196 protein-coding genes and 1 pseudogene (2 of these 197 cut by a window edge) are annotated in these 230,686 nt (G+C 34.1%); 99 read left to right on the top strand and 98 right to left on the bottom strand.

The annotated features are described in order from the left end of the window. Window positions 1-303: the beginning of an ATP-dependent Clp protease ATP-binding subunit gene (locus QLQ94_RS13385; protein WP_271335660.1), read on the bottom strand. The gene continues 2,244 nt to the left of window position 1, outside the view; the window shows 303 of its 2,547 coding nt (coding positions 1-303); the start codon lies at window positions 301-303; its stop codon lies off the left edge, out of view. 258 nt (window positions 304-561) lie between these two features. Between QLQ94_RS13385 and gyrA the strand changes: the two genes are divergently transcribed. Together gyrA and QLQ94_RS13395 are read left to right on the top strand one after the other, a co-directional pair. Then, entirely contained in the window at window positions 562-3,207 is a 2,646-nt protein-coding gene (gene gyrA, locus QLQ94_RS13390; RefSeq protein WP_271335661.1) for a DNA gyrase subunit A, read from the top strand. Between the two features lie 38 nt (window positions 3,208-3,245). Further along, window positions 3,246-4,514, top strand: a complete 1,269-nt coding sequence (locus tag QLQ94_RS13395) for a tetratricopeptide repeat protein (RefSeq protein WP_482497417.1) — start codon at window positions 3,246-3,248, stop codon at window positions 4,512-4,514. Window positions 4,515-4,771: 257 nt separating this feature from the next. Here the strand turns inward: QLQ94_RS13395 and QLQ94_RS13400 are convergent, their stop codons facing one another. From QLQ94_RS13400 to QLQ94_RS13425, 6 genes are all read right to left on the bottom strand, one after another. Beyond that, a complete protein-coding gene (locus tag QLQ94_RS13400) occupies window positions 4,772-5,188 on the bottom strand; it encodes an OsmC family protein (RefSeq protein WP_271338766.1) in 417 nt (138 codons plus the stop codon). A 391-nt stretch (window positions 5,189-5,579) separates the two neighbouring features. Further along, window positions 5,580-7,571, bottom strand: coding sequence for a DUF349 domain-containing protein (locus tag QLQ94_RS13405; protein ID WP_482497419.1), 1,992 nt, complete (start codon window positions 7,569-7,571; stop codon window positions 5,580-5,582). 506 nt (window positions 7,572-8,077) lie between these two features. Next, entirely contained in the window at window positions 8,078-8,827 is a 750-nt protein-coding gene (locus QLQ94_RS13410; RefSeq protein ID WP_271338049.1) for a shikimate dehydrogenase family protein, read from the bottom strand. Continuing rightward, window positions 8,827-10,224, bottom strand: a complete 1,398-nt coding sequence (locus QLQ94_RS13415; protein ID WP_271338047.1) for a tetratricopeptide repeat protein — start codon at window positions 10,222-10,224, stop codon at window positions 8,827-8,829. The genes QLQ94_RS13410 and QLQ94_RS13415 overlap by 1 nt, the downstream gene beginning before the upstream one ends. 283 nt (window positions 10,225-10,507) lie before the next feature. Beyond that, on the bottom strand, window positions 10,508-11,698 hold the full coding sequence (locus tag QLQ94_RS13420) for an aspartate aminotransferase family protein (RefSeq protein ID WP_482497422.1): 1,191 nt from the start codon (window positions 11,696-11,698) through the stop codon (window positions 10,508-10,510). A 226-nt stretch (window positions 11,699-11,924) separates the two neighbouring features. Further along, window positions 11,925-13,610 (bottom strand): OstA-like protein, encoded by a 1,686-nt coding sequence (locus QLQ94_RS13425; RefSeq protein WP_414655402.1) that lies wholly within the window; start codon window positions 13,608-13,610, stop codon window positions 11,925-11,927. Between the two features lie 284 nt (window positions 13,611-13,894). Between QLQ94_RS13425 and QLQ94_RS13430 the strand changes: the two genes are divergently transcribed. Then, complete coding sequence (locus tag QLQ94_RS13430; protein ID WP_271338041.1) at window positions 13,895-15,766, top strand: alpha-amylase family glycosyl hydrolase; 1,872 nt, start codon at window positions 13,895-13,897, stop codon at window positions 15,764-15,766. Between the two features lie 247 nt (window positions 15,767-16,013). Here the strand turns inward: QLQ94_RS13430 and QLQ94_RS13435 are convergent, their stop codons facing one another. From QLQ94_RS13435 to rsfS, 15 genes are all read right to left on the bottom strand, one after another. Then, window positions 16,014-16,529 (bottom strand): cupin domain-containing protein, encoded by a 516-nt coding sequence (locus QLQ94_RS13435; RefSeq protein WP_482497424.1) that lies wholly within the window; start codon window positions 16,527-16,529, stop codon window positions 16,014-16,016. A 12-nt stretch (window positions 16,530-16,541) separates the two neighbouring features. Further along, the gene (locus QLQ94_RS13440; RefSeq protein ID WP_482497426.1) at window positions 16,542-18,167 is read right to left on the bottom strand and encodes an alpha-glucosidase; all 1,626 of its coding nucleotides are present in this window, start codon (window positions 18,165-18,167) and stop codon (window positions 16,542-16,544) included. Window positions 18,168-18,312: 145 nt separating this feature from the next. Continuing rightward, entirely contained in the window at window positions 18,313-20,031 is a 1,719-nt protein-coding gene (locus tag QLQ94_RS13445; protein ID WP_482497428.1) for a glycoside hydrolase family protein, read from the bottom strand. 204 nt (window positions 20,032-20,235) lie between these two features. Further along, window positions 20,236-21,522 (bottom strand): MFS transporter, encoded by a 1,287-nt coding sequence (locus QLQ94_RS13450; RefSeq protein ID WP_482497430.1) that lies wholly within the window; start codon window positions 21,520-21,522, stop codon window positions 20,236-20,238. Continuing rightward, window positions 21,522-22,580 carry a glycoside hydrolase family 130 protein gene (locus QLQ94_RS13455; RefSeq protein WP_482497432.1) on the bottom strand — a complete coding sequence of 353 codons (1,059 nt, stop codon included), beginning with the start codon at window positions 22,578-22,580 and terminating at the stop codon, window positions 21,522-21,524. The genes QLQ94_RS13450 and QLQ94_RS13455 overlap by 1 nt, the downstream gene beginning before the upstream one ends. Window positions 22,581-22,658: 78 nt before the next feature. Further along, window positions 22,659-24,209: a RagB/SusD family nutrient uptake outer membrane protein gene (locus tag QLQ94_RS13460; protein ID WP_482497434.1), complete on the bottom strand. Its 1,551-nt coding sequence runs from the start codon at window positions 24,207-24,209 to the stop codon at window positions 22,659-22,661. A 10-nt stretch (window positions 24,210-24,219) separates the two neighbouring features. Continuing rightward, the gene (locus QLQ94_RS13465; RefSeq protein WP_482497436.1) at window positions 24,220-27,306 is read right to left on the bottom strand and encodes a SusC/RagA family TonB-linked outer membrane protein; all 3,087 of its coding nucleotides are present in this window, start codon (window positions 27,304-27,306) and stop codon (window positions 24,220-24,222) included. Between the two features lie 201 nt (window positions 27,307-27,507). Continuing rightward, the gene (locus QLQ94_RS13470; protein WP_482497438.1) at window positions 27,508-31,722 is read right to left on the bottom strand and encodes a hybrid sensor histidine kinase/response regulator transcription factor; all 4,215 of its coding nucleotides are present in this window, start codon (window positions 31,720-31,722) and stop codon (window positions 27,508-27,510) included. Window positions 31,723-32,096: 374 nt separating this feature from the next. After that, entirely contained in the window at window positions 32,097-32,879 is a 783-nt protein-coding gene (locus QLQ94_RS13475) for a superoxide dismutase (RefSeq protein WP_271338020.1), read from the bottom strand. 8 nt (window positions 32,880-32,887) lie between these two features. Then, window positions 32,888-33,157, bottom strand: a complete 270-nt coding sequence (locus QLQ94_RS13480) for an acyl-CoA-binding protein (RefSeq protein ID WP_271338019.1) — start codon at window positions 33,155-33,157, stop codon at window positions 32,888-32,890. Next, on the bottom strand, window positions 33,157-33,810 hold the full coding sequence (locus QLQ94_RS13485) for a phosphatidylserine decarboxylase family protein (RefSeq protein WP_271338018.1): 654 nt from the start codon (window positions 33,808-33,810) through the stop codon (window positions 33,157-33,159). Before QLQ94_RS13485 ends, QLQ94_RS13480 begins: the two co-directional genes overlap by 1 nt. Further along, complete coding sequence (locus QLQ94_RS13490; protein WP_482497441.1) at window positions 33,800-34,687, bottom strand: phosphatidate cytidylyltransferase; 888 nt, start codon at window positions 34,685-34,687, stop codon at window positions 33,800-33,802. Before QLQ94_RS13490 ends, QLQ94_RS13485 begins: the two co-directional genes overlap by 11 nt. Before the next feature lies 1 nt (window position 34,688). Further along, window positions 34,689-35,294 carry a lactate utilization protein B/C gene (locus tag QLQ94_RS13495; protein WP_271338015.1) on the bottom strand — a complete coding sequence of 202 codons (606 nt, stop codon included), beginning with the start codon at window positions 35,292-35,294 and terminating at the stop codon, window positions 34,689-34,691. A 113-nt stretch (window positions 35,295-35,407) separates the two neighbouring features. Beyond that, window positions 35,408-37,333, bottom strand: a complete 1,926-nt coding sequence (gene ftsH, locus QLQ94_RS13500; RefSeq protein ID WP_482497443.1) for an ATP-dependent zinc metalloprotease FtsH — start codon at window positions 37,331-37,333, stop codon at window positions 35,408-35,410. A 15-nt stretch (window positions 37,334-37,348) separates the two neighbouring features. Then, on the bottom strand, window positions 37,349-37,720 hold the full coding sequence (gene rsfS, locus QLQ94_RS13505; RefSeq protein WP_072964675.1) for a ribosome silencing factor: 372 nt from the start codon (window positions 37,718-37,720) through the stop codon (window positions 37,349-37,351). A 93-nt stretch (window positions 37,721-37,813) separates the two neighbouring features. Here rsfS and QLQ94_RS13510 point away from each other — a divergent pair, with 93 nt between their 5' ends. Then, a complete protein-coding gene (locus QLQ94_RS13510; protein ID WP_271338008.1) occupies window positions 37,814-38,542 on the top strand; it encodes a biotin--[acetyl-CoA-carboxylase] ligase in 729 nt (242 codons plus the stop codon). A gap of 300 nt (window positions 38,543-38,842) precedes the next feature. On the opposite strand, the gene QLQ94_RS13515 is transcribed toward QLQ94_RS13510, so the two are convergent. Then, entirely contained in the window at window positions 38,843-39,235 is a 393-nt protein-coding gene (locus tag QLQ94_RS13515) for an SRPBCC family protein (protein ID WP_271338006.1), read from the bottom strand. 154 nt (window positions 39,236-39,389) lie between these two features. Then, window positions 39,390-40,040 carry an orotate phosphoribosyltransferase gene (pyrE, locus tag QLQ94_RS13520; protein WP_271338004.1) on the bottom strand — a complete coding sequence of 217 codons (651 nt, stop codon included), beginning with the start codon at window positions 40,038-40,040 and terminating at the stop codon, window positions 39,390-39,392. A 7-nt stretch (window positions 40,041-40,047) separates the two neighbouring features. On the opposite strand from pyrE, the gene QLQ94_RS13525 reads away from it, so the two are divergent. Together QLQ94_RS13525 and QLQ94_RS13530 are read left to right on the top strand one after the other, a co-directional pair. Continuing rightward, window positions 40,048-40,650 carry an NUDIX hydrolase gene (locus tag QLQ94_RS13525; RefSeq protein ID WP_271338002.1) on the top strand — a complete coding sequence of 201 codons (603 nt, stop codon included), beginning with the start codon at window positions 40,048-40,050 and terminating at the stop codon, window positions 40,648-40,650. A 249-nt stretch (window positions 40,651-40,899) separates the two neighbouring features. After that, window positions 40,900-41,496: a methyltransferase domain-containing protein gene (locus tag QLQ94_RS13530; RefSeq protein ID WP_271338000.1), complete on the top strand. Its 597-nt coding sequence runs from the start codon at window positions 40,900-40,902 to the stop codon at window positions 41,494-41,496. 215 nt (window positions 41,497-41,711) lie between these two features. Here QLQ94_RS13530 and QLQ94_RS13535 read toward each other — a convergent pair whose 3' ends face one another. The 3 genes from QLQ94_RS13535 to QLQ94_RS13545 form a co-directional block, all read right to left on the bottom strand. Next, window positions 41,712-42,461 carry a DUF6882 domain-containing protein gene (locus tag QLQ94_RS13535; RefSeq protein ID WP_271337998.1) on the bottom strand — a complete coding sequence of 250 codons (750 nt, stop codon included), beginning with the start codon at window positions 42,459-42,461 and terminating at the stop codon, window positions 41,712-41,714. 65 nt (window positions 42,462-42,526) lie between these two features. Further along, complete coding sequence (locus QLQ94_RS13540) at window positions 42,527-42,976, bottom strand: GNAT family N-acetyltransferase (RefSeq protein WP_271337996.1); 450 nt, start codon at window positions 42,974-42,976, stop codon at window positions 42,527-42,529. A 46-nt stretch (window positions 42,977-43,022) separates the two neighbouring features. Then, on the bottom strand, window positions 43,023-43,226 hold the full coding sequence (locus tag QLQ94_RS13545) for a DUF4287 domain-containing protein (RefSeq protein ID WP_482499978.1): 204 nt from the start codon (window positions 43,224-43,226) through the stop codon (window positions 43,023-43,025). Window positions 43,227-43,642: 416 nt separating this feature from the next. Here QLQ94_RS13545 and QLQ94_RS13550 point away from each other — a divergent pair, with 416 nt between their 5' ends. Continuing rightward, complete coding sequence (locus tag QLQ94_RS13550; protein WP_482499979.1) at window positions 43,643-44,608, top strand: IS4 family transposase; 966 nt, start codon at window positions 43,643-43,645, stop codon at window positions 44,606-44,608. Between the two features lie 217 nt (window positions 44,609-44,825). On the opposite strand, the gene pdxR is transcribed toward QLQ94_RS13550, so the two are convergent. Then, on the bottom strand, window positions 44,826-46,238 hold the full coding sequence (gene pdxR, locus QLQ94_RS13555; protein ID WP_482497447.1) for a MocR-like pyridoxine biosynthesis transcription factor PdxR: 1,413 nt from the start codon (window positions 46,236-46,238) through the stop codon (window positions 44,826-44,828). 99 nt (window positions 46,239-46,337) lie between these two features. Between pdxR and QLQ94_RS13560 the strand changes: the two genes are divergently transcribed. The 5 genes from QLQ94_RS13560 to QLQ94_RS13580 all read left to right on the top strand — a co-directional run bounded on the left by QLQ94_RS13560 (window position 46,338) and on the right by QLQ94_RS13580 (window position 51,919). Continuing rightward, on the top strand, window positions 46,338-46,796 hold the full coding sequence (locus tag QLQ94_RS13560; protein WP_271335287.1) for a cupin domain-containing protein: 459 nt from the start codon (window positions 46,338-46,340) through the stop codon (window positions 46,794-46,796). 16 nt (window positions 46,797-46,812) lie between these two features. After that, entirely contained in the window at window positions 46,813-47,694 is an 882-nt protein-coding gene (locus QLQ94_RS13565) for a dihydrodipicolinate synthase family protein (protein WP_482497449.1), read from the top strand. Window positions 47,695-48,186: 492 nt separating this feature from the next. Continuing rightward, the gene (locus QLQ94_RS13570; RefSeq protein WP_271335289.1) at window positions 48,187-49,536 is read left to right on the top strand and encodes a DEAD/DEAH box helicase; all 1,350 of its coding nucleotides are present in this window, start codon (window positions 48,187-48,189) and stop codon (window positions 49,534-49,536) included. A gap of 276 nt (window positions 49,537-49,812) precedes the next feature. After that, on the top strand, window positions 49,813-50,259 hold the full coding sequence (locus tag QLQ94_RS13575; RefSeq protein ID WP_271335290.1) for a hypothetical protein: 447 nt from the start codon (window positions 49,813-49,815) through the stop codon (window positions 50,257-50,259). Between the two features lie 121 nt (window positions 50,260-50,380). Then, window positions 50,381-51,919 (top strand): IS1182 family transposase, encoded by a 1,539-nt coding sequence (locus QLQ94_RS13580; protein ID WP_482497452.1) that lies wholly within the window; start codon window positions 50,381-50,383, stop codon window positions 51,917-51,919. Window positions 51,920-52,136: 217 nt separating this feature from the next. On the opposite strand, the gene QLQ94_RS13585 is transcribed toward QLQ94_RS13580, so the two are convergent. From QLQ94_RS13585 to QLQ94_RS13605, 5 genes are all read right to left on the bottom strand, one after another. Next, window positions 52,137-52,715 carry a PhnA domain-containing protein gene (locus tag QLQ94_RS13585; RefSeq protein WP_271335291.1) on the bottom strand — a complete coding sequence of 193 codons (579 nt, stop codon included), beginning with the start codon at window positions 52,713-52,715 and terminating at the stop codon, window positions 52,137-52,139. Window positions 52,716-52,858: 143 nt separating this feature from the next. Continuing rightward, window positions 52,859-53,317 carry a pantetheine-phosphate adenylyltransferase gene (coaD, locus tag QLQ94_RS13590; protein WP_173972493.1) on the bottom strand — a complete coding sequence of 153 codons (459 nt, stop codon included), beginning with the start codon at window positions 53,315-53,317 and terminating at the stop codon, window positions 52,859-52,861. A 42-nt stretch (window positions 53,318-53,359) separates the two neighbouring features. Beyond that, window positions 53,360-53,965 (bottom strand): hypothetical protein, encoded by a 606-nt coding sequence (locus QLQ94_RS13595; RefSeq protein ID WP_271335292.1) that lies wholly within the window; start codon window positions 53,963-53,965, stop codon window positions 53,360-53,362. 32 nt (window positions 53,966-53,997) lie between these two features. Beyond that, window positions 53,998-54,690, bottom strand: coding sequence for a DUF421 domain-containing protein (locus tag QLQ94_RS13600; RefSeq protein WP_482497455.1), 693 nt, complete (start codon window positions 54,688-54,690; stop codon window positions 53,998-54,000). A gap of 143 nt (window positions 54,691-54,833) precedes the next feature. Beyond that, the gene (locus tag QLQ94_RS13605) at window positions 54,834-55,805 is read right to left on the bottom strand and encodes a D-alanine--D-alanine ligase (RefSeq protein WP_482497457.1); all 972 of its coding nucleotides are present in this window, start codon (window positions 55,803-55,805) and stop codon (window positions 54,834-54,836) included. Window positions 55,806-56,267: 462 nt separating this feature from the next. On the opposite strand from QLQ94_RS13605, the gene QLQ94_RS13610 reads away from it, so the two are divergent. Both QLQ94_RS13610 and QLQ94_RS13615 read left to right on the top strand, forming a co-directional pair. Continuing rightward, entirely contained in the window at window positions 56,268-56,891 is a 624-nt protein-coding gene (locus tag QLQ94_RS13610; protein ID WP_271335295.1) for a PASTA domain-containing protein, read from the top strand. Next, entirely contained in the window at window positions 56,881-57,918 is a 1,038-nt protein-coding gene (locus QLQ94_RS13615; protein WP_271335296.1) for an RluA family pseudouridine synthase, read from the top strand. The genes QLQ94_RS13610 and QLQ94_RS13615 overlap by 11 nt, the downstream gene beginning before the upstream one ends. Before the next feature lie 216 nt (window positions 57,919-58,134). Here QLQ94_RS13615 and QLQ94_RS13620 read toward each other — a convergent pair whose 3' ends face one another. From QLQ94_RS13620 to QLQ94_RS13690, 15 genes are all read right to left on the bottom strand, one after another. After that, the gene (locus tag QLQ94_RS13620; RefSeq protein WP_271335297.1) at window positions 58,135-58,749 is read right to left on the bottom strand and encodes a hypothetical protein; all 615 of its coding nucleotides are present in this window, start codon (window positions 58,747-58,749) and stop codon (window positions 58,135-58,137) included. Window positions 58,750-58,758: 9 nt separating this feature from the next. Then, window positions 58,759-60,051, bottom strand: a complete 1,293-nt coding sequence (locus QLQ94_RS13625; protein ID WP_482497459.1) for an ABC transporter ATP-binding protein — start codon at window positions 60,049-60,051, stop codon at window positions 58,759-58,761. 86 nt (window positions 60,052-60,137) lie between these two features. Further along, window positions 60,138-60,995, bottom strand: coding sequence for a sulfurtransferase (locus tag QLQ94_RS13630; RefSeq protein WP_482497461.1), 858 nt, complete (start codon window positions 60,993-60,995; stop codon window positions 60,138-60,140). A gap of 11 nt (window positions 60,996-61,006) precedes the next feature. Further along, on the bottom strand, window positions 61,007-61,831 hold the full coding sequence (locus QLQ94_RS13635) for a ThuA domain-containing protein (protein WP_271335300.1): 825 nt from the start codon (window positions 61,829-61,831) through the stop codon (window positions 61,007-61,009). A gap of 49 nt (window positions 61,832-61,880) precedes the next feature. Continuing rightward, window positions 61,881-62,270, bottom strand: coding sequence for a DUF1398 domain-containing protein (locus QLQ94_RS13640; protein WP_271335301.1), 390 nt, complete (start codon window positions 62,268-62,270; stop codon window positions 61,881-61,883). A gap of 118 nt (window positions 62,271-62,388) precedes the next feature. Next, window positions 62,389-63,381, bottom strand: coding sequence for an alpha/beta fold hydrolase (locus tag QLQ94_RS13645; RefSeq protein WP_271335302.1), 993 nt, complete (start codon window positions 63,379-63,381; stop codon window positions 62,389-62,391). 114 nt (window positions 63,382-63,495) lie between these two features. Then, window positions 63,496-64,335 carry a mechanosensitive ion channel family protein gene (locus tag QLQ94_RS13650; RefSeq protein ID WP_482497464.1) on the bottom strand — a complete coding sequence of 280 codons (840 nt, stop codon included), beginning with the start codon at window positions 64,333-64,335 and terminating at the stop codon, window positions 63,496-63,498. Window positions 64,336-64,422: 87 nt separating this feature from the next. Further along, window positions 64,423-64,860: an acyl-CoA thioesterase gene (locus QLQ94_RS13655; protein ID WP_271335304.1), complete on the bottom strand. Its 438-nt coding sequence runs from the start codon at window positions 64,858-64,860 to the stop codon at window positions 64,423-64,425. Window positions 64,861-65,013: 153 nt separating this feature from the next. After that, entirely contained in the window at window positions 65,014-65,481 is a 468-nt protein-coding gene (locus tag QLQ94_RS13660; protein ID WP_271335305.1) for a hypothetical protein, read from the bottom strand. Window positions 65,482-65,514: 33 nt separating this feature from the next. After that, complete coding sequence (locus QLQ94_RS13665) at window positions 65,515-66,177, bottom strand: hypothetical protein (protein WP_271335306.1); 663 nt, start codon at window positions 66,175-66,177, stop codon at window positions 65,515-65,517. Window positions 66,178-66,318: 141 nt separating this feature from the next. Then, window positions 66,319-67,605, bottom strand: coding sequence for a Na+/H+ antiporter (locus tag QLQ94_RS13670; RefSeq protein WP_271335307.1), 1,287 nt, complete (start codon window positions 67,603-67,605; stop codon window positions 66,319-66,321). A 162-nt stretch (window positions 67,606-67,767) separates the two neighbouring features. Beyond that, on the bottom strand, window positions 67,768-68,526 hold the full coding sequence (locus QLQ94_RS13675; protein WP_271335308.1) for a hypothetical protein: 759 nt from the start codon (window positions 68,524-68,526) through the stop codon (window positions 67,768-67,770). A gap of 43 nt (window positions 68,527-68,569) precedes the next feature. Next, window positions 68,570-69,160, bottom strand: a complete 591-nt coding sequence (locus QLQ94_RS13680; RefSeq protein ID WP_271335309.1) for a hypothetical protein — start codon at window positions 69,158-69,160, stop codon at window positions 68,570-68,572. A 112-nt stretch (window positions 69,161-69,272) separates the two neighbouring features. Beyond that, complete coding sequence (locus QLQ94_RS13685; RefSeq protein WP_482497467.1) at window positions 69,273-70,439, bottom strand: DUF2931 family protein; 1,167 nt, start codon at window positions 70,437-70,439, stop codon at window positions 69,273-69,275. Between the two features lie 238 nt (window positions 70,440-70,677). Beyond that, entirely contained in the window at window positions 70,678-72,162 is a 1,485-nt protein-coding gene (locus tag QLQ94_RS13690) for a TlpA family protein disulfide reductase (RefSeq protein ID WP_482497469.1), read from the bottom strand. A gap of 487 nt (window positions 72,163-72,649) precedes the next feature. Between QLQ94_RS13690 and dnaK the strand changes: the two genes are divergently transcribed. From dnaK to QLQ94_RS13735, 9 genes and pseudogenes are all read left to right on the top strand, one after another. After that, window positions 72,650-74,536: a molecular chaperone DnaK gene (gene dnaK / locus QLQ94_RS13695; RefSeq protein ID WP_271335312.1), complete on the top strand. Its 1,887-nt coding sequence runs from the start codon at window positions 72,650-72,652 to the stop codon at window positions 74,534-74,536. A gap of 204 nt (window positions 74,537-74,740) precedes the next feature. Next, on the top strand, window positions 74,741-75,295 hold the full coding sequence (locus QLQ94_RS13700; protein ID WP_482497471.1) for a helix-turn-helix domain-containing protein: 555 nt from the start codon (window positions 74,741-74,743) through the stop codon (window positions 75,293-75,295). A gap of 440 nt (window positions 75,296-75,735) precedes the next feature. After that, window positions 75,736-76,194 (top strand): annotated as a pseudogene (locus QLQ94_RS13705) (phage integrase SAM-like domain-containing protein); the annotation flags it as partial. A gap of 136 nt (window positions 76,195-76,330) precedes the next feature. Beyond that, window positions 76,331-76,543: a tyrosine-type recombinase/integrase gene (locus QLQ94_RS13710; protein WP_482497473.1), complete on the top strand. Its 213-nt coding sequence runs from the start codon at window positions 76,331-76,333 to the stop codon at window positions 76,541-76,543. Window positions 76,544-76,548: 5 nt separating this feature from the next. Further along, window positions 76,549-76,905 (top strand): hypothetical protein, encoded by a 357-nt coding sequence (locus QLQ94_RS13715; protein ID WP_482497475.1) that lies wholly within the window; start codon window positions 76,549-76,551, stop codon window positions 76,903-76,905. Between the two features lie 60 nt (window positions 76,906-76,965). Continuing rightward, on the top strand, window positions 76,966-77,298 hold the full coding sequence (locus tag QLQ94_RS13720; RefSeq protein ID WP_482497477.1) for a hypothetical protein: 333 nt from the start codon (window positions 76,966-76,968) through the stop codon (window positions 77,296-77,298). 107 nt (window positions 77,299-77,405) lie between these two features. Further along, window positions 77,406-77,747, top strand: coding sequence for a helix-turn-helix domain-containing protein (locus tag QLQ94_RS13725; RefSeq protein WP_482497479.1), 342 nt, complete (start codon window positions 77,406-77,408; stop codon window positions 77,745-77,747). 963 nt (window positions 77,748-78,710) lie between these two features. Further along, window positions 78,711-86,072, top strand: coding sequence for an IPT/TIG domain-containing protein (locus QLQ94_RS13730; protein ID WP_482499981.1), 7,362 nt, complete (start codon window positions 78,711-78,713; stop codon window positions 86,070-86,072). Window positions 86,073-86,141: 69 nt separating this feature from the next. Further along, the gene (locus tag QLQ94_RS13735) at window positions 86,142-86,975 is read left to right on the top strand and encodes an outer membrane beta-barrel protein (RefSeq protein WP_482497481.1); all 834 of its coding nucleotides are present in this window, start codon (window positions 86,142-86,144) and stop codon (window positions 86,973-86,975) included. 388 nt (window positions 86,976-87,363) lie between these two features. Here the strand turns inward: QLQ94_RS13735 and istB are convergent, their stop codons facing one another. Then, entirely contained in the window at window positions 87,364-88,101 is a 738-nt protein-coding gene (istB, locus tag QLQ94_RS13740) for an IS21-like element helper ATPase IstB (RefSeq protein WP_482497482.1), read from the bottom strand. A 16-nt stretch (window positions 88,102-88,117) separates the two neighbouring features. Then, the gene (gene istA / locus QLQ94_RS13745) at window positions 88,118-89,665 is read right to left on the bottom strand and encodes an IS21 family transposase (RefSeq protein WP_482497484.1); all 1,548 of its coding nucleotides are present in this window, start codon (window positions 89,663-89,665) and stop codon (window positions 88,118-88,120) included. 136 nt (window positions 89,666-89,801) lie between these two features. Between istA and QLQ94_RS13750 the strand changes: the two genes are divergently transcribed. Continuing rightward, a complete protein-coding gene (locus tag QLQ94_RS13750; RefSeq protein ID WP_482497486.1) occupies window positions 89,802-91,247 on the top strand; it encodes an alpha/beta hydrolase family protein in 1,446 nt (481 codons plus the stop codon). 67 nt (window positions 91,248-91,314) lie between these two features. Here QLQ94_RS13750 and QLQ94_RS13755 read toward each other — a convergent pair whose 3' ends face one another. The 4 genes from QLQ94_RS13755 to QLQ94_RS13770 form a co-directional block, all read right to left on the bottom strand. Further along, window positions 91,315-91,608 (bottom strand): DUF6520 family protein, encoded by a 294-nt coding sequence (locus QLQ94_RS13755; RefSeq protein WP_482497488.1) that lies wholly within the window; start codon window positions 91,606-91,608, stop codon window positions 91,315-91,317. 113 nt (window positions 91,609-91,721) lie between these two features. Next, window positions 91,722-93,239, bottom strand: coding sequence for a DoxX family protein (locus tag QLQ94_RS13760; RefSeq protein WP_482497490.1), 1,518 nt, complete (start codon window positions 93,237-93,239; stop codon window positions 91,722-91,724). A 278-nt stretch (window positions 93,240-93,517) separates the two neighbouring features. Next, window positions 93,518-95,152 carry an IS1182 family transposase gene (locus QLQ94_RS13765; protein WP_072959494.1) on the bottom strand — a complete coding sequence of 545 codons (1,635 nt, stop codon included), beginning with the start codon at window positions 95,150-95,152 and terminating at the stop codon, window positions 93,518-93,520. Between the two features lie 101 nt (window positions 95,153-95,253). After that, complete coding sequence (locus tag QLQ94_RS13770; RefSeq protein WP_271335346.1) at window positions 95,254-95,547, bottom strand: hypothetical protein; 294 nt, start codon at window positions 95,545-95,547, stop codon at window positions 95,254-95,256. Between the two features lie 8 nt (window positions 95,548-95,555). On the opposite strand from QLQ94_RS13770, the gene QLQ94_RS13775 reads away from it, so the two are divergent. The 16 genes from QLQ94_RS13775 to QLQ94_RS13850 all read left to right on the top strand — a co-directional run bounded on the left by QLQ94_RS13775 (window position 95,556) and on the right by QLQ94_RS13850 (window position 118,442). Next, window positions 95,556-96,062: a S8/S53 family peptidase gene (locus QLQ94_RS13775; RefSeq protein WP_271335347.1), complete on the top strand. Its 507-nt coding sequence runs from the start codon at window positions 95,556-95,558 to the stop codon at window positions 96,060-96,062. After that, window positions 96,059-96,274: a DUF6252 domain-containing protein gene (locus QLQ94_RS13780; RefSeq protein WP_482497492.1), complete on the top strand. Its 216-nt coding sequence runs from the start codon at window positions 96,059-96,061 to the stop codon at window positions 96,272-96,274. The genes QLQ94_RS13775 and QLQ94_RS13780 overlap by 4 nt, the downstream gene beginning before the upstream one ends. 147 nt (window positions 96,275-96,421) lie before the next feature. Next, the gene (gene corA / locus QLQ94_RS13785) at window positions 96,422-97,492 is read left to right on the top strand and encodes a magnesium/cobalt transporter CorA (protein ID WP_271335349.1); all 1,071 of its coding nucleotides are present in this window, start codon (window positions 96,422-96,424) and stop codon (window positions 97,490-97,492) included. A gap of 47 nt (window positions 97,493-97,539) precedes the next feature. Then, window positions 97,540-99,633: a phosphate acetyltransferase gene (gene pta, locus QLQ94_RS13790; protein WP_482497494.1), complete on the top strand. Its 2,094-nt coding sequence runs from the start codon at window positions 97,540-97,542 to the stop codon at window positions 99,631-99,633. Between the two features lie 172 nt (window positions 99,634-99,805). Continuing rightward, the gene (locus QLQ94_RS13795) at window positions 99,806-100,990 is read left to right on the top strand and encodes an acetate/propionate family kinase (RefSeq protein ID WP_482497496.1); all 1,185 of its coding nucleotides are present in this window, start codon (window positions 99,806-99,808) and stop codon (window positions 100,988-100,990) included. A 28-nt stretch (window positions 100,991-101,018) separates the two neighbouring features. Then, the gene (locus QLQ94_RS13800; protein WP_482497497.1) at window positions 101,019-101,441 is read left to right on the top strand and encodes a DUF3995 domain-containing protein; all 423 of its coding nucleotides are present in this window, start codon (window positions 101,019-101,021) and stop codon (window positions 101,439-101,441) included. Between the two features lie 100 nt (window positions 101,442-101,541). After that, on the top strand, window positions 101,542-104,286 hold the full coding sequence (locus QLQ94_RS13805; protein WP_271335353.1) for a ligand-binding sensor domain-containing protein: 2,745 nt from the start codon (window positions 101,542-101,544) through the stop codon (window positions 104,284-104,286). A 244-nt stretch (window positions 104,287-104,530) separates the two neighbouring features. Then, window positions 104,531-107,530 carry a SusC/RagA family TonB-linked outer membrane protein gene (locus tag QLQ94_RS13810; protein ID WP_271335354.1) on the top strand — a complete coding sequence of 1,000 codons (3,000 nt, stop codon included), beginning with the start codon at window positions 104,531-104,533 and terminating at the stop codon, window positions 107,528-107,530. 4 nt (window positions 107,531-107,534) lie between these two features. Further along, on the top strand, window positions 107,535-108,998 hold the full coding sequence (locus tag QLQ94_RS13815) for a RagB/SusD family nutrient uptake outer membrane protein (protein WP_271335355.1): 1,464 nt from the start codon (window positions 107,535-107,537) through the stop codon (window positions 108,996-108,998). A gap of 71 nt (window positions 108,999-109,069) precedes the next feature. Next, a complete protein-coding gene (locus tag QLQ94_RS13820) occupies window positions 109,070-110,443 on the top strand; it encodes a glucoamylase family protein (RefSeq protein ID WP_482497500.1) in 1,374 nt (457 codons plus the stop codon). An 11-nt stretch (window positions 110,444-110,454) separates the two neighbouring features. Next, complete coding sequence (locus QLQ94_RS13825) at window positions 110,455-111,168, top strand: carboxylesterase family protein (protein WP_271335357.1); 714 nt, start codon at window positions 110,455-110,457, stop codon at window positions 111,166-111,168. 10 nt (window positions 111,169-111,178) lie between these two features. Then, window positions 111,179-113,479 carry a beta-glucosidase BglX gene (bglX, locus tag QLQ94_RS13830; RefSeq protein ID WP_271335358.1) on the top strand — a complete coding sequence of 767 codons (2,301 nt, stop codon included), beginning with the start codon at window positions 111,179-111,181 and terminating at the stop codon, window positions 113,477-113,479. A gap of 116 nt (window positions 113,480-113,595) precedes the next feature. After that, window positions 113,596-114,381, top strand: a complete 786-nt coding sequence (locus QLQ94_RS13835) for a glycerophosphodiester phosphodiesterase family protein (protein WP_482497502.1) — start codon at window positions 113,596-113,598, stop codon at window positions 114,379-114,381. A gap of 66 nt (window positions 114,382-114,447) precedes the next feature. Continuing rightward, window positions 114,448-116,370 carry a discoidin domain-containing protein gene (locus QLQ94_RS13840; RefSeq protein WP_482497504.1) on the top strand — a complete coding sequence of 641 codons (1,923 nt, stop codon included), beginning with the start codon at window positions 114,448-114,450 and terminating at the stop codon, window positions 116,368-116,370. Window positions 116,371-116,521: 151 nt separating this feature from the next. Continuing rightward, window positions 116,522-117,910 (top strand): M20/M25/M40 family metallo-hydrolase, encoded by a 1,389-nt coding sequence (locus QLQ94_RS13845; protein WP_271335361.1) that lies wholly within the window; start codon window positions 116,522-116,524, stop codon window positions 117,908-117,910. A gap of 7 nt (window positions 117,911-117,917) precedes the next feature. Continuing rightward, window positions 117,918-118,442, top strand: a complete 525-nt coding sequence (locus QLQ94_RS13850; protein ID WP_271335362.1) for a PsbP-related protein — start codon at window positions 117,918-117,920, stop codon at window positions 118,440-118,442. A 110-nt stretch (window positions 118,443-118,552) separates the two neighbouring features. Here the strand turns inward: QLQ94_RS13850 and QLQ94_RS13855 are convergent, their stop codons facing one another. From QLQ94_RS13855 to prmA, 10 genes are all read right to left on the bottom strand, one after another. Continuing rightward, window positions 118,553-119,236: a YiiX family permuted papain-like enzyme gene (locus tag QLQ94_RS13855; protein WP_482497507.1), complete on the bottom strand. Its 684-nt coding sequence runs from the start codon at window positions 119,234-119,236 to the stop codon at window positions 118,553-118,555. A 219-nt stretch (window positions 119,237-119,455) separates the two neighbouring features. Continuing rightward, on the bottom strand, window positions 119,456-120,361 hold the full coding sequence (locus QLQ94_RS13860; RefSeq protein ID WP_271335364.1) for a hypothetical protein: 906 nt from the start codon (window positions 120,359-120,361) through the stop codon (window positions 119,456-119,458). 19 nt (window positions 120,362-120,380) lie between these two features. Then, the gene (gene kdsA / locus QLQ94_RS13865; RefSeq protein WP_271335365.1) at window positions 120,381-121,199 is read right to left on the bottom strand and encodes a 3-deoxy-8-phosphooctulonate synthase; all 819 of its coding nucleotides are present in this window, start codon (window positions 121,197-121,199) and stop codon (window positions 120,381-120,383) included. Between the two features lie 512 nt (window positions 121,200-121,711). After that, window positions 121,712-122,176 (bottom strand): hypothetical protein, encoded by a 465-nt coding sequence (locus QLQ94_RS13870; protein WP_482497509.1) that lies wholly within the window; start codon window positions 122,174-122,176, stop codon window positions 121,712-121,714. 10 nt (window positions 122,177-122,186) lie between these two features. Further along, window positions 122,187-122,384, bottom strand: coding sequence for a hypothetical protein (locus QLQ94_RS13875; RefSeq protein WP_271335368.1), 198 nt, complete (start codon window positions 122,382-122,384; stop codon window positions 122,187-122,189). 382 nt (window positions 122,385-122,766) lie between these two features. Beyond that, window positions 122,767-123,219 carry a 2-dehydro-3-deoxyphosphooctonate aldolase gene (locus QLQ94_RS13880; protein ID WP_482497511.1) on the bottom strand — a complete coding sequence of 151 codons (453 nt, stop codon included), beginning with the start codon at window positions 123,217-123,219 and terminating at the stop codon, window positions 122,767-122,769. A 104-nt stretch (window positions 123,220-123,323) separates the two neighbouring features. Continuing rightward, entirely contained in the window at window positions 123,324-123,977 is a 654-nt protein-coding gene (locus QLQ94_RS13885; RefSeq protein WP_482497513.1) for a lysoplasmalogenase, read from the bottom strand. A 43-nt stretch (window positions 123,978-124,020) separates the two neighbouring features. Further along, window positions 124,021-125,292, bottom strand: a complete 1,272-nt coding sequence (locus tag QLQ94_RS13890; RefSeq protein WP_427402105.1) for a sterol desaturase family protein — start codon at window positions 125,290-125,292, stop codon at window positions 124,021-124,023. 390 nt (window positions 125,293-125,682) lie between these two features. Next, entirely contained in the window at window positions 125,683-125,958 is a 276-nt protein-coding gene (locus QLQ94_RS13895) for an ATP-dependent Clp protease adaptor ClpS (RefSeq protein ID WP_041517785.1), read from the bottom strand. 145 nt (window positions 125,959-126,103) lie between these two features. After that, entirely contained in the window at window positions 126,104-126,937 is an 834-nt protein-coding gene (prmA, locus tag QLQ94_RS13900) for a 50S ribosomal protein L11 methyltransferase (RefSeq protein WP_482497515.1), read from the bottom strand. 113 nt (window positions 126,938-127,050) lie between these two features. Between prmA and QLQ94_RS13905 the strand changes: the two genes are divergently transcribed. Then, window positions 127,051-128,187 carry a hypothetical protein gene (locus QLQ94_RS13905; protein WP_427402104.1) on the top strand — a complete coding sequence of 379 codons (1,137 nt, stop codon included), beginning with the start codon at window positions 127,051-127,053 and terminating at the stop codon, window positions 128,185-128,187. Then, window positions 128,147-130,486 carry a hypothetical protein gene (locus QLQ94_RS13910; protein ID WP_482497517.1) on the top strand — a complete coding sequence of 780 codons (2,340 nt, stop codon included), beginning with the start codon at window positions 128,147-128,149 and terminating at the stop codon, window positions 130,484-130,486. The genes QLQ94_RS13905 and QLQ94_RS13910 overlap by 41 nt, the downstream gene beginning before the upstream one ends. 131 nt (window positions 130,487-130,617) lie before the next feature. On the opposite strand, the gene tpiA is transcribed toward QLQ94_RS13910, so the two are convergent. From tpiA to QLQ94_RS13930, 4 genes are all read right to left on the bottom strand, one after another. Next, window positions 130,618-131,370 (bottom strand): triose-phosphate isomerase, encoded by a 753-nt coding sequence (gene tpiA / locus QLQ94_RS13915; protein ID WP_271335375.1) that lies wholly within the window; start codon window positions 131,368-131,370, stop codon window positions 130,618-130,620. Between the two features lie 112 nt (window positions 131,371-131,482). Further along, on the bottom strand, window positions 131,483-131,977 hold the full coding sequence (locus QLQ94_RS13920) for a TlpA family protein disulfide reductase (RefSeq protein ID WP_271335376.1): 495 nt from the start codon (window positions 131,975-131,977) through the stop codon (window positions 131,483-131,485). 525 nt (window positions 131,978-132,502) lie between these two features. Beyond that, the gene (locus QLQ94_RS13925; RefSeq protein WP_482497520.1) at window positions 132,503-133,603 is read right to left on the bottom strand and encodes a BT_3928 family protein; all 1,101 of its coding nucleotides are present in this window, start codon (window positions 133,601-133,603) and stop codon (window positions 132,503-132,505) included. A gap of 62 nt (window positions 133,604-133,665) precedes the next feature. Further along, window positions 133,666-134,205 (bottom strand): DUF1599 domain-containing protein, encoded by a 540-nt coding sequence (locus tag QLQ94_RS13930; protein WP_271335378.1) that lies wholly within the window; start codon window positions 134,203-134,205, stop codon window positions 133,666-133,668. Window positions 134,206-134,433: 228 nt separating this feature from the next. On the opposite strand from QLQ94_RS13930, the gene folP reads away from it, so the two are divergent. Then, window positions 134,434-135,258, top strand: a complete 825-nt coding sequence (folP, locus tag QLQ94_RS13935; protein ID WP_482497522.1) for a dihydropteroate synthase — start codon at window positions 134,434-134,436, stop codon at window positions 135,256-135,258. Between the two features lie 189 nt (window positions 135,259-135,447). Next, window positions 135,448-136,071 carry a hypothetical protein gene (locus QLQ94_RS13940; protein ID WP_271335380.1) on the top strand — a complete coding sequence of 208 codons (624 nt, stop codon included), beginning with the start codon at window positions 135,448-135,450 and terminating at the stop codon, window positions 136,069-136,071. A 40-nt stretch (window positions 136,072-136,111) separates the two neighbouring features. Here QLQ94_RS13940 and rlmH read toward each other — a convergent pair whose 3' ends face one another. From rlmH to QLQ94_RS13980, 8 genes are all read right to left on the bottom strand, one after another. Further along, on the bottom strand, window positions 136,112-136,585 hold the full coding sequence (gene rlmH / locus QLQ94_RS13945; RefSeq protein WP_482497524.1) for a 23S rRNA (pseudouridine(1915)-N(3))-methyltransferase RlmH: 474 nt from the start codon (window positions 136,583-136,585) through the stop codon (window positions 136,112-136,114). An 87-nt stretch (window positions 136,586-136,672) separates the two neighbouring features. Further along, window positions 136,673-136,975 (bottom strand): antibiotic biosynthesis monooxygenase family protein, encoded by a 303-nt coding sequence (locus QLQ94_RS13950; RefSeq protein WP_271335381.1) that lies wholly within the window; start codon window positions 136,973-136,975, stop codon window positions 136,673-136,675. Between the two features lie 51 nt (window positions 136,976-137,026). Then, the gene (locus tag QLQ94_RS13955; protein WP_482497526.1) at window positions 137,027-138,445 is read right to left on the bottom strand and encodes an amidohydrolase family protein; all 1,419 of its coding nucleotides are present in this window, start codon (window positions 138,443-138,445) and stop codon (window positions 137,027-137,029) included. A gap of 228 nt (window positions 138,446-138,673) precedes the next feature. Next, window positions 138,674-138,958, bottom strand: coding sequence for a GNAT family N-acetyltransferase (locus QLQ94_RS13960; RefSeq protein ID WP_271335383.1), 285 nt, complete (start codon window positions 138,956-138,958; stop codon window positions 138,674-138,676). Between the two features lie 6 nt (window positions 138,959-138,964). Then, window positions 138,965-139,360, bottom strand: a complete 396-nt coding sequence (locus tag QLQ94_RS13965; RefSeq protein ID WP_271335384.1) for an OsmC family protein — start codon at window positions 139,358-139,360, stop codon at window positions 138,965-138,967. A 3-nt stretch (window positions 139,361-139,363) separates the two neighbouring features. Then, the gene (locus QLQ94_RS13970) at window positions 139,364-140,245 is read right to left on the bottom strand and encodes a pirin family protein (protein ID WP_271335385.1); all 882 of its coding nucleotides are present in this window, start codon (window positions 140,243-140,245) and stop codon (window positions 139,364-139,366) included. 241 nt (window positions 140,246-140,486) lie between these two features. Beyond that, the gene (locus tag QLQ94_RS13975) at window positions 140,487-141,242 is read right to left on the bottom strand and encodes a YwqG family protein (RefSeq protein ID WP_271335386.1); all 756 of its coding nucleotides are present in this window, start codon (window positions 141,240-141,242) and stop codon (window positions 140,487-140,489) included. Between the two features lie 32 nt (window positions 141,243-141,274). Then, window positions 141,275-142,375 (bottom strand): DNA alkylation repair protein, encoded by a 1,101-nt coding sequence (locus QLQ94_RS13980; protein ID WP_427402100.1) that lies wholly within the window; start codon window positions 142,373-142,375, stop codon window positions 141,275-141,277. A 348-nt stretch (window positions 142,376-142,723) separates the two neighbouring features. Here QLQ94_RS13980 and nadC point away from each other — a divergent pair, with 348 nt between their 5' ends. The 7 genes from nadC (at window position 142,724) to priA (ending at window position 149,005) form a co-directional block, all read left to right on the top strand. Next, window positions 142,724-143,581, top strand: coding sequence for a carboxylating nicotinate-nucleotide diphosphorylase (nadC, locus tag QLQ94_RS13985; RefSeq protein WP_482497529.1), 858 nt, complete (start codon window positions 142,724-142,726; stop codon window positions 143,579-143,581). 87 nt (window positions 143,582-143,668) lie between these two features. Further along, window positions 143,669-144,589, top strand: a complete 921-nt coding sequence (locus QLQ94_RS13990; RefSeq protein ID WP_271335389.1) for a YihY/virulence factor BrkB family protein — start codon at window positions 143,669-143,671, stop codon at window positions 144,587-144,589. Window positions 144,590-144,593: 4 nt separating this feature from the next. Continuing rightward, a complete protein-coding gene (locus QLQ94_RS13995) occupies window positions 144,594-145,025 on the top strand; it encodes a DUF2147 domain-containing protein (RefSeq protein ID WP_271335390.1) in 432 nt (143 codons plus the stop codon). 15 nt (window positions 145,026-145,040) lie between these two features. Then, the gene (gene bla-B1-FLAV / locus QLQ94_RS14000; RefSeq protein ID WP_271335391.1) at window positions 145,041-145,772 is read left to right on the top strand and encodes a subclass B1 metallo-beta-lactamase; all 732 of its coding nucleotides are present in this window, start codon (window positions 145,041-145,043) and stop codon (window positions 145,770-145,772) included. 58 nt (window positions 145,773-145,830) lie between these two features. Then, window positions 145,831-146,094 carry a hypothetical protein gene (locus QLQ94_RS14005; RefSeq protein WP_271335392.1) on the top strand — a complete coding sequence of 88 codons (264 nt, stop codon included), beginning with the start codon at window positions 145,831-145,833 and terminating at the stop codon, window positions 146,092-146,094. Then, on the top strand, window positions 146,094-146,498 hold the full coding sequence (locus tag QLQ94_RS14010) for a PIN domain-containing protein (RefSeq protein WP_482497532.1): 405 nt from the start codon (window positions 146,094-146,096) through the stop codon (window positions 146,496-146,498). The genes QLQ94_RS14005 and QLQ94_RS14010 overlap by 1 nt, the downstream gene beginning before the upstream one ends. A gap of 56 nt (window positions 146,499-146,554) precedes the next feature. Continuing rightward, window positions 146,555-149,005: a replication restart helicase PriA gene (gene priA, locus QLQ94_RS14015; protein ID WP_271335394.1), complete on the top strand. Its 2,451-nt coding sequence runs from the start codon at window positions 146,555-146,557 to the stop codon at window positions 149,003-149,005. 1 nt (window position 149,006) lies between these two features. Here the strand turns inward: priA and QLQ94_RS14020 are convergent, their stop codons facing one another. Beyond that, window positions 149,007-149,705 (bottom strand): LytR/AlgR family response regulator transcription factor, encoded by a 699-nt coding sequence (locus QLQ94_RS14020; RefSeq protein WP_065449575.1) that lies wholly within the window; start codon window positions 149,703-149,705, stop codon window positions 149,007-149,009. Window positions 149,706-149,882: 177 nt separating this feature from the next. On the opposite strand from QLQ94_RS14020, the gene rpsF reads away from it, so the two are divergent. From rpsF to QLQ94_RS14065, 9 genes are all read left to right on the top strand, one after another. After that, window positions 149,883-150,224: a 30S ribosomal protein S6 gene (rpsF, locus tag QLQ94_RS14025; RefSeq protein WP_007810575.1), complete on the top strand. Its 342-nt coding sequence runs from the start codon at window positions 149,883-149,885 to the stop codon at window positions 150,222-150,224. A 5-nt stretch (window positions 150,225-150,229) separates the two neighbouring features. After that, a complete protein-coding gene (gene rpsR, locus QLQ94_RS14030) occupies window positions 150,230-150,526 on the top strand; it encodes a 30S ribosomal protein S18 (protein ID WP_002987043.1) in 297 nt (98 codons plus the stop codon). A gap of 66 nt (window positions 150,527-150,592) precedes the next feature. After that, complete coding sequence (rplI, locus tag QLQ94_RS14035) at window positions 150,593-151,033, top strand: 50S ribosomal protein L9 (protein WP_271335395.1); 441 nt, start codon at window positions 150,593-150,595, stop codon at window positions 151,031-151,033. Window positions 151,034-151,177: 144 nt separating this feature from the next. Continuing rightward, entirely contained in the window at window positions 151,178-151,651 is a 474-nt protein-coding gene (locus tag QLQ94_RS14040) for a DUF6495 family protein (RefSeq protein ID WP_271335396.1), read from the top strand. Window positions 151,652-152,919: 1,268 nt separating this feature from the next. Next, a complete protein-coding gene (locus tag QLQ94_RS14045) occupies window positions 152,920-164,808 on the top strand; it encodes an Ig-like domain-containing protein (protein ID WP_482497535.1) in 11,889 nt (3,962 codons plus the stop codon). Window positions 164,809-164,855: 47 nt separating this feature from the next. Further along, window positions 164,856-165,788: a PorP/SprF family type IX secretion system membrane protein gene (locus tag QLQ94_RS14050; protein ID WP_271337148.1), complete on the top strand. Its 933-nt coding sequence runs from the start codon at window positions 164,856-164,858 to the stop codon at window positions 165,786-165,788. 11 nt (window positions 165,789-165,799) lie between these two features. Next, entirely contained in the window at window positions 165,800-167,734 is a 1,935-nt protein-coding gene (locus tag QLQ94_RS14055) for an OmpA family protein (protein WP_427402262.1), read from the top strand. 247 nt (window positions 167,735-167,981) lie between these two features. Further along, complete coding sequence (ligA, locus tag QLQ94_RS14060) at window positions 167,982-169,988, top strand: NAD-dependent DNA ligase LigA (RefSeq protein WP_271337150.1); 2,007 nt, start codon at window positions 167,982-167,984, stop codon at window positions 169,986-169,988. Continuing rightward, complete coding sequence (locus QLQ94_RS14065; RefSeq protein ID WP_271337151.1) at window positions 169,975-170,670, top strand: lysoplasmalogenase family protein; 696 nt, start codon at window positions 169,975-169,977, stop codon at window positions 170,668-170,670. Before ligA ends, QLQ94_RS14065 begins: the two co-directional genes overlap by 14 nt. Here the strand turns inward: QLQ94_RS14065 and QLQ94_RS14070 are convergent. Both QLQ94_RS14070 and QLQ94_RS14075 read right to left on the bottom strand, forming a co-directional pair. After that, window positions 170,656-171,567 carry a bifunctional metallophosphatase/5'-nucleotidase gene (locus QLQ94_RS14070; protein WP_271337152.1) on the bottom strand — a complete coding sequence of 304 codons (912 nt, stop codon included), beginning with the start codon at window positions 171,565-171,567 and terminating at the stop codon, window positions 170,656-170,658. The two genes, QLQ94_RS14065 and QLQ94_RS14070, sit on opposite strands and share 15 nt — an antisense overlap. Before the next feature lie 141 nt (window positions 171,568-171,708). After that, the gene (locus QLQ94_RS14075; protein ID WP_271337153.1) at window positions 171,709-172,488 is read right to left on the bottom strand and encodes a 5'-nucleotidase C-terminal domain-containing protein; all 780 of its coding nucleotides are present in this window, start codon (window positions 172,486-172,488) and stop codon (window positions 171,709-171,711) included. Window positions 172,489-172,535: 47 nt separating this feature from the next. Between QLQ94_RS14075 and QLQ94_RS14080 the strand changes: the two genes are divergently transcribed. The 17 genes from QLQ94_RS14080 (at window position 172,536) to QLQ94_RS14160 (ending at window position 189,109) form a co-directional block, all read left to right on the top strand. After that, a complete protein-coding gene (locus QLQ94_RS14080; RefSeq protein WP_271337154.1) occupies window positions 172,536-173,048 on the top strand; it encodes a DUF6913 domain-containing protein in 513 nt (170 codons plus the stop codon). A gap of 16 nt (window positions 173,049-173,064) precedes the next feature. Beyond that, window positions 173,065-173,946 (top strand): 4-hydroxy-tetrahydrodipicolinate synthase, encoded by an 882-nt coding sequence (gene dapA, locus QLQ94_RS14085; RefSeq protein ID WP_271337155.1) that lies wholly within the window; start codon window positions 173,065-173,067, stop codon window positions 173,944-173,946. 136 nt (window positions 173,947-174,082) lie between these two features. Beyond that, on the top strand, window positions 174,083-174,877 hold the full coding sequence (locus QLQ94_RS14090; protein ID WP_271337156.1) for an outer membrane protein assembly factor BamD: 795 nt from the start codon (window positions 174,083-174,085) through the stop codon (window positions 174,875-174,877). Between the two features lie 9 nt (window positions 174,878-174,886). Then, the gene (locus QLQ94_RS14095) at window positions 174,887-175,207 is read left to right on the top strand and encodes a DNA-directed RNA polymerase subunit omega (protein WP_089350958.1); all 321 of its coding nucleotides are present in this window, start codon (window positions 174,887-174,889) and stop codon (window positions 175,205-175,207) included. Window positions 175,208-175,216: 9 nt separating this feature from the next. After that, a complete protein-coding gene (coaBC, locus tag QLQ94_RS14100) occupies window positions 175,217-176,434 on the top strand; it encodes a bifunctional phosphopantothenoylcysteine decarboxylase/phosphopantothenate--cysteine ligase CoaBC (protein WP_427402264.1) in 1,218 nt (405 codons plus the stop codon). A gap of 68 nt (window positions 176,435-176,502) precedes the next feature. Then, on the top strand, window positions 176,503-177,387 hold the full coding sequence (porD, locus tag QLQ94_RS14105) for a type IX secretion system protein PorD (protein WP_482497537.1): 885 nt from the start codon (window positions 176,503-176,505) through the stop codon (window positions 177,385-177,387). 52 nt (window positions 177,388-177,439) lie between these two features. Further along, complete coding sequence (recN, locus tag QLQ94_RS14110) at window positions 177,440-179,092, top strand: DNA repair protein RecN (RefSeq protein ID WP_427402266.1); 1,653 nt, start codon at window positions 177,440-177,442, stop codon at window positions 179,090-179,092. 108 nt (window positions 179,093-179,200) lie between these two features. After that, entirely contained in the window at window positions 179,201-180,391 is a 1,191-nt protein-coding gene (gene fabV, locus QLQ94_RS14115) for an enoyl-ACP reductase FabV (RefSeq protein WP_427402267.1), read from the top strand. A 126-nt stretch (window positions 180,392-180,517) separates the two neighbouring features. Beyond that, entirely contained in the window at window positions 180,518-181,516 is a 999-nt protein-coding gene (locus tag QLQ94_RS14120) for a glycosyltransferase family 2 protein (protein ID WP_271337198.1), read from the top strand. Window position 181,517: 1 nt separating this feature from the next. After that, a complete protein-coding gene (gene coaE, locus QLQ94_RS14125; RefSeq protein ID WP_482497540.1) occupies window positions 181,518-182,114 on the top strand; it encodes a dephospho-CoA kinase in 597 nt (198 codons plus the stop codon). Between the two features lie 59 nt (window positions 182,115-182,173). After that, the gene (locus QLQ94_RS14130; protein WP_271337162.1) at window positions 182,174-183,757 is read left to right on the top strand and encodes a sensor histidine kinase; all 1,584 of its coding nucleotides are present in this window, start codon (window positions 182,174-182,176) and stop codon (window positions 183,755-183,757) included. A gap of 3 nt (window positions 183,758-183,760) precedes the next feature. Then, window positions 183,761-184,477: a response regulator transcription factor gene (locus QLQ94_RS14135; protein WP_072963937.1), complete on the top strand. Its 717-nt coding sequence runs from the start codon at window positions 183,761-183,763 to the stop codon at window positions 184,475-184,477. A gap of 690 nt (window positions 184,478-185,167) precedes the next feature. Further along, entirely contained in the window at window positions 185,168-185,914 is a 747-nt protein-coding gene (locus QLQ94_RS14140) for a hypothetical protein (protein ID WP_482497542.1), read from the top strand. 3 nt (window positions 185,915-185,917) lie between these two features. Then, window positions 185,918-187,309 carry an RtcB family protein gene (locus QLQ94_RS14145; RefSeq protein ID WP_427402269.1) on the top strand — a complete coding sequence of 464 codons (1,392 nt, stop codon included), beginning with the start codon at window positions 185,918-185,920 and terminating at the stop codon, window positions 187,307-187,309. 12 nt (window positions 187,310-187,321) lie between these two features. Then, a complete protein-coding gene (locus QLQ94_RS14150; protein WP_271337165.1) occupies window positions 187,322-187,933 on the top strand; it encodes a hypothetical protein in 612 nt (203 codons plus the stop codon). Continuing rightward, on the top strand, window positions 187,921-188,610 hold the full coding sequence (gene prfH, locus QLQ94_RS14155; protein WP_427402270.1) for a peptide chain release factor H: 690 nt from the start codon (window positions 187,921-187,923) through the stop codon (window positions 188,608-188,610). The genes QLQ94_RS14150 and prfH overlap by 13 nt, the downstream gene beginning before the upstream one ends. Continuing rightward, the gene (locus QLQ94_RS14160; protein WP_271337167.1) at window positions 188,597-189,109 is read left to right on the top strand and encodes a hypothetical protein; all 513 of its coding nucleotides are present in this window, start codon (window positions 188,597-188,599) and stop codon (window positions 189,107-189,109) included. The genes prfH and QLQ94_RS14160 overlap by 14 nt, the downstream gene beginning before the upstream one ends. Window positions 189,110-189,245: 136 nt before the next feature. Here QLQ94_RS14160 and QLQ94_RS14165 read toward each other — a convergent pair whose 3' ends face one another. The 9 genes from QLQ94_RS14165 to QLQ94_RS14205 form a co-directional block, all read right to left on the bottom strand. After that, window positions 189,246-189,992: an acyl-[acyl-carrier-protein] thioesterase gene (locus QLQ94_RS14165; protein ID WP_427402271.1), complete on the bottom strand. Its 747-nt coding sequence runs from the start codon at window positions 189,990-189,992 to the stop codon at window positions 189,246-189,248. Between the two features lie 106 nt (window positions 189,993-190,098). After that, window positions 190,099-190,578 (bottom strand): hypothetical protein, encoded by a 480-nt coding sequence (locus tag QLQ94_RS14170; protein ID WP_482497545.1) that lies wholly within the window; start codon window positions 190,576-190,578, stop codon window positions 190,099-190,101. A 228-nt stretch (window positions 190,579-190,806) separates the two neighbouring features. Beyond that, a complete protein-coding gene (locus tag QLQ94_RS14175; protein WP_482497547.1) occupies window positions 190,807-191,490 on the bottom strand; it encodes a glycine-rich domain-containing protein in 684 nt (227 codons plus the stop codon). A gap of 54 nt (window positions 191,491-191,544) precedes the next feature. After that, window positions 191,545-192,462 (bottom strand): tRNA (adenosine(37)-N6)-dimethylallyltransferase MiaA, encoded by a 918-nt coding sequence (gene miaA, locus QLQ94_RS14180; protein WP_427402273.1) that lies wholly within the window; start codon window positions 192,460-192,462, stop codon window positions 191,545-191,547. Window positions 192,463-192,619: 157 nt separating this feature from the next. Continuing rightward, the gene (locus tag QLQ94_RS14185; RefSeq protein WP_271337171.1) at window positions 192,620-193,456 is read right to left on the bottom strand and encodes an ion transporter; all 837 of its coding nucleotides are present in this window, start codon (window positions 193,454-193,456) and stop codon (window positions 192,620-192,622) included. Between the two features lie 30 nt (window positions 193,457-193,486). Then, entirely contained in the window at window positions 193,487-194,848 is a 1,362-nt protein-coding gene (locus QLQ94_RS14190; RefSeq protein ID WP_427402274.1) for an exonuclease domain-containing protein, read from the bottom strand. Between the two features lie 75 nt (window positions 194,849-194,923). After that, on the bottom strand, window positions 194,924-195,601 hold the full coding sequence (locus QLQ94_RS14195; RefSeq protein WP_271337173.1) for a YggS family pyridoxal phosphate-dependent enzyme: 678 nt from the start codon (window positions 195,599-195,601) through the stop codon (window positions 194,924-194,926). Between the two features lie 14 nt (window positions 195,602-195,615). Next, complete coding sequence (locus QLQ94_RS14200) at window positions 195,616-196,509, bottom strand: 3-hydroxyacyl-CoA dehydrogenase family protein (protein WP_007809858.1); 894 nt, start codon at window positions 196,507-196,509, stop codon at window positions 195,616-195,618. A 91-nt stretch (window positions 196,510-196,600) separates the two neighbouring features. Beyond that, window positions 196,601-197,566, bottom strand: coding sequence for a Gfo/Idh/MocA family protein (locus QLQ94_RS14205; RefSeq protein WP_271337174.1), 966 nt, complete (start codon window positions 197,564-197,566; stop codon window positions 196,601-196,603). 143 nt (window positions 197,567-197,709) lie between these two features. Between QLQ94_RS14205 and QLQ94_RS14210 the strand changes: the two genes are divergently transcribed. Beyond that, on the top strand, window positions 197,710-198,351 hold the full coding sequence (locus tag QLQ94_RS14210) for a protein-L-isoaspartate(D-aspartate) O-methyltransferase (RefSeq protein ID WP_041518722.1): 642 nt from the start codon (window positions 197,710-197,712) through the stop codon (window positions 198,349-198,351). Between the two features lie 120 nt (window positions 198,352-198,471). Here the strand turns inward: QLQ94_RS14210 and QLQ94_RS14215 are convergent, their stop codons facing one another. The 3 genes from QLQ94_RS14215 to smpB form a co-directional block, all read right to left on the bottom strand. Further along, window positions 198,472-199,521 carry a Fic family protein gene (locus tag QLQ94_RS14215; protein ID WP_271337175.1) on the bottom strand — a complete coding sequence of 350 codons (1,050 nt, stop codon included), beginning with the start codon at window positions 199,519-199,521 and terminating at the stop codon, window positions 198,472-198,474. Between the two features lie 88 nt (window positions 199,522-199,609). Beyond that, window positions 199,610-200,260, bottom strand: a complete 651-nt coding sequence (locus tag QLQ94_RS14220) for a DUF4136 domain-containing protein (protein WP_271337176.1) — start codon at window positions 200,258-200,260, stop codon at window positions 199,610-199,612. A gap of 75 nt (window positions 200,261-200,335) precedes the next feature. Continuing rightward, entirely contained in the window at window positions 200,336-200,791 is a 456-nt protein-coding gene (gene smpB, locus QLQ94_RS14225) for an SsrA-binding protein SmpB (protein ID WP_042564375.1), read from the bottom strand. A gap of 140 nt (window positions 200,792-200,931) precedes the next feature. On the opposite strand from smpB, the gene QLQ94_RS14230 reads away from it, so the two are divergent. After that, complete coding sequence (locus QLQ94_RS14230; RefSeq protein WP_271337177.1) at window positions 200,932-201,561, top strand: outer membrane beta-barrel protein; 630 nt, start codon at window positions 200,932-200,934, stop codon at window positions 201,559-201,561. Between the two features lie 101 nt (window positions 201,562-201,662). Then, the gene (locus QLQ94_RS14235) at window positions 201,663-201,890 is read left to right on the top strand and encodes a VF530 family protein (protein ID WP_271337178.1); all 228 of its coding nucleotides are present in this window, start codon (window positions 201,663-201,665) and stop codon (window positions 201,888-201,890) included. Here QLQ94_RS14235 and QLQ94_RS14240 read toward each other — a convergent pair whose 3' ends face one another. From QLQ94_RS14240 to QLQ94_RS14250, 3 genes are all read right to left on the bottom strand, one after another. Beyond that, window positions 201,891-202,445, bottom strand: coding sequence for a DUF3575 domain-containing protein (locus QLQ94_RS14240; RefSeq protein ID WP_271337179.1), 555 nt, complete (start codon window positions 202,443-202,445; stop codon window positions 201,891-201,893). It lies immediately after the preceding gene. 134 nt (window positions 202,446-202,579) lie between these two features. Beyond that, complete coding sequence (locus tag QLQ94_RS14245) at window positions 202,580-203,131, bottom strand: GNAT family N-acetyltransferase (protein ID WP_271337180.1); 552 nt, start codon at window positions 203,129-203,131, stop codon at window positions 202,580-202,582. Between the two features lie 10 nt (window positions 203,132-203,141). After that, window positions 203,142-203,993 (bottom strand): aldose 1-epimerase family protein, encoded by an 852-nt coding sequence (locus tag QLQ94_RS14250; RefSeq protein WP_482497552.1) that lies wholly within the window; start codon window positions 203,991-203,993, stop codon window positions 203,142-203,144. 186 nt (window positions 203,994-204,179) lie between these two features. On the opposite strand from QLQ94_RS14250, the gene QLQ94_RS14255 reads away from it, so the two are divergent. The 12 genes from QLQ94_RS14255 (at window position 204,180) to argH (ending at window position 218,538) form a co-directional block, all read left to right on the top strand. Continuing rightward, window positions 204,180-206,450 carry a M1 family metallopeptidase gene (locus QLQ94_RS14255; protein WP_482497554.1) on the top strand — a complete coding sequence of 757 codons (2,271 nt, stop codon included), beginning with the start codon at window positions 204,180-204,182 and terminating at the stop codon, window positions 206,448-206,450. A gap of 554 nt (window positions 206,451-207,004) precedes the next feature. After that, window positions 207,005-207,646 carry a GNAT family N-acetyltransferase gene (locus QLQ94_RS14260; RefSeq protein WP_072963976.1) on the top strand — a complete coding sequence of 214 codons (642 nt, stop codon included), beginning with the start codon at window positions 207,005-207,007 and terminating at the stop codon, window positions 207,644-207,646. Between the two features lie 66 nt (window positions 207,647-207,712). Beyond that, complete coding sequence (locus QLQ94_RS14265) at window positions 207,713-208,906, top strand: argininosuccinate synthase (protein WP_271337183.1); 1,194 nt, start codon at window positions 207,713-207,715, stop codon at window positions 208,904-208,906. After that, window positions 208,899-209,876, top strand: coding sequence for an N-acetyl-gamma-glutamyl-phosphate reductase (gene argC, locus QLQ94_RS14270; RefSeq protein ID WP_482497557.1), 978 nt, complete (start codon window positions 208,899-208,901; stop codon window positions 209,874-209,876). The genes QLQ94_RS14265 and argC overlap by 8 nt, the downstream gene beginning before the upstream one ends. A gap of 146 nt (window positions 209,877-210,022) precedes the next feature. Further along, entirely contained in the window at window positions 210,023-211,162 is a 1,140-nt protein-coding gene (locus QLQ94_RS14275) for an aspartate aminotransferase family protein (protein ID WP_271337185.1), read from the top strand. A 91-nt stretch (window positions 211,163-211,253) separates the two neighbouring features. After that, entirely contained in the window at window positions 211,254-212,447 is a 1,194-nt protein-coding gene (locus QLQ94_RS14280) for a glutamate-5-semialdehyde dehydrogenase (RefSeq protein ID WP_271337186.1), read from the top strand. Between the two features lie 172 nt (window positions 212,448-212,619). Beyond that, a complete protein-coding gene (gene proB / locus QLQ94_RS14285) occupies window positions 212,620-213,381 on the top strand; it encodes a glutamate 5-kinase (protein WP_271337187.1) in 762 nt (253 codons plus the stop codon). A 108-nt stretch (window positions 213,382-213,489) separates the two neighbouring features. Next, on the top strand, window positions 213,490-213,879 hold the full coding sequence (locus QLQ94_RS14290) for a GxxExxY protein (protein WP_482497559.1): 390 nt from the start codon (window positions 213,490-213,492) through the stop codon (window positions 213,877-213,879). Window positions 213,880-213,963: 84 nt separating this feature from the next. Then, the gene (locus tag QLQ94_RS14295; RefSeq protein WP_271337189.1) at window positions 213,964-214,911 is read left to right on the top strand and encodes an N-acetylornithine carbamoyltransferase; all 948 of its coding nucleotides are present in this window, start codon (window positions 213,964-213,966) and stop codon (window positions 214,909-214,911) included. A gap of 82 nt (window positions 214,912-214,993) precedes the next feature. Further along, window positions 214,994-215,767 carry an acetylglutamate kinase gene (gene argB / locus QLQ94_RS14300; protein WP_482497561.1) on the top strand — a complete coding sequence of 258 codons (774 nt, stop codon included), beginning with the start codon at window positions 214,994-214,996 and terminating at the stop codon, window positions 215,765-215,767. Window positions 215,768-215,976: 209 nt separating this feature from the next. Continuing rightward, window positions 215,977-217,047, top strand: a complete 1,071-nt coding sequence (locus tag QLQ94_RS14305; RefSeq protein WP_427402279.1) for a M20 family metallo-hydrolase — start codon at window positions 215,977-215,979, stop codon at window positions 217,045-217,047. A gap of 210 nt (window positions 217,048-217,257) precedes the next feature. Next, a complete protein-coding gene (gene argH, locus QLQ94_RS14310; RefSeq protein ID WP_271337192.1) occupies window positions 217,258-218,538 on the top strand; it encodes an argininosuccinate lyase in 1,281 nt (426 codons plus the stop codon). Window positions 218,539-218,610: 72 nt separating this feature from the next. On the opposite strand, the gene QLQ94_RS14315 is transcribed toward argH, so the two are convergent. Beyond that, window positions 218,611-219,672, bottom strand: coding sequence for a pectate lyase family protein (locus QLQ94_RS14315; RefSeq protein WP_482497563.1), 1,062 nt, complete (start codon window positions 219,670-219,672; stop codon window positions 218,611-218,613). Window positions 219,673-219,897: 225 nt separating this feature from the next. Here QLQ94_RS14315 and QLQ94_RS14320 point away from each other — a divergent pair, with 225 nt between their 5' ends. Beyond that, entirely contained in the window at window positions 219,898-220,896 is a 999-nt protein-coding gene (locus QLQ94_RS14320; RefSeq protein ID WP_271337194.1) for a DUF2157 domain-containing protein, read from the top strand. Beyond that, the gene (locus QLQ94_RS14325) at window positions 220,893-222,071 is read left to right on the top strand and encodes a hypothetical protein (protein ID WP_427402281.1); all 1,179 of its coding nucleotides are present in this window, start codon (window positions 220,893-220,895) and stop codon (window positions 222,069-222,071) included. Before QLQ94_RS14320 ends, QLQ94_RS14325 begins: the two co-directional genes overlap by 4 nt. Window positions 222,072-222,132: 61 nt before the next feature. Here the strand turns inward: QLQ94_RS14325 and ytxJ are convergent, their stop codons facing one another. After that, entirely contained in the window at window positions 222,133-222,522 is a 390-nt protein-coding gene (gene ytxJ / locus QLQ94_RS14330; protein WP_427402282.1) for a bacillithiol system redox-active protein YtxJ, read from the bottom strand. Between the two features lie 208 nt (window positions 222,523-222,730). Here ytxJ and clpB point away from each other — a divergent pair, with 208 nt between their 5' ends. The 5 genes from clpB to QLQ94_RS14355 all read left to right on the top strand — a co-directional run bounded on the left by clpB (window position 222,731) and on the right by QLQ94_RS14355 (window position 229,058). Then, entirely contained in the window at window positions 222,731-225,346 is a 2,616-nt protein-coding gene (gene clpB, locus QLQ94_RS14335; RefSeq protein ID WP_271337197.1) for an ATP-dependent chaperone ClpB, read from the top strand. A gap of 439 nt (window positions 225,347-225,785) precedes the next feature. After that, on the top strand, window positions 225,786-226,658 hold the full coding sequence (locus QLQ94_RS14340) for a DUF808 domain-containing protein (RefSeq protein WP_271338764.1): 873 nt from the start codon (window positions 225,786-225,788) through the stop codon (window positions 226,656-226,658). Window positions 226,659-226,995: 337 nt separating this feature from the next. Next, window positions 226,996-227,409, top strand: a complete 414-nt coding sequence (locus tag QLQ94_RS14345; RefSeq protein ID WP_271338763.1) for a hypothetical protein — start codon at window positions 226,996-226,998, stop codon at window positions 227,407-227,409. Window positions 227,410-227,577: 168 nt separating this feature from the next. Then, the gene (locus QLQ94_RS14350) at window positions 227,578-227,823 is read left to right on the top strand and encodes a hypothetical protein (RefSeq protein ID WP_427402283.1); all 246 of its coding nucleotides are present in this window, start codon (window positions 227,578-227,580) and stop codon (window positions 227,821-227,823) included. A 347-nt stretch (window positions 227,824-228,170) separates the two neighbouring features. Then, window positions 228,171-229,058, top strand: a complete 888-nt coding sequence (locus QLQ94_RS14355) for a carbon-nitrogen hydrolase (RefSeq protein ID WP_427402284.1) — start codon at window positions 228,171-228,173, stop codon at window positions 229,056-229,058. Between the two features lie 128 nt (window positions 229,059-229,186). Here QLQ94_RS14355 and QLQ94_RS14360 read toward each other — a convergent pair whose 3' ends face one another. Continuing rightward, window positions 229,187-230,455: an OmpA family protein gene (locus tag QLQ94_RS14360; RefSeq protein WP_271337743.1), complete on the bottom strand. Its 1,269-nt coding sequence runs from the start codon at window positions 230,453-230,455 to the stop codon at window positions 229,187-229,189. A gap of 221 nt (window positions 230,456-230,676) precedes the next feature. Then, a protein-coding gene (locus tag QLQ94_RS14365; RefSeq protein WP_271337744.1) for a choice-of-anchor I family protein crosses the window boundary here: on the bottom strand, window positions 230,677-230,686 show its 3' end. Its footprint extends 1,514 nt past the window's final position; the window shows 10 of its 1,524 coding nt (coding positions 1,515-1,524); its start codon lies off the right edge, out of view; its stop codon occupies window positions 230,677-230,679.

Raw genomic sequence — 230,686 nt, forward strand, 5'->3', positions numbered from 1 at the left:
TACTTTAGCTTCCAGAAATGTGGTCTTCAGGGCTCTTTCCGCCTGGCGCGTAAGATGAAGATTCTTCTTTTCGGCATTTACTTCAACGCTTTGATTGGCTGGACTCAGTATTTCTACTTTCCTGCGTAAATGATCTAAATCGACTGCAAGGTTATTAAGTATATGAATAGCTTTTCCGTTTCCATCCCTTAAAATGCCTAGCATTAGATGTTCAGTACCAATAAAGTCGTGGCCCAAACGTAAGGCTTCCTCTTTACTGTAGGTAATAACATCTTTTACTCTTGGTGAAAAATTATCATCCATAATATATAATTGGTATTGTAAATTTAGTGAATTAGTGTTTGAAAAACAAAAACCATACCCTTCAGAAACTCCTGACAGCTAAGAGACAAAAAAAATAACAATAAAAGCGTTAAAATACGCTTAATTTATTAACCAAAAGCTAAAAAAAAGTTGTTAATAAATCATTGAAATAAGTGTAAGTAAATAGCTGAAAAAATTCCAAAAAAACGTATCTTGGCACGCTTTGAAACTAATATAATTATTTAAACATAACAACTTATGTCTGAAGGAGAAAAGTTAATTCCTATTAACATTGAAGATGAAATGAAATCTGCTTATATCGATTATTCGATGTCAGTAATTGTATCGAGAGCACTTCCGGATGTTAGAGATGGCTTGAAACCAGTGCATCGAAGAGTTCTTTACGGAATGTATGATTTAGGTGTAACTTCAAAATCTGCCCACAAAAAATCTGCTAGAATCGTAGGAGAGGTTCTGGGTAAGTATCACCCACACGGAGATACTTCTGTTTATGATGCGATGGTTCGTATGGCCCAGGAATGGAGTATGCGTTATTTATTAGTGGATGGTCAGGGTAACTTTGGTTCTGTAGATGGCGATAGTCCTGCAGCAATGCGTTATACTGAGGCCAGAATGCGTAAGATTTCAGAAGACATCATGGCAGATATCGAAAAAGAAACAGTTGATTTTCAATTGAACTTTGATGATACTTTATATGAGCCAAAAGTAATGCCAACCAGAGTTCCTACTTTGTTAATCAATGGAGCAACTGGAATCGCGGTAGGTATGGCAACAAATATGCCTCCACACAATTTAACTGAGGTTATCAACGGAACACTTGCGTACCTTGATAATAACGATATCGAAATTGACGAATTAATGACGCATATTAAAGCTCCGGATTTTCCAACTGGAGGTATAATATATGGTTATGAAGGTGTTCGTGAAGCATTTAAAACCGGTAGAGGGCGTATTGTAATGCGTGCTAAAGTTGGTTTTGAAGAAGTTGACGGAAGAGAATCTATTATTGTTACCGAGATTCCATATCAGGTAAACAAAGCCGAGATGATCAAACGTACGGCTGATTTAGTTAATGATAAAAAAATTGAAGGTATTGCGAATATTCGTGACGAGTCAGATAGAAATGGTATGCGTATCGTTTATATCCTGAAACGTGATGCTACGCCAAACGTAGTTTTGAATACTTTATATAAATATACGTCTTTACAGTCTTCTTTTAGTGTAAACAATATTGCGCTTGTAAAAGGTCGCCCACAAATGTTGAATCTAAAAGATATGATTCATTATTTTATTGAGCACCGTCATGATGTAGTAGTTCGCAGAACTCGTTTTGAATTGCGTAAAGCAGAAGAAAGAGCGCATATATTAGAAGGTTTAATTATTGCATCTGATAATATTGACGAAGTAATTGCATTAATCAGAGGTTCTAAAAATACCGAAGAAGCTCGTGAAAAATTAATCGAAAGATTTAAATTGTCAGATATTCAGGCTCGTGCAATTGTTGAGATGCGTTTACGTCAGTTAACAGGTCTGGAACAAGATAAATTAAGAGCTGAATACGAAGAATTGATGAAGTTAATCGAGCATTTGAAAGCTTTATTAGCAGATGTGGTTTTAAGAACGAACTTAATTAAGGAAGAACTTGAAGAAATTCGTGAGAAATACGGAGATGACCGTCGTTCTCAAATTGAATATTCAGGTGGAGATGTAAGTATTGAAGATTTAATTGCTGATGAAAATGTAGTGATTACAATTTCTCATGCAGGTTATATCAAACGTACCAACTTAACAGAATACAAAACTCAAAATAGAGGAGGAGTTGGACAAAAAAGTGCAGGAACAAGAGATCAGGATTTCCTTGAGCATATGTTCGTTGCAACCAATCACCAGTATATGATGTTCTTTACGCAAAAAGGTAAATGTTTCTGGATGCGTGTTTACGAAATTCCGGAAGGAAGTAAAACGGCAAAAGGAAGAGCAATTCAAAACTTAGTAAACATTGAAAGTGATGATAAAGTAAAAGCTTTCATTTGTACACAAGACTTAAAAGACAAAGATTATATCAATAGTCATAATCTTGTAATGGTAACTAAAAAAGGTCAGGTTAAGAAAACATCTTTAGAGAAATATTCTAAACCAAGAGTAAATGGTGTTGCTGCAATTACAATTAAAGAAGGTGATGAATTACTTGAAGCTAAATTAACAAACGGAGAAAGTCAAATTATCCTTGCTGTTAAATCTGGTAAATTAGTTCGTTTTGAGGAAACTAAAACACGTCCGATGGGAAGAACAGCTTCCGGAGTTCGCGGAATTACCTTAAAAGATGATACTGATGAAGTAATTGGTATGGTTACGGTTGATAAGGACAATGTAAACGACTCGCAAATTTTAGTTGTAACTGAAAACGGATACGGTAAACGTACTAAATTAGTTGACGACGATGGTGAAGATGTTTACAGAATTACAAACCGTGGAGGAAAAGGTGTTAAGACACTTAATATCACAGAAAAAACAGGAAAATTAATTTCGATAAACGCTGTTAGTGATGCTGATGATTTAATGATTATCAACAGATCTGGATTAACAATCAGAATGGCAATTGAAGATTTACGTGTAATGGGTCGTGCAACTCAGGGAGTTCGATTGATTAACTTAAAAGGTAAAGATTCTATCGCTGCTGTAACGAAAGTTATGAAAGATGATGTTGCTGAAGTTATTGTTGATGAGGACGGTAATGTTATCGAGTCAGTTATCGAAAGAGTAAAACCTGATTTAGAAGTTCTTGAAGATGATAGTCCTGTAGAAGATGACGATGAGGATGACGATTCAGAAGAAGAATTAGAAGACGAAGATGATTCAGAAGAAGAAGAATCTGAAGAATAAAATTTAACCACTATAATTAAATATACAAATTGAATACTATGAAAAGTAAATATGTAATACTTGCGTCAGCATTATTGATTTCAGTAGCTACTTTTGCTCAAAAAGATCAAATCAAGAGTGCTGAAAAAGCGTTAAAAGGAGGAGATGCTCAAGGAGCAGTTGCAATTCTTAAAGATGCTGAAAATTTGGTTGTAAATGCCAAAGATGTTGAACAGGCTCAGTACTACTTTGTACGGGGTAATGCTTATTTAGCTTTGGCAGATAAAAAAGTAGAAGAAAGTAAAAACCTTTCTCTTGCTGCTGAAAGCTATAAAAAGTTAATTGATGTTGAAAAAGCTTCTGGAAAATTAAAATATTCTACTCAGGCTGCAGCTTCAATTACTGATATTAAAGGAAAGTTGATTAATGCAGCTATTGCAGATTCTCAGGTAAGTAAACATGCTGACGGTGCAAAAAAATTGTATGATGCTTATTTATTAGATAAAAAAGATACAATCAATTTATATTATGCAGCTTCAACAGCAGTAAATGCTCAGGATTTTGATCTTGCTTTACCAATGTACGAAGAATTAAAAAAATTAAACTATTCTGGAAAAGGTACTAGCTATTTAGCTGTAAATAAAATTTCAGGTAATGAGGATAATTTTAATAGTGCAAAAGATAGAGATTTAGCTGTAAAATTAGGAACTCACGAAAAACCTAAAACTGAAGCTATTCCTTCTAAAAGAGGGGAAATTTATAAAAATTTAGCTTTGATTTTAGTTCAAAAAGGACGTAGTGAAGATGCTAAAAAAGCAATTGCTGATGCTAGAAAAGCAAATCCTGAAGATAGTTCTTTGATTCTTACAGAAGCTAACTTGTATTTAGAATCTAAAGATTATGATACATACAAAAAATTAGTAGGTGAAGCTTTAGAAAAAGATCCAAAGAATGCTGATTTGGTTTTTAATTTAGGTGTTATTAGTGGAAATGCTAAAAACAATGCAGATGCTGAAAAATACTATTTGAAAGCGATCGAAATCAATCCAAATTATGCAAATGCTTATCTTAACCTGGCAGCTTTAAAATTAGAGGCTGAAAAACCAATTATTGATGAGATGAATAAATTGGGTACTTCTGCAAAAGATATGAAACGTTACGATGTGTTGAAAGCACAAAGAGAAAATGTTTTTAAAGGAGTTATTCCTTACCTTAAAAAAGCAAATGAATTAGATCCTAAAAACGAAGATGTATCTAAAACATTATTAGGTGTGTACAAAGCATTAGAAATGACTGCTGAAGCAAAAGCATTGAAAGCTACAATGTAATAATTTCAGATTAAATATAAAAAGCCATCTTGTTTTGAATGAGGGCACTGAAAAAGTAACCGTTTATCAAAAGAGGCTGTTTTCAAATATGAAAACAGCTTCTTTTTCTTTGATATCCTCGGATAGGTGACGGAGAACACTTTCGTACAGACGATTCTCAGAGCCTCTATTTTACTTATAAAATTACCTTTTTAACTTTAAAGGACTTTTTCAGTGCCCTCGTTTTGAATAAGATGGCTTTTTTTTTGATTAAATTTCTATTCTAAAGTTACAGAAAGTGTAATTGTGGTATTTAAAAGTTTAGAAATCGGGCAGATTTCTTTTGCTTTTGCAGCCGTTTTTTCAAATTCTTCAGCTGAAATATTTGGAACTTTTCCTTTTAGGTCTAAATGGATTAATGTAATTGTCCCGTCTTCAAAAGTAACTGTCGCTTCTGTATTTAAATCATCTGCCGTAAAACCGCCTTCGTTAAGTAAAAAACTTAATTGCATCGTAAAACAGCCTGAATGTGCTGCTGCGATCAATTCTTCAGGATTTGTTCCAACCCCGTCAGCAAATCTTGTTTTAAATGATAATTGAGCATTATCCAGTGTCGTACTTTGTGTACTTATACTTCCTGTTCCTTCCATGCCTGTTCCTTTCCAATTGGCATTCGCTTTTCTTGTAAATTTCATCTTCGTTGTTATTAGGATTAATAATTGAATTTGTTCATTTATAGAGCATCAAAAAATGATGTGGTTATCAAATATAATCAATATTTTAGAGAATTGTTTTATGAATTTAAGTTGAGATTGTTAAGTTTCAGGTTTCAAGTATGAAATAGGAATGAAAAATTTTACCGCAAAGTTCGCAAAGGGTTAATTTTGGATTGTGCACAGAAAAACACAAAGTTCGCAAAGCTTTGTGGTGAACCAGCTTTGGAAACTTTGTGTTTGTCAATATACTCTATTATAAAAAAAACCTTCGCGATCTTTGTGGTAAAATTCATTCCAACAATAACCACAAAAAAAAGGAGCAATGAAAAATATCATTACTCCTTAATAAATTTAATATATAAATTAAAGTCTATTCCTGACCCAGATTACGTAACTGTTTTAGTTTATCTTTCCAAAGCTCAAGGCTTTCCTTGTGGATAGCAATGTTTTTACGAACTTCAAGAACGATAGAATTCTCTTTTTTTGCATTTTTAGTATTTGCAAAGAACTGAATGTTATTCTCTAATTGGAAAATTTCATTCTGAACTTCTTCAATTTTACGCATTAGGAAAATCTTTTCATTGTCTAATTTACGAGTATCGTTATTATCAGATAAAGAATCAATTCTATTAGAGAAACGCATCATTTCAGTTTCTTTTTTACTCAAACTTAATTTTTCAAAAAGAGCATCTAAAATTTTATTGAATTTTCCTTCGATATGGCGCCTTGCAAAAGGTACTTTTCCATAACCTTTCCAGATTTCGATATGTGCTTTTATTGCATCAAGATCAGTTTTGTGATCACCGGTAAGTTGGTAGGCTCTCAAAACATCCAGATATGCTTTTTTATTGTCAAAAGCAGCAACTTCGTCAACGTTTTCTTCAGATTTGTGTTCCTTTAATTTATCAAAATAATGATTACAAGCATCTTTGAATTCTTTCCAGATTTTGTCTGAATATTTTTTAGGAACATGGCCAATTTGTTTCCACTCTTCCTGAATTTGTTTCATAACAGGAGTTGTAGCGCCAAAATCAGTACTTTCTTGTAATTCCTTGGCTTTTGCAACAAGAGCCATTTTTTTATTTAAATTGTCGTTTTGATCTTTTTTAATGTCTTTGTAAAATGAATTTTTAAAAGAATTAAAATTTCTAACGGCAGTTTTAAAAGCAGCCCACGTTTCTTCATTAACATCAGATGGTACTTTTCCGGCAGCAAAAAACTCATTTCTAAGTGTTTCTACTTTTTGAATTTGTACCAGCCATTGAGAGTGGGAGTTTACTTTTTCAGTTCCTAAAACCTCGATTTTTGCAATGATCTCTTTTTTTGCTTCAAGATTATTTTGTTCGTTTGCTCTTTGGCTTTCAAATAAAACTTCTCTTTTATCGTGAATTTTTTTAGTCAATTCGCTAAATTTATTCCAGATAGTATCACGGTGTTCTTTAGAAACCGGTCCAATATCTTCTTTCCAAATCCTGTGTAAATCCTGTAATTCGCGAAATGCTTTACTGATATCAGTTTCATTTGCTAATTCTTCTACACGAGCAATGATTTTTTGTTTTTGCTCCAAGTTGTATTTGAAATCTAAATCTCTTGCTTCACGATCTAAATGTAGATAATCGTAAAAATTCTCTACGTGAAAGTGGTAATTATTCCAAACGTGATTGTATTTGTCTTTTGGAATTGCTCCTGCATTTTTCCATCTTTCTCTTAAATCATTAAAATGTTTAAGAGTGTCCTTGATGTTTTCCTGTGGGTTGATAAGCTCTTTAAGTTCCTCAACTATGGCAAGCCTGTTTTCTAAATTCGTTTTTAAATTCGTTTGTAAATGCTTGAAATGAGCATTTCTTTTTTCTCTAAAAACATTATAATATTCGTCAAATTTAGATTTTAAGGGAGAATGATATTCAAATTCCTCATTTGGATCTTGATTAGAAGCGTTAAATTCTTCTTTTTTCTCCTCAATAAGGTGATTGTATTGTAATAAAAACGACTTTTTAATTTCTTCAATATGCTCTTTTACAGACATTACTTTATCTGTATTGATCAATTTTTTAAGTTCATCAACAAGTGCATCTAAAGTAAATGTATCGTAATCCTGCATAGGAATGTCATGACGCTCTTTTAGCGTTTCATCTTCACTTTCTTCAGCATTCGAATTGGTAATAGCGTCTAGTGCAGTCTGATGATTGGTTTCTGTCGTGTCAGCTGTATTTTCTGCTTCAGTTTCAGTCTCTGAAGTCGAAATTTCAGCAGCTGTTTCAGGCTCCGCTGTATCAATTGCATTATCTTGAGTAGAATCGCTAATTTCGATTTCTAATTTTCCGTCTGCTTCCTGCAGGTTATCATTCTTTTCTTCTAACATTTTAAATGTATAAGGTTTTTATTTTAAACAGAGCGAAAGATACTAAAGGTGTTTCTAAATACAAAATAAATCGTTTGTTTATACGCTATTTTAAGGTGAAATTCCTATTTGTTCCAGTAATTTACGAATATGATATCGTTTTTTTTGCCGATTTTTTGAAGTAAATTTAAATTCTGAATTATTATAATTTTTAGAAAAATGAAATCAAAATAATATTTTAAGGATGAATTTGTGGTTTTATTTTGATTTGAAAAAAAATGAAGAGTAATATTGAGGTAATAAAAATGTTTCTATTTCCAGCGTTAAAAAGTGATACTTGATCTGATATTATATAAATTAGTTTGTAAGGATTGTGTTAAGAAGAAAGAGGAATAAAATTTTGGGTTTATACATTTGTTTGATAGGATCCTATTTCTGGGCTTTCTTGAAATTGTGCAGGTAATGCTTAAAACGCAAAACAGCCGTAATTAGTAAATTACGACTGTTTTGAACATGTTTGTTTTTTTTTATTTATTCCAGATTTTCCAGGCTTTTTCTGCTTGAAAAATAAGCATATCGTAACCGTTTTTTATAACGGCACCTTTTTCTTTTGCATTTTTTAAAAACTGAGTTTCTGCCGGATTATAAATGAGATCGTAAGCAATGTGTTTGTCAGTAAAAAACTCATAGGGAAGATCAGGACAAGCTTCTGTATTAGGGCTTGTGCCAACGGGCGTACAATTGATAATAATTTTAAAGTTATCAAAAGTAGTTGCGTTGATCAGGTTATAATCAATAATGTTTTCTTTCGCTTCTCTTGAAACAAAAGTATAAGGTATACCAAGTTCATCAAGAGCAAAAGCTACACCTTTTGATGCACCGCCAGTACCAAGGATAAGTGCTTTTTTATGATGAGGCTCTAATAAAGGTTCTAATGATTTTTTGAAACCATAGTAATCAGTATTGTAACCTTTTAATTTTCCGTTTTTCGTAAATTTAATGGTATTTACGGCGCCAATTAAGGCTGCTTTTTTTGAAAGTTTATCTAAGAATGGTATAACTTGTTCTTTATACGGAATCGTAACATTTAAACCTTTTAAATCCGGATTGTTTTTTACTAATTCAGTAAAATAATTAATTTCAGAAATGTCAAAGTTTTCGTAGCTGTTGCCGGCAAAAACTTCATCGCTAAATTTTTCTGTAAAATATCCTTTTGAAAATGAGTAACTAATATTACGGCCTAACAAGCCAAAACGTCTTCTTAAAGTATCAATCATTATTGTTTTCTATGTTTTTCAATGTAATTTTTAACCATTTTTTTTGACCAGACTACGGGAAATAAATCTTCGATTAAGATATAATTTTCAAAGTTTAAACGCAAACCATTGCTCAAATGAAATTTGGCTTTGGTATTGTCCTGAATCATAAAATACAATCCTGCCAAGCGATATTCGATTTCATTTTCTTCCGGAAAATATTCTGAAGCTTGTAATAATGTTTGAATAGCACTTTCGAATTCACCTAAAAACTGAAGAATATCTACCCAAAACAACCAGGTTTCTAACGCATAATCTCCAAATTCTACTGCTTTTCTATAGCCAAACTCAGCCTCTTCAAAAAAGTTCATTTGTTTGTTAATGGTTGCATAACGTTTCCAGTACAAACGATTCTGATTGTCAATTGCTAATGCCTTATTGACAAAGAACAATGCTTTTTGAAAGTTTTTCTGACGAACATAAAAATCAGTAATGGCAATCCATCCTTTGTCCAAAAGCGGATCTTCGTGTACTGTTTGATTGTAATATTGAAGTGCTTTTGCCGTATTTCCCAGTTTTTCGTAGCATTTTCCAATGCGCAATAATGCATAAGAAGTTGCGTCGTCTAACTCGATAGTACGGTTATAGCTTTCTATTGCTTCGTTGTATTTTTTGAGACGTTCGTAAGCTTTTGCTTTTTCCATGAAAGCACCTAAAAACTCATCGTCGATCAGGGTTGCATAATCAAAAGCACGAATCGCATTTTCGTATTCTTTTACGCCATAGTGCAAACGTCCAAGCTGATGCCATGCGATTTCACTATAGGGATTTTTATTGATGTATTCGTTTAGATATACAATGGCTTCCTGATTTTGATCTAAAAATTCAAAACAATACACCACGTTATATAAGGCAGACTGATCTTCTAAGTCTTCTTCAAGACATTTGATAAAACTTTCTTTTGCCATCTCGAGATTATCCATAAAAAGATATTCCATTCCAATCAAGTTGTACACGTCAGCGTAATCGTCTGTATATTGCAAAGCAATTTTAAGCAATTCTACTGCTTTTTCGTGTTGGTCTCTCTTAGAACAGATATTAGCTTTTTGGATGTAAATTTCCTCGTTGTTAGGTTCGATTGCATATAACTCATTCAGGAGTTTCTCGGCGATCTCTAGTTTGTCGTCGTAAACCAACATTTCTACTTGTACTAATTTTAAGCCCGTAGATTTTGGGTGTTGGTCTAATGCAAGTTTCAAGGCCTTCTTTGCTAAATTAGCCTTACCTATGTCTAAATAATGAAGAATAATTTCTTCGAATTCTTCAGAGTCAAAAAAGAGTACTTTGTTAGTTTTTAACATAGACTCAAATTTGGATAGGGATAGGTTATAATCTTCTTCTTCGTTGCTTAATTGCATACTGTCTTTATTTGAAATTAGCCTGTTATAAATTTAGGCAACCATATTATTGTTGTGAGGAAGGGGAATTAATTGTTGTGAACAATTTAATTAACAATATGGACAGAATTTCTATTCTGTTTTAAGTTGTAATCTTTTGATTTGTAAAAGATTAAATTTTATTATTATTCTAAAAATATTTTTAACCCGGAGTCCTAGCCCTGATGGTAGCGATATCCTTTTGTTTTTTTTCTTTAAAAAATAAAAGATTTAGCGAACAGCAGGAAATAGCTCCTGATTATTTTTATTGTTCTTTTTTCATGATTTCATCCATAACATTTAAAATTATGGTACAACCTTCTTTTATTTCTTCTTCAGAAATGGTTAATGGTGGTGTTATTCGTATGGCGCATCCTTCAAACAGCAACCAGAATAAAATGAGCCCTTTGTCCTGACAGTTTAAAATAACTTCGTTTGTTATTTCGGCAGTTTCGGTCATTGCGGCAAGCATTAATCCTTTTCCTCTAACTTCCTTTATCAAAGGATGTACCAAAAGCGATCTGAAGAGTTTTTCTTTATCTAAGGCATCCTGCATTAAATTTGTTTCAGTTAATTCCTGCAAAGTAGCCAAACAAGCTGACGCAATGACAGGATGACCTCCAAAAGTAGTAATGTGCCCCAGTTTAGGATTTTCGGTCAGAAGATCCATTTTTTCTGCTGCTGCGGTAAAAGCTCCAACAGGCATTCCGCCACCCATTCCTTTTCCCATTACAACAATATCCGGAACGACGTCATAGTTTTGAAAACCAAATAGTTTACCTGTACGTCCAAATCCTGGTTGAATTTCGTCGACGATCATCATAGCGCCAACTTCATCGCAGCGTTTGCGGACTTTTTGCAGGTAGTTATTTTCCGGCTGAATGAATCCTGCACCACCCTGAATAGTTTCTAAAAGTATTGCAGCTGTTCTGGTGGTTATTTTTTGAAGATCTTCTTCGTTATTAAAGGTGATAAAATCAACATCAGGAAGTAAAGGACGAAAAGCTTGTTTGCGTTCTTCGAATCCCATAACGCTCATTGAACCCATTGTGTTGCCGTGATAGGCATTATGGCAAGAAATAAGCTGACTGCGTCCTGTTGTTCTTTTTGCTAATTTTAGTGCGCCTTCGATTGCTTCTGTTCCTGAATTGACCAAATAGGTTTTGTTTAGAGATTCCGGCAGGAGCGAAGCCAGTAATTTGCAATATTGAACTGCCGGACTTTGCGAATATTCGCCGTAAACCATAACATGCGAATACTTGTCTAACTGATCTTTAATGGCCTGATTGACTCTTGGGTGTTGATGTCCGAGTGTACAAGCAGAAACACCAGCAACAAAATCTAAATATTTTTTATCGTTTGTGTCGTAAATATAGGAGCCAATAGCATGTGAAACCTCCATTCCCAGTGGGTAAGGAGAAGTCTGTGCCTGGTATTTTATAAAATCTGGATTCACTGTTATTTGTTTTAAAAGTTTCAGGTTTCATGTTTCAAGTTGAATGAAAACTGAGACTATGACTGAATTTATCTGCAAAGATCGTAAAGTTTTATGCAAAGTTCACTAAGTTTTAAATCAAGTTTGTATTATTAAAATGCAAAGCGCGCAGAGTTTTATAGGCAGAGAACTGAGACTGCGACTAATTTTAAGGTAAAGCAATTAAACTGAAAACTGCGACTGAAAACTATTTCTTAGTCTTAGCAGTAGTGCTTGCTTTCGTAGTACTTGTTTTAACAGCGGGTTTCTTTTTGTCGTAATCCAAAGTTTCTTTCCTGACTTTCATCGGGGTATCTTTGTCTTTAGCTTCCTGATCTTTTCCTTCTTGTACTAATTTGTCGTTGAGTTCATTGTCTTCGGCGGTAAAAATATCATCTTTCGATTTTATTCGCTCGTCTCCACGCCAGCGTAAGCCTTTTAGTTTACGCGCATTTTCAGGTAAATCTGCTTCAGGGTAAATATCGCCATCTACTTTATTAAAAAAAGTAATGGTTTCGATATCATTGTTTTCCAGGATAAGATTGATTTTACTGCTTACGTTTTTATTGATTCCAATAAGTTCGTTATTATCGTTCCGCATATAATAGACGACCTCAGTGTTTTTTATGACATCAACATCATGTAATTTTCCATCTTTGAATTTTCCGAATAAATTTAGCCCCTTGACCTGATTATAACCGGTACCGAGCGTATCCCGCGAGACTATAAAAGTGTTGTTGATTACTCTTAAGGAATCTAGTTTCTTGGTTGTATTATCGCCAATTAAATGCATAAGATCCCCGGTAATCTGGCTTTCGCCATTCCATAGGATTGGATTCCCAATTAATTTTGTCAAAGCAGTTTTCGAATTTGAATGTATGGAGTCGCATTTACCGCTCATATCTATTTTGTAAAAACGAACATTCTTAAAAGCTCTTAAAATTCTTTCGCCTTCTTTTCCGGTTACCATTAGTTTTTGGCCATGAATATAAACAGAATCTTTTTCTACAAGATTTATGGCTACAGCTCTTTTAGTGACAAACATCGAATCTTTTAGTTTGAAAATCTCAGCATAATGCCCCTTTACAATTCCGCGATTAATGGAGTCTGTAATTTTTACATTTCTGGTTGCCGATGCAAATTCTATATTTCGATTGTAATACAAACTATCTCCTTCTATAAGGCGGTCATCGTATTTTATGTAGGACTTCCTTAAAAAATGCGCCAGGTTTTTCTTTGTATCGTAGAATCCTTTTTCTGTATAAATATAATTGGCCTCACTTGTAATTGTTGAGGGACCAAATAAATAGGTGTGTCCTGAATTACTATAATAATCTAAATGATTTGATTTTATAACATATTTAGGATTTGTAATGGTAACTGCTGTCAGGAATTGAAATTTTTTCTCCTCAGCAAAATACCTTCCTGATTTACTAACTAAAGTATTGTCTTTATTAACGATTGTACCTTTTGTATTGTAAAAAACCTGCTGGATGTTTCTGTCAAAATTGATAGTATCTGTTCGTAAAGTAGCATCTGGAGAAGTCATAACGGCATCACCGGTAGCAAAAGCTTTTTTTGAATTTCCGCTATATTCTGCATATTTACTGTTCAGGAATAAAGTATCACCTTGAACTAACTGTACATTTCCAAATGCTTTAAGATAGTTTTCTTTCTTAAAAACATAAGCCTTATTACACGTTAATACAATCCCGTCATGATTTACTTTTACATTTCCGGTCAATAAAATTCCGTCAGGTACTAAGACTTCATTGACTTCTACCAAATCAGCATTTTCAATATTAATTGTTTTTGGCTTTGGTGCTTGAGCAAAAATGAATTGAACGCTTAACAATAGCAAACAATGGGATATGAAAAATAGTGATTTCTTCAATGGATTAAATTTTTGTCAAATTTATGAAAAAGGTTACAACCTTTACTGATATTAAGATTAATTTATAAATCAAAAAATAATGCATTTTGAAACCTGTGTTCAAGTTTTAATTTATCAACAAAATCCGTTACTCTTTCGTTATAGTTTGGTTTTTTATACTGAAATGGGCACAAAATTGATTTTAGTTTCTTCTTCATTTAAAAATTAGTCTAAATTTAGGAAATGGTTTCTAAAATTAATCGTTTGATTTTGAATTTAGAAAAGAATTAGTTTATAAAAAGAATATGATAAATAAAAAAGTTTTTGTTGCAGGAATGGCTGCAACCATGCTCTTTACTGCATGTAAAACCAAAGATTTAAAAATGAATACAGCAAAAGAAGAAGTTACTACTGATAAGAAAATTGTAGTTTATCAGGTTTTTACCCGTTTGTTTGGAAACAAAATTGCAACAAACAAACCATGGGGAACAATTGAAGAAAACGGTGTTGGAAAATTTAATGATTTTACAGATAAAGCACTTCATGAAATAAAAGATTTAGGTGTTACCTATATATGGTACACTGGCGTACCGCATCACGCTTTGGTTGGAGATTATAAAGCATACGGAATTTCTGATGATGATCCTGAAGTTGTAAAAGGCCGCGCAGGATCGCCTTATGCCGTAAAAGACTATTATAATGTAAATCCGGATCTGGCAGTAAATCCTGCAAACAGATTACAGGAATTTGAAGATTTGATTGATCGTACACATAAAGCGGGTTTGAAATTGATTATTGATATTGTTCCCAATCATATTGCAAGAAAATATGAAGGAAAAAATAATCCCGAAGGTGTTAAAGATTTTGGTGCTGATGACGATGTAAATGTTGAATACAAACGCGATAATAACTTTTATTATATACCAAACAATCATTTTGAAATTCCGGACAATGATATTCCGTTAAACGGAGAAAAGAATCCGCTTGTTGATGGCGTATTTGATGAAAATCCTGCAAAATGGACAGGAAATGGTTCTCGTAAAGTAAAGCCGGATCAAAATGACTGGTATGAAACTGTAAAAGTAAATTACGGCATTCGTCCGGATGGTTCTAAAGATTTTCCTGAACTTCCGGCTGGATTTGATCAGAAATCGTATCAGGAGCATTTTGCTTTTTGGCAGGATAAAGATATGCCTGATTCCTGGAAGAAATTCAAATCGATCGCTTTGTATTGGACAGCAAAAGGGGTTGATGGTTTTCGTTATGATATGGCCGAAATGGTTCCGTATGAATTCTGGAGTTATATGAATTCTGCAATCAAAACGGAAAATCCAAAAGCTTTTTTATTAGCAGAAGTATATAATCCTAATGAATACCGCAATTATATTCGTTTGGGAAAAATGGATTATTTGTATGATAAAGTAGAGACTTATGATAAGTTGAAAGATGTGATTCGCGGAAAATCTTCGCCTGATGGGTTATCTGAGATTCAAAAAGGCATGTCGGATATTGAACATAATATGCTGCATTTTTTAGACAATCATGACGAACAGCGCTTGGCAAGTCCTGATTTTGCAGGAACTCCGGAACGCGGAAAACCTTTAATGGTCGTTTCTACCACGATTAGCACTTCACCAACAATGGTTTATTTTGGACAGGAAGTAGGAGAGGCCGGAAATGAAAATGCTGGATTTGGGAAACCTACAAGAACTTCTATATTTGATTATATTGGTGTTCCAAATCATCAGCGTTGGATGAATGATGGGAAATTTGACGGAGGTCAACTTTGTGATTCAGAAAAAAACCTGCGTGATTTTTATAAGAGATTGTTGAACTTCTCGATTAACAGCCCGGCGTTAATGGGAAGCTTTCAGGAAATTCAATCTGTAAACCGTCAGAACAATGCTGGCTATGATGAACTACTTTATTCGTATGTACGTTGGTCAGCAAATCAAAAGTTGATTGTTGTAGCTAATTTTTCATCTGAAAAAACGAGTGAATTTGAATTGAAAATCCCTGCTGATATTATTTCAAAATGGAATTTGAAAGATGGGGAATATGAGTTGAAAGATCAATTGTATCTGCAGAATAAAATAAAACTGAATGTAAGTAATGGTGAGGGTAGTGCTAAAGTTAGAATAGCTCCATCAGAATCATTTATTTATGAATTGAAATAGTTATCCTAACAGGTTTTTAAAACCTGTTAGGTATTTAATAGTTTGATCATAATATCTACAAAGTAGAAAAAATCTTGTAGTATAAAAAAGCCTTGTTTTGTGAATTCCAGTTCATAAAACAAGGCTTTTTTATTTTACGATTGGTAGATATTTATCTTCCAAACTGATCTTGTAAATTTATATATAAATACCTAACAGGTTTTAAAAACCTGTTAGGATAATAAACCTTATTAAAAAAAAGATTATTTTATCTTCCAAAATCGTCCTGAACACGAACAATATCATCCTCATCAGATGGATTGTCAGGATTGGTATGCTGCCAAATTTCGGCTACAATCCCCCAGGTTTCTAGGCCAATTAAACGATGACGTTCTCCTTTTTCTAATTTAATAAATGCCCCGGGAACAAGTTCTTGAATTTCTCCTTCTTCATCCGTGGCACTAGTTTTAACACCTACAATTCCGTCAAGTACCTTCCATATTTCGGCTCTGCGAAAGTGATATTGCCATGATAATCGTTTGTGAGGCGCGACAATTAGAATTTTAGGACTTAACTTATTTGTAATCTTAATGGCTGACATTTCAAGATGCGGAAAGAATTTTTCAGCAAATGCTCCGGCTTGTGATTCATCAATAACGAAAAATCCTCCCCAAGGGCGTGTTTGATCTTGGTTTATAATGGTGAAGTTTTCTTTTTTCAGAGCTGTTGCGATTTGTTCAAAAACTGCTGTTTTTTCTATATTTGGAGATAAATTAAAATTCATTTTAATGCTGTTTTAGTTTCTGTAAATGATAAAGCTATTTGACTTTAGGGATTTATTTCCCATTAATAGGGTAGCGCCTGCCGGAAGTGTTATTTCTGTTTTTAAACCAAAGTTAATTATAACAGTGATTTTATCTTTTTGAAAAGATCTTGTAAATGATATTTGATCTCCATTAAGTTCAAGATTTTCATAATCACCATATTGAAGCGTCTTTTCGTTGTTTCGTAAAGTTATTAATTTTTTATAAGAATTAAGAATAGAGTTTTTTTGCGCTTTCATTACAGCCACATTTGTTTTCTTGTAATCCGGATTAATTTTAATCCAGGTTTTAGCGTTAGAAAATCCTGCAAAAGCATTTCCATTCCATTGCATCGGACTACGGGATTTGTCGCGATTGTGTTCATTTGCTTCGAGAAGTGCTTCGGTACTGTTCTTGCCCTGATCAAGTGCAAGTTGATAATGGGTTTTTCCTTGAATGTCGACCATTTCGTCTGTGTTTTGCGCGATGATATTGTGCATCCCAATTTCTTCGCCATAGTAAATAAAGGGAACCCCTTTTGCCGTAAGAATCAAAGCAGTTAATGCTGTGGCTCTCTCTGTATCACCATTGGCCAATCGATCTATCATTCTTGGCATATCATGGCTGCCAAAAAAGAGAGTGGGATAGTTGCTCATGTTTTTCTCCATGCTTTGCAATTCATCAAAAATGCGTTGGGTCGAAAATTCTTTGATACTTCCAAAATTGAAATTAAAAACAACATCTAATAAATCCTGAGATTGGTATTGTTTTAAAACTTCGATTTTATCACTTCCTATTTCTCCCACAATAAATCGGTTTTGATACTCGCTTACAGTTGATTTTATAATACGCATAGCATTTTTTACCCCTTCCTGATCGATATCGTTTATATGATCTTGTTTTCCGTCTTTTATTGGGTTGTCTTTTGTTATTCCGTTGGTGTTCATAAAATTAATTACATCCAGTCGGAAACCATCAACTCCTGCTTCAAGCCAAAAACGCAGTACATTTTGAATCTCAGAAACGACTTTTGGATTCGACCAGTTAAGATCGGCCATTCTTTTATCAAACTTGTGATAGTAATATTGATTGGTTATGCTGTCTTTTTCCCAGGCTGTTCCTCCAAAAAAGGATTCCCAATTGTTAGGCTCATCTTTCCAGATATAATAATCGCGATAGGGATTATCCTTTGATTTTCTGGATTCCTGAAACCATTTGCTATCGGTAGAAGTATGATTAAAAACCATATCTATAATTACTTTAATACCTCGTTTATGGGCTTCTTTTAAAAAAGTATCAAAATCGGCTTTGCTACCATAAGTAGGATCAACTTCATAATAATTAGCAATATCATACCCGTTATCTACTTTTGGAGAAGTAAGAAAGGGGGTAAGCCAAATGCCTTTTATTCCCAGATCTTTTAAGTAGTCTAGCTTTTGAGTCATTCCTTTAAAATCGCCATATCCGTCGCCATTGCTATCTGCATAGCTTGGCATATAGATTTGATAAAAAACAGATTCCTTGCACCATTTTTGTTCTACTGTTGTTTGAGCAAAAGTTGAATTTGCATTTATCATTAATAGAAAAAAGAAGATACTTTTGAATAGATTCGATTTCATAACATTTTAGGTTTGATAAATTCGTTTTGTAGTTCGTAAAAAAAATCTTTGACGTAGATAGTTTTTACTATTTTATATAAGTGGAAATACCTAACAGGTTTTTAAAACCTGTTAGGATACTAAAATGAAATCTTGTAAATTGACTTTACTTTTTCTCTTTTGATTTATAATCTACAACTACACCATCAACCAGCATTTTTTCTCCTGAATGAGTTATTTTTCCTCCGGCAGGAACACAAACGATTACAGCTGAACCTAACGCTGCGATATTGATTTTGGCCGATGAAGTAACATTTCGGGCTACAAAACTTCCTGAAACGGTATTGTATAAATCTACTTTTTTGCCTTTCTCCGTTTTCACAGTAATGGTTTTGCTTGTTGTATAGGGGTTATAATATAAGTAAGATGGATAGGCTTTATCACTAAAAAAGTCTGTTGCCAATAGATCTAATTGTAATATTCCGCTAACATCGGTTTCACGGATAATACTTCCAAAAATACCTACATGTCCACTTCCATATACACTAAACTGAGATTCTTTAGGGTTTTCTCCCAATACCCAAAGCGGACCGTCACCTTGTGCTACAGGACCTTTTAGGTTTTCGTATTCTTTATAACTTGATTGTTTGATGATTCCTTCATAACCAATTACACCTTTGGTAACTTCGGCAAGTTCCGGAATGGTCTGGTGTTCTTTTGGCATATATTGCGGGTAGAAAAAACGAGAAGCATTTGCAGCATTGAGCATCCATTTTCCTATTGCAGTTGCATAAGACTGATCGTATCTAACCATTGGTACTAACGGCCATGCAGCGTCGTAAGTATTCATCAGAAATCCGTAACCACCGTGATCTACCGTACTGCCAAAAGTTCCTGATATATCTATCCCGTTCCAGTTACCTACTAATGCGCCCCAACCTTCACGACAGATTGGTGTTCCGTCAAAAGACCAATCGAGCATTTTGTTTGTGTCGTATTTTGCATCTTGTTCTGCATTAATTCTTGCAGCCATATAAGCTCCAAAAGGCATCAAAACTTCATAAGTAGGATTTTTTGATTGTGATTCTAATGCCGATAATGCGCTTTTTGCTCCTTTTAAATATTTAGCATCTCCAAATTTTTTATACGCCATATACAAAACCCAGGCATGTCCGGCAGCAGCATCTGGTTGTGTACAGATGTTGTTGGTCATTGGTGTCATTTTATTATAATCGAAATAAGAATAATTATAATTTCCATTTAAAATTACATCGGCTTCATAAAATTTATCGGCAATAGTTCGTGCTATTTCTGTAAAACCAGGTTCGTTAGGATATTTGTCATAAACCGCAAAGAACAAAAGGTTAGGATATACGTCATACCACCAGTCACGACCATAACCACCGCCCAGTAAAGCAACTTCAGGGCAGGTATTATTCATCATAATATTCCAGTTGGTTTCTTTATTGAAATAGTTTTTAAGCATTCCAACATAATTACGATCTGGCTGATTTTTGTCAATACCTACCAAAGTGGCGCCTAGAGTAGCGCCCATTGTTGCAAGTGCTTCATGAAACATTCCGTTGTTATGATCTGGTCCTTGTCTTACATCGGCAACAGCGGTATACAATCCTACTACTTTTTGTGGGAAGTTTTTTTGGCTGTCGTCCATCCATACCATTGGCCAATATTTGCCTTTGGCATTAAAATCATATACAGTTTTATCAAAATCTAAAGCAAGTTTTTTATAATCGATGATTTTTAAGGGTTGTGGTAGATTGGGCATTTGGTCTACACGAGGAATATTTTGTTGTTTTACTTGTGCTGTCGTGCTTAAACTTAAGATAAATAGGCACGAGAGCGTGATTTTTATAAAAGTATTCATATGATTGATTTTTTATTTGTAGATAACCGTTGGCATAATTAATTTTAACACATAGAAACATAGATTTTTGTAATCTGGAAAAAAGGCGTTTCACTTATTTAAAACGCATAGAGTTAGCTATGTGAAAGAAATGTATTTCCTTTGGTGTTCTTTTTTACACATATAATCTATGTTTCTATGTGTTAAATTAGGTTTTATGACGTATTAAAGTAGTTTCACTGCGACCTCATCCAGAATTTTTGGTTCTGATACTTCTTCTGGTGAAAGTTCAATTCCTTCTTTGATAATTTTTTTGCTAATAAAAATCGAGCATAGTTGTAATAAGGCAATAATTCCGATGGCATATCTCAAAGCAAAATCTTCAGAAACAGAATAATATAATACTAAAAAGGTTCCTGCGCCTAAAAGTCTGCCAACATATAAACCGGCTTCATGATTTAGGATATAAGTAAACTCACCTCTTTTTTCTATGCGGGATACAATATCAATTACTTTAAGCTGAATAGGGAAGTAGGCCAAATCCATTAAAGGTTTTGCTATAAGCAATAGTAATAAAAAGATAATTACTCCTGTTTTGTCGAATAATATCCCGTTGATACATGCTCCCAAAGCAAATAAAATTAAACCTACTGAAAACGTTTTGATTCTATCTGATGGTTTTGAGAAACGGCCAATAAAATAAATGATGATGGCAGCCAAAATTGCGCCAATAGATTGTGCTTGTCCTAGTGCACCTTCTTCTCCTAATATTTTAAAAATAAGCATTGCAGGAGCCGTAACCAAAAATCCTTGCGCTAAACCTTTGAAGGTTGCCAATGATAATAGTTTATACCATAAGGGATGAAATTTGAAAAAGATGTACTGTTTTTGTGCAGGATTTTCGAATTTACCTCTAAAACAAACTATTGATGCTAGAATTGTAATCAGAAAAACGATTCCGGTGATTATTACATAGGCTTGATGTTTTTCGATTTCACCTGTCTTTGATTGAATAAACCAACCAATTGTTGCCGGTATTGCAATAGCGATTATGGTGTAAATAAAGGTTTCTAGTCCGTAATAATAATTACGATTTTCATCATTTGTGATGGCCAATGCAAGGTAATCACGATTCGACCAATACAAACCAAAAGAAAGTCCCATAGTGATTCCGGCAACACCAATTCCGGTTAGATCCAACGTTTTTAATGACATCATGATAATCATGGAAACACCGCTAAGCATCATTCCTATTGAATATAGTTTTCTGATATTGAAATGTTTCAACAAGAAACCATTTAATAAGAATGTAAGCGGAATCCCGGTATAAATGGCCAATTGATAAATAACAACCTTAGAGGTATCATTAGAATTCCTCATGATATATGCAGCAACAAATATGTCGATTACAGGTAATACCAGCGCATAAACTAAGTTTGTAAAAATCAGTATACGGAAATTATGGGTTTGGCTTTTAAAATGGTCAATTTCTGAGATAAGTTTTTTAAACATTAGTTATTTTTTAAAAGTAAAAGAATCTCTTTAATCGAAAATTGAGCACCACAAACAAATTCATCCGAAGCTCCGTAATAGATGGTAAGCGTATCTCCGTCTGGTTCTACAATATGACCGTTGGTAAACACTACGTTTCCAAAAAATCCGCTTAATTCGTATTCTGTAGTAGGAACCATTATAGGTTCTTCGGTTCTTGCGATTACTTTTGATGGATCATTTAAATCCATTAAAAAAGCACCCAGGCAATACTGATGATTTTCATTGGCTCCATGATAAATTTCTAACCAGCCTTTGTCTGTTTTTATTGGTGCTGCTCCGGCACCAACTCGTTTACTGTCCCAAAGTCCTTTTCTTGTTTTTATGATGCAATGGTGATTTCCCCAGTGAACACCATCAGGAGAAGAAGTTAACCAGATATAATTACCGCCAATATCTACGCTGCTTGGGCGGTGTAAGGCATAGAATAATCCGTTTATTTTTTCTTCAAAAATGGCACAATCTTTATTGTGTGCCGGTAATATCATACCATGTTTCCTGAAGTTTTTCCAATCGGTTGTGGTACGTAAACCAACGCCAACACCATTATCAGATACTGAAGTAAAGGTTAGGTAATAGGTTCCTTCGATCAGGGCAACACGACAATCTTCTATTCCGAATGTTTCCAACATACCTTCACCAACTAAAGCTGGATAATTTTCAGGTTCGTAAAAGTTATGTCCGTCTTCGCTACACAATAGGCGTAGGTGCGATAATGTTGTTAAATAATCAACGCCTTTGTAGTTAATTACTCTTGCATCGGTTGCTATTAATTCAGGATCTTCTTTAGGAATCTCAATAATTTTGATAGCACCAGTTTCTGTTAATATGGGAAAAGAAATGATATTGTCCTTTTGTTTTGGTCTTTCGGCTACTCGTACTGCCAGCCAGGTTTTGTTTTCATATTGAAATACTCCGGGATTTAAAAGGCAAGTAATTTCCAGTCCTTCTATGCTTGCAGGAATATCTTTAGGCGATAATAATGGGTTATCTGCGAAACGTTTTGCTATGTCTGTCATGTTATTTAGTTCTGATTATTGCAAATAGACACCTAACAGGTTTTTTTAAGATCTGTTAGGCTCTATTATTTTAAAATATTAATATCCTGGATTTTGTTTTAAAAGTCCGGCTGAGGCATCTATTTCTGACTGCGGAATTGGATACAGCATATGTTTGTCTAAAAATACTTTTCCGTTAGCAGTCATTACTTCTTTAGCAATTCCCCATCTTTTTAAATCACTCATTCTATGACTTTCAAAACCTAGTTCTGCTCTCCTTTCTGAAATGAGCCAACCTTTTACAGTAGCTTTATCGCTGGAATTTGGTCTGTCTAGTAATGTTCCTGTTGGAGGAGGAGGTCCGACAGTGGTAACTGTAATCGTTTTGTTTGGATCAGCAGGAAAAGCCGGATCCTGAACTCTAATTGTAACCGTTGTTACAGTATTTCTTGCTCTTGCTCTAATTTGATTGATGATACTAATAGCACCTGGATAATCATTAGTTTCGTTAAGAGCTTCTGCTTTCCAAAGTAAAACATCGGCATAACGAATGAATACTTTATTATTTGGTGCGTCATCATCACCTTTATTACCGCCATTTGTAGTTCCTAAAAGCTTGTTAATCCATTGTTCAGGAACATTTACAGTATATAGTTTTCTAGGGTCATTAGGTTCAAATGAAGCTAGAAAATTGGTGCTTGGTGCAAAAAATCCCCATCCAAGAGGTGCACAAATTCCATTTCCTTTTCTTGGATCAGCTTGTTTAATATGATTGTAAGAGAAAATAACCTCGTTGTCTGCATATTCAGTATTCATACTAAAGTTATCAAAATAATTAGCATCTAAGCTATAAAAGCCTGTTGTTTCTAACTCTGATATTAATGTTGTTACACTTGCCCAGTCTTTATTATAAAGCGCAGTTTTTGCAAGAAGCGCAATAACTGCTCCTTTAGAAACTCTCCATTTCTCTGTGCTTGATGAATATTTAGCATTTGGTAAAAGTGTTTTTGCAGCTTCTAAATCGGTTTTAATTTGACTCCATACAGTTTCTTTTGGCGCTCTGACTGCTTTATCAAATGCTTCCTGATAGGTTTTTATAGGAGCGAGAATTAAAGGCACATCACCAAAATTAGTTACTAACGAAAAATAGTAGTAAGAACGTAAAAAATAAGCTTCGCCTATCAATTGGTTTTTTCTTTGAGTAGTAATTCCGGTAATCGATTCGATATCTGGATTTAAAAGAAAATTCAGTGCAATGTTGGTTCTTTTAATACCTTCATAGTCGTATTTCCATAATCCGTTTGGTCCTCCGTTGGTCGAAGTAAAAGTAAAATTGTTGATTTCATCTATCCATGGCTGATCTCCGTCAGGCGACCATTTTTTTTCCATATCATCAGATGCTACGTCATCTATTATAATATCATTTTGAAAGACCAAACCACCATTCCAATCCCAGTCTGCCAATTGATTCAATTTATTGGATAACATATCGTAAGAAGAAGTTACAGAACTTTCTACAGAAGCTAGTGTCGGTTTCGAATTTGCCTGGTCCAGCGTTATCGCGCCAATAGGTTCTGTGGTAAGTTCGTCCTGACAGCTTGTTAATGTTAGTAGCGAAATCATGATCGCTGTTATATATGTGTTTTTCATGGTTCGTTTATTAAATTTTAAATTTTAAACCTAGTAGTATTGAAGTTGACTGAGGGTAAGTTCCCTGATCTATGAACGAAGTAGATTCAGGATCTAAACCAGTGTATTTTGTCCAGGTCAATAAGTTTTGACCTGACACATACATTCTTAAATAGGTATCTCCAATGATTTTAGAATCAAACGTATATCCAATTTCAAGATTTTTTAATCGTAAATAAGAAGCATCTTCAACAAAAACGCTCGAAACCTGACTTCCTCCGTTATCATTCATCGTGTTACGAGGAATTGTGTTACTTGTACCTTCTCCGTTCCATGCACCTAATACTGATGTTGTAGAGTTGAAAGGACGGCTGTCGTAATCTAAAATTTGCTTTAAATCATTGTAACGATCTACACCAGAAACTCCCTGAAAAAGAAATGACATGTCAAATCTTTTGTATGAAGCATTAAATGAAAATCCGTAAGTTATTTTTGGAATTGGACTTCCTATGAATGTTCTGTCATCAGCATTAATCTGGCCGTCTCCGTTTACGTCTTTAAACTTTATATCTCCAGGTTTTGCACCGTTTGAATTTGAGTATAGAGTAGAAGCTATTTCTGCCGTATTTTGATAAATACCATCAAATTTAAGTCCATAATATGAACTGATAGGCTGTCCAACTACAGTTTTAGTATGCGTTTTTTCATCAGTAATCTCTGTAACATATTGCTGCAATTGTTCAACATTATTTTTTAAGCTGGCAATGTTTCCATTTATTCCATATTTAAATTCGTTATCGTTGTTTTGAAAGTTAACCCCAAATTCAAAACCTTTATTAGTTACAATTCCTGCATTAACAAAAGTTCTGTTTATTTGTCCCACAGTTGAGGAAGGTAAACCTACAGTTAATAAAATATCATCGGTTGTTTTGTCAAAATAATCGGCAGAGAAAGTCAGTTTACCATTCAACACACTCATATCAAGACCAAAGTTGGTTTGTGTCGTCGTTTCCCATTTTAGATCCGGATTACCGTAACGAACTACATTTATAATACCGCCTGTTTCTGTGACAAGGGTTTCATAAGCATTATTAGGGATTTCCTGATTACCGGATTGTCCCCAGCTGGCTCTCCATTTCAGGTTAGAAATCCATTTTGCATTTTCCATGAATTTTTCTTTAGACATTACCCAGCCTCCTGAAACAGAAGGAAAATAACCCCATTTGTTATTAGGTCCAAATCGAGAAGAACCATCGGCTCTTAAAGTACCCGAAACAAAATACTTATTGTTGTATCCGTAATTGGCAGATGCAAAAAAGGAAATCAGATTCCAGCTTTGAGCAGATCCGGAACTGTTTTTATTAGTATCACTTCCGTAATCAAGATATCGGAAAGGATCGGTAGTGTTGTTGTAGTTCGTTCTGCTTCCGCCTATAGCAGATTGGTCATAACTTATATTTTCAGTTCCTAATAATGCGTTGATATTGTGTTTCTCAGCAAGAGTTTTAGTATAGTTTAACGTATTTGTAAACGTAAAAGTTGTTGCTTGACCTCTGTTTTCGTTTAAGCTTGAAGGCCTGTTTTGTCTGCCTTCTCCGGGATATAATTCATTTGGATCATTATCGTTATCGTCACCAAAATTTTCTCCAAATGCCTTATTATGATCAAAAATGATTTCTGCACCAACATTACTTCTGAATTTTAATGATTTGTCAGATAAGAAAGCATATTCGGCATATACATTTCCAAAAGTTTTATAAGCTGATCGAACATCATCTGTATAATTTACTATTGCAATAGGGTTAGATGTCAGCTCATAATTACGGCTCCAGCCTCCATTAGGATCGTTGTTCAGATAGAAAGGCAAATCAGTATAAGGATCATTTGCTTTATATGTAGGATCATTTACGCTTTTGTAAACTCCTAAAACAGATGGGCGTAATAAAGCATGTCTAATAACTCCCGGAGCATCACCGCTAGATGACATTTTATCTTGTTTGGTACCAGTAACCTGAATGTTTGTGCCCACTCTAAAGCGATCAGTAATTTCAGAATTAATATTAGCCCTAAAATTAATACGTTTATAAGTATCCTTGTTTCCTACTACAATACCATCTTGACCAAAATAGCCACCGGATATTAAATATTGCGTTTTCTCAGAACCTCCGCTAAACGAAATTTGAAAATTATCTGTTTTTCCTGTGGTGAATAATTCTTTTAACCAATCTGTATCTGACAATGCTATACCATTTACTTTTCCATTTGCTCTATCTGCACTATAAGGGCTTATTGCATTGGCTGGATTATTGTTAGAGTTGTGCCAGGCCTGATCCATTATGGTCATATATTGATCTCCATTTAACATTTTTGGAAGATTTGTGGCATAGTTAATTCCGGAAAAATATTCAACATCAATACTTGATTTTCCTTTTACACCACTTTTGGTTGTTATAATAACAACACCTCCAGCAGATCTGGATCCGTAAATGGCTGTAGCAGCAGCATCTTTTAATACCGTCATTGATTTTACATCAGACATATTAAGGAAAGAAATATCGCGGGTAGGAACACCATCTACAACATATAGTACTTCATTGTTTCCAAGTGTACCTTCGCCTCTAATACGTATTTTAAGTCCATCTCCGGGAGCGCCTGTATTCGCAGAAACAGATACACCTGCAATTTGTCCTTGCAAAGCCTGGCCAACGTCGGCTACTTTTGTTCGGGATAATTCAGCCATATCTACAGTAGCTACTGCACCCGTTATAGAAGATTTCTTTTCGCTCGTATATCCTACGACAATAACTTCATTTAATGCGTTTGAATCTGTTAAAAGGGTAATGTTTAATTCATTTTTACCCACTACAGCAGCTTCTTGTGTTTGATATCCTATATAGCTAAAAATTAAAATAGCATTGGCAGCTACATTATTAATGGTATAATTACCGTCAAAATCTGTTGTAGCATAATTGGAAGTTCCTTTTACGCTAATATTAACTTGTGGCATCGGACCGTTATCATCCGAAACAACACCTTTTACTGTTTGAGCGTGTAAAATGCTCCCCGATAAAATCATTCCAAGAAGGAATAATTTATAAATATATTTTTTCATCATCATAAAGGAGTGTTAATAAAGTTAGTAATCTGATTGTTTTTTTTCATGGTTTTTTAAGGTTTGTCATGTTTGATAGTTTTACGATAACGTTTGAATTAGTTATCGTTTATAAAATTAGTTAGTGCATAGGAAAAATGGTGTACACTATTTCTTCAAAAGTGTACACTGTTTATTTTTGCTTGTTAATCAAGTGATTAAGTGTTTTTAGCTCTTTGATTTATATTTGAGCTGATAATTTTTGGGAGTTGAATCGTATAATTTTTTAAACTCACGATAAAAATAAGAACGGTTATTAAAACCGGATTGATAACAAATTTCCGAAACTGTTAGTTTATTTTTTCTTAACAATTCTGCAGCATATTTTAACCGAATGGTACGAATTAAATCACCGGGTGTAAAACCAAAAAGCTGCTTGGTTTTTCGATATAATTGTGAGTTGCTAATACCTAATTCCTTTTCGATGAATAAACTTTGAAGGTTTTCATTATCGATATTGTTGCGAATAAGTTCAATTACTTTTTTGATGAAATCTTTTTCTTCATTGTTGATAGGCAGAGCAGATAAATTTTCGGTAAGTGTATCTTGCTTAAAATACCTTGAAATCAATTCTTTTTCTTCCAGTAACTTTTGTATTCTTATAAGTAAATGATCAGGGTAAAATGGTTTTGGAATATATGAATTGGCTCCGCTTTCTATTCCTTCAATTCTATGAATAACAGAATCCTTTGCGGTAAGCATAATAAAAGGAATATGACAGGTTTTAAGATTTGTTTTTATTTTCTTGCAAAATTCCACACCATCCATAAAAGGCATCATTACATCGCTGATAATGATGTCAGGAACTATGTCTTCAATGATCTTTATTGCTTCATGGCCATTATAAGCTATAATAAGTTTATACTTCTCGCTTAACAATTCGTTAAGGAGCATATGGATGTCTTTTTCATCCTCAACGATTAATATTACTTTGCGATCGTCAGCAAGCTCTTCGAGAGATGAAATTTTATTGGGAGTTTTGTCAGATTTAATTGGATTCTCTTGAAGGATATTTTGTAAATGATGAGAAATCAAAATTGGACTGATAGCAGTATCTAATTCTTTTTCATTAAAAGTTTCTTTGTTGCTTGGCAAGATAATAGTAAAGATTGTTTCTTTATTCAAAATACTTGAAACCTGTATTTCCCCCCTTAATACAGTGACCAATTTTTTTACATAGGCCAGACCAATACCGGTTCTAAACATATTGTTATCTGCTTCTTTACTGGAATCGGCCAGGAAAAACTGATTGAACAAAGAGTCGAGTTCTTCTTTTGGAATTCCTTTTCCGGTATTTGTAATTGTAATATTTAATTTTTTAGAATCTTTGTCCTGAATATAAAATTTAAGGTCTATTTTTCCATTTACAGGAGTGTATTTAAAAGCATTTGACATCAGATTGAATACTATTTTTTCAATTTTATCCTTATCGAACCATCCGGATAAAGTAGGAGGGATGTCAAGATCATATGTAATATTTTTTTCTAATGCCCATTCATCAAATAGTTCAGCAATTTGTTCAACCAGATTTACCAGATCAAATTTTTTCACTGTTACTTCCAGATAATTGTATTCAGCTTTTCTAAATTCAAGTAATTGTTGCGTTAAAAATAGTAACCTCGAAGAGTTCCGTTGAATCATTTGTATGAACTTCTGATTTTTTTCGTTGAGGTTTGTTGTTTCAGAGAGTTTTTGTATAGGTCCCACAATAAGAGTCAGAGGGGTTTGAAACTCATGGGCAATATCTGTAAAAAAAGTAAGCCTGTTTTCATGGAGTTCCTTCTCTCTTTGTCTAAAAAGGATATTTTGAGTCAGTGATTGGCGTTTTTTATAGTAACTAAGCACAAATAATACAAAAGCCAAAAACAACAACGAGTAGATTACAATAGCAAGATTGGATTGCCAGAATATGGGCTTAACCTGGATATCAATGGCATGAACCGGTTTACTCCAGACCCCATCACTATTAGACCATTTTATCCATAAAGAATAGTCGCCTTTAGGTACATTGGTAAATGAAATAATCCTACGGTTATTGATCGTATTCCAGCTTTTATCAAAATTCGTTAATTGATAAGCATATTGGCATTTTTCTGTATTGATATACGTTAAAGCCGTTAACTCAATATCAAAAAAATTCTGATTATGATTTAAAACAATCGAAGGATGGCTCTCTGAGTCCGGAGTGATTACCAATCCCTGATAATAGGGTATTGGTTGATTTTGCCCGCTAATTTTATCAATAAAAAGATCAGGAATAATCGTAGATTCTTTTATTTTTTGAGGTAAAAAATAATTAAATCCTTTTATCCCTCCCATAAAAATAAATTCAGATTTTAAATCCTGATAAAAAGCTCCATCCGCAAATTCATTGTTCTGCAGTCCTTCATTTCTGGTATAATTCGTGAATTTTAATTCGTTAGGATTGAAGTTTGATAAACCAAAATTAGTACTTAGCCAAAGGTTGTTTTTCTTATCAGAAACAATTCCGTGAATTGTATTATTAGGAAGTCCATCTGCCACGGTGAAGTTTTTGAATACAGCCGTTCCATCATTTTTTATATGCTCTAATAAATTAAGGCCAAAGCTGGTACCAATCCAAAGTCTGTTTTTAGCATCGTTTTGCAAACACAGGATATCATTATTGGATAAGCTTGTTGAATCATTTGCATCATTTTTATAAATAATAAAGCGTTCTGTTTTTTTGTCGAATAAATTTAAGCCTCCCAATCGGGTTCCAATCCAGAGTTGATTTTTATTTTTTGGAATTATAGAAAAAACAATATTACTGCTCAAAGCATTTTTTTTACTGCTATCAGCCAGATATTTCTTAAAATCTGCTATCACCAGTTTTTCTCCGGAGCGTTCAATTTTGCAGCGAATAATCCCATGTCCATTGGTTCCAAGCCATATAAATCCATCTTCATCCTGATATATAGAGTAAACAGATTTAAAGTAAGCAGCATCTGTATGACCAAGAATAGTTGCCCAATTAATTAATCTTGATTTTTTCAGATCAAAAACAGCAATGCCTTCACCATCAGTACCAATAAAAATTAAGTTATTTTTTCCTTTGCATAAAGAGAATACAGCATTATTAATCGCGCTGTTATTCTCGTTAAAATTTTTGTATTGTAAAGGTTTTTCGGGATGAAGATAAAAGTTAGAGGAAAACAGGAACAAGCCTTTGCCTTTTGTGCCCACCAAAAACGAGTTTTCTTCTACTTCTAGAAATGTCCTTACTATGGCACCATCTAATTCCGGAACCTGAGATTTAGAGATGAGGTTAAATGATTTCTTCAGCGGATACATTTTAATAATTCCGTCCCCGTCTGTTCCAGCCCAAAGGATATTTTCATTTCCTCTAATTATAGTTGTAGTTTTTTGATTGTTTAAATATTTCAGCCAATCATGATTAATTATATTACCATTAGTATTAATAATAAAGTGTCCTGTTTTACTGGAAATGACAAGTCCTTCCGGAATATTTCCTATACTATTCTCAATGTCTTTTTTTAGAAGTAACGTGTTCTCGTGGTTTGCAAAAGAATATAGATTGCTATTTCCTGTTACTGATATCGTGCATATCTTTTCTTTTGAGACTATTCCAAATGTTCGAATATTCTCTGAAATTAATATTATTTTAGAAATAGATAGTTTGCCGTTTTGGTTGTTAGCAAGAGATACGGAGTAAAGCTTATTATCTTCAAACAAAATAAGTAATTCACCGTTTATTGTGAACTCCATTCTTTTTACCGCTTTCTTTGAAATTTTTTCGGTATTTAGTAATTGAAATTGATTGCCATCAAAGTAACCAACTCCCCAGTCTTTTACTGCGCAAAATACTTTTTTTGATGCATCCAGGGCCATATTAAACTCTGATTCAGACAATGGAGGTATATTTTCTCTGGAAAAGTAATAATGCTGGAAAACGCCTGTTTTTTTATCATAACGGTTAATACCATGTATGGTCAATATCCAGATCTGACCTGTACTATCCTCGTCAATTTTAAGGATGACCTGATTGGTTAAACTGTTTTTATTATTTAATTCAGGTCTGAAAATTTTGAAACTATTTCCATCATATCGATTTAGGCCGTCCCATGTTCCTATCCATAGTAAGTTTTGAGAATCCTGAAATATAGTATTTATAGAACTGTTCGATAAGCCTTTGGTATTGTCTAATTGTTCGAATGAATATTTTAAATCCAATGATTTAGAAGGAGACCAAATTGATTTAAAATCAGGATTGTTAATTTTTGATTGTTCCGTTTTGTCAAACTGACTAATCGTTGTGGCATTAATAGCAATATTTTTCTCTTTATTGCAAGCAAGCAGTAGAGTTATAAATATAAAGCAACAAAATGTGGTATTAATTTTCAATGCGATAATTCTTTTAATAATTTTTAAATTAACAGGATTATAGGTATCGTCTAACAACATATGTCATTTTATTCTGAATTACGCAACACAGCTTATTTAGAGATGATTTATATCCGGAATATAAATGAAAAATGTTATTATATAAGCTGTAAGGTATGGAAAAGCAGATTGATAATAAGTGATTTTTATGAGTTATTTTTTTGATTTAATAAAAAAAAAGAACGCATTTATTTTGATATTAGCAGTTAGTTATGAAAGAAAATATGAAATAAAAATGAAGGTTTTATTAATTTCAGAAGGGATATTGCAGATGGAGAACGATAAAATATAAAGCAAAAAAAGCCGATACTTAAATTGTATCGGCTTTTCTTTTATTATACTTTTTTGACTTTTTTCAAAGCCTCTATGTAGTTTTCATTTACTTTGTTCCAATTGATGTGTTCGTAAAATGCATCAATATAGTTTCCTTTTCTGTTCTGATAATCCAGATAATAAGCGTGTTCCCATAAATCGATTCCTAAAATTGGTGTTCCGGGAATCAGGGCATTTTTCATTAAAGGATTATCCTGATTTTCAGTAGTTGTTACTTGCAGTTTTCCTGCTCTGTCAACTACCAGCCAAACCCAGCCAGAGCCAAATTGTTTTGTAGACTGACCTTTGAATTGAGTGGTTAAATTAGCAAAAGAACCAAATTCTTTATTAATAGAACCTGCCAAAGTATCTTTGGGTGTTTGTTCCTTAGGAGATAAAATATTAAAATATAACGTGTGATTGTAATATCCTCCTGCGTTTTGACGAAGTTTAGCATTGTTAAGATCCATTTTTTTCAGGATATCTTCAATTGGTAAATTCTCAAATTCAGTATTTAGAATTTCCTTATTAAAATTATTTGTGTACGTTAAATAATGTTTAGAATAATGTGTTTCTAAAGTAAGGGTTCTTATTGCAGGAGCCAAAGCATCATACGAAAAAGGCAGCTTTGTCATCTCAAAAGAACCGGGATCAGCTTTTACATCATCCGGAGATCCTATTGTTATCTTTTCTTCTTTGGTAGGTAAAGGAACTTCTACAACTTCGGTTAGCTTATTTTTATCATTACAAGAAAATAATAGAAATAATGAAGCTGATATGCTGAAATAAACAATGTTTTTCTTCATAATGTTATTTATTTTAATGTTAGTGAATTAATGATATCAATATAACTTTCTTTGGCCTCGTCGATTGATATATGACTTATTTGCATCCAGGCATTTGTTTTGAAAGCATCTCTTAAATCAAAATTTTCAGATTGATTATAGACAGCAGTCCCAAAAGTTGCCTGTTTGTAATATGCATAAAGGCGCAACTGCACATCTTGTGGCAGTGAGGCCTGAGTCATTTTTAAAGCAATTTCTACTGCCTCTGAAAAACGAGTATCTAAATCTTTTTCGATCATTAAGCTTTTGTAGCAATAACAGTTTTACCGCCAATTGCTTTTTGGTTTAATACTACATTGATTGGAGTACCTAAAGGTAGGAATAAATCTACTCTTGAACCAAATTTTATAAAACCAGCATCTGTTCCTTGTACGACTTGCATACCTTCCTGAGCATAGTTTACAATTCTTCTTGCAAGAGCACCGGCAATTTGTCTGTAAAGTATTTGTCCAAAAGTTTCGTTTTCGATTACAACCGTTGTTCTTTCATTTTCTTCACTCGCTTTTGGATGCCATGCAACCAGAAATTTCCCTGGGTGGTATTTACTGAATTTTATAATTCCGTCCATTGCGTAACGTGTTACGTGTACGTTTATTGGTGACATAAAAATAGAAACCTGTATACGTTTGTCTTTAAAAAATTCACCTTCGTAAACTTCTTCAATAACTACAACTTTACCATCTACCGGAGCAAGAATCTGATCGCTATTTCTAATAGCAATTCTTTTAGGGTTTCTGAAAAATTGCAGGATAATGATCAAAACTAGTACACCGGCAATTTGAACAAGCATTCTTAGCCAGGCAATATCAATGAATTTGTCAGCAATTAAAAGTACAGCTACTGCAAATGCAGTACCTAATAAAATGGATGGGCCTCCCTCTTTATGAAACATAATATAAAATTTGATAAAATAAAAATATAATTGGTGCTACAAATATAACACTATCTAGTCGATCTAATACACCTCCGTGACCTGGCATGATAGCACCGCTATCTTTTACGCCGGCTACTCTTTTAAACTTTGATTCGATTAAATCTCCTATGGTTCCAAAAATGCTTACAATTAAAGCAATTATAGTCCAGATTAAGATCGATTTACTGCTAAAATCAGGATTAGGCTGAATGTATAACTTAGAAATTAAAAATCCGGCAAAAGCAGCAAAAACTACTCCGCCAAGAAATCCTTCTATCGTTTTTTTAGGAGAAATGCGTTCGAATAATTTATGTTTTCCAATAGATTTTCCAACTAAGTAAGCAAAAGTATCATTAGTCCAGATCAAAACAAATAAGCCAATGACAATTTTTGGATTGTAATCTTTTATTCCAAAAGAAATCTTGGTAATAAAAAGAAAAGGTAACATGATGTATCCAATTAAATAAATGTATTTGGATATCTTGCTTATCGTTTGAGTATCGTCAAATAAAAAGACAATACATTTTACAGATACAATTAGAGTAATTACAAGCAATACGGTAAATAAACGATCTGTATCGATCGTAAATACGATATTCTCTTTTAAAAGTTTATTGATGTAATTTTCGGTTTCGTTTCTATAAAAGCTAATTAAAGCTACAGTCGAGTAAAAAACAGAAACGAACAAGATAGAAAAGACTTTGTTAAGACCTACTAAGTTGCAGAACTCATATGTAGCAATGACAAGGAAGATACCAAAAAGAATAATAAAGCTTTCGGTAGAAAACAAAATCGAAGTTAGTAATAAAGCGATATAAACAGCACCAGAAATGGTTCTCTTGAGTGTTTCATTCATCTTAAAGGTCTTCTAAGAGCAATAAATATAAATTCTTGGCAACACTTCCGTATTGTGTAAAATCTTCTTCTTTTGCTTTTTCGAAATATTTTATGGTGGTGATATTAGTAGGGTAATCCCTTTCGTATTTTCTTTTGATAGCGCTTAAACCGTCACTTTTTATTAATTGCAATTGACTTGTTGTTGCAATTATCACAATGTTTGCGGGTAATTCGTTTGGCTTGTCCTGTCTGATCTGTTTTGATGAAAATAAAATAGAACCCTCCTCGGCAATTAAATTCTCGCAGGTAGCCAGTAAAAACTTAGGGTTTTTAGGAGAAATATAAATTAACTTGTTCTCTGCTAATAAATGAAATAGTCCGGGCTCGTAGCATAAAACTTCACTTTCGAACCAGTCATTTTCTTCCAGTATATTTTCAAATTGCTCAGCAACTTCTTGTTTGTTCTCACAATATAGAAATTTACCGCCATTTTTTTTGAAATTAAAAATGAATCTTTCGTCGATAGACAAATGATTATCAGGAGTATGATTTCCTCCATACTGGCTTTCATTCTCTTCATCAGATGAAGCATCGCTAGAACCAAATATTTTTTTGAAAAAATTCATTTTATATGAAATACTTTACATGTTAATTGAAAACGTTCAAAGATAAAAAAATCTTAATTCAAAAGGCTATTTTGAATTAAGATTTTAAAAAATATTACATATTTATTGAATATTTACGAAACCACTTCTTCTAAATTTTTATCAAAAGTACGTTTTCCGAAAATAGTTTCTAAGTCATCTTTAAAAATAACTTCTTTTTCAATTAATATATCAGCTAATTGATTTAGCTTGTCTTTGTTTTCTTCAAGGATTTTAATTGCTCTTTCGTATTGACCTTCAATTAATTCTGAAATTTCTTTGTCAATTACTTTAGCAGTTTCTTCAGAATATGGTTTAGAGAAATTGTATTCACTTTGACCTGTTGAGTCATAATAAGTAACATTTCCTATTTTTTCATTCAAACCATAAATAGTTACCATGGCACGAGCCTGACGCGTAACTTTTTCTAAATCGCTTAATGCACCAGTCGAAATTCTGTCAAAAGTTACCTTTTCAGCAGCTCTTCCGCCCATAGTAGCACACATTTCGTCTAGCATTTGGTCAGTTCTCACGATTTGTCTTTCTTCAGGAAGATACCATGCAGCTCCTAAACTTTGTCCACGAGGAACAATAGTTACTTTAATAAGTGGTGCAGCATGCTCTAACATCCAGCTTACAGTTGCGTGACCAGCTTCGTGAATTGCGATTGCTCTTTTTTCGTCTGGAGTAATAATTTTATTTTTCTTTTCAAGACCACCAATAATTCTGTCAACAGCATCTAAGAAATCTTGTCTGTCAACTGCTGTTTTGTTGTAACGTGCAGCAATTAAAGCAGCTTCGTTACAAACATTTGCAATATCAGCACCAGAGAATCCCGGAGTTTGTTTTGCTAAGAAATCAAGGTCAAGACCTTCGACTTTTTTGATAGGAGCTAAGTGTACTTTAAAGATTTCAGCTCTTTCGCGAATGTCCGGTAAGTCAACAAAAATTTGTCTGTCAAAACGACCGGCACGCATTAAAGCTTTGTCAAGAACATCAGCTCTGTTTGTTGCTGCCAATACAATTACGTTAGAGTTTGTACCAAAGCCATCCATTTCTGTCAGTAATTGATTCAAAGTGTTTTCTCTTTCGTCATTTCCACCTGACATATTGCTTTTTCCTCTTGCTCTACCAACAGCATCAATTTCGTCGATGAAGATGATAGCAGGAGATTTTTCTTTAGCTTGTTTAAATAAGTCACGAACACGTGAAGCACCAACTCCTACAAACATCTCTACGAAATCAGAACCTGATAACGAAAAGAAAGGAACCTGAGCTTCTCCCGCAACTGCTTTTGCAAGTAATGTTTTACCAGTTCCCGGAGGTCCTACAAGTAGTGCGCCTTTTGGGATCTTACCACCAAGATTGGTGTATTTTTCAGGGTTTTTAAGGAATTCTACAATTTCTTGTATTTCTTCTTTAGCACCTTCTAAACCGGCAACATCTTTAAATGTTGTTTTAATATCTGTTTTCTCATCAAACAATTTAGCTTTCGATTTTCCAATGTTAAAGATTTGTCCGCCACCGCCACCTGCGCCACCTGACATTTTACGCATAATGAAAATCCAAACACCAATAATGATGATGATAGGAAGTAAACTGATTAAAATATCGCTCCAGTTATTTTTTTGCAAGAAATTAAAATCTTTCAGTTTGCCTTCGCCAACTGCTTTTTCTAATTTAGTTTGAAAAATCTGGTCGTTACCAATTTCTAATGTATAGTGAGGACCTTTGTTAGGTCTTTCGAAAATATCATTAGCTACTTTTTTATTTGCCGGATCTTTAAGAGCAGCAGCGTTTAAGTATACTTCAGCTTCAGCTTTATTATAAACGATTACTTTTTCAATTTGACCTTTTTCTAATAAAACGTTGAATTTAGAAGAAGTTAATTGAGCAGGTTCGCTTAAGTTTGATCCTCCGGTTGCAAAACTTATAAATAAAAAAACTAGAAGTATTGCGGTATATATTAACCAAGGACTTATTTTAAATTTACTCGGATTTGGATTATTATCTTTAGCCATTAGAGAAAGTTTCTTTTAGTATTTGTTTTCGATTGTAGTTATTTTGGCGTCACCCCAAAGGCTTTCGATATTATAATATTCACGAATGTGTTTCTGGAAAACGTGTACAACAATGTGCACATAATCCATAAGAACCCACTCAGCATTATCGGTTCCTTCTACATGCCACGGTTTATCTTTTAAGTCTTTAGATACTGTTTTTTGAATTGAGCCTACGATGGCGTTTACTTGGGTATTTGAGTTTCCGTTGCAGATAACAAAATAGTCACAAACTGCCGTGTCTATATCCCTTAAGTCAAGAATACTAATATCATTTCCTTTTACTTCTTCAATCCCCTTGATTATGTTCGCCAATAGAACATCATTATTAATAGTCTTTTTCGCCATGAATTATTTTATATGATTTTGTAAAGTTACCAAAATTTGTGATTATTTTTGAACCTTAACAAAATATTAAATTAAGTTAATTAAATTCCTTTGATGAAACTAATCAAACTCGATGCCATAGATTCTACAAATGATTTCCTTAAATCATTAGCGAGCCAGGATGAACCTGATAATTTTACTGTAGTAACCGCTGAAAATCAGACAAAAGGCAAGGGACAGATGGGGTCTAAATGGCAGTCTGAATCAGGTAAAAACTTAGTTATGAGTGTTTTGGTAAAGGATTTTCTGTATGATAATGAACAGGTTTTTAATCTGAGTATTATTGTTTCATTGGCAGTTATAGATGCTTTAAAATCATTGAATATTCCTAAATTAAGTATAAAATGGCCAAACGACATTATGTCATATAATAAAAAGATTGGTGGCATACTTATCGAAAATACCCTAAAAAGTGATGGCAGGATCGTGTCAGTCGTTGGAATAGGACTTAATGTTAATCAGACAAATTATGAACATTTGCCAAATGCTTCGTCATTGGCCGTGATTTGTAAAACTCAATTCGATAAAAATGTCCTGCCGGTTTTAATAGTCGATAAAATAAAGGAAAGAATCGAATTTTGGCAAACCAACTCAACTGAGTTTTGGAGGGAATATTTTAATTCTTTATTCAAAAAAGGAATTCCAATGCCATTTAAGAATCTCAAAAATGAGAATTTTATGGGGATAATTCAAGGAGTTTCCTCTATTGGTAAAATACAGATTTTGCTGGAGGATGATTCTGTATCAGAATTTGAAATCAAAGAGGTTCAGATGCTTTATTAGGAGGTTCTAAGGTTCTGAGTAGCTAAGTTGCTAAGTTTCTTTAAAAAAAAATAATCTCGAAAAATTGCAAAGTTTTATTACTCTCGTTTTTGTCATCCTGAGGGACGAAGGATCACACTAGGAACTCCGTATAGAATATTTCAATCTTTGTTGAGCTTCGAGTGTGAATCTTCGTTTTTTCAGCATGACATATTTTGCGGGTAAAAGAGTGGCAAAAAAACATAAAAAAACCCAATCATAAGATCAGGCTTTAAGTTTTTATAAGTAGAGAATTAACAATTAACAATTGATAATTAAAAATTATAGTTTGGTCATATTAGTAGCCAAAGTTTCGATGAATTTGCTAATTGGCCCTTTGATCATCATTGCCATCATAGGATTAAATTCTCCTTCGAATTGTAGTTGAACAGCGCTTTCGGCGGCTGAAACACTTTCTATATTCGAAACTAAAGTAAAAGGAAGTTTATCACTTGCAGCTCCTAAAACAATTTTGTTTGGTGCTGTTTTCTCTTTCATTTTAAGTTTTATTTCCGGCATGCCTTTTAATCCAAAGATAAAAGCATCTTCGCCAATTACTTCGAATTTAGCGATGTTATCCGGCATTAGTTTTTCGAAATTTCTAACATCAGTCAATAAATCAAATAACTCCTGAGCTGATTTCTGAACAGTAACTTTTGGACTTTCTAAGTTCATATCTTAATTTTTTTATAGTATCTAAATTATTTTTACCGCAAAGAACGCAAGGTTTTTTATTTTTGATTGTAAATCTTTATGAATAAAAAGTTCGCAAAGCTAAATCTTAAATTAAATTCCAACAATCTAAAATTCTAAAGTCTGCAATCTAAAATTATTCCTTTTCCTGCCCCCACGTAGATGGACTTTCGTTCCATTCCAGCAAAGTCGATTGTTGATCTTCGGTAATGTATTGTTTCTGAACTGCTAAGTCTAATAGATTTTCGTAATTACTTAACGTATACAAATCGATATTAGCCTTTTTAAAGTTATCTTCGGCAACGTTAAAACCGTAGGTAAAGATCGCTGCCATCCCTTTTATGTTGGCACCTTCGTTACGTAAAGCTTCAACAGCCATCAAACTGCTGTTTCCTGTGCTGATTAAATCTTCTACAACAACAACATTTTGTCCTTTTTGTAAAAAACCTTCAACTTGATTTTGTCTTCCGTGTTTTTTTGCTTCCGGACGCACATATACGAATGGTAATCCAAGGCTTTCAGCAACAAGAATCCCCACTCCAATAGCTCCAGTGGCAACACCGGCAATTACATCTGGTTTCCCAAATTGTTTTTCAATATTCTTCGCAAACTCATCACGAACGTAGTTTCGGATGCTCGGAAATGAAAGAATTAACCTATTATCACAGTAAATAGGAGATTTCCAACCTGAAGCCCATGTAAAAGGATTTTCGGGATTCAATTTAATTGCATTTATTTGCAAAAGCAATTCGGCTGTTTTTTCGGCAGTATCTTTATTAAAAATCATAGTACAAATGTATAAAGTTTTTGTGAACGACAAACCACTTTTTTTGACAAATGAAATCTCAAGAGAGACTGATTTTCAATTATTCTTGTTAGAGAGTATTGATATTGAGCAGCTTATAGTCAAAATGTTTCAAAATAAAATTCAAAAGGCGTATTTATATCATCCTGATGAAAAGGAAATTATGAAGACACTTAAGGCTAAAATCCCTGTAAATAAAGCGGGAGGAGGTCTTGTTTACAATAAAAAAGGCGAAGTTTTATTTATTTTTAGAAATGGAAAATGGGACTTGCCAAAGGGCGGAATCGAAAAAGGAGAGGAAATTGAGGCAACTGCCATGCGCGAAGTTGAAGAAGAAACCGGTGTAAACAAACTGCGCATCATTAATAAACTCGAAAAAACATACCACGTTTTTAAACGCAACGGAAAATATAAACTCAAAGTCACGCATTGGTTCGAAATGCAATCTGATTTTGAAGGAACACCAGTAGGTCAGCTTGAAGAAGGTATCGAAAAAGTGGCGTGGTTAAATCCCGAGCAAATCAAAGAAGCCCTGAAAAACTCTTATGAGAATATTAAGCTGTTGTTTGAAGAAGAAAAACAGTTAAAATAACAATATCAAAAGTCAATATCAAATACCAAATCTTAATTTAAAACTATTAAGGGTTTGCCGGTATGACTTAAATAAAAAGAAAAACATTTAATTGCTCGTTTAGATTGCGAATGACCTCAACTAATGTTATATTACAGGAAAATACTGCGATATTAAAATTCAGTGCTTAAATGCACTGTTTTTCTAAAGTTGTAGTTATAAGGCGTAATGCTATTTTTATCTAATCACGAAGACAGGCAATCGAATTAAATGATTTTTAAATCCTTAAAAAAAAATATAGAAATAGAAGACAGCGCATTTGATATGTTGTATTCTACACGCATCAGGAGACTTGCAGAGCGACATTGGACTCCGGTTGCCATTGCCAGGATTGCAGCTGATTATCTGGTTGATAAACCCAATAAAAAGGTTTTGGATATTGGTGCAGGCGTTGGTAAATTTTGTTTAGTAGGCGCAGCCTCTACAAAAGGACTTTTTTATGGTGTCGAGCAAAGGGAATCCCTTATAAAGCTATCCAAAAAAATTGCCGAAAAACATCATGTCGAGAATGTTGAATTTATTCATTCTAATATCATTGATATTTCTTTTTCAGATTATGATGCCTTTTATTTTTACAATTCTTTTTTCGAAAATGTAGATACTTCCTGCCCCATAGATAAAATTGTAGTTCCAGAAAACGAATTGTTTCTCACTTATTCCAATTATGTCAGGGATCAGCTCGCTAAAGCGCCTAAGTATACAAGACTTGTAACGTATTGGAGTACATGGGAAGAAATTCCTGAAAGTTTTGATTTAGAATATTCTGCCTGCGACGGAGTATTGAACTTCTGGAAAAAAATGTCGTGATTTACCACTTTTCAAATTTACATTTCTTAAAATTAGCAGGGCGTGCCATCATCCCGATAAGAGGGCAAAAGTACTTTACGCGTATACGCCCTCTTATCGGGATGCTGTCAGGCTATCCACACTGCTTCGGCAGTTAGTTCCTATCCCTCACGTGGGGAATGGGGTCTAAAAGGTATTTCTGGTTTCTTACTTGTTTTTAATCCTGGGAGGAAATCTTAAGCATTATTACTATTTAACTTTATCAGAAGATTATCTTCATTAAAAACAGCATCAATTACATTCTCATTCTTTTCAGCTTTAATTTCGTTTCCATTCGATGTTATTTTATAGCCTTTCTGTGTTAGATAATTTGTAAAAGCATTTTTATGGTTTTGAATTTCAAATGTTGAAATTAATTCAGGAAAAACAGTTAAAATTCGAGAGAATTCTTCACTCTCAACTTTGTCTATTACATCAGATTTTATGGTAAGAACCATTGTTCCTTGTCCGTAATTTCCAAGATAATAAGCACTTCCGTTGAACATTTCGACAGCAATCATTCCCATTAAATGTAAATCATTCTCTACGGCGTCAAATTTTCCAACAGTCAATAAATCAATATTATTTTGTTCTCCATATTGCTTTAGTAAAAGAGCCTGTTTCATAAGAGACTTGGTATAACCGCCCGCTTTATTTTCCCAGATCCAAAGCCATGTCTCTGAAGAATGAGAAAACGAACCCAAAGCCTGCATGGGAAAAGTAAGATTGTCTCCAAATGTTATTTCTTCTTTGTCCATGTCAACATTCCAGGAAAGATCGCCAGTAACATCATAAAGATTTCTTTGTTTCTCTAAAACAGCAGCTCCAAATTTCTCTAAAAAATCATTTTCAGATGTAAAATGCTTGCTAATGTTTGGTTGACTAACAGTTGAAGTTGACTCCGTATTTTCTTCTTTCTTTTTAAAAAGGTTATTAAATAATCCCATTTTTTTATGGTTTTTTAGTTAGTATAAAATTGATATTTCTTGTTTTGTCTCGTCCTGAAATAGGTTTACAAATCGATTTGATAGATTCTGGATTCTTCTTCCCAAGGATGATAGCCTTGCCCGATATAGCTAAAGCCAGATTTTTCGTAAAATCCCGTATGATCCGTACACAGGTATAAGTTTTTGAATCCCGCTTTTTTAGAGTCTTCTTTGGCTTTTTTTATTAATAAATTACTATAGTTATTTCCGCGGTATTTCTCGTCTATAAAAATGGCACAAATCCAGGGATAAAGATCCATGCGGCTAATGAAGTCATTTGTAATAAGTCCCGCGCAACCAATAACTTTCTCGTTAAGTTCTAACAGGTACCATTGTGGCAAAGAATCTTTGGCATTTATACTATGCGTAATGCAATCTTCATAAATAATAGGTGCTATTTCAGGCCAGCTATTTTGAAAATATTGAATTGTTTTATCTTTATATTCCGGGTTTTCTCTTACTGAGATTATTCTCATTTCTTTTTTATTTTAAAGTAAAAAATGTTTACTTATTTTATACTTGTTACTGACTATTTTCGTCTTTTATGCCTTTAAGTAATGCATAAATTGCCATTGAATAGCCTTGACCTAAATCAAAATCTTCTTTGAGCCAGTTTACAATATCTCCTGCTTTTGCTTCTGGTTTTAGTTTTTCGTCTAGTGTAAATGCTTTTTGTTCTGCCAAAGTTCTAAACTCAGCCGGACCATTTCCTGTTTTTTCTTTAATAGTTTTTAGATATCATAGAAATGACATAGAATGATAGTTAATTGGTTTATAGATGTACGAAAATACAAATAAAAATATAATTGGTTTTTAGATTTTTGCTTTCCTTTGCCAACTTTGTCAAAGTTCAAAACCAAGAGTGTAAGGAACTTTTGTAAAAAACTATTATTTTTATTTTCTGTATGTCAATAAATATCAGAAAATGCAAATCAGAACAGAAGTAAAAGAAATATTAAATTATATTTCAGAAGATCAACTTGATTTTTTGCTCAGCAAACAATGGTTGATTGGAATGCTAAAAAATTAAAAGGTAAGGAATTATTTAAACTTTGTATTTTTGGTGTCTTAAATGAAAACAGAGCCAGTTCCAGAGTGTTTGAGAATTTTTACGAGAATCATTTTTTTGTAAATATGCTCAGATTCCTAAAGATAAAAGTGTTAGTCACAGCAGTATTGCAGAGAGAATTGGAAAAATCAACGTGGAATATTTCGAGAAACTATATCAGTATACTGTTACTGTTTTTCAGGATAAACTTGAACAGAAAGATAAAGCAAAATTAAGCTTATACGACTCAATAATTACAAGTTTATCTGCTTCTTTATTAAGTTTTGGAATGCAAAATGGACAGAAAAATAAAAAAGGAGAGCAAGGTAAAAACAGTATAAAATTTACAATTGGTTTTAGTGAATTGCCATTTAATGTAAATTTTCACAAAGATCAAAAAATGATTAGTGAAGATTTGGCTTTGGGTAATATTCTTCAAGAACACATAAGTAATAAAAAAGATATTGCGGTTTTTGATCGAGGAATGAAGGAAAGAAAAACAATGGCTGAGCTCTCCAATAAGGATAAATATTTTGTTACTCGAATTTATAAATCATCTAAGTATGAAATAGAAAAAGGCAGTAAAGTTATACCGTTGGATTGTGAAGATGAAACTATTAAGTTGATAAAACACAGTAAAGTTCATCTTTATGCCAATCAAAAAAAGACTAAAATAGTTTTTAGATTAGTAGAAGGGATATTGAAATCTGATGGAGAAAAAATATTATTTTTAAGCAACTTGCCCGAAGAAGAATTTACGGCAGATCAAATAGCAAAAATTTACAAAAAGCGCTGGGATATTGAGCGTTTCTTTAGATTTATAAAACAAGAACTTAATTTTAAACACTATTTTTCAAGACAATGGAATGGAATTCAAGTAATGATATATATTATTCTAATTGCATCCATTTTACTTTTGAGTTACATAAAACTCAATGGCTTAAAAGGATATAAGATCCCCAAAATTTCATTTTGTAATCAATTACAAAATGAAATCATTCAACAAGTAGTAATACATTGTGGTGGGGATCCTAGTAAATTAGAAACATTCAATACATGAAAGAAAGTTCATTACACTCTTGGTTTAAAACTTTGACAAAGGTCTCTATGTAAGCCTTTGCAATCTTCAAGGTCTTCACGCACAGCTTTGTGATCTTAAAATCTGCGCAAAGCATTCCAAAATAAAAAAAACTTTGCGCTCTTTGCGGTAAAATATCAGCATAAAGTTTAACCGCATTTCAAGCTGAAACCTGAAACAAACAAAAACCCGAGACATATTATAAATATTTCGCGAGCTCGATTATTCCTTCTTCGAGTTGTTTCTCGGTAAGTGAAGCGTAGCCAAGTCTGAATCCTGAAATTGGTTTATTAAAACTAAATTTTTCCGGCGTTATTATTTTTATACCCTTTAAGAGTAGCTTGTCTGAAATTTCTAAGATATTTACGTCTGAATTTGGTACTACCCAAAAAGCCAAACCTCCTTCAGGTTTTATAAATGTGACTTTATTTTTGAGGTGTTTGTTGCAGATTATTTCAAAAGCATCTCTTTTTGTTTTGTAGATAAGTGTTGTTCTTTTAAGATGTCTTTTTATTTCGCCTTCATTGATAAGTTGCAAGACAGCTTCTTCCATAATATTATCGCCTTGTACGTCGATCATTTTTCGATGTTTGCCTACTTTTAGAATGTTTTCGGAACTACTTACCAAATAACCAATTCGTAAAGCGGGCGCTACAATTTTGCTCAATGTACCTATATAAATGACATTTTTTGCATTGCTGTAACTGGAAATAGGTAAAACAGGACGCTGCCCAAAATGGAATTCATTGTCGTAATCATCTTCAATAATCGTAAAGTTGTATTGGTTGGATAATTCGATAAGTTTCAATCTTCTTTTTAAACTCAAAGTTACCGTTGTTGGATATTGATGGTGCGGCGTTACGTAAATTGCCTTTATATTGTTGTGTTTCTTCAAATGTTCCTCGACTTCTTCGATTAGTAAACCTTCTTTATCAATATTTACAGGAAGTAATTGTGCTCCGGCATTTTCAAAGGTTTCCCAGGCAGGTTTATAGCCGGGATTTTCTACCATTACAAAATCGCCTTGGGTTAGTAAACAATTAGCGGTTAAATACATTGCCATTTGACTTCCGCGGGTAATGCAAATTTCATCTGGCGTAATGTTCATTCCTCTTTTAAAATTGAGCATTTGAACAATGGCTTTCCTGAATTCCAAATTTCCAAATTCAGTACTGTATCCCATAATTTGCCAACGCGATTTTCGATTAAAAATCTGTCTGTAGGCTCTTGCCAATTCATTCATTGGTGCGATTCGGCTATCGGGAATTCCGTCATCAAAAACGATAAGCGGTTTTATTTCTTCGTTTATAAAATTAGTTTTTTGTTGTTGAGCTGTGTTTTCTTTAGATAGAGGGAGAATATCAGCGACAAAAGTTCCCTTTCTTTCTATTGTTATGAGCCAGCCTTCGGCTATAAGAACGTCTAAAGCTTCGATTACAGTATTTCGGTTTACTTTCAATAGCCCGGCAAGTTGCCTGCTTCCTGGTAAAGCATTTCCGCTTTTAAGCATACCTGTTTTAATTGCTTCAATAATAGCATCGGCGATTTGCAGGTATATTGCTTTGTCAGTATTGGTATTGAACTGAATTTCTAATTTCCAAGGTCTTAGCATCTGGACTAGCTGTTTATGTTGAAACTGTGTTATTTTAATAGTCCAAAGTTAAGATAATTTTGAAAAGCAATAATGCAAAAAAATAAATAGTATAAAATTATGGAAACTAAAAAGCAATTTTCATCAAAAGACTTTCACCAAACATTTGCCAGACCTGTTTTTGTGATGCCGGAAAAATTGATTCACAAAAATGTAGAACAGGCAGGAGTACACAGTCAGTTTTCTACAGAACGTAAACATCCGGTATTCTTTGTTGATCTTCCCAGTAAAAATGTAAGTATGACAATTGGCGGTTTATTGCCGGATCAATTGACAAATAAACATCGTCATACTTACGAAACGGTTATTTATGTGATTGAAGGACATGGTTATACAGAAGTTGAAGATGTAAAAGTAGAGTGGAAGGCGGGAGACGCGGTTTATATCCCGAGCTGGGCGTGGCACAGACATCAGAATTTAAGCAGTGATAAACCAGCCAAATATATTGCCTGCGAAAATGCACCACAGCTTCAGAATTTAGGAGTTGCCTTAAGAGAAGAAGAGGGAAGAGATCTTTAATAAAATATAAAAGTAAATGAAAAACAACCCGTTTAAAGGTATTATTGCCTATCCGATTACTCCTTTTGACAAGGATGAACAAGTAGATATTGTATTGTATAAAAAACTATTAGAACGACTAATTGTTGCTGGTTCTCATGCTGTTGCTCCGTTAGGAAGCACTGGTGTAATGCCTTATCTGACAGATCAAGAAAAAGAAGCAATTACGGAGGCGACAATAGATCAGGTAAAAGGCAGGGTTCCTGTTTTGGTTGGTGTATCAAATTTAACAACTGAAAGAACTGTTTATCACGCAAAATTTGCTGAGAAAGCAGGAGCAAATGCAGTGATGATTATCCCGATGAGCTACTGGAAACTTACCGATGATGAAATTGTACAGCATTATGATGCCGTTGCAAAACAAATTTCGATTCCAATAATGGCCTATAATAATCCCGCGACCGGTGGGGTTGATATGTCGCCTGCTTTGCTGAAACGACTTCTTGAAATCCCAAATGTAACGATGATTAAAGAAAGTACAGGTGATGTGCAGAGAATGCATTATTTGCGAAGAGAACTGGGTGAGGATGCCGGTTTTTACAACGGTTCAAACCCTTTGGCTCTGGCTGCATTTGCTGCGGGAGCAAATGGGTGGTGTACTGCCGCACCTAATTTAATCCCGAAACTGAACCTGGATTTATACAATGCTATTGATAAAAATGATTTACAGGAGGCTCAGAAGGTGTTTTACAAACAACTCAACCTTTTAAAATTCATTGTCAATAAAGGCTTGCCAAGAGCTATCAAGGCAGGTTTAGAACTTCAGGGAATTGAAGGAGGTTTTCTAAGAAGCCCTTTTAAACCATTAACAGAAAGTGAAGTAGCTGAATTTAAGTTGATTTTAGCAGAGCTGGAATAAGTTTCTTAACCGCAATCCCGATAGCAATCGGGCAATGTCGTTAAGTTAAGCTTTTTTGATTATATTTTTTATCTCAAAGTGTAGTTTTGAATAGCCTCCAGCTTTAGCTGGAGATTATGTGAAACCAGTCTGAGTCGCTTTAGCCAAAAATATGCGATTTGGCTAAAGCCCCTCATTGTGGGTATTAAACATCTCCAGCTAAAGCTGGAGGCTAGTCAAAGAGCTTAACTTAACGACATTGAGCTATCGGGATTGTGTTATTTTAAATTGATTTTGAAAGAAGTTTTTTAGCCGTAAAGATTTTGCAAAGCGCTAAGTTTATAAAACAGGCAGCTTTGCGAACTTTACGATTAAAAAAAAACTTATTTTAAAAAAAACTTTGCGCCCTCTGTGGTTTAAATTTTTCATTATGCAAAATGTCAAAGTTGCTCTATTCTCATTTCAACTTGAAACATAAAACTTGAAACAACTTTTTTTGATTACTTTTGCAAAATGAATAAAAATCACCATTCGAACAATATACTTTCGAACTTAGGAATTGAGAGCCTAAACGAAATGCAGGAAGTAGCACAAGATGCTATTTTAAACGATAATAATGTTTTACTGCTTTCTCCAACAGGATCAGGGAAAACACTGGCTTTTTTGTTACCCGTTTTAGAATTATTACAACCTGAAATTCTTTCGGTTCAATGTTTAATTTTAGTGCCTTCACGTGAATTAGGTTTGCAAATCGAGCAGGTTTGGAAAAAAATGGGGACTCCATATAAGGTAAATATTTGCTACGGAGGTCACTCGATCGATACTGAAATCAAGAATTTAAGCAATCCACCAGCTGTTTTAATTGGAACTCCGGGAAGAATTGCAGACCATATTGACAGAGATACTTTTAGAACAGATAAAATTCAGACTTTAATTTTAGATGAATTTGATAAATCATTGCAACTGGGTTTCCACGAGCAAATGTCTTATATCATTGGCAAACTGACGAAATTAAATAAACGTGTTTTAGTTTCGGCAACTTCAGATATTGAGATTCCAAGATATACAAGAGTAGTAAATCCAACGGTTTTGGATTTTATTCCGGAACAAGAGGAGAAAACGAATCTTTCTATGAAGATGATTGTTTCGCCTGCCAAAGATAAATTAGGAAGTTTATTCAATTTGATTTGTTCTTTGAAATCACAGTCGGCTATTATTTTTTGTAATCATCGTGATGCTGCTGAACGTATTAGTGACACACTAAACGAAAAAGGAATTTACTCTACCTATTATCATGGAGGAATGGATCAGGACGAGCGCGAGCGTGCTTTGATTCAGTTTAGAAACGGAAGTGTGAGTTATTTAATCACAACTGATCTGGCTGCCCGTGGATTGGATATTCCTGAAATGAAACACGTAATTCATTATCATTTACCTCTTAAAGAAGACGAATTTACACATCGTAACGGTCGTACAGCACGTATGCAGGCTTCCGGAACGGCTTATATCCTTGTTCACGAAAGTGAAAAACAATTGGATTATATTGACTACAAAATGGAAGTTCTGAAGGTTGAAAACACAACCACTTTGCCAAAACCTCCGGAATATCAAACTATATATATTAGTGGAGGAAAGAAAACAAAACTAAATAAAATTGATATTGTTGGTTTCTTTTCTCAAAAAGGGAAATTGGAGAAAGGTGATTTAGGCTTGATCGAGGTGAAAGATTTTATTTCGTTTGCTGCCGTAAAATTCAATAAAGTAAAAGACTTGCTGCATAATATTAAGGACGAGAAAATGAAAGGCAAGAAATTTAAAATTGAAGTTGCCCGAAAAGTGGTTAAAAAAGAAGAGGAGAACTAGATTTTCTCTGAAGAAATAGTGTAGTAAAATTCTTTTTTAAATTGTGTTTGAAAGTTTCTAAAAAGAACAAAATCAGGTTTATTTTTTTAGTGATTTTTAGTAGTAATGTTTCTGTTAATTTATTGAAATTCAATATTTTAATTAGATGTTTTGGTAGGTTTGATTAAATTTTGAACACCATTCTTGACTGATTGTTAATAAATTAACGGTTAAGGTTTTAATTTATCATATTTTCTGCGTTTCTTGCGCCCGTAAATAATAAACCCCAAATTAATTATGAAAAGAATTATTACGATTGCCATTTTGATGTTTAGTTTTGTCTCTTTTGCACAAATTAAAGTTATTGAAACTGTACCAGTTGAGAGATTAGGAAAAGTAAATAACAATTATATTCAAAAAATTGGAGATGAATATACTGTTTATTATACAAGTATCCAGAATGATGATGAATCATCAAGCTTGAGAAAGTTTACATTTAAAAATGTAAATAATGATTACAATAGTCTTTACAGTATTATTGTAAATGGTTTTACAGCGAACCCTTTGTATGATATTAAGTTAGAATTACCTAACAACTATATTTGGCTGCACTACACAGGAAGTGTTATTCCTGAGAAAGCTACAGTTCAGTTTATGGTTTCCAGTAAAGATGCTTCATCTGTTACTAGTAATGTTTCTGAGCCGTTATTAAAAGATCAGATTAACAAATTGTTCCAAAAATAAATTACTCCTAATACAAAACAAAAAAAGTAGCTGTCTCAAAACTGAGTCAGCTACTTTTTTTTAGTTTGTATTTTCATTAACAATTTTGTAAATTTAATCAGTGTTAAGTAACTGATTATATATGAGATTCAAACATTATAACCAACAACAAACGGTACTTTTTCCTTATTCGTTTGATGATTTAATTCCACAGGGACATCCGGTTCGAGTAGTTGATCAGATTGTCGAGTCAATAAATATCCAGCCTCTTTTACAAGCCTACAGTAAAGAGGGCAATCCTGGTTATCATCCAAAGATGTTACTCAAAGTGATGTTGTATGCTTATATGACTAATATTTACTCTTCGCGAAAGATAGAACTTGCCCTTCGCGAGAATATTAATTTTATGTGGCTTACTTCTATGACTATTGTTGATCACAATACAATTAATAGATTTAGAAGTGACAAACTCAAAGAGAGTTTTAAAGAAATCTTCAAGCAGGTAGTTTTAATGCTTGCATCAGAAGGGCTGGTAAACCTAAAACAAATTTATACAGATGGCACAAAAATAGAAGCTCAGGCTGGTAGGTACACTTTTGTGTGGGGCAACAGCATTAAAACCAACAAAGCTAAAATGCTGACTCAGTTGGAAGAATTATGGAAATATGCCCAAAGCATCAATAATGAAGAGGGTCCAAACCCGGAACCAACAGAATTCAAAGAAATCAGTAAAGAGATAATTCAGAAAACTGTAGCTAAAATAGATGCAAAACTCTCCGGTAATGAAAAGGCAAGTTCTAAAGCAAAAGCAAAATTACGCTATATAAAAAATAATTTTACTGCTAATCTTGAAAAGTATGAAAAGCAAGAAGCTATTCTAGGGGAAAGAAACAGTTACAGCAAAACCGACACCCAGGCTACTTTTATGCGCATGAAAGAAGATCATATGCTAAACGGGCAGCTCAAGCCAGCTTATAATACCCAGATATCTACACAAAATCAGATCATCGTTCATTATACCATCCACCAAAATCCGACCGATACCAAAACCCTCAAACCTCATTTAGAAAATTTGGAACAAACCTTCGGCAAGAAAATATTTAAAAAGATAAAAGAGATAACTACTGACGCAGGTTATGGAAGTGAAGAAAACTATGATTATCTGGAGCAAAAGAAGCTCAAAGCTTTTGTAAAATATAATACTTTTGAAAAAGAACAAGATCAAAACTACCAAAAGAAACACAAGGCTTTTAGCAAAGAAAATCTCCATTACAACGAGCAAGAAGATTATTATGTATGCCCAATGGGACAAAAAATGCATAAAACACATCAAAACCAGAAAACAACAGCTGCAGGATACACCCAAACCTTATCTCATTATCAGGCCAAAAACTGTGAAGGCTGTTCACTTCGAGGTCAATGTTTTAAAGCTCAGGGAAACAGAAGTATAGAGCGAAACCATAACCTTGAAAGGCATAAACAAAGGACAAGGGAATTACTGCTAAGTGAAATAGGAATACAAAGAAGAAAGCAACGCTCTGCCGATGTAGAGCCTGTGTTTGCCCAACTCAAGCATAATAACGGATTTAGACGATTTTCTTTAAAAGGACTTCAAAAAGTTGAATTAGAGTTCGGATTAATGGCTTTAGGTCACAACTTAAGGAAGAAAATTGCAGCATAAGGGCAATTTTTGCCTCCACTCAAAATTAACCCAATAAAAATCAAAACATCATCAAATAAAAAACCGTCTCAAATTATATGTTTTGAGACGGCTTCTTTTTTTGTTTTGTATTGTTTCAGGTTTTTTTAAGTTTCAGTTTGCTGGTTCTAAAACTTTATTAAGGTTTAAAAAACTTAGAGACTTAGAATCTTAGCAACTTAGAACCTCAGAAAAAAAATTATATCTTCTTCACGTATTGGGTGATAATTACGATTTGTTGTCCATCTACTTTTCCTTCAATGTATTCAGCATTTTCGTGGTCTAAACGGATATTTCTTACGGCAGTTCCTTGTTTGGCAACCATACTGGATCCTTTTACTTTTAGATCTTTGATTAAAACTACAGAATCTCCGTGTTCTAAAATTACACCATTACTATCACGGTGAATGATTTTGTTTTCGTCATCTTCTCCTTCTCCGGTTGCTTGTGCCCATGCAAGAGTATCTTCGTCTAAATACATCATGTCAAGTAACTCCTGAGGCCATCCTGCTGCACGCAAACGGCTTAACATTCTCCAGGCTACAACTTGTACGGCAACGTTCTCGTTCCACATACTGTCGTTTAGGGATCTCCAGTGATTTAAATCAACATTGTCCGGGTTTTCAATCTGGTCAATACAAGTACCACAAGCAAAAATGCTTTCATCAAGACCGCCTTTTTTAGTTGGCAATACTTCATATACTTTTAGGTTTTCTTCGGCTCCACAAAGTTCACATTTTGATCCGCTGCGTTTGTTCAATTCTCTTTCGATGCTCATTATTTGGTGTTTTATTTAAAAATGCGAAATTACTTATAATTTGCTTCGCTTGCAAGTTTATGATTTGTTATGGTTTTACCCACGGATTTGGCGGGTTAAACTGGTTGATGCTGATTTTTATTTTATAGTGAAATATTTTTTGATTATTTCTTTACCCTAACCGCATCCGGAACCAGCATTTCATATTCACCTCCATGACGCAATACATCACGAACAATGCTAGAACTAATAAATGAAGTACTTGCCGCTGTTAATAGAAATACGGTTTCAATTTTAGAGAGTTTTCTATTGGTGTGGGCAATGGCTTTTTCGAATTCGAAATCGGCTGGATTTCGCAAACCTCTCAAAATAAAATGGGCTTTTTGTTTTTTTGCCAGATCTATGGTTAGACCTTCATAAGTAATAACCGAAATTTTTGGTTCGTCTTTGAAAGTTTCTTCTATAAAACGTTTTCTTTCTTCGAGTGAAAACATATACTTTTTTTCGGCATTGACACCAATAGCGATTACGATTTCATCAAATAAAGGAATTCCTCTTTTGATAATGTCTTCATGACCAAGTGTGATTGGATCAAATGATCCGGGGAATATGGCTTTTCGCATTTTTTTTAGTTTCTAAGGTTCTGCGTTACTAAAAACCTGTTATTATTTCTTTCTCGTAATTTTCAATATTTCATTTTCCTGATAAAGTTTTATTAGATCATTTCTTGAGTAATAAACTTTTCTATTTGAATAGTTTTCAGGTTTATTTAAATCATCAATTTCGTTTGGCATATAGGCATTAAAATCATTTAAAGTAGCATAGATACTATCTCTTGTCACTTTATCAATTCTCATGTTGGAATAATACCCATTTTTTACTTTTAGATTATATACATCTCCTTTTGTTGGGTTTTTAATTAGAATCCCTGCTTCATCTTTCTTTTCAAAATAATTATGAATTGTAAAAATAAGAAATAACGTTATTATAATCGAACCGGAAAACATCCAAATTGAATAATCTAATTTTTCATTTCTTAGTTGTAATTTAGCACTTTCAGATAAATCTTCATAATCAAAGTTTTCGCCACAATGATTGCATTTTATGTAAACACATTTTCCAACAGGAAATAATGGAATCAAAGTGACATGGGTGTATCTTTTATAAATACTAAAATGTAATGTATCTTGTGTATTACATTTAAGACATTTTTCATTTAAAATCAGACCATTTTTAATATTAGATTCTCGAGTACCAACAAGAAATATCATGTTTTTTTATTTGAGGTTTCTATTCTTTAATATTACGTTATTCTTAGCGTTTTTGGCGCCGGAACCCATTCTTCTTTTGTACAGATTTCGCATTTTGCAGCAGCTGTTTTTTGTTTTTCTATATGTCCGCAAAAAGTACAGGCGTAAATGGCTTCGGTTGGTATTATTGTGCTTTTTTTATTGAATGCAGCAGGTAGAATTGGTAATCCGTATTGTACATCTTTATCTTCATAAAAAAATACGCTTATTTCTCCACTAGTTTCTATAAAAGCATGTTTTACTTGTCCGAGATGTTCAATCGATTTAATGCGAAGCTCAGAGAAAAATTCGTCTTGTGCAAGACTTTCTTTTTTGAAAGTAGCAATAGAGAATTTACCATTATTGATCAGACACTCGGTTTTACCTTCTATAAATTCTTCGAATTTTTTGCTTTTTCCGGTAAGCCAGGTTACAGAACGATACAGGATAATAATGACGATAAAAACTATTGCAGCGGGAACAATACCCACATCTTCATAAAACATAGGGTCTCCTGCGGCAGAACCCAGTGCAATAATGATTACGGTTTCGAAAATAGAGAGTTGTTTTACACCTCGTTTTCCGGCCAATTTTAATGTCAACAATAAAATGATGAACATAACAGTCGAACGAAATACAACTTCGAGTGCGAAATTCGTGGGAAGATCGTTGTAAAATACTCTATTCCATTCAAATATTTCTTTCATTTTTTTTGAGTTTCTACGTTTTTTTTCTTTGGGCTAAATCAGTTTGCGAGACTTCGACTTCGCTCAGTCTGACAAAACTTTGTGGTTAAAAAAAAGGTTCTGAGATCTTAGTAACTTAGCATCTCAGAACCTTAGTAGCTTTTTTAAGCAAGTGCCAGCTCAATCGCATTGGTAAACAAATCTTCCAACGATATTCCGGCAGCTTGTGCTTGTTGCGGAATCAGACTTTCTGTTGTTAAACCTGGAATTGTATTCATTTCCAGCATATATGGTTCGTTGTCTACGATGATGAATTCGCTTCTTGAGAAACCTTTCATTTTTAAGACTTCGTAAGCGCGTTTTGCTACTTCGCTTACTTTTTGCGTTAATTCCTCTGAGATTCTTGCCGGTGTAATTTCCTGTGATTTTCCTTCGTATTTTGCTTCGTAATCAAAGAAATCATTATCAGAAACTATTTCTGTGATGGGCAATACTTTAATTTCGCCTTGATAATTGATTACTCCAACAGAAACTTCAGTTCCGTCAAGGAAGCTTTCGATGATGATTTCGTTATCTTCTTTATACGCTATTTCTATAGCAATTGGCAATTCAGCTTCTGATTTTACTTTTGAGATTCCAAAACTAGAACCAGCTTTATTTGGTTTTACAAAACATGGCAAACCTACTTTTGCAACAATTTCTTTTGTATTGATACTATCACCTTTGTTTGAGTAATAAGAAATCGCCGTTTTGATTCCATATGGTTTTAAAACCGATAATAAATCACGTTTGTTGAAGGTAAGGGCTGCCTGATAATAATCGCAAGACGATTGTTTTATTCCTAGTAATTCGAAGTAAGCCTGCATCAAACCATCTTCGCCTGGTGTTCCGTGAATGGCATTGAAAACACAATCGAAAGTGATTTTCTCATTGTTTACTGTTACTGAGAAATCGTTTTTGTCGATCGCATACTCGGCGTTGTTCTCGTCTACATACACCCATTTTTCTTTGAAAATATGAATGCGGAATCCGTTGTATTTTGTTTTGTCAAGGTATTGGTGAACAACGTTTCCGCTAATAAGTGAAATTTTGTATTCACTTGAATATCCGCCCATGATGATGGCTATGTTTTTCATTTTATATTGTTTATATTTTGTTTCAGGTTTTATTTGTTCCAGGTTCAAGAATGTTGTTTCAGGTTTCAGGTTTTTCGCCATGAATTTCACGAATTAAATTTTTGAAAAACTGTTTAAATCGATCTGCTTGTCATTTCAAAGCAGGAGAAATCACACTAGTAACTAACATTTACTGCATCCATACAGTGCGTTGCTCTCTGGATGTGATTTTTTCTTTGTCGAAATGACAAAAAAAGAAAACAATCATCTTGAAACCTAAAGCCCTAGCCCTGATGGGAGCGGCATCCTTTTTCTGGCTTCTTTAGCCAGGAAAAGATACGGTGCACAGCAGGAAACAGCTCCTTAGAATTATCCTTCGACTTCGCTGGGGATGACAATCAGAACACTTTCTTGTTTAAAACAAAATTATCATTTTTTTTGAAACGAAATAGCTTTATCTTTGCCCCTAATAAAAATAAATTTATGACTTTACGTAAGTATTTAACGAGCCGAGTGTTTTTTGTGCAAGTATTGATTGCGATTGCGATTATTGCCGTTTTAGGTTATTTGTTTATGCATTGGTTGACTTTTACAACTGATCACGGACATGAGATTGCCGTTCCTAATTTGTCTAAACTGACTGAGGAGCAAGTAGAGGCAAAACTGAACGATTTAGACTTGGATTATGTGCTTTTGGATAGTGTTGATTACCGAAGTGAATACCCAAAATACAGTGTTGTTGAGCAAGATCCTTTGCCCGGAACAATGGTAAAAGTGGGAAGAAAAATATATATTAAAATTAATGCATCAGGATTTTCGTCTGTTAAAATTCCTGATTTAATTGAGAAAACATATCGTGAAGCAGTTCCAACTTTGAAAGCTTTAGGGCTTCAGGAAGGAACGATAACGTATATTCCGAACCTTGGAAAAGATATGGTTCTGGAGATGCGCTATAAAGGTAGAAACTTAAAAGTAGGAGACCGTGTGCTGAAAGCGTCTAAAATCGACTTGGTTTTAGGAGACGGAAAAGCTAGTTATGTAGATGAGAGTCAGGCCGCAGATAGTACAGCTGCGCCAACTACTGAAACCCCAAAAGATGAACAATAATATTGAAAATTTAGATCTGGAAGACGAATTATTCGAACATTTCAGGTTTGATGTGCCTAAAGGTCAGGCGCTTTTGCGTATTGACAAATATTTGATGAATATGATTCCGAATGCAACACGGAACAAAATTCAGAATGCTGCAAGTGAAGGAAGTGTTTTTGTAAATGAAATTCCTGTAAAATCAAATTACAAAGTAAAACCACTTGATCTTATTACGGTAATGTTGACACATCCGCCGTTTGAAAACCATATTCTTCCGGAAGATCTTCCGATAAATATTGTGTATGAAGACGACGCTTTGTTGCTAATCAACAAAGAGCCGGGAATGGTAGTGCATCCGGGTCACGGAAATTATACCGGGACTTTGGTGAATGCTTTGGCACATCATTTTGAGAATTTGCCAATGAACAGCAGCGAACGCCCAGGTTTGGTACACCGAATAGATAAGGATACGTCCGGACTTCTGGTGGTTGCCAAAACAGAAGCGGCAATGACGCACCTGGCAAAACAATTTGAAGCAAAAACTTCTGAACGTGAATATATTGCCCTGGTTTGGGGTAATGTTACCGAAGAGGAGGGAACGATCGAAGGAAATCTTGCGAGACACTTAAAAGACCGTATGCAAATGGCGGTTTTTGCGGATCCTGAAATAGGAAAACCTGCGATTACACATTATAAGGTCTTGGAACGTTTTGGTTATGTAACTTTGATTTCCTGCAGGTTAGAAACAGGAAGAACGCACCAGATTCGTGCGCATTTGAAACATATTGGTCATCCGTTATTTAATGATGAACGTTATGGTGGTCATTTGATTTTGAAGGGAACTACGTTTACAAAATACAAACAGTTTATAGAGAATTGTTTTAAAGCTTTGCCACGTCAGGCTTTGCATGCTAAAACTCTTGGTTTTGTGCATCCAACAACTGGCGAAATGATGCGCTTTGATACTGAATTACCTCAGGATTTTCAGGATTGCATTGAGAAATGGCGTAATTACGGTAAGACGCATAATATAGAAGAAGAATAGATATTTAGAATAAAAAAAAATAGAGAAAAGATTTTCTCGTATAAAAAAAGCTCCAAAATTTTTGGAGCTTTTTTGGTTTTACCATGTAGCACTTCATTTTTTTACCATTAAGAGATTAAGTTTATTAAGCTCTGAACTTATTTTGTTTCACTATTCAGAAATTACGTTAGTGAAGATTTTATCTTAAATTTTCTTAATATCTTATTGGTAAAAAAACTATTCAATATTTCTAATCGTTAAGTCTGTAATTTTTGCTTCGCCGTTGGTTAAGAAACCTAGTTTACCTTGCTGGCTGAGATTATTTTTTTCTAAGGAACATTCTAAGAACGTTTCGTTATCGACTGAAAAATACAGTTGATTGTTTGAAACCCTTATTTTTACATCATACCATTTATTGTTCTCTAGTTTCATTGTTTTTTTAAACAAAGTTGGACCTCCGCGTTTTTCGTATTCGTCGCTTCCTTTTTTGTAAACACCTCTGCCAATAACGATATTTTGATCGATTCGATACAAATAAGTTCTAATATATTGCTCTTTATCTACGTTTAGCATGATCTCAAAGAGAGATTCTTTGGTTATGTTTACCTTCAGATCGATTTGGTAATTTTTAGGGAGTTTCTTTTTCGATTCTATTACGCCCCAATGCATTGGTCCTCCAGTTCCGGTTAAAGTATCTTTTTCCAGAAACCATTCTTTTGGATTAAAATCCCAATTGGATTTTAATGGGGTTGTTTCAGTGATTTTGTATGCCGTTTTTGCCGTTGAAATTGTACCACCACAAGAAGTGATTATTAGCAGTACTACTAATAATAAGATATATTTGATTTTCATTTTCATTTTTTAATTTAACTCGGAATGGTATTTTATTTTTCCGATTGATCCTGCTTCATTTGGTAAAAGCTCAAAAACCGAAGTAGGAGCAAGACCGGTTTCGATACGATGTGACACGTATAAAATACTAACGTTTGTTTCTTGTTTTATGGTATTGATAAGCTGTATCACCAAATCGACATTTTCGTCGTCCAGACCTTCTACAGGTTCGTCTAAGATTAATAATGGAGGATGTTTTAGAACGGCACGAACAATCAAAGCAACTCTTTGCTGACCAATAGAAAGATCAATAAAGCGTTTTTTTCTTAAACCGGTCATTTCAATTACTTCAAGCCATTGTGTAACGGTTTGTTTTTGCAAAGTCGTTGGTTCAATATACAATCCTATGGAATCGAAAAAGCCGGATAGAATCATTTCTTCTAAAGTATGTCCTTTTTGAAAGAGATCCGTCATGGAAGTTGTGAAGATCCCGATTTGTTTTTTGATGTCCCAAACACTTTCACCAGTTCCTTTTTTTCTTCCGAATAAATGTAAATCCTGTCCAAAACCTTTTGGATTGTCTCCGGTTATCAAAGATAAAATAGTGCTTTTTCCGGAACCGTTAGGACCAATTAACTGCCAGAATTCACCTTGTTTTATGGTCCATGAAATATTGTCGACAATTTTGCGGTCATCATAGCTCACAGAAACATTTTCCATTTTGATTAATACACTTTCGTGAAAGGAATGTGGTTCGATCGCTTTAGGAATTGCTGATGTATTTAAGGTTTTAAAGTGGTTTTCGGTTTTTGAGATAGGATGCAATTCAAAGGTATTGTCTTTGATCTGCGCTTTGTTAGAAACAAAATATAATACGTCGACCACACGATTGACTAATTGAATAATCGCAATATCTTTTGTCAGATCTTTTAAGGATTCTGCTAAAACGACGCGCGAAGCCTGATCTAAATGATCGAACGGATTGTCGAAAATGATAAAATCTGGTTTTTGATTGATGCAGTATTTCAAAAATTCTTTTTTACGTTCGCCGGATGAAAAAGTTCTCAATTGTCTGTGAGATTCCGGAGAAGCTTCTACAGTATCGTATTGATATTCTTTTTCGATGAATTTTTCTATGGCAATGTCTGAAAACAGAATCCCTTTTTTGTTGTTAAAAATGGCTAATTCTCCTTTGGCTTCGCCGGAAAGTAATGTTGCTATAAAAGCTTTTTTATTTACCTGATTCGATAAAAGTATATCCCAATGCTGCATTTTTAAAGTATTATTTATGTTGACATAGATTAATTGTTGTTTTGTTGCCACAGATTTCACAGATTAAAACAATTGATTTTTTTAAGCTGTGGCAAATAAGTTTTTAAGATTATCTATGCGTTAAATGTTTTTTCAGTTTAATCTATTTTTTTGGTCGCTAATTCGCGATCGTTACGAGACCATTCGCTCCAGGAACCTACGTACAGTTTTGGAATTGGAATTCCGGCATAATTCATCGCTAATAAAGTATGACAAGCCGTGACACCTGAACCACAATGCACAATAACTTTTTCAGGATTTTTATCGCCTATAATTTTATTATATTTTTCTGCTAAAACTTCGGGTGATTTGTAAAATCCATCTTCGTCTAAGTTTTCGCTAAACGGAATATTGATTGCTCCTGGAATATGTCCCGCGATTAAATCAAGAGGTTCTGTAAGCCCATCAAAGCGATTTTTATCCCTTACATCAATTACAATATTTTCTTCATTATTTCGGGCTTTTTCGACTTCATCAATAGTAGCGACGGCTAAATTCCATTCTGAAATCAGGTATTTTTCTGTTGGTTCAAAATTTTCAATTTCAGAACTTACGGGAAAACCGGTTTTTATGGCTGCTTGTAAACCTCCGTTTAAAACCTGAACTTTTTCATGTCCAATTGCTTTGAGCATCCACCAAAATCGGGCAGCTGCATTCGAGCCGTTTTTGTCATCGTAAATTATAACACGGCTTAAAGGCGAAATTCCTAGTTTAGAAAGTACTTCAGAAAATCTTTCTAATGATGGTAAAGGATGTCTTCCTCCGTTTGCAGGATCCGTTTCAACATTGGCTAAATCCCGATTCAGATCAATAAAACGAGCGCCTTCCAGATGTTCGTTTTTATAATTTTCTTCGGCACCTATTCCTGCTCTGGCATCGATTAAAATAACTTCACGAGAATTTTTTAATTGTATTAATTCTTCAGGATTTATTATTGGAGAAAGTATATTTGACATTTCTTTTTGAATTATTTTTTAGCATTCCCTAACCAAAGTAATCCATTTAAGATTAATTGGCTTTGTTCTTTATTTTCAAAAGTATATGAAAGTGTTTTGTTAGTTCCGTTTTCATAATCTATATCATTATGTCCCATATTTACATAGAGCATTTTGTAGTTTTTATTTGTCCAGACAACAGGATAATAACCGCTGTGCCAGATTTCGTTTGGTTTTGGGCCTGTTCCTAACGGAAAACTGCTTTCGTCAATTGCTGCAAGAATTTCTATATCCGGGTTTTTTCTTAAATCGTTGCTCCATCTGTACCATTCGTTTGGCGAGGATTTAAATGTTTTAGGAATGTTTTTGGTTACAGCATGCTGATTTTCGATTCGCAAAATTGCTGATGTTGGCCGCCAGGTATTACTGCCGTATTCTCCTGAACCTAAAAAAGTATTGTGGTACCAGTTCCAGTTTTGTGGATAATCAGAATCATTTAGTGCAAATGCCGAAAAATGAAATCCGATAAAACCACCGCCATTTTCCATGTATTTCTCAAAAGCTTCTCGCTGGCTTGGTGTTTCGGGTCTTGTATCTAAAAACAAAATGACCTGATATTTGGCTAAAAACTTTGCGTTTAAATTGTTCCAATTACTAGTTGAATCATATTTGAAATGATTTTCTGCGGCAACTTTTGGAAACCACTTATTAGCTTCATGGACAAAACTAATGTGTGCCTGATCATTTTTTGCCGTATAAAAAGCAATGACTTTGAATTTTGAACTTGCTTTTTTATGTTGGGCAAATCCAAAAAAACAAATGGATAAAAATGTAACCAGAATAATCCTTTGAGACATACATTCTTTTTTTATCGAAAATATTAAGTGTTTTTGCTTAGTTTTTTGCTTAACCGGGAATTTTCTCGATTAATATCTCATTGCCCTCTTTGTCATAATAGGTACAGGTCATTTCGATGATGTCAACACGCCATTTTGCAATTCCGGATTGAGCAGCATGGTTGCAGAAGGTTAAATAATCAGTTTGGCCATCCTGATGCATCACTAGAAACTCAATAAAACGTTCTTTATTAGCAAAAGGAGCGACCTGAATTTCAGGATATTTTTCGTCTGCTGAAACTTTGTAATTATTTACGCCATAATATTCAACATTTCCATTGTTGACAAAAGTGTCATAACCTTTTACGCCCAAAATGATAAGGTCTTGTATATAATTAGGGAAATCAGAACCAGATTGTACTTTGGCATGCGCTTCTTTTATTTGTTCGATTGTAAACATATATTTTAGTTTTAGTTTGTTTAATGAGTTTGCCACTAATTTTTATTTGAATGACGCTAAATTATAATTTGTGTAATTACTTCGTCTGTTCCCTTCGGTCAGGTTGTGGCGAAAAAATTTATTGTTTCAAAAATACGATTAATGGTTTTATAAATTGATCAAAAGATTCAATATGCGGTAAATGTCCGGTATTGGGAATTTCGACCAATCTTGAGTTGGGAATTGTTTTTTGTGTTTTTTTACCCAATTCCAGATAATTGCCCATAGTTTTTCTAACTTCTTCAGATACCAGCGGTTTTCCTATGGCTGTTTTATCTCTTGTTCCGATAATTAAAAGTGTTGGACTTTTGATATTTTTAAATTCGTATAAAACAGGCTGCGTAAAAATCATATCATACATCAAGGCTGAGTTCCATGCTACTTTTGCATAATCTGGAGCTGTGGTCCAGCCAGCGCCGAGTTCAGCCCATTTTTGAAAATCAGCGTTCCATTTTCCATCATAATAATTCGCCATTTGATAGCTTTTTATGTTTTGATAGTTTTGTTTTAACTCTGATTCATACCACCAATCTACGGGTTTATAAGGTACAACTAGTTTCCAGTCTTCTAAACCAATTGGGTTTTCGAGCACTAATTTTTCAGTAGTTTCAGGATACATCAAGGCAAATCTTGTTGCTAACATTCCCCCCATTGAATGTCCTAATACGGTTGTTTTCTGAATTCCTAAATGATCCAGCAATTTCTTTGTATTCTCAGCCAATTGCTGAAAAGTATATTGGTAATTATCCGGCTTAGATGATTTTCCAAAACCTATCTGGTCAGGAACAATTACCCTAAAACCCTCTTTTGTTAATGCCTTTATAGTAGATTCCCAATAGGCTCCGTTGAAATTTTTGCCATGCAGTAAAACTATATTCCTGTTGTTGTAGTTAGCAGGTTTGATATCCATATACGCCATTTTAAGATATTGACGCTGATTGTTTAATTCTAAAAATTGTACGGGAAATGGATATTGATAATTGGTTAGATTAATGTCAAGCGCCTTTATATTTTCTTGCTGCGAAAAGCAAAAAAACGGAAGTAAAAGCAGTATAAGTTTTATGTTTTTCATTTTCTGAATGTATTTCGTTTGGAGTAATTATAAAATTAAAGCTAACGATTTTAAAATCAAAGAATAAAATCTTAAAGTTCTCAAAAAAAAAACAGGAGAAGTTGCCCTATGTTTTTATTGTTTTTTTAAGGTCACGACTTGTTGGGGATAAGGAATGTCAATATTAGCTTCATCAAAACGTTTTTTGATACTTTGCAGTAAATCGCAATACATTATGAACCCATCTGTAGAATTTTTTGCCCATGCCCACGCTTTTAATGTTACGCTGGAATCTGCCAGAGCAACTACACGAGCAACAACTAAAGGTGTTTTTTGTTTTTTATTCTCTGCCGTTCTGGTATCTATAAAAAGTGGATGTCTGGCGATTTCTTCCTGCATTATGGCTAATGCATTTTCGATATTAGAATCATAGCCGATCCCAATTTCGATTATTTTGCAGCATTTGGTGTCATGCATATTGGTGTTGACAATAATCTGATTGCTGATAACAGAATTGGGTATGATGATTCGGTTATTTTCAGCATCTTTCAGAACCACTTGTCTTAAATTAATATCTTCGACTGTGCCCACAAAATTATTGATCGTAATTTTATCGTTGATTCGGAAAGGTTTAAAAATCACTAGAAAAATTCCGCTTACGATATTGCTCAAAGCTTGTTGAGAAGCCAAACCGGCTACTAAGGAAATAACTCCGGCTCCGGCTAAAAAGGAATGCCCGATAATTTTAAATTCGGGAATTTGTATTAACGCAAAGGCAAATCCTAAAATATAAATTACGGTTATGATTAAGTGTTTTAAAAATCTAAAACCTGTCGCATCATATTCTTTGTCCGTTAATTTACGATACAAAAAATAGTGAAGAACTTTGTCTGTCACCGCGCCCAAAATAATTGTTACAAATCCAATTATAGCGATAATGATAATTATTCTGAAGTCTTTTGCGTAATCGATCATGAGTTTTGAATTTTAAAAAATCCAAAAGACATATATATAAAATATAGTTTTTTGGATTTGATAAAGTTATGAAAAATGAATTTTATTTTATAAACCAACGAAGTCGTCACTTTTTGGAAAAATACTCAAAGCCTGAATAGCAATTTCAGGAGTTGGAGAAGCTAGTTTTCGAAGTTTTGTATCCATCCAGGCGCCATCAACGGTAATAACGGCACAAAGTGTGTCATCATCTTTTCTAAATTCGTGAACGATTGACCAGCGCGAAGCATCGGCTTTCATTTTTGATGTTTTCGTATGAAGGAATATTTTATCAGAAAGTTTTAGTTCTTTTCTAAAAACACATTCTTCTCTAAATAAAACAGGTCCAAAACTTTGCGTTTGCATCACTTTTAAGGTTAAACCCAGTTCTTCAAGAATTTCGATACGATGTTGTGCACCAAAATCGTAATAAGCACTATGACGAACGTGAAAATTTGGGTCAAGATCAGACCAGCGAAAAGATAATTCTTTAATAAATGAAGCCATTTTATATTTGTATTTTAATGATATTGAGAATGTTTTCTGAGATTGTTTACTCGGGAAACATCGTTTTTTTATAAAACCGAATTTACAAATAAAATCACAAACAGTATATTAGAAGGTGAAAGTATTAACAATTACCTTTTTTTAATTTTGCTTTTATAAGCTTTCTAAATTATCCCATGTATATTCTATTTTGTTCAGTCGCATATAATAGGGAATAAGCAGTAAAATTTCCAGTCGTAACGGAAAATGCCCGTCATTGGTTGTAAAAGGCTGAACAAACATGGAGCCAATGCAAATGACAACTCCACAAATAGCGTCTATTTTACCAATTGAGATGGCGTTAGGTTTCTCGAACCAAAGTGAATATGCTGCAAAACCTTTGAGCAGCATTATCGCAATAATAAATATTCCTGTTGCTGAAAAAGTGGTGTTGCTTGAAAAACCGTAAAGAGATAAATGTACATATGGAGTAAAGAGATTCGTAATGACAGCACCAATAGCACAAACTGCTAAAATCATAAAAAGCCAGCAAAAAGTTTTAATCCACCATGGCAAAAGTTTTCTTCTGATGATGGCGGGTTTGTCAAATTCGTCAAAGCGGCTTTCTAATTCCTGATTCATTGTATTGATTTTGTTTTGAAAGTTTGATTGCAATTATATTACCTGGAAAATAACCAAAATCATGACCGTTAACTGTAAACCTACAATGATCCAAAAGAAATTTCGGGTTGGTTTTGAAATGCTTTTTAAACCTTCTATTATTTTATTTTTAATAATCTCAGTAAAGCTTACATTTTCATCCCTGAAATCAACATCATCAAGATTCACTTTTTTAAAACCGTAGATAATGATTTTCTTTAGCCACTTGTTTTCTTTTGAATCCCTGATTTCCTGTATAAGTTTAAGTTTTAATTTAGTTTTATCAGTTCCTTTTTTTAATAAATCAGGCTGTTTAGATTTGATTTTATCGAGAACTTTATCAATAATCGGGAATAATAAAACTTCGCCTTTATCTGATAATAATTGATGAATGGTTTTTGAGATGATATATTTATTCCCAAGTGTAAACAATAAAAAAGGTATTGCAAATATTGAAACAACTGTCAAGGTGTAGCCAATTGGTCTTAAAGCAAATAATAATAGTAAAATAGAAGCGCCGTCTGCATGCCCCATTCCCGTGCCGGATTGATAAATAATAGTACACAGGGAAATAACCGAGATAAAGATCAAAAATAATTGCCCGATAATATTTATTTTGATAAAACTAAATGTTGCGCTGCCGAATAGCTTAGTTGCATATTTTAAATTGTCATTCATTGAAAATTGTTTTTTTTTGGTTGGTGGTTTATGGCGTAAAAATATAGAAAAAATATTACAAATGTTAAAAGATATTCTTTATTGCATACTTTAATCTTTAATGTTTTTGTTTATAGGTAGTTAGGGTGATTAAGCAACTATTCAGGGTTTTGATTCTTCTTCTTTTCCATCTTCTTTTCCGGCATTTAATGTTTTAACAATAAAAGGGAGGGTCAGTCCCTGACCAATCAATGTTAACAAAACAACGGCGACAGAGATAAATATAATAACGGTTCGTTCGGGAAAAGGGGTTCCGTCCTCGAGTAATTTGGGTAATCCCAAAGCAATCGCTAATGACACAATGCCACGCATTCCTGACCAGCTGATAATGATGCTGTTATTAAAGTCTAAAAGCGCATGTTCGCTAACTTTTCGTTTTCGTTTGGTATTTTGAAATGCTTTTTGAAGATTAATCTTCTGAAGAAAAATCCTTGCCATTCTAATTAGTAACGCAACAAGGGTTATGATAGCTGCGTAACCTATATAGGGCAAAATCATATCGTTAGGAATGTCTTTTAGGATATAACGAAAATTGAGTCCGATTAAGATAAAGATTAATCCATTTAATATAAAAATAATGATGTCCCAAAGGCTTCGGGATTGGTTTTTTAAACTTTCGGGAAATATCTTTTTACTGAAACGGGCAATTGTTAATCCTAGAACAACTACCGCAATTACTCCTGAAACATGCAAATGTTCTGCTATCAAATAGGTAACAAAAGGCATTAAGAGCATGAAGCTAATGGTAACTTCCACATTTTTTTTATGAACTCTGCTTAGTATAAAAGCGAGGATTTTTGCCATTACAAAACCTACAAGAAAACCACCTCCAAGCAATAGTACAAACTGCAAAGTTGCTTTCCATATTATAAAGGCAGATCCCATTACAGATGCTACTGCAAAGCGGTAAGCAACAAGTGCAGAGGCATCGTTTATGAGGCTTTCGCCTTCAAGAATGGTTAAGGTTTTATGAGATAAGTTTAATCCTTTTGTGATGCTTATAGCCGCCACTGCATCTGTTGCTGATAGGATAGACCCCAATACAAAAGCTAAAGGCCAGGTCATTCCGGGAATTATATAATAAGCTACAATGGCAATACCTAATGTTGTTAGAAAAACCAATGATATGGCTAAAGCTCCAATAGTGTTAATGTTGGTTTTGAAATCCTTGGGCGAAATATTAAAAGAGGCGTCGTACAATAATGGGGGAAGAAAGAGCAGAAAGATAATTTCCGGATTTATTTCGATTTCTCCCATCGACGGAATAAAACCAATGGCTACCCCAACAATGACAAGAAGAATTGGATAAGGTAATTTTACTTTATCAGCAAAAGCAGAAAGGCCTATTACGATTGCCAGAATAAAGATGATGATACTGTAATTTTCCATTATTAGAATTTAGAAAAATGCGAATGTAATTAATATAGGTTTGACATAGCTAAATTGTTTAGTTGCCAAAAAACGAAGTTATGAAAAATGATGTTTTAAATTTGTAAAAAAAGGCCGTAGTTATTTTAGTTTAAAATTCCTGCAATACAATTTCTTACTTGTTTAGTCTTCGTTAAAAAAATTCGTAATCGAAGTTTTTTCAAAAAGATAACGTTTGACTTTTGCCTTAGTAGTTTTGGACTCTGTAGGCTCATCCTCTTTCATTGTGTTGGTCTCGTTTATTGTTATATCTCCTTTTTCAAAATTGTAAAAAAGTCCTGTATGACCACCGGCGCCTCTATATTCTGCTTCGATCATGTTGAGAATAAAATCATTTCCGAAATACTTAAATGAACCGAAAATGTTACCACCCGGTCCAATACTGTAGAGATTGATATTTAATCCTCCGTTTTCTATAGTAATATCCTCGGTATCATATATCTTATAATCTGCTTCGTTGTATTCAATTGGCATGACTATATTTGAAACTTTGTCTAAGCGATATGATTTGTCTTTATTTTGCAAAAGAATTAGCATTGGTCTTTTAGAAATATTATTTTCCTTGTATTTCAGGACAACGGCAATATCAGGGAAACCGTCATTGTTCAGATCTCCTTCTGTTTCATATTGTACTTCATAAATGCCGGTTTTAGGAAGAAAGTCTGCAATTTTATTTCCTTTTTTCGGGTAAGTTGCATCAGGTTTGTAAGGAGTGCTTTGATCTGGTTCGTCGCTTACATCTTCATAATCACGATGAGGCAGACTATCTGTAATTTCGACATTTTTTGCAGTGCTGTCAGCGTCTGTTTTCTTTTTATTAGTACACGATTGAACAGTAATCGCGAGCAGGATTAATAGGTTAAGAGTGATTTGTTTTTTCATTTCTAAAGTTTCAATCAGGAATTTTGGTTGCTTTTAGGTCGTTTTAATTCAGTTTACTGTCAAAAGCCCTGAAATTATCGATTTTTGGCAGTGGTTTTACTATGATTTTTTTAGTTGTCTTCTTTAGGATTTTTTCAGAGCCCAATGCTTTTGTTATTTCAGTCCTTTTTCCTGTCAAAAGATTAAATTCGGTTTCAGTAGTCAGATTCTGTCCATCCCAAACTACATTGGTTATCTCTTGTAATTCGAAGCTTCCATTATTGAATTTGAATTTATGCCAAAAATGATTTTTACCAATTTCAGATCCAATATATAAATACCCCTCTTCAATAATAACATCAGGAATTTGATCGCCACGATGTTTACCATTTGGGTATTGAGGCTGCATTAAATTTTCTGTAGCTACGTTCAATTTATATTTTCCGTTTTTTTGCAAAAAATAGATTTCTAGTTTCAATGGCTGCGTTTCATTTATCGTATCCATTTTGAGTAGTACCTTATCAATTAAGCCATCATTATTAAGATCACCTTCTTTGGTTCTGATTGTGACAGTAAAATTATCTTTTAAATTTTTGGTTTGTGCGTAAATCGTAATTTGAGCGAGAACAAAAAATATCAGGATCTTTTTTTTCATTTTAGTTTTTCTTGTTTGATGATTTTTTAATGTCAGAAAATTTTATATTCAGTCCACTTTGTTCAAGGTTTTTGTTAGCGTTGGTTTTATTTTGGAAATATTAAAACGAACTTTAATCGGCATAGATTTTTACACTTTTCATTTTTTCAAAATCAAGCGTTCTGTTTTTTGAACGTAATTGAATTGTCGTTTGTTTTAAATCTGGACTTATATTTAATACAATATCAATAGACTCATTAGAATTGTTTGGATCCAGTTTTTCAAAATGGCTGAATACTTCATCTTCGTCAAACTCTAGATAGGCTTCGTATTTTTTATGATTTTTTATGAAGGTATAAATCAGATAATCAGGTAAAACTTGTTTTTGATATTTCATTTTAACAACCTCTTCGTTGAATAATTCGTACTGTTCCCCGTTAAAAAAACTTAAATCCAGACTTGATTTTGTTTGGCCAAAATGATTGATCTCTACTTTCCAATTGTATTTTTTTCGGTACTTATTAGTCCAAATCCCTATTGGGATAGGTTTGCCATTATTTACTATTTTTCTGAACTGAACATTGTCCTTGCAAGTACAAGTATCTTTCAAAACTTCTTTTATTTCATCCTTTTCTACGGCATGATGAATTTCATTTTCTTTCGTATCGATTAAGTCGGCTTTGAAGACTTCCAATTCTTTAGTATTATTAGCACCTGAAATCCATAATACTACATCACCACCGGGAGCTATTCCTGCAATTAATTCACGATAATTACTTTTTGATATCGTATCTAAATTTCCACTGTAATCCCTTTTGAATCCTTTTTTGAAATATTCGGATATTTGAGCTTTGTTTAATTTTGTACTTAATTTGTAATATTTGTTTTCTAAAAACGAAAACCAATAAAGTTCTAAACGATCCGGTAATACAATATCCGGACCGTCAGATGATTTGAAGGTGGTATCTCCATTTCCCCAATTTACTGAATAAACTTTAGCGGTTTCTAAAAGAGTATACGGAGTGCGGTCTCCTTGTACAGCGATAGTAAATTGACTTCCCGGAAGTAATTTAATCGGGTAACCTTCGGGCGTAGAAATTCCTTGCTGATAATCGTATTGTTCAGTATTATTAAAAACCTGCTCATCATTATATGTTTGCCTTTCTACAGTAGAGGTATCCCAAAGTAGGACAATGCAAACCACAATCATTAATCCAGAACTAATTACAATTGCTGATAGATTTCTTTTAAAAATAAAAGAAACTACAAGTAATAGTAAAAATTGCAGAGGAATTGCCAATAGAATTAAAAAAAAAGTAAAAACCTCTTGTGATATGTATGAGCTGTTGTGAACAATCTGGAATTGCAATAAAAATAAAAAAATCAGAATATTTATTATTCCAATGACTACTGATAGTAGAAAAATTTTAAAATAGTATTTCATCGTTTGTTTTCTCTATTACAAGATATAAGAAATAGTACAGTAAGAATGTTGGTACTCTATTGGGGTTTATTGTTGGTGTAAATGATTAGGCAATTTATTCATTCAGTTGTTTTTCTAAATTTTCAACTTCAGAAGCACCGCTTAGTCTTTTCTTAATAACATTTCCGTTTTCGTCTGTTAGGAAATGCCATGGAATTGCAAGAGATGAATTACCGTATAAATTTATTAAATCAGTATTTAATTTTTCATTTGCCCTAATATGAATCCCTTCGAGATTATAAAAAGGAATCATATCGTGCCACTGGTTTTCACGACTTTCTTTGTCTATAGAAATGTAAACCATCGTAATGTTTTTTGATTTTAACAATTGATATAATTTGGTATTGTCTTTAAACTCTGCTTTGCACGGACCACACCAGGTTGCCCAGATATCAACGTAAAATTGTTTGCCATATAATCCTTTTATCGCTTCTTTTACTGAATTGACGGCTGAAGAATTGGGAATAAATTTGATTTTTTCATTCAAAGGTTCTTCTTGTTTTTTATGAAATACCAGAACAGGTATGATAACAGGCTCCAGAAAAGGAGTGTAAGGACTTGAAGGGTATTCTTTTTTGAATTGTTCAAAAAGTGTAATCAATTCTTTTTCGTAATTTTTATTGATTGTCTCAAAGTGTATATAGGCAGCAAAATAATATTCTAACTGTGGACCAGATAAGTATTTTTTTGCATTATTAATATTGTGGGTATGAGTTAGCCCTTGTTTGTTGATTTCTGAAAGTGCTGTCAGAGTAGTTCCTTCAATAATTAAATCCTTATAGCGCAAATAATTCTCGGCGTAATGAAAAAACCACGAAGAACTTAAAATCTCGGGATTGGTTACCGGATTTGATTCAAAAATTTCGCTCCAGAGTTCTTTGTATTGTTCCTCGCTAAGTTTATTTTCTTTGTAGGGTAAGTTTAAAAGATTTATAAAAGAGACACTTCCCTGTATGCCTTTGTAAAAGTATTCTCTATCTGTCCGGACAAGGTTATAAAAATTTTTAGAAATTGTTTTGTCCTTTAATAGTTTTTTAAAACCTTCTAATTCGATCTCTTGGCTTTTCTTTATTTGTTGTTTTATGTTAGAAGGAACGCTGTCTTTTAGATACTCTTTTGTTTCGACTTCAAAATGACCGCCAACACTCATTCGGTTAGGGATTTGATTGTATAGTAATTGTCCTTTTTCGTTCTTAGATGCTACTCGAAACTGGTTTTCTTTTACCTCCGTATTAATGTGTATTTTATAAATCATTCCTGGTTCAGCAATTAAGGTTCCGAATGATTTATTTTTGTTTGATAAATCGATGAAAGAAGTTTTTCCCAGAGGAAGACTTATTTGAAAATTACCTAATGAATCTGGTTGAACAGAATCAGTAAATCCAAAATAATCTATTCCGTTTATGGGTAAAGTATATTCGATTATATCGGGGAGATTTCCTGTAATTTTTCCAATAATTTCGATATGGTCTTTTTTTATCTGTCCAATTGAGTACAGAGGAAGAAGTAATAGTAAGATAAGTCTAAAATACTGTTTCATTGAAATAGAATTTGAATATTTCAAATATATAGTATTTATATGATTAATTATTGAAGGATTTAGTGTACTATGATTTTTTGAACTTAAAAGGTTTATGAAACAATTGCAACAGCCTTAGACTATTGTCGAGATACAAGCATAAAAGAAATATGAATTTCACTAATTAAGACCAATTCTTTAGTGAAATTAATTTCTACGATTTGTGTACATGGTAGGATAGGAGCGTTATCCTTTATTTATGAAAAGCGACAGATAAAAAGATATAAGCGTCCAGAGGCTTTTACAGCAGGAAACAGCTTCTGATAATGACACGTAAAGTGCTGATATGCCACGAATGTCAGGTTTTGAAAATGTCATGTTGTCAGATTATTTTTTATGTACCGACAGGAAAACTGACAATTTTCTTTGGTTTTTTATATTGGCACAGAGATTGACTTATGCCACCTGAGTTATAAAATTAAGTATATCAAAATTAAATATATAAAAAATGGGTAAAATAATCGGAATTGACTTAGGTACGACGAACTCTTGTGTTTCTGTAATGGAAGGTAACGAAGCAGTTGTTATTCCTAACGCAGAAGGAAAAAGAACAACGCCATCTATCATCGCTTTTGTTGAAGGTGGAGAAATTAAAGTAGGTGATCCTGCAAAAAGACAAGCGGTAACGAATCCTACAAAAACGATTGCTTCTATTAAACGTTTTATGGGACACACTTTTGCTGAGACTACAAACGAAGCAAAAAGAGTTTCTTACAAAGTAGTTAAAGGTGACAACAATACTCCACGTGTGGATATTGACGGTCGTTTATATACTGCTCAGGAATTGTCAGCAATGACTCTTCAAAAAATGAAAAAAACTGCTGAAGACTATTTAGGTCAAACTGTAACTGAAGCGGTTATTACTGTTCCTGCTTACTTTAATGATGCACAACGTCAAGCTACGAAAGAAGCTGGTGAAATTGCAGGTCTTAAAGTTATGCGTATCATCAATGAGCCTACAGCAGCAGCTTTAGCTTATGGATTAGATAAAAAAGGAACTGATCAAAAAATTGCTGTTTACGATTTAGGTGGAGGTACTTTTGATATCTCTGTTCTTGAATTAGGAGACGGAGTTTTTGAAGTATTGTCTACAAACGGTGATACTCACTTAGGTGGAGATGATTTTGACCACGAAATTATTGACTGGTTAGCTGACGAATTTAAAGCTGAAGAAGGTATTGACTTACGTCTTGATCCAATGTCATTGCAACGTTTGAAAGAAGCTGCAGAGAAAGCAAAAATTGAATTGTCTTCTTCTTCAGAAACTGAAATCAACTTGCCATACGTTACAGCTACGGCTTCAGGACCAAAACACTTAGTGAAAAAATTATCAAGAGCTAAATTTGAGCAATTAACTGATTCATTAGTTAAACGTTCTATGGAGCCTGTTGCTAAAGCATTAAAAGATGCAGGTTTATCTACATCTGATATTGACGAAGTTATTCTTGTTGGAGGTTCTACTCGTATGCCAAGAATTGCTGAGGAAGTTGAAAAATTCTTTGGTAAAAAAGCATCTAAAGGAGTTAATCCTGATGAGGTTGTTGCAATTGGAGCAGCTATTCAAGGTGGAGTTTTATCTGGAGATGTAAAAGATGTATTGTTACTTGACGTTACACCTTTATCTTTAGGTATCGAAACTATGGGTGGTGTATTGACTAAATTAATTGAGTCTAATACTACTATTCCAACTAAAAAATCACAAGTTTTCTCTACTGCTGCTGATTCTCAACCATCTGTTGAAATTCACGTATTGCAAGGAGAAAGAGCGATGGCTGCTGATAACAAAACTATCGGTCGTTTCCACTTAGATGGTATTCCACCAGCGCCAAGAGGAGTTCCTCAAATCGAGGTTACTTTTGATATTGATGCAAATGGTATCATCAAAGTTTCTGCAACTGACAAAGGAACTGGAAAATCTCACGATATCCGTATCGAAGCTTCTTCTGGTTTAACAGCTGAAGAAATCGAAAAAATGAAAAAAGATGCTGAAGCTAACGCTGATGCTGACAAAATAGCTAAAGAAAGAGCTGAGAAATTAAACGAAGCTGACAGCATGATCTTTCAAACTGAATCTCAATTGAAAGAGTTAGGAAGCAAATTAGCTGATGATCATAAAGTTGCTGTAGAGTATGCTTTAACTGAATTGAGAATGGCTCACCAATCTCAAGACATTCCAGCTATTCAAACAGCTCTTGACAACATCAATGCAGCTTGGAAAACAGCTACAGAAGCTATGTATGCTCAAGGTGAACAAGGTCAAGGTCAACAAGCTGCTCCACAACAAGAGCAATCTGGAGACAATGTTGAAGACGTTGAATTCGAAGAAGTCAAATAAGTACTGATTAATATCAGTTAATAATAAGTGCTAAAGCGCTGTAAACGTAATGTTTACAGCGCTTTTTCTTTTTTATTCTTTTTTGTTTCTGCTGTTTTTTAATCATTTTTTATCATATATTTGTATCATATTTGTACCGGCACTTAAAAGGAGACAAAGTGGGACTTATGTACCCTTATGGTACCTTAATGGGAGACAAAGACTATGAAAAGATCTGATAAACAATGTCTTAATTGTGGGAAAGAATTCCTGCCTAAAACCGTGACTTCTGTTTACTGCTCGCATGTATGCAGTAAAAAAGCATACAAACAGAAGATGATACGGCTTAAAAAGGAAGTGGGGATCAAAGCGCTGGTAGATAAAATACCCCAGAACAGGGCATTTATTTCTGTCGCGGAAGCTGGTATGCTTTTTGGCATTCCCAATAAGTCCCTTTACCGGCTTGTCGGTCAGGGAAAAATTCCGTCAGTTAATCTGGGGACTCGCCTTATAAGAATAGACCGCAGAGTTATGGAAGAGATGTTCGGCCCTGCAAGCATCCTGCAGCAGGCTGAAAGCCCACCGAAGAAAAAATTATACAGTCTTGAAAAAGAGGACTGCTATTGCATCGGTGAAATAGCTCAGAGATTTCAGATATCAGAAGGTTCTGTCTACAATCATATCAGGAAATATTCAATACCTACCAGGCAGATCGGAAAGCATGTATATGCTCCAAAAAGCGAAATTGATAACTTGTATAACGCAAATGATTTTATATGAAACAATTAGCAAAAACCAAGGTGACTGTGCGTCTTCGAAAAGCAGAAGACCGAAAGGAATGGTATGTCTACATAGAAAGCTATCCTGTTGAGGTTTGTGGAAAGAAAACGCCCCAGAGAATTCGTGAATATTTAAACAGATCCATAACAACAGTGGAGTGGGACAAGAAAAGAACTGCCCGCACAGATGCAGAGGGTATAAAATCCTACAGACCCAGACGCAGCGATAACGGAATTATAATGTGCAGAAGCGAGAGCGACCGCGAGATAATGCTCTATGCTGACGCAGTGCGTAATATCCGGCAGAAAGAATACGATAATACAGATCTGTACAGTGATGCTGAGAACCTATTGGCTCAGCAGAAAGAAAAAGCAAAAGAGGATTTTATTAAATACATTGCTGCTGCGGCGGCTAAAAGGCATGCCCGAAGTTCAAAATCTATGCAGATCACTTGGGAGCGCACCAGAGAATTTTTAAAAAGCTATTCAGCGGGCAGCCTAATGTTTTCGCAGATTGACAGCAGAATGGCGGAAGATTTTAAACTATTTTTATTATCAGCTCCGCAAGGAGGAGGCAAAAAAGGAACCATTTCCCGCAACACTGCGGCAACGTATTTTTCCATATTTAAAGCCGCTTTGAAACAGGCCTTTATCGACGGATATTTAGCCGTTGATTTATCTTCAAAAATAAAGGGTATTCCCGATGAAGATTCAAGACGTGAATATCTTACCATTGAAGAATTGAATACATTAGCCCAAACGCCCTGCGAAAAAGATGTCCTTAAAAGAGCCGCGCTTTTCTCGGCGCTTACAGGTCTGAGGCATTCCGACATTCAGAAGCTCCGCTGGAAAGAGATAAGTCTGGAAGACGGCAGGGCCAAACTGCATTTCACGCAGAAAAAGACAAAGGGTGTCGAATACATGCCTATTTCCCAGCAGGCTTTAGATCTCTGCGAAGAACCGAGGCTTCCCGGACAGCTTGTCTTTGAGGATCTGCCGGACCCGTCGTGGATTTCACGCCCTTTGAAAAAATGGGTTGAATCGGCAGGCATTAAAAAAAAATATTACCTTCCACTGCTTCCGCCATACATTTGCAACACTACAGCTGTCGAGCGGGACAGACATTTATACGGTCAGCAAAATGCTGGGGCATACCAACGTAAAAACTACTGAAATCTACGCCAAAGTAATAGATGAGAAGAAAAATAGAGCTTCCCAGGCAATACAATTGGAATCTTTAAAGAAATAGGCGCAATGAAAATAAAGTACTTCGAATATATCACAGTTTACCTGTCTGTTTTTTTAGTCTGCGTCTTTGTCGGTGTAATCGGAAGACTGGTGCTGCTGGAAAAAGGTGCCGATGAATATACGGCCGGCGTTTTCTTTTGGATTAGCACTGGATTTGGAGTTTTAATGTTTGCAATTCTAAGTCTATTTGTAAACGATTTGGCTGAGAGATTGGTGAATCGTTTTTTGAAGGCTAAAAAAAATGAATCGCCTGAAAGCCGCATTCCATGTGAAGACTTTATAAAAATAGAAGAGGAGCTTCAGCATGGTTTAATTAAGCCCGAACTGCCTGAAAATAAAAATTCAGCCATTGATATTCAGTAGTTAAGGGAGGAGCGGCAAAATGTAGCCAGAAATCAAAAACAGGCCAGAATTAATATCGCCGTGCGATATGCGCAGCAGGAGTTTGCACTGTACGTGTCGGATGATGATCTGGAGCAATTAGGCAGCAATATAATCATATATGCTGAAGGCCTAAATTTTGAAAAGATTAAACCGGTAAAAGTTAAAGATTTGTCCAATCTCGATCTGTATCATTTTGGCTGGAATATCTGGAATTGTTTTAAAGTCAGCAGACAGTACAAAGCCGCACAATTTTTAAAATTAACTTTTGCTGACGCTTTAAAAGATGTTGAAGTGAACAGCATTAAAACGCATCTGAAAGATGATGAACAGAAAGGGCTTATAAAGATAATAGAAGATTTTACAGTTTTGTAAATACCAATAGTTATAAAGCACTGTGTTTTTCAAGTGTTTTTGTTGTGAAGAAGGACACAGCAGAAACACTTTTTTCATTTGCACCATAACTATTAAAAACGATAGAAATGGACATAAACGAAATCTCTTTTGAGAACCTGCCCAAAGCAGTAGCACACTTAGTGAAAGAAATTGCCGAGATTAAACTTATGATTCAGAATGTACAGGTATATGAATCTAAAGAAAAAAGTATTCCTATTGGTATTGAAGAAGTAAGCCGGTTAATAGGAAAAGCAAAGCCTACAATTTACGCTCTTGTAAGGCAACGAAAAATTCCGTGCTATAAATATGGTAAAAAGCTGTACTTTTTTGAAGAAGAACTTTTAGAATGGATCTCTAAAGGGAAAAAGAAAACAATACAGGAAATCGAATCAGAAGTATTGAAGTATAATCATAATCGAAATAAATAGAGGGATAACAGCCACTAGAAATACTTATATCACTATAGTAGATCATCAAAAAGAATTTAATACAAAGGGATATATTATCTGTAAATGAATTTGAACAAAAAAAATCCTGAAAAATCTAAATTTTTCCGGATTTTACTTTTTATAGTGACAGGGACAGGACAAATTTCAACACTTTTTATGGATGATTTAAAGAGATTGGTTTATTACAAATAAGCCCTGTCTTTCATTGGTTTTATTAATTTGGTTTAGATGTCCTGTTGAGTAATGTCTTTTGGTCATATGATAATGCATAATGTACTTAAAAAAATCTTTATAAACCTTAATATCGACAAAATTGCAATTATATCTGGTGAGATAAATTTGTCGATTATATTAATAAATTAATTAAATTAATGAGTGTTAAAGTTTTTTTTAAAAAAATAACTAAATTTTAACATTGTTTGATTATTTATAATAAATTTGATTCTTCTATAAATACCAAGCCTATGAAAAATAACTTTACTTTTAATTTAATGTGGTTGCTTTATATTTTTTCATCTATTATTAAAGAACAAACCCAGTTTTTTGAGTACTACCTTCAAATTTATTAAGTATCAAATAAAAGTTATTTAATCAATTGATAGCTTCAATTATTTAAAAAAAAAGAATTACGACTAGTTAATTTCTGAAAATAATAATAAACTACTTTTTTGATGTTTCAATATTAATATTAAAGCAAATGTCTATTATTTTCTATAAAAACAGAAAACAATCCCAATAAATTTAGAAAACCCAACTAATATATCAATTATGATGAGAAAATTTTACTTATTAATTTGTTTGTTAATTGTTCAGATGACTGTCTATGGGCAGACAAGAACACTTGATTTTGCTAATGTATCAGGTGATCCCGTCAATGGAACAAAATTAGGAACAACATCTTTCACGCAGACTACTGCTGCTCAGGAAAGCTGGACATTTACAATGGCAGCCAATAGCGCAAGTTTTTGGACATATAACGATCAGACACTTTGGCTTCAATCAGGAGACCCAACTCCTACATCAACCGGTAATGCCAAAACATCCATAAAACGGGCTGATGGTCAGAATTTTAATTTTAATACGATTAATTTTCAAACTTTTAGCCAGGATCAGTATTTAAGAATTGAAGGCAAAAAAGCGGGGGCGTTAAAAAACACCCAAAACGTTTATCTTGCAGCTGCCAATACATCTTATCCATATAGTTTTACAGGCTGGACGGATATTGATGAGGTGGTGCTGACCATCACTACAAATGCTCAATTTCCAAATAATACCAGTGCATCCGATTTTTATGTGGGCGTAACAAGCTTTACTTATGATCCTTCTCCAAAGATAATTACAAATGCGCCAACACCTGTAGGTGGTACCACTGCAACCTTTAATGGGAATTTGGTAAGCGCTGGTTTTGCCACAGTAACAGAAAAAGGCTTTGTTTATTCAACAACCCTTAATCCTACCACGGCCAATACCAAAAGAATAGTTGCTGGAACAACAGTAGGTACATATTCATATAATGAAACAACACTGTCGAATTCTACAACCTATCACGTACGTGCTTATGCCATAAATAGTGTTGGTACTGCTTATGGAGTGGATCAGCAATTTACCACTTCAGCACCACCAACGGTAACGGCCCTGAGCCCAACCGCTGGCCCGACCGGTGGAGGCACCAGCGTGACCATTACCGGCACCAACTTCACGGGGGCAACTGCGGTGCGCTTTGGTGCTACGGCGGCTTTAGGCTTCACCGTTAACTCGGCAACACAGATCACAGCGACCGCACCGGCAGGAACAGGCACCGTTGATGTGCGCATCACTACAACAGGTGGCACCAGCACAACTAGTGCCAGCGACCAGTTTACCTATGTCGCCGCACCAACTGTAACGACTTTGAGTTCAACTAGCGGCCCGACCGGCGGAGGCACTACCGTGACCATTACCGGCACCAGCTTCACAGGGGCGACGGCTGTGACCTTTGGCGCTACGGCGGCTTCAGGCTTTACCGTTAACTCAGCAACACAGATCACAGCGACCGCACCGGCAGGAACAGGCACCGTTGATGTGCGTATCACTACAACAGGAGGCACCAGTGCGACCAGCGCCAGCGACCAGTTTACCTATATCGCCGCACCAACGGTAACGGCCCTGAGCCCAAGCGCTGGCTCGACCGGTGGAGGCACTACCGTGACCATTACCGGCACCAGCTTCACAGGGACTACGGCGGTGACCTTTGGTGCTACGGCGGCTTCAGGCTTCACCGTTAACTCGGCAACAGAGATCACGGCGAGCGCACCAGCAGGAACAGGCACCGTTGATGTACGCATCACTACAACAGGTGGCACCAGCGCAACTAGTGCCAGCGACCAGTTTACCTATGTCGCCGCACCAACTGTAACGGCATTGAGTTCAACTAGCGGCCCTGCTAGCGGAGGCACTAGCGTTATTATTACCGGGACTAACTTCAGCGGGGCGACGGCGGTGACCTTTGGTGCTACGGCGGCTTTAGGCTTCACTGTTAATTCGGCAACACAGATCACGGCGAGCGCACCAGCAGGAACAGGCACCGTTGATGTCCGCGTCACTACAACAGGTGGTACCAGCGCAACTAGTGCCAGCGACCAGTTTACCTATGTCGCCGCACCAACTGTAACTGCTTTGAGCCCAACTAGCGGCCTTGTCAGCGGAGGCACTAGCGTGATCATTACCGGGACTAACTTCACGGGGGCGACTGCGGTGCGCTTTGGCGCTACTGCGGCCATAGGCGTCACCATTTATTCGGCAACACAGATCACAGCGACCGCACCTGCAGGAATAGGCACCGTTGATGTGCGCATCACTACAACAGGAGGCACCAGCGCAACTAGTGTCAACGACCAGTTTACCTATGTCGCCGCACCAACTGTAACGGCTTTGAGTTCAACTAGCGGCCCTGCTAGCGGAGGCACTAGCGTGACCATTACTGGCACCAACTTCACGGGGGCGACGGCAGTGACCTTTGGTGCTACGGCTGCTTCAGGCTTTACCGTTAACTCGGCAACGCAGATCACAGCGAGCGCACCGGCAGGAACAGGCACCGTTGATGTGCGCATCACTACAACAGGCGGTACCAGCGCTACCAGCGCCAGCGACCAGTTTACCTATGTCGCCGCACCAACTGTAAGTGCTTTGAGCCCAACCGCTGGCCCGACCGGTGGAGGCACTAGCGTGATCATTACCGGGACTAACTTCAGCGGGGCGACTGCGGTGCGCTTTGGCGCTACTGCGGCTTTAGGCGTTACCATTTACTCGGCAACACAAATCACGGCGAGCGCACCGGCAGGAACAGGCACCGTTGATGTCCGTGTCACTACAGCAGGTGGTACCAGCGCCACTAGTGCAAGTGACCAGTTTAACTATATCGCCGCACCAACTGTAACGGCATTGAGTTCAACTAGCGGCCCTGCCGGTGGAGGGACTAGCGTAATCATTACCGGGACCAACTTCACAGGGGCGACGGCGGTGACCTTTGGTGCTACGGCGGCTTCAGGCTTTACCGTTAACTCAGCAACACAGATCACAGCGACCGTACCGGCAGGAACAGGGACCGTTGATGTGCGCATCACTACAACAGGAGGCACCAGCGCGACCAGCGCCAGCGACCAGTTTACCTATATCGCCGCACCAACGGTAACGGCTTTGAGCCCAACCGGCGGTCCGACCGGTGGAGGCACTAGCGTGACCATTACCGGCACCAGATTCACAGGGGCGACTGCTGTGACCTTTGGCGCTACGGCGGCTTCAGGCTTTACCGTTAACTCAGCAACACAGATCACAGCGACCGCACCGGCAGGAACAGGCACCGTTGATGTCCGTGTCACTACAACAGGAGGCACCAGCGCGACCAGCGCCAGCGACCAGTTTACCTATATCGCCGCACCAACGGTAACGGCTTTGAGCCCAAGCGCTGGCCCGACCGGTGGAGGCACTACCGTGACCATTACCGGGACCAACTTCACAGGGGCAACGGCGGTGACCTTTGGCGCTACGGCGGCTTCAGGCTTCACCGTTAACTCAGCAACACAGATCACAGCGAGCGCACCGGCAGGAACAGGCACCGTTGATGTGCGCATCACTACAACAGGAGGCACCAGTGCAACCAGCGCCAGCGACCAGTTTACCTACGTCGCAAGACCAACGGTAACGGCTTTGAGCCCAACTAGCGGCCCTGCCGGCGGAGGCACTAGCGTGATTATTACCGGGACTAACTTCAGCGGGGCGACGGCGGTGACCTTTGGTGCTACGGCGGCTTTAGGCTTCACTGTTAATTCGGCAACACAGATCACGGCGAGCGCACCAGCAGGAACAGGCACCGTTGATGTCCGCGTCACTACAACAGGTGGTACCAGCGCAACTAGTGCAAGCGACCAGTTTATCTATGTCGCCGCACCAACGGTTACAGCAGCCAAAATCAGCATTAGCGGTGCAACTGGCACAGGCGGCGCATACAAGATCGGGGATGTTGTAAGCGCAATCTGGAACAATTCTGCCAGCGGCGATAACAATTCGGGTATCACGGCAGTAACGGTTGACTTTAGCCAGTTTGGCGGTGGTGCTTCGGTTACAGCTATCGATAATAGCAACATCTGGATAGCTACATACACTATTGTTGCCGGTACTATTGATGCCACTAACAGGAATATATCCGTAACTGCAACAAATTCTGCTAGTCCAACAACTACGACAGGGACTAACAATGCTATTGTAGATAATCTGGCACCAATGGTTACCGATGCTAACATTAGCATCATCGGGGCCAGCGGAACAGGTGGTACGTATAAAATTGGTGATGTAATCACCTCTACCTGGAATAATACAGCCGCCGGAGACAACAATACGGATATTATTTCTTCGGTAACCATGAACTTTAGCCAGTTTGGCGGTGGAAGTGCAGTTGCGGCGACTAACAGCAGCGGTACCTGGACAGCGACTTATACACTTGCTGCCGGGGCAATTAATTCTACTAACAGGAATGTAGCTGTTACAGCAACAGATAATGCAGGAAATACAAAAACTACAGTTGATGGTAGTAATGCTACCGTAGATAACCAGGCTCCATCGGTAGTGATCAGCAGTACGGCTGTCGCATCCGGCGGATCAACCGGTATTTCTCCAATTCCATTCACGGTCATTTTTTCCGAGACGGTAACAGGATTTGTTGCAGGAGATATTACACCAGGAAATGCGACAATCAGTGGTTTTTCAGGTAGTGGAACAACTTATACTTTTAATGCCATGCCAACAGCAAATGGTACGGTAACGATTAGTATTGCAGACAATGTGTCGCTGGATGCAGCCGGCAATGGCAATACAGCTGCCACTCAGTTTTCTATTAACTATACACAGCCTTCTCAAATTACCGCTTCAGCTGGTGCTTTTCCATCAGCATTAAGCACAACCTATGGAACCGCATCATCATCAACCAATCTAGAGGTATCTGGCTCAGGTTTATCTGCAGGTATTACAGCTACGCCTTCATCAACCTCCAACTTTGAAGTGAGTGCCGACAATATCAGCTACAGTTCCTCTGTTACCATCGGAAGTTCTGGAACAGTATCGGGAACGGTATATGTCAGACTAAAAGCAAACGCACAAGCTGGTACAAATATTACAGAAAATGTGGTGTTAACCAGTACCGGTGCAAACAATCCAACTGTTAGCATACCATCGAGTGCAGTTGCTAAAGCAACACTAACATATACAGCGAATACTTCGTCTAAGGTTTACGGTGATGTCATTCCTGCTATATCAGGAACGATTATAGGATTTGTCAATTCAGAAACCATCTCGACAGCAACAACTGGTACACTTAGCTGGTCAACAACCGCCACAGCAACTTCGCCTGTAGGTTCATATGCAATCACTGGAGCAGGATTAAGTGCGGTTAACTATGATTTTGTACAGGCTACATCTAATGCTACGGCATTAACGGTCGGTGCAAAAACAGTTACGGTAACGACAGCAGCGAAAAGCAAGACCTATGGCGATGCTGATCCTGCAGTGACGTATACCTTTGCTCCGGTACTGGTAGGAACAGATACCTTCACGGGAAGCCTGACCCGTTTACCTGGTGAAAACGTGGGAACTTATGCGATCAACCAGGGTACTCTTGCATTGAACGGCAACTATGTCTTAAACTATATCGGTGCTGATTTAACGATAAGTACAAAAACAATTACGGTAACGACAGCAGCAAAAAGCAAGACCTATGGTGATGCTGATCCTGCACTGACTTATACCTTTGCTCCGGTACTGGTAGGAACAGATACCTTCACAGGAAGCTTGACCCGTTTAACTGGTGAAAACGTGGGAACTTATACGATCAACCTGGGGACTCTTGCATTGAACGGCAACTATACCTTAGCCTATATGGGTGCTGATTTAACGATCGGTGCAAAAACAGTTACGGTAACGACAGTTGCGAAAAGCAAGACCTATGGTGATGCTGATCCTGCATTGATTTATACCTTTGCTCCGGCATTAACCGGAACAGATAACTTCACAGGAAGCCTGACCCGTTTACATGGTGAAAACGTGGGCACTTATGCGATCAACCAGGGTACTCTTGCATTGAACGGCAACTATACCTTAGCCTATATGGGTGCTGATTTAACGATCGGTGCAAAAACAGTTACAGTAACGACAGCTGCGAAAAGCAAAACTTATGGTGATGCTGATCCTGCACTGACGTATACCTTTGCTCCGGCATTAACCGGAACAGATACCCTCATGGGAAGCTTGACCCGTTTACCTGGTGAAAATGTGGGAACTTATGCGATCAACCAGGGTACTCTTGCACTGAATGGCAACTATACCTTAATTTACATCGGTGCTGATTTAACGATCGGTGCAAAAACAGTTACGGTAACGACAGCAGCAAAAAGCAAAACCTATAGTGATTCTGATCCTGCATTGACTTATACCTTTGCTCCGGGATTAACCGGAACAGATACCTTCACGGGAAGCTTGACCCGTTTACCTGGTGAAAATGTGGGAACTTATGCGATCAACCAGGGTACTCTTGCATTGAACGGCAACTATACCTTAAACTATATTGGTGCTGATTTAACGATCGGTGCAAAAACAGTTACGGTAACGACAGCAGCAAAAAGCAAAACCTATGGTGATGCTGATCCTGCATTGATTTATACCTTTGCTCCGGCATTAACCGGAACAGATACCTTCACGGGAAGCCTGACCCGTTTACCTGGTGAAAATGTAGGAACTTATGCGATCAACCAGGGGACCCTTGCATTGAACGGCAACTATACCTTAAACTATAGCGGTGCTGATTTGACAATAGGAAAGAAAAATATAACCGTAACTGCAACATCACAAGCAAAGGCGTATGGTGCTACTGACCCTGTATTTACTTATTCGGTTTTGCCAAACCTAATAAATGGAGATGCATTTAATGGAGTATTAACAAGAGCAGTAGGAGAAGATGTAGGGACTTATGCAATTAGTCAGGGAAGTTTGAGTGCAGGTATTAACTACACTATTACTTATGCTGGTAACGATTTCACTATAACTAAAGCTGATCAAACAATTACTTGGAATCAAACTTTAGTATCTGGTTGCGATGTAGAAACCACAATTATATTAACAGCTACTTCCAGTAGTGGTCTGGCCGTAAATTATACTTCTTCTAATAATAATGTTGCAACTGTATCAAATAGTTTATTAACTATTAAAGATTATGGCTCAGCAACTGTCACTGGCTCACAAGGGGGAAATAACAACTATAATGCTGCTCCATTAGTCGTGTTACCTATAGTAAACAGTCAGCCAAATTTAATTAGAAAACAATTTGATGATGTTATTTTCTTTGATAATAGTTCAAAAAGTTTTAAATCATACACCTGGTACAAAAATGGAGTTTTAGTTCCTGGTCAAAATCAGCAGTATTACAAAGAAAATGGGGGGTTAAATGGACGTTATTATGCAGTGGCTACAAAACTAGATGGCACATTGATTATTACTTGTCCGTTAACTTTATCTCCAACAGTAGAAGAGGAATATATAAGAATTTTTCCAAATCCTGTTAAAACAAATTCAAGTTATCAACTTATTACAAATGTGCCTTCTTCAAGACTACAAAATGCTCGAATTGAAGTGTATAGCATAGGTGGTTTGTTGATAGACAATAAAATAACTAGTGAGAGTGCAGTGACTTTAGAAGCGCCAACTGCTGAAGGGATCTATATTCTAAAAATGACCTTAACAAATGGGAAATATTTTACTAAAAACATTCTGGTTAAAAATTAAATAATCAAGAGTATGAAAAATCCTCATTTTTATAAATGAGGATGGATTATTCTAATGAAAAAAACAATTATGAAATTGAATATAAAAAATACAATTGGGATAACAGCTTTTTTAATTTCACAAGTAATCTCTGCACAGTTTTATGTAGGTGTCCAATCAGGAGCAGGAAGCATTCTAAGTAATGTTAAAGAAACATCTGCCAGTCATGAACTTGGAGGAGCAGTAAAAGTGGGGTATATTTACTCTTTAAGCAATCATATCGGAATTGGTACTGGGATAGAATTTTCACAGTACAAACAGGATGTTTTCTTAAGTAATTCATCGGCAACGCTCAGTAATTTTGAAGTAGATCCTTCTACTTCTGCTTTTGAATATAGGATTACAGCAAGTAATTATAAAGAAAGACAAACCTTGCATGCTATTCAAATTCCACTTTTCCTACAGTACAAAATGAATATTAATAAAGGAATTGATTTTAATTTTAGAGCAGGAGCGAAGTACTTTTTACCTGTGAATTATAAAATAAAAGCAACGGCAACTAACGTAAATGGGACAGCTTATTATCCAGATGTTAATTTAAATATTGATGATTTACCAGAGTATGGTTTTGGTAGTCAAAAAAATTATTCAGCATCTGGTGAATACGAAACTAAGGGTATCTTAATGAGTATGTTTGAGTTAGGTTTTACATTTGATATGGGAGCAAAAAATGCTTTGTATGCAGCAATGTTTCTTGAAAATGGTTATGGTTCTATTCTTGATCAGGATAAAGATGAGTCTTATATAGGATATAACCCAGCATCAGTTCAAGAGAGAAAAGCCAATGGATTGTACAGCACTGATAAAAATGCGAAAATTCGTCCTGTTGCCTTTGGGGTGACAGTAGCATGGAATTTTAAATAAATTCATTTTTTTAAATTATAAAAGGTCTTGACTTACAATCAAGACCTTTCTAGTGATTATAAGATACAATGTTTACAAAAGTTTATTGAAATTAATTTCAATAAGCTTTTTTTATTTAGGAAAAACTCAAAAAAAAAGGATATGCAACATTTAAAAGTCTCCCAACTCTTAAATGGCAAATACAACAAAGTTTTGGAACTTGTTTATATACAGTTTCGAACCTAAAACTGCAAATTCCGGTTATATTGATCACCCCATTCCGTTTTAAAGTGAGCACCTGATTCCAGTTCAAAATGACCACCTAATTCCGGAGCAAAATGACCACCTCCGTTTTGATTAAAAACTATATTTTTTCATCTGTTAATTAGTATTCAAATATAATAAAATATCACTCTTTGTTTATTCCTCTTTTCTTTCTCATCGATTCTCCATGTAATTCAAGCCTGTGAGATTGGTGTATAAGTCTGTCTAATATTGCATCGGCTATCGTTTTTTCTCCAATTATATCATACCAGCCCTGAACTGGGATTTGTGATGTCACGATTATAGAGCCGTTATTATGCCTGTCCTCTATGATCTCTAAAAGAGTAATTCGGTTATGGCTGTCAAGTGCCTGGAGTCCAAAATCATCAAGTATTATAACATCCTGTCTTTGTATTTTGGTAAGTTCCCGCAGATAAGTGCCATCTGCTTTAGCCATTTTTAGTCTAGCAAACAATTTTGAGGTATTAAAATAACTTACCTTAAAACCCTGTATACAGGCTTGATAACCTAATGCGGTACCTAAATAACTTTTACCGACCCCGGTACTTCCAGTGATTAAAATGTTTTCATTTTTCTCTATAAATTCGCATTCTGCCAGACGCAGTACCATGTTTCTGTCCAGATTACGTGATACATCAAAATTGATACTTTCAATATTTGATTTGTAATGGAATTTGGCATTAGTGATACTTCGTTCAATACGACGATTGTACCTTTCATCCCATTCTGCATCAATAATCATCGATACAAACTGGTCAAGGGTATAATGATCTGTTTTTCCGCTTTCAATGGCTTTTTTAAAAGCATTAAACATGCCATAAAGCTTCATTTGTTTCATTTTGGTTACTGTGGATTCATTCATTTTTTCAAGATTTAATTTAGTTATAATAATGTTTTCCTCTTATGTTACTATGATCGGGAAGTTCCTGCTCAGGCTCTTGATCAAAATCAATATGATCCAAGTTGTTTTCTAAAATATTTTGTATGGTCTTAAAATTGTAAATTTTAAAATCAAGTGCCCGCCTGCAGGCATTTATTAATCGCTGTCTGCCTACCTTTTTTTCAAAATTCAGTATTCCTAAACAACTTTTATAAGCCTGTTCCGGATGATTTCTGCTTTCGATTATCTGCATTATATATTCTCCCACTGACTCATCAATATTATTAGCCCATTCAATGAAGCGGGCAGCACTCCATTGAGCTACAAATTGATGTGTACTTGCTAAATGCTCAGGGGTTGTTGTATAGACATAAGGTTTGTAGTTTCTTGGATGTACAGCTATTCGATTGTATTTATAATAAATCTCTACCGTTGATTTGGTATATAACAGCTTTGCTTTCTTTTTTACATATTGATACGGAACGCTGTAATAGTTTTTGTCCTGGCTTAATTGAACATGACCGTTTTGCATTACTGTTGCAAAAGATTGATATTTAATTTCAAAACGATCTTGTGGCAGTGGACGTAGTTTTTCTTTTTCGTCTTCTAAAAATAATTCAAAGCGGGAATAAGGCCGTCCTGTTAGTTTTCTGTTATTATGAGAGTCAAGTAAATCCCAGATCTGCTGGTTTAATTCTTCCAGAGAAAAGAACTTGGTTTCTTTTATGGTTACATAAATCCTTCGATATAATATCTTAACAGCTCCTTCAACTAATGATTTGTCTCTGGGCCTGTAAGCTCTGGCAGGTAAAATTGTAGTTTCGTAGTGTTCTGCTAAATCAGCCAGGGTTTCATTGATTGTCGGTTCAAAACGACTGCTTTTTATTACTGCAGATTTTAAATTATCCGGAACAATGGCAGCAGGAGTACCTTCAAAAAAGCGCATGGCATTCTCTACTGAGTCAACAAAGTTTTCTTTTTGCTGGCTCATGGAAGCTTCAGCATACGTGTATTGGCTAGCGCCTAATATTGCTACAAAAAATTGTACTTCTTTGATTTCTCCGGTATCTATATCAATAATTGAGAGTGTCTTTCCGGCATAATCAACATACATTTTATCACCAGCCTTATGGTTCATATGCATGACCGGATTAACTCGTTTGCCCCATATATTGTAGTGATAATGAAATTGTGAAGTTCGATAACCATCAGGATTTACAGCAATATATTGTTCCCACATATGCTGTACGGTAACGCCAACTTTTTTTAGTTCACGTTCCATTTTAGGAAAAAAATCATAAAGTGTCTGTAATCTCGGGCTAATGGCCTCTACACTAGTCTGGGAGAATAAAAGTTCCAGCTCTGCATCGGTTTTTTGGTCGATTAATTCAAAGCTTAATCCGAGAACTTCAAATAAAGAAATATATTTCTTTACCGTATTTCTTGAAAGGGATAAGTAGCTACTTATAAATAACTTACTCTTTCCATTACAATAGAATTTAATTACTTTTCTAATTTTACTCATGTCTGTTATTTGGTTTGCCATAATCCGTATATTTTTAACGAATGTATGGTTCTAACAACATGAAAAAATCAATAGTTTTTAATCGTTAATTAACCACAAAACTTGGTGGTCAATTTGTTCCGGAATTAGGTGGTCAAATTGACCGGTTTTTCCACCTTTGGAGCTAAATATTTCTCCTTCGGGGAAATATTTTTCGTATTTTAAGGAAAACAGCTGGTGGGTTTACGATTTTGTATTAGGAACTCATAAAAACGTATCAGAAAAAATTGGTGTGAAATTTACCGGTAAGGCTCAGGAACTTGTCCCTGAATCTGCTTACGGGAATCCTGGATGGAGCCTGAATGACAAGGAAATTCTTCTTTATGATCAATTTGATATTTGGGCGGTCAGCCCGGACGGAAAAACTTCTAGTAGGATTACAAAAGGCAGGGAGTCCGATATTAAGCTGCGTGTCGCCAAGGCGTCCAATGGGAAAGGGCTGAAATTTCTTTTTGATGGTCTTGTGTCTGAGAGTTTTGATCTTAGTGAAGAGTTGCTGCTGCGTGGTAGCGGAAGTGATGGCAAGACAGGTTATTTTAAGTGGATGAGCGGTTCGCGGCAAAAAGCTCTTACATACGGCGACTACTATACCGATGATCTAAATTACAGCCCAAAAAAAAGAACTTTTTTTTTCAGGGAACAGAAATTTGACAGTCCGCCACAGCTATTGAGCAGCTCAGTTTCGGGAGACAAAAAAAGTTTTTATAAAAGCAATTCTCATCATAAAAATTATTTCTGGGGTAGGTCGGAACTGATAGAGTTTGAGAATGCTAAAGGTAGAAACTTAAAAGGTGTTCTGTTTTATCCAGCAGAATATGACCCGAAAATAAAGTATCCAATGATTGTGAGTATTTATGAAAGCCAGTCACGTGAACTGCATATTTATGAAAATCCAACTTATTATAACGGAGCAGGTTTCAACATCACTCTGGCAACAGCAGCTGGATATTTTGTTTTTTTACCAGACATACATCTTGAATATCAAAACCCCGGACTATCTGCAGCGGACTGTGTTATTTCAGGAGTCAAAAAAGTAATCGAGAAAGGAATTGTAAAGCAGGATAAGATTGGACTTAGGGGACACTCCTTTGGCGGCTTTGAGAGTGCCTTTATCATATCGCATACCGATCTGTTTGCCACAGTGATAACAAGCGGAGCTATTACAGATTTGTTCAGCGACTACCATAGCCTAGGTCCTCGTGCAGGAATTCCTGAAATATGGAGATATACTACAGAACAATATAATATGGGCAAATCTCCCTATGAAATCCCAGAAATGTATGCTGCCAATTCCCCTATAATTCATGTGCCTAAAATAGATGTTCCGGTACTTTTATGGACAGGTGAAAATGACCCTCAGGTAGATCCTCGTCAAAGTTATGAATTTTATCTTGCACTAAGACAGCTGCGGAAAAAAAGTGTTATGCTTATTTATCCCAAAGCTGGTCATGTCCTGATGAAACCTGACCAGCAGAAGGATGCTACGGTTCGTACTTTAGAATGGTTTGATTATCATTTGAAAGACAATCATTCCTACTCTTGGATTGCCGATGCAATGAAATAGGTATCCTTATAAATAAAAAAACAATGCAGTTCCGTAGGAACTGCATTGTCAATTAAAGAAGCATTTTTTATTGTCCATTTACAACGCGGTATAATGGCTGTACACAATTATTCTCTGCATTTTTTTCATATGCAATTGGTCCGGAGGTGTCGCCCATACGACACAGCTCTTCTTTCTGTATGTCACTGCACTGAGTTCTGTTAGGAGAACAGGTTCCGTTGGGATTAGCAAGATAGCCCCATTTCAATGCAACATCATTTTTTTCAGGTGCCTTCTGCATGGAAGTTGTAGCAAAAGCTCCTGAAACTGCCAAGGCTACAACAGCTGCCGGCAGTACGTTTTTTAAAATTAAAGTTTTCATAATATTAAATTTGAAATTATAATTCTGATCTACTTTTTTCTACAGGTGTTCGATCTGATTCCTGATACCGGCCGGTATATTATTATCGGATGCAGCCAGGCTGAAGCCGATATTTATTTCTTTGTAATTTCTTTTTTTAAGACATTCTTCAACTTGTAAACAACAAGATCTTCTCCTATTATCACAGAGAGGTAATCTTGGGTGACTGCAAAAGAATTCAGGGTGCTGGATGAGGTGTGATATATCGGAAAACTCATCAGATAACTTCCTTTGGTCAAATCGTAAACATCGATAATAAAAGATTTCTGCCACAGTGTTTCATCTTCATATTGGCCTCTGACAAGTGAATGGACGAAGAGCAGATTTTTATATACGGCAGCTTTTGAATTCACCACATCCGATGGAGAAGACAGGGCGTATTGTTTTCCTCCCTTGAGCGTTGATACTTTTAACCTTGCCTTTGAAATGGTGTCTATAGTATGGCCCCTGTATTGAAGAGTACCGTTTTGATCTGCCACAATGAATTCATTTCGATAGTAGTATAAATACACGATTTTCTTTATTCCATTGCTGTATAAAAGTATACCATCGGTATCGAAGATACCGTCGATCTGTTTTTGTAAGAGGTCTCTTTTATAGTTTATTTTAGGCATTGAGTCTATTTTAAAAACACCCAGCACATTGGCAAGTTTTACTGAATTATTTGATCGGAAAGCGACCGAAGCTTCATCGATTGGTACTAGCTTTGTAAAATAGGGCATTCCTTCAAATTCTTTAGTGATGCTCCAGTTTTTAGCGTCTCCCCGGAACAGCACCGGAACGCTTCCATCATAAAGGTAGAAGTGTGGCTCCTGCAGTGTAATATAAATATTTTTAAAAGGGATCTTTCCCGGTGAGAACGAAATCTTTTGGATTTTTTGATCTTTTAGATCAGAATCAAATGACATCAGGTAGGAAGGAAATTCATAGTTGCCCAGAATTATTCGGTTTCCGCGCAAACCCACTATATAATAGGAATTATGCTTTAATTTAAACGAGGCTGAATATTCTGCTGGATGTTGCGGATAACGTCTTAAAAATGGATTGCGGTGGTGCATGACTTCTTCGGAAAATACAAAGAGAAGCACTATTGCCAAAATGCTAGTCACAAGTGTCGCAGCTATAGGTTTAAAAGAACTTAAAAAGATGTAATTAAAAGGTTCAGGTTTTTTCTCTTGTCTATTTAAACCTATTGCCAAAATTGCCAGTATGACAAAAACAAGATTGAATATAAGATGGGCATTCCAGCTCATTTTTTCCAGAATTCCACCACAGGAACACGGAACAAAAGAACCGAAATGAAGAAGTATAAAGATATAGGCAGAAAACATAGTCATTAAACTCAATGCCAGATAAAGACCCAATGTTCGTGATTTTGGAACAACAAGTAATGCAGCAACCAGTACTTCAATTACAATTACCAGCCAGGAAATCCATGATGCATATATACTTAGTAAGGGCGACTGTCCAAGCTGAACCTGAAAATTTTCAAAGTCTAATATTTTGCTGGTAGCTGCATATATAAAAAGCGTAACACACAAAAGATAGATTATTTTTAGGGAGACAGTCTTTATATTTTTGTTTACATTCATGATTTCATTTAAAGTGATTATTTGATCAATTTTAAGACTTAATATTCTAAGTAAACTCTCTTTGTAAATCTTAAAACAGCATTCAAATAGGTTAATGTATTCTGTTGATTACAGCTAAAACAAATCTACAAAAACCTCTTATACTGTCTGTTATCAAAAACAGGCGCAGATTATTCAATAGCATTCAAATGTTAGTTAAAAATAAAGATTGCCTTGCTGCATAAAAAGAAGGAGGTTGTCTGAAAAGACGACCTCTTTCTTTTATTATACTAGTAAATTTACAGAGTGTTTCTTGAAAAATGTAAATTTGGGCTAAAATGGTCTTCTATAAACTTTTCTAAAGCTTCTACGAGATCAAAAATGAGGTTAAAATTGCCCAAACGGATTTTAGCGATCCATTTAGAAAAGTTGTGAGCAATAGCAATCAGGCCAAATTCAGTATTTACTTTGGCTGTTTTGGTAAGTGTAAATCTTTTAAATCCTTTGTTTTGCTTGATGTTACCAAAAACCGGCTCTGGTTCAATACATCTTTTACTATAAATTTCCCTGCCCAATTCACTTTCTAAATTCTCTCTTGCCTTGAATTTCAGTCTTTGAAGATTGTGATTAATTTCTATCCGTCTGTTCCCCTTAGCTTTAAAGCATTGCCCCCGCAGAGGACATCCTGCGCAATTTAAAGCCTCATATACCGAATGATACTGTTCAAAACCAGTTGTAGTTTTTGATTTCTTAGTAAAGATACGAGGCATTTGCTGCCCCATTGGACAAACCAAAAAGTCTTGCTCATTATTATGAAACAGGTTTTGTGCGTGGAATAAATTGTTTTTATGCTTACGGGTCTCTTCGATACGGTACATGTTGTAGGGAACAAAAAAATCAATTTCTTTGTCTTCAAGGAGTTGATAATTTTCCTCACTTCCATAGCCCGCATCGGCTATAACTTTTGCAGATTGTTTGCCGTAGTTGCTTTTGAATCCTTCTAAGTGAGTCTTTAATGTGGTAAAATCAGTAGAAGTCTGGTGGGTGGAGTAATGTGTAATAATTTGATTTTCTGTAGAAATCTGAATATTATAACCCGCTTTTAATTGTCCGTTGCCCATATGATCTTCTTTCATGCGCATAAAAGTAGCATCGGTATCGGTTTTCGAATAACTGTTTCTATCCCCCAGAATTTCGAGATGTTTCTCATATTCTTTAAGTTTTACAAGCTGTTCTTTCTCGAGTTTTTGAAGTGATTTGTTCTGCTGTTTACTCAGCTTCTGCTTTTTTTCACTTTGGTTGATCTCGTGTATTTTTTCTTCTAATTTCTTACTGTCTACCTTGGTATCAGTTTGGTTATCAGTATGCATAATGTCTGACTCGATAGCCTGACCAATATCTGCCAGAACAGCATCGATTTTTCCCTGAAGCCTGTCTTTATGTTTTTCAACTGCTTTCTTCCACACAAAGCTGTATTTATGTGCGTTGGCTTCTATTTTAGTACCATCAATAAATTGTCTCTCCAGGCTAATGAGCTCTAAATCTACCATCATCAGAACGACCTGGCTGAAAAGTTTTTCGATATTCCCTTTTAATTTTTTTCCTCTAAAGTCATTGATAGTTCTAAAATCCGGCTGAAGTCCTCCCGAGAGCCACATAAAATATATATTCTCCTTCACGGCTCTAGCCAGCTTTCGGCTGGAATAGGTATTATTGAGATATCCGTAAAACAATATTTTCAATAACATCTTAGGATGGTAGCTGGATCTTCCACCGCCTTTAAACTGTGATATAATCTCGGAAATTTCCAACTGTTCAACAACACTGTCTATTAATCGGGCAGAATGATTCTCTGGGATCAGATCATTTAAATTCAATGGAAAAAGATCTTGCTGGTGAACCGAATGAGGCTTAAAAACTGGCTGCATAATCATTGATTTTAGTACTTAAATATAAGAAAAATCAATGTGTAAAACAAAAAAAAACTGCCCGAAATTACTTTTCGGACAGCCTCCAATTAATTTTCTTATTTCATTTACTTTCCGATATCACTCAATGAACTAAGTTTTTCACTGAATTCTATGAGTCCCGCTTTTTGAAGAAATTCATCTCCAAATTGTTTTAGTTCCTGGAGATTTTCCTGAGGAATACTGGTCAAAAAGAGGGATGATTTATCATCACCTTTTGCGGTGAGCCCGCGCTCAATTACATGGTTTAATAAAAGCACATTTTTGCGTGAAATTTTCAAATCAATTTTCACTACTTCATTCATGCCTGGGATACTAAATATAGTATCGAAAACCTTTGCTACATCATTTGTTGTCATCATAAAATCTATTGCAGACGGGTGGGACTAGTTTTGCAGCTCCCAGTACATTAAGACTTGCATCAGGAATTAAAGCTCATTTTGGCAGTTCTTTAAATGCATTGGCAATTAGAACCTTGCTTATTCATAGTTCTGAAGCTTCTGAACTTCCGAAATTTGAAGTTGGATGGGGGCGAGTTGCTAGAGATTTAGAAAGCATAGTGGTGTGTGAAGACCATGTAATGAGGGTGGTATATCAGGGGAAAATTAGTGCTGCAAAATATCTACGAGCACCGATTCCTTTGCCACCTGGAGCAATTGTCGGAATGGTGAAAATAAAAGCTACTCTTTGCTATGCAACTCCCGTTGATCCTCATTGTCCAGATAACTATACTCGGAGTGGTTTAGAGCCATTTTTTCGACCAAATAAAAATAAGAAACGTAAAGTTGAAAAGGGAGAAGCTGAACCAATGCATGCTTTAACAAAACCCTTTTTTGTAATGATATTATTGACGCCTTATTTGTCAATACTTATTTGATTGAAGGGAATACTTATACAGAACATTTTGCTAAAACCGGAACAATAATCATTACTTCAATGAATTCTGATAAAAAAACAGTGTCCGGAACTTTTAGTTTTACTGCTGAAAAAGTGGGCGTATTACAAACTAAAGTAGTTACACCTGATGTTGTTGAAGTAAAAAACGGAGTATTTACAAACGTGCCTTATAAAGTATTGACTACGCCATAAGTATTCAGTAATTAAATATTAATAAACCGGGTCAGAAATGGCTCGGTTTTTTTTACGTCTTAAATTTTAGGTATTTCCTATCAAAATGACAATTGTCATTTCCCGTTCAGATTCTTTTTCGTAATATTACTATGTAAATATTTTTGAATGAGAAAGATTAAATACAAGAAGGGACGCAAGCTTCAGCATATCACTTTAGAGTACACAGGTGTTGAAAAAGAGCATGAAACAGAAATGCAACTTTTTGTATACGATGATGCAGATGTCGTTGAATATGAGAAATTTACCGTTTTAGCATTAAATACCTGCATTGATTATACTAAAAATAACTGGCTCAATATTCATGGGTTAAATGATATTAATTTGCTTAAAACAGTTGGTGCACATTTTAAACTGGATGATTTTTTATTAGCAGATATTTTAAATACTTCAAAAAGAACCAAATTAGAAGAACAAAAAGATATATTGTTTTTTAATATAAAATCACTTTTGCCTTCTGAATATTCGGATAATATTAGTGTTGAGCAGATAAGTTTTATTTTGAAGGACGGAATTTTAATTTCATTTCAGGAAAAGCGAAGCGATTTTTTTACTCACATTCGAGAACGCCTTCGCACTCATGCAGGAATCGTGAGAACTAAAAAAGTAGATTATTTGCTTTATTTATTATTAGATGCCGTAATGGAGAATTTTTACATTACAATTGAAGATGAAGAAGATAAGATTGAGGAATTAATCAATTTAACTAAAAAAGGTGCAGATCCTATTATTCTGGAAAAGATTGAAAATCACCGTGATAATTTTAATTTTTTAAAACGTTCTATAATTCCGCTTCGAGATTCTTTGTATTATTTAAAAACAATTAAAGACGATGATACTTATAACGGAATTCAGAAAGAGACTTTTAGTTTCTTTATCAGATTGCATCAAAAAAGTCTGGAGCTTTTAGAGCAAATCGATTCTGATATGAGCTCATTAGAAAGCGCTTCTAATTTTTATTTCTCGGAACAAAGCCGAAAAATGAATGAGATCATGAAAACCCTTACGATCATTTCGGCCATTTTTATTCCGCTCACTTTTATTGTTGGTGTGTATGGAATGAATTTTGAATATATGCCGGAATTACGTGCAAAAAATGGCTATTTTATTGTCATGGGCGGTATGCTTTTATTAGTTGTCGCTTTGATTATCTATTTCAAAAAAAGACGCTGGTTTTAGCGTTTATTATACAATTACAAAATTTGTTAAGTTTCAATATATAAATTATGAGTAAAGCAATATATATAGCCACAAGCGATCATAATAGCGGTAAATCGATTATTACACTCGGTTTAATGAGTATTTTGATTGGTAAAACGGCTAAAGTGGGATATTTTAGACCCATTGTAGAGGATTTTGTCGATGGAGAACTGGATAATCATATCGAAACAGTTTTGTCTTATTTTAATCTCGATATCAAATTTGAAGATGCGTATGCAATTACAAAAAGCAAATTGATCAAGAAGAAAAACAAAGGTAAAATAGGAGAGGTTTTAGATCTGATTATCGAAAAGTATAAAAAGCTTGAAGAACGTTTTGACTTTGTTTTGGTAGAAGGAACAAGCTTTACAGGCGAAGGAACTTCTATAGAATTAGATCTGAATGTTTTGATTGCGAAAAACCTTGGAATTCCAACTATCATTATAGGTTCTGGAGTTGGAAAGACATTAGAAGAATTGGTAGACAGTCTTTATTTGATTTATGATTCTTTTAAAATAAAAGATGTTGAGGTTTTATCCGTTATCGCCAATAAAGTTCAGCTTGAAAACATAGAATTGGTAACACAAGGATTACAGAAAAGTTTGCCAGGTAACGTTTTGATTAATACAATTCCGTTGATTTCAAGTTTAAACAATCCAACAATGCAGGAAATTGTCAATCAGCTTGATGCAAAAGTATTGTTTGGCAGTGCTTATTTAAACAACGAAATTGGGCATTTTAGCGTTGGTGCGATGCAATTGCACAATTACCTCGTTCATTTGCATGATAATGCTTTGGTAATTACTCCCGGAGACCGTTCAGATATTATTTTAGGGGCTTTGCAAGCCAATGAATCGGCTAATTATCCAACCATTTCAGGAATTATTCTAACCGGAAATATAGTTCCCGAAGAAAGTATTTTAAAACTAATCGAAGGGCTTTCTGCCATTGTTCCTATTATTGCCGTCGATGGCGGAACGTACAGTATTACCAATAAAATTGGTTCAATCAAATCAGAGATTTACGCCAACAACACCCATAAAATTGAAACATCGATTAGTACTTTCGAAAAATATGTAGCAGTAGACGCTTTATCTGAACGATTGATCACTTTTGTGCCGGAAGGAATGACACCAAAGATGTTCCAGTACAATATGGTAAAAAGAGCCAAACAACATCGCAAACATATTGTTTTGCCTGAAGGAACTGATGACCGAATTATCACTGCCGCTTCAAGATTATTAGATATGGACGTAGTTGATATTTCTATAATTGGTGATAAAAAACACATCGAAAATAAAGTTGCAGAACTTGGAATTACCTTTGATTTTTCGAAAGTCAATATTATCAATCCAAAAGAATCTGAGCTTTATGAGGACTATGCAAATACGTATTACGAGCTTCGAAAAGCTAAAAATGTAAGTATTACCATGGCAAGGGATTTAATGGAAGATGTGTCTTATTTTGGAACTATGATGGTGTACAAAGGGCATGCTGACGGAATGGTTTCCGGAGCAGCACATACTACACAACATACCATTTTGCCGGCGCTGCAATTTATTAAAACAAAACCAAATTCATCCGTAGTTTCATCCGTGTTTTTTATGTGTTTAGAAGACAGGGTATCTGTTTTTGGTGATTGTGCAATTAATCCAAATCCAACAGCAGAACAATTGGCCGAAATTGCTATTTCATCTGCTGAATCAAGTTTAGCTTTCGGAATCGAACCAAAAATAGCCATGCTTTCTTATTCATCAGGATCATCAGGAAAAGGAGATGAAGTTGATAAAGTGAGAACGGCGACTGAAATTGTAAAACAAAAACGACCGGATCTAAAAATTGAAGGCCCAATTCAGTACGATGCCGCAGTGGATCGTGAAGTAGGAAAAAGCAAAATGCCGGATTCTGAAGTAGCGGGGCAGGCGAGTGTACTTATCTTCCCTGATTTAAATACTGGAAATAACACGTATAAAGCCGTACAAAGAGAAACAGGAGCATTAGCTATCGGACCAATGCTGCAAGGCTTAAACAAGCCGGTAAACGATTTAAGCCGTGGCTGTACGGTTGATGATATTATAAACACAGTAGTAATTACAGCGATTCAGGCGCAAGGATTGTAAGCAATTAAAAATTAAGAATTAAAAATTATCAGTTTTACGTTCTGAATTGATACTTAAAAAAATCCGTTTTTATCTGTGTCTTCGCGATAGCGAATCCGTTTTATCAGCGTCAAAAATTTGGAAATACAAAAAATTAGCGACTTAGTGCCTTAGCGGCTAAAAATAATAAACAATGAAAATATTAATAATAAACTCAGGAAGTTCTTCAATAAAATATCAATTAATGATTATGCCTACAAACGAAGTAATTTGTTCGGGTATGATTGACAGAATTGGTTTAGAAACTTCGAATGTAACCTTCAAAACTTCTTCTGACTCACTAGAAGAATTGCTGCCAATTCCGAATCATAAAGTAGGTTTACAAAAAGTGGCTGATATGCTTTTACATCCTGAAAAAGGAGTTATAAAATCAACATCAGAGATTGGTGCAGTTGGTCATCGCGTGGTACATGGAGGAAGTTATTTCTCTGATACCACAATCATTACTGAAGAAGTTAAAGATAAAATAAAAGAACTTTCAGAACTAGCTCCATTGCATAATCCGGCACATCTTGTGGGAATAAATGTTGCCGAAGAAATTTTTTCGGACGCAAAACAAGTAGCAGTTTTTGACACTGCTTTTCATCAGACAATTCCAATTGAAGCGTACAAATATGCCATTCCTAATTATCTTTTAACAGAGAATAAAGTAAGGGTGTATGGTTTTCATGGAACCAGCCACAAATATGTTTCAGAAAAGGCAATTGAGCATTTAGAGAAGAGTTCTAAAATAATTACCATTCACTTAGGAAACGGTTGTAGTATGACCGCAATAAAAGATGGAAAAAGCATTGATCATACGATGGGATTTTCACCGGCAAATGGTTTAATAATGGGAACCAGAGCAGGAGATATTGATCAGTCAGTTATTTTTTATATGGTTAAGAATCTCGGGTATTCTGCAGATGATGTAAATTCGATTTTGCTAAAACAAAGCGGAATGTTAGGACTTACCGGATATAGCGATTTACGTGATATCGAATCAGAAGCGGCAAAAGGAAATAAGGAATGTGAGTTAGCTTTATTGATGAACGCTTACCGTATCAGAAAATATATAGGTTCTTATGCTGCTGCTTTAAATGGCCTGGATGCTATTATCTTTACAGCTGGAATTGGCGAAAATTCATCCTATATGCGAAAATTGGTTTGTACTGATATGGATTATTTTGGAATTGAAATAGAGGATGAGAAAAATCAGATTCGTTCTAAGGAAATTAGAGAAATTAGTAAGCCAAATTCAAAAACAAAAGTTTTAGTAATACCAACAGACGAAGAATATGAAATCGCAAATCAGGTATACCAATTGCTGCAGAATTAATTGATTTTACGACTTTACATTACTTCAAATGATTATCATTACAATAATACTGTTTTTAGTTTTTGCAGCGATTTCAACGCTTCATTTTTATTGGGGTTTTGGAGGTAAATGGGGGAGTTACTCGGTCGTACCAACTAAAGACGATGGATCGCCAGTTTTTATTCCCAGAACAATTTCAACTTTTATTGTTGCTATTGGTTTATTGGGTTTTGGTGTTTTTTATTTGATAAAATATGGTTGTATAACTGTGAGTTTGCCAATATGGCTCGATAGGTATGGATTTTGGATCATCACTTTTATATTTATCCTCAGAGCTATCGGAGATTTTAATTACGTTGGCTTCTTCAAAAAACATAAAAGTTCAGATTTTGCCTTAAATGATACCAAGTATTATTCTCCTTTGTGTTTGCTAATTGGGGTATTAACATTAATATTAGTGTTTTCTAATTAAATATTTAAGTAGTTTATAGCTATAAAAAAGCTCCTCAATCGAGGAGCTTTTTTATGTTTTTAAATATTTGTCAGTATCTTTGAATATAAATCCGAATATTTTGAAATCGACACTTCTAAAACTGTTTTTCTTGTTTTTAATTGCTTCACAAATCCAGGCACAAGAATTACTTCCTTTTGTAGAAAACTATAATAAATCAGATTACCAGGGCGACAATCAAATCTGGAATGTTGCTCAGGGAAAAGATAATGCCATGTATTTTGCCAATAACCATTATTTATTGCGATATGATGGCGTAATGTGGGAAAAATATACTTTGCCTAATAAAACCATTATCCGTTCGATTATGATCGAAGGCGATAAAATCTATTCCGGTTCCTATAAAGAGTTTGGGTATTGGTACAGGAAAGAGGGAAAGATGCATTATGTTTCGATCACCAAAAATCTGCGCTTATTTGATGAAAAAGACAATGAGGAAATCTGGAAAATTTTCAAATTCAACGGATCTATTTATTTTCAATCATTTAATGATGTTTTTATTTATAATGGAAAACACATTCAAAAAATCAGATTTCCTTTTCTAATATCCTATTGTTTCGTAGTTGATAATGATGTTTACGTAGCCTCGGTCGAAAAAGGTCTTTTTAAAATGAGTGGGGCAAAGATTGCAAACCCAAAAGGCTGGAATATCTTAAAAAATACAGTCGTTCATGCTGTCGAAAAGTACCAAAATAAGAATTATATTTTTACTCAGAAAAAAGGAATTTTTATAGTCGAAAAAGATCGTTTAGTACCTTGGAATAACCCATTAAACGAGACCTTAAAAGCAGCAACGATTAATGTAGCCAAATTTATTAAAAACAATAAATTGGTTATAGGAACAGGTAACAGAGGTCTTTTTATTTATGATTTCAATACAGATACCTATAAAAACATTGATCGCAACAATGTGTTAAAGAACAATTCAGTTTTGAGCATTGGTTTTGATAAAGAAAATGATTTGTGGCTTGGCTTGGATAATGGGATTACCCATGTAGAAATAAACTCTCCAATATCTTTCTTTTATGATAACTCGGGACTTTTAGGTTCTGTTTATTCTGTGGCTGCAATAGACAAAGGCTATTTAATTGCATCAAATCACGGTATTTTCGAGTTTGTTTCAGGAAAGTTTAAAATGATGCCTAATACACAAGGGCAGGCATGGAATATTACTAAAATTAATAATAAGTTTATCATTGGACATAATGATGGAAACTTTTGTTATGAAAATGGCTCTTTGGTTAAGATTAATAATATAAACGGAGGTTGGAACTTATCTAAAAGCAGTATCAATAATACTTATTTTCAATCGACCTATAGCGGAGTCCTGGTTTATGATAATCCTGCAGACCTAACGCAATACAAGATTATTAATGATCTTTCGAAACCTATTAAATACGTTGCTCAGAATAAAAAGAATGAAATTTGGGCTGCTGATAATTACCGTGGATTGTATCGCGTTGTCTTTGATGATAATTACAAAACAAAAAAAGTTGAGAATATCACGCAGCAAAGTAAAATAAAGAATGATTTTGGAGTTAAGATTTTTGAATTTAGAAAAGAAATCCTTTTTCTAATCAATAATCTATGGTACACTTATAATTCGATTACTAATAATCTTGAAGAGAATGAACAGTTTAATTCTAATTTCAAGAATATTACCGATGTAGTCTCTATTGACGAAGATCATTTTGTGGTACTGCAAAATGGAATTTTATATCATATTCACGCAAATGGAAACAAATTTATATGGAACATCATTCAGGAGAAGTATTATAAAGGAACTTTAATCAATGATAACTTGAGAATTTTTAAAACTCAAAATCATTATTTGCTCAATCTTGATGACGGATTTATTTCTCTTCAATTAAAGTATGTTAACAAACAGAATTCAAATGTTAAGATAGAAGCGTTTAATGAAGAAAATCTAATTTCTAATGATTCAAAGATTAAATACAATACAGAATTAAAAATAAATGTGATCTCGGGGATTTATGGTGCCAGTAAGCCTAATTTATTTTATAAGATTAACAAAAGTAAAGATTTTATTCAAATTTCAAATGGATTAATTGAGCTGAATAATTTGAGCAGTGGTTACCATTCTGTTGTTGTTTACAAACATGACGGCGCCAACTATGAAAAAGTGTCCACTTTTGATTTTAAAGTTGCTGAACCCTGGTATTTTTCTATTTGGATGGTGATGCTTTATTTACTAATAGTGGGAGCAGTGTTGTTTTTCTATTATAAATGGAATAAGCTTCGTTATATGCAAAAATTAAAATTGCAGGCCGAAGAATTAAAACATCAGCGCGAAATTCTTGAAATGGAACTAAAGGCGGAAAATGAATTGAATGTTCAGGAGTATGAAAAACATATTCTGGAACTCGAGCTGCAAACTAAATCTTCAGAAGTTGCAGGTAAATCTTTGTCTATTGCAAAGCAAAGTGAAATGATCGAAAATATACAAAGTATTTTAGATTCAGAGAAAGATTTTAATAAACTCAAAAGTGAAATCAAAAAAGCTATCAAAATAAATGAAGTAAATAAGCACGAGTGGGAAACTTTTGAAACGAATCTAAATCAAATTCACAATGAGTTTATAATAAACCTTTCAAAGAAGTTTCCTAACCTTACTCCAAAGGATATTAAATTATGTATTTACCTTAAAATGAATCTTTCTTCAAAGGAGATTGCTCCTATGATGAATATCTCATTTAGAGGTGTAGAACTGCACCGATATCGTTTAAGAAAGAAGCTAAACCTCTCTCAGGAAGATAATCTCTCAAAATTTTTATTAAGTGTGTAAGATTTGTATTTGTTTTTTAAGGATATTATATTTTTAAGTATCTTTTTTTATATAATTACAATACATCATTACTACATCATAACGTTATGTTAATAATAATAAATTAACATTTAGAGTGCTGATTTTCACTAGTGTATATTAATGTTTTAACATAATGATGTAGCTATGTTGTAGTGTTGTATGATGTACTACAACGTTGTAATTGTTTAATTTGGCTCTACTAACTTAAACGATTACGAACTGTATGAAAAATTTTATTTTTAGCTTTTTAGCGCTTTTGCTATTGCCGGCATATATGTCTGGACAAGCAATTAAAGGAAAAGTAGTAGACAGTAGTGGAATGGGAGTTCCGGGAGCAGTTATTAGTGCTTCTAATTCCAGAACTTCTACAGATGCTGATTTCGACGGAAATTTTACAATTAATGCCAAAGAGGGTGAGATTCTTAAAATCTCAATGTTAGGTTTTGATGCTGTTTCTATTGCAGCAACGACCGCTCCAATGACAATCACATTAAAAGAAGCAGGTGACACTGCTTTAAAAGAAGTTGTAGTTATTGGTTACGGTACCAGAAAGAAAATTGATAATACATCTGCTGTAAGTTCAATTAAATCTGAAGAAATTACAAAAATGAAAGTATTGAATGCTTCTCAGGCTATTCAAGGTAAAGCTGCCGGTGTTCAGGTATCTAGCTCTGATGTGCCAGGAAGTACACCTTCTGTTGTGATCAGGGGAGCAGGTACAGCATTAGGAGGAAGAAATCCTTTATATGTTGTAGATGGTATGCCAACTGACAATATCAACAACATTAATACTAATGACATTACATCTTATGAAATTTTGAAAGATGCATCTTCATTAGCTATTTATGGTACAAGAGGGGCAAATGGTGTAATTATGATTACAACAAAAGCAGGAAAAGGAAAAATGAATGTAGAAGTTGAAAGTTTTGCAGGTTTTAGAACTCCTCTAAAAACTGTAAAAATGGCAAATGCTGACGAATATGTTCGTTATAGTAATGCTGCTTTCAGTGGAGCTTTCCCAGCAGGCAGATTCTCTGCAAATCAGCCTTATAATACTAATTGGCTTGATGAGATCACAAGAACGGGATCTTATACTCAAAACAATATCGCAATTTCAGGGTCTTCAGAAAACGTAAAATACTTTTTTAGTGTTGGAAATTATGAAGAAAAAGGAATTCTAAACGGATCTGATTACGGACGTACAACAATCAGAAACAACAATGAGTTCAAACTTTCTGATAAAGTGAAACTTACTCAAAATATGAGTGTGAGTACAATCAAAAATACTCCAATGCCATTAAGTGCATTTACGAATGCTTACAGACAATCTCCACTAGTTCCTGTGCGTTATGCTGATGGAAAATATGGTGTGCCATTTATTTCAAATGGAGTTGTAGGAGAAACTGGTGAATCATTCAATAATGTTGGAAATCCGGTAGCTCAATTAGATTATACAAATGAGAGACAACAAACTCTTACTTTGCAAGGTGGTTTGAAATTAGATTATGAAATTATCAAATCATTAAAATTCACTTCACAATTTAATGGAGAGTTTTATACTTACAAACAGTACAATTATGTTGATAACGTAGCACTTTGGTTATCTGCAGATCCTACGCGTGTACAATCAAAGTACCCTGGAGATTTGAATGTTAACACATTGACAAGAAGCAGAGACCAATATTTTAATTGGAATTTGTCTAACTACTTTACATATAATAAAGTTTTTGCTAATATTCATGATGTTGAAGTTACTGCTGGTATCGAGGCGAATGTTCAAGGTACAAGAGAGAAATTGACTATCGACAGAAAGAATGTTAATCCAAATGCGGACTATTGGTCATTAAAAGATGTGAATGTTGCAAGTTCAGTAACAGGATATAAAGATGAAGCTTTGAACCAAAGAAGATTACAATCTTATTTTGCGCGTTTTCAATACAAATTGATGGACAGATATTTACTTACAGGTACTGTAAGACGTGACGGATCATCACAATTTGCTGATGACAAGCGTTGGGGAACATTCCCATCAGTTGGTTTGGGATGGATTGTATCTAAAGAAAGTTTCTTAAGTAAAGTAGAAACAATTGATTTATTAAAATTAAGAGGTTCTTGGGGTAGATTAGGTAATCAAAATGTACCATTGAATACTCAAACTTTTACTTCTGGATTAGATTATCCTTTTGGTTCAGGAACAACAATCAACTCACAAGTTGACCCTAACTTATCTTGGGAAATTGTAGAAGAACTTTCAGGTGGTGTTGATTTTGAATTGTTTAAAAGTAGATTAAAAGGATCTTTTGATTTATATGAGAAAAAAACAACAAACACAATTTTGAATGTTAAACCATATTCAGCTTCAGGAATTACAGTAGCTGCACCTTCACATATTGGAGAAGTATCTAACAAAGGTTATGAAATTGCATTACGTTGGGATGACAAAATAAATGATAATTTAAGCTACTGGGTTGGAGGTAACTTCTCCCATAATAATAATGAGCTTACTAATCTTAAAAACGTTCAGTTATCTCCTATCATCGGAGGAAGTTTAGGAAATGGTCAAAACACAAAAATTCTTGATAATACTTCTGTAGGACAGCCTTTAGGTAGTTTCTATATGTATGAATTTGCCGGAATTGATCAGGCTAATGGTAACATGTTATACTATAACGCAAACGGAGAAAAAGTAGTTCAGACAGCATTAAACGAGAGAACTGATAAAAAATACGTAGGATCACTTTTACCAACTTCTACTTACGGAGTTACAATGGGGTTAACGTATAAAAATATTGATTTTTCTGTTGATGGATACGGAACAGGAGGAGCTAAAGTGTATAATGGTAAAAAAGCACAACGTTTTGGAGGTGAGAATATCGAAGCTTCAACAGCACGTGATTTCTGGTCACCAACAAATACAACATCTTCTAATCCTGCACCTTCTAACGTGACTCCTGTTGCTTCAACATATTACTTAGAATCAGCAGATTTCTTTAGAATCAATAACATTACTGTAGGATATAAACTTCCTTTAAAAGATGATCAGTTTTTTAGCTACTGTAGAATATATGTAAATGCAATCAATCCGTTTATTACGCAAAAATTCTCAGGATTCTCTCCTGACGTTACAGGCGATGGTAAATTGGTTGAAGGTACTCAAGGAGTTGAGTTAGATGCTTATCCATCATTGAGATCATTTGTTATAGGTGCTAATTTAAAATTTTAATATCATGAAAAAAATATATATATCAATGTTTGTGCTTTCCGGATTGCTCTTTGCAGGATGCGCAGATGACTTTTTGGATGTAAGTCCGACAGAATCAATTCCGGTAGATCCGGCGTTGGTAAACAGTGATGAAGGTGCTACTGGTTTTGTAACAGCAATCTACAATCAGTTTTTAGGATGGGAAATGTCTTCGTTTGGCTGGAATGCAGTTTCAAGTATCATTACAGATGATGCAGATAAAGGTTCTGATCCTGGTGATGCAGGTGGAGATAAAGATATCATTGATGCTTTAACTTATAATGCTTCAACACCATCATTTGAATCTACATGGAATGCTAATTATGCGGGAATAAACAGATGTAATCAAGCCTTAGAGATGTTTCCTAAACTTGATAAAGTTACTCCTGAATTAAAAACCAGATTAACAGGTGAAGCTAAATTTATGAGAGCTTTCATGTATTTTACTTTAGTAAAAGGATATGGCGGAGTTCCTATTGTAGATCACTTATCAGGTGTTCCAATTTCAGATGCTGATAAACAAATGCAGTTAACCCGCAAGTCAGTTGCAGAAGTTTATACTTTTATCGAAAAAGATTTGGCAGATGCTATTGAAGCTTTACCAGAAAAAGGCGCTTACGTAGGAAATGATAAAAAAAGAGTTTCTAAAGGTTCAGCTTATGCTTTGTTAGCAAAAGTAAACTTATATCAAAAAAATTGGCAAAAAGTAATTGACAATTGTGATAAAGTAACCGGATATAGCTTAGTTTCAGATTATTCTCTTCAATATAAAAAAGAAGGTGAATTTGGTGATGAATCTATTTTTGAAATTGATGGAGTTGGTACAACGGCCACTCCAGGTTTCGGAATTGGAAACTACACTGTTTCTCAGGCACCACGTGGTGCTGGAGGATGGGGTTGGGGATTCAATACACCAACTAAAGGTTTAGCAGATGCTTATGAGCCAGGTGATGTAAGACGTGCAGCTACTATTATTTTCAGAGGATCATTTTTGTATGATGGTAGAGAAGTTCCTTCTACTGTAGCAAATGCAATGTATAATTATAAAGCGTATTCATCATCTTTTTATAATGTAGAATTTACAGATACAAATCTTAGATATTTAAGATATGCAGAAGTAATCTTAATGAAAGCTGAAGCTTTGAATGAATTAGGACAAACTTCTGAAGCTATTCCTTTAGTAAATCAAATTCGTAAAAGAGCAGGTTTAGGAGATACTCCTTTTACTTCTCAATCAGATATTAGAAAAGCAATCTATAAAGAAAGAAGATTAGAATTTGCTTTTGAGCATGACAGATGGTTTGATCTTGTGAGAACAGGACAAGCTCAGTCAGCTATGGCAGCAGATGGGAAAACTTTTATTGTTGGAAAACATGAGTTATGGCCAGTTCCAACTACATTCTTAAGAGAAGCAGGTGGACTTTCTCAACAAAACCCTGGTGGTTACTAATTAATTTTTTTAAATCACTCCTTTCTTGTGAAAGGAGTGATTTTTATTAATTGTTTTCAAATTTTATTATAATGGTTAGAATTTCAGTTTTATTATTAGCATTGAGTTTTTTTGGTTGTGGGTCAATTGGTGAAAAGTCGAAAGATAAAGTTGCCGAAAAGACTTCTGTGGTTAAATTAACAGATGATGAACTTTTAGCTATTGTTCAAAAACAAACTTTCAAATATTTCTGGGATTATGCAGAACCAAATTCTGGATTAGCAAGAGAACGCTATCATCCGGATGGATTTTATCCTGATAATGACCCAAACATTGTAACAACCGGAGGTTCAGGTTTTGGACTTATGGCAATTGTTTCCGGAATATCACAAGGTTATATTACCAAAGCAAAAGGAGTTGAAAGACTAAACAAAATTGCTGACTTTTTAGGCAAAGCAGATCGTTTTCACGGAGCGTGGTCGCATTGGATAGACGGAAATACCGGAAAAGTAAAACCTTTTGGAACCAAGGATAATGGTGGAGACTTAGTCGAAACATCATTTTTGGTTGCAGGGATGATTACTGTTCGCGAATATCTAAAAGACGGTTCTGAAAAAGACAAAGCTGTAGCTCAAAAATATGATGCACTTTGGAAAGGCGTAGACTGGCAATGGTATACAAACAATAAAAATGTATTGTACTGGCACTGGTCGCCAAATTACGACTGGCAAATGAATTTTCCGCTTGAGGGATATAACGAATGTTTGATTACATATGTTCTTGGAGCATCTTCGCCAACACATGCAATAGATGCAAAAGCATACCATGAAGGCTGGGCGAGAAGTGGCGGAATAGTGACTTCTAAAACAAAATATAATATTCCATTGATTTTAAAGCATAATGGAGCAGAGGAATTTGGCGGACCATTATTTTGGGCACATTATTCTTATGTAGGACTTGATCCAAATCAATTAACAGATAAATATGCCAACTATTGGGATCTGAATGTAAATCAGGTTAAAATAGATTATGAATATTGTGTTGAAAATCCAAAGAAATTTGCAGGTTATGGCGCTGATTATTGGGGATTAACAGCATCTTATTCAAGAAATCCTGATGGATCAATTGGGTATAATGCACATTTTCCAACAAATGATGTTGGGGTTATATCACCAACAGGAGCAATAAGTTCAATTGTGTATACTCCAAAAGAATCAATGGCCGTGATACGTAATCTTTATGAAAATCATAAAGATCAAACCTGGGGAGATGCAGGTTTCTATGATGCCCTTAGTTTAGGAAATAATTGGGTAGCAAAACGTTATTTGGCAATCGATCAGGGACCTGAAGTAGTGATGATCGAAAATTACCGCACAGGTTTATTATGGAAATTATTCATGAATGCTCCTGAAGTAAAACAAGGTTTGGTAAAACTTGGATTTAAATCCGGGAAATACGGTTTTTAATAACGTTTAAAATGAAAAACAGTTTAGCGTTATTGATGGTTCTTTTTTCAGTAATGAGTTTTGCTCAGACTGAAACTACCGGAAAAATAAATACGGTTATAGTCGTAAAACATGAATTAGGTTATGCTTTACACAAACCGGCAAATACAAAGGAAAAAAAGCCATTAATAGTATTTATTTCTGGAGATGGAGAAAAAGGTACAGACATTGAAAAAGTAAAGATCAATGGCCCTTTAAAATATCTTAAAACACATCAGTTAGATGCTTATGTATTAGCACCGCAATGCAAAGAAGATGAAAATTGGGATATTGAATCGATTAATGAATTGATTTTAAAGGTTCAAAAAGAAAACGAAATAGACGCTGATAGAATATATGTTACAGGTCTAAGTTCAGGAGGCTGGGCAGCATGGAATCTCGCACTTTCATATCCGGATAAGTTTGCCGCAATAGTGCCTATTTCAGGTTTTGTTGATTTTATTGAGCTGGAAAATGCTTGTAAAATAGCTGCTATCCCAACCCGAATTTTCCACGGATTATTAGACGATGTGGTAAAAGTAGATTATGCAATTACAATCTACAAAGAATTGAAAAAATGCAATGCAAAGGATGTCCAATTAACCATTTTTGATGATGCAGGTCACGATAGCTGGACAAGAGTTTATGACAATCAGGAGATTTATGACTGGATGTTTAAACAAAGAAAAATGAATACAAACAAATAAATACAATAGAATGAAAAACAAATTAGTCTTACTATTTTTAGGATGTGCTGTTTTGGGTTATGCCCAGAAAAAGAATACTAAAAACGCAGTAAAAATTAAACCAAGGTCAGAGTTTGTAGCTGAGTTATTGTCGAAAATGACATTAGATGAAAAATTAGGTCAGCTTAATTTACCAACTTCTGGAGATATTACTACAGGACAAGCAAACAGTTCTGATGTGGCTACGAAAATTGCTGAAGGAAAAGTAGGAGGTTTATTCAATATAAAATCTGTTCAAAAAATTAGAGAAGTACAAAAAATAGCTGTTGAAAAGAGCCGATTGAAAATTCCATTGATTTTTGGAATGGATGTTATTCACGGTTACGAAACAACATTCCCAATTCCGTTAGGATTATCTTGTACTTGGGATATGGGATTGATCGAAAGAAGTGCTCAAATTGCAGCGCAGGAAGCAAGTGCTGATGGTATCAACTGGACATTCTCTCCAATGGTTGATGTTTCTCGTGATCCTCGTTGGGGAAGAGTTTCTGAAGGTTCAGGAGAAGATCCTTACTTAGGAAGCCGAATTGCAACTGCGATGGTAAACGGATACCAACAACATGATCTTACAAAAAATAATTCGATCATGGCGTGTGTAAAACATTTCGCTTTATACGGTGCTCCAGAAGGTGGTCGTGATTACAATACAGTTGATATGAGTCGTATCAGAATGTTCAACGATTATTTCCCTCCTTACAAAGCAGCTGTTGACGCTGGTGTAGGTTCTGTTATGGCTTCTTTTAATGAAGTAGACGGAATTCCCGCAACAGGAAACAAATGGTTAATGACAGATATTTTAAGAAAAGAATGGGGCTTTAAAGGATTCGTAGTAACAGATTTTACAGGAATTCCTGAAATGATCGAACACGGAATGGGAGATTTACAAGCGGTATCTGCGCAGTCTTTAAATGCTGGTGTTGAAATGGATATGGTTGGAGAAGGTTTCTTAACTACTTTGAAAAAATCATTAGATGAGAAGAAAGTAACTATCGAAACAATCGATAATGCTGTTAAACTTATTTTGGAGGCTAAATATGACCTTGGATTGTTCCAGGATCCTTATAAATATTGTGATGCTAACAGAGCAAAAACGGAGATCTTTACTGCAAGCAGCAGAAAAGAAGCAAGATCAATTTCAGCACAATCATTGGTTTTATTAAAAAATCAAGGGCAGGTTTTACCACTTAAAAAATCAGGAACTATTGCTTTAATCGGGCCATTGGCTGATGCTAAAGAAAATATGCCCGGAACATGGAGTGTAGCTACAAAAATGGAAAATGCTATTTCACTTTTAGCAGGAATCAAAGAAGTAGCAGGAAAATCTACGAAAGTATTATATGCAAAAGGAAGTAATTTAGATTATGATGAAACTTTTGAGACAAACGCAACCATGTTTGGTAAAACGTTACACCGTGATGCCCGTTCAAAAGAAGAATTATTAGCTGAAGCTTTACAAGTGGCTAATCAATCAGATGTAATTGTTGCTGCACTTGGAGAATCTGCTGAATTAAGTGGAGAATCAAGCAGCCGTACGAATTTAGAAATTCCACAAGCACAAAAAGATTTATTAAACGCATTATTGAAAACAGGAAAACCAGTTGTTTTAGTTTTATTTGATGGTCGCCCATTAGTGATTAAAGAAGAAAACGAAACTGTTCCTGCAATTTTAAATGTTTGGTTCGCAGGTAGCGAAGCAGGTTATGCTATTGCTGATGTTTTATTTGGAGATGTAAATCCTTCAGGAAAATTAACATCAACTTTCCCAAGAAGTGTTGGTCAATTGCCAATTTACTATGCTCATAAAAATACAGGAAGACCACTTTCTAACACAGAAGGTAAATTCGAAAAATTCAGATCTAACTATATCGATGAGAGAAATGAGCCATTATTCCCATTTGGTTTCGGTTTAAGTTATACTTCTTTTGAGTATTCAAATGTGAAAATTTCATCTGATAAAATGAATCCTGCAGGAAAATTAAAAGTGACAGTTGATGTTGCAAATACAGGAAACTATGACGGAAAAGAAGTTGTTCAGTTATACATCAGAGATTTAGTAGGTTCAGTAACAAGACCAGTTAGAGAATTGAAAAATTTCCAAAAAATTACACTTAAAAAAGGGGAGAAACAAACCGTGACTTTTGATATCACAGTTGAAGATTTAAAATTTTATAATTCTGATTTACAATTCGTAGCAGAACCTGGACATTTTGATGTTTTCGTTGGAGGAAATTCAAATGCCGATAAGAAAGTTAGTTTTGAGTTAACTAAATAGTTGGTTTATTTATTATTGATTGGCCCTCCGTAGTTAGTTCGGAGGGCCTTTTTTTAGCTTTTTAGTCTGTCTTTTGTAAGTAAATTCTATAGATCATAAATTTTAATTTTTATAAAATGAACACAATTAAAATATCCGGTGCATTTTTTTTAATACTGACAATAGCTCTTTTCTCCTCTTGCAGTGCAAAAAAAGATGTTGTTGTAGCGCATCGCGGAGCCTGGAAAAAAAATAACCTGCCAGAAAATTCAATAGCTTCCCTTAGGCATGCTATTGATCTAAAACTTGCCGGTTCAGAATTTGACGTCTGGAGAACGGCCGATGATTCTCTTGTAATCAATCATGATGCCCATTATAATAAACTGCTTATTGAAGAAACAAATTATGCAGACTTAATAAAATTTAAACTTTCGAATGGGGAGAAATTGCCAACCTTACACGAATATATTACAGAAGGTAAAAGAAACAATAAACACACTCTTTTGGTCTGCGAAATAAAACCTTCGGAAATAAGTAAAGAAAGAGGAAAAACGACGGCGCTAAAAACGGTTGAAGTGATCAAAAAGCTTCAAGCCGAAAAAATTACCGGATACATTAGTTTTGATTATGATATACTGAAGCAAATCAGACAAGTAGATCAAAAAACTTCTTTGCAATATCTTGAAGGTAATAAATCTCCAAAAGAAGTAAAGTCAGACCATATTTCAGGTGTTGATTATCATTATTCTTTTTTTCAAAAACATCCTGAATGGATCAAAGAAGCAAAAGACAACAATATTACCCTGAATGTCTGGACGGTTAATGATGCTGATATTATGGATTGGATTATCGAAAACAAATTCGATTATATCACCACCAATGAACCTGAATTATTAAACGAAAGATTAAAGATTAAAGAATAAAGAGTAAAGAGTGAGAATTAGATTTTAAACTATGAGATCTAATTTTAAAAACAAAAAATAAAAGAAATGTATAAACTATCGTCTCTATCGCTTTTGTTGCTTTTGATAGGATTTAATACCAATATCTCGGCACAAAAATCCAGTATTCCGGGTAAAACAGAATGGTTTGATCCTAACAAAACAGCTACAACCTACTGTAATCCAATTAATATTGGGTACAATTATACCACTCATAATCATAACGGAATTCCGGAATCGCGCCGTTCAAGTGCAGATCCGGTAATTATTACTTACAAGGGCGAGTATTATTTATTTGCTACCAATCAGGCAGGTTTCTTTTGGAGCAAGGATATGTCAGATTGGAATTTCGTTTACGGAAGTTTTCAAAGACAGCCGGGCGATGATGATCAGTGCGCACCTGCGGCATGGGTTGTAAATGATACCTTATTTTATGTAGGTTCAACGTGGAAGAAAGATCACCCAATCTGGAAAACAGCTGATCCTAAATCAGGAAGATGGACAAGGCACGTAGACAAAGCAATGCTGCCAACATGGGATCCTGCTATTTTTCAGGATGATGATAAAAAAGTATATATGTATTACGGTTCAAGCGGAAAATTACCTCTTGTTGGTACCGAAGTAGATTATAAAACGTGGTTGCCAATAGGTAATCAGGCAGACTATGCAAAGCTATACGCTGCAACTGAAGTAGAAGATATTCAGCGTCCGTACGGACAAATTAAAGAAGTAGTGGGACTTGATCCTAAAAACCACGGTTGGGAACGTTTTGGACCTAACAATGATATGGAACCTGCACCTTGGGGTGATTTTATAGAAGGTGCATGGATGACCAAACACAACGGAAAATACTATATGCAATATGGTGCTCCGGCGACTGAATTTAAAGGATATGCAAATGGAGTTCACGTTGGTAATAGTCCGCTAGGGCCTTTTGAATATCAAAAACACAATCCAATGTCATATAAACCGGGAGGATTTGTAATTGGAGCAGGACACGGAAATACTTTTGCTGATAATTTTGGCAATTACTGGAATACCGGGACTTGCAAAATTTCGATAAAAGATCGTTTTGAGCGCCGTATCGATATGTTTCCTGCGGGATTTGATAAAGATGATGTCATGTATTCTATCACTTCTTACGGCGATTTTCCAATTGTATTGCCAACACAAGAGCGTGATCAGACAAAAGGAGCTTCATCAGGATGGATGTTACTTTCGTATAAAAAACCGGTAACAGTTTCTTCTTCTGAAGAATGTATGGAAGTGGAAACACACAGAATGGATAATGGCGGTAAAAAAGTATACGAGAAATTCTGCTACGGTGCTGAAAATTTAACAGATGAAAATATTCAAACCTATTGGTCTGCTAAAACAGCTGATGCCGGAGAATGGCTTCAGATGGATTTAGGCCGACCAATGGAAATTAAGGCATTGCAGATTAATTATGCAGATCATAAAGCGACTCAGTTTAATAAAGCAATGGATATTTATTATCAATATAAAATCTATATGTCTGATGATGCGCAGAACTGGACATTAGTAGTCGATAAATCTAAAAATGACAAAGATGTTCCTCATGATTATGTAGAGTTAACGAAAGCAATTAAAGCACGTTACATCAAAATGGAAAATATTCATAATGCATCTGGATTGTTTGCGATCTCTGATTTCAGAGTATTTGGTAATGGATTATTAGAAAAACCAAAAGCTGTTAACTCGCTTAAAGTAGATCGAAATAAAACAGATTCAAGAAATGCTATGATTTCCTGGAAAAAACAAGCGGATGCCATTGGTTACAATATTTATTACGGTATCACGCCTGATAAATTATACAATGCCATTATGGTGTATGGAGATAATTCGTATGATTTTAGAGGTTTAGACAAAGGAACAAAGTATTACTTTACTATCGAAGCTTTTAATGAAAATGGAATTGGAACAAAGAATAAGATTATCGAAGTAAAATAGTTTTATTTTATTAAAATGATAAAAACTCTAATTATAAACGAACAGGTTTGTAATTAGAGTTTTTTTTGTGAGAATATTGAGTGAGAAACTCCGGCAGTTCTAAAGAATTTTGTTCCTTTGCGTAACAACCCAAAAAAACGTCATAAACCCAATGAAAAAAACGATTCTTATAACTGCTTTAGTCTTAAGCGGATTGACCTCTTTTGCACAGTCAAATGAAGAAAAGAACATTAAATTATTCTATAAAAAAGCTCTGACCGAGGCAAAATGTTATAGTTGGTTAGAATATTTGTCTAACGATATCGGAAGCCGTTTGTCAGGTTCTAAAGGTGCTGAAGAAGGCGTACAATATACAAAAAGACAGTTGGAAACATTAGGACTTGATAAAGTGTATTTACAAGAAGTTATGGTACCACATTGGGTTCGCGGCGAAAAAGAAACCGCCTATATCTTAGACGGAAAAGTGAAAACAAATGTGCCAATCTGCGCTTTAGGAGGCTCGATTGCAACTGCAAAAACCGGGCTTACAGCAGAAATTGTAGAAGTACAAGGTATTGAGGAATTAAAAACTTTAGGATCTAAAGTAAAAGGTAAAATTGTGTTTTTTAACAGACCAATGAATCCTGAAAATATCGAAACTTTTGTTTCGTACGGAGCTTGTGTAGATCAAAGATTTGCAGGAGCAAAGGAAGCCGCTAAACTTGGTGCTGTAGGATCTATTGTTCGTTCGATGAATTTACGTTTAGATGATTTTCCTCATGCGGGAGCTCAAAGTTATGGCGATTTGCCAAAAGAAGAATATATTCCAACTGCTGCTGTTAGTACAAATGGAGCCGAATTGCTAAGTAAGTCTTTAAAAGCGAATCCTGCTTTAAAATTTTATTTCAAACAATCCTGCGAGACTTTGCCGGATGTTTTATCTCATAACGTAATTGGAGAATTAACTGGAACAGTTAATCCACAAAATATTATGGTTGTTGGCGGACATTTAGATTCCTGGGACTTAGCCGATGGTTCTCATGATGATGGAGCAGGAGTAGTGCAAAGTATGGAAGTAATTCGTATTCTTAAAAACTTAAACTACAAACCTAAAAATACGATTCGTGTAGTTTTGTTTATGAATGAAGAAAATGGCGGAAAAGGCGGAGCAAAATATGAAGAAGTTTCTAAACAAAATAACGAAAATCATATTTTTGCTCTGGAAAGTGATTCAGGAGGATTTAGCCCAAGAGGATTTTCTATAGAAGCTGATGACACGAATTATAAAAAGATAAAAGACTATACGCCTCTTTTTGAGCCTTATTTAGTGCACAGTTTTACAATTGGGCACGCAGGTTCAGATATTGGTCATTTAACGTCTAAAGCGATTGTTAAAGCAGGTTTAAAACCAGATTCACAACGTTATTTCGATTATCACCATGCAGCAAATGATAAATTTGATGCAATAAATAAGAGAGAACTAGAACTTGGGGCTGCAACAATGACATCATTACTATATCTAATGGATCAAAACGGAATTGTTTTGCCAACGGCAAACTAAGGTGTTTATGAAGTGGTTTTTTGAACTTGGTTTTTTGTTTTTTGTAACATTTTGTTACAGTCAGCAGAATGCTGAAAATGCTTATGACAAGTTATACATTAGTGAGAAAAAATATTCCCTACTGTTTCCTTCCAATTGGTATCTTAAAAAAACAGATTCACTTCAAAAATCATTTATATTATTGAGTGAAAAAAGTTCTCCGAATGATAATTTTATTGAAAATATTAGTTTAAGGATTAGTGATATGGGTTATTCTAACATTAAACCTAAAATGCTCAAAAAGATAATTGACAGAAGAATTGGAGTTACTAACGAAATTATTTCGAATAGAAAAGTTATAAAAAATAATGTAACAGGTCAGGAAATTGTTTATAAAACAATGTTAGATGATGGAAGATTTGCCACTATTCTTCAATATTATTTTGTAAAAGGTTCTGATTTATTTCTTCTGACATTTTGTTCTAACCCCGATGAATATTTGTCATATATGCCAGTTTATCAATATATATATGGAAATTTTGACATAAGATAGTATAAAAAATAAGTATAATAAAAAAGCGATGAGTTTATTCTCATCGCTTTTTTTGTATTACATTTTCTGCGTTAATCTGTCAGATCAGTTAAATCAGCGGGCAATTAATTTTAATACGTATCAATTACAGTTTTCAGTAAATCAGAATCGACTAAATCAGAAGGCGCAACAACTTTCTCTTCAAGCGGAATATCGTTTCCATATCTTTCTTTTAATACCTTTTTTACTCTTGCATCAGTCAGATTAAAATCTTTCAGTTGTTTTAGTTTTGATAATTCGATATTAGCACCATTTTTATAGATTTTCCAGATCAGTTCAGAGCAATAAATCCTTGTATCAGACCAATCAAAATAGGCATCATATTCTTTGCCCATAAAACGCTGGCTGTAATCTTTCATTTTTTGCAGTGTGGCCGGAGTTAATAGGGTTGACGCATTTTTTAATCTTTTTACCAGATATTTTTGATCTTTTCCGTGGTTGATCCAATCCTCAAGGCGAGTCAGTTTTACAGGCTGTACGGCTTCAAAAACAAACCAGTTTCCGTTGATGTTATAGATAAGCCCACAATGGGAAAACTTTGAGTTTGTCGCAATTCGAACCGCTTCACATTGACTTGATTCCGAAGTTTGAAATATAAGATCACCATCCTGAACTTTATCTGTCAAAGTAGTTGCTGTCTTCGTTTTTGTTCCCGAAAACAGATTATTGGGAAAAACCTGCATCGCAACAAACAAAGCACAGCTAAAACTCAATAAAAATGTAATTCCGACAAATAGATATTTTGATTTTTTCATGTTTATATTTAGTGTTCTTTTAAAGTCAAAAATGGCGCACAGATTTAACAGGTTATAAGGGGTTTCGCTGGATTAAAAATACATCGTTATTCAAAAAAGGCTGTGTAAATCAGTTTTATCCGTAAAATCTGTTGGCAACTCATTAATGATAACAAATAAAAGGCAAAAAAAAATAGTTACCAAAATGATAACTATTTTTTAAATATGTTTTATGAGATATTAGATTCTGAAAATCCCTCCTACAGCAATAATTCTCTGGAAAAAGAAAAAGTCCTGCGAAGCTTTATCTTCACTGCTTGTTGTAGTTCTAATGTCCTGCATGTTGATGTAACCGCCTTTTAGCTCACCTTGCAAGTAGAAATATTTGAAGAAAGTAAAGTTAATACCCGCTTTTGCAGATAAACCATATCCTGAAATATGAAAATCATCATGACGTTCCTTTCCTAAAAGAGTGGTATTGGTTTTAGGATATAAAAGCCCTGCACCTAAACCCTCAGTTAGATTAATTTGTACTTTGTCAGTATTAGTAATGCCAAACAATTTAGAAATATCATCATGTCTTGAAACCTCAGTATTAATATAGTTCAAACCATCTGTATGTTCGTACATTAAAAAAGCAGGAGGATTTCCCTGAGCAGTACCTTTATCATAGCCGCCTTCCTGAGCACCATTTAGAGACATATCTACAGGTCTATTATTGTAATCTCCGTTATAATAAGATCCAGCCTGATCAGCAGGTAAATTAATATAACCATTAACATTAGCTGTTTGATTCTGAGTCATTACATATTTCATGTGGTCCCATCCAATAGAAACACTGTAGTGATCGCTAATGAAATATCCCATTCTAAAATTAGTCTGAGGAATTGTCATGTTTGCAGGATTTACATAGTCAAGATGCCATCCTTTTGGTTTATCATGAGCCTTCATGTCATTAACCGTAAAGTTGTAATCTTTACCTCTAAAGTTTACATCAGATTTAGTATAACTATCTCTGTTACCTCCCCAGGAAACGAAAAATTTTCCTTTATTATGAGCTGTATATCTTTGTACTGTGATTTCTTCCTGAGCAAAAGTGTTTAAAGAAACACACATCAGAAAGAAAAATAAAATTTTTGTTTTCAATGAAAATAGTATTAAAAATTTAAAATGAGTTAACTGTTTTTCTAATGGCAACTAACTTGGTCATTAAGCCTTCAAAATAATCTAAATGTAACATGTTGGCACCATCACTTTTTGCGTTAGCAGGGTCAAAATGAGTTTCGATAAAAATACCATCAACACCCACAGCAATACCCGCTTTAGCAACAGTTTCAATCATATCAGGTCTTCCGCCCGTAACACCGGCAGTTTGGTTAGGTTGTTGCAACGAGTGCGTTACATCAAGAACCGTAGATGCATATTGTTGCATAGTAGGAATTCCTCTAAAATCAACAATCATGTCCTGGTAGCCAAACATAGTACCACGATCCGTAACCATTACATTTTCGTTGTGGCAATCCAATACTTTTTGTACAGCATGTTTCATGCTTTCAGGGCTCATAAATTGACCTTTTTTCAAGTTTACCACTTTTCCTGTGTTAGCCGCAGCAACAACAAGGTCAGTCTGGCGAACAAGAAATGCAGGAATTTGTAAAACGTCAACGTATTGCGCTGCCATTTCAGCATCTTCATTTGTATGAATATCTGTTACCGTTGGAACGTGAAAAGTTTCAGAAACTTTTCTTAAAATTTTTAATGCTTTTTCGTCACCAATTCCGGAAAAACTATCAATTCTCGAACGGTTTGCTTTTTTAAAAGATCCTTTAAATACATAAGGAATCTGAAGTTTGTCGGTAATACCAACTAATTTTTCAGCAATTCTAAGAGCCATTTCTTCTCCTTCAATAGCGCAAGGTCCCGCCAATAAAAAGAAGTTACCACTTTCAGTATGCTTAATTTGAGGAATATGTTGTATGTTCATAATATGATTTTTTGACAGTGCAAAGGTAGTTATGATTTATGAATACGAGATTAAGATTTAAGATTATTTTAAGAAGCCAATCCTGCTATCCGCTGTAATGCTTTTCTCTAAACCCTTTTTTTTCTTGGCCTTTGCGGGAGCTTCCTTTAGTCGCTCTGCAAAAACCAGAAAAAAACAGGCTTTCTCAAAAAATGATTTCCGCTTCTATCGGGGGCTGGAAGCTTTAATAGAATTATACGATTTCCGTGTAAGTTTATCTACAATCATAAATGTTTAATTAGGAGCAATATTAAGATATTGCAAAAAACTGCTAAATGATATTTATCATATTATTAGAAAAGCAATTGCTTGAAAATTATTCTGAAAGAGTCTTGGTAATAGTATAGCGTTATCAAAAAACGATTGTTGTTTTAAAACCTGTAAGGGCGAGATCTTAACCTAAAAAAAGCTTTTAGTTCGATAAATCGCATCATGATTTGTAGCTGCTATTATGTTGTAAATAGGTTGTTTAGTTACTTTTCTATAGCTAGATAATTGCTGTTTTTTCTGTGTCTAAAATAGTAGGTACCAAATAAAATCTGACCCGTGAAAAATAGGATATTGAGTACTACATTAATATAAATTACCATTTGAATCTGTGACAAGAAACTTTCCGGATTGTATAAATTCATTTCGACCAAATGATATACATTTAGTTTTGCAGCCAAAATAGCTGGAAGTGTCAGTGATAAATGGAGTAAAATTTTTTTTAAATCGATCTTTATACTATTTCTGGAAAGCTTGTAATAATAAAAGCTTACAATGCAAAGGGTAATAAACTTAATTAATTGTGAAGCAACTCTTACTGGAAGAATAGTAGTATTCCATCCGGGAATTATAGAAGATAAGATATCTGAATTGCCATAGATTATATAATATGGGAATATGATAATAGTTAAAATGGAAAAAAGGGTAAAAGCCGTTTTAGTTTTAATCATATATTATTACTTAATTTTGGTAAGATCTCTTGATAAAGTATTGTATAATCATTGTTGCAATCAATAAGAAAGAGGAAATTAGCAAAAGTCCAATAAACCCAACAATCCACATTCCGCATCTGTAATTTTGCCCGTTAAGGGTTTGCATATTATAAGAAGCAGCATAAAAAGAGAGAATAGAAAAGATAATCTGTAATATGAAATTCATAAAACAAACAGTTCTAAATTTTAATGATATTGTTTCGCCAATTGCTTTTCTGCCAATTATAATTTGAAATAATATTGGAAGAAGAATTAAAAGTAAAGGTGTTATTCCAGGCATAGCATTTATTTTTTTTAATTCATTTTTGTTCCTAAAAACTTCATGTTCTTATTCTTTGTACAGATAAATTTATCCAGTTTATTGACACGAACGAATTTCTCGTGCCAGCAATGGCAAAAGTAATTCATAATTTCATTTTCAAGTATCATAATAGGTTATTATAGCAGTACAATAAGACAAGATTTTGATAAAAAATAAAAAGCAAATTTATAGCAGCAATAGACTATTAAGATTGGAATTTATAAAAGCAGATAATTTTAGTTTTATACTATTCCTTTTTCAAACTCAATCCCATCGGAACCATTAAAATTCCTTTTTCGTAAACATTCAAATAAAGAGTAACAGGTTTCTTTTGACCTTCCCATTTTAGTTCATAGACATTCAGGAATCCGGCACCCATATCGCTTCGCTTGGTAGGGAAAGGACAACAGGTTTCTAGACGGGTATAGGTGATTTTTTCTCCGTTTGGTCCGGCTAAAGCATTTAGAAAACGAGTTTCATTCAAGGCTTCGTTTCTTGTGTTTTGATAAAAAATATTTATTGGATAATCCGGATTGTAACCGTATTTTTTATCGCTGCTAAAAAGAGTAATTAAAAATGTATTGTCTTTCTTTAGAACTAAATCAGGCGCATTGTTATCTACATTTTTCAAAGTAGATCTTGTACTCACACAAGAAGCAGCAGTGATTAACAGAATGATAAAAAGGGCAATTTTTTTCATGGTTTAAAATATTTGGTCTTGCAAAGGTAAAAGCGTTTTTTCTTTTTGTTACGGATTTCATGAATTTTTAGTGATTAAAAAATCAATGTAAATCTGTTTATCAGCTAAATTGTGGGCGCATCTGCTTTTTTCTTGTTCAGTTGTAAAATACCTACTACAATCAGATATTGTGCCACAAGATAAGTTAACATAATAAAAAACGAACTTCTTTCTATCGTTGCATGAAATTTATTGAATGCCAGAATACTATCAGAAATAACAAATGCAGCAGCGCCAAGAAAAATATATAAAGCCGCAGGTTTTTTCCAAATTAAATAACCATTAAATGCAAATAAAAGCATTGTAGAAATTACCGCTGCATAAATAATTACAGGTATTTTTAACTCACCTAATTTTGGCATTAAAATAGTGATCATTGCAATTAAGTAGAAAGCAATTAGAAGACTTCCAATTCCAAACAGTACTTTATTAATCTGAATTTCTCCTGTAATCTGCTTGTTAAAAAGCACACAATAAGCAATATGAGCAATTAAAAAAGAAACTAATCCCAGAATAAAATAGATCTCTGCAATATCAGCAAAAAGTAAAACAACATCTCCAATCCAGGAAAAGATCAAAGCTGTTAATAGTATATTCCCTGAAGGAAATTTTCGATGAAAATAGACCCCAAATCCCAAGAACGGAATTAAAACAGGTTTTAAAAATAAATCTAAATTTTCATGCCCTGTCAACAAAAAAATGAGATACAGAACACTCAAAAAAATATAGATTTTAAAAAAGATAGTATTTCTCATAACTGGTTTATGAATTTATTATTTGGTTGTTTGGTTTTTTGAATTCAGTAGTTACAAAATAAATCGTAATCAAAAAAGATATACTTAAGTAACCTAAAATAATATAATTACTCATAGAAAAAGTATGATTTAAGCCAAACCAATCGCCATAATACACCATAATTGCAATTGCAGCTACAAAGCGTAAACCCTCCCAAAAAATAGCAAATCTGCTTTTATCCATTAATTCGGTATAGCTATAAATTGTCATCAGGATAAATAAGCCATAGATGAAAATATTTGGCAAACCAATTGTAGCAATATTATCAAATAAATAAGTGACAAACAACAATGTAACCAAAACTTGTATAACTGACCAGTAAATTAATTTCTGAGAATTCTGTGTTCCATATTTTTGAAAATCAAAAACGTTATCAATTTTTGTTACCGGATATTTTTCGTCAAAATTTTCAGGACGCCAACCAGTTGGTTTAAACCATATGGTAAATTTGTCTTTCCAATTTTCAGTTCTCCATGCATCTTTAATTAATAAGGTTAAATGTTGAAAATTAATTCGGATAGGGTTCCAGGTATTTGCTGGTCTGGTAATACCAAAAACGGGCGGAACATTCTCTAATTCAGCTTGAAAAGTACCAAATAATTTGTCCCAAAAGATAAAAATCTGCGAATGGTTTTTATCTAAATATTCCGGATTGATGGCATGATGTACACGATGATGAGAGGGAGTAACCAGAATATATTCCAGAAATCCCATTTTTTTGATGTGTTTGGTATGATACCAAAATTGTAAAAAGAGGTGCAATGGTAAAGTAATCGCAATTACAGTCGCAGGAACACCCAATATTGCTGCGGGAATCAATAAAAAAGTAAATAGATTGGCTAAACTTGCAATAGGCTGACGCAAAGCACAGGCAAGATTAAATTCTTCGCTGCTATGATGAATCGCATGTTTGTTCCAGAAAAGATTAATTTGGTGAGCCCATCGATGGCTCCAGTAACCATAAAAATCAATGACAAAAAAGGCAATACAATAGGATAGAACGTTCGCTTCTAAATGATAGATTGCAATTTTAGAAACCATCCATTCATAAGAAATAAAAGTCAGGCTTAATCCCAGAACATCTTTTACAGAATTGGTAATTCCGGAACTTATACTCGATACGCTGTCTATCAAAGGAGCAGTATCGTCCTTTTTGTAAATGCCGTATATTTTTTCGATTATAATTAATACTAAAAAAATAGGCGTAACGATGATCAATATTTTTCCATATTCCTCCATAAAAAAACATTCTATTTTATTCAAATATAGAATAAAATAGAATGTTTTTTAATTTATTGAGAAATTAAACAGTTAAATACAATTTTCGGTTTAATCTGAGTCGAAAGTTGCAATTCGTATTTTAAAAAAAAGCAGTTATTTATTTTCTTTAGAAAAAACGACTGAATAGAATTTTGGTGTTTTTTGATTCTTAATTCCAAATTTAACAACCTTTTTAATTATCTTAAAAGAATTATATTTTAATTCTAAAATGACCTGATTATTGGCATTGCAGGCAGTTATTAATAAAAAAAAGAGGGATTGACTTTTCTAATATAGCTATAAAAAAAACATTCTACTTTATCCCAACCAGAATAAAATAGAATGTCTTTGTTTTTTTATGATTTGCAATTAAACAATTTCGGCGCTTAGTCCAGCTTCCAGAAGTTGTGTACATTGAGGTTTAAGCTTATCCATTGGCCCCGTTTTTACGGTGCATTTCCCGTTGTAATGTACAATTAAGGAACATTGTTCTGCTTGTTCAGGCGTGTGACTGCAAACACGCATCAAAGTGTCAATTACGTGATCAAAAGTGTTTACATCGTCATTATAAACAATGATTTCGTTATTGAAACTTGTCGCTTCTTTTTCGCGGACTCTTTCTCTTACTTTTTCTTTAGTACTCATGTTTTTAGGTTTTTGTACTGTTGTAATTACTAATTTTCTTTGTCAAAGATTTACAATTAAACAGCTTTTAATAAAGCTAAATTAGTTGTTAACCTGTTTGATCAGTTTAATCTGTGAGCTACTTAAATTTCAGATAATCAACTATCTAATTTACGTATTTTAATGAAACCCAGTTATTTTTTTGAAACTTTTTAACATATGTCAGCCCTTTTTCTGTGCAGGAAGCATCAATAAAAGGAATGTCTTCTTCATAGAAACCGCTAAATAATATTATGCCGTCTTTATTTAAAGAATCAACATAATGCTGCATATCGTTCAACAAAATATTACGATTGATGTTTGCAATGATCAAAGCGTATTTTTTACCGGCTAACAAAGCTGCATCGCCTTCGTAAACGGTAATATGTTTACAATTATTGCGTTCTGCATTTTCGATAGAATTCAAATAACACCAGTTGTCAATGTCGATAGCATCAATTGGCTCAGCACCTTTCATTTCAGCAAGAATCGCTAAAATAGCAGTTCCGCAACCCATGTCAAGAGTTTTAAGACCTTTAACATCCATTTCTAATAAATGCTGAATCATCATGTATGTTGTTTCATGATGACCCGTACCAAAACTCATTTTGGGTTCGATAACAATATCAAATTCCGCATCAGTTTTTGGATGAAATGGAGCACGAACATGGCATTTTCCGTCTACATCAATTGCTTCAAAATTCTTTTCCCATTCTTCGTTCCAGTTTACCTGATCGATTTCTTCAATAGTATATTCAATTTTAAATTCTTCAGATTCTAAAATATAAATGTCATCCAGGATATTTTCATCCCATAAATCTTTCTTCACATACGCCGAAATTCCGTTTTCAGTTTCTGTAAAAGTCTCAAACGCTTTTTCTCCTAATTCAGCAATTAAAATTTCTGAACCCGGTTCTTTTGGTTCAATCGTAAAATGGTATCCTAAATATATATTTGACATAAAAAAAATTTTTGCAAAGGTAAGAATCCAAAGCAGAAGTTGTTCATAAATAAATCATATTCTAATAATTATTAATGTTAATTTTGATTCAAATTTGTAAGTATTTTTTGAATATGAAGAATATCATTTTTATTTTGCTCTTTGTGGTACTAAACGGAGCAACTTGTGAGAAAGAACATGGTGTAGTGCGATCTTTTTGTTATTGGAAAACGGATTTGAATTTTGAAAAAGAAGATGATTCTTTAATCAGGAATTTAGACGTAAAACATATGTATGTTCGTTTTTTTGATGTCGACTGGAATCCCTATGCCAAAGAACCTTTGCCGGTCGCTACAATCAGGAATATCAGACTGAGTGAAAGTAATCCTGATATTACGCCAAGTATTTTTATTACCAATGAAGTTGTTTTGCGATCTGATAAAAAACAATTGGACAGCCTGGCAGCCAGAATTGCACAGCGTGTTCAGAAAATTGGTGAAAAAATGAATGGAACCAAGGCCGATAAGATTGCCAATGGAATTGTATATCCAAAAGATTACTATAAAAAGGAAAACTATAAAAGCATGAATTATGATTCTGTAAAATCGATCGAACTTGCGAAATTAAAAGTTGATTTTAAAGAAGTTCTGATCGATTGTGACTGGACAGAAAAATCGAAGAACAATTATTTTTATTTACTAAAACAAATTAAAAAAGGATTTCCAACGGCACAAGTTTCGGCTACAATCCGACTCTGGCAATATAAATATGCATCAAAAGCAGGAATTCCGCCAGTAGACAAAGGTTTGTTAATGTGTTATAATTTGACAAAACCGGAAGATTTTAAAACTAAAAATTCGATTGGGACAAGTCAGGAACTGGCACAATACATTACACACGATCAGTATAAATTAAAACTGGATATTGCATTGCCGTTATATAGTTGGGCTGTTGTTTTTAGGGGAAATCAGTTTAAAGGAATTTTATCAGACTATGATGAATTAAGAAATGATACGATTAAACTAAAAAAAGTATCAGATACCAAATATGTTTTGCAAGATGATGTTGTAGTAGAACAAACGTATTTGCGGAATGGTGATGAAATCAGGATCGAGAAGATTTCGGAAGAAGAACTTGAGAAAATGATTTCGATTGTAAAAAGTAAAATTAAGATTGATAATCAAACCAGAATAACTTTTTTCTCTTTTGATAAAAAATACATTGAAGATTATGGAACCCAAAATATATCCAGCTATTATGCGCGTTTTTAGCAGTTTACTTTTAGTTTTATGCTTTCAGGTTTCTTTTGCCTGTGGCTGGAGCGTTTCAGCTGAAACCAGTCGTTTGGTTTTGTTCAAAGCACAACGTGAAGGTTTTTTTAAACTGACTCCGTTTTATTATTCTGCAGATTCTTACTACTGGACCAATACTTTTTCTAGTGTTGACAGGGAATTGAATTGTGTAGAATGGAAGAAAAAATTAGGAAATCAAATAGACACAAAAGATGTGCATACCATTTTGTATGAAACAGATGGGGAACAATTTGAAACGGCTTATGAAACTAAAACATTAAAGAGGGCCTTCGAAAAAAATACATTTGTTGAAGCTTTGTTGCTGCCTAAAAATAAAGCATTTTTAAAATATATTTTGTTTGCAAAAAAACTGGAATATAATAGCAATGAAGATGTAAAATGGGAATCATGGGAACAAATTGGTTATAATAGTAAAATAAATAGATTGGCAGATGTTTATAATGATTTTGATGAAAGGATAAAATCAGCCAAAGATCCGTTCTTAAAACAGCGATATGCGTTTTTAAGTTTACGATTTAATTTTTATGATAAGAATCCAAATAACGTGACTCGTTTATACGATACTTATTTTACCACTAATAAAAATACTATTTTAGAGCCTTGGGCTTTGTATTATAAAGCTTTAGGTATCGACAATTTACCATTGCAGAACTATTTATTGAGTAAAGTTTTTGATTCTTGCGAAGAAAAATCCTTCGCCGTTTTGCAACATTATAATTGGAAATTAACCGAAGAAACTTTGGCTTTGGCCCAGAATGACCAGGAAAGAAGTGTAATTCTATCTATAGAAAGTTTTCGTAATCCAGCGCCTGATTTAAAAACAATAGAAGAAGTTTACAAACTAAGCCCGAATAGTATTAATTTGAGCTTTTTGATAGGAAGAGAAGTCAACAAACTCGAAGACTGGATTTTTACACCACAATATACCAATTACGGAAGTCCATCGGTTACATTTGAAGGAACAGACTGGTATGGAGATTATGCTAAGGCAAAAGACGAAAACTTAAGTAAGGATATTTTATATTTAAGAGAATTAGAATATTTCTTAATTTCTATTCGTGAACAAACTTCGGGAGAGCAAAAAGACTATATTACGGCGGCAATTGCACAGCTTTGTTTTATGGATGATGAAATTGATTTGGGTAAAAAATATACCAATATGATTTCTGACAAGGCAAACGCATCAATACAAATGCAAAAAAATATTCAATTGGCTTTAGTTTCGCTAAAACAAGATGATTTGAAAAGTGAGAAAGTTCAAAACCAACTTTTTAAGTATTTTGATTCCGTTGAAATTCTGGTTGAAACAGATTATGGATTGTTCAAGAATTTATACAGTTTGTATCGCATTGCAAGTGCAGATTTCTATAAACAAGGCGATCGTATTACAGCAGGATTACTAATGATGAAATCTGACCACAAAAATGAAGGAGAATATTCAGCTTATGACAGACCTTATTTTTACAGTTATATAGGCTATTTTGATCGAAGCGCAACTACAGAAGATATAGATCGTTTGATTGCTTTGCAGCAGAAAAAAGAAAAAACACCGTTTGAAAAATACATCTGTTCCGGAACTATAGCACCAAATATAAATTACTACAAAGACTTAAAAGGCACAATTGCTTTTAGAAATAACAATTTAGAATTGGCTTATGAAACCTTTTCGAGTATGCCAAAAGATTTCTGGGAGAAGAATTATTCCTTTAAGGATTATTTAAATGAAAACCCGTTTATGCCTAAAATCCTGCAAAAAGAGAAGGAACGAAAATTTGATTATCGTTTTAATAAAACGGAGTTTATTGCCAAATTGATTCAGTTAAAGAAACAAAATACGGCGGCAAGTAATTTGCAATTGGCACATGCTTATTTTAATGTTTCTTATCTGGGGAATTCCTGGATGATGGTGGCGTACGATTGGACATCTGGAGAATCGTATATAGATTATGTTTACGGAGACAATTCTGATTATGAAAAAACATATCAGAAAGGTAATTATTATGGTTTAACCATGGCAAAATTGTATTATGAGAAAGCCTTGAAAATGTCTAAAAATAATAATGAAAAAGCATTTGCCAGTTTGATGATTTTCGAATGTAACTACTACAATCATTATACTAATATTGTTTCTGCCGAAGAAGAACAAAAGAATCCGTTTAAAACAGGGCAGGAACTCAACAATTTCTATTCTCTTTATAAAACAACACCAACATTCAAAAAGTACGATTGCCCATTGTTAAGAGCATTTATAAACTAAATTTTTTTTTAAACCATAAGGGATATCAGAAAATTTAAGCTTGGCTTTGGGTAAAACAAAGAGGTATAAAAAAAAGCGTTCGCACAACGAACGCTTTTTTTATAGTAAATCTAAAATCTAAAATCTAAAATCTAAATAGCAGTTACAATAGCTAAGAAATCGTCTGCTTTTAAGGCAGCACCACCAATTAAACCACCGTCTACGTCTGGTTTACCAAAAATTTCTTTAGCATTGTCCGGTTTAACAGAACCACCGTATAAAATAGAAACTTCGTCAGCGATATCAGCTCCAAAAGCTTTGCGAACAGTTTCTCTGATAAATTCATGCATTTCTTGTGCTTGTTCTGGTGAAGCAGTTTCTCCAGTTCCAATAGCCCAAACTGGTTCGTAAGCTAAAACAACTTTAGACCATGATTCTTTTGCAATATGAAATAATCCGTCGCGCAATTGATTTTCAACAATATTGAAATGATTTCCTGACTGACGATCTTTTAATTCTTCTCCAAAACAGAAAATAACTGTCATGTCATGTTTCAGTGCAGTATCTACTTTATTAGCGATTAATGCATCAGTTTCATGAAAAATAGCTCTACGCTCAGAGTGACCAAGGATTACTGTATTTACACCAATACTAGTCAACATATCTGCAGAAATTTCTCCGGTAAAAGCACCGCCTTCAGCTTGGTGAACGTTTTGTGCAGAAACTGCGATAGTTGTATTTTTTAATTTAGAAACAGCTGCTTGTAAGTTTACAAATGTTGGAGCAACTATAACTTGTGCAGTAGTTTTTGCTGGTATTTTAGCAATTAATTCGCTTAATAATTCTTCAGTTTGTTCTGCGTTTTTATGCATTTTCCAGTTTCCTGCAACAATTTTTTTTCTCATTTTGGTAGTTTTTATTTTATTCTTTTTTTTGTTTTTATTCTTTTAAAATAGCAATGACATTAAATTTTGATATTGTCGTTGTCATTGCTTTTTGTAATTGTAATTGAAAATTTTATTTCAGGCTTTTTAAAGTTTCATTGATTTTATCAAAATCCTTTTCGATAGCACGGTACAATACAATTTTTCCGGATTTGTCAATGATAATATATCTTGGAATCCAGTCTAAATCAATTGCTTTTCCAAAAACGCCTTTCATACCATCATTCATCATAAAATGATCCCCTTTTAATTCGTGTTTTTCAATTCCGGCTTTCCATTTATCAGCTGTTTTATCAGCAGAAAGGAATAGATATGAAACATCAGGGTTGTTTGCCTGAAGTTCTTTAAATTGTGGCATAGCTTTTACACAATCACCACACCACGAAGCCCAAACTTCAATAACTAAGGTTTTGCCTTTGTATTTCTTTAAAATATTTTTAAAAGTAACCTGACTATCATCAGTCGCTAATAATTTCTCAGATAATGCCTCTTTAGAAAAACTTGTTTTCTGAGCTTGTGAACATGAAAACGTAATAAATGCAATTACAACCAGTGCTATTTGTTTCATAGGTAGATAAAATTTGTTTTTAATTTTGGATTTAACTGTCTTTATCTAAACAAATAGTATGATTTATAATCATAACGATTTCTTATAAAAAAAGAGTTCCAACAAAGTTAAACAAACAAATCGAATGATAAATGGAGATTAACAAAATTTGAAGACTCCTTTATTTTATAACAAAACAAGAATTATAGGTTAAAAAAAGCCAAATGAAATCGTAATAGTAGGTCGTGAAAACAGGATTTTTTAGAAATAAACTTTTGGATAGACAGAAAAACAAACATTTTTTTTATTTACGGAATGATTTTACGAGCAAAAAAACGTCAGATCTGTATAAAAAAGTCATCAGTAATTTTCTTAATTATTTCAGGGTTAAGTTGATTTTTTGGATATCGTATTAACAAATTAAACAAAAACAAATAAGCTGGTTTTGTATTTACTTTACGAAATATTCAGGACTTCAAACACGAACGCCAATTCAACTAATTAATAGAAAAATTGGCGTTATCAGCGTTTATGCTTATTTAAAAATTACAATTTCAAATCATCAGTATCGTTGTAATGTACCTTTTGAATGATAGTTCCGTTTTGTACCACAACAATACTCGGATTAGCTCTTTCTACAGTTTTTAATGCTGTTGCATCACAGAAATAGAAATCAACATCTAAACCATATTGTTTTTTTGCTTTTGCAATTTCATCTGCTCCGGAAGCAGTCATTGCAATTACTTTATATCCTTTTGCTTTTGCAGCTTTACTTAAACCCTCTAATTTTTTCATTCCATCAGGATGAGATAAATTCAGGTCATAAGTTACAAAAATTAATAATTTAGGTTCTTTTAATAATTCTTCTTTATAGTCAGAATCGTCTTTTACCATAGTAAAATCGTGAATTGGCGGAATATAACCTTCAGTAATTACTTTGTCTTTTCTGTCGACAAAAGCCGCGCCTTCCGGAATATTTGCCAGGTCTTTTTCTGTAAATTCTTTATCGACACCATTTACTTTATAGATAAAAGTCATTTCTACGACAGATTTTGGCGCACCTTCCGGAATTTCCATTCCTTTCTCGATGTTTGTACCTACTTTATAAGGACGGAAATCCTTGATAGGATTATGATTTAAAACCCAAACTGCCATAAAAACGCATAAAATAATGCTTACAAGAGTAATGATATTTGTAACAGTATTTGAGAATAAAGGTTTTACTAATTTTTTATTGACAAACAAAATCACAATAAAGAATAGTAATACGATATCTTTCGAAAAGGATTGCCAAGGCGTTAAGTGCAAAGCATCTCCAAAACATCCGCAATCTTTTACAACATCAAAATAGGCAGAGTAGAAGGTTAGGAAGGTAAAGAAAACGATTAATAGCAATAAAAACCAAATCGTAAGTTTCGATTTATAACCTACCAATAACATAACTCCCAGGACAACTTCTAAAATTACTAAAAAGATGGCTAGTCCTAAAGCCAATGGCTCTAGAAATGGCATATTGAAAACCGGCTCACTAAAATATTCAGCCAATTTATAAGAGAATCCAACCGGATCATTTAGTTTGATTAATCCCGAAATAATAAATAATACGCCGACAAATAATCTTGAAAATTGAGTAATGATGTTTTTCATGGTTTTGTGTTTTTTTCGCCACGAATTTCACGAATTAATTCGTAAAATTTGTGGCTAATTTTTTATTTTAATGGTTCCAATATCAATGCAAAAACAGAATAATTAATCATATCCTGATAATTGGCATCAATACCTTCAGAAACTAAAGTTTTGCCTTTATTGTCTTCAATTTGTTTTACTCGAAGTAGTTTTTGCAGAATCAAATCAGTCAGGGAACTCACACGCATATCACGCCAGGCTTCACCATAGTCATGGTTTTTAGCCAGCATTAACTCTTTTGTCAATTTAACTTTAGCGTCATATAATTCAGTTGCTTTTTCTACGTCAAGATCAGGCTGGTCAACAACTCCTAATTCTAACTGAATCAAAGCCATGATCGAATAATTGATGATTGCTATGAATTCTCCTTTTTCATCTTCATCAACTTTACGAACTTCGTTTTCTTGTAAGCTTCTGATTCTTTGCGCTTTTATAAAGATTTGATCCGTTAGTGAAGGCAATCTTAAAATTCGCCACGCACTGCCGTAATCTTTCATTTTATTGATAAATAAAGTGCGGCAAACCGTAATTACATTATCATATTCAAGGGAAGTATTCTTCATTTATTGCTGTATATTTGCTAAAATTTATTCAAAAATAGGTATAATATTAAAGAGTTTCAAGTTTCAGGTTTTCTTTGTTTCAAGTTTTTTCTAAACAAAGTGTTAATGCTAAGAACTTGAAACTTGAAAATAATATAAAAAGTTTCAAGTTTTCTTTGTTTCAAGTTCGAGCTTGCACAATCTGGATTATCCTGAAACTTGAAACCTGAAACAAAAATAACAAAACATATGCTGATTAACTGCAAAGGGCAACTTGTTGATTTGTCAATTCCTAAAGTAATGGGGATTTTGAATGTTACGCCTAACTCTTTTTTTGACGGAGGAAAGTATAAAAATGAAGATGATATTATTTCGCAAGCAGGTAAAATGTTGTCTGAAGGTGCTGCGTTTATTGATCTTGGGGCATATTCAAGTAAACCAAGTGCTGAATTTGTTACTGAAAAAGAAGAAATTGAGCGTATTGTTCCGGCAATCGAAGTGATTTTAAAACATTTTCCAGATGCTTTATTGTCAATTGATACCTTTAGGGCTGCCGTTGCAAAAGCGAGTATAGAAACCGGTGCAGCGATTATAAATGATATTGCTGCAGGCGAATTAGACGATAAAATGTTTGATATAATTGCAAATTATAATGTTCCGTATATTATGATGCACATGCGTGGGAATCCGCAAACAATGCAAAGTTTGACGAATTATGAGGACATCGTAAAAGAAATGCTTTTCTATTTTTCTGAAAAAGTAAAAAAGGCAAGAAGCTTAGATATTAATGATTTGATTCTTGATCCGGGTTTTGGATTTGCGAAAACAACGGATCAGAATTATGAGGTTTTACAAAAAATGGAAGTTTTTAATCTTTTAGAATTACCAGTTTTAGCAGGCGTTTCGAGAAAATCGATGATTTATAAAACATTAAATAACTCTGCACAGGAAGCCTTAAACGGTACAACGGTTTTGAATACGATTGCTTTGACAAAAGGCGCTAAAATTCTTCGTGTTCATGATGTAAAAGAGGCAGTAGAATGTATTACTTTGTTTAATAAAATAAATGGGTAATTAGAAAAATTCATTTGGTTTGTCATTTCGACCAAAGGGAGAAATCGCATGAGAAACTCTACAAAGATTGGCAATTTTGTTTGCGAAATTACCAATGCGATTTCTCCTGCGTCGAAATGACATACTCTGAGTTTATTAATATTAAGTGAAATACATTAACAGGTTAAAAAATAAATAAAACTAATTTTTATGAAATACTTTACTTTAATCATTGCCTTGCTTTTATTTTCATGTGAAAAAAAAGAAGACGTCCTGCTTCCAAAAGCAAATGTTTCTATAGTGAAAGATGTTCAGGATCATTCGCCAATTTATATTTTCTTTAAAACAGAAGGAAAAGATACGATCGCAGATGTAAACCGAAAAAACAGCATTATTTCTACCAACTGGCTTTTTAATATAGACAAACGTTTGCCATTAAAACTAGTAATTCCCGAAGTAATAAAACTTCAGGATAAAAAGCGTGCGGATAGCGCGCACAAAAACGAAGAAGCAGAAAACTATTATTCATATGCTGATTCTATCGGAAAGAATCTGGCTTTTTTACCTTTCACGAAAGTGTATTATAAATTAGAAAAACCAAAATCGGAGGGGTTAGTTGTGTTTTTTAAGAATAATAAAACTGTTGAGGTTAACAACCAAATCATTAAAAAAGAAGAATTGCTAAATTACATTGCAAGTCTTGACTTTGCTGTTAAGCCAAAAATGCAATTCTGTTTTGATAAAAATATGAGTTTCGATGCCTATATTCAGGACAAAATTTTGGTTCAGAAACTAGAATCATTCGCAAATATTACAGAAGAATTTATTTTCTAACTTAAAAGTTGAAACAAATAAAACCTGAAACAAATTTCTTTTACTGATGATGATAAGGTTCGTTCCTTAAAATCGTAAACCCGCGATACAATTGTTCAATGAAACACAAGCGAACCATTTGGTGCGAAAATGTCATTAACGAAAGTGATATTTTCCCCTGTGCTTTGCTGTAAACCGTATCAGAGAATCCGTAAGGACCGCCAATTACAAAAACTAAAGTTTTAATTCCGGAGTTCATTTTCTTTTGCAGTTCTTCAGAGAAACCAACGCTGGAGAAGTTTTTTCCGTTTTCATCTAATAAAATCAATTGATCCGTTGGTGTTAATTTAGCAAGAATCAGTTCGCCTTCTTTCTCTTTTTGCTGGCTTTCAGATAAATTCTTTACGTTTTTGATATCCGGAATAATCTCCAAATCAAATTTGATGTAAAACGACAAACGCTTGGTGTAATCGTCTATTAAAGTTTGTAACGATTTATTATCGGTTTTGCCAATGGCGATAAGTTTGATATTCATTTTAATTTTTTTTTGCCACGAATTTCACGAATCAGCACGAATTAAAAAAAATCTGTGTCAATCTGTTTAATCCGCATAATCTGTGGGCTATTTTTTATTCTCAAAAACAGTTTCAAAATGCTCTACAATGGGAAACGGTTCATAATAATGATGTAAAATTTTCTTCCATTCCAGATAAGCCTCAGAGTTTCTAAAACCTTGGGTGTGATCTTCAAGCGTATTCCAGTCAACCAATAAAAGATATTTATTTTCGACTTCCAGACATTTCTCTAATCGATGCCCAAGATAACCATCGATGGATGAAATGTATTGACTTGCTATTGCAAAATCAGCTTCAAATTGATTTGCTAATTCAGGTTTTACAAAAAGAAATGCGGCTTCTAGAATCATATAGCTTAATATTGGCAAACCTAACAGGTTTTAAAAACCTGTTAGGTTTCGTTAGTTTTTAGGAAATTTAGCTTCAAAAGTTTTAAATCTTGCGTCTAAATCTTTCAATAATTGTTTTTTAACTGATGAATCCTGAATAAAACTGTAATTAATACTATTGTAAACGTATTGTTTTATTGTTGCATATGAAACATCAGGATATCTTTTGGCCAGTAAAACGTATTGTTCCGTCATATTTGTTCTTAAAATCCCTGCATCATCAGTACTGATCACGATTGGGACATTAAATTCTTTATAAAGTACAAACGGATGTCTGCTTTCTTTTACTTTCAAAATGAATTCATTACTTGTCAAATTGATCTCTATAGGAATATTATTTTTTGCCATATAGCGCAATAAATCATATGAATTTGCTTCGTAAGCAATATCCACTCCATGACCAATTCTGTTTGCTCCTGCGACATAAATAGCATCATTAATATGCCATGTCAAATCTTCAGGTTGCACTAAACCAAGAGTCAATTCGCCAGCGTGAAGCGTATATTTTACATCAGGAAATTTAGAATGGCAATATTTGAACATCACCATATGCAGCCAATAATCTTTCATCGAATTTTCTCCATGTTCCGGAGAAACAATGTTTACACCGGCAACCAATTTGCTGTCATTTGCAGAGATAAAGGCAATAGTCAGATTCTTGAATAAATCGACAGGATCCATAAAACGAAGTACAAAATTTTGATAACGCATAGTAAAACGATCATCATCAATTTTTAAGTCTTTGTGCAATTTTGCTATAAAATTGGTATTGAAATCTGTAGCATATTTTTTAGCATCTTTCTTTTGAACTGCTTTATACAAATCGTCTAAAAGTTTCAGAACTGCTTTTTCATCTCTTTGAGAAGCTGCCTGACGTAATTTTGTATTGAAATCTGTTAAATCAGAAACGTTCATATCACACGGAATCGTTGATAATTGTGTTTCGATATAACTTACGTTTTCAACAATGGCGCGTTTTTTTAATTCGAGCATTCCTTCTGCAAAATGCCCCTGGATAGTAGGTTCAAACTTTTGAAAAGAATCAAAAAATAAATCGTCAGATGGTACAGAAACGCCGTTATAATCTTTAGCCGACCAGGTTTGCATTACTTGTTGCTCGTAAAAAGCAAGTTTACCTTCGTTTTTAAGAGAAGAGAAAGTCTGCCAATTGCCTTTTGCAGGTTTTGTTTTAGAGACGTCCATGGTTTCTAAATTCAAATAAAAATCTTGTGCAATTGCTCTTTCCAAAAGAGGTTCTGCATAAATTGATCCTGAAAAATGATGGTGTAAATCGCCGCCTTTTGGCATTTGTTGAAAGAAAGCTGCTAAGAGAGCTTCGTTATTTCTGTTTTTATCTAAATAATTTTCAGCTGTTTGAGAAAAGCTGATTTGTGCTATGAAAAAACAGAAAAGTGTAATTATCCTCGTCATACTCTAAGTTTAAATTACATGCAAATATACGAGTTTCTGCGGAAATTTGAAAATTGAATTTCATTGTAGTGATTTTTTACCGCAAAGGACGCAAGATTTTTATTATACCTAAACTTTATTATAAACACAAAGTTCGCAAAGCTTTGTCTAAAAAACTTTGCGAACTTTGCGTAATTCTCTGCGCCCTTTGTGGTAAAAAAAACTTAGAAACTTAGAGCCTCAGCAGCTTTAAGAAAACAATACATCATGAATTTCTTCTACCTTATCAAAAACACTTTTTGCAAAAGGACAAAGCGGAATAATTTTCAGATTATTGGTTCTGGCATATTCTACAGCGGCCATAACAAGTTTTTTACCAACACCTTTTCCGTTGAATTCCTCATTGACTTCAGTATGATCAATGATGAATTTAGAATCTCCAGCCCAGGTATACGTCATTTTTCCAGCTTGTTTTTCGTCTTCAATAGCTTCAAAATAGCCTCTTCTTGTATCGTTTATTTGTTTGATTTCCATGATAAGTTATATTAATGTAGTTTTAATTTCGATTGAATGTGTTAATGTTTTGTGTATTGGGCAACTGTTGGCTATTGTTTCTAATCGATGCCTTTGTGCTTGATCTACTTCGCCTATAATTTCGATTTTGCGTGTAAATAAAGAAACATTTTGCTCAGAATCTCTTTCAAAATCAACTTTGATATTAATTTCAGAAACATCCCACTGTTTTCTATTTATATACATTCGTAACGTGATCAAAGTACAGGATGCTAAAGACGAAGCCAAAAGTTCTGACGGACTAAAACCTAAATTTTTGCCGCCCATTTCCTGTGGTTCATCAGCAATCAGGATATTTCCGCTGGCTGATTTTATTTCCGTTCGATACAAACGCGTATCTATTTGTGCTGAGATAGTTTCCATATATTATTTGATTCTTGGTTCAGGTAATGGTACAAATTCAGTTTCACCCGGAACTTTAGGGAAAGTTTGTTCTATCCAGTCTTTTTTTGCTTTTTCGATTGTATTTTTATCCGAAGAAACAAAATTCCAAAAGATAAAATGTTCTTCAGGAAACGGTGTTCCTCCAAAAATGTAAACCGTAGAATTTTCGGCTAACTCAAACTCGCATAAAGTACTGTCTGTAGTAATTAAAATTTGCTTAGGATCGTAAACATGTTCGCCGCTTTTAATGCTTCCCTCAAGAATATATAAACCGCTTTCTCCAAATAAATCCTTACCGATATTTATTTTTTTAGCTCCGGTACTTTTAATTTCAATAAAATATAACGGACTGTAGACCGGAACTGGTGATTTTTTTCCAAATGCTTCTCCGGCTATTAATTTATATGAAACGCCATCTTCTTCCCAACTTGGGATATCACTTGCTTCGACATGCGTAAAATTTGGATCCATTTGTTCCAGTTCTTTTGGCAATGCCACCCAAATTTGCAAACCATGAAGCATTTTGTCAGAATGTCTTAAATATTCAGGTGTTCTTTCAGAATGTACAATTCCCTTGCCGGCAGTCATCCAGTTTACCGCTCCCGGTTTTATCTCTAGTTCGGTTCCCAGACTATCACGGTGCATGATGCTTCCTTCAAACAAAAATGTAAGGGTAGAAAGACCAATATGCGGATGAGGGGGAACGTCCATGTTTTCATGATCACTTAAATGTGCAGGTCCCATATGATCGATAAATACAAATGGTCCAACAGCTCTTTTTTCACGGAAAGGCAATAATCTGCCTACCATAAAGTTGCCAATATTGGCAGCACGTTCTTCGATAATTAAACTAATATTTGACATGGTATTTGTTTTAGTTGAAGCAAAATTACTGTTGTAGTTACAATCAGTAACTTAATTTAGATTAAGAAATATACTTTTGGTATTATTTATAAAAGTAAGAAATAGAATAATAAGTACTCTAACAGGATTATAAATATAACACGAATTTCACTAATTACCTCAGATTAATTAGTGGTAATTAGTGAAATTTATGTTCATTATCAGTTTGTTAAAATGATTTGTTTTGTAATCTATGATTTGTCTAGCAACAATCCCAGGTAAAATAAGCTTTCTCGAATTTTCGATTAATAAGATCTTCTTTATTAATGAAAAAATTAGCAACGCCACTGTCGCCAAACATTATTTCTTCATCAGTATCGATTTGAAGTAATAAAATGTCGTTTTTTGCTTTTTCGTCATATTCTCTTGGATCACCTTGTGTAAAATAAGCGTAACCTCCAATTTTATGACCTTCATTATCAAATAGTTTTTCGATTTCTTTTTTTTGAGATTCCTCTAATTTCTCTTCAAATTCCCAATAATCCAAACCATTGAAACTAAAGTCAAATCGAAAATCCTGAACACCGCCATATTCTTCTTCTTTTGAAAAAGTCAAAGTATGTTCGCAATTAATTGGTGAATCTGAATATAATTCTTCAGTCAGAAATTCGAAATTAGTCTGAGGGTCTTCTATTTCAGCATGATACAATATCTTATAATCTTCCATGTCAGGCCATTCTTCACCGGAAACATAAAATTGCAATATACCTTTATCAGGATAATTTTCTAATGATGGTATTTCTGAAAAATTAAGCTGAGCCAATAAAATCATCGGCTTTCCTGTTTTGTCTTTAGGATATTCTGCATTTAGTGGTAAGTATGGTTTTCCTAGAAATTTGCTTTGGGTAAAAGACAAAACAGTTTCTTTTTCTATAGGTTTCGCATTTATTTGAATATAATCCAGTTTGTATTTTGCCAGATCATTTTCAAATTCTTTTAAGTATTCAGGGAATATCATTGTCTATTTTTTAATTGTATGTTTTTGATTTTTTATTCTGTCAATTCAAATTCCAAAGTCTCACTTTCAGTTCCGTTAATAATAATAGATAACTGATGAACTCCCGTATGAAAAACCCGGGTCGTAATTATTTTGAAAGACTGGTTTCTATCGACTTTTATCAATTGATTGGGTTGATAGGTTTTCTCGCTGATCTTGAAGACTTTTTTAGCCAAATGTCCTTTTGATTTTTTATAATGTACGGCATATTCTAAACGAACAGTTTTGGCTTCTTCATTTTTATTATTTAAATGAAATTGAAACTGCAGATGATCGCCAATTTTTACAATTGGTGTTCTGATTTCAAAATCAGAAAGTTCGATATTGGTACTTTCCAGTCCATAATGGCTTAAAATTTCAGGATGTCCCTGCTTTAATAAAGTACGACAACCGTGTTTGATGATACCATCAGTTTCCGGGCTTATTCCGTACCATTTTCCGGCAATTTCCAATACAACTTCCGGATTGTCTTTGGCGATGTCATTCAGGTTATTGGCAACACTTCGACGTACATATTCTGAAGGATCATTTTTAAGGTTTTCTAAAATGGGCAGGATAGAAGCGGGATCTTTTTTGAGAAACGGAATTGCCATTGCCCACGGTAATCTTGGTCGGCTGCCTTCGCTGGATAATCTCCGAACATGATGATTTTCATGTAACGACCATTTTGTCATTTCATCGATCATTTCTTGTTTGTATTTTAAAACAAAAGGGCGAACGGCAAATTCACAGCTAATGAATTGTGTTATTGAAACAAAGGCTTTTACTGAGGTTTTAAAATCATCTAAACCATAGGTTTCGATATAATCGGCAAAAAATATAAAAGCAAGATTACCTTCTGTAAATTTATTTTTCTTTAAGTTTTCGATGATTTTATCAATCAACAAAACTGCTTCATGAAAATTTTCAGGCATAAATTGATGCAAAACCACTGTGGTGTGTTTCATGCGGTCTTTCCATTCTTTTTGGGTAAAATCGCCTTCGTAAATGGCTTCAATAAATTTTTGTTTATCGAAAGCCGGATGCACGTCGGCGACAGCCTGACCAAATTTTTCGTAAAAAGTAACCGAGTAAATATCTTTAATTAAGCCCATGATTTTTTTTGAATGAACCTCAAAGATATTTAATGTTTTCAATTAAAATTATAGATTCTGTTTGAAATTTTAAACACATAGAAACATAGATAATAAAATTATAGACAAAAGATATTTTTAAAAAATCTAAATTTTCACACATAGCTGAATGTATTTAGCGATGTGAATTAATACAAGTGAAACACATTTTTGCAGAACCGAAGATTTATGTTTCTATGTGTTGAAAAAATAAGCGTTTTCCTTATAATTTACATTAATGTTTTTAGACCTAAGAAATTTTTCACAGACAGTAAACTTTCAAATCCATAAAATATGTCCTACTTTAGCATCTTATAAAATTTAAGAAAAATGATTAGCGAAGTACAATTTCAAACCGAATTACAACTATTGATTAGCAACGCAATCCGAGAAGATGTAGGTACAGGCGATTACAGTTCATTGGCGTGTATTCCTGAATCAGCACATGGCCAGGCTAAATTATTGGTAAAAGATCAGGGGATTATTGCGGGTGTTGCACTTGCAAAAATGATTTTTGAATATGTAGATCCAAAACTAAAAATCAAAACATATATAGAAGACGGAACACATGTAGAATACGGCGATGTTGTTTTTGAAGTTTCAGGAAGTTCCCAGTCTATTTTAAAGTCAGAAAGAGTAGTTTTGAATACCATGCAGCGTATGTCTGCTATTGCTACAAAAACAGATCAATATGTTCAGCTTTTAGAAGGAACCGGAGCTAAAATTTTAGATACTCGTAAAACAACTCCAAACTTCAGAGCTGCAGAAAAATGGGCCGTAAAAATTGGAGGTGGAGAAAATCACCGTTTTGCACTATATGATATGGTTATGTTGAAAGACAATCACATTGATTTTGCAGGCGGAATTACTTTAGCGATCAAAAAAACAAAGGAATATTTGAAAGCGAATAATTTAGATTTGAAAATTATTGTAGAAGCCAGAAACCTTGACGAAATCCGTGAAATTTTATTAAGTGACGGAGTTCACAGAATTTTGATTGATAACTTTAACTATGAAGATACTAAAACGGCGGTAAAGCTAATTGGTAAAAAATGCCAGACGGAATCTTCAGGAAATATCAACGAAAAAACGATTCGTGAATATGGGTTATGTGGAGTGAATTATATTTCATCAGGTGCTTTAACGCATTCAGTTTATAATATGGATTTGAGTTTAAAGGCTTTTTAAGGAAGTTATAAGTTGCGAATTTATGAGTTTTAGAGAATCAAAAATCTAAACTCAATCCCGAGGTATCGGGACTAAAATCAAAAAAATATGTCTCAAGAGATAGAAGATCGGATTGAAAAGATTCCTGTTGTGCGCTATATTGCCCGATTTCTTAAGAGGATAAAATTGCCTTGGTTAGAAGGTCTTTCGTTGTATGATTTACTCGAAATGTATACCATTGGTATCATCGAAGGAGCATTTTCGTATCATGCAAGTGCTGTTTCATTTAGTTTTTTTATGGCCTTGTTTCCTTTTGCCTTGTTTATTTTAAACTTAATTCCTTTTATACCGATAGAAAATTTTCAGGCAGATTTTTTGCTGTTCGTGCAGCAAAGTGTTCCTCCTAATACTTATGACGCGATCAATAAAATCATCAGTGATATCTTAAATAATAGTCATTCAGGTTTGTTGTCGTCAGGATTTTTGCTTTCTATTTTTTTGATGGCAAATGGTATTAACGGAATTTTAAGTGGTTTCGAATCTTCTAAGCATGTTTTTGACAAACGGGGCTTTTTTAGTCAATATTTGGTAGCACTCGCAATTTCGCTTGTTATGACAATTATATTGTTTGTAACAGTGGCTACAATTGTAGTTTTTGAGGTCTTTATTCAAAAAACAATCATTCAGGATGTTTTGAGTGATCGTATTCCGCTGATTATTTTAGGACGATATTTGTTTGTAATCTTAATGATTTTGATAACTTCTTCAATATTATTACGTTATGGGACGAAACAGTATAATAAAGTGCCTTTTATTAGCATCGGATCTGTTTTTACAACTATATTAATTGTTATATCTTCGTTCTTTTTTGGGATTTGGGTTATAAAATTCTCAAAATACAACGAACTTTATGGTTCAATTGGTACATTATTAATTCTAATGTTTTATATTTGGATAAACTGTATGATTCTGCTTTTGGGGTTCGAATTGAACGCCACTATCAGAAAATTAAAACAAAAAAACAAATAATATTATGAAAAATTGGATATTAACTATTGGTGTTTTCTTCCTAACATTAGGTACAATTCACAGTCAAAGTGTTATTGGGAAATGGAAAACAATTGACGATGAAACCGGCGAAGCAAAATCTATTGTAGAGATTTACGAAAAGTCAGGAAAAGTATATGGTAAAGTAGTAGAGATACTTCGCGCCGATCATAAAAAAGATGTTTGTGTAAAATGTGAAGGTGCAGATAAAAACAAACCAATCTTAGGTTTAAATATAATCAACGGACTTAAAAAAGACGGCGATGAATATAGCGGAGGAACTATTTTTGATCCTACAAATGGTAAAAAATACAAATGTTATATTACCCTTGAATCTGCTGATAAACTTAAACTTCGCGGTTATGTAGGAATCTCTATCATGGGAAGAACGCAATACTGGACAAGAGTGAAGAATTAATTTCATAAAAATAAAATGCGAAAATTAGCATCGATAATTTTATTCTTAACCATACTATATAATAGTTTTGGGCAATCTAAGAATTCGCCATTACAAATAAGTCATCTTACAGGTGACTTTTATGTTTATAAAACGTTTCATGAGTATAAGGGAAACCTGATTGCTGCAAATGCAATGTATCTCGTTACTAACAAAGGCGTAGTATTGTTTGATGCGCCTTGGGATAAAACGCAATTTCAGCCCTTATTAGACAGTATAAAAGCAAGGCATCATAAAGAAGTTGTGATGCATTTTGCCACACATTCTCACGAAGACAGGGCAGGTGGTTTAGATTTTTACAGACAAAAAGGAATTAAAACTTATACTATAAAATTAACCGATGAGATCCTTGAAAAAAATAAGGAAAAAAGAGCTGAATTTGTGATTCCAAATGATACCGTATTTAAGGTTGGACAATATGCATTTGAGGTTTATTATCCAGGTAAAGGCCATGCACAAGACAATATTGTGGTTTGGTTTAATAAAGAAAAAGTACTTTATGGAGGTTGTTTTATTAAAAGTACAGAAGCAACAGATTTAGGCTATTTAGGTGATGCTGATGTAAAAGAATGGGAGAAATCTATTAAAAAAGTACAAGCGAAATTTAAAAATCCTAAATACATTATTACCGGTCATGATGATTGGAAAGATCTAAATTCTTTAAATCATACTTTAAAATTGGTTCAGAAATATAATGCTGTCCATTGATTATTGAGAATGGTTTCTTTAATGCGTATTATTTAAAATAGCTTAATTTTGCTTATATTTGAAAATTAATTTAATTGGATTGAAAATGACTATAACTGATAAAAATATACTTGAAAGTTATTCAGATTTATTTGAAGGGCTAAGTTTTTCGAATAAACTCGAACTTATCGAAAGGCTTACAAAATCTTTAAAAGTTACTAAATCCAAAGAGAATAATTTTTATAAGTCTTTTGGGGCATTTGCTTCTGAAAAATCTGCAGAAGAAATTATTTCTGAAATTAAATCCAACAGAAAATTTAAAAACACTGAAATTAAATTTTAATGGGATATTTACTTGATACAAGCATTTGTGTTTTCTTTTTAAGAGGAAGATTGAATCTTGATAAAATAGTAAAAGAAGTTGGACTGGAGAATTGTTACATTTCTGAAATTACAGTTGCAGAACTTCGTTTTGGTGCCGAAAATAGTGATGATCCAATAAAGTCTAATAAAGCAGTAGATGTTTTTTTTAAAGGTTTAACTATTATTCCAATTTTCGGTTCGATTAAAAGATACGCAACCGAAAAAGTACGGCTTAGGAAAATTGGAAAACCAATAAATGACGAATTTGACCTTTTAATAGGTCTTACTGCAATCGAAAATCAATTAATTCTCGTTACTGATAATAGTAAAGATTTTAAACTTCTAAACGGAATTCAAATGGAGAATTGGTTTGAAAGAGTTTAAATTTTTCCTTTTTGATCCCTTTTCAGATAGTTTTCTCAATCTTATAAAATATTTACATGTTTTTTGTCGAAGTTGTTCTACCGCTTTCCTTAGCTAAAACCTTTACTTATCGTATTACTGAGGCTGAATTTCATTTCATTAAAAAAGGAATGAGAGTTGCAGTGCCTTTTGGTAAAAGTAAAATATATACGGCGCTGGTAATTGATATTCATGAAAATGAGCCAAGCTTATATGATGCCAAGGAAATTCATCAAATATTAGACGAAAAACCTATTGCGACCGAGATCCAGATCAAACACTGGCTTTGGGTGGCGACCTATTATATGTGTGGTATTGGCGATGTATATCGTGGCGCTTTTCCAGGTGGATTATTGCTGGAAAGTGAAACCATTATTTCTTATAAAGCAGATGTGGAAGTAAATGAGAGCGAACTTTCTGATGATGAATTTTTGGTTTATGAAGCATTGCAGCAACAAAGTGCTTTAAAAGTTCAGGAGATTATTTCGATATTAAATAAGAAAAATATTTTTCCGATTCTTCAAAAAATGATCGCCAAAGATATTATTGTTTTAGAAGAGGAAATAAAAGAAAGTTACAAACCAAAATTGGTTCGGTATGTAAAATTACTTGCTAAATACGAATCAGATAATGGCTTGGGAGAATTGCTGGAAGTTTTGAAAAGCGCTAATAAACAAAAGGAAATTGTTTTGTCTTATTTCCAATTGATGGCTTCTGAAAAGAAACCTATTACGGTAAAAAAACTTGTTGAGGTTTCAAATTCATCTTCGGCTATTGTGAAGGCTTTGATTGATAAGGAAATTTTTGAAGAATATCTTTTACAGCAGGACAGAATTTTGTTTGAAGGGCAGGTAACTGAAAAACAATTATTATTAAGTGAGCCACAGCAAACAGCTTTTACAGCGATTAAGGATAGTTTTTTAGAGAAAGAAGTTTGTTTATTGCACGGTGTCACGTCAAGCGGAAAAACAGAGATTTATATCAAATTAATTGAAGAATATTTAGTTACCGGAAAACAGGTTTTGTATTTGTTGCCGGAGATTGCACTTACCACACAATTAGTTTCGCGCTTGCGACTTCATTTTGGAGATAAGGTGGCTGTTTTTCATTCTAAATACAGTAATAATGAAAGGGTGGAGGTTTGGAAACAAACACTCGAAAATTCAGCTAAAGCTCAAATTGTGATAGGGGCAAGGTCAGCTTTGTTTTTACCGTTTAATAATCTAGGTTTATTGATTGTTGATGAAGAACATGAGCAAACCTTTAAGCAAACGGATCCTGCACCGCGTTATCATGCCAGGGACGCAGCTATTGTTCTGGCTAATTTTCATAATGCCAAAGTGCTTTTGGGATCTGCAACGCCTAGTATTGAGACTTATTTTAATACACAAAGTGATAAATATGGTTTAGTGACTCTTGCAGAACGTTATAATAATGTTCGAATGCCTGAAATTCTTTTAGTTGATTTAAAAGACAAGCATTTTAGAAAAAGAATGAAGGGGCATTTTAGTGATCTTTTAATCGAAGAAATTACTGAAGCTTTGTCTTTGGGTGAACAGGTGATTTTATTTCAAAACAGACGAGGATATTCGCCTATAATTGAATGTCTTACTTGTGGTCACGTGCCTCATTGCCAGCAGTGCGATGTGAGCCTGACTTTTCATAAGCATAAAAATCAGTTACGTTGTCATTATTGTGGTTATTCTATTGCAAAGCCTACGCATTGTCATAGCTGCTCAAGTATTGATTTAACGACTAAAGGATTTGGAACTGAACAAATCGAACAAGAATTAATGTCACTTTTTCCTAAGGCCAAAACTGGCAGGATGGATCAGGATACTACTCGCGGAAAATTTGGTTTTGAGAAGATAATCGATTCTTTTAAAAATCGTGAAATTGATATTCTGGTAGGAACACAAATGCTTGCCAAAGGTTTAGATTTTGATAATGTAAGTCTAGTTGGGATCATGAATGCGGATAATATGCTGCATCATCCTGATTTCAGGGCTTTTGAACGTAGTTTTCAAATGATGACACAAGTAGCGGGAAGAGCAGGAAGATCTGAAAAGCAGGGAAAAGTAGTTATTCAAACCTATAATCCAAATCACAATACGATTCAGCAGGTTACAACCCATAATTATATGGGTATGTATAAGGAGCAATTATACGATCGTATGATTTATAAATATCCTCCTTATTTCAGGATTATAAAGCTTACTTTGAAACATCGTGAATTCGATAAATTAAAAGAAGGTTCGATGTGGTTGTATCAGGTTTTGAGTCAGAATTTAGGTATTCCGGTTTTAGGCCCTGAAGAACCTGCAATTAGCAGAATCAGGAATGAGTATATCAGAACTATACTCATTAAGATTCCACAGAATATGCCTTTGGGAGCAACAAAAAAAACTATTCAGAAAATGTTGAATAGTTTTGAGGCTGTTGCTCAGTACAGAGCCATAAAGGTAATTGCCAATGTCGATTTTTATTAAATTATGACGACGTTGACAATGCTTTTACTAAGTCTTCTTTTTTGTTTCGACTAAGTGGAATCTTTGTAATGCCAATTTCGGCAAATTTACTATTAAAGCGTTCTACTTTATCGATATTAATAATATACGATTTATGTACACGTATGAACTTGTCTTTTGATAAATCATTTTCAAAAGATTTCATTGTCGAAAGCACCAAATTACTGTCGTCTTCAGTTACTACTCTTACATAATCCCCAAAAGCCTCAATCCATTTTATCTTTGCTGTAAAGATTTTAAGTTTCTTAAGGTTGCTTTTGATGAAGATATGTTCGCCTTCTTCTTCTTTGACATCCTTTTTGAGTAAATGCATATCAATTGCTCTTTTTACAGAAGCATTAAAGCGATCTACGGCAATGGGCTTCTGAAGATAATCAGTAGCATCATAGTCAAAAGCTTTTAAAGCATATTCAGCTTTAGAAGTAATAAAAATAATTTGCGGCTTAGATTTTAAGCCGTCAAGGAAGTCAAAACCATTAATAACGGGCATTTCGATATCTAGAAATATTAAGTCGATATTATTTAGAGAAATACAGCTTTTTGCTTCGATTGCATTAGAAAAATCCCCGATTAAGTGCAAACCTGGGTGATTATTAACTAATTTTGCAATAATTGTCCTTTGTATAGAACTATCATCTACAACAACACAGTTTAGTTTCATAACATTAAGATTTAGAATAAATTCAGGATAGCAGTAGTAAATGTATTATAATTTTGTAAAAAAAACTAAAATCAGCCTGCATTTTTTACTTTATAACGAATAAAAGCAAAAAAGTGTTGTATATATAAATTTAATGGTTACTTTTGCACCCAATTTTAACAAATAAATATTGTATTTATGAATCATTATGAAACTGTTTTCATTTTAAATCCCGTTTTATCTGAGGTTCAGGTGAAGGAAACAGTAACGAAATTTGAAGAATTTCTTACTAGTAGAGGAGCTGAAATGGTGTCAAAAGAGGATTGGGGTCTGAAAAAAATGGCTTACGAAATCCAAAACAAAAAAAGTGGTTTTTATCACTTATTCGAATTCAAAGTAGCTGGAGAAGTTCTAATTGCTTTTGAAACTGAATTTAGACGTGACGAAAGAGTTATGCGTTTCTTAACTGTAAGTTTAGACAAGCATGCTATTTCATGGGCTGAAAGAAGAAGAGCCAAATTAAAATCTACTAAAGCTTAATTATTATGTCTACAATAGAGCAATCTGCAAAAGGAAAAAAAGACGGAGATATCAGATATTTAACGCCTTTAAACATTGAAACTAACAAAACTAAAAAGTACTGTCGTTTCAAAAAATCAGGAATCAAATATATCGATTATAAAGATGCTGATTTCTTATTGAAATTCGTTAATGAGCAAGGAAAAATTCTTCCTCGTCGTTTAACTGGAACTTCATTAAAATACCAAAGAAAAGTTTCTGTAGCTGTAAAAAGAGCTCGTCACTTAGCTTTAATGCCATACGTGGCGGATTTATTAAAATAATATTAAAAACAAAGTTGTTGGTTTCCGGTAAGATGGAACCTAACTTCTCAAATAAAGGACAACAACATGGAACTTATTTTAAAACAAGACGTACAGAATCTAGGATTTAAAGATGATGTAGTATCTGTAAAAGCTGGTTACGGTCGTAACTTTTTAATCCCTCAGGGTTTTGCTGCATTAGCAACTCCTTCTGCTAAAAAAGTATTGGCTGAAAACCTAAAACAAAGAGCTCACAAAGAAGCTAAAGTTGTTGGTGATGCAAAAGCATTAGCTGAAACTTTGAAAGCGATTGAAATTAAACTTTTTGCAAAAGCAGGTGGAGAAAAATTATTCGGTTCAATCACGAATATTGATATCGCTGAAGCTTTAGCTAAAGGTGGACAAGTAATCGATAGAAAATTCATCACTAGCGGTATCGTTAAACGTACTGGTAAATACACTGCAAATGTGCGTTTACACAGAGATGTAATCATTGAATTACCATACGAAATTGTTGCTGAAAAGTAATCGTTTTATATACTATATAAAAATCCCGATGCGAATCGGGATTTTTTTGTTTAAAAGAAATAATAATTAATTAGACTTAAAGTTATTTGCGCAAAGCATCTTGCTTGAAAGCTTATAGCGTAAGGCATAAAGCCTGAAAAGAAAATGAAATACGCAAGATTAACAAAAGAGCAGTTTGATGAATTGCACGCAGAATTCGCTAATTTTTTAGCTACACAGACAATTGATAAAGCAGAGTGGGATTCTCTTAAAATTAATAAGCCGGAAGTGGCAGAACAGGAACTTGATGTTTTCTCAGATCTGATTTGGGAAGGTGTTTTGTCAAGAGCAGAATTTTTAGAGCATTTTTCTAAAAATCATATCTTCTTATTTAAATGTTTTGAAAAAGATGTACAATCTATTGTTTTAAAATCTGTGGTGCCTGAAACTGATTTTTTAACTAAGGAAGGTCTGCAATGGTTGAGCGATAATATGTTCACCGAAAATATAGAAATGAAAGTAGGTAAAAAAGTATTTACTGAGGATAGAAATGCATCAATTTTTGAATTGATTCAACAAGGGGCATTCTTAAGTGATGGACAATTATTCACTCAGATTAATACTATTATTGAGTCGTAATTTATTCTTGATCTCTTCAAAAAAGGGCAAATAATTGATTGTTAATTATTTGCCTTTTTTTTATTTTTTTAACTTTCGTTTAAACTTTTTTGTTTTTTTTACCCCGTATTTCCACTCCTTTTTTTAGAATAACGTAAAGAAAATTACTTTTGAATTTTAAATGTAGGTTTTGCTTTTCAAATTAGCTTTTTAAACTGTGTTTTAGTCCCTTGTTATACTGTATATGTAATCTTAATATTACTTTTTTAATATTTAACATAAAACGAATTATTTTTTTTAAACATTTATAATAGTTGTTTTTACTTAAAAAACGTTGGTTTTTCTGATGTTTTAACTGTTTTTATGAATTTAAATTTCTTTTAAAATTAAAAAAATAGGAATTTTACGTTTGTTTTATATTTTACTTTTTTTTAATTTTAGAATACGAAAGTTAAACAAAGTAAGTTTTGTGCTTTCGGAATTAAGATTATAGTTTCCAAAAACACACATTAAAAAGCAATCTAATTGTAGTTATTAATTTTTTCAAAATTAAATAATAGTATTTGTGTTTATTGAAATTTTAAAAATTTGAATAATAACCTAAAATTAGTTGCTTATGGAATTGACATTTACTTTCTTTATTAAGTTTGCATTAATTAGTCCTATTCTTATAGCTTTATTTTTTATCTGTTTGAAAGTAATTAAGTTTATTTCCAAATTTGATTTTTTTGCAAATGCAAGCCCTTTTCAACAATTTAATAGTTTAAACAGTTTTTTATTTTCAAAATCCAATCGGCGGTTTTGTTAATAAAGAGGATTTTCGTGTTTAATTTTTTTTAAACCAATAATTCTCCTGATAAAAAAATTAATGATTCAATTTTTAGAATTAATTCTAATGCAGCAAAATTTACAGATCGCCTAATCAACTTTCTTTAAATATTGAATCATCTTATATATTAAGAATTTCCCCAGTTCTACTCAACTTAAATTTTCTTTTATGAAAATTAAACCTAAAACAAATCACTCCTTCTGGAAGATTGATTCAGATCAATATTCCCAAAATTTTTCTGGACATTTTTTATTCTACAGGAATAAAAACTGCTCTTTTGTATACTTCGGTATACGCAATACGACATGATTTTTTTATTTAAATGCAGTTTAGATTCTTAGTATACTACGAATTTAAATTTCATTTTAACTAGTTGATTATTAACGTTTTTTAACATTGCCTAAGCATACGTGCTTATCGCAACAGGTATTTTATTGTCCATTTTCTAATCTTCCAAATTATGAAAAAAAATTTTACTTTTTATGATCTCATCGTTAAGAAGAGATTGTTGGCTTTATTAGTTCTATTGCTGTTTTGCAATATAAATTATGCACAGACGTTTTGTAAACCTACTGGACAGACAAATAGCGCCGGTGGCGGTCTGTTGTGTCTTGGAACAAGTGTTCTTAATCCAAATGATGCATTTGACGGAAATTTAGATACTTATGCTTCATTAACAAATGCGGTTGCTGTAGGTAATTGTATTGCACAAGAAACATTAACTCTTGGTCAAATGGCAAAACCCGGGGATCAAATAGTTGTTTATTATGGTTCCAATTCGCCTTTAAGTGTTGATTTACTGTCTAACATTAGTATTCAGGCAAAAAATTCAGTTGCAGTAACTGAAGGTCCCGTGGTTGGATTAAATAATCCACTGTTAAATGTAGCATTATTGGCAGGAAATACAAGGGGTGTTTTTAAGTACACACTTACGACCGATGCTGACCAAATTAGAATACAAACTGGTGGATTTCTTAGCTTGTTAACAAATTTAAGAATATACGATGTACGCTTACAATTTGCTAGCCCTACAATTACGGGAGGAAATACGCAATCTGTATGTACAGGGCAATCTATAGCACTTTCGGCTACTGCCGCTCCTGGTACAACTGTAGCCTGGTATGATTCACCAACATCTACTACTGCACTTTCTACCAGTGGTAATTATACGACACCAGCTTTAACAGCTTCTACTACTTATTATGTAAGCACTTCACGAAGCCCTGGTTGCGAAAGTGATGCGCGGGTACCAGTTGTAATTAATGTATTGAACCCTATAAAACCCGCAGTAAATGCTGCAGGAACTTCAATCTGTTCAGCAGGACCAACACAGGTAACGGCATTATCAGTGATAAATCCGGTATTAGGAACAAATTATTCCTGGTATAATGTGCCGATTGGTGGAGTAGCATTAAATACGGGAAAGGGAGATAGTTATTCGCCAACTGTGCCTGTAGGTATTTCTACTTTTTATGTAGAAGCTTCCATTGGAGCCTGTAAGTCTGCTCGTACTGCGGTAACGGTTACTTCTACTCCGGTTCCGGGGCTTGCGACGATATTAACGCCAAGTGTAACCATACTTTCCGGGCAAAATGCAACTTTAAATGCTTCTACAGCTGAAGCTGGTGTCAGTTTAGATTGGTATGATTCCGATTTAGGAGGAACCAAATTATTAGCTAATTCTACTACTTTTACGACTCCTATTTTAACAGCCACAAAAACTTATTATGTTGAATCAGTTAATCTTGCAGGAGGATGTGTAAGCGCAACAAGAGTTCCTGTGACGGTAACTGTTTCAACTAGTTCACCAGGAGGATGTTTGGATGCTAATAGTCAGCAAACTACGCAATACGGAATTTGTTTGCTTTGTTCTGTAACAGCTCCGAATAATTCAGTTGATGGAAATAGTGGTACAGCAGCAAGACTTAGTCTTCCGGCTGGTTTGATAAACGGTTGGATTCAGCAAACACTACAATTTAACAATCCAGGGCAAGCCGGAGATGTTATTACGGTTGATTTAGAAATTCCAACCGGACTTTTAGATATAAGCGCCTTAAGTTATATTTCATTAGCTACTTATAACGGTGCTACTTATAATAATGACCGAATAGCGGTAAATAGTTCTCTTTTAAATATCCAATTGTTAACTGGTAATCGTTTTAAAGCGAGTCTTAAAGCAGGATCTGCTTTTGATCGTGTAGAGATTAGGCTGGGAGGATTGGCTACATTACTAACTAGTCTTAACATTTATGGAGCCTCGTATACATTTAAACCAAGAACAATAACCGGTAACACTACAATTTGTAGTGGACAAACAACAACATTAACGTCGGATGCTGCTTTGGGGGAAAGTATCAAATGGTATGATGCATTAACCGGAGGAAATTTATTGGTTAGTACAGCGGCGTACACAACTCCTGCATTGACTGCTAATACAACTTATTATGTAGAGGTTACTCGTAATGGTTGTGTGAATAGTGAAAGGACTCCTGTTTTGGTTACAGTTAATAATCCTGTAGCTCCAACAACGGTTGTCCCAACTCCTTTAAATTTATGTAGTGGACAATCGACAACGATAACGGTAAATTCGCCAGTTGCAGGAACAACTTATAATTGGTATGACCTAGCTAATGGCGGGACATTATTGTTTACGGGAACTTCTTACACAACGCCAAACCTTATTGTTACTACTCCTTATTATGTAGAAGCTGTAATTGGAACTTGCGTGAGTACAACTCGTACACGAGTGGATGTCAATGTTAATCCTAGACCTTTGGCTCCTGTTCCGGTATCGTCAAATATAACGATTCAATCTGGACAAAATGTTACTCTACAGGTTTCAAATCCTGTGGTTGGCGTAGTTTACGATTGGTATGATGCTCCAACTAATGGAGCCTTACTGTCATCTGGTACAAATTCATATACGCCATCTCCAGTTTTAATAGCGAATACAAGTTTTTATATAGCTGCCAGAAGTACTGCTACGGATTGTGTCAGTAACACAAGAACTGTGATAAATGTTACTATAAGTAATTCTATTAATTCTTGTTTATTGGCGAATTCGCAAGTAACTTCAAAAGGAGGAACAACGGGATGTTTATTATGTGGTTCAACTACAGATGAAGCCTCAGTAGATGGAAACAATACAACTGCTGCTAATCTTTCGGTACCTATTGGGTTACTAGGGGATTATATGCAACAAACGTTAAGTTTTCCTACAGTAGGTCAGACAGGTGATATTATAGATGTCGAATTAGGAATTCCTGTGGGGCTTCTTAATATTAGTGCCCTTTCGAATATTACTTTGCAAAGTTTTAATTTAGGTGTTCCTAATAGTGACCAAATTGCTATTAGTTCGCTTTTAAATGTTCAGATATTAGGAGGAAACCGCTTTAGAGCGAGTTTTGCAGCGGCAGGTCCATTTACAAGTGTTCAGATTCGATTAAGCGGATTAGTTTCTCTAGCGGCAGGCTTAAATATTTATGAAGCTTCTTACAGATATCCAGATGCTACAATAAATGGAGTATCATCTCCAATTTGTGCTGGACAAACTGCGACACTGTCAGCATCTGCTATAGGAACACAAAATTTTACCTGGTACGATGCCCCAACTGGAGGAACTATAGTTGCGGTTAGTCCGACTGCTGCATTAAATGCTACTACTATATTTTATTTGGAAGCAAGTCGTGGTGGTACACCATGTTTAAATAGTAACCGTCAAGCTGTAACAGTAAATGTATTGCCCATCCCAACAGCTGCGGATATTGCAATTACAAGTCCTCTAACAGCTTCTTGTGCAGGAGGAATTGTATTGACTCCAACATCTGCTTTATCGGGAGCGACTTTTAAATATTATACAGATCAAAATAAAACGCAAGAAATTATAACGGGATCTACGGTGGTTTCTCAGCCTGGAGTTACTTTCTCTAAAAATGCTACAACGGGAGCACTTACAGTTAGCGGACTTAATGCTACTGCACCTTATACTTACTACGTATCTGTTCTAAACGGAGGAACTTGCGAAAATGTAAATGGGACATTAAAAGCAGTAGTCGTTAATTATCCTGCAGGCTCAGCTTTAAGTGTTATGCCTAATTTGGCTAGTTGTGCTAAAGCTAATTTAAGTGATGCTATTACAAATTTTGACACATCTGGAAATACAACTTATACTTTCTTTGATTCGGCAGATAATACAATTACAGATGTCGCTGCGGCAAATATTACTGTAAGTGGTAATTATTCTATTCAGGCTCAAACAACTGGTGTTGATTGTCCATCTGTAAAATTTCTGGTAGCAGTAACCGTAAATCCATTACCAACATTAACAGGTGTAAGCAGTTCGATAGCGGTATTAAAAGGAGCTACAGTTACTTTAAATGCATCATCAAACGGAACAATAACCTGGTATGATCCACAAGGGAATTTTGTACCTTCAAGTAGTATTGGGCCACTTAACACTGTTGGTATTTTTACTTATACAGTGGTCGCCACCAATGCAAATGGAACTTGTACCACTAGTCAGACAGTAACAATTAGTGTTCTGGACCCTGCTTCTTGCGATACGTTACTAGAAAGAGTGTATGCTGATTCTCAATTAAAAGGAACAGTTATTACCGGAACGGTAACAAACGAGCTTTTGGCAGTAGATAAAGATCCGGCAACATATTCAACAATAAGTATTGGCTTAGGGGTTTTAGGTATTGGTACTACATGGCAAAATCTACAGTGGCCAACTACTATTACTAAAGGAACTCCGGTAACAGTCAAACTAGGTTTACAAAATAGTTTACTTGCGGTAGGAGCAAGTATTTCAGTAATTGGAACTAAACGTGACGGACTTGGAAACCCAATTGATATTGGAACATTGCAATCAGTATCAGGATCATTATTAGATTTATTGCCAGGTGAGAATTCGTTCGAATATACATTTGTTCCTTCGAATACAGCTGGAGTTCAGGATTATGATGGTATCAGAGTGCAGTTAGGATCTGTTGTAAGTGTGGCACAAAACATTAATGTTTATGATGCTTACTATAAAAAAGAAGTGACGCAAATTGCCTGTGGACAGGGAGATATCGAAGATATTTTCTCTGGTGTAAAAAAAGCTATTGGTCTTGGGGCATTAACAGCTACTGTAGGTGTTTCAAATCCATGGAATGTAGCTGACGGAGATGTTGCTACTTATGCTACCCTGTTTAATGGCGTAGGAGTGCTTGCAGCTGCCGAGTTAACAGCAACTTTTAGAACACCATCTATGGTGGGAGATAGTTTACGAATTACAATTTCTAAGCCCGGAACTCTTTTAACCGTTGGTTTACTTTCAAGATTAAGTATTCAGCTTTATTCAGGAAATATTGCTGTTGGAGGACCAATACAAGGCGATAATAATACAGGTTTGTTGACTTTGAAACTGCTTTCCGGAGACACTGTGGCTATGACAATTGTTTCACCTCAGACACAGCCATATGATAGAGTGGTAATTACTTTGGGCGGTGCTGTTACTCTTTTGGATCAGCTTAGAGTTCATACTATCGATCGTGTAACTAATACTACAGTTATTGGAGAAGATACTGATAATAAGGTTACGGTTTGTCCGGGAGCACCTATTACGCTCACGGTTCCGCCAAAATCTTGTGCAAATTACGCCTGGTATGATTCGCCAATTGGAGGGAATCTACTAGTAAGTGGTCAAACCTATACAATTCCTGCTACTTTGGCAGCGGGTACTTATAAATATTATGTTCAGCCAATTCGTTACGGTTGTGCAGCCTTAGAAAGAGGAGAAGTTACGGTTGTTGTTAGAGCAACTACTCCTGCAGCTGCAATCGAAAACGTAACAATAAACGGAAATAATGGAACTATTGTTTGTACTGAAGATGGTACTGTAACATTGAATGCAGTTTTAAATGGATTACCTGCACTAACTAATCCAGTGTATCAATGGTATAAATTTGACGGAACTACAAGCCAATTAGTGGCTGGTGCAACAACTGCTACATTAATAATACCAGGATTAGCTCCTGGAACTTATACTTATTATGTTGGAGTTAGTTCTAATGAATTTTGTGAAACTTTGCCAGCAGATAGAAAACAAGTAACATTTACCATTTTACCAGCTTCTCTGACAACAGACATTACGGTAAATAATGCTTCTATTTGCCTTGGTACAACTGCAACGTTAACGCCAACAAGTACTTTGACAAGCCCAATTTTTCTTTGGTATTTAGATTCCAATAAAACTCAGCCTGTTTTTAGTGGAGTAATTAATGGCATAACTTATACCGTTGATAGTGTTACAGGAGTTTTAAAAGCTTCTGGTATAACAACAGCTATGAGCCCTATTTCTTATTATGTTGCTGTTACAAGCGATACGACATGTCCGAATAAAAATGGAGAGCTTCAGGTTGCTACTGTAATGGTTAATGATCCGCCAACTCCTACATCGACCAATAATCCTCAGGATTTCTGTTTGATAAATGTACCAACGGTTGCAGATCTTCAGGCAAATGAAGCCAATGTAGTTTGGTATCTTGCCTCTACAGGGGGAACTGCACTAGATCCAACAACAGCTTTGATAAATGGAACAATTTATCACGGAGCCATACAAGATTTATTAGGTTGTGAGAGTTCTGTTCGTTCAGCAATAACAGTGAATATTAACGATCCGGGAACGCCAAGTTTAGTAACTGCGGGAACACAGAATTTCTGTCAGTCCACTGCGCCAACTTTTGCAAGTATTCAGTTAAACGAATCTAATATCGTTTGGTATACTGCTTTAAATGGCGGAACATTGATTCCAAGTACAACAGCTTTAACAAGTGGTACTTATTATGCGGCGATAAAAGATGCAACTTCACTTTGTGAGAGTGCATTGAGACTGGAAGTTGCCGTAATAGTAACAGATCCTGGAACACCAAGTTTGGTAACTGCGGGAACACAAAACTTCTGTCAGTCGACTTTGCCAACTTTTGCAAGTATTCAATTAAACGAATCTAATATCGTTTGGTATACTGCTTTAACTGGCGGAACATTGATTCCAAGTACAACAGCTTTAACAAGTGGTACTTATTATGCGGCGATAAAAGATGCAACTTCACTTTGCGAGAGTGCATTGAGACTGGAAGTTGCCGTAATAGTAACAGATCCGGGAACACCAAGTTTGGTAACTGCGGGAACACAAAACTTCTGTCAGTCGACTTTGCCAACTTTTGCAAGTATTCAGTTAAACGAATCTAATATTGTTTGGTATACTGCTTTAACTGGCGGAACATTGATTCCTTCAACAACAGCTTTGACAAGTGGTACTTATTATGCGGCGATAAAAGATGCAACATCACTTTGTGAGAGTGCATTGAGACTGGAAGTTGCCGTAATAGTAACAGATCCTGGAACACCAAGTTTGGTAACTGCAGGAACACAAAACTTCTGTCAGTCAACTTTGCCAACTTTTGCAAGTATTCAATTAAACGAATCTAATATTGTTTGGTATACTGCTTTAACTGGCGGAACATTGATTCCAAGTACTACAGCTTTAACAAGTGGTACTTATTATGCAGCGATAAAAGATGCAACATCACTTTGCGAGAGTGCATTAAGACTGGAAGTTGCCGTAATAGTAACAGATCCGGGAACACCAAGTTTGGTAACTGCGGGAACACAGAATTTCTGTCAGTCAACTTTGCCAACTTTTGCAAGTATTCAGTTAAACGAATCTAATATCGTTTGGTATACTGCTTTAACTGGCGGAACATTGATTCCAAGTACAACAGCTTTGACAAGTGGCACTTATTATGCGGCTATAAAAGATGCAACATCACTTTGCGAGAGTGCATTGAGACTGGAAGTTGCCGTAATAGTAACAGATCCGGGAACACCAAGTTTGGTAACTGCGGGAACACAAAACTTCTGTCAGTCGACTTTGCCAACTTTTGCAAGTATTCAGTTAAACGAATCTAATATTGTTTGGTATACTGCTTTAACTGGCGGAACATTGATTCCTTCAACAACAGCTTTGACAAGTGGTACTTATTATGCGGCGATAAAAGATGCAACATCACTTTGCGAAAGTGCATTGAGATTAGAAGTTGCAGTAATAGTAACAGATCCTGGAACACCAAGTTTGGTAACTGCGGGAACACAAAACTTCTGTCAGTCGACTTTGCCAACTTTTGCAAGTATTCAGTTAAACGAATCTAATATTGTTTGGTATACTGCTTTAACTGGCGGAACATTGATTCCTTCAACAACAGCTTTGACAAGTGGTACTTATTATGCGGCGATAAAAGATGCAACATCACTTTGCGAAAGTGCATTGAGATTAGAAGTTGCAGTAATAGTAACAGATCCTGGAACGCCAAGTTTGGTAACTGCAGGAACACAGAATTTCTGTCAGTCGACTTTGCCAACTTTTGCAAGTATTCAGTTAAACGAATCTAATATCGTTTGGTATACTGCTTTAACTGGCGGAACATTGATTCCAAGTACTACAGCTTTAACAAGTGGTACTTATTATGCGGCTATAAAAGATGCAACATCACTTTGTGAAAGTGCATTAAGACTGGAAGTTGCAGTAATAGTAACAGATCCGGGAACACCGAGTTTGGTAACTGCGGGAACTCAGAATTTCTGTCAGTCGACTTTGCCAACTTTTGCAAGTATTCAGTTAAACGAATCTAATATCGTTTGGTATACTGCTTTAACTGGCGGAACATTGATTCCAAGTACTACAGCTTTAACAAGTGGGACTTATTATGCAGCGATAAAAGATGCAACTTCACTTTGTGAGAGTGCATTGAGATTAGAAGTTGCAGTAATAGTAACAGATCCTGGAACGCCAAGTTTGGTAACTGCAGGAACACAGAATTTCTGTCAGTCGACTTTGCCAACTTTTGCAAGTATTCAGTTAAACGAATCTAATATCGTTTGGTATACTGCTTTAACTGGCGGAACATTGATTCCAAGTACAACAGCTTTGACAAGTGGTACTTATTATGCGGCGATAAAAGATGCAACATCACTTTGTGAGAGTGCATTGAGACTGGAAGTTGCCGTAATAGTAACAGATCCTGGAACACCAAGTTTGGTAACTGCAGGAACACAAAACTTCTGTCAGTCAACTTTGCCAACTTTTGCAAGTATTCAATTAAACGAATCTAATATTGTTTGGTATACTGCTTTAACTGGCGGAACATTGATTCCAAGTACTACAGCTTTAACAAGTGGTACTTATTATGCAGCGATAAAAGATGCAACATCACTTTGTGAGAGTGCATTGAGACTGGAAGTTGCCGTAATAGTAACAGATCCTGGAACACCAAGTTTGGTAACTGCGGGAACACAGAATTTCTGTCAGTCAACTTTGCCAACTTTTGCAAGTATTCAGTTAAACGAATCTAATATCGTTTGGTATACTGCTTTAACTGGCGGAACATTGATTCCAAGTACTACAGCTTTAACAAGTGGTACTTATTATGCAGCGATAAAAGATGCAACATCACTTTGCGAAAGTGCATTAAGATTGGAAGTTGCCGTAATAGTAACAGATCCGGGAACACCAAGTTTGGTAACTGCGGGAACACAGAATTTCTGTCAGTCAACTTTGCCAACTTTTGCAAGTATTCAGTTAAACGAATCTAATATCGTTTGGTATACTGCTTTAACTGGCGGAACATTGATTCCAAGTACAACAGCTTTGACAAGTGGCACTTATTATGCGGCTATAAAAGATGCAACATCACTTTGCGAAAGTGCATTGAGATTAGAAGTTGCAGTAATAGTAACAGATCCGGGAACGCCAAGTTTGGTAACTGCAGGAACACAAAACTTCTGTCAGTCAACTTTGCCAACTTTTGCAAGTATTCAATTAAACGAATCTAATATCGTTTGGTATACTGCTTTAAATGGCGGAACATTGATTCCTTCAACAACAGCTTTAACAAGTGGCACTTATTATGCGGCGATAAAAGATGCAACATCACTTTGTGAAAGTGCATTAAGACTGGAAGTTGCAGTAATAGTAACAGATCCGGGAACACCGAGTTTGGTAACTGCGGGAACTCAGAATTTCTGTCAGTCCACTTTGCCAACTTTTGCAAGTATTCAATTAAACGAATCTAATATCGTTTGGTATACTGCTTTAACTGGCGGAACGTTGATTCCTTCAACAACAGCTTTGACAAGTGGTACTTATTATGCGGCTATAAAAGATGCAACATCACTTTGCGAAAGTGCATTAAGACTGGAAGTTGCAGTAATAGTAACAGATCCGGGAACACCGAGTTTGGTAACTGCGGGAACTCAGAATTTCTGTCAGTCCACTTTGCCAACTTTTGCAAGTATTCAATTAAACGAATCTAATATCGTTTGGTATACTGCTTTAACTGGCGGAACATTGATTCCTTCTGCAACAGCTTTGACAAGTGGGACTTATTATGCAGCGATAAAAGATGCAACATCACTTTGCGAAAGTGCTGCAAGATTATTGGTAACCATTAGCGTTACAAATCCTGCAACACCTACAACTACATCAATTACGCAGCCTTTCTGCTCAGCAAGTAACCCAACAGTTGCGAGCATTCAGGTAAATGAAAGTAATGTGGTTTGGTACAGTGCACCAAATGGAGGAACTGCAATTGCACCAACTACAGCTTTAGTAAATGGAGATTATTATGCGGCATTAAAAGATGCAACAACTGGATGTGAAAGTAGTATCAGGCTAAAAGTTAGTGTTACTGTTGGAAGTTTAAATGCACCTACAACAAATAACACAGCTCAGAACTTCTGCTCAACTAGTGCTCCAACTATAGCAAGTATTCAGGTAAACGAAAGTAATGTAAGTTGGTTTAATAGTGCTATTGGAGGAACAGCGATTCCAACAGTAACACCTTTAACTTCGGGTACTTATTATGGAGAAATTACAGATTTAACAACAGGATGTAAAAGTGCAACTCGTTTACCGATTACAATTACAATTGTAAATCCAATGGCGACGCCAACGACGAATTCGCTAGCTCAAAACTTCTGTTCTGTAAATGCACCAAAAGTTTCGAATATTCAGGTAAACGAATCTAATGTAATTTGGTATAGCACTTCCACAGGAGGAACAGCAATTCCGTCAACGACAGCCTTAGCAAATGGTACTTATTATGGTGTTGTTTCGAGCGGTTCAGGTTGCGAGAATTTGTTAAGATTAGAGGTGGTGGTGAATGTAAATACACCAATTTTAGTTACTACACCAAGAACATCACAAACATTTTGTCTGTCATCAACGCCAACAATTGAAGATATAGTTGTAAATGAAGCCAATATAGTGTGGTATACTTCAGCAAATGGCGGAACACCATTAGCAGCGAATACACCTCTTATAGCGACAACATATTATGCAGCAACACTTAACAGTACAAATAATGGCTGTGAAGGTGCTTCAAGATTAGGAGTAGCAGTTTCTTTTGATAATGATGCTCAGGTTCCGATCACGACAACAGATGATACACCATGTGTTTTCCAGGGAATCACTTATTCAATTGCCAACGGAAAATCAAATTATGTATGGTCAATTACCAACGGAACAATTACTTCCGGTGGAGGAAATGCAGATGGATCTGTAACAGTTTCTTGGTCTGATGTTGGACCGGGTAAAGTTGAGGTTGCTTATATCAATACATGTAATGAAAGATCAGTAAAATCATTAAATGTTACCGTAGCAACTTGTTCAGATCTAACGATAACCAACACAGTGAGTAATCCTAATCCTAATTTTGGTGATCAGATCACATTTACAGTAACGGTAAACAACATTGGTGAAGGTAATTTCATAAATACAATAGTTAGCGATTTATTACCAAGCGGATTTAATTTGGTAAGTGCAAATACAACTTTAGGTACATATGATTTATTAACTCAACTTTGGACAATTCCAACTTTAAATGCCGGACAAAGTGTAGTGCTTACAATTGTTGCCGAAGTATTGCCTAGTGGTAATTATACAAGTGTTGCAACAGTCGAAATTTCAACTCCTTTAGATGCTGATCCATCAAATAATTCGGCCTCAGTTACTGTTGAGCCAATTTGTTTGACAGTTTACAATGAGTTTACTCCAAACAACGACGGAGCTAACGATTTGTTTAGAATTGACTGTATCGAATCATATCCAAACAACGAGTTGAAAGTATATAACAGATATGGCTCATTAGTATATAGTAAACAACATTATGAAAATGATTGGGACGGAACCGCTAATGTATCCGGAGTTATTAATAGAGGAGATATGTTGCCTACAGGTACTTATTTTTATGTGATAACTATTGGAGATGGAACGGTTAAAAAAGGATGGTTATCTATAATGAGATAAGCAGCCGGTATTAATCATCTAATTAATTAAACTTAATAAGTATCGTTATGAAACTATATATAAAATCAGTAGAAACGTATTTCATTTTAATATGTTCGTTAATCACATTTTGTGCAAGTGCACAACAAGATCCGGAGTACACACAATATATGTACAACACAATGTCCGTAAATCCAGCTTATGCTGGATCTACGGGAACATTAGAAGCAACACTTTTACACCGTTCTCAATGGGTTGGAATTGATGGTGCTCCAGAAACACAATCGTTTTCTATTCACTCACCACTTCGAAACGAGAATATTGGTTTGGGATTAAGTGTCGTAAATGACAAAATTGGTCCATCAAACGAATTGTATCTCGACGGAAACTTTGCTTATTCAATCCCTTTAGGATATGATAAAAGACTGGCGTTTGGTCTTAAAGCAGGTATGAGAATGTTAAACATAGATTGGTCTAAAGGAAGATATTACAATAACAATGATGCTTTATTAAACCAAAACATAAATAATCAAATGAAGATTGCTGTTGGAGCAGGGGTTTACTATTATACAGATAAATGGTACGTAGGATTTTCGATTCCAAGCTTTATTCAAAATGATTATTATGACGACGTTCAGGAATCTATAGATTATGATCGTTTGCATTATTATTTAATGGGAGGTTATGTTTTTGATCTGAATCCTAATCTAAAATTCAAGCCAGCATTTTTAGTCAAAGCAGTAAATGGCGCACCACTTACTGCTGATATTTCGGCGAATTTTATGATTGCAGAAAAATTTGTAATAGGAGGTTCTTATCGAACAGATGATTCGGTAAGCATATTGGCAGGTTTTCAAATATCCAGAAGTTTTTATATCGGATATGCTTTTGATTACACCGTAAGTGATTTGAACAAGTACAATGATGGAACGCATGAAATTATCTTGCGTTACCAATTCATGAAAAACCAGAGTAAAATCAGATCTCCACGATTCTTCTAAATACAAAATCTATGAAAAAACTATATATCCTAAGTTTAGTCTTGAGCATTACCTTTGGTTTTGCTCAGACTAATTTAAAAAAGGCCGATGCATTGTTTAGAAATTATTCTTATGCAGATGCTTCTAAAGCCTATGAAGAATGTTTACAGAACATAAAGAATCCATCAGCACAAACAATTAAAAATGCAGCAGATTCTTATTATTTTATTTCTGATGCCAGAAATGCACTCAAATGGTACAAAAAATTATACGAGGTACAAGGCAATAATTTAACAGACATCTACTATCTGCGCTACATTCAATCTATGAAAGCAGTAATGGATTATGACGATGCAGACAGGATTACAAAAGAATATCTCAATAAAAAAGGAGATCAAAAAGAGATCAATCGATATGTTGCTCAAAAAAAACAATTAGACAGTTTAGCTAAAGCAAAGTCTCTTTATGAAATTAAAAATTTGGATATCAATACCAGTAAATCAGATTTTGGCGCGACTTTTTATTTAGATAAAATTGTATTTACATCAGCAAGAGATACAACAAGGTTTGGCGAGAAACTGTATAACTGGAACAACCAGCCTTTTTTAAATTTGTATGTTGCCGAAAGAAATCCTGCTGATGGAAGTTTGTTTAACGAAAAATTGTTTATCCCTAATGTCATGACCAAATATCATGAAGCAACAGCCAGTTTTGATGCCAGCGGAAAAACAATGTATTACTCATCTAACATAATCAAGAAAAACAAGCTTGTTATTGATGAAAATAAGATCAACAACTTTCAAATTCTTAAAGGTTCGTTAGTGAATGGGAAATTAGAAAATCCACAAAAAGTTTTCTTCGATAATGACGACTATTCTGTTGGACACCCTTCTTTAAGCGACGATGGCCGATGGCTTTTCTTTGCATCAGATATGCCGGGTGGTTATGGTGAAACGGATTTATATGTAGTAAAAATTGCAGAGGACGGGACAATGAGTTCTCCTCAAAATCTGGGACCAAAAATCAATACTATTGGCAATGACCTTTTTCCATTTTTCCGTAACGGAATACTTTATTTTTCTTCAGACGGGCATTACGGATTAGGAGATTTAGATGTATATGAAAGTACCTTTTTATCAGATGGAACTTTTTCGGCACCACGAAATTTAGGAGCACCAATAAATAGCAATAAAGACGATTTTACTTTTGTAATTGATAAAACAGGCACCTATGGTTATGTTTCTTCCAACAGAGCAGGAGGTAAAGGCGATGACGATATTTATTCTTTTACAAAAGCACTACCAACTTGTAATCAGAATATTTCAGGTAAAGCAACAGATAGAAAATCAAAATTACCATTGACAGATGTTACAGTTGTTGCTTACAACTCTTATAACGACATTTTAGCAGAAACAAAAACAAATTTCGAAGGTAAATATGTAGTAACCGTTCCTTGTAATAAATCAGTTCGATTAGTCGCTACAAAAATGAATTACAGTAACGACGAAAAAACAGTAGAAACCACAAAGGAAAACGAAATAGATATTACCAATGTTGATTTTGAACTGAGTAACTACGATGATTTGGTAATTAAAAAGAAAGGAGTTGAAAAAGTAGATGTAAACCCAATTTATTTTGATTACAACAAACATGATATTACACCTGCAGCTGCTGAAGAACTGGCAAAAGTAGTTTTCATTATGCGAAAATTTCCTAATATCCGCATTAAAATAGAATCGCACACGGATTCCCGCGGAAAAGATTCCTATAACCTAAAACTTTCTGATGAAAGAGCCAAATCAACAAGAGATTATATTGTCTTGCAGGGAATCGACGCTTCAAGAATCGAAAGTGCAATAGGTTACGGTGAAAGCCGATTAATTAATAAATGTAAAAATGGCGTAAAATGTACTGAAGAAGAACATTTATTAAACAGACGCTCAGACTTTATCATTATTCAAAAGTAGTTTGAAAGTAATATTCTTATAATTTGGGGATTATTAGAATAAGGCATAAAACGAAGAGACCATTTGGAAGTTGGTTTTGTTTAATTCTTTTTAAGAATAATGGGCAAGAAGAAAATCAAGCTGCATCGTTTTGCAGCTTGATTTTTGATTTTATAAAAGTTTTGGTTTTTACTGTTTTTGAACAAAAATAATCCTAATTTTGATGTTCAGTTATTCTAAATCACAACCTCCAGTATTTTTATATTATATGAGTATTCAAGAAACCATTCAGACTTTAAGAGACGAACTTAATCAACACAATTACAACTATTATGTGTTAGATAATCCCACAATTTCTGATTATGACTTTGATATAAAACTAAAAGAACTTCAGGATTTAGAGAATAAACACCCTGAATTTTTTGATGAAAACTCACCAACACAAAGAGTAGGAGGAACCATAACGAAGAATTTTAAAACGATTGCACATCAATACAGAATGTATTCTTTAGATAATTCTTATTCTAAAGAAGATTTGCTCGATTGGGAAAACAGAATTCAGAAAGTGCTGGGTAATGTAGATTTACAATATACCTGCGAATTAAAATATGACGGAGCATCGATCAGTATTACCTACGAAAATGGTAAATTGGTACAAGCCTTGACCCGTGGAGATGGATTTCAGGGAGATGATGTTACCAATAATATTAAAACCATAAAATCGATCCCGTTACAATTAAAAGGAAATTACCCGGAGCGATTTGATATTCGAGGCGAAATTATATTGCCTTTTGCAGGTTTCGAAAAAATGAACCAGGAATTAATCGAAATAGGAGAAACACCTTATTCGAACCCAAGAAATACAGCATCCGGAAGTTTAAAATTACAAGACAGTGCCGAGGTCGCAAAACGTCCCTTAGAATGTTTATTGTATTTTGTAACCGGAAATAATTTGCCATTCTCATCTCAGTTTGAAGGTTTGGAATCTGCCAGAAAGTGGGGATTTAAAGTTCCTGGAGAAGCAAAATTGGTCAATAGCATGCAGGAAGTTTTTGACTTCATTGATTATTGGGACCTACACAGACATAATTTACCATATGAAACAGATGGAGTAGTTGTAAAAGTAAACAGCATACAGCATCAGGAAGAATTAGGGTATACCGCAAAATCACCACGTTGGGCAATAGCTTATAAATTCAAATCAGAACAAGTCTCTACCATTTTAAATTCGATCACTTATCAGGTTGGCCGTACCGGAGCAATAACGCCCGTAGCAAATTTGGCACCCGTACAATTGGCAGGAACGATTGTAAAAAGAGCCTCTTTGCACAATGCAGATCAAATAGAGAAATTAGATATCAGAATAAATGATACCGTTTTTGTTGAAAAAGGAGGAGAAATTATTCCAAAGATAATCGCCGTAGATTTAGAGAAACGTCCAGAAAATTCAGAACCAACCAAATACATCACACATTGCCCGGTTTGTGAAACCGAGTTGAAAAGAAATGAAGGAGAAGCCAACCATTATTGTCCTAATTTTTACGGATGTCCACCACAAATTATAGGCAGAATCCAGCATTATATTTCAAGAAAAGCAATGGATATTGAAGGTCTTGGCGGCGAAACAGTGGCATTGCTTTACAAGAACGGTTTAGTTCATAACTATGCTGATTTATATGAGTTGAAAGTAGAAGATATTTTGCACTTAGACAGAATGGCAAAAAAATCTGCTGAAAACTTAGTAAATGGTGTCGAGAAATCTAAAGAAATTCCGTTCGAAAGCGTTCTTTTTGCTTTAGGAATTCGTTTTGTTGGAGAAACAGTCGCTAAAAAATTAGCCAAGCATTATAAAAATATCGATGCACTAAGTCAGGCATCCCTAATGGATTTGATTCTGGTAGATGAAATAGGAGAACGAATCGCTAAAAGCGTAATAGAGTTCTTTGAAAATGAAGAAAATCAAAAAATTATTCAACGATTAAAAAGTTATGGAGTTCAGTTCGAGATTGTAGAAAAAGTCAATCCAAACGCTACAGACAAATTCATTGGAAAAACATTTGTAGTATCAGGAGTTTTTAGCCAGTTTTCAAGAGATGAGCTAAAGAAAACCATAGAAGATAATGGAGGTAAAGTAGGAAGTTCGATTTCAGCAAAAACTGATTTCGTAGTAGCCGGAGATAATATGGGACCTGCAAAATTAGAAAAAGCCAATAAATTAAATATTCCTATCTTGTCAGAAGAAGATTTTATAAACAAAATAAATGAAAGCGAATAAACCGTCTTTGATTTTATTCTTTTTAGCCCTGCTTTGTACAATCATTTTTGATTGGACGGAGCAGGATTTTTTTGCACTATATGCCAAAGCAATAGTATTGCCGGCAATCTTTATTTATTTTTTGATAAGCAATGAGTTTAAAATAGGAAAAACCGAAACGCTAATTTTTATTACCTGTTTTATAGGTCAGGTCTTTGATTTGATGGATGTCGAAATTTCTGAGATTGGTGGGGTAGTGTGCTTCTTGATCGTATACCTTTTAATCATAAAACTTTATATACACGAGCATGAAAAAATACAACTGCAGAGAAAAGATATTTTACCCGTTTCTATCGTCGTAATATTTATAGCATACTTATTAATATCAGTCCTAAGCCTGCAATTTGATAATATTAAAAAGTTTCACGGATTGTATATTTTCTACGGGATCGTATTAAGTATTTTAAGTTATTTTTCGTTCGTAAACTATATAACAAAAGGAACACATATAACACTGTTAATGTCATTGATGGCCATTTGCTACATATTTTCGGATATTTTCTATATTTTCAATGAATACTTTTCCTATTCCGTGGTTCTCGTTATAATTCGCGATGTAACACAAATTTTGGCTTATTTCTTTATGGTAGAATACTTTCTCGAAAAAGCCAAAATTCATAAAAAGTTATTACACAATAATTGATCTCCCTTGGTTACTGTGCGCTTTGTCCTTATCAAAATAGAAATCTATTCGCCCTAAATTAATACCATAACAACCCACCTGATTCACCAATACATCCTGCCCCGCTTTATTCTTTACAATAGTTGGTTTATCCAGAAAAGTATGAGTATGTCCGCCAATAATCAAATCAATATCCTGAGTTTGCTCCGCTAATTTTAAGTCACAAATTTTAGAAGCATCATCTTTGTATTTGTATCCTATGTGCGACAGGCAAATCACCAAATCACATTTTTCCTCTTTTTTCAATAATTGCGTCATGTCCTGAGCAACTTCTACCGGATCATTATAAACAGTTTCCTTATAGTTTAGTTTGTCTACTAAGCCCGCAAGCTCAATACCTACACCAAAAACACCAACCTTAATTCCGTTTTTATTAAAGATTTTGTACGGTTTTACAAGACCATCCATTACAGTATTCTTAAAATCATAATTTGAATTAATAAATTCAAAAGTTGCATGAGGCATTTGAGCATACAATCCATCTAGACCATTGTCAAAATCATGATTTCCAATAGTCGATGCATCATATTTCATCATACTCATCAGCTTGAACTCAAGTTCACCACCATAATAATTAAAGTAAGGCGTTCCCTGAAAAATATCCCCGGCATCTAATAAAAGCACATTTGGATTTTCCTGACGAATAGTTTCTATAAGTGCCGCTCTGCGAGATACACCACCTTTGTTTGGATTACGGGGATCATCAGCAGGAAAAGGATCGATGTGACTGTGAACATCGTTAGTATGTAGAATCGTTAAGTGTTTAATATCGTTAGTTTCAAAACTGCTTAATGACAAACCTAAACTTAATAAGGCAGTACTTGCAGCTGTTTTTTCGATAAATTCTCTTCTTTTCATTTTGTATGTTTTTTGCGAAAACGCTTATAATTTTGCTAATAAAAGATTTTTTTTGATACTAATTCAGTTCAAATTAGTGTTTCGTTTACCAGATAGAATTAGTGTAAATTCCTGTAATTTGTGGCAAACTTTTTTTGATTTTTATTCTTCCGTAATTCTGATATCTTTTGCCACCGGAATAGTATCAACAGATTTAAAATAATCAATCAATACATTTCGAAGCTTATAGTTCAAATCAAATTTCTCAACACCTTTTGCGAAAAAAGTCATGCTGTCACCACCATTCGCCAGATAATCATTCGTAGCTACATAATATATCTTGTTAACATCAAGAGGTTTTCCCTGAATCAGAATGTTTTTTGCAGTATTATCTTTTGCTATCGTAAAAGTCATTCCTGATAAAGGATGAGGCTTTTTCTCCTTAATAATATAAGCAGTCATTTCCAGAATTTGTTCTCCTTTTAAAGCTATGACAACAAGATTGTTTTCAAATGGCATAATTTCATACGCAGTTCTAGTAGTAACATTTCCTTTAGGAAGGATGGCACGAATTCCGCCATGATTTAAAAAACACAGATCGATGCTTTTTTTCTCACGAGCTTTAAAAACGATATTTCCTCTTTCTACACAAACATCAGCCAATAAGTTTCCAATACTCGTTTGCCATTTCCCCGTACTCTTGTCAAGAGTTTCAGGACAATAGGCCAAAACGCTGTCTAAATCCTTATTGATATGATCGCGATAAGGTTTAATAAAATTTTCGATTGCAGGAGTTTCTGCATCTTTCTCCGTGATTGGAAGTTGTTTTCCTTCTATCTTCGTCAGATTGTAGTTTTTCTGACTGCAAGAAGTTATAAAAAAAAGTGTTAAGAATATAACAAAAAGTTTTAAAAATCCGTTATACTTTTTTAGTTTTACCATCTTAAATGCGACTTAAATAATTAATTTTGTAATCTGGCAAAAGTACTATGTTTTTAAATTATATAAAGGAATTTTTTGTAAAAAAATCATTAAAAAATAGCCTCGATAATGTTAAAAAGGAAGTATTTACCAGTAATATACAAACAATTGGTTTACTGATTGATGAAAGTAGTTTTCAGCATTCAAAACAACTCGTTAACGAACTTGTTTTGCAGGGGATAGCTCCTGAGAACATAAAGATTGTTGCGTATAGAAGTAAATTTAAAGAAAAACAAACCTATTTGATCCCTACTTTTGGTAAAAAACATATCAATTGGAACGGAGAGATTGCAACGGTTTTTTTAAATGAATTTATTGAAACAGAATTTGATCTTTTGATAAGTTATTACAGCATCGAAACAGGTATTTTGATGATGATAACCAGCAAATCAAAAGCGAAGTTTAAAGTGGGATTTGCAGCCGTAGATAAAAATTTGAATCGATGGATGATCAACACCACTATAGAGAATTATAAACTTTTCGTTACTGAATTGTTTAAGTATTTAAAGAGTTTAAAATAAAAATATAAATTAGAATATGCAATCATTAATAGGAACCGGTGTTGCGCTAGTCACTCCATTCAAAAAAGACTTTTCAGTAGATATTCAGGCTTTACAACGCATCGTTAATTTTTCGATAGACGGAGGAGTAGAATATCTTGTAGTTATGGGTACAACAGCAGAAAATGCTACCTTGACACAAGCCGAAAAAGAATTGGTTATTACTACTGTAATCGATACCAATAAAGGAAGATTGCCTTTAGTTCTTGGAGTTGGAGGTAATAATACCATGCAAATAGTTGAGGAATTAAAAACTGGGGATTTTTCAGCTTTTGAAGCCATACTTTCTGTTTCTCCTTATTATAACAAGCCAACACAAGAAGGAATATATCAGCATTTCAAAGCCATAGCCGAAGCTTCTCCAATTCCTGTAATTTTATACAATGTTCCCGGAAGAACATCAAGCAATATGTTGCCCTCTACGGTAATTCGTCTTGCAAATGATTTTGAGAATGTTGTAGCAATAAAAGAAGCAGCAGGAGATGTGGTACAGGCGATGCAATTGATTAAAAATGTACCAAAAGATTTTCTTGTAATTTCAGGAGATGATATGATCGCATTACCAATCGTTTTAGCAGGTGGAGCAGGAGTGATTTCAGTGATTGGACAAGGTTTTCCGAAAGAATTTTCAGAAATGATTCGCTTGGGATTAAATAAAAAAGTAAATGAAGCGTTTAAAACCCAATACTTTTTGTCAGATTGTATTGATATGATTTTTGAGCAGGGAAATCCTGCCGGAATCAAGCAAGTTTTTCAAGCCCTTGGTATTGCTGACAACACAGTGCGTTTGCCGTTAGTAAGCGTAGATGATTCATTGGCAAACAGGTTGAATGAATTTGTAAAAAACAGCATAAAATAACAGTGAGATTGCCGGTATTTTAATATACCAAAAAATATTTTGTAGTAGCTAAATTAATAACTAAATTTGCCACCGGAACTTCGGTGTGATTTTGCTTTGGCATAATTGTCTAAGAAATCATAATAAAAGTAAGAAAATGAAAAAAATAGTATCTCTATTAATTGTTGTTGTCCTTTTTTGTTCTTGTAGTGAATATCAAAAAGCATTGAAAAATGAAGACGTTGCAGCAAAATTTGAAGTGGCAACCAAGATGTATGAAGCTGGAAAGTATTCGAAAGCCATACGTCTTTTTGAACAATTAGCTCCTTCGTATAGAGGAAAGCCTCAGGCAGAGAAACTGTTTTATATGTTTTCGCAATCTTACTATAAATCAAAACAGTACTATTTAGCAGGTTACCAGTTCGAAAGCTTTGTTTCGGGGTATCCTCGTAGTGAGAAAGTACAGGAAGCTGCATTTTTAGGAGCATTCAGTTATTCAAAATTAGCTCCGGTTTATAGTTTAGATCAAACAGATACATTAAAAGCCTTAGAGAAATTTCAGGCCTTTATAGATAATTACCCAAACTCAGAATACATTGCTCAGGCAAATGAAGTTGTGAAAGTTTTGAATGGTAAACTAGAGAAAAAAGCATACGAAAATGCAAAAGGATACAATACCATATCTGATTATAAATCGGCATTGATTGCATTTGATAACTTTATCGCTGATTATCCGGGAACACCTTTTAAAGAAGATGCCCTGTTTTATAAATACGATTCAGCATATAAATTGGCAATAAATAGTGTTCCTTCAAAAATGGAAGAACGTTTAAATGTTGCAAAAGTAGCATATGCTAACTTAATTAAGTTTAATAGCGCTACAAAATACAAAAAAGAGGCAGAAGAAATGAATGCCAGAGTTGAGACAGATTTACAAAAATTTACTAAATAAAATAAAGTCATGGATTTAAAAAAGACGAATGCTCCTGTAAATACAATAACTTACAATAAAACAGTTATTGAAGAGCCAACAGGAAATGTGTATGAAGCAATTACCATTATGGCTAAAAGAGCAAATCAAATTAATTCTGAAATTAAAAAAGAATTAACTGAGAAATTAGAAGAGTTTGCTACTTATAATGACAGTCTTGAAGAAGTTTTTGAAAATAAAGAACAAATTGAAGTTTCTAAATTTTACGAAAAATTGCCTAAACCACACGCTTTAGCAGTTCAGGAGTGGTTAGACGGTAAAACTTACCACAGAAGTTCAAATAATAAATAATATAGTATAATGTCAGTTTTAAACGGGAAGAAAATTTTGCTGGGAGTTTCTGGCGGAATTGCAGCGTATAAAACAGCCTCATTAGTACGACTCTTTATAAAAGCAGGTGCACATATCCAAGTGATAATGACACCTGCTTCTAAGGATTTTGTAACCCCACTTACGTTATCTACGTTATCAAAAAATCCTGTACATTCTAATTTCTTTAATCAGGATGATGAAGACGCTGTTTGGAACAATCATGTTGAATTGGCACTTTGGGCTGATCTAATGTTAATTGCTCCTGCGACAGCCAATACGTTATCTAAAATGGCAACTGGAAATTGTGATAATCTTTTAATTGCAGCCTATTTATCTGCTAAATGTCCTGTTTATTTTGCTCCGGCAATGGATTTGGATATGTACAAGCATCCATCGACTTTATCTAATTTTGCTGCTTTAAAACAGTTCGGAAATGTAATGATTCCTGCTGAAAATGGAGAGTTAGCAAGTGGTTTATCCGGTGAAGGCCGAATGGCTGAACCTGAAAATATTATTGCTTTTCTTGAAGCAGATCTGGAGAGTAAATTACCCCTAAAAGGAAAAAAAATATTAATTACTGCCGGACCAACATACGAAGCAATAGATCCTGTACGTTTTGTAGGAAATCATTCTTCAGGAAAGATGGGTTTTGATATTGCTAACCAAGCCGCTAATTTAGGAGCGCAGGTTATTTTAGTATCCGGACCAACCCACTATAAAGCAAAGAATACTTTAATTCAGGTGATTGATGTAGTTTCGGCCCAGGAGATGTATGATGCCTGTCATTTATATTTTAATGACGTTGATGTTGCTATTGCAGCAGCAGCCGTAGCAGATTACCGACCTAAAGTTGTAGCTTTACAAAAGATTAAAAAAGCATCAGAAGAATTCTCGATAGAACTCGAAAAAACAAAAGATATTTTAGCATCACTCGGCACAATCAAAAAGAATCAATTTTTAATTGGATTCGCTTTAGAGACTGAAAATGAAATTGAAAATGCTAAGTTGAAAATTCAGAAAAAAAACTTAGATTTGATTGTTTTAAATTCCTTACAAGATAAAGGAGCCGGTTTTAAAAAAGAAACCAATAAAGTAACTTTTATTGATCGAAATTTTAAAATTGAACCAATGGAATTAAAAACAAAAGAATCTGTTGCAGTTGATATTTTAGAGAAAGTGATTTCGCATTTTTCGAAATCATCATGATTTAGAATAAAAACTAAAAGCAAGGATAGTAAATTCTATTGCGTGCTAAATCAAATATTATCTTTCGTATGAATAAAATAGTTACTCTTTTAGTATTTTTAATTTTTGGCTTCGCACAAGCACAACAGCTAAATTGCACAGTAACCATTAATACAGAAAGGTTGCCTAATCCTAATCAGCAAGTTTTTAAGACACTTCAGACATCATTGTCTGAATTTGTAAACAAAACAGACTGGACAGGTTCAATCCTGAAGCAAAACGAGCGAATCAATTGTTCAATGTATATAACATTGTCATCAAATAATTCAGATCAGTTTTCAGGAACAATCCAGATACAATCGTCACGATTAATTTATAATTCTACATATTCGTCCCCTGTTTTAAATTATAACGATAAAGATTTTAATTTTAGATACACAGAGTACGAACCATTATTGTTTAATCCAAGTACATTCGATTCAAACTTAGTATCTGTGATTTCTTTTTATAGTTATATGATTTTAGCTATGGATGCTGATACGTTTCAGATGACAGGAGGAAATCCGTATCTTGAAACAGCCCAAAATATTGCAAGTGTTGCCCAACAAGGCGGATCAAAAGGCTGGAGCCAGTCTGATGGAGTTCAGAATCGTTATTATTTAATAAATGATATGACCTCGCCAATGTATAGTGATTTACGTCAGACAATGTTTGAGTACCATAGAGGTTTAGATGGTATGAGTCTGGATTTAAAAGCATCCAAAGAAAAAGTGAAAGCTGCAATAATGATTCTTGGACGATTGAACTCAGTTAAGCCAAATGCCTTTTTGACAAGAGTGTTTTTTGATGCAAAATCAGACGAAATCGTTTCTATATTCTCAGCAGGCCCAAGCATTCCGGTAGGCGATTTGACAGATATGCTTAATAAAGTCTCGCCTTTAAACTCTACTAAATGGTCACAGATTAAATTTTAATTAATTTTCAGATTACTTTCTTTAATAATTTTTATACTTACACAATTCCCTTATGATAACGTCCTTGTCGATTAAAAACTATGCCCTGATTGAAAAACTCACAATCGATTTTTCAAAAGGTTTTTCTATAATTACAGGTGAAACAGGTGCAGGTAAATCTATTATATTAGGTGCAATAGGATTGGTTTTAGGAAAAAGAGCCGATTTAACTTCATTAAAAAATAAAGAGGAAAAATGTGTTATTGAAGCCCATTTTGAAATCTCTAAATACAACTTAAAAGAATTTTTTGAAGCAAATGATCTTGACTACGAAGATGACACCATTATTAGAAGAGAAATTTTACCATCAGGAAAATCTCGTGCTTTTATTAATGATAGTCCCGTAAATCTTCAGGAATTACAAGATTTGAGTTTGTTTTTGATTGATATTCACTCACAGCAGCAAACACAGGAGCTTTCTGACGAAGGTGTTCAGTTTAAGATAATTGATGCTATTGCGAATAATTTTGATACCATTCAATCTTATCAAAAAGAATTAAAATCTTATAAATCAGATAAAACAAAACTTAATGCTTTATTAAAAAAACAAAGTGATTCAGGAAAAGAACAGGAATATAACACCTTTTTATTGAATGAATTGGTTAGTGCTAAGCTGAAATCAGGAGAACAAGAAGAATTAGAGGCTGATTACGAAAAGTTAAACAACGTTGAAATTATAAAAGAAGCGATTGATAAATCAATTGTTATTGCTAATGAAGAACAATTTGGAGTTTTTCATAATCTAAATGAAATAAAAGCTTCATTGCAAAAAATCGCACCTTTTTCTCCCGAGTATCACAATATTTTTGAGAGAATTGTAAGTTTAGCAATAGAATTTGATGATGTTTCAAGAGAAATGCAAAATTCATCTGAAAAATTATTAAATGATCCAGCACAATTAGAACTAGTAAGTCAAAAATTGCAATTAATCTATAATTTACAAAAAAAGCATCAGGTAACTACTGTCGATGAATTAATTGAAATTCAGGCTAATTTAGGAAATGTGCTTCTTGAGTTAGATAATATAGAAGAAGAGATCGCGCTTTTATCAAAATCAATAGAGCAAAAAGGAATTAAGTTAGATGCTTTTTCAGCAACAATTCATCAAAACAGAACCAAAGCGATTCCAGTTCTGTCTCAAAAATTAATTTCGATTTTAGAAACTTTAGGAATGCCAAATGTTCGTTTCAATATGGAGCTTTTGCCATCAGAAACATACTTTCAAAACGGAAAAGACGAATTACAATTTTTATTCTCTGCCAATAAAGGAACTGATTTTGGATTATTGAAAAAAGTGGCATCTGGAGGAGAAATGTCTCGTATTATGTTAGCTGTTAAAGCAATTTTAGCGCAATATTCAAAATTACCAACTTTAATCTTTGATGAAATCGATACCGGTGTTTCCGGAGAAATTGCTATTAGAATGGGAGAAATCATGAAAGAAATGAGTGCAACAATGCAAATTTTTGCTATTACCCATTTACCGCAAATAGCGGCCAAAGGAGATTCTCATTTTAAAGTTTTTAAATCTACAGTTGATGATGATACCCAATCAGAATTAAAGCTTCTGTCTCAGGACGAAAGAGTTATGGAAATTGCTCAAATGTTATCAGGAGCAGTTGTTTCAGATTCGGCTTTAAATCATGCTAAAGCCTTGTTGAACTAAAGAAATAATTTATATTTGTCAACTCAAAGCTAATTAAACAAACGTAAATAAGTTAGTCATTTATCGCAACGATAAAATTAACCCAATCAACGCATAAACAATAAAAATATGATTATAGAACCTAGAATGAGAGGATTTATTTGCTTGACTGCACATCCAAAAGGCAGTGAGCAAAATGTTAAAAATCAAATAGAATATATAAAATCAAAAGGGCCAATTGCCGGTGCAAAAAAGGTATTAGTTATTGGTGCTTCAACAGGTTTTGGATTAGCTTCAAGAATAACAAGTGCTTTTGGATCTGATGCTGCAACTATTGGAGTATTTTTTGAAAAACCACCAGTTGAAGGTAAAACAGCTTCGCCAGGTTGGTATAATTCTGCTGCATTTGAAACAGAAGCTCACAAAGCAGGTTTATATGCAAAAAGTATCAATGGAGATGCTTTTTCAAATGAAATAAAAAGACAAACTCTTGATTTAATCAAGGCAGATTTAGGTCAGGTTGATCTTATAATCTATAGTTTAGCTTCACCAGTTCGTCAACATCCGGTTACAGGAGTTTTGCACCGTTCAGTTTTAAAACCAATCGGACAAACTTTTACCAATAAAACAGTAGATTTTCATACAGGAAATGTTACAGAAGTTTCTATTGCTCCCGCGACAGATGAAGATATCACTAATACTATTGCAGTAATGGGTGGTGAAGACTGGACAATGTGGATCGACGCATTAAAAGCTGAAAATTTATTAGCAGAAGGTGCTACAACAGTTGCATATTCTTATATCGGACCATCATTGACAGAAGCAGTTTACCGTAAAGGTACAATTGGTCGTGCAAAAGATGATTTAGAAGCTACAGCATTCTCAATTACTGATAGTTTGAAATCAATAGGAGGAAAAGCTTATGTTTCTGTAAACAAAGCATTAGTAACACAAGCGAGTTCTGCAATTCCTGTTATTCCTTTGTATATTTCACTTTTATATAAAATTATGAAAGAAGAAGGGATTCATGAAGGTTGTATTGAGCAAATCCAGCGTTTGTTTAAGGAAAGATTGTACTCAGGTTCAGATGTTCCTGTAGACGAAAAAGGCAGAATCAGAATCGACGATTGGGAAATGCGTGAAGATGTTCAGGCAAAAGTAGCAAAACTTTGGTTAGAAGCTACTACTGAAACATTACCTGCAATTGGAGATTTAGCAGGATATAGAAACGATTTTTTGAATCTTTTTGGATTTGAATTTGCAGGAGTGGATTACAATGCAGACACAAATGAAGTTGTTGAAATCGAAAGTATCAAATAGATAAAGAAATTATAATAAAAGAGAAAAACCATCAACCAAAAGTTGATGGTTTTTTTATGAATATAACATACCTTTGTTAAAATTTTGAAATTTAAATATTACCACTCTAATACCGCATATCCCGTTATGATTTTTTCTTTAATTATACCCGTGTATAATCGTCCGGATGAAGTTGATGAACTTTTAGAAAGTTTATCAAAATCTGACTATAATGAAGCTTTCGAAATTGTTCTTGTCGAAGACGGATCTTCAATTCCTTGCAAAGATGTTGTGATGACCTATCAGGGAAAATTGAATATTTCATATTATTTTAAAGAGAATTCAGGACCTGGAGACTCAAGAAATTTTGGAATGCAGAAAGCACGTGGTGATTATTTCATCATTTTTGATTCAGATTGTATCATTCCGCCAAATTATTTGTCAGAAGTCCGAAAAGCATTAAACGCAGATTATGTGGATTGTTTTGGAGGACCCGACAAAGCATTGGATAGTTTTTCTGATATTCAGAAAGCTATTAATTTTGCAATGACCTCCTTTCTTACCACCGGAGGAATTCGTGGTGGCTCTGAGAAGATTAATAAGTTTCAGCCCAGAAGTTTCAATATGGGAATTTCAAAAAAGGCATTCGAAGCATCAAAAGGATTTGGAAACATACATCCCGGAGAAGACCCGGATCTTTCGATACGTTTGTGGAATTTAGGTTTTGAGACCAGACTATTCCCCGAAGCATATGTATATCATAAACGCAGGATAGATTGGGAAAAATTTTCTGTTCAGGTAAATAAATTCGGAATTGCCAGGCCAATTTTAAACAGTTGGTATCCGGAACATAATAAGTTAACCTTCTTTTTTCCTTCAGTATTTATACTAGGTCTATTATTAGCTTTTTTACTATTAATTTTTAATATTGATCTGTTATTACAATTATATTTTGTATATTTCGTTATAATTTTTCTTACAGCAAGTATTCAAAATAAAAGCGTTAAAATTGGATACTTGTCAGTAATTGCAGTATGGAAGCAGTTTTATGGATATGGAACGGGATTTTTAAAATCATTCATAAAAGTTATTCTTTTAAAGAAAAAACCACAAGAGGCTTTTCCTCGTATGTTTTTTAAAGTGTAATATGACTAAAGTTATTGGCTTAACAGGCGGAATAGGAAGTGGTAAAACTACCATTGCAAAATATTTTTCAGCAATGGGAGTTCCTGTGTATATAGCTGATGATGCAGCTAAAAAAGTGATGCAGTCAGAAAGTATTATAAGTCAGATAAAAACAACCTTTGGAGATTCTCTTTTTGAAGATAAAGTTTTAAACAGAGCAAAATTGGCTGAAATTGTATTTAATAATGCCGATAAATTAGCACAACTAAATGCTATTGTACATCCCGCTGTAAAAAAAGATTTTGAATTGTGGCTGGACGAAAATAAAAAGTACAGTTACGTTCTTTATGAAGCTGCAATTTTGTTTGAAAGTGGTCGTTATAAAGAATGTGATGTAATTATAACAGTTACAGCTCCTGAAGAAATTAGAATAGAAAGAGTTGTAAAGCGGGATAATACCACACGCGAGCAAGTTTTAAGCAGGATGAAAATGCAATGGAATGATGAAAAACGCATTTCTTTAAGCAATTTTGTAATTAATAACAGTAATCTTAAAATTGCTAAAGAAGAAGTTGTTAAAATTCTTAAAATTTTAAATATAAAACAAAATCAGTCTTAAATGTTAATATTTGGTTAATGTATTATTTAGTATATTGTTAAAATATTAATTTTGTTGCGATGAATAAATTATTTTTTAGAATACTTGTTTTACTCATGAGTTTGTCCTTAATAGGGATCATTCTGGTACAGGTATATTGGTTCAATTCTTCGTTTAAAAACAACGACGAACAATTTAAATATCACGTTACACAAGTGATTGGAAACGTTGCTGATAAATTAGAACAACAAGAAGAGTATAGCTTTTATGACAAATACAATCGTATAAAAGACAGTACCGGCAAAACTCCAAAGAAAGAAGATCTGTTAGAAGTTCTTTATGTTCAAAGAAATACAAAAACCAATAAGACTATTGTATATTCTAACACACTTACATCAGAAGATTACGATATAAACGGAGCACTATTCAATAAAAAATTCAGTAGTGAGAGATTTAAAAATTTTAGTTCAAAAAGAGTAACTGAAGTTTATAATAACAACGGAATCGATAATAATGGTTTAGGACAAAGTATTATTCCCGATCTGAAAATTGAAAAATCAGGTAGTTTAGACATTCTAAATAAAGTTCAGCAGCAAATTCAATATAAGGATATTGCTTCTTTAACTCCTATAGAAGGAAGAATTACAAAAGATAAACTTCAAAAACTTCTAAAGAAGGAATTAGAAGAATATGGTGTAAATACCAAGTTTGAATTTGGCGTACTTAACAGCGGTCTTGCAACCAAAGTAAAGTCTGATGGGTTTCATTATGACAAAGATGCTAGTTATCATATACCAATTTATACTGATAATGAAGGAAATAGTAAATACGAGTTATTCATTACTTTCCCACATAAAAAGAAATTCTTATTGTCTGAGTTATTGAGTATTACAATATTATCGATAATTTTTACATTAATTATAATAGTTGCTTATACAAGTGCGTTGAATCAATTATTGCGTCAAAAACATATTTCTGAAATCAAAACTGATTTTATAAACAATATGACGCATGAGTTTAAAACTCCAATTGCAACGATAAATTTAGCACTCGATGCAATTAAGAACCCCAAAATTATTGAAGATAAAGAGAAAGTTTTTCGATATCTGCAAATGATTCGGGATGAAAACAAAAGAATGCATGCCCAGGTTGAAAATGTTCTTCGTATTTCTAAATTAGAAAAAAGAGAATTAGATATAACTAAGGAACCAACTGCAATTCATGATATAATCGATGATGCAATTGAACATGTAAATCTAATTTTAGAAGACAGGCACGGAACCGTTGTAAAGCACTATCAAGCTGCAAGAACAACGTGTTTAATTAACGAAGTGCATTTTACAAATGTGTTGGTTAATATTTTAGAAAATGCAATAAAATATTCACCGGATGTTCCTGAAATCGAGATTTTTACAGAAAATGTCAAAGACATGATTCTGATAAAAGTTAAAGATAATGGTCTTGGGATGAGTAAGATAGCTCAAAAAAGAGTTTTTGAGAAATTTTACAGAGAGCATACAGGAGATTTACATAACGTAAAAGGACACGGTTTAGGTCTTGCTTATGTAAAAAGAATAGTAGAGGATCACAATGGTCAAGTATATGTTGAAAGCGAAAAAGGAAAAGGTAGCACCTTTATAATAAAAATACCATTAATAAATTAAAATATGGAAAATAATAACAAAAGAATACTTTTAGTAGAAGATGACCTTAATTTTGGGGCAGTTCTTAAAGATTATCTAATGTTAAATGACTTTGAAGTTACTTTAGCTAAAAACGGTATGGAAGGTTTCGAGAAGTTCAAGAAAGATGTATACGATTTATGTATTCTTGACGTAATGATGCCTTATAAAGATGGTTATACTTTAGCCAAAGAAATTAGAGAAAAGAATAGCGAAGTGCCAATTATCTTCTTAACGGCAAAATCGATGAAAGAAGATGTATTAAAAGGATACAAAGCCGGTGCTGATGATTATTTGAATAAACCTTTTGATTCAGAAGTTTTATTGATGAAAATCAAAGCTATTATTCAAAGAAAATCTGCGGATACAAAAGCGGAACAAGTTCAGTTTGAATTTAACATTGGTAAATTTCACCTGAATTCTAAATTAAGATTTTTAACGTTCGAAAATGACGAACCAATAAAATTATCTCCAAAAGAGAATGAATTGCTTAAAATGTTAATTCTGCATGAAAATGATTTAATGCCAAGAGAATTAGCGTTAACTAAAATCTGGAGAGATGACAACTACTTTACTTCAAGAAGTATGGACGTTTACATCGCTAAACTTAGAAAATACCTAAAAGCAGATGAAGATGTTGAAATCCTTAACATTCACGGTGAAGGTTTCAGATTAGTTGTTAAAAGCAAAGTTGCAGAATAAACAAAATTCACAAAAACAAAAAGCACAAAGCCCTGAGTAATCAGGGCTTTTTTTATGCCTAAAAATAATTAGAATCGAAATCACACTCGTAACTAGACAAAGATTGACAATATTCTTTACGGAATTTCTTGTGTCATTTCTCCTCTATAGAAATGGCAAATATTACTAAACATTGGAATTTGTAATATTGAATTTTTAATATTTTAGGAGCTATTCCTGCTGTCCGCTATATCTTTTTCCGGCTAAAAAGCCAGAAAAAGGATGCCACTTCCATCAGGGCTATGGCTTTAGTATTCAATAAGATAGTTAGGTTTTTAAAAGTTTTAAATTAAGGTTAATTATTTTTTGCATGATTTTTCTTTAAATTAATTAGGAAAATCAAAAAAAAATTTACAATATTTGCACACGAAAAAAGTAATAACCCTTTAATAACGAAGAAAAATGTTTGTATTTACATTGTCATCTCAAAGCTTCACATCAAATAAATTTGGTGCAGCACTTCTTCGCGGCTTATTTCAATCTTAGAAATTCATTTTTAGATATATAAAAAAGCCCGAAGACATTTAGTTTCGGGCTTTTTTTATTCTAGACACTTCAAATTTTCCCGAATAATCGATTTTGTTATTTATCCGCACGGATAAAATGCTTTAGCCTGTTTTGGCTATTAATTTAATGCACTATAATTTTTTTATGGAAAATTATACAGTACAGGAGTATGCTTTGTGCTCCCGCTTTAAAAATATAAAAGCAAAGAAAAGATTAGTAAAAGAAGATTTTGAAAAACACCTGATTCACTTACGAAAGCTTGAAGTTGATCTCTGGAAAAAATACAGTGATTTACCATTAATTCTATTAGAAATACCTTATCGAAAAGGTTGGCAACGCAATTTTGTGCTAAGAGAGGATATAGCAAGATCAAATGATTCTTCTTTTTATGAAGCTCTATTAGAAAAGATAAATACCTGGCAATATGCATCTGAGAAATCTTTTAAAAGAAAGAAAAAGAGAAAGAGAAAAAATGTATATGCCGAAAAGCTTCAAACAGTAAAAGAGTTTTCAGAATCAGAATGGAAAAGTTCAAAATTAACATTGACCGAAAAAGAGAAAATGCATTTTTATAAACGGGAGCAATGGTGTCCTAATTGTAAATGTTATCATATTCATTATGTATTTAATGAGCCTTGGCGTTATGTATTACGCATTACAGCAAATATGATAACGCACACTAAAATGGTTGATGCAGTTTTGGAAAGCGAAATTAAGATTCTTAAGAATTATGTTATTAATCTTAATGTAAGACACAAAATAAACAAATTAGTAGATGGTTTTTCCTATCGCAATAGATATCATCAAAATGAGAATCCGCGAGAGAAAAACCCAATTAAAAATAGAAGTCAGCATTTATTGTATCAACAATATGTTGACGAAATGATATAAATCATGGGAAATAAATTATCCGGAAAAGACCTTATTAAATTAGGCTTTCCAAAAAATAATTCAATAAACATTGCTTTAGGGCAAATAAATAGATATAGAAAGAGAGAGAAAAAAGAATCGATTCTAACAGAGGCCAAAGACGTTTTGCTTCATCCGGAAAAGTTTGAAGGACACGGAACCTGGGGAAAAGTAGCCGAGGGATTGATAAAACCAGTTCAGGTAAGAATGCACCAATTGAAAACAACGAGAGTTCCTTTTACCATTTTTGGAGAAAATGAAATCGATGAACAAGCCAAATTTCAGTTATACGATTCTTTAAAACTGCCAATTTCAATTGCAGGAGCTTTAATGCCGGATGCGCATTCAGGTTACGGATTACCAATTGGCGGCGTTTTAGCAACAGACAATGCTGTTATACCTTACGGAGTTGGTGTTGATATTGGATGTCGAATGAGTTTATCGATTTTCGATTTGCCGGCTTCACATTTCAAGGGTAAAGAGCATCAATTGCAGGCTATTCTAAAAGACAATACCAAATTCGGGATGAATGAAACACATGCCACGAAAGCCGATCATGAAGTTTTTTATAAAAGCGAATTTAAGGATATTCCGTTATTAAAGAATCTTTTGCCAAAAGCCTATAAACAATTAGGAAGTTCTGGAGGAGGGAATCATTTTGTAGAATTTGGCATTGCTAAAATTGACAATGCTGAAAACGAATGGAAGTTAGGTGTTGGTGAGTATTTTGCTGTTTTATCACACAGTGGTTCTCGTGGTATGGGAGCTAATATTGCCAAACACTATACGTATTTAGCAACAAAACAATGCCCGTTACCAAAGAATGTGCAGCATTTGGCATGGTTGGACTTGAACACACATGACGGTCAGGAATATTGGCTAGCGATGAATCTGGCGGGAGAGTATGCAAAAGCCTGCCACGATGATATTCATAGAAGAATTGCCAAAGCCATAGGAAAGAGAGTTGTAGTAACCATTGAAAATCATCACAATTTTGCCTGGAAAGAAATAGTAAACGGGCAAGAATGCATCGTGCATCGAAAAGGAGCAACTCCTGCTGCTAAAGGTCAATTAGGGATTATTCCAGGATCGATGACAGCTCCGGGATATATAGTGAAAGGAAAGGGAAATACAGAAAGTTTAAACTCGGCTTCACATGGAGCTGGACGTTTATTTTCAAGAGCTAAATGCAAAGCTAGCTTTACTCAAAGTGAAATCAAAAAAGTATTGCAAGCTCATGATGTAACCTTAATTGGCGGGAATATTGATGAAGCGCCAATGGCCTACAAAGACATTACAAAAGTAATGGGAAATCAAACAGATTTGGTTGAAGTTCTGGGAACTTTCACACCTAAAATCGTTAGAATGGACCGATAAAAAATAAAGATCATGGAAAGATTTCAAGATGAAAATAAGTTTTTAGGAAGTTTTGCTAACGAGATTTTGGTAAAATGTCCTAAATGTGATTCTAAGTCGATGGTTAAAAAAGAACCTGTCTCAGAGTGTAAATGTGGACATTGTCATACAAAGGTTTTTGAATGCAAACATTGTTTTTATAAACTTAAAAAACCAATTTATCAATACGTTGGGTATGGAAAAGTGTATTGCAATAACTGTTTTGAAAAGTACGAATTTGAATCCCAATCATTAAAAGAAAAGCCGGAAAAGTACAAAGCAAAATGTCCGCATTGTAATTTTCAGGAAGAATGGAAACCAAAAATTGAAGAGTTTTTACAAAATTCAAAAGTTGTTGATGGTTTGGCTAAAGAGAAATATTATAATTTACCTCTTTGGTTTCAAAAAGAAGTAAATGGTGATATTTTTTGGGCATACAACGAAGAACATATTAACTATCTGGAAAGATACATTAAAGCTGATTTACGAGAAAGAAACAATAATGGAGGATATCATATGACAATGGTTTCGAGACTTCCAAAATTTGTAAAAGAAGCAAAAAGCAGAGAAAAGCTGCTAAAAATATTAGAAAAATGGAAAAAATAATTCAGATAACTGCGGGTCGGGGACCTGCAGAATGCACTTGGGTGGTTGCCCAAGTGCTTAAAAAAATTTTAGACGAAGCGCAGGAGCAAGATTTAGAAACTACTTTGCTGCAAAGAGAAGTTGGTGAGGAAAACGGAACGGTAGAGACGGCAACTATTGCAATAAAAGGAAAGAATGCAGGTCAATTTGCTGATTCCTGGATAGGAACGATTCAATGGATTGGTGAAAGTCAGTTTAGAAAAATGCACAAACGCAAAAACTGGTTTATTGGCATTTTTGAGATTCAACCGCAAAAGAATACTTCAATTTCAGAAAGTGATATTCAGTATCAGGCAATGCGCAGTTCCGGTGCGGGAGGGCAACATGTCAATAAAGTAAGTTCGGCCATTAGAGCAACACATATTCCAACAGGAATTGCCGTAGTGTCTATGGACAGCCGATCACAACACCAAAACAAAAAACTGGCAACAGAAAGATTATTAAAAAAACTAGAAGACGAAACTTTGCAACAGTTAAAAAATCATGTTGGAAAACAATGGGAAAACCAACTGAATATTCAGCGTGGGAATCCTGTTAGGGTATTTTCGGGAACTGATTTTAAAAAGAATAAAGTCGAAAAAAGCTATAAAGGAGCTCGTCAGAAATTAAAAATAGATTTACGAAATGAAAACAATTGATAAATACCTTTTTCAGGCTTTGGATAATTATCCGTATTCGCTTGAAGAAACTATTGAATCCTTAGATTATGCTTTTTCTTATGATGCAAAAAACACCATGGTTTTATGTCTATATGGAAGAATTCAGGCAGAACAATTATGGAATTATGAGGAAGCAAAATCATATTTTCAAGAAGCATTAGGAATAAATATCCATGCGCTTGAAGTATATCCGCACTATATTCAAACTTTAATTTTGAATGAGGATTACGAAGAAGCACAAAAATTAATTGATTTTGCTTTGACGATAAAGGGAATAAATAAATCTGAAATCTTTGTAAAAAAAGCCATTCTTTTTGAGGCGCAGCACCAATTTAAAAAAGCATTAAAGGAAATGAAAAACGCAAAACTGTACACGCTGCAATTTGCTTTTGATTGTGATATTAGTGAAGTCGAAAAAAGAATAAAAGGCAAAATTGATTTATTGAAAAATAAAAAGAAACCAAAGAAATCGAAATAAGATTCAAAAAAGAAATCAAATTAAATTAAAGTAAAAACGATGCAAATTTGCATCGTTTTTTTTATATTATTTTTTTTGCAACGAATTGCACGAATGTTCGCGAATTAAAGATATAACAAAATCCGTGGGCAGATAATTATTTCCAGTGCAATTCTAATGCAAAACAAGTTTTGTCACCTTTTGTAATACTAAATGTTGCCGTTGTATGATCGTCATCTTCGCTTTCATGAATTACAACCTGATCTTTTAACGAAAGCTCTTTCATGAAATTCATTTCGAAGCTTTTAACTTCTTGTTTCAAAATTCGTTTTTCATCAACATGATCTAAACACCATTCCAGATATTTTACATTATTTACGTGATTAACGATGTCTAAATCTGATAAGTAAACTGTTTTTTCGAAAACGGCTTCTTTTTCGTGATTGATGTTGATTTTAGAAAAACCTTCAGTTGTGGCCCTATTTTCCGGATATAATTCAAAATGCTCGTATGGTAAAGCCAGAGCTTCAGGACGACGTAATTGAGTATTAAAAACAGCCCAATAGGTTTCGCAGCCTACTATTTTTTCACCATTTACATACATTTCGAGCGCACGCACTGAACGAGAATTTTCTAAGCTGTTGATCCATGTTTTTACTGTTACAACATCCTGCCATTTTGGTAAAGCGCTAATTTCAACGCGCATGCGGCTTAAAACCCAGGCTTGATGGAATTCCTGCATGTCGAAAAAACTAATGCCGCCAACTTCTGAATGTGCTGCTGCCGTTAATTGTAAAATATTACATAAGTCAGTATATTTTAAAAATCCGGTAGGAGTGCATTGTGTAAAATTGATTTCCCAGTCTTTGCTTAAAACTGAAGTAAAATTTGGTGATATAGGCATTTTTATGTGATAAATAATTTATAGCTAATTTTAAATTGTTGTAGTTATTAAAAATAAAATTTTAAGAATCTTAAGTTTATATAACGAAATGAGATGATGTTTTATTTTAGTCTCCACCGCCGCCACAACCACCGCAGGAACTGCCACATGAACTGCCGCAGGAACTTCCTGATGAAGAGTCAGACGATGTTTCGCAAGAACTTCCGGATGAGCTGTCGTAATTATTATTTCTGTTTACCTCTGCGATGAGTGGCATAAATGCTGGAGTTATTACAGCAGCGCTAAATAGAAAATAGTTCCATTGCCAGTTATTTTCGACTTGTCTGACGGGTAAAATTTCTCTTTTATACAAATTTGTTATAGTGTCAACAGCAATAAGTCTGGTTAATCTGAACAGAAAAATAATTGAAGTAATACTAAAAACAATCAGAATAAATACAAGGAGACCTACAGGTTTATTTCTCGCATAGCCGGTCATTACTCTTGTATATCCAAGCATAGCAATTAGGGCAAGAACAACAAAGTTTAGATAGAATATTTTATTGAATTTCTTAGATTTAATAAAATATTTTTCAAACGCGTCCATGCAATTTGATATATTTATAAAAACAGGTTTTCTTTTCATGCGGTCCACTAATGTTGTGTAAACGCTTTTTCCAAATTCAGTCAAAGATCTCGTTATCTCAATTTGCTCATCAGTCAAAGCGACTTTGTTTTCAATAAGATTAATTATGTTATAAGGTTGTATCTCAACTATCTTCTTGTCAATTAATTCATTTACGACTCCATTAATTACATTAGAAATTTTTTGAGTTTAAAGATAAATTAGTTCGTAAGGTTCAAGGTCATAGATAAATGAATTCTTATCAAATTTACGTGCAATTTGTCGAAGTTTAGCTTTGTTGTAGAAATCCAGAATTTTAAATGTCACAACATACAAAATAATCAAACCAATCAGGAAATAGGGATTGTCGATTGTAATATAAATTGGTTTTAAAAGATAGTAGAACGGGAATGTAAGAAAAAGAAATACTATCATACCATTACTGATAAATGACCTTAATTTGATTTTTGCTTTGTCTAAATTTAAACTTTCATACATTCCGTCAAACTCCCAAATATCATTTGGCTGAATTCCAAAAGTTGATTCGTATAGTATATTGGTTTGTTCTTTTGCTTTTTTAAATTTTTGAAAATCTTGTTTGTTATGGGTTGACGGAACGTGCTGAATTTGTTTACCAAGTAATTTGCAAAATTGCTGATAAGATTGTGTGAAAATTAAGTGCAAATGCCAAACCGTATCAACTATTTCAGATGGAGAAACCATCGAATCAGAAACTGTCGCCAGATACATGAACTTTTTATATTCTAAAATCGCCTTTTTAGTAAAGTTTTTTGTCCAAAAGTTTTCTTGTGCAAGCCTTACTGAAAATCCAAATTCACTTGGTGGATCATCAAAATCGAATTGCACAATCTTATTCCAAAGTACGTTATCCATATTTTTAGTTTACAAAAAGCATTATAAAATTAAGATTATTTGATTAATTGTCCCTTAAAAAGATTTTTCGATATACGCTATGATTGTTGTTCGATTTGCTGAATAATCAAACCATTGTGTAGTTTCATTTCTTTTAAACCAGGTAAGTTGTCTTTTAGAAAAACGGCGGGTATTTTTTTTGATTTCTTCGATGGCAAATGGCAAAGAGAATTCTCCGTCAAAATAACTGAATAATTCCCTATATCCCACAGTTTGCAGTGCATTTAATGTTTTATTGGGATATAACGCTTTAGCTTCTTCAAGTAAACCTTCATTCATCATGATGTTCACACGTTGATTGATCCTGTCGTAAATGATTGGTCTGTCAGCTTCTAAACCAATCAAAATAGGAGTGAAGTTTCTATTGTTTTTCTTTTGATTTAGAAAAGAAGAATATGGTTTTTGAGTTCCAATACAAACTTCTGTAAAACGCATCATTCTTTGCGGATTTTGAAGTGTTTGTGGATTCTCTATTGTTATTTTTTGATAATACTCAGGATCTAGATTTTTCAGCTGTTCTTGCAGGTATTCGATTCCAAGTTTTTCATAATTTGAATTTACCTGAGAACGTATTTCAGGATTGATTTCAGGAAATTCATCAAATCCTTTTAAAATTGCATCAACATACAATCCTGAACCACCAATTAGAATTGCAAAATCATTGTTTTCAAATAATTCTTCTAATTTATGAAGTGCTTCTTTTTCATAATCTCCGACGGTATAATTTTCTAAAATAGATTTATTTTGAATAAAATGATGCGTCGCAGCTTGTAGTTCTTCAGGATTAGGAACAGCTGTACCAATGGTCATTTCTTTAAAAAACTGACGGCTGTCACAAGATATTATTTCGCATTTAAAATGTTGGGCCAAAGCAATACTTAAGGCTGTTTTGCCTATAGCTGTTGGTCCGACGATGGTAATTAAGTGTTTCATATTTTTTTAGCCCAGATGGAAGTGAAACCCCGGACTTATATTGGTTAGTTTTTTTTAGGATAAAAGAGCGACTTTAGAAGCTCCTTTTATACTTTTAAAAAACAACAAAGATAAGGAGGAGTTGGAATGTACAGATGGAATAGCTCCTTAAAATTAATTATTTAGATAATGTGGTTCCGCATTCATGGCAATATTTTGCGCTGTCAAAATGTAATTGCGAATTACAATTTTGGCATGTTTTTTTTGTGCTGACAGCATTATTGCGAAGGCTGCTTTTTGCGAATTCTGCAGTAACAATTCCTGTGGGAACGGCAATGATTCCATAACCCATAATCATGACAAGCGAGGCTAAAAACTGACCAAGAGGAGATGCGGGTGAAATGTCGCCATAACCAACGGTGGTTAGGGTTACGATAGCCCAATAAATGCCCATAGGAATACTTGTAAAACCGCTTTCTTTGCCTTCGACGACGTACATCAATGAACCAATAATTACAGCGCTAATAAGGACGAAGTAGATAAAAACCAGAATTTTTTCTTTGCTGGCTTCCATAGCTTCCCGAAGCTGCATTGATTGCTGCGAAATTTGTGGAATATGTAAGATCTTGAACAATCTGAAGAAACGCAGGACTCTAACGATTGTAAGAACATTTGTGGCAGGGAAAAATATAGATAAATACATGGGTAATATCGCCATTAAATCGATAATGCCGTAAAAACTGAAAACATACTTTACAGGTTTTTGTATCGAAATAATACGCAAAATATATTCAATGGTAAAGAAAACTGTGATAACCCATTCACAAATAACAAGATAAGAATGGTACTTAAGATTGATACCTTCTACAGTATCCATCATGACTAAAAGTACACTTAATAAAATAAGACCTAAAAGTACCAGATCAAACAAACGTCCTAAAATGGTATTAGTGCCATAAAGGATGATTTGGGTCTTTTGTCTAAAAATTTCGTATTTTGATTTTATTTTTTTCATCTCGGCGAAGATAATGAAAGTTTTGGATTGTTAAAAATGAAGTATTTTAAGCGATTTACTTTTGCGGATGTAATTTTGAATAATGTTTTTTACATCACGGTTGTGTTCCATTGGTATCAAGATATTTTTAAAAATATCAATATTGGTAATTTGATAATTTAAATCATAAAAAGCATAACCTTTATAAATTCCGTTTTCGATTAATATTGCGCTTCGTTCGTTTACATTTCTTCCTCTGTCAATCAGAATCATGCTTTTATTATCAAAACTATTTTCGCTTATAAATTGTTGTACTCTGGCATTGTACACTTCTGGAGTGATTTCGCCAATACAAGCGCCGTCGCATTCTTTTATTTTATATTGAAAACATTCTTTCTTTGTTTGATACAATCCAGTCAACTTTTGACACAAATGATATTTTGCAGTAAATTTGAAAAGAGCATTTTTGCCTTCTTGTAAAGTAGCAAAAGATGTAATTTCTTTTTTACGGCCATCTGCTTTTTCAAGCTTTAGGTTGATGTATCCATCAGTATCTTTCTCAGCATATAACGCATATTGAAAAATAGTTTTTCTTCCGGAGCGATTATATCTTGGTCGGTTTATTTTTATTTCCTGACTTTCTTTCAACAACGCAATTAATTCACTGCCTGTTTCATCATGAGTTATAGTAAAAACTTCGGCTTGGATTTTTTTGCTTTTGGTTGTAATTCCGGTAAAATGCTGATTGACTCTTTTTTTTATATTTTGACTTTTACCGATATAAATTAGAGTTCCACCTTCATTGTAAATGTAGTAGACACCAGTTTTTGCGGGCATTTGAGATAAAAGATCCAAAAATTTTGGCGCAATACCTTTTTCTACTTCTAATTTTATAAAATCTTTTACGATGGTTTTTTCTAAATCTTTTTCAAGAAGCATTTTGAATAACTTGGTCGTTGCCATCGCATCTCCGCTGGCACGATGTCTGTCTGCCATTGGGATTCCAAGTGCACGAACCAATTTTCCTAAACTATATGAAGGTTGTTCCGGAATTAGTTTTTTTGCCAATTCGACGGTACAAAGTGTTCTGGCTTCGAAATCGTAACCTAAACGTCTGAATTCGGTACGAAGAATTCGGTAATCAAATGAGGCATTATGTGCTACAATGATACAATCAGAAGTGATTTCGATGATTCGTTTTGCTACTTCAAAAAACTTTGGAGCAGAACGCAACATAGCATTATTGATACCGGTTAATTTCACCACAAAGGGCTGAATCGGAATTTCAGGATTAACAAGGCTAATGAACTGGTCAATTACTTCATGGCCATCAAATTTATAAATGGCGATTTCAGTAATTCCTTCTTCGTTAAACTGGCCTCCAGTAGTTTCTATGTCTAGTATTGCGTACAAATTCAGTATTCAGTATCAGTATTTAGTAATCAGTTTAAACTCTACAATCCTCAATCTAAAATCTAGAATCAGATTTTAACGACCTCCAAAAATGCTGCTTCCAATTCTTACCATTGTGCTTCCGCATTCTATGGCAAGTTGATAATCGCCGGACATTCCCATAGATATTGTTGAAAAATTATTCATTGTAGAGGCGCACTGCTGTGCGTCTTTGCGTTGTTGTATGGAATCAAAAATAGACTTTAAATGTGTGAATTCTTTTTTTATCTGATTTTGATTTTCTGTAAATGTTGCCATTCCCATTAAACCTAAGATACGAATGTTTTTCATTTTTTCGAACTCTGACGAAGATATTAATTCATTTAATTCGTTTTCATCTAAACCAAATTTTGTTTCCTCTTCTGCAATATGTATCTGAAGTAAACAATCAATAATTCTATTGTTTTTTAAAGCTTGTTTGTTAATTTCCTGTAATAATTTCAAGCTGTCAACTCCGTGAATTAAATTCACAAATGGCGCCATAAATTTGACTTTATTCGTCTGCACGTGACCAATCATATGCCATTGAATGTCTTTTGGCATTTCTTCGTACTTATCAGTCATCTCCTGGATTTTATTTTCTCCAAAAATACGCTGACCAGCTTCGTAAGCCTCCATTAAATCAGAAACAGGTTTTGTTTTAGAAACAGCAACGAGAGTTACATGTTCAGGTAAGGTTGTTTTGATAGCATTTAAATTCGATTGTATCGACATGGCATTTCTTTTTTTTACGAAAGGATAAATTGCTTAGAAATTTTCTCTGCTTTTTTACTTTCACTGTAATCATAAAATCCTTCACCGGATTTCACTCCCAATTTTCCTGCTCTAACCATATTCACCAATAGTGGGCAAGGAGCATATTTGGGGTTTTTAAAACCTTCGTACATAACATTCAGAATAGCAAGACAAACATCAAGTCCAATAAAATCAGCTAATTGAAGCGGTCCCATTGGATGTCCCATTCCTAATTTCATTACTGTGTCAATTTCATAAACACCGGCTACTTTATTATATAACGTTTCGATTGCTTCATTTAGCATAGGCATCAAAATTCTGTTTGCTACAAAACCTGGATAATCATTTACTTCAACAGGAGTTTTTCCTAATTTTTCAGATAAATCCATGATGATCTTAGTGACTTCATCGCTTGTATTGTAACCGCGAATGATTTCGACCAATTTCATGATTGGCACCGGATTCATAAAATGCATTCCTATAACACGTTCAGGATGCGCAACTACAGCTCCAATTTGGGTAATTGATATAGAAGATGTATTGGTTGCCAAAATGGTATTATGAGAACAAGCTTCATTTAATTGTTTAAAAATATTAAGCTTTAGTTCTACATTTTCTGTAGCAGCCTCAACAACTAAATCAACACCAACAACACCATCTTTAATATCAGTATACGTAATAATATTAGTAATAGTTTTTGCTACATCTTCTTGAGTTATGGTTCCTTTTGCTAACATTCGATCTAAGTTAGCAGCTATAGTCGCCATTCCTTTGTCTAAAGATTTCTCAGAAACATCAATTAGTTTTACAACAAAACCACTTTGCGCAAAAGTATGGGCAATTCCATTACCCATCGTTCCTGCACCAATTACAGCTATAGTTTTCATTTAATTTGGTATTTGAATTTTAAAAGTTAAGGTTTAAAGCTCCTTTGAAGTGCGCTTTAAACCTTAAAAATAATGAGTTTATTTTTTTTATTTATTTGTCGAAACAATCAATGATTTGATATGCCACTCTCAAAGCATCTGTAGCTTGTTCAAGCGTCACAACGGGAGTAGTATCTGTTGTGATGGCATTTGCAAATGAGTCTAATTCGTCCAGAATGGCATTATTTTGCTCCACATCAGGATTAGTAAAATAGATTTGTTTTTTTACACCTTCTGCATTTTGAAGAATCATATCAAAATCGCCCGGAATTTCAGGAGCATCCTTCATGCGGACTACTTCACATTTTTTTTCCAGAAAATCTACCGAAATATAAGCGTCTTTTTGAAAGAAGCGCGTTTTACGCATGTTCTTCATCGAAATTCTGCTTGCTGTTAGATTTGCTACACATCCATTTTCGAATTCGATTCTTGCATTAGCAATATCCGGAGTGTCGCTAATTACAGAAACTCCGCTGGCATGAATATCTTTTACTTTAGAATGCACAACGCTTAATATAGCATCAATATCATGAATCATTAAATCCAACACTACAGGAACATCAGTTCCACGCGGATTAAACTCGGCCAAACGATGTGTTTCTATAAACATTGGGTTTTCGATCATGTTTTTTGTAGCAATAAACGCAGGGTTAAAGCGTTCAACATGACCCACCTGACCTTTTACGTTATATTCATTGGCTAAAGCAATAATTTCTTCAGCTTCATCAACGGTATTGGCAATTGGTTTTTCTATAAAGATATGTTTTCCGGATTTAATGGCTACCTTAGCACATTTATAGTGAGAAAGTGTTGGTGTTACAATATCAATGACATCCACAGCATGGATTAATTTTGCAATAGTGCTGAAGTTTTTATAACCAAACTCTTTTGAAATTCTTTCGGCATTTTCTTGATTTTCGTCGTAAAATCCAACTAATTCGTATTTGTCAGATTGTTGTAATAAACGTAAATGTATTTTACCAAGATGACCAGCACCTAAAACTCCTACTTTTAACATGAGAATGTATTTTAAACAAAAATATAATTTATTTGTTGAAAGTAAAAGTGAATGCAGTAAAGATTTAGCGATTTAATAATTAAAAATCAATATTTGATTTCCTATTTACTTTCTTATTTTTGCCAAAATAAAATCTACCCATTTTGAAAGACACTGCCAAACATCAAGGACTACGTAATCAATTAGTAAGCACTTTAGAACAAAAAGGAATTACCGACAGAGCAGTTTTGGATGCGATAAAAAAAATCCCAAGACACCTTTTTTTAAATTCAAGTTTTGAAGATTATGCTTATCAGGATAAGGCTTTTCCTATAGGAGCCGGTCAAACAATATCACAGCCGTACACCGTTGCTTTTCAATCCCAATTATTAGAAGTTAAAAAAGAGCATAAAATTCTCGAAATTGGTACTGGTTCAGGTTACCAAACTGCCGTTTTATGTATGCTGGGCGCAAAAGTTTTTAGTGTCGAAAGGCAAAATGAATTGTTTAAGACAACTTCGAATTTATTTCCGAAACTAAATATTCGTCCCAAGCATTTGTCGTTTGGTGATGGCTACAAAGGGTTGCCAAGTTACGCACCATTTGATAGTATTATTGTTACAGCGGGAGCTCCATTTATTCCTCAGCCTTTAATGGCACAGCTAAAAATAGGAGGAAGGCTCGTTATACCTTTAGGAGAAGATGTTCAGATTATGACATTATTGATTCGTAAAAATGAAACGCAATTTGAGAAACATGAATTTGGAGAATTTCGATTTGTTCCTTTACTAGAAGATAAAAATTAAAAAGTAGCTATAAATTTCAAACACGGATTTCGCAAATTAGAACTAATTATTTTTAGAAATTAATTTCACAAACGTAATTGATTGTTAATTTGTGCTAATTTGTGGAATTCGTGTTTTATTTTATTGAGCGATAATACCAATATGTCGTTCCAGGTCTTCTTTTTCAATTCGAGCAACAAAGAGTAAAAAATCTTCTTTATTATTTTTTGTCTGGGCGGTTTCTAGAGTTTGATAGTATTGCATACGACTGTCATAATCTCCTTTTATGTTGGCAATTATATAGCCCTTTTGCAATAAAATTAAATTCATTATCAAACGGGAAGTACGGCCATTTCCATCAATAAAAGGGTGAATTGTTACTAGTCTTTCGTGCATTTCAGCAGCCAAAACAACGGGATGTAACTTGTTTTTATTGATTTCGTACCAAATAAAATAATCTTCCATTTCTTTGGCAACCATAAAAGGTTGTGGTGGCATGTGAGTACTTCCTTTTATCATTACTTGTACTTTTCGGTAACGACCTGCATCTTCAGGAATTATACCTCGTAGAATTAAATTATGAATAGACAAAAGATCGCGTTCGTTTAAAGAAACGTTTCTTTGCATTAAATTTTTAATAAAACCAATAGCTTCCTGATGATTAATCGCTTCTAAATGCTCACGCATACTTTTTCCGGAAATAGTCAAACCTTCGTTGATCACCATATCTGTTTCACGAAGTGTCATAGTGTTTCCTTCAATTCGATTACTTTCAAAAGTATATTCTAATTCTAAGGCCTGAGTAATTCTATAGCTGTCATATTGACGATAACTGTCTAATTTTGCTTTTAGAAGATCAATCTCTTTAAGAAGATTTTCTAGAGTTTTAGAAATTTTTAATTTTGATACCGTTTTGTTGTATTTGATTTCCTGCTCTGCTACCATTAAGGCTTTTAAGGCAAATTCATCATCTCCAATTTCGTATAGTATTTTTTCTTTAAGCCATGCAATCATTAAGGTTTCGTAATCTATCTCTAAAAGTTGAGAAAGTTTCGAAATCTGGTCTTTAGTTGGTCTTCTTGTTCCTGATTCGAATTTGCTTATTAAAGCTTGATCTATACCAAGAATTTGTGCCACTTCACGAGTTTTTAATCCTTTTTGCTCTCTTGCATTTTTAAGAAGTGTTTTCATTTATTCTAATGATTTAAATTGTCTTGACTAATTTAGTCATTTTTACCGGAATAAAAAAGCAATATTCCACAATATTGCCTTTACAAAATTATATTTTACTTTTTGGAGGAAGCGATCCGTCTTTTCTCATTTCATCGACAACTGCTTGCATGATTGCGTCTACAGTTGATCCTAAATCCGTCACATAATCGGATTTTGTAGTTCCTGTCCAGATTAGTTTATTTTCTTTTAATGAAAAAACGTTTGTTTCTACCATATAAGAAGTTGTTTCCTGATAATATCCCGGATCGTAGAAGTAAGGAGAGTACATTCCGTACCAGTTTCCAAAACCATATCCGTAAACACCGCTGTATAGACCATCGAAACCACCGTAATACATACCTGTATAACTTCCAGGAACATAGGTAGTTTCTTTTTCTGCACTTACCAGACGTAATGTAATTACGCCATCAAAATCTTCATCTTGTAATATTTTTAATTTTTGTTCCTGTGTAAGATTTTTAGTTGTTTCGTTTAAGTATTCATAAGAGGTTTTGAAGATTGGATTGCTGGCTGCAATTCTGTTTTCGGTGACTCTTCTGGATGCTTCGTCTTTTAATAGCGCAACAACTAAAACTTTTTTGAAATTTTCCTGGGCGACTGTTATTTTTGGATCTCTCCAACTATTAACTATTGCAGTATTGCTGCCACAGCTTGCAAGTACCAAAGCGACGATAAATAAAGTTAAGCATTTCTTCATATTACAAATTTTTAAATATTGTAATAAAAATACGTATAAAATATTAACAAATGCTTCTTGCGATAAAAAATAACTTTAATTGTAGGCTTTTTTTATTCGGTCTAGATCACGTTTTGTGTCCTGTTCTTTAAGAGATTCACGCTTGTCGTAGTTTTTCTTTCCTTTACAAAGTCCGATTTGTAGTTTTGCAAGCCCTTTTTCATTGGTAAACAATTTTAAAGGTACAATTGTAAGTCCTTTTGCCTGAACACTTTTGTGAAGACTTTTCAATTCCTTTTTATTCAAAAGCAATTTTCTTTCACTTCTTGATTTGTGATTGAATTGATTTCCAAATGTGTATTCTTCTATATAAGTATTAATAGCAAAAAGTTCGAGATTGCTAAATTCACAAAAACTTTCGGTAATATTGGCTTTTCCTAATCGGATAGATTTGATTTCTGTACCGGATAAAACAATTCCGGCAGTATAAGTATCGATTATCTCATAATCAAATCGAGCTCTTTTATTAAGTATATTGACTGTTTTTAACATAGATGCAAATGTAAACAAAATTGAAAAACTTTGAAGCAATCAAAGATAATTAAAGATTTTTTTTAATCTATGATTTTAATCATTTTTGAAAGATAAACTTGCTAGTAAGTTTGTTAAATAATTTATAAATAAATTCAAAAATGAAAAAAATTTTAACATTCGCTACTATTGCATTAATTAGTCTAACTGTAAAAGCACAAGATGCTAGTCAGGGTTTAAAAGGAGCTTGGTTTGTAACGTCACAATTTGGTTACCAGCAAACTAAAACCGGGGATAATAAAAATACAAATTTATCAGTAATACCAATTGTAGGAACATTCATCACGCCATCTGTAGCTGTTGGAGCGGGACTGGGTTATATTAATATGAAATCAGATGCAAGTGTAGGAGTCGCAGCAACAAAAACAGATTTATTTGTAATTCAGCCCTTGGCAAGAAAGTATTGGAATGTTGCAGGTTCTCTTTATTTCTTTGGACAAGCAGCTCTTCCAATTATTGCAGGTAAAGAAAAAGAAAGTGGTACAAAAATAAACCAGTTCGGTTTGTCTGTCTCAGGAGGTTTTGATTATTTCGTCACTAAAAACTTCTCAGTAGAGTTTTCTTATGATTTAGCGAATTTTACATCAACTACAATTGACCCTAAAAGTGGTGAAAAAACTACTGTTACTAATTTTGGATTAGCACATATGGCAAATGTTGATTCTGCTTATTTAGTAGGAGGTTCAAATTTAACAACTCCACTTGCGGTTGGATTTAAATTTATATTCTAAATAGTTCTAGGCTGATTTAGATTTCAATTTGCTAATTTTGCAAAAAAAAGACCGAACTTTTTTAGAGTACGGTCTTTTTGTATAATCTTTAAATTTATAAAATGCAAAATCAATCAAAAGATCCGTTGCACGGCATCACACTTCAAAAAATAGTAGAAGCACTAGTGAATCATTATGGTTTTGATACATTGGCAGAATTAATACCTGTCAAATGTTTTACCACAAATCCGAGTGTCAAATCAAGTTTAACTTTTTTAAGAAAAACCGATTGGGCTCGTAAAAAAGTTGAAGAGTTGTATTTGAAATCTTTATCTAAATTTACAGAATAATTACAATTTATAAGAAATCATAACACCTCCACGGTAAGGAAGCCATTCACCACTTTTGTTCCAGTTTGGAGCTTTTTCGTATCTGCCTGGAGTTCCGTCGTTATAGTATCCTTTATAAAAACCTTGATGCCAACCAGCTCCTGCAAATATATCTAGTAAAAATTTGTCGTTTAATTTGATGTTATATCCAGCTGTAATACCTAAACGATAACCAAAACCATGTTCATATTTGTTACTGTCCCAGTAATTCCATTTTTGTAATTCATAAACATCCGGACCAGCATGACCACCAACATAAAATCCGTTATATTTTTCTTTAAAATGATAACGAACTTCCGGTGTTAATGTATAAAATTTCATTGGACTGTGGCCATCAAAAGATTCCCAAAAAGAAGCCATTACATCAACACTAAAAGTTAATTTTTCTCCAATACTGGTTTCGATACCAATATTTGGAACACCAACTAAAGCTGTTGCGGCATTAAATTTAATAAAAGTTTGACTTTGGGATTGAATCGAAAAGAAAAGGACAATGAGAATTAAGTACTTTTTCATAAAAATAGTTTTCGTAGGGGTTTAGATAAGGCTTTATACCTTATTTCGCGTGCAAATATAACGCAAACCATTAATTACTATTATGTAAATGTTTTAATTTAACAAGAATGTTTTTTTATGATAATTAATATTGATTAATTAGCTTCTAGTAATGAGTAGATTACGGAATCTAAAAAGCGGCCTTCATAAAATTCGTTTTCTTTTAAATGTGCTTCTTTAACAAAACCACATTTTTGAAGCACTTTTTCAGAAGCATAATTTCCGGGGTCAATCACGGCTTCGATAGAGTGTAGTTTTAGATCTTTAAAGCCATAACTAATTAATCGATTTACGGCTTCTGGAACAATTCCTTTACCGTGAAATTCCGGCAATAAGATATATCCAATTTCAGCACGGTAATTTTGTGGCTGCATCCTGTAATATCCTATAATACCCAATAGTTTAGGGTTGCCTTTTAATGTTATTCCCCAATTGATTCCTATGTTTGTTACTATTTTATCTTCGATCATAGCAATGTGTTCAAGAGCATCCTCAGAATTTTTCGCCAATGGTCGCGGAATATATTTCATGGTTTCGGGATTCGAACGTAATTCGAAAACTTCATTTACATCATCGTTTGTTATTCTCCTTAAAAGCAAACGTTCTGTTTCTATTTCGGGAAATGGGGTGAAATTAAATTCTAACATTTTTCTTAAATTATAATAGTGTTATACTAAACTTTGAAGTAAAAGTTTGATTAGCATCTAAAGCCAAAATCCCTTCCTTCTTAAATAAATCCCCAGAATTTTCGGCTGTGTCTGAATAGCCCAACCAAGGTTCAATACAAAGAAATGGCGCTTGATCTTTTGTCCAGATCCCCAAACTTGGAAAATCTTTAAAATCAAATTTGAGATATGGTTTGGAGTTTTCAAGAATAGTTAATGAATTTGATTCTAAAGATTTAAAAATCAATGCATCGTTTTCGAATAATTTATAATTCAAAGGAACCAGATTATCAGTAGTTTCTAAAACTTCTGTTTTATTTGAAATTAAATCATTCTCTAAAATATAATATTTTAAAACTTCTTCTTTTTCAAATTCTAGAGCATAATTTTCGAAATTCTCTGGTAAAGCTATTGCCGGATGAGCTCCAATTGAAAAAGGCATTTTAGTTTTACTTTTGTTAATTACTTTATATTCGATGTTTAATGACGCTTCTTCAAGAGTGTAAATAAGTTGTAATTCAAATTCAAAAGGATATTTTTTCAAAGTTTCAACATCAGATTGTAAAGAAAAAACAGCACTGTTATCAGTCTTTTTTACTAATTGAAAATCCATATCGCGAGCAAATCCATGTCTTGGTAATTGATATTCTTCTCCGTTAATTGTATAAGTATTGTTTTTTAAAGTACCTACAATCGGAAAAAGGACAGGAGAGTGCTTTCCCCAAAAATCAGGATTCCCTTCCCATATATATTCTTTGTTTTGCTTGTTTTTTAATGAAAATAATTCAGCTCCTGAATGTTTTATAGAGGCGCTTAGTGTTGAATTTGAAATAGTTGTATTCAAAATGAGTAAGGTTGAAATGAATAAAATTTATACTGATGTAAATATATTTTATAAATTTTAGTTTTTTAAGAAAAACCTCCAAATTATTTTTTTGATAAAATTTTGCTAAAATTCAATTTATGATTCTTCTTTTCTCTGTAAATAGCTTTTTTTTTCATTAATTTGCTAGATAAACAGCTAAAAAATATGAAAATACAATCCTTAAAAGCCTTATTAACCATGGCTTTGTTTGTTGGGATTTCTTCTGTTTGGGCACAACAAACGCCTCCGACAACAGCAGTAAATCCTGTTAATAATTACAATTATCATGATGCCTTTGGACCACATTTTTATACAAAAAATGGAACTCCAACCCGTTCTGCAAGTGGACAGCCCGGAGTTGAATACTGGCAAAACAGGGCTGATTATCAGATAACGGCAAGATTGAACGCGATCACAAATGAAATTATTGGTACGGATGAAATTACCTATACTAATAATAGTCCTGATAAAATGTCATTTGTTTGGTTGAATTTAGATCAAAATTTATTCAAGGAAGATTCAAGAGGAAACGCAGTTGTGCCTTTAACGGGTAGCCGTAACGGTGCTCAAGGACAGCTTTTTGATGGTGGAAATAAAATAAAATCAGTTAAAGTAATTTCTGTTGGTAAGAAAAAAACTGAAGCTGAGGCAAAATATGTAATTACAGACACCAGAATGCAAATATTTCTTCCGGAAGAATTGGCATCAAAAGGAGCTGCTGTTAAAATTAAAATAGAATTTGCATTCACGGCGCCTTTTGAAGGATCAGACAGAATGGGAGTTTTAGAAACTAAAAATGGTAAAATTTTCACGATTGCGCAATGGTATCCTCGTATGTGTGTGTATGATGATGTAAGAGGCTGGAATACACATCCGTATTTAGGTGCTTCTGAGTTTTATCTGGAGTACGGTAATTTTGATGTAAAACTTACTGTACCTGCTAATCATTATGTAGTAGGGTCAGGTGAATTACTAAATGGTGCAGAAGTATTGCCTGCAGATGTATTTAAGCGTTATAAAGAAGCTTCATTAAGCGATAAAACAGTTATGATTCGTTCTGCTGAAGAAGTTGCTGCAACTGCAAATACAAATGCTTCCGGCGAGAAAACGTGGCATTATCAGATAAAAAATGCACGTGATTTTTCGTGGGCGTCGTCACCGGCTTTTATCTTAGACGGAGCAAAAATTAATTTGCCAAGTGGTAAAAAAGCATTGGCTTTATCTGCTTATCCGGTAGAAAGTGCCGGACAAGGTGCTTACGGACGTTCTACTGAATATGTAAAAGCAGCTATAGAACATTATTCTAAAACATGGTTCGAATATCCTTATCCGGCCGCTACAAACGTTGCAGGAAATGAAGGCGGAATGGAATATCCGGGAATTGTTTTTTGTGGATGGGAATCTAAAGGACAGGATTTATGGGGAGTTACGGATCATGAATTTGGACATATCTGGTTTCCTATGATTGTAGGATCAAACGAAAGATTGTTTGGATGGATGGATGAAGGTTTTAATACTTTTATTAATTCACTAAGTACAGCCGCATTTAATAAAGGAGAATATGTAGAAGCGCCAACAGATTTACATAAAGGAGCTGAGTCATTTACAAGAACTGATTTAGAAACCGTAATGAGTTCTCCTGATAACATGAAAGAAGCAAATATTGGTATGTTGTGTTATTTTAAGCCAAGTTCAGCTTTGATTATTTTAAGGGAACAAGTATTAGGAAAAGAGCGTTTTGATACTGCTTTCCGTACCTATATTGAGCGTTGGGCTTATAAACATCCGCAGCCGGATGATTTTTTCAGATCAATGGAAAATGTTGCGGGTGAAGATTTAAGCTGGTTCTGGAGAAGCTGGTTCGTAAACAACTGGCGTTTTGATCAAGGGATTAATTCAATTAAGTATGTAAAAAATGACCCGTCAAAAGGAGTTGTAATTACAGTTGAAAATTTCGATAAAATGCCAATGCCAATTGTTGTGGATATTAAAACAAAAAGTGGAAAAGTTACAAGAGTAAACCTTCCTGTAGAAGTTTGGCAGCGTAATACCGTATGGTCTTTTAAACATAATTCTACTGAAGAGATAGAGAGTGTTACTCTTGATCCTGATCATGTTTTTCCGGATAATAACGAAGCAAACAATGTTTGGACAGCGGGAAACGGTAAAATAGAAAAAGATATAATTTTAGACGGTTATTTAGGAAATTACTCTACTTCAAGAGCGCCTTTAAAGATCGATTTTACAGAAAAGAACAGTACGTTGAATGTTGAAATTACAAACTTCCCTAAGTTTACTGTAAGCCCTGTAGAAAACGAAAAAGATACTTTTCAGTCTAAAAGCGCAGGATTGAAATTTAAATTTAATGAAGCTAAAACAGGTTTTGACATGATTATTTTAGGTAACGGCGAAACAATTCCTTTTACTAAAAAATAAAAGTATAATAATAAAGTTTTTAAAACCCGATAGTTGTTAATCACTATCGGGTTTTCTTTTGGTTTGGCTTTTGAGTTTCAGGTTTCAAGTTTCAGGTTTATCAAATTTAGAAAAACTCAGAACCATAGCCCTTTAGAATCTTAGCGCCTTGAAAATCTAACTTTTCATTAAAAAAATGTTAGAATTTTAATTTTTTGTTTTGGAAATAAAAAAATAGTGTACTTTTGCATCGATGAATAAAATAAGTTTACATATAACTTCTTTGTCACGGACAAACTCACCTGTAACTTCTCCCGAAGTACGGATACTATCTCTATAGTATTCACAGAGTTTTTCGCCGCGTATTTATTTATATTCATTTTTCATTTTGAAATCACACAATTTGTCCATTGGACAAACATATCCTAAAAGTATATATAGTATTTTGAATTTTTTAAATCAAGTTTTTGATTTTGAGAAGGTTATTTCTATTATGTCTATTTTTGTTGGATTGATTTCAGGATTTCAAACTAAACAATACGTTTTAATTTTTAACTCTAACTTCAACTATTGAAATGAAAATCTCTATTGTTGTTACTCAGGAAGAACACTTCAAATTCGCACAGGAAATTTGCGATACGATAGAATCATCTGCCTTGCTAAGAGGTACAGGGATTGCTAAAAGAACTCCTGAATACATTCAGAAAAAAATGTCGAACGGTGATGCGATGATTGCTTTGGCAGATGGAAAATTTGCAGGTTTTTGTTATATCGAAAGTTGGCAGCACGGAAAATTCGTGGCACATTCCGGTTTAATTGTACATCCGGATTACAGAAGTTTGGGTTTGGCAAAAAAGATCAAATCAAAAGTTTTTGATTATTCCCTAAAAAGATACCCTGATGCTAAGATATTTGGTATTACAACCGGTTTGGCTGTAATGAAAATCAACTCTGATTTAGGATATAAACCAGTACCATTTTCTGAACTTACAACAGATCCAAGTTTTTGGTCAGGCTGTAAAACCTGTACGAATTACGAAATTCTAAAAAGCAAAGAAAACAAAATGTGTCTTTGTACCGGAATGTTGTATGACCCAAAAGAAAAACAAAAAGATCCGCCAAGACATCCTTTTAACGAAGCTGTTTTAAGCAGATTAAAAAAAATAAAACAAGCTTTATTCTTAAGTAAAATATTGTCTTTCGGCTTTTTATCTTAAGAATTTAAATCAAAAAAGAAATCTCAAACTTGCTATATACGAAAGTATTAGCCTAAATTATAAAAAATGAAAAAAGTTGTATTAGCTTATAGTGGAGGATTAGATACCTCGTATTGTTTGAAATATTTAAAAAATGAAAAAGGATACGAAGTCCACACCGTACTTGTAGATACAGGAGGATTTGATGCAGAAGAATTATCTGCTATCGAAAAAAGAGCTTACGAATTAGGGAGTGCACAACACGCTAACCTGACAATCGTAGATAAATATTATGATAAAGCGATTAAATATTTGATATTTGGAAACGTATTAAAAAACAATACATATCCATTATCAGTAAGTGCAGAGCGTGTTTTTCAGGCTATTGAAGCCATTAAATATGCTAAAAAAGTGGGAGCAAGCGCGATCGCACACGGAAGCACAGGTGCAGGAAATGATCAAATTCGTTTTGATTTAATTTTTCAAACCATCGCTCCGGAAATTGAAATTATTACACCAATTAGAGATCTTAAATTATCAAGACAAGAAGAAGTTGATTATTTGGCTCAAAACGGAGTTCATTATTCTTGGGAAAAAGCACAATATTCGATCAATAAAGGACTTTGGGGAACAAGCGTAGGAGGAAAAGAAACTTTAACCTCAAGTAAACCATTGCCAAGTGAAGCATATCCTTCGCAATTGCAAAAAGAAGAAGAAGAGAAAGTTACTTTACATTTTGAACAAGGAGAATTGGTTGGAGTAAATGGTAAAACAGATAAACCATCAAATAATATTGTAGCTCTTGAAAAACTGGCGAATGCATACGCAATTGGTAGAGATATTCACGTAGGTGATACTATTATTGGAATTAAAGGAAGAGTTGGTTTTGAAGCTGCTGCGCCATTAATTATTATAAAAGCACACCATTTATTAGAGAAACATACCCTTGGTAAATGGCAACAATACTGGAAAGAACAATTAGGAAACTGGTACGGAATGTTGTTTCATGAAGGCCAGTTTTTAGATCCTGTAATGAGAAATATTGAAACATTTTTGCAAGACACACAAAAAACTGTGAATGGTGTTGTAACCGTTTCGCTAAAACCATATCATTTTTCGCTTGACGGAATTGAATCTGATAATGATTTGATGAATACAGGTTTTGGTCAATACGGAGAAATGAACAATGCCTGGACATCAGACGATGCAAAAGGATTTATTAAGATTCTAGGAAATGCCCAAAACATATTTTCATCTGTAAACCACTTAGATCATGATTAATATCGGAATAATTGGTGGTTCAGGCTATACAGCCGGAGAACTTATCAGAATTTTAATGTATCATCCCAATGTAAACATCGATTTTGTTTACAGTACAACCAATGCAGGTAAACCACTTTCTGTGGCGCACCACGATTTGATGGGAGATATCGAAATGAACTTTACTGATGTGGTGAATCCGAATGTAAATGTTGTGTTTTTATGTCTTGGTCACGGAAAATCTATTTCGTTTCTTGAAGAAAATAAATTCGCAAGCCATACTAAAATCATCGATTTAGGAAACGATTTCAGATTGACAAAAGACGCTGTTTTCGAAGGAAAAGAATTTGTTTACGGATTACCGGAATTGAATAAAGCTGAAATTAAAAAAGCAAATTTTATTGCAAATCCAGGTTGTTTTGCAACTGCGATTCAATTGGCTTTATTGCCATTAGCAAAAAACAATCTGCTTAAAAATGATGTTCATATTAATGCAACAACCGGAAGCACCGGTGCGGGCGTAAGTCTTGCTGAAACTTCTCACTTTAGTTGGAGAAACAATAATATGTCTCATTATAAAGCTTTTGAACACCAGCATTTGGGAGAAATCAACCAAAGCGTGAATCAATTGCAAGCTGATTATTCAGATGAATTAATTTTTGTTCCGAATAGAGGCGATTTTACAAGAGGAATTTTTGCGACTTTATATACAGATTCTTACGAAAGCCTGGAAGATTTAGTGACCAAATACAAAGATTTCTATAAAAATGAACCTTTTGTAACTGTTACAACGACAAATATCAATATGAAACAAGTCCTTCAAACCAACAAATGTATCATTAGTTTATTGAAAAAAGGAAACCGGATTTTAATCACGTCAATCATTGACAACTTAACCAAAGGTGCTTCAGGACAAGCGATTCAAAACATGAATTTAATGTTCGGGTTAGAAGAAACCACCGGTTTACATTTGAAACCAAGCGGATTTTAGAAAAAATTTGTTTCAGGTTTAAAGTTTCAAGTTCTGTAAGGACTTGACATATAAATACTGAAGCTTAATCTAGTTTCAAGTTCCAGTTTCACGTTCTACAAACAACTTGAAACTTTAAACATGAAACAAAATAAACAAAAGACAAAATGAATTTATTCAACGTATACCCACTTTATGATATCACACCTGTAAAAGCACTAGACTGCACAATTACAGATATTAACGGAGTAGAATATTTAGACTTATATAGCGGACATGGTGTAATCTCGATTGGCCATACACAACCTGATTATGTGGCGAAATTGAAAAATCAATTGGATCATTTAGGATTTTATTCTAATGCAATTCAGAACCCTTTGCAGGTAGAATTAGCTCAGAAATTAGGGAAACTTTCAGGATTAGAAGATTACGAATTATTTTTATGCAGTTCAGGAGCTGAAGCAAACGAAAATGCTTTGAAATTAGCCTCTTTCCATAACGGGAAATCAAGAGTTATAGCTTTTCATAATTCTTTTCACGGAAGAACTTCTGCAGCTGTTGCCGTTACAGACAATAAGAAAATCGTAGCGCCAATTAATGCACAGCAAGTAGTTACTTTTTTACCGCTGAACCAAATCGAATTAGTTGAAGCTGAATTGGCTAAAGGAGATGTTTCTGCAGTAATTATCGAAGGAATTCAGGGAGTTGGAGGTTTAGATGAAGGAACAACAGAATTTTTTCAGGCATTGGAAAAAGCATGTAAAAAACACAATGTTGTTTTGATTTTAGATGAAGTACAATCAGGATATGGAAGAAGCGGAAAGTTTTTCGCGTTTCAACATCACGGGATCAACGCTGATATTATTTCAGTTGCAAAAGGAATGGGGAACGGTTTTCCGGTTGGAGCCATTTTAATTTCGCCAAAATTTGAAGCAAGTTTCGGATTATTAGGAACTACTTTCGGCGGAAGCCATTTATCATGTGCTGCAGGAATTGCAGTTCTGGATGTAATGGAGAAATTGAACTTACAAGATAATGTAAACGAAGTTTCGGCCTATTTCTCAGAGCAAATAAAGCAAGTTCCGGGAATCAAACAAGTAAAAGGAAAAGGTTTAATGCTTGGTATTGAATTTGATTTTGATGTTGCAGCTTTAAGAAAAAAACTAATCATCGAAAAACATATTTTTACAGGAAGTGCCAATAACAAAAATCTAATTAGAATTTTGCCACCACTTACAGTAAAAAAAGCTGATATCGATACATTTATTGTAGCTTTAAAAGAAAGTTTAGAAGAGCTTCAGAATTAGATTTCAATATCCTAACAGGTTTTCAAAACCTGTTAGGTATATATAAGTTTCAATCAAAAAGAAGCAACCAAAAAACAACCAACTATAAATTATGAATCCATTATCAATAGAAAAACGCAATCTGGTTTTGCACTCCATGGCAAAACTGGTAGAACAGGAGCGGAGCCAAATTATTCTTACCAATCAAGAGGATTTGCTAGCCTATGATGGCTCAGATTTAGCGATGGAAGAACGCCTGAAAGTAGATGATAAAAAAGTCGACGAGATGATTTTATCGTTAAAACAATTGGCTTCTCAGGAAGATCCTGTTGGAGTTGAGCGTTTTCATTTTGTTCATGATAACGGAATAAAAGTCATTAATAAAACGGCAGCTTTTGGTACAATTTTAATTATCTATGAATCTCGTCCAGACGTTACAATCGAAGCGGGAGGAATTGCCTTTAAATCCGGAAATAAGATTTTATTAAAGGGAGGAAAAGAGTCTTTGAGATCCAATTTAAAGATTGTTGATTTATGGCACGAGGCTTTACAGGAAAATGCAGTTTCGAAAGACTGGGTAGAGTATTTGAATTATACCCGTGCAGAAACGCAGGCTTTTTTAGAAAAACCAACTCAAAAAGTAGATTTAATTGTTCCAAGAGGAGGAGAAAAATTAATTGAGTTTGTCAAACAACACGCGACTTGCCCGGTAATTGTAAGCGGACGCGGAAATAATTTTGTTTACGTTCATAAAGATGCTGATACAGACTTGGCTTTAAAAGTAATTTTGAACGCGAAAACATCTAAAATCTCAGCTTGTAATGCAGTTGATAAAGTTTTAATAGATTCTAAATTACCAAATTTTGAAGGTTTTACAGCAATTTTAATCGAAGAATTAAAAGAGTATAATGTAGAAGTAATTGTTGATGAATCTCTGAAAAACTTTGAAGATACAGAAACACTTCAAAGCGAAGATATCTGGTACGAAGAATTTTTGGATTATAAAATTGTAATTGGAACAATTGATTCTGACGAATATGCAATTGATAAAATCAACAAATATTGCGGAGGACATTCAGCGGTAATAATTACCAGAGACGACAAAGCAGCACAGAAATTTATGGATGCTGTTGATACTGCTGCCGTTTATCAAAATGCATCGACACGTTTTACCGATGGAGGACAATTTGGTCTGGGCGGAGAATTAGCAATAAGCACCGATAAATTACATCAACGCGGACCAATTGGTTTACAGCATCTTGTAACAAACAAATGGTATGTTTACGGAGATGGGCAAATTAGGTGATTTTAGAGTTCAGATTATAGATTTACGATTTCTGATTTCTGATTATTGGAATTTAAATTTTGGAATTTATTAAAGACAAAGCTTTGCGAACTTTAGAGTTTGTAAACACAAACAATATAAAAAAACCTTGCGCACTTTGCGGTTAAAAAAACATCGGGGTTAAAATAACAACATGGGAAAAAAGCGGATTTTATTAAAAATAGGAAGTAATACCTTAACCAAAGAAACCAATCATATTTCGCGGGGAAAGATCGAGGATATTGGTATGCAGATCGCCGCTCTCAACAAAGATTACGAGTTTGTAATCGTGAGTTCAGGAGCAATCGCAGCCGCCAAGCAATTTGTGAAACTTGAAAGTAAAGGCAAAGAAATTGCGTTAAAACAAGCTTTGGCTTCGATTGGACAACCACATTTAATGAGGATCTTCCATGAAAACTTCAGCGACTTAGGCCTGTTGACTTCTCAATGTCTGCTTTCATATTCAGATTTTGAAAAAGATCAGTCGAAAGTAAATATTGTCAATACGATTAATGTGTTGGTTGAGAACAATTACATTCCGATTATAAATGAAAATGATACCGTTGCCACAGATGAGATTCGGTTTGGGGATAATGATAAATTAGCGGCTTTAACAGCAGTACTGCTAAAAGTTGATATTCTAATTATTGCGACCAATACAAACGGAATTTATACCAAAGATTCTTTCAATGATGAATACCCTGAAACGATTAGAGTAGTAAATGATCTAAAAGTATTAGAAAAAGAAATTGGAGATTCAAAATCATCACACGGAACAGGCGGAATGCAGTCGAAAATAGAAGCTGCCGGAATTGCAAAAGCAGCCAACATCGAAACCTGGATTGTCAACGGATTAAATGATAATTTTATTTTAAAAGCATTGCAAAATGAAATTGCGTTTACAAAAATAGTCTGATTATGACGCGGATGAGGCGGATTCGCTTTGCGAAAACGCGGATAAAAACGGATTTTTATATTTGTGCTTGATTAATATGTAGTGTATTTCATTCAGATTTTTGAAATTATGAAATTATTGCATCAAGAGTTAACGGATGTCATTATTAAAACTTTTTATGAAGTTTATAATGAATTAGGATATGGATTTTTAGAAAAGGTTTATTTAAATTCCCTGTACTTGGAATTAAAAAGTAAAGGTTTAAATGTTGAAGCTCAAAGAAAAATAGAAGTTTATTATAAAGGAATTGAAGTGGGAGAATATTATGCAGATTTAATTGTTGAAAATTCAGTTATTCTTGAATTAAAAGTGGCTGATAGCATTGCTCCGGCATTCGAAAACCAAATTTTAAATTATTTAAGAGGAACAAATTGCGAGGTCTGTTTACTCCTGAATTTTGGAAAGAAACCGGAATTCAAACGGAAAGTTTTTGAAAATAACAGAAAAATTAGAAAGTAAAAAAAGAAAAAATCAGTTTTTATCCGCGTCTTCGCTTTAGCGAATCAGTTTAATCCGCGTCTAAATAACACAATACAAAAAGACATGAATTATATTTCAATACAAGATATCGACTCATTATCAAAATGGGTAAAAAGTGCGTTAAAAATCAAAAAGAACCCACTTAAAAATCAAGCCTTAGGTAAAAACAAAACCTTAGGAATGTTATTTTTCAATCCTAGTTTAAGAACGCGTTTGAGTACTCAAAAAGCGGCTATAAACTTAGGGATGAATGTTATGGTGATGAACTTCACCAATGAGGGATGGACATTAGAATTCGAAGACGGAGCCATTATGGACTCCGGCGCTTCAGAACACATCAAAGAAGCTGCAGAAGTAGTATCTCAATATTGTGATATTATTGCCATTCGTGCTTTTGCAGGTTTAGTAGACAAAGAAAAAGACTATGCCGAAACGGTAATTTCAGGATTTCTGAAACATGCTACAGTGCCAATTGTAAACATGGAAAGTGCCGTTCGTCACCCAATGCAATCATTGGCAGATGCGATTACAATGGAAGAGTACAAAACGAAACACAAGCCAAAAGTAGTGCTTTCTTGGGCACCACATCCAAAAGCGTTGCCTCAGGCAGTGGCAAATTCCTTTGTAGAAATGATGCAAATGCAAAAAGACATGGATTTTGTAATCACACATCCGGAAGGTTACGAACTAAGCCCGGAAATCACAAAAGATTGCAAAATCGAATACGATCAAAATAAAGCGTTCGAAAATGCCGATTTCGTTTACGTAAAAAACTGGAGTAACTTCAACGATTACGGAAAAGTAACCAACATAGATCCAAACTGGACAGTAACAGCCGAAAAAATGGCATTGACCAATAACGGAAAATTCATGCATTGTCTTCCTGTACGTCGTAACGTAATTGTAACTGATGAAGTTATTGATAGTGAGAATTCAATCGTAATTCAGCAAGCGAATAACAGAACGTATTCAGCACAATTAGTTTTACAAAAGATTTTAAAGAAATTGTAATAAAGTCGCTAAGGTTCTGAGTTGCTAAGATGCTAAGTTTCTTAGAACCTCAGTACCTTAGAACCTTAGAACCTTAAGAAAAATGGAAGTTACCGTAATAAAAATTGGTGGAAACATAATCGATAATCCAACCGAGTTAGAACAATTCTTAACTGATTTTTCTAAAATCGAAGGCTATAAAGTTTTAGTTCACGGAGGAGGAAAGTCAGCTACAAAAATGGCTCAAAGTATTGGTTTGGTTCCTCAAATGATTGACGGACGCCGAATTACTGATGCTCCAATGCTGGATGTTGTGGTAATGATTTATGCCGGACAAATTAATAAACATATTGTGGCGCAATTGCAGGCAAAAAACAATAACGCAATTGGTTTTTCAGGAGCTGACGGAAATTTGATTCAATCGACAAAACGAAATCACCCAACGATCGATTACGGATTTGTAGGCGATGTAAAACAAGTCAATACAAGTTTACTAAAAACATTGCTTGAAGCAGGGATAATTCCTGTTTTCTGCGCCATTACACACGATAAAAACGGACAGTTATTAAATACAAATGCCGATACCATTGCAAGCGAACTATCCATTGCATTGTCTGAATTTTTTGATGTTACGCTAACATACTGTTTTGAAAAACAAGGAGTTTTGCAAGATTCAGAAGATGATAACTCTGTAATAACAGAAATCAATGAAGAACTTTATAATAAACTTAAAACCGAAAAAGTAATCCATTCCGGAATGATTCCCAAACTGGATAATTGCTTCAATAGTTTATCAAGAGGCGTTCAGAAAATCAAAATTGGGCATCACAAAATGCTTCAAAATCCAGATATTCCGCACACAACGATTACGTTATAAAAAGAGAATGCCAGAGATTAAAAGATTAAAATGATTTAGAAAAATCTGTAAAAATTCTTTTAATCTGTGGCAAAAAAATAGCCTTACGCAAGGCATTTTAAATATTAATTTAAGAAATTTGCGCAAATTTAGATGGTCGCAAAATTGATCAAAAGAATCAATAAAAAACTTTGTGACTTTGAGCCTTCGTGGCAGAGAACCTACACACTATGAAAAATATACAAACGCTTACAAAAGAAGCCATAGCATTATTAAAAAGCCTGATTGAAACCCCTTCATTTTCAAGTGAAGAAGACCAAACAGCACTTTTAATCGAAAATTGGTTCAATCAGAATGAAATTCCTTTTGAGAGGGAAAATAATAATGTGTGGGCTTTCAATAAATATTTCGACGAGAATAAACCAACACTTTTACTAAATTCTCATCACGATACTGTAAAACCAAATCAGGCCTATACAAACGATCCTTTTAAAGCTATCGAAAAAGATGGCAAATTATTCGGATTAGGAAGCAATGACGCCGGAGGATGTCTGGTTTCTTTATTGGCAACCTTTGTTCACTTTTATGAGAATCAGAATTTATCACATAATCTTGTAATTGTAGCATCGGCAGAAGAAGAAAGCAGCGGTAAAAACGGTTTAAACAGCGTTTTAAAACACTTACCTGAACTAGATTGCGCAATTGTTGGCGAACCCACTTTAATGCAATTGGCTGTGGCGGAAAAGGGTTTATTGGTTCTTGACGTAAAAGTAAAAGGAACAGCAAGCCACGCTGCACACCAAAATGAGGACAATTCGCTTTATAAATCAATTCCGGTAATGGAATGGTTTAAAAACTATAAATACGATAAAATATCAGATGTTTTAGGTCCTGTAAAAATGACCGTAACACAAATCAGCGCAGGAAAACAGCACAATGTTGTACCATCAGAATGTGATTTGGTAGTTGATATTCGTGTCAATGATTGTTATTCAAACACTGAAATCCTTGAAGTTGTAAAAGCCAATGTAAATGCCGAAGTAACGCCAAGGTCAATGCATTTAAACGCATCGTCTATTCCGGTTGCCCACGGTTTAGTACAAGCGGGAATCGCTTTAGGAAGAACAACATATGGATCGCCAACACTTTCAGATCAATCTGTTTTGAGCTGTCAGTCATTAAAGCTAGGACCAGGCGAAACCTTGCGGTCACATTCAGCAGACGAATTTATTTTTATCAACGAAATCGAAGAAGGGGTCGACTTGTATATCAAAATACTAACAGATTTCTTTAAACTATAATATTAATTAGGAGCTATTTCCCGCTATCCGTTCCAATCTTTTATTTTTTTAAAGAAAAAAATAAAAGGATTTCCACTGCTATCGGGGCTAGAAACACCATCAGTATAAACAATGACATTAGAATAAATTAGAAAATATACACTTTATAAGATTTAATAATCTAGGAAGTCTAAAAATCTAAATAATCTAAGAAGTCTAAAAATCTAAGTTATGAAACTTTGGGAAAAAGGAATACCAACAGACAAACAAATCGAGCATTTTACAGTAGGAAACGATCGTGAACTTGATTTGGTTCTCGCAAAATATGATGCTTTAGGTTCTATTGCACACGCTAAAATGCTTGGGCAAATTGGTTTATTGACTCAGGAGGAAACTACTTCTTTAGTAGATGCTTTAAACGAAATCATAGCTGATATTGTGATTGGAAATTTCGAAATCGAAGACAGTTTCGAAGACGTACATTCCAAGATAGAATATTTATTAACTGTAAAATTGGGCGATGCAGGAAAGAAAATCCATACGGCGCGTTCTCGTAACGATCAGGTCCTGGTAGATGTTCACTTATATCTTAAAGATGAATTAAAAGCTTTAAAAGAACAAGTGAAAACATTGTTTGATTTATTGATGGAATCTGCAGAGAAACATCAAAATGTTTTATTGCCGGGATATACGCATTTGCAAATTGCCATGCCATCGTCATTCGGAATGTGGTTTTCTGCTTATGCCGAAAGTTTTATCGATGATGTAACGATGTTAAACGCAGCTTTAAAAATTGTAGATCAAAACCCATTAGGTTCAGCTGCAGGATACGGAAGCTCGTTCCCAATCAACAGAACTTTTACAACCCAGGAATTAGGATTTGAAACCTTAAAATTTAATGCAGTTGCAGCTCAAATGAGTCGCGGAAAAGCAGAAAAAACAGTCGCATTTGCAATGAGCAGTGTTGCAGCAACTTTGTCAAAATTTGCTATGGATGTTTGTTTGTATATGAGTCAAAACTTTGATTTTATCAGTTTGCCGGCACATCTTACAACAGGATCCAGCATTATGCCGCACAAGAAAAATCCTGATGTATTTGAATTAATCAGAGGAAAATGCAACAAGATTCAGGCGCTTCCTTACGAAATCACCTTAATCACGAATAATTTACCAAGTGGTTACCACAGAGATTTACAGCTTTTAAAAGAAGGTTTGTTTCCAGCGCTTCAAAACCTAAAGGCTTGTTTAGATATTGCAATTTTCTCCGTAAAAGACATTACAGTAAAAGATAATATTCTAAAAGATAAAAAATACAATTATCTGTTTACAGTAGATACACTAAACGAAATGGTAGTTGCCGGGATGCCGTTTAGAGACGCATATAAAGCCGTTGCAGAACAATTGGAAGCCGGAACATATCAATCTCCTAAAGAAACCAAACACACGCACGAAGGAAGTATCAATAATTTATGTTTAGATGCTATCAAAGATAAAATGAAAGCAGCTTTTTAAAAGTATTTTCAACAACAAAAAAGCCGATTTGTACTTGATACAAATCGGCTTTTTTGTATAAATAAGTTTTAATTAGCTTTTATTATTGCAGGAACTGGATATTATACCTGCAGCACTTACCTGAAGTGTTGCCCCCGCGCCACAAGATGTATTGGCTACATATTCTTCTACTTTTCCAAGAGGAATAGTGGTGTAGCTATAATCCGGTTTATTTACTGGTGTACCAAAATCCATTGGAGCTTTACGACAATTAGAGAATGCGATTCCAACAGTTCCACCATCTGTACTGATGTAGTCTTTAAACACTTTATCTACTTGTGCAAAATCAGTACCTTCAACATAACAAGTTGCATTTTTAACACCTCCGCCTAAACCAATAGCCAAAGAGCCAGATTCTGACGTGTTATAGTAGCAATTCAGAATATGAATTTCTGCATTTCGGGCACGAGGCATTCTTTGTTTGCAGCCGTCTGCCCAGTAACAATTTTTAAAAGTGATGCTATAATGACCATCAGCCGGAAAATCATTTTTACCTGAGCCAATAAGATCACTAAATCTATGATCATCAGCTCCGCCTGAACCACCGGATTTTGGTCCTTTTAAATACGTAAATTTACACCACGAAATTGTCACATTATCTGTTTTTCCCTTATTGTCATAATTCCCGTCCTGACCATCCTGAAATTCACAATGATCTACCCAAAGATTCGTGCAATCTGCTGTCAAATTATCCTGTCCGTCAATATCATAAGCACCAGGGCCAATAAAAATTAAATTTCTTATAATGACATTATCAGAACCCGACTTCAAGTATAAAATTCCTGCTCCCGGGTTCGATTGGTTTTCATTTACAAGCCTTGCGCCCGGTAATCCTATTATTGATTTATTAGTCACTATTTGTTGGATAGGTTTTCCGCCGGGAATTGTAATTGTTCCTGAAATTAAAATTACTTCTGGTGAATTTGATTTAATTTTTGCCAGCAAATCATCGTAAGACGTCACTGTAACAGGAGTTGCAGTTCCTCCTCCGGTAGTTGCGGCACCAAAACCTTCCGGCGATTGCATACAATAGTTTTGAGCAAAAAGATTAGTTATGCTCAATAGCAGAAAGAGTAAAAAGAGATTTTTTTTCATTTTATAAGTTAGTTTTTGTGGTTTTTTTTATTTAGATAGTTAAATGTAATCGATTACACGAATTTAGTTTAATAAAGTTTATAAACAATTGTTTTGCAAAAATATTACATTGACATTTGATTAAAGTAAAATGAAACAATGTTTTAGTAAGTATATTTTTACTCTTAAGGCCCTGTTCAAACAAAAAAAAGACTATTTTTGATTTGTACGTTTACAAATATAAATATGAATAAATTTGATGATCAGGCTACTAAAGCGCTCTTGGAGAGAAATCTTATAACAGAAAATCAATATGAGGAAATAACGTCCTATCGCAATTTGAATATTTTCTCGCTAAATGCAGAATTGAAGTTGTTTCTTTATTTGTCCGTTTTATTATTTACTTCAGGAATTGGAGTTTTAATTTATAATAATATTGACAGTATTGGGCATATTGCAATTCTTTCACTATTGTTAATTGTTATCGTAGTTTGCTTTTATTTCTGTTTTAAAAATTCAAAAGGATTTCAAAAACAGGAGACTGCATTCGAACATCCGGTTTTAGAATATCTGGTTTTAGCAGCTAATATTCTAACATGTGTTTTTATAGGCTATTTGCAGTTTCAATATGAAGCTTTCGGAACTCATTATGGTTTAGCGACATTAATTCCAACTGTCGTCAGTTTCTTCTGCGCTTATTATTTTGATAATAAAAGTGTTTTAGCGATTGCAATCACTGGTTTGGCAGCCTACGTAGGACTTTCGGTTACTCCTCAGGATTTACTAAATAACAGTCGTTTTTATTCAGGACAAAGTTTAGGTTATTCTGCAGTTATGTTAGGTGGATTATTGATTTTGTGGACCATTTATAGTTCAAAAATTCAGTTAAAAACACATTTTAAGATTATCTACCTCACATTTGCATTGCATATAATAAGTATTGCGTCAATCAATAATTTAATATATTATTATTACGGTATTTGGATCGTTTTTGCATTCATTTTAGCTGGTTCTTCTTTCTACTTTTATAAAGTAAGTCATCAAATGAAGGCAATGTCATTGTATGTATTTATGATCATTTACGCTTATATTGGTCTAAATATCTTTTTGTTCAGGCTTTGCGAAGCTGTCGATTTCTCTGATTTTTGGCAATTATTAATTTTAATTCTTCCTGTATATTTTATAGGTTCTATAATAATGTTTATAAAATTGATTAAAACCTTCAATAAAGAAATTGCAGCATGATAGTATACGATAAAAATTTATTAGATAATTTGACTTTAGTCGAAGAAGCAAATTCATTAGAGGCAGCTGGATTTATCAGCAAGGAACAAAAAGTTTTTATAAAAAAAGAGTTGCCGGCTTTTAAGAGACAAAGTAATATTTTAGTTCGGATAGGATTTTTTCTCTTGGGAGCATTCTTGTACCTTTCAATATGTGGTGTAATTGCATTAATGGGATTAACAGGTTCTTCTTATTCTGAACGTACTTTTTTTAGCATATGCTGTTATCTTTTTGCTATTGTTGGCTTTGCAGGAGCAGAGTTTCTTGCCCAGCAAAAATATTACGAACATGGCTTAGACGATGCTTTTATTTTGGGAGCCCTTTTAAATGTAGGATTTGCTATTGCTATAACTACAGAGGGCTATGAAATACAAGTTGCAATTTTTGTAGCCGTAGCTTCTTTTTTTATGTACAGAAGATATTTGCATTTATTGTCTTTATTGGTTTTCTGTTTGGCGGCGTCAGCAGTTTTATTTTACGGAATGTTTGAACTGGGCAGTATCGGAGAAATGATTTTACCATTTGCAGCTATGTTAATCTCGGCAGGTTTTTACTTTTTTACTAAAAGAATACTTAACAATCTAAAAGAAAGTTATTATTACAAAGGACTTTTATTAGCCAATACCTTCTGTTTGGTATTGTTTTATCTTTCTTGTAATTATTTGGTAGTAAGAGAACTTTCTATTGATTTTTTAGGAAGTGAAGTACGTCCTGGAGAAGATATTCCTTTTTCTTTTTTCTTTTATGCTTTTACCTTTATTGTTCCGGTTTTATATTTGATTCAGGCTTTAAAGACAAAGGATAGAATCATGCTTTGGATTAGTTTTTTAGCCATAGGTTTTTCCATCTATACAATCCGATATTATTACTCTGTTTTACCAATAGAAGTAGCATTAACCCTTGGCGGATTAGTTTTATTTGCGCTGGCTTACTTTTCGATTAGAAAACTAAAAGATAATGAAGCAGGATTGACATTTAAACCGGACAGAATTAATAATTCTAATGCAATTTTAAATGCCGAAGCTTTAATTGTTGCCTCAGCATTTGGCATGAAGCCAGAAGCAAAAGCTCCAGATTCGCCTATGAATTATGGTGGTGGTGGATTTAGTGGAGGAGGTTCAGAAGGAACTTTTTAAGGAAACAAAATTTCTCACATATTTAATGATTTTAAAAACATTTTAATATGTGAGAAAAATATTATACCTTAGCTTTTAATGCCACAGCATCAATATCACTGTGAGAAACATCATAAACTGCCTTTCCATTTCTGATGAGAATTAGTTGCGGGGATTCATGATATACATTAAATCTGCTTGCAATTTCGTTCGAAATATCTCTATGTGCGATCAAATCGAGAAAATAAGCATCAACAGTATCATTTAAATCAAATTCACGTTCAAATTGTTTCAAAGCCATTCGGCTAATACTGCATCGTGTACTGTGTTTGAAAATGATAACCGGCTTTTCATTTGAAATGGCTGCAATTTCCATTAATTGTGCTATATCTGTTAATTCGGTCCAGTTTACATTACTTTTTGGAGAGTCTGTATTGTCTGAATTTCCGAAGATTGAATTTAAAAAACTCATATTTTGACGTGTTTAATGACTTTTTGGCGTTAAAAATGAGTTAAATATCAATGTTTAATGCCATTTTGTCTGTTTTTTTAGTATGGAATATAATTTGAATAATCTGAAGCAAAGTTATATCATTTTAAGTTAAAAATTTAACCCAATAAATCGTAATTTTAATGATATCAAATAGTATAACTGATAATCAACCATAAATCGTATACATATGAACATAAATAAATTTACAACCAAGTCGCAGGAAGCCATACAGCTATCACAGCAATTGGCACAACGCAACGGACAGCAGCAAATAGAAAACGAACACATTTTTAAAGCTATTTTTGAAGTAGATGAAAATGTAGCTCCTTTTATTTTGAAAAAACTAAATGTAAATGTTCCGTTGTTTTTACAAATACTAGACAGTACAATTCAGAGCTTTCCTAAAGTTTCCGGAGGTGATATTTTACTTTCCAGAGATGCAAACAAAGCGTTGAATGAAGCAGAGATTATAGCTGAAAAAATGAACGATGAATATGTTTCTATCGAACATTTAATTTTGGCAATCTTCGATTCAAAAAGTAAAGTTTCTCAGATTTTAAAAGATCAGGGAGTTACAGGAAAAGGGCTTAAAGCTACGATCGAAGAACTTCGCAAAGGTGAACGAGTTACATCAGCTTCTGCTGAAGAAAATTATAATTCATTAAATAAATACGCTAAAAACCTAAACGAATTAGCACGTACAGGAAAATTAGATCCTGTTATTGGACGAGATGAAGAAATTAGACGTGTTTTACAAATTTTGACACGTCGAACTAAGAATAACCCAATGTTAATTGGTGAGCCCGGAGTGGGTAAAACTGCAATTGCCGAAGGTTTGGCGCGAAGAATCGTTAATGGTGACGTGCCGGAAAACTTAAAGGATAAAATTGTGTTTTCGCTTGATATGGGTGCATTGATTGCGGGTGCAAAATTTAAAGGGGAATTCGAAGAACGATTAAAATCAGTTGTAAAAGAAGTTACAGCTGCCGAAGGTGATATCGTTTTGTTTATAGATGAGATTCATACACTTGTAGGTGCAGGTGGAGGAGAAGGCGCTATGGATGCTGCCAATATCCTAAAACCGGCATTGGCTCGTGGAGAGTTAAGAGCGATTGGAGCGACGACTCTGGATGAATACCAAAAGTATTTTGAGAAAGATAAAGCGCTTGAACGCCGTTTCCAGAAAATTATAATTGATGAGCCGGATACAGAAAGTGCGATTTCAATTTTACGTGGAATCAAGGAAAAGTATGAGACACACCATAAGGTTCAGATAAAAGACGAAGCGATCATTGCAGCTGTTGAGCTTTCTCAACGTTATATTACCAATCGTTTCCTACCGGATAAAGCGATTGACTTAATGGATGAAGCTGCTTCTAAATTACGTATGGAAATCAATTCAAAACCTGAGGAATTAGATGTTCTGGATAGAAAAATAATGCAACTGGAAATTGAGATTGAAGCCATAAAACGTGAGAAGGAAGAAAGCAAGCTCAAAGTTTTAGGAATGGAACTGGCTAACCTGAAAGAAGAACGAAATGAAATCTACGCGAAATGGAAATCTGAAAAAGATGTAGTAGATGGAATTCAGGCAGTAAAATTAGAACTTGAAAACTTTAAGAATGAAGCTGATCGCGCAGAACGTGATGGTGATTACGGAAAAGTAGCCGAGATTCGTTACGGAAAAATAAAAGAAGCGCAAGAGCGTCTTGAAGTTTTACAAAAACAAATACATGAATACCAATCCGGACATTCTTTGATTAAAGAAGAAGTGACCAGAGAAGATATTGCCGAAGTTGTTGCAAAATGGACAGGTATTCCTGTGATGAAAATGCTGCAGACTGAGAGAGAAAAATTATTGCATCTTGAAGATGAATTGCACAGACGTGTAGTAGGGCAGGAAGAAGCCATTGAAGCCGTAAGTGATGCCGTTCGTAGAAGTCGTGCAGGTTTGCAGGATATGAAAAAACCAGTTGGAACGTTCTTATTTTTAGGAACAACTGGAGTGGGTAAAACAGAGCTGGCAAAAGCCCTGGCCGAATATCTTTTTGATGATGAAAATTCGATGACGCGTATTGATATGAGTGAGTACCAGGAACGTCACAGTGTGAGTCGTTTAGTAGGTGCGCCTCCAGGATATGTAGGTTATGACGAAGGAGGTCAGCTGACTGAAGCCGTGCGTAGAAAACCGTATTCTGTAATCTTATTAGATGAGATCGAAAAAGCGCATCCTGATACTTTTAATATTTTATTACAAGTGCTGGATGAAGGTCGTTTGACAGATAACAAAGGTCGTCTGGCCGATTTTAAAAATACAATTATCATCATGACATCCAACATGGGAAGTCAGATTATACAAGAGAAATTTGAGAATTTAAAAGGAGGTATCGAAGCTGCAACAGAAGCTGCAAAAGCTGAAGTTTTAGGATTGTTGAAACAAACAGTTCGTCCGGAATTTATAAACCGTATCGACGAAATTGTAATGTTTACACCTTTAACAGTTGAGAATATTTCTAAAATTGTTAGTTTACAGCTTAAGAGTGTTACAAAAATGCTTGCCTTACAAGGTATTGTCATGGATGCTACACCAGAAGCTATCAAATATTTATCAGACAAAGGTTATGACCCTCAATTTGGTGCAAGACCTGTAAAACGTGTGGTACAAAGAGAAGTGCTGAATCAATTGTCGAAAGAAATTTTGGCAGGAAAGATTACTACAGACAGCATCATTTTATTAGATGCTTTTGATGGGCAATTGGTTTTCAGAAACCAGACTCATAATCATCCACATACTGAAGAATAATTTATTTGGTTTTTAATATTAAGGAAACACCAGTGGAAACACTGGTGTTTTTTTTGATCTTTATCGAAATCAAATCAGTAAATAATGAAACTTTTTTATAAAGTAATATAATTACATTCAAAGATTAAAGGATGAACTTTACTTTTGTAAATTTATATTATAAATAATTGATTAACAGTGTAAAAAAGGAGAACTATGAATAATATTTTTAGAGGATTACTAGCGGGCTACGGAGCTAAAAAATTAGGTGGAGGATGTTTTGGTACAATCTTCGTTTTTATAATTATTTGGGTACTTTTGGGACAATGCAGTTAAATTTTAGATAAAAAAGTCGACAAAAAAAGTCTTAGATTAGCGCACTTAAATAATCAAACTCGTAAAGTAAACCGGATACTCAAAGCCAGTCAATTACGTAGTTTTTAAAACCAAATAAAGTATAATGGCATCAGGTTTTTTCGTACTATTAGATGATATCGCAGCAATTATGGATGATGTTGCAGTAATGAGTAAGGTTGCAGCAAAAAAAACAGCGGGAATTCTGGGCGATGATTTGGCTGTAAATGCTGAAAAAGCTTCGGGATTTGCTTCGTCAAGAGAACTTCCGGTATTGTGGGCAATTAGTAAAGGCTCACTTCTTAACAAAGTGATTATTTTGCCTATTGCTTTTTTGCTAAGCGCCTTTTTTCCTGTTGCGATTATAATAATTTTAGTACTAGGAGGATTATTTTTAGCCTACGAAGGAGCCGAAAAAATTTATGAATTTATATTTCCGCACAAACATGAAGAGTCAGAAGGAATAACATCACAAACTTTTACGGAAGAAGAAATTCTGGAAGCTGAGAAAGGAAAAGTGAAATCGGCAATATTAACTGATTTTATTTTGTCTGTCGAGATAGTAATCATTGCATTAGGAACTGTAATAGGAAAGCCTATTTTACAGCAAATTATAGTAGTTTCAATAATAGCCGTAATTGCCACTGTTGGTGTTTATGGTATTGTTGCTCTTATTGTTAGAATGGACGAGGCGGGACTTAAACTAATTCAGATCAGCAAAAAAGAAAATAGTATTTTAAAAATCATCGGAAATATATTAGTACAGGCACTTCCTATTGTTATTAAAGGCCTAACTGTAATTGGTACAATAGCTTTAATTTTAGTAGCAGGAGGGATATTTGTTCATAATATTGATTTTTTCCACGATTTAGTACCAAACTTGCCATCAATTATAAAAGAATTTACAATAGGAATTATTTTGGGATTTATAGTTTTAGCCATTGTAAATCTTGTTAAAAGAATACTTGGAAAGAAATAGAAAATAAAATTGTCACGTAAATTTTAAAACACCAGTCGAAAGGCTGGTGTTTTTTTTTGGAGCAAAATCATCCTCTTAAACATACCATTTGTCCCGCTGTCAACTGTATCTTTTTATCAGCAAAAAGCAGATAAAAAGGATGCCGTTTGTATCGGGGCTATACGGAAAATTATAATTTTTATAAGAAATAACTGTTGTTGCTTAAAAAATATTATTTAATTAATGTTTTGGTATACAGTTGTTTAATGTTTTTGTTGAATTATTTAACATTTTTAGTAAGCAACCAAAGCAACCCATCTGCATCTTCATAGTAATTAACAATTAATTATTATTTTATATGAAAAATTTTAGATTTAAATCAGCTTTAGTAGTATTATTTTTATCAACTGCATTAATTTCATGCAGCAATGACGATGACAAACCAAGTGTTCCTGATGCTACAACAAAAGTGGCGCTAGTAACAGAAGTTAAAGGACCTGAAACCGGAAAAGTAAATGAAGAGCTTAGTTATGATGTAACTTTTATCGTAGATAATGCTTGTGGAGAATTTAGTAAAATTAGTGACGCTACAATTGGAACAGAAAAAGGATTGCAAGTTGAAGCAAAATATCCAACAGGAGTTTGTACACTACAAGTTCCGGATCCAAAGAAAACAGTTTACAAATTTAAATCAGCAACAAAAGGAACTTTTGAAATCAAATTCAAAAAGTCAGATAAGGAATTCATAACGACAAAAGTGGTTATTGAATAATTAGGTTTTAGGTTATAAATTAGGTTAGAAGCCATTTTGCAAATGTTTGAAATATTTGTAGAATGGCTTTCTTTTTTTATGAAAGTTAGATCTGCAGGAATTTTATAATTAACTAAATAAAAAAATGAGTCAAAATAGCTATCTTTGAATTATTAAAAGATTATAATTATGGGTGCTTTAGAATTAAGAGATAGTGTTTTAGAATATATAAATGCTGCAGACGAACGTCTTTTAAAAGTTGTTAAAGCGGTTATTGAAAGCTATCAGGAAGAAGAAATAGTTGTTTTTTCTGTTGAGGGAAAACCAATTACAAGAGCTGTTTATAAAGAAGAATTAGCTACTGCAAAATTAGATATTAAAAAGGATAATGTGATTTCGCAGGAAGATTTAGAAATAGAATCTGAGAATTGGTAATGAGTGAAGTTAAAAAGATAATTTGGACAAATTCAGCAAAAGATCAGTTTAAAAAATATTTTTAATTATTACAAAGAAAAATCAGTTCAAAGCGCCCACAATATAAAAAATGATATTTTAAAAATTACAAAGGATATTCATTTTACGGAACAATATCAAAAAGATGAAATTGAACCAGAATACCGAGAATGAAGTTGTTTGTATTGTTAGGGTATTTCTGACAAAAAAGTGATTTTGTAAAACAAATATGAAGAGCTTAATAAGCTCTTTTTTTATAATAGTAAGTAAAGAAACACTCTTTGTCATTCCTCCAAAAATTACTATTTTTGCAGTCTAAATTTTATGTCATGCCGAAAAGAAAATATAAAATCGCCGTTATACAATTAAATCTTAACGACGTTGCCGAAAATAATCTTAAAAAATGTATCAGTTGGGTAAAAGACGCTGCCAATAAAGGAGCAGAAGTAATCTTGTTACCGGAATTATATAGCAGTCATTATTTTTGCCAAAGTGAAGATGTCGATAATTTTGCTTTAGCAGAACCACTTTACAGTACTTCATTTATTGCTTTTAGCGAATTGGCAAAAGAATTGGGAGTTGTAATAATTGTTCCTTTTTTCGAAAAAAGAATGGCTGGAGTTTACCACAACAGTGCTTATATTATTGATACAGATGGTACAGAAGCCGGTTTATACCGTAAAATGCATATTCCGGATGATCCTCATTTCTACGAAAAATTCTATTTTACACCTGGTGATTTAGGTTTTAAAGCAATTGAAACTAAAAAAGGAAAAATAGGAACACTTATTTGTTGGGATCAATGGTATCCTGAAGCTGCACGTATTACAGCTTTAAAAGGAGCCGAAGTATTGTTTTACCCTACAGCTATTGGATGGCATCCAAAAGAGAAAGAACAGTACGGAGAAAACCAATATGGGGCCTGGATGAATGTAATGAAAGGTCATGCGGTTGCAAATGGAGTTTTTGTTGCTGCAGCAAATAGAATTGGTTTAGAAAAATATATCGAAGGTACCGAAGGAATTCAGTTTTGGGGAGCGTCGTTTATTGCAGGTCCTCAAGGCGAGATTTTAGCACAGGCTTCTCATGATCAGGAAGAAATTTTGATTGCTGAGGTTGATTTAGATCTTCAGGAAAATGTACGTCAGAACTGGCCATTTTTCAGAGACAGAAGAATCGATGCTTTCGGTGATATTACAAAAAGAGCAATTGACTAATTCAGTTAATTAATATATAATAGAAAAAGGACGAAATATAATTTCGTCCTTTTTTTTATTTCCTGCAGTAAAAAAAAGTCCGCTCCAAATATTTTGAAGCGGACTTTTTACTATTATTTATAAAAAGATTATTTTACCTGGAAAGTAACTCTTCTTACGATTTGACGAGCTTCTTTAGATTTTTTGTTCACAGAAGTGTCTTCACCATTAGCGATTACATTCAGTCTTGAAGAATCAATTCCAGCATTTTCAGCTACTTTTTTCACAGCTTCAGCTCTTTTTCTTGATAATTCAGTGTTATAACTAGAACTTCCAATTTCGTCAGCATATCCTATGATATCTGCAGATTTACCTGGATTGTTTTTCAAGTATTTCACTAAGAAATCAACACCTGATAACGAAGCATTTGTTGGTTTAGAAGAGTTAAAGTCAAAATATACATTCACATAACCACCGTTAATCAATTCTTCAACAGTATTGTTTGTAGTTGTACTTTCGCTTCCTTTTTTAACATAAGTTTTGTCTAGGTAACTTTCTAATTCATCCGGAACACCATTTTGATTGTTGTCAATAGATTGTCCTTTTGTATTTACAGCAACTCCGGAAACAGTATTAGGTTCTAAGTCGTATAAATCAGCAACACCATCTTTGTCAGTATCAATAAGATTAGTTTCAATAGTAGTAACTCTGTTTTCTAATTGATTTAATCTTTCATTTTCTTCTGAATACCAATCAGCATGTTTAGTATTTTTACCTAAGTAAAAAGTCAAACCAACAGAAGCATTCAATAATACACCGTCTAATGAACCAGTAGTAGTTGTTGCCTGACCATCAAAGTTATGGTTTTGTCTTCCGTTAACAATACCGGTAAGATCTCCAGTAATTGCAATTCTGTCACTTACTCTAATTTGTCCTGTTAAACCAGCGATTCCATGAGCCATGTAATCTTTTCCGTCAAAACCTTTGTCGGAGCTTAATTGAGAAACACCAAAACCACCATGTGCTAATAAACCGAAAGTATTGGTCCAGGTTTCAAAGTTTAAAGCTCTACCAAGGTTAACAACCCCTTGTAAACTCGCTCTGTAATATTTACTATCAAATTCAGGAGTGTCATCACGTTCTTGAAATTGATCATAACCAACATCCAATTTCAAACCAAATTTAGGATTAAACATATATCTTACACCTAAATCTGCGTGAAACAGGTTAAGAGATTCAGTAGAATAACCAGGAGTTATTGCTCTAAGTGGTTTGTTTACCCCGCCATTCAATTCAACAGACCATTTATTGTATTCAGGTTTGTCAATTGATGGCTGAGTCGAAGTCGTTGCCATATTTTGCGCGCCTGCAGCGAATGTTAGTAGTAAAAGCGAGACTGAAGCTAATTTCTTTTTCATGATATCCAATTTTTATTTAATTGTTATTATTTAAGAGTTTTTCGTTTTAAACTCATTGACAAAATTATAGCAGGAGTTTTAATTTGTGTTCTATTTGGTGTTACATAATTCCCACCTTTTGGGTTTTATTTATGTAAATACGTTAAAACAATCAAAATATTTGGGCAAAAAAAGGGGCTAAATTTATATTTAGCCCCTTTTGGAATTTGTAAATGTGAAAGTTATTTTAAA

Source organism: Flavobacterium sp. B114r, assembly GCF_056824125.1.

What these genes read in the sequence shown, in the direction of transcription:
- gyrA (WP_271335661.1), top strand. Translation starts at nt 562, where the DNA reads ATGTCTGAAGGAGAAAAGTTAATTCCTATTAACATTGAAGATGAAATG.
- QLQ94_RS13395 (WP_482497417.1), top strand. Translation starts at nt 3,246, where the DNA reads ATGAAAAGTAAATATGTAATACTTGCGTCAGCATTATTGATTTCAGTA.
- QLQ94_RS13400 (WP_271338766.1), bottom strand. Translation starts at nt 5,188, where the DNA reads ATGAAATTTACAAGAAAAGCGAATGCCAATTGGAAAGGAACAGGCATG.
- QLQ94_RS13405 (WP_482497419.1), bottom strand. Translation starts at nt 7,571, where the DNA reads ATGTTAGAAGAAAAGAATGATAACCTGCAGGAAGCAGACGGAAAATTA.
- QLQ94_RS13410 (WP_271338049.1), bottom strand. Translation starts at nt 8,827, where the DNA reads ATGATTGATACTTTAAGAAGACGTTTTGGCTTGTTAGGCCGTAATATT.
- QLQ94_RS13415 (WP_271338047.1), bottom strand. Translation starts at nt 10,224, where the DNA reads ATGCAATTAAGCAACGAAGAAGAAGATTATAACCTATCCCTATCCAAA.
- QLQ94_RS13430 (WP_271338041.1), top strand. Translation starts at nt 13,895, where the DNA reads ATGATAAATAAAAAAGTTTTTGTTGCAGGAATGGCTGCAACCATGCTC.
- QLQ94_RS13435 (WP_482497424.1), bottom strand. Translation starts at nt 16,529, where the DNA reads ATGAATTTTAATTTATCTCCAAATATAGAAAAAACAGCAGTTTTTGAA.
- QLQ94_RS13440 (WP_482497426.1), bottom strand. Translation starts at nt 18,167, where the DNA reads ATGAAATCGAATCTATTCAAAAGTATCTTCTTTTTTCTATTAATGATA.
- QLQ94_RS13445 (WP_482497428.1), bottom strand. Translation starts at nt 20,031, where the DNA reads ATGAATACTTTTATAAAAATCACGCTCTCGTGCCTATTTATCTTAAGT.
- QLQ94_RS13450 (WP_482497430.1), bottom strand. Translation starts at nt 21,522, where the DNA reads ATGTTTAAAAAACTTATCTCAGAAATTGACCATTTTAAAAGCCAAACC.
- QLQ94_RS13455 (WP_482497432.1), bottom strand. Translation starts at nt 22,580, where the DNA reads ATGACAGACATAGCAAAACGTTTCGCAGATAACCCATTATTATCGCCT.
- QLQ94_RS13460 (WP_482497434.1), bottom strand. Translation starts at nt 24,209, where the DNA reads ATGAAAAACACATATATAACAGCGATCATGATTTCGCTACTAACATTA.
- QLQ94_RS13465 (WP_482497436.1), bottom strand. Translation starts at nt 27,306, where the DNA reads ATGATGATGAAAAAATATATTTATAAATTATTCCTTCTTGGAATGATT.
- QLQ94_RS13475 (WP_271338020.1), bottom strand. Translation starts at nt 32,879, where the DNA reads ATGAAGAAAAACATTGTTTATTTCAGCATATCAGCTTCATTATTTCTA.
- QLQ94_RS13480 (WP_271338019.1), bottom strand. Translation starts at nt 33,157, where the DNA reads ATGATCGAAAAAGATTTAGATACTCGTTTTTCAGAGGCAGTAGAAATT.
- QLQ94_RS13485 (WP_271338018.1), bottom strand. Translation starts at nt 33,810, where the DNA reads ATGTTTCATAAAGAGGGAGGCCCATCCATTTTATTAGGTACTGCATTT.
- QLQ94_RS13490 (WP_482497441.1), bottom strand. Translation starts at nt 34,687, where the DNA reads ATGAATGAAACACTCAAGAGAACCATTTCTGGTGCTGTTTATATCGCT.
- QLQ94_RS13495 (WP_271338015.1), bottom strand. Translation starts at nt 35,294, where the DNA reads ATGAATTTTTTCAAAAAAATATTTGGTTCTAGCGATGCTTCATCTGAT.
- ftsH (WP_482497443.1), bottom strand. Translation starts at nt 37,333, where the DNA reads ATGGCTAAAGATAATAATCCAAATCCGAGTAAATTTAAAATAAGTCCT.
- rsfS (WP_072964675.1), bottom strand. Translation starts at nt 37,720, where the DNA reads ATGGCGAAAAAGACTATTAATAATGATGTTCTATTGGCGAACATAATC.
- QLQ94_RS13510 (WP_271338008.1), top strand. Translation starts at nt 37,814, where the DNA reads ATGAAACTAATCAAACTCGATGCCATAGATTCTACAAATGATTTCCTT.
- QLQ94_RS13515 (WP_271338006.1), bottom strand. Translation starts at nt 39,235, where the DNA reads ATGAACTTAGAAAGTCCAAAAGTTACTGTTCAGAAATCAGCTCAGGAG.
- pyrE (WP_271338004.1), bottom strand. Translation starts at nt 40,040, where the DNA reads ATGATTTTTAATAAAGATACTGCCGAAAAAACAGCCGAATTGCTTTTG.
- QLQ94_RS13525 (WP_271338002.1), top strand. Translation starts at nt 40,048, where the DNA reads ATGTATAAAGTTTTTGTGAACGACAAACCACTTTTTTTGACAAATGAA.
- QLQ94_RS13530 (WP_271338000.1), top strand. Translation starts at nt 40,900, where the DNA reads ATGATTTTTAAATCCTTAAAAAAAAATATAGAAATAGAAGACAGCGCA.
- QLQ94_RS13535 (WP_271337998.1), bottom strand. Translation starts at nt 42,461, where the DNA reads ATGGGATTATTTAATAACCTTTTTAAAAAGAAAGAAGAAAATACGGAG.
- QLQ94_RS13540 (WP_271337996.1), bottom strand. Translation starts at nt 42,976, where the DNA reads ATGAGAATAATCTCAGTAAGAGAAAACCCGGAATATAAAGATAAAACA.
- pdxR (WP_482497447.1), bottom strand. Translation starts at nt 46,238, where the DNA reads ATGCTAAGACCTTGGAAATTAGAAATTCAGTTCAATACCAATACTGAC.
- QLQ94_RS13560 (WP_271335287.1), top strand. Translation starts at nt 46,338, where the DNA reads ATGGAAACTAAAAAGCAATTTTCATCAAAAGACTTTCACCAAACATTT.
- QLQ94_RS13565 (WP_482497449.1), top strand. Translation starts at nt 46,813, where the DNA reads ATGAAAAACAACCCGTTTAAAGGTATTATTGCCTATCCGATTACTCCT.
- QLQ94_RS13570 (WP_271335289.1), top strand. Translation starts at nt 48,187, where the DNA reads ATGAATAAAAATCACCATTCGAACAATATACTTTCGAACTTAGGAATT.
- QLQ94_RS13575 (WP_271335290.1), top strand. Translation starts at nt 49,813, where the DNA reads ATGAAAAGAATTATTACGATTGCCATTTTGATGTTTAGTTTTGTCTCT.
- QLQ94_RS13580 (WP_482497452.1), top strand. Translation starts at nt 50,381, where the DNA reads ATGAGATTCAAACATTATAACCAACAACAAACGGTACTTTTTCCTTAT.
- QLQ94_RS13585 (WP_271335291.1), bottom strand. Translation starts at nt 52,715, where the DNA reads ATGAGCATCGAAAGAGAATTGAACAAACGCAGCGGATCAAAATGTGAA.
- coaD (WP_173972493.1), bottom strand. Translation starts at nt 53,317, where the DNA reads ATGCGAAAAGCCATATTCCCCGGATCATTTGATCCAATCACACTTGGT.
- QLQ94_RS13595 (WP_271335292.1), bottom strand. Translation starts at nt 53,965, where the DNA reads ATGATATTTCTTGTTGGTACTCGAGAATCTAATATTAAAAATGGTCTG.
- QLQ94_RS13600 (WP_482497455.1), bottom strand. Translation starts at nt 54,690, where the DNA reads ATGAAAGAAATATTTGAATGGAATAGAGTATTTTACAACGATCTTCCC.
- QLQ94_RS13605 (WP_482497457.1), bottom strand. Translation starts at nt 55,805, where the DNA reads ATGAAAAACATAGCCATCATCATGGGCGGATATTCAAGTGAATACAAA.
- QLQ94_RS13610 (WP_271335295.1), top strand. Translation starts at nt 56,268, where the DNA reads ATGACTTTACGTAAGTATTTAACGAGCCGAGTGTTTTTTGTGCAAGTA.
- QLQ94_RS13615 (WP_271335296.1), top strand. Translation starts at nt 56,881, where the DNA reads ATGAACAATAATATTGAAAATTTAGATCTGGAAGACGAATTATTCGAA.
- QLQ94_RS13620 (WP_271335297.1), bottom strand. Translation starts at nt 58,749, where the DNA reads ATGAAAATCAAATATATCTTATTATTAGTAGTACTGCTAATAATCACT.
- QLQ94_RS13630 (WP_482497461.1), bottom strand. Translation starts at nt 60,995, where the DNA reads ATGTCAAATATACTTTCTCCAATAATAAATCCTGAAGAATTAATACAA.
- QLQ94_RS13635 (WP_271335300.1), bottom strand. Translation starts at nt 61,831, where the DNA reads ATGTCTCAAAGGATTATTCTGGTTACATTTTTATCCATTTGTTTTTTT.
- QLQ94_RS13640 (WP_271335301.1), bottom strand. Translation starts at nt 62,270, where the DNA reads ATGTTTACAATCGAACAAATAAAAGAAGCGCATGCCAAAGTACAATCT.
- QLQ94_RS13645 (WP_271335302.1), bottom strand. Translation starts at nt 63,381, where the DNA reads ATGAAAAACATAAAACTTATACTGCTTTTACTTCCGTTTTTTTGCTTT.
- QLQ94_RS13650 (WP_482497464.1), bottom strand. Translation starts at nt 64,335, where the DNA reads ATGATCGATTACGCAAAAGACTTCAGAATAATTATCATTATCGCTATA.
- QLQ94_RS13655 (WP_271335304.1), bottom strand. Translation starts at nt 64,860, where the DNA reads ATGGCTTCATTTATTAAAGAATTATCTTTTCGCTGGTCTGATCTTGAC.
- QLQ94_RS13660 (WP_271335305.1), bottom strand. Translation starts at nt 65,481, where the DNA reads ATGAATCAGGAATTAGAAAGCCGCTTTGACGAATTTGACAAACCCGCC.
- QLQ94_RS13665 (WP_271335306.1), bottom strand. Translation starts at nt 66,177, where the DNA reads ATGAATGACAATTTAAAATATGCAACTAAGCTATTCGGCAGCGCAACA.
- QLQ94_RS13670 (WP_271335307.1), bottom strand. Translation starts at nt 67,605, where the DNA reads ATGGAAAATTACAGTATCATCATCTTTATTCTGGCAATCGTAATAGGC.
- QLQ94_RS13675 (WP_271335308.1), bottom strand. Translation starts at nt 68,526, where the DNA reads ATGAAAAAACAAATCACTCTTAACCTATTAATCCTGCTCGCGATTACT.
- QLQ94_RS13680 (WP_271335309.1), bottom strand. Translation starts at nt 69,160, where the DNA reads ATGAAAAAAAAGATCCTGATATTTTTTGTTCTCGCTCAAATTACGATT.
- QLQ94_RS13690 (WP_482497469.1), bottom strand. Translation starts at nt 72,162, where the DNA reads ATGAAACAGTATTTTAGACTTATCTTACTATTACTTCTTCCTCTGTAC.
- dnaK (WP_271335312.1), top strand. Translation starts at nt 72,650, where the DNA reads ATGGGTAAAATAATCGGAATTGACTTAGGTACGACGAACTCTTGTGTT.
- QLQ94_RS13700 (WP_482497471.1), top strand. Translation starts at nt 74,741, where the DNA reads ATGAAAAGATCTGATAAACAATGTCTTAATTGTGGGAAAGAATTCCTG.
- QLQ94_RS13715 (WP_482497475.1), top strand. Translation starts at nt 76,549, where the DNA reads ATGAAAATAAAGTACTTCGAATATATCACAGTTTACCTGTCTGTTTTT.
- QLQ94_RS13725 (WP_482497479.1), top strand. Translation starts at nt 77,406, where the DNA reads ATGGACATAAACGAAATCTCTTTTGAGAACCTGCCCAAAGCAGTAGCA.
- QLQ94_RS13730 (WP_482499981.1), top strand. Translation starts at nt 78,711, where the DNA reads ATGGCAGCCAATAGCGCAAGTTTTTGGACATATAACGATCAGACACTT.
- QLQ94_RS13735 (WP_482497481.1), top strand. Translation starts at nt 86,142, where the DNA reads ATGAAATTGAATATAAAAAATACAATTGGGATAACAGCTTTTTTAATT.
- istB (WP_482497482.1), bottom strand. Translation starts at nt 88,101, where the DNA reads ATGAATGAATCCACAGTAACCAAAATGAAACAAATGAAGCTTTATGGC.
- istA (WP_482497484.1), bottom strand. Translation starts at nt 89,665, where the DNA reads ATGGCAAACCAAATAACAGACATGAGTAAAATTAGAAAAGTAATTAAA.
- QLQ94_RS13755 (WP_482497488.1), bottom strand. Translation starts at nt 91,608, where the DNA reads ATGAAAACTTTAATTTTAAAAAACGTACTGCCGGCAGCTGTTGTAGCC.
- QLQ94_RS13760 (WP_482497490.1), bottom strand. Translation starts at nt 93,239, where the DNA reads ATGAATGTAAACAAAAATATAAAGACTGTCTCCCTAAAAATAATCTAT.
- QLQ94_RS13765 (WP_072959494.1), bottom strand. Translation starts at nt 95,152, where the DNA reads ATGATTATGCAGCCAGTTTTTAAGCCTCATTCGGTTCACCAGCAAGAT.
- QLQ94_RS13770 (WP_271335346.1), bottom strand. Translation starts at nt 95,547, where the DNA reads ATGATGACAACAAATGATGTAGCAAAGGTTTTCGATACTATATTTAGT.
- corA (WP_271335349.1), top strand. Translation starts at nt 96,422, where the DNA reads ATGAGAAAGATTAAATACAAGAAGGGACGCAAGCTTCAGCATATCACT.
- pta (WP_482497494.1), top strand. Translation starts at nt 97,540, where the DNA reads ATGAGTAAAGCAATATATATAGCCACAAGCGATCATAATAGCGGTAAA.
- QLQ94_RS13795 (WP_482497496.1), top strand. Translation starts at nt 99,806, where the DNA reads ATGAAAATATTAATAATAAACTCAGGAAGTTCTTCAATAAAATATCAA.
- QLQ94_RS13800 (WP_482497497.1), top strand. Translation starts at nt 101,019, where the DNA reads ATGATTATCATTACAATAATACTGTTTTTAGTTTTTGCAGCGATTTCA.
- QLQ94_RS13810 (WP_271335354.1), top strand. Translation starts at nt 104,531, where the DNA reads ATGAAAAATTTTATTTTTAGCTTTTTAGCGCTTTTGCTATTGCCGGCA.
- QLQ94_RS13815 (WP_271335355.1), top strand. Translation starts at nt 107,535, where the DNA reads ATGAAAAAAATATATATATCAATGTTTGTGCTTTCCGGATTGCTCTTT.
- QLQ94_RS13820 (WP_482497500.1), top strand. Translation starts at nt 109,070, where the DNA reads ATGGTTAGAATTTCAGTTTTATTATTAGCATTGAGTTTTTTTGGTTGT.
- QLQ94_RS13825 (WP_271335357.1), top strand. Translation starts at nt 110,455, where the DNA reads ATGAAAAACAGTTTAGCGTTATTGATGGTTCTTTTTTCAGTAATGAGT.
- bglX (WP_271335358.1), top strand. Translation starts at nt 111,179, where the DNA reads ATGAAAAACAAATTAGTCTTACTATTTTTAGGATGTGCTGTTTTGGGT.
- QLQ94_RS13835 (WP_482497502.1), top strand. Translation starts at nt 113,596, where the DNA reads ATGAACACAATTAAAATATCCGGTGCATTTTTTTTAATACTGACAATA.
- QLQ94_RS13840 (WP_482497504.1), top strand. Translation starts at nt 114,448, where the DNA reads ATGTATAAACTATCGTCTCTATCGCTTTTGTTGCTTTTGATAGGATTT.
- QLQ94_RS13845 (WP_271335361.1), top strand. Translation starts at nt 116,522, where the DNA reads ATGAAAAAAACGATTCTTATAACTGCTTTAGTCTTAAGCGGATTGACC.
- QLQ94_RS13850 (WP_271335362.1), top strand. Translation starts at nt 117,918, where the DNA reads ATGAAGTGGTTTTTTGAACTTGGTTTTTTGTTTTTTGTAACATTTTGT.
- QLQ94_RS13855 (WP_482497507.1), bottom strand. Translation starts at nt 119,236, where the DNA reads ATGAAAAAATCAAAATATCTATTTGTCGGAATTACATTTTTATTGAGT.
- kdsA (WP_271335365.1), bottom strand. Translation starts at nt 121,199, where the DNA reads ATGAACATACAACATATTCCTCAAATTAAGCATACTGAAAGTGGTAAC.
- QLQ94_RS13870 (WP_482497509.1), bottom strand. Translation starts at nt 122,176, where the DNA reads ATGATTAAAACTAAAACGGCTTTTACCCTTTTTTCCATTTTAACTATT.
- QLQ94_RS13875 (WP_271335368.1), bottom strand. Translation starts at nt 122,384, where the DNA reads ATGAATTTCATATTACAGATTATCTTTTCTATTCTCTCTTTTTATGCT.
- QLQ94_RS13880 (WP_482497511.1), bottom strand. Translation starts at nt 123,219, where the DNA reads ATGAAAAAAATTGCCCTTTTTATCATTCTGTTAATCACTGCTGCTTCT.
- QLQ94_RS13890 (WP_427402105.1), bottom strand. Translation starts at nt 125,292, where the DNA reads ATGGAGGAATATGGAAAAATATTGATCATCGTTACGCCTATTTTTTTA.
- QLQ94_RS13895 (WP_041517785.1), bottom strand. Translation starts at nt 125,958, where the DNA reads ATGAGTACTAAAGAAAAAGTAAGAGAAAGAGTCCGCGAAAAAGAAGCG.
- prmA (WP_482497515.1), bottom strand. Translation starts at nt 126,937, where the DNA reads ATGTCAAATATATATTTAGGATACCATTTTACGATTGAACCAAAAGAA.
- QLQ94_RS13905 (WP_427402104.1), top strand. Translation starts at nt 127,051, where the DNA reads ATGAAGAATATCATTTTTATTTTGCTCTTTGTGGTACTAAACGGAGCA.
- QLQ94_RS13910 (WP_482497517.1), top strand. Translation starts at nt 128,147, where the DNA reads ATGGAACCCAAAATATATCCAGCTATTATGCGCGTTTTTAGCAGTTTA.
- tpiA (WP_271335375.1), bottom strand. Translation starts at nt 131,370, where the DNA reads ATGAGAAAAAAAATTGTTGCAGGAAACTGGAAAATGCATAAAAACGCA.
- QLQ94_RS13920 (WP_271335376.1), bottom strand. Translation starts at nt 131,977, where the DNA reads ATGAAACAAATAGCACTGGTTGTAATTGCATTTATTACGTTTTCATGT.
- QLQ94_RS13925 (WP_482497520.1), bottom strand. Translation starts at nt 133,603, where the DNA reads ATGAAAAACATCATTACTCAATTTTCAAGATTATTTGTCGGCGTATTA.
- QLQ94_RS13930 (WP_271335378.1), bottom strand. Translation starts at nt 134,205, where the DNA reads ATGAAGAATACTTCCCTTGAATATGATAATGTAATTACGGTTTGCCGC.
- folP (WP_482497522.1), top strand. Translation starts at nt 134,434, where the DNA reads ATGCTGATTAACTGCAAAGGGCAACTTGTTGATTTGTCAATTCCTAAA.
- QLQ94_RS13940 (WP_271335380.1), top strand. Translation starts at nt 135,448, where the DNA reads ATGAAATACTTTACTTTAATCATTGCCTTGCTTTTATTTTCATGTGAA.
- rlmH (WP_482497524.1), bottom strand. Translation starts at nt 136,585, where the DNA reads ATGAATATCAAACTTATCGCCATTGGCAAAACCGATAATAAATCGTTA.
- QLQ94_RS13950 (WP_271335381.1), bottom strand. Translation starts at nt 136,975, where the DNA reads ATGATTCTAGAAGCCGCATTTCTTTTTGTAAAACCTGAATTAGCAAAT.
- QLQ94_RS13955 (WP_482497526.1), bottom strand. Translation starts at nt 138,445, where the DNA reads ATGACGAGGATAATTACACTTTTCTGTTTTTTCATAGCACAAATCAGC.
- QLQ94_RS13960 (WP_271335383.1), bottom strand. Translation starts at nt 138,958, where the DNA reads ATGGAAATCAAACAAATAAACGATACAAGAAGAGGCTATTTTGAAGCT.
- QLQ94_RS13965 (WP_271335384.1), bottom strand. Translation starts at nt 139,360, where the DNA reads ATGGAAACTATCTCAGCACAAATAGATACGCGTTTGTATCGAACGGAA.
- QLQ94_RS13970 (WP_271335385.1), bottom strand. Translation starts at nt 140,245, where the DNA reads ATGTCAAATATTAGTTTAATTATCGAAGAACGTGCTGCCAATATTGGC.
- QLQ94_RS13975 (WP_271335386.1), bottom strand. Translation starts at nt 141,242, where the DNA reads ATGATATTCCCTGAATACTTAAAAGAATTTGAAAATGATCTGGCAAAA.
- QLQ94_RS13980 (WP_427402100.1), bottom strand. Translation starts at nt 142,375, where the DNA reads ATGGGCTTAATTAAAGATATTTACTCGGTTACTTTTTACGAAAAATTT.
- nadC (WP_482497529.1), top strand. Translation starts at nt 142,724, where the DNA reads ATGATTAGCGAAGTACAATTTCAAACCGAATTACAACTATTGATTAGC.
- QLQ94_RS13990 (WP_271335389.1), top strand. Translation starts at nt 143,669, where the DNA reads ATGTCTCAAGAGATAGAAGATCGGATTGAAAAGATTCCTGTTGTGCGC.
- QLQ94_RS13995 (WP_271335390.1), top strand. Translation starts at nt 144,594, where the DNA reads ATGAAAAATTGGATATTAACTATTGGTGTTTTCTTCCTAACATTAGGT.
- bla-B1-FLAV (WP_271335391.1), top strand. Translation starts at nt 145,041, where the DNA reads ATGCGAAAATTAGCATCGATAATTTTATTCTTAACCATACTATATAAT.
- QLQ94_RS14010 (WP_482497532.1), top strand. Translation starts at nt 146,094, where the DNA reads ATGGGATATTTACTTGATACAAGCATTTGTGTTTTCTTTTTAAGAGGA.
- priA (WP_271335394.1), top strand. Translation starts at nt 146,555, where the DNA reads ATGTTTTTTGTCGAAGTTGTTCTACCGCTTTCCTTAGCTAAAACCTTT.
- QLQ94_RS14020 (WP_065449575.1), bottom strand. Translation starts at nt 149,705, where the DNA reads ATGAAACTAAACTGTGTTGTTGTAGATGATAGTTCTATACAAAGGACA.
- rpsF (WP_007810575.1), top strand. Translation starts at nt 149,883, where the DNA reads ATGAATCATTATGAAACTGTTTTCATTTTAAATCCCGTTTTATCTGAG.
- rpsR (WP_002987043.1), top strand. Translation starts at nt 150,230, where the DNA reads ATGTCTACAATAGAGCAATCTGCAAAAGGAAAAAAAGACGGAGATATC.
- rplI (WP_271335395.1), top strand. Translation starts at nt 150,593, where the DNA reads ATGGAACTTATTTTAAAACAAGACGTACAGAATCTAGGATTTAAAGAT.
- QLQ94_RS14040 (WP_271335396.1), top strand. Translation starts at nt 151,178, where the DNA reads ATGAAATACGCAAGATTAACAAAAGAGCAGTTTGATGAATTGCACGCA.
- QLQ94_RS14045 (WP_482497535.1), top strand. Translation starts at nt 152,920, where the DNA reads ATGAAAAAAAATTTTACTTTTTATGATCTCATCGTTAAGAAGAGATTG.
- QLQ94_RS14050 (WP_271337148.1), top strand. Translation starts at nt 164,856, where the DNA reads ATGAAACTATATATAAAATCAGTAGAAACGTATTTCATTTTAATATGT.
- QLQ94_RS14055 (WP_427402262.1), top strand. Translation starts at nt 165,800, where the DNA reads ATGAAAAAACTATATATCCTAAGTTTAGTCTTGAGCATTACCTTTGGT.
- ligA (WP_271337150.1), top strand. Translation starts at nt 167,982, where the DNA reads ATGAGTATTCAAGAAACCATTCAGACTTTAAGAGACGAACTTAATCAA.
- QLQ94_RS14065 (WP_271337151.1), top strand. Translation starts at nt 169,975, where the DNA reads ATGAAAGCGAATAAACCGTCTTTGATTTTATTCTTTTTAGCCCTGCTT.
- QLQ94_RS14070 (WP_271337152.1), bottom strand. Translation starts at nt 171,567, where the DNA reads ATGAAAAGAAGAGAATTTATCGAAAAAACAGCTGCAAGTACTGCCTTA.
- QLQ94_RS14075 (WP_271337153.1), bottom strand. Translation starts at nt 172,488, where the DNA reads ATGGTAAAACTAAAAAAGTATAACGGATTTTTAAAACTTTTTGTTATA.
- QLQ94_RS14080 (WP_271337154.1), top strand. Translation starts at nt 172,536, where the DNA reads ATGTTTTTAAATTATATAAAGGAATTTTTTGTAAAAAAATCATTAAAA.
- dapA (WP_271337155.1), top strand. Translation starts at nt 173,065, where the DNA reads ATGCAATCATTAATAGGAACCGGTGTTGCGCTAGTCACTCCATTCAAA.
- QLQ94_RS14090 (WP_271337156.1), top strand. Translation starts at nt 174,083, where the DNA reads ATGAAAAAAATAGTATCTCTATTAATTGTTGTTGTCCTTTTTTGTTCT.
- QLQ94_RS14095 (WP_089350958.1), top strand. Translation starts at nt 174,887, where the DNA reads ATGGATTTAAAAAAGACGAATGCTCCTGTAAATACAATAACTTACAAT.
- coaBC (WP_427402264.1), top strand. Translation starts at nt 175,217, where the DNA reads ATGTCAGTTTTAAACGGGAAGAAAATTTTGCTGGGAGTTTCTGGCGGA.
- porD (WP_482497537.1), top strand. Translation starts at nt 176,503, where the DNA reads ATGAATAAAATAGTTACTCTTTTAGTATTTTTAATTTTTGGCTTCGCA.
- recN (WP_427402266.1), top strand. Translation starts at nt 177,440, where the DNA reads ATGATAACGTCCTTGTCGATTAAAAACTATGCCCTGATTGAAAAACTC.
- fabV (WP_427402267.1), top strand. Translation starts at nt 179,201, where the DNA reads ATGATTATAGAACCTAGAATGAGAGGATTTATTTGCTTGACTGCACAT.
- QLQ94_RS14120 (WP_271337198.1), top strand. Translation starts at nt 180,518, where the DNA reads ATGATTTTTTCTTTAATTATACCCGTGTATAATCGTCCGGATGAAGTT.
- coaE (WP_482497540.1), top strand. Translation starts at nt 181,518, where the DNA reads ATGACTAAAGTTATTGGCTTAACAGGCGGAATAGGAAGTGGTAAAACT.
- QLQ94_RS14130 (WP_271337162.1), top strand. Translation starts at nt 182,174, where the DNA reads ATGAATAAATTATTTTTTAGAATACTTGTTTTACTCATGAGTTTGTCC.
- QLQ94_RS14135 (WP_072963937.1), top strand. Translation starts at nt 183,761, where the DNA reads ATGGAAAATAATAACAAAAGAATACTTTTAGTAGAAGATGACCTTAAT.
- QLQ94_RS14140 (WP_482497542.1), top strand. Translation starts at nt 185,168, where the DNA reads ATGGAAAATTATACAGTACAGGAGTATGCTTTGTGCTCCCGCTTTAAA.
- QLQ94_RS14145 (WP_427402269.1), top strand. Translation starts at nt 185,918, where the DNA reads ATGGGAAATAAATTATCCGGAAAAGACCTTATTAAATTAGGCTTTCCA.
- QLQ94_RS14150 (WP_271337165.1), top strand. Translation starts at nt 187,322, where the DNA reads ATGGAAAGATTTCAAGATGAAAATAAGTTTTTAGGAAGTTTTGCTAAC.
- prfH (WP_427402270.1), top strand. Translation starts at nt 187,921, where the DNA reads ATGGAAAAAATAATTCAGATAACTGCGGGTCGGGGACCTGCAGAATGC.
- QLQ94_RS14160 (WP_271337167.1), top strand. Translation starts at nt 188,597, where the DNA reads ATGAAAACAATTGATAAATACCTTTTTCAGGCTTTGGATAATTATCCG.
- QLQ94_RS14165 (WP_427402271.1), bottom strand. Translation starts at nt 189,992, where the DNA reads ATGCCTATATCACCAAATTTTACTTCAGTTTTAAGCAAAGACTGGGAA.
- QLQ94_RS14170 (WP_482497545.1), bottom strand. Translation starts at nt 190,578, where the DNA reads ATGGACGCGTTTGAAAAATATTTTATTAAATCTAAGAAATTCAATAAA.
- QLQ94_RS14175 (WP_482497547.1), bottom strand. Translation starts at nt 191,490, where the DNA reads ATGGATAACGTACTTTGGAATAAGATTGTGCAATTCGATTTTGATGAT.
- miaA (WP_427402273.1), bottom strand. Translation starts at nt 192,462, where the DNA reads ATGAAACACTTAATTACCATCGTCGGACCAACAGCTATAGGCAAAACA.
- QLQ94_RS14185 (WP_271337171.1), bottom strand. Translation starts at nt 193,456, where the DNA reads ATGAAAAAAATAAAATCAAAATACGAAATTTTTAGACAAAAGACCCAA.
- QLQ94_RS14195 (WP_271337173.1), bottom strand. Translation starts at nt 195,601, where the DNA reads ATGTCGATACAATCGAATTTAAATGCTATCAAAACAACCTTACCTGAA.
- QLQ94_RS14200 (WP_007809858.1), bottom strand. Translation starts at nt 196,509, where the DNA reads ATGAAAACTATAGCTGTAATTGGTGCAGGAACGATGGGTAATGGAATT.
- QLQ94_RS14205 (WP_271337174.1), bottom strand. Translation starts at nt 197,566, where the DNA reads ATGTTAAAAGTAGGAGTTTTAGGTGCTGGTCATCTTGGTAAAATACAT.
- QLQ94_RS14215 (WP_271337175.1), bottom strand. Translation starts at nt 199,521, where the DNA reads ATGAAAACACTTCTTAAAAATGCAAGAGAGCAAAAAGGATTAAAAACT.
- QLQ94_RS14220 (WP_271337176.1), bottom strand. Translation starts at nt 200,260, where the DNA reads ATGAAGAAATGCTTAACTTTATTTATCGTCGCTTTGGTACTTGCAAGC.
- smpB (WP_042564375.1), bottom strand. Translation starts at nt 200,791, where the DNA reads ATGTTAAAAACAGTCAATATACTTAATAAAAGAGCTCGATTTGATTAT.
- QLQ94_RS14230 (WP_271337177.1), top strand. Translation starts at nt 200,932, where the DNA reads ATGAAAAAAATTTTAACATTCGCTACTATTGCATTAATTAGTCTAACT.
- QLQ94_RS14235 (WP_271337178.1), top strand. Translation starts at nt 201,663, where the DNA reads ATGCAAAATCAATCAAAAGATCCGTTGCACGGCATCACACTTCAAAAA.
- QLQ94_RS14240 (WP_271337179.1), bottom strand. Translation starts at nt 202,445, where the DNA reads ATGAAAAAGTACTTAATTCTCATTGTCCTTTTCTTTTCGATTCAATCC.
- QLQ94_RS14245 (WP_271337180.1), bottom strand. Translation starts at nt 203,131, where the DNA reads ATGTTAGAATTTAATTTCACCCCATTTCCCGAAATAGAAACAGAACGT.
- QLQ94_RS14255 (WP_482497554.1), top strand. Translation starts at nt 204,180, where the DNA reads ATGAAAATACAATCCTTAAAAGCCTTATTAACCATGGCTTTGTTTGTT.
- QLQ94_RS14260 (WP_072963976.1), top strand. Translation starts at nt 207,005, where the DNA reads ATGAAAATCTCTATTGTTGTTACTCAGGAAGAACACTTCAAATTCGCA.
- QLQ94_RS14265 (WP_271337183.1), top strand. Translation starts at nt 207,713, where the DNA reads ATGAAAAAAGTTGTATTAGCTTATAGTGGAGGATTAGATACCTCGTAT.
- argC (WP_482497557.1), top strand. Translation starts at nt 208,899, where the DNA reads ATGATTAATATCGGAATAATTGGTGGTTCAGGCTATACAGCCGGAGAA.
- QLQ94_RS14275 (WP_271337185.1), top strand. Translation starts at nt 210,023, where the DNA reads ATGAATTTATTCAACGTATACCCACTTTATGATATCACACCTGTAAAA.
- QLQ94_RS14280 (WP_271337186.1), top strand. Translation starts at nt 211,254, where the DNA reads ATGAATCCATTATCAATAGAAAAACGCAATCTGGTTTTGCACTCCATG.
- proB (WP_271337187.1), top strand. Translation starts at nt 212,620, where the DNA reads ATGGGAAAAAAGCGGATTTTATTAAAAATAGGAAGTAATACCTTAACC.
- QLQ94_RS14290 (WP_482497559.1), top strand. Translation starts at nt 213,490, where the DNA reads ATGAAATTATTGCATCAAGAGTTAACGGATGTCATTATTAAAACTTTT.
- QLQ94_RS14295 (WP_271337189.1), top strand. Translation starts at nt 213,964, where the DNA reads ATGAATTATATTTCAATACAAGATATCGACTCATTATCAAAATGGGTA.
- argB (WP_482497561.1), top strand. Translation starts at nt 214,994, where the DNA reads ATGGAAGTTACCGTAATAAAAATTGGTGGAAACATAATCGATAATCCA.
- QLQ94_RS14305 (WP_427402279.1), top strand. Translation starts at nt 215,977, where the DNA reads ATGAAAAATATACAAACGCTTACAAAAGAAGCCATAGCATTATTAAAA.
- argH (WP_271337192.1), top strand. Translation starts at nt 217,258, where the DNA reads ATGAAACTTTGGGAAAAAGGAATACCAACAGACAAACAAATCGAGCAT.
- QLQ94_RS14315 (WP_482497563.1), bottom strand. Translation starts at nt 219,672, where the DNA reads ATGAAAAAAAATCTCTTTTTACTCTTTCTGCTATTGAGCATAACTAAT.
- QLQ94_RS14320 (WP_271337194.1), top strand. Translation starts at nt 219,898, where the DNA reads ATGAATAAATTTGATGATCAGGCTACTAAAGCGCTCTTGGAGAGAAAT.
- QLQ94_RS14325 (WP_427402281.1), top strand. Translation starts at nt 220,893, where the DNA reads ATGATAGTATACGATAAAAATTTATTAGATAATTTGACTTTAGTCGAA.
- ytxJ (WP_427402282.1), bottom strand. Translation starts at nt 222,522, where the DNA reads ATGAGTTTTTTAAATTCAATCTTCGGAAATTCAGACAATACAGACTCT.
- clpB (WP_271337197.1), top strand. Translation starts at nt 222,731, where the DNA reads ATGAACATAAATAAATTTACAACCAAGTCGCAGGAAGCCATACAGCTA.
- QLQ94_RS14340 (WP_271338764.1), top strand. Translation starts at nt 225,786, where the DNA reads ATGGCATCAGGTTTTTTCGTACTATTAGATGATATCGCAGCAATTATG.
- QLQ94_RS14345 (WP_271338763.1), top strand. Translation starts at nt 226,996, where the DNA reads ATGAAAAATTTTAGATTTAAATCAGCTTTAGTAGTATTATTTTTATCA.
- QLQ94_RS14350 (WP_427402283.1), top strand. Translation starts at nt 227,578, where the DNA reads ATGGGTGCTTTAGAATTAAGAGATAGTGTTTTAGAATATATAAATGCT.
- QLQ94_RS14355 (WP_427402284.1), top strand. Translation starts at nt 228,171, where the DNA reads ATGCCGAAAAGAAAATATAAAATCGCCGTTATACAATTAAATCTTAAC.
- QLQ94_RS14360 (WP_271337743.1), bottom strand. Translation starts at nt 230,455, where the DNA reads ATGAAAAAGAAATTAGCTTCAGTCTCGCTTTTACTACTAACATTCGCT.